Raw genomic sequence first — 224,588 nt, forward strand, 5'->3', positions numbered from 1 at the left:
CCGCCCACCCCGCGAGCCGCGCGAGCCGCGCCGCGAGCGCAGCGAAGCGGCCCCCCGCCCGCCGCGCGAGGACAAGCCCCGCCGCGAGCGCAACGACCGCCACCCCCAGCGCGACGTCTCCGACGCCCCGGACCACCGCGGCTTCACCGAACAGACCATGCCGGCCTTCCTCACGCGCAGCGTGAAGGCCTGAGGCGGGTTCACATCACCTGGGTTCATCATGGCCGGGCTCGTCCCGGCCATCTTCTTTGGTGGCACCGGCCACGGCCGCGTGCGCCTCGTCGCGCTGGGCCAGGCGCCTTTGTATCCCCAGTACCAGCACTGCCAGCCCCTTGCCGATGAAGAGCGGACCCAGCAGCAGCGCGATGCCGTAATTGGGGGCGACTGTCAGCGCGATGGAGAGTTGGGCCACCACATAGATTGCTGCGCCGCCCGCCAGCGCCCACCATGGGGCGTCCCTGACGGTCATCCAGAGGAAGGCGCCGTTGCCCGCCAACGCCGCCAGAAGGATCGGCATGAAGGTTGAAATGAGCTGCGTCACCTCCGCCGGTGCATTGGGCGCAGCGAGGCCGGACAGGATCCCGGCACAACCCCCCGTAAAGACCAGCGCCAGCAGGCAGTAGATGACGACGGTCCTCCGCATCCGCGCTCCCTTTCGTCACCCGCAACCTAGACCACGCAGAAGCCCTTGCCCACCCCGTGGGCTTGCGTGCCCATCTCCGCTCGAGCGCCGGGCGCGCGCGCCAAAGAAAAAGCCCGCCACGCTCCGCAGGGGTGCGTGACGGGCTCCTCGCTCAAGACAGGCGCGGGGACGCGGGTGATGCCACCCGGCCCCGCCGCCAGGGGTTACTGCTGCTGCGTCTGGTTGGTGCAGGCGGCGTTGGTGGCGTTCTCCGGCAGGGCGCAGTCGACCGTGCCGCTGCCGCCGGTGTTGCCGGTGGCGTTGCCATTGTTGTTGGCCGGGGCCGGCTGGGTGGTGGAGCCGGTGGACTCGGTCGCCGTGCCGTTCATCTGGTCGGCATAGCGGCGGTTGTTCCGATCATAGGTCGGCGCGTTTTCCAGCACCTCCTTGGTGGCCTCGACGACGAGGCGCTTGTTGTCGCCGTCCGTCACGATCTTGATCGCCTCGGTGTTCACCGCCACGTCCTTCTCGCCGATGCCGAGGAAGCCGCCGACGCCGAGGATCACCGCCTCGACATTGCCGTCGCCCGAGACGATGAGGTCGTTGACGTCGCCGATGTTGTTGCCGGCCTGGTCATAGACGGTCTTGCCGATGTAGTCGCTGGCCGACATCAGCTGCACGCCGTTGAGGCGGTCGGCCGGGACGATCAGCGCGCCGCCGCTCATCTGCGTCGTGGTGCCCTGCGTGGTGGCGGTGGTGTTCTGGGCGTTGTTCTGGTCGGTCGTCGTGGAGGTGGAAGAGCCCGACTGCGCGGCGTTCTGGTCCGTGGTGGTCGCGGCCCCGTTCTGGTCCTGCGTGGCGTTGGTGGTGTTGTTCTGCTGGCTCATGCAGGCCGGGTCATTCTTGTTGGCCTCCTGCGTGCAATCGACCGCCGCGTTCTGGGCGAAGACCGGCGTGAAGGCGAGAATCGACAGCGCTGTGCTCAGCGCGAGAACGTTCCTGTTCATCGTGTTGTTCCCTGTTCTGATGTAACCTGTGCGGCAGCTTGGCGCTTGCCTCGCGGGAAGAATGCCGCGTCGGCACATTGGTTCCGCGCAAGACTGCACAGTTCGCGGCCGCCTTGCGGCGCGGCTCGGACGGTTGCAGCAAAAAGAGAAAGATCAGGCGGCGGTGATGGCGAGCTTGCGGTCACGCGCGCGGAGAATGTACCACACGATCATCACGCCGAGCGCCTTGCTGAGGATCTCGGTGGCGAAGGCCGCAGGCGTGAGGTAGCCGGCGAGATACTGGAAGGCCAGCGTGTCGAGCGGCACGGCGATCAGCGAGGAAATGAGAATGCGCTGCGACAGCGGGCGGCGCAGGTAGGAATAGACGCCCCAGTCCGCCGTCTCCGACAGGATGAAGGCGGTGATCGAGGCCACGGCGATCGCCGGGTCCACCATGAACCAGGTGAGCACGCCCGCAGCGGCAGTGGCGAAGAGGATATAGTGGCCGACCTCGCGCTGGGCATAGTCGCGCAGCACGAAGATGAAGCCGACCACCACATTGGCGAGATAGAGGTCGCCCATCGGCGTCGACCACGGGGCGATCGCCGTGAACATCCAGTTCACGGCGACGATCGCGGCAACGTAGAGGGCGACCCACATTGGCTTCAGTCCTTAGCCGACGATCTCGTCAGGCTTGAACACCTGGGCGATCTCGATCTTGGCGTTCTCGGGCGAGTCCGAACCGTGCACCGAGTTGGCCTCGATCGACTCGGCGAATTCCTTGCGGATGGTGCCGGCCGCGGCGTTGGCCGGGTTGGTGGCGCCCATCACTTCGCGGTACCTGGCGACCGCGTTCTCGCCCTCGAGCACCTGCACGACGACCGGGCCCGAGATCATGAAGGCCACGAGGTCGTTGAAGAAGGGGCGCTCCTTGTGGACGGCGTAGAAGGCCTCGGCGTCGGCCTTGGCCCACTTGACGCGCTTCTGGCCGACGATGCGGAGCCCTGCGCCCTCGATCTTGGCGTTGATGGCGCCCGTCAGGTTGCGGCGGGTCGCGTCCGGCTTGATGATCGAGAAGGTGCGTTCGATGGCCATGAAGTCCTCGTATGTCCTGTCAGATGAATGGGATCGGGCCGCCGTATAGCGGCGGCCCGGTCATCTGGCAAGCTTTGGCTCGGGCTCAGTCCGCCTGCCCCACCAGGGGGGTGATGCGGGCCAGCGACACGCGGCGGTTCTCGGCCTCGGGCTGGCTGGTCGGAATCTTGAGGTAGCGCTCGCCCAGGCCCACCGTCTTCAGGTTGTCCGGCGGGATGACGTAATAGGTGGTCAGCGCCTCCTTCACCGCCGCCGCCCGCTGGCGGGAGAGGACGAGGTTGGACTGGTCCGAGCCCACGGCATCGGTGTGGCCCTCGATGAGGAACACCTCGTCCGGGTGCCTGGCGAGGATCTTCTCGAGGACGGAAGCGATGCGGTCCAGCTTGTCGATCTCCTCCTCGCGCAGGTAGCCCTCGCCGAAGCCGAAATGCACGGTGTCGATCTCGATCCGCGCCACCGCGTCGCGCAGCTGCGGCTGGCGCTCGAAGTCCTCCACCGAGTAGCGGCGCTCGACCTGGCGGCGCGGCGGGGCCACCAGCACGTCGGCCAGCTCGTCATCCTCCACCTCGGCGGCGAAGACATCGTCCGGCACGTCGTAGTCCGGTTCCCAGCGATCGCGCACGTCGTAGTCGAACTGGTAGTCGCCCTGGCGCAGGCGGGCCTCGCGCTGCTGGCGCTCTTCCATCATCTGGCGGCGCAGGTAGCGGCGGTCCTCCTCCATCTGGCGGCGCCACATCCGGCGCTGCGCCTCGTCGTAGCGGTCATCCGCCACCACCTCGCGGTAGACGTCGATGCGGCGGACGAGCTCACGGTCATCGAGCTCGCTCGGCGGGCGGCGGTCCTGCAACACGATGCGGATCTCGGTGTTGTTGATGGTCGTGTTGGCGGTATTGCCGCTGCCATTGCCCTTGCTGCCCTGCTGCTGTTGCTGCGGCGGCGTGGTGGCGGGCGGCGTGGTGGCGGGCGGGGGCAGGCCTTCGTCCACGGCCACCTCGTTGCGCAGCACGGCGCGTTCGCGCGCCAGCTTCTGGCGCAGTGCCTCGCGGGTCTGCGGGCTCAGCTGGTTCGAGGCCAGCAGGTCGCGCATGTCGGTGAGGCGCTTGCGCAGCTGCTTGCGCTTCATGCTGCGCACGTCGGTGGTGTCGGCGAGCAAGGCCTGGGCCTCGCGCTCCAGCGCCGGGTCGACACCGGGTTTGGCCTGCTGCGTATCGGCGGGCGGCGCCGGTGGCGGCTGTTGCTGCTGGGCGGCAGGCGCTTCGGGCGGCTGGGCGGTCTTGCCGCGCAGCTCGGCGCGCGCCTCGCGGATCACCTCGCGCAGGGCGCGGCGCTGGTCAGGGGAGAGGCTCTTGGCCTGCGACAGGCGCATGGCCTGCTGCAATTGCTGGCGCAGCTCCGCGTCGCCGAGGCTGGCGGCGGGGCGGATCGATTTCAGGAACGCCGCAGCCTCGGCGGAGCCGGTCACGGGCTCAGGCTGCGGGGTGTGCTGCGGGGCTGGCTGGGCCTGCTGGGGTGGCTTCTTGCGCTTCACCACCGGCGGGGCCTGCTCCTGGCCCTCCGCCTGCTGCGGGTCGTAGGGGGGCAGCGGCGGCTGCTCCAATTGGGGTTCCGGCTGGGGCTGTGCCTCGGCAGCCGGGGCCTCGGGGGCACTGGCTCCCTGCTGGCGCCGCTCGATCTCCTTGGCGACTCTTGCAACTTCCTGCTGCAGGGCCTGGTCGAGTTCGGGTGGCAGGCCCTGGACATCGCGGAAGGCCTCCGCCCGCTGCCGGCGCTGCTGCAGGCGCGGCATCTTCATCTGCGCAACATCCTTGCCAGCAGCGAGGAACTGCCGGATCGACTGGATCTCCTGGGCATTGGCCTCCACCTGGGCTGTCGGCATCAGGCCCTCGACCTGATTGTCGGCGAAGGCGACGCCCGCCGCCGAGAACAGCGCCAGCGCCACGAGGCTGGCCTTCAGGTGAGAACTTGTCATCCGGTCACTCCATTCGACTTGCGAAGGCACGAAACGCCCGCGCTCCTGGCATGGTTCCGGACCATGCCCTGCCCCCATGGCGGAAGTGAGGGGCGATTGCGATGCCCCCGTCACAAGCCTGAACCGCGGATGAACGGCCTAGAGGCGCCCGGCCTCGATGATGCGCTTGAGGAAGGCGCGGGTGCGCTCCTGCTTCGGGTCGCCGAAGATCTGGGCCGGCGGCCCCTCCTCGTGCACCACGCCCTCGTAGAGGAAGCAGACCTTGGAGGCGACCTCCTTGGCGAAGCCCATCTCGTGGGTTGCCAGCAGCATGGTCATGCCCTGGCCTGCAAGGTCGCGCACGATGTTGAGCACTTCCGACACGAGCTCGGGGTCGAGGGCGGAGGTGATCTCGTCGAGCAGCATCACCTTCGGTTCCATGGCGAGTGCCCGCACGATGGCGACGCGCTGCTGCTGGCCACCCGAAAGCCGGTCGGGATATTCCGTCGCCTTGGCCTCGAGGCCGATGCGCTTCAGGAGCGCCATGGCCTTGGCCTCGGCCTCGGCCCTGTCGGCCTTGAGCACCTTCAACGGCGCCAGCGTCACGTTCTCCAGCACGCTCATGTGCGGGAAGAGGTTGAAGCTCTGGAACACGATGCCGACATTGCGGCGCAGGCGGTTGACGTCGACGCCGGGGCCCGACACGCGGTCGTTCATCAGCCGGATCTCGCCGCCCTGGATCTTCTCCAGCCCGTTGATGCAGCGGAGCAGCGTGGACTTGCCGCAGCCCGAGGCCCCGATGAGGCAGACGACCTGGTGCTCGTCGACCGACAGGTTCACGCCGCGCAGCACCTTCACCGGGCCGAATTCCTTCTCGACATTGACGATTTCGAGGAAGGACATGGTTCAGCCCCCGGCCCGCATGCGGGCATTGTCGCGCTCGATCATCTTGTCGACGAAGCGGGCCTGCGGAATGGTGATGATGACGAAGAGGATGGCGACCACGGTGACGGCGGAGAGGTTGAAGGCATTGGCCGCAATGATGCGCGACTGGTTGAAGGCATCGATGACGCCCACCACCTGCACCAGGGCCGTATCCTTCTGCAACCCGATGAAGTCGTTGAGCAGGGGCGCGATGATGCGGCGCACTGCCTGCGGCACGACGACGTAGCGCATGGTCTGCATGTAGGAGAGGCCAAGCGAGCGCGCGGCGGAGACCTGGCTCCAGTGGATCGACTCGATGCCGGAGCGATAGACCTCGGCGACATAGGCGCCATAGGTCAGCGTCAGCGCCAGGATGCACCACCAGATGACGGGAATGCGGGTGAGCGAGCGCTGCTCCGCCACCGTCATGGAGGAGAGATCGACGAACCAGCCGACGATGTGCGGCATGATCATCTCAGGGAGCCCCGAGGTCGGGATGCCGAAGCCGATGAGATAGAGCGTCACCACGGCGGGAAGGCCGCGGAAGATGTCGCAATAGAGGATGGCGAGCGCGCGGATGGGCTGGCCGGCCTTGCCGGGCATCAGGCGGGCCAGTGCCACGACCAGGCCCCAGACCAGCACGAGCACCTCCGCCACCACGAAAATGAAGATGTTGGTGAGGAAGAACTGCTTCGTCACCAGCCACCACTTCTGCTGCATCAGCGGCAGGTAGAAGAAGGTCTTGCCCACCGCCACGTCGTTCATCATCACGAAGACGGCGAAACCGAGCGCGATCAGCGCGAAGGCGCCCCAGCCGAAGGTGACCCAGCCATTCTCGCGCGCCGCGGCGGTCTGGATGCGGGCCTCGACGATGTCACCGGCGGCAAGCGCCGCGGCGGCCTTGCGCGACTCGCCCATGGCACGCAGCGCGGGGATGAAGAGCAGCGCCGTGGCTGCTATGGCGATCCAGAAGATCACCTGCCAGACGCCATTCATGACGCCCAGGAATTCGAGCGAGGAGCGGATCAGATTTGTAGCGCCATAGGCTGCGAGCGTGCTCAGCGCAGCGAAGAGCAAGGCGGCAAGCGCCAGACCATTGGCGCGCTGCGGCAGCGGGGGGGATGCGTGTTTTTTCACTTGGGGACGGGAATGCCCCCGCCGCGATCAGGCAGCGGGGGCAGTGACCTCAGGGGTTGAAGTAGGGGACGGAGGCCGGGTCCTTGCCCCAGGCAGCCGCCAGATACTTTTCGCCGAGCTTCTTGATGGTGCCGTCGTCGATCATCGACTGGATGATCTTGTCGAGGGTGGCGTTGTTGGCATTGCCCTTGGGATAGATGGCGCCATAGGATTCACCGGTCTTGTACTGGCCCACGACCTCGACCTTGTCGGGGTTGGCCACCACCTCGGCGAGGACGATGGAGGTATCGGTCACCGCCACGTCGGTCTGGCCGGCGCGGAGAGCTGCGAACATGTCGCCCTGGTCGGGATAGACCTGAACGTCGGTGATGCCGAGCTTGTCCTGCACGAAGGCCGCACCCGTGGTGGCCTGCTGCACGCCGACCTTGGCGGACTTGATGGACTTCTCGTCGACGGGTGCATCCTTGCGCACCAGCACGCCGATGTCGGAGCTGAAATAGGGCACCGAGAAGTCGTGGATCTTCTTGCGCTCGTCGGTGATCGAGATTTCCGACATGGCGAGATCGAAGTCCGAGGTCTGGCCGGCGATCAGCGCATCCCAGCCGACATTGACGACCTCGAGCTTGTCATAGCCCGCGCGCCAGGCGATCTCGGCGGCCATGCAATATTCCATGCCGTCCTTGATGGCTTCCGGCGTGTCGCCGTTCCACCAGATCGGCGCGGGCAGCGACACTTCTACGGTCAGCTGGCCGGCCTTGGCCGGGTTGGCGATGGGGATCGAGCCCTTCTCGCCGGTCACTTCGCAATTGCCGATCATGTTGGCGGCGGAAGCGGGCATGCTGAAGGCCAGCAGTGCCGCGGCCGCGAGAAGCACGCGCTTGGAGATTGCCATGGTGTGTTTGCTCCCTGTTCTGGTTCTATAGCCCTGAATAGACTGGAAAACCCCTTTCAGGGCAAGGGGGAACACTGCTGAGAAAGATTAACAAGAGACAGGCCCGGCAAATTGCAGTAAAGGCCCGCCTCCTCACCCCATGGCAAAACCGGACATGCAGGCAATCGGCATCGATTTCGGCACGACCAACACCGTGCTCGCCTTCCCTGAGGGAAGCGATGCGCGGGTGCAGGCATTCGAGCGCGACGGGGAACGCCACGAGGCGCTGCGCACGACGCTGTCCTTCCGGCGCAACCCCCTGGCCGGCGGACAGCCGCTGGCCGAGGCGGGGCCCTGGGCGATCCAGGACTTCATCGACCTGCCGGAGGAGACCCGCTTCCTGCAGTCCTTCAAGTCCTTCGCTGCCAGCGTGTCGTTCAGCGACACCGCCGTCTTCACCACCCGCTACCGCTTCGAGGACCTGATGGCTGCCTACCTGGCCCGGGTGAAGGCGCATGCCGGGCTGGCGCAGTTCCCGAAGCGGCTGGCCATCGGCCGTCCCGTCACCTTCGCGGGCAGCAAGCCAGACGATGCACTGGCGCAGCGCCGCTATGCCGCCGCCCTTGCCGCCCTCGGCTTCGAGCAGGTGAACTATGTCCTCGAGCCGGTGGCGGCCGCCTATTTCTATGCCCAGCGGCTGGTGCGGGATGCGGTGATCCTCGTCGCCGATCTCGGCGGCGGCACCAGCGACTTTTCCGTGCTGCGCTTCCGCAAGGCTAACGGCCGCACCGCGGCCGAGGCGCTGGCCCATAGCGGCATCGGAATCGCGGGGGACAATTTCGATTTCCGCATCATCGATCACGTGGTCTCGCCCCGCCTCGGCAAGAGGGCGACCTATGTCAGCTGGGGCAAGGAGCTGCCGGTGCCGAAGCACTATTTCGCGTCCTTCTCGCGCTGGAACGAGCTTTGCCTCATGCGCCGCCCCGAGGTGCTGCGCGAATTGCGCGAGCTCGCACGCAGCAGTTCGTCGCAGGAGCAGCTGCTGAGCCTCGTCGACCTCATCGAGGGCGGCGTCAGCTACGAGCTCTACCGCACCGTCTCGCAGGCCAAGGCAGCGCTGACGGAGCATGAGGTGGTGCCCTTCCGCTTCAGGATGTCGGGTGTCGACATTTCCGGACGGTTGAACCGCAGCAGCTTCGAGCGCTGGATCGCGCCCGATCTCGAGAAGATCGGGGCGACAGCCGATGCGGCGCTGAGCAAGGCGGGATTGGCGGCGAAGGACATCGACCGTGTCTTCCTCACCGGCGGCACTTCCTTCGTACCCGCGGTCCGCCGCCTGTTCGAGCAGCGCTTCCCGGCGGAGAAGATAGACACGGGCGAGCAGCTTCTCTCCATCGCCAAGGGACTTGCCCTCATCGCGGGTTCGGCCGAGCCGGAGGCCTGGGCCGCATGATCGCCGTCAGCGCCTTCTACAAGTTCGTACACTTGCCGCAGTTCGCGGAGCTTCGCCCCATGCTGCTGGACGCGGCGAAGGCGCGCGGCATCCGCGGCACCATCCTGCTCGCCGCCGAAGGCATCAACGGGACGATTGCCGGAGCGCCAGACGATCTCGTGGCGATGATGGTCTTCATCCGCGCCATTCCGGCCTTTGCCGGCCTCGAAAGCAAGGAGTCCCATGCGGAGTCGATGCCCTTCCAGCGCATGAAGGTGCGGCTGAAGAAGGAGATCGTCACCATGGGCGTGCAAGGCCTGGACCCGGCCCATGTCGTCGGCACCTATGTGGCGCCGGAGGACTGGAATGCGCTGATCTCCGATCCGGACGTGCTGGTGATCGACACCCGCAACAGCTTCGAGTTCGCGGCCGGCACCTTCGCCCATGCCGTCGATCCGCAGACGAAGAGCTTCGGCGAGTTTCCAGCCTATGTGCAGCGAGAACTGGGGGCGCAGAAGGACCGCCCCATCGCCATGTTCTGCACCGGCGGCATCCGCTGCGAGAAGGCGACGAGCTATCTCCGCAGCCAAGGCTTCGGGAAGGTCTACCACCTCAAGGGTGGCATCCTGAAATATCTGGAAGTGATCCCGCCGGAGCAAAGCCTGTGGCAGGGCTCATGCTTCGTCTTCGACGAGCGCGAGGGGCTGGGACACGGGCTCGAGATCGTCAAGCCCGAGGACTGATCAGCCCGTCCAGCCGAGGCCGGCGGCCACGCAGTTCATGGTCATCAGCAGCGGCATCATCAGCTTTTCATCGCCCTTGCCGCGGCGCGTTTCCTTCAGCAGCTGGACCTGCCAGCGGTTGGCCTGGTCGACCATGGGGCGCACCCGCTCGAAGCGGCGCTGCAGGCCTTCGAAGCGTTCGCACAGGCGGCTCTCGCCGGTGAGTTCGAGGATGGTGCGCGCGGTGCGGCTGTGCTCATGGCGGATCAGCGCGAAGAGGCGTTCGGCCGAGGTGCGGTCGGTGACCAGCTCGGCATATTGCTCGGCGACATCCATGTCAGCGAGGTAGAGCGACTTCTCGACTTCATCGACCGCCAGGCGGAAGCCGCGCGAGCGGGCGAACATCTCGCGCAGCAGCTTCATGCCGTCGGCACCGCGCGGCACCAGGAAGTCGTCGAAGGCATAGCCCAGCCCATACCAGCCGGTGAGCAGGTGGCGGTTCTGGCTCCAGGCAAAGACCCAGGGAATGGCGCGCAGGTCGCCGATGCCCTTGGCGCCGAAGCGGCGCGCCGGGCGCGAGCCCAGCTTCAGGTTGGCGAGTTCCTCCACCGGCGAGGCCTGGTGGAAATAATCGAGCAGCCCCTTGTCCTCGGCGAGCTTGCGGTAATGCCGGAAGGAGGCCTGGGCGATCCACTCCACCGCCTTCTGGTGCTCCGGATTCACCTTCAGCTCGGGCTCGTCGATGGACTTCAGCGTGTGCACGAAGACCGAGGCGGCGAGGATTTCGAGATTGTGCTGCGCCGTGCCGCGGTTGGCGAATTTGGACGAGACGACCTCGCCCTGCTCGGTCACGCGCATGTGGCCGTTGATGGTGCCGGCGGGCTGCGCGGCAATCGCCCGCCCCGTGGGAGCACCCCCGCGGCTCACCGAACCGCCGCGGCCATGGAAGAAGCTGATGGAGACACCCGCATCGCGGCCGATGCGGATCAGCCGGCGCTGCGCCTCGAAGAGCTCGAAGCTGGCGCAGAAGAAGCCGCCATCCTTGTTGGAGTCGGAATAGCCCAGCATCACTTCCTGCCGCCCGCCATGGAAGGCGACGGAGGTCTTCACCACCGGGTGCGCCAGGAGCTCCGTCATGATGGCGGGTGCGGCGCGCAGGTCGTCGATGGTTTCGAACAGCGGCACCACGCGGATGCGGCAGGTCTCGCGCGCGTTCTCGTCGGCGAAGAGGCCGGTGAACTTGGCAAGAAGATAGAGGCCCAGCACGTCCGCCGCCGACTGCGTCATCGACAGGATGAAGGCGCCGATGGCCTGCGGGTCCGGTCCGTCGATGGTGTCGCGGATGAGTTCCAGAAGACCCAGAAGCTCGCGCGCCTCGTCGGAGACGCCACGGAACTGCGGCAGGAAGCCCAGTGGCTTCGCCAATTCCGCCTCGATCCAGGCCTGCCATGCGGTCGAACCGATCTCCGGCCCCTCGCCCGGCTCCAGCGGGTTCAGCTTGCGCCAGATTTCCTTCAGCACGCGGTTGATGACGGTGGTGTTCTGGCGGATGTCGAGGCTCACCGAACGGAAGCCGAAGGTCTCAACCTCCCAGCGCACGGGCCGAACCAATGTGGAGGCCAGCGAGACGGACTGCATCTGCGCAAGCGCCTCCTCGGCAGCGAGAAGCTCGCCGATCAGTTCCTCCGTGTCGATCGGCTGGAAGCCCGATCCCTTGGCACCTTCACCGAAGGTCTTGGCCAGCCGGACGCGCAGCGCCGTGAAGAAGCGGCGGAAGGGCTCATGCATGTTGCGGTTGCCGATGGCCTCCGCCTCGCCCGACAGGTCGACCTGGCGCTGCACGCGCTCGAGGAAGGCGAGCGGGAAGGAGATTTCCTGGGTGGACAGCGAGACGAGCTGCGCGAGGTCATTCAGCCGCTGCTCCAGCCGCGCCACGATGGCATTGCGGTTCTCCTTCAGCGCGAAGCGGGTGACGTCGACGGTGACGAAGGGATTGCCGTCACGGTCACCGCCGATCCAGGAGGAATAGCGCAGCGGCGGGCGCACCCGGTGCGGCGTCTCCGGATAATGGCGCTGCAGGGCGGCCTCCAGCAGGTCGCAGAGGCTCACCGTGCGGTCGAACAGCGTCTCGCGGAAGAAGTGCAGGCCCCAGTGGATCTCCTGCTCCACCGTCGGCTTCTCCAGCCGGATTTCGCCGGTGAGCCAAAGGAGGTCGATCTCGTTCCTGAGCAGCTTGAGGAGATGGACGCGCTCGCGCGGCGTCCAGCGCGGGCTCTCGAGCTCATAGAGCTTCAGATAGATGCGGCGGTGGATCTCGAGGACGGTGACGCGCTTGGCCTCCGTCGGGTGCGCCGTGATGGTGGGCTGCACGTCGATGGTGTCGAGTGCCGTCTGAACAGCTTCCGGCGCCACATTGGCGGCGGCCACGGTGGCGAAGGCATGCGAGAAGGAGCCCGGCACCTGGTCCGGCCCGCTGCGCGTTTCCATCTGGCGGCGGTTCCGCATCGCGGCGTTCTCCTCCGCGATGTTGAGGAGCTGCAGCCACATGCCGATCACCTGCAGGGCGGGCTCGATCAGCTCAGGCGCCAGGGCGGAGGCATTGGCCGGTTCGTCGATGATCGCCAGCACGCGCGGCTCGCGCACCCGGATGACCTGCCGCAGCAGGTCGCGCAGCATCATGGTGATCTCGTCGAGATAGGCGCTGTCGACCGGCCCGGTGCTGGCCGCCCTTGCGAAAGCTACGTTCGACACCTGATGTGCGCTCCTCAATTCCCCTCATGACTTGTGCGGTGCAGCACAAAAAGAGTCAACGGCATTTCGGGGTTCTGGCCTTAGGTGCATGACATTCGGGTAGTCTGCCGCTACAAGGCGCCCGCCATGCTGCACATCAATGGACTGACCTACAGGATCGGCGGCCGCCTGCTGCTCGAAGACGCCTCGGTTGCGGTGCCGGAAGGCCACAAGGTGGGCATTGTCGGGCGCAACGGCGTGGGCAAGTCCACCCTGTTCAAGCTCATCCTCGGCGAACTCCCGCTCGAGTCGGGCTCGATCACGCTTCCGCGCAACGCGCGGATTGGCACCGTGGCGCAGGAGGCCCCCGGCGGCCCCGAAAGCCTGCTCGCCACCGTGATGGCGGGCGATGCGGAATTGACCGCCCTCAATGTCGAGGCCGAGACCGCCACCGACCCCCACCGCATCGCCGAGATCCAGACCCGGCTTGCCGACATGGATGCGCACTCGGCGGAGGCGCGGGCCGCCACCATCCTCTCCGGCCTCGGCTTCTCGGACGAAACGCAGCAGGGCCCCTGCTCCGCCCTCTCCGGCGGCTGGCGCATGCGCGTTGCGCTCGCGGCGGCGCTGTTCGCGCGGCCGGACGTGCTGCTGCTCGACGAGCCCACGAACTACCTCGACCTCGAGGGCACCATCTGGCTCAAGAGCTTCATCCGCGACTATCCGCACACCATCGTGCTGATCAGCCATGACCGCGACCTGCTGAACGAGGCGGTGGGCTATATCCTGCATCTCGAGCGCGGCAAGCTCACCCTCTACCAGGGCAATTACGACTCGTTCGAACGCCAGCGCCGCGAGAAGCAGGCGCTGACCGTGAAGCTGAAGAAGAAGCAGGAAGACCAGCGCAAGCACATGATGGCCTTCGTGGAACGCTTCCGCTACAAGGCCTCGAAGGCGCGTCAGGCGCAGAGCCGCCTCAAGGCACTCTCGAAGCTGGAGCCCATCGCGGAGCTGGTCGAGGACCGCGTTGCGCCCTTCTTCTTCCCGAACCCCGAAAAGGCCATAGCACCCCCGCTGGTGAAGTGGGACAAGGTGAGCGTGGGCTACGCCGAGAACAGGCCGGTGCTGCGCAACATCACGCTGCGCCTCGACCCTGATGACCGCATCGCGCTCCTCGGCTCCAACGGCAATGGCAAGTCCACGTTCGCCAAGCTGCTCTGCGGCAAGCTCTCGGCCATGGCGGGCGACATGAAGGTGCCGGCGCGCCTCACGGTCGGCTATTTCGCCCAGCACCAGCTGGACGAGATCTCGCCCGAGAGGACACCCTATTCGTATTTCACCGAGCTGATGCCGGATGAGCCGGAGTCGAAGCGCCGCGCGAAGCTCGGCGCCTATGGCTTCGGGGCGAACCTCGCGGACTCGCCCTGCTCCACCCTGTCGGGCGGCGAGAAGGCGCGGCTCCTCTTCGCCCTCGCCGCCTTCCATGCGCCCCACATCCTGGTGCTGGACGAACCCACCAACCACCTCGACGTCGACAGCCGCGAAGCGCTCATCATGGCGATCAACGACTATGAGGGTGCCGTCATCCTCATCAGCCATGACCGCCACATCATCGAGACCTGCGCGGATGATCTCTGGCTCGTCCATGACGGCACGGTGAAGCGCTTCGACGGCGACATGGAGGATTATACCCAGCTGGTGCTCGATCGCGCCCGCGCCAGCAGGCGTGCCGAGCGCGCCGCGAAGGAGCCCGCGGCGGAGGCGCCGCGCCAGCCCGCGAGGCCCTCTGCCTCGACGCTCCAGAAACAGGTGGAGAAGCTCGACAAGCGCATGGAGGAGATCCGGGGCAAGATCGAAATCCTCGACAAGGCGCTTTCCGACCCCGCGATCTACAGCGAGGAGCCGAAGAAGGCCGGTGACTTCACGAAGCTGCGCGCCAAGCTGGCAACGGACCTCGAAGAGCTGGAGAACCAGTGGCTCGAAGCCCAGGTGGGCTGAGGGCTACTTTGCCGCCGCGCGGTTCTGCCAGCGGCCCTGCTCGTCCTGCTGCCAGTAGCTCACCTCGTGGCCCGCGGCCTTGAAGCGCTTCCAACCGGCGCGTGCGGCTTCGACCGCCTGCTCGTCATTGCCGTCGAACATGATGACGGCGCGGGTCAGCCCGCCGATCTCTCCGACGCTGGTTCCATCGACGTAGAAGCGTACATTGGCATTGTTGGGGTTCTCGTCCTCGGACGTCAGCCAGACCGGCTGGAGGTCCGGAAATCCATCGGCCTTGGTGCCGTGGGGAATGAAGCTTTCGTCATCGAAACCCCACAACTGGGCCGCGAGCGCCTCGGCCCTTTCGTCGCTGGCTGCTTGGACCACCACGCGCCAGCCGCGCTCCAGGCTGGTGACAAGAAGCCTGGGCAGCACCGCGTCGAGCGGCTGGCGCTCAAGATGATAGAAGAAAACCGGGGTCATGGCGTCCATTGAGCAACGCTCCTGGTCCGGGTCAACCCCCGCGCTTCAGGCGCGAGGAGGACCTCATGCTGGCAATTCTACCATATTGCAGCTTACAGCTTCTCCGGAGAATTCTGCAACCAGACGAACCACCGCCGATTCGGCTGCTGCGGAGATCAACGTGAGACGGATTGAACGAGACGAGCGGGCCCTTCCCCTTGCAGACGCCCCTACAACCGCAAGTCTCTATTGCCTCGCCGCCATGGTGGCTGACGAGGCCTCCCAGGCCGGTTTCCGTGATTTTGCAAAGGCCATCGAGGCGGCCCTGGGCGGCTTCCTCGCCACCCTGCCGGCGGAGCAGCAGGCCAATGCCCTGCGCCTGTCCTATGAGCTGGCCATGAACAGCGTCGATGACGACACCGCCGAGCCTGCCGCGCCGCGCCTGCGGCTGGTCTTTTCGCGCTAGAAGTCGGTCTTTTCTCCGCCCTCGCTGACGCGGCGGGCCACGAAGGCATCGATTTTCTCCAGCGCCTCCGGGTCCAGCCACGGCTCACGGTATTCGGCCAATGCCTGTTTCCACAGCGCATTGGCCTTTTTGTCTGCCGTCGGTGAACCCGCCTGCTGCCAGGCCTGGAAGTTCCGCCAGTCGGAGATCATTGGCTGGTAAAATGCCGTTGCGTAACGTGCCAGCGTGTGCTGCGCGCCGAAGAAGTGCCCACCCGGCCCCACCTCCTGCATCGCCTCGAGTGCCATTTCGGCCTCATCGACCACCACGGGCTTCAGGAATTCCTGCAGCATCTGGAGAAGGTCCACGTCGAGCGCGAACTTCTCGTAGGAGGCGACGAGGCCGCCCTCCATCCAGCCTGCCGCGTGCTGGATGACGTTGCCGCCACCCATGATGGCACCCCACAGCGAGAACACCGTCTCATAGGCCGCCTGGGCATCGACGCTGTTCGCGGCATTGGTGCTGGACGTGCGGTACGGGAGCCCGTAGCGCCGCGCCAGCTGCCCGCCGATGATGCAGGCCTTCATGTATTCCGGCGTGCCGAAGGCAGGTGCGCCCGACTTCATGTCGACGTTGGAGGTGAATCCGCCATAGACGAAGGGTGCACCGGGGCGCACGAGCTGCGACAGGGCGAGGCCCGCGAGCGCCTCGGCATTCTGCTCCACCATGCCACCCGCGAGCGACACCGGCGCCATGGCGCCGAGCAATGTGAAGGGTGTCACCACCACAATCTGGTTCAGCCGCGCCATCTCGATGATGCCCATGGCCATCGGCATGTCGAGCTTCAGCGGCGAATTGGTGTTGATGACGGTGTAGGCGGACGGTTCCTGCAGCAGCTGCTCTTGGCTGATCCCGCGGGCGAGCCGGATGATCTCCAGCCCGTCGAACAGCCGCGCGCGTCCCGTCGCATAGATGAAGGGCACCTTGTCGGAATAGACCATCTTGTTGCGTGTGATGTGCAGATGCCGGATCGAGGCATGCACGTCGAGGGCATCGACGGAGGCGCCACCGGCCGTGTGCACGGTGTTGAAGAACTGCGCGAGCTTCACGAAATTGCCCGCATCCTCCAGCGTGCCGGGCCTGCGCCCGCGGTCGAGGTCGGAGACATTGGGGGGACCTCCCACCGGCGCGAAGGCGATCCACTTGCCGCCGACGCGGATATTGTGCGCGGGGTTCCGCGCATGGAAGGTGAACTCGGAGGGTGGCGACTTCAGCGCCTCCTCGATGATGTCGCGCCCGATCCGCACCCGCTCGCCGTCGACCAGCGCCCCCGCCTTTTGCAGGATATCGCGCGCCTCGGGCAGCAGCACATCCATGCCGATCACCTCCAGCACCTTCAGCGACTGGCGGTGGATCGCCTCGACCTGGTCGTCGGAGAGGATGCGGGAAGGCGCCAGCGTGTGCTGCGGTTGCTGCCACGGCAGCTGCTGGATCGGCGTATGGGCCGCATCGGCACGCCTGCCGCGGCGCTGGATGTTCATCAGCCTTGCTCCGCAAAGGCGACGGCGATGGCCGCGGCAATCTTCGCATTGTGCTTGGCGAGTGCAATGTTGGCGGCAAGCGAACGGCCCGCCGTCACGCCGGCGATCTCGGCGAGCAGGAAGGGAGTGGTCTCCTTGCCCATGATACCCTGTGCTGTCGCCTTTTTCACCGCGGCATCGATCACCGGTGCTATCTCCTCGGCCGGGATTTCGGCCTCCGCCGGAATCGGATTGGCGACCACCAAGCCGCCCTTCAACCCCATTGCCCATTTGGCGCGCATCACGCCAGCGACCTCCGATGGCGTGTTGCAGGTCATCGGCACGACATGGCCGCTCTTTCTCGAATAGAAGGCCGGGAACTCCTTCGTGCCGAGCCCGATTACCGGCACGCCCAGCGTCTCCAGCGTTTCGAGCGTCAGTGCGAGGTCGAGGATTGCCTTGGCACCAGCCGTGACGACGGCCACGTCGCTGGCGGCAAATTCAGTCATGTCGGCGGAAATGTCGAAGGTCCTCTCCGCCCCGCGATGCACGCCACCGATGCCGCCCGTGGCGAAGACATGAATGCCCGCCATCGCCGCGATGCGCATGGTGGAGGCAACCGTCGTCGCGCCATCGAGCTTCTGCGCCACGATGAAGGGCAGATCACGCACCGAGACCTTGGCAATCGATCGCCCGTCCCGACCGAAACGATCGAGTTCCTCCGCCGTCAGCCCCACCTTCAGCACACCGCCGATGATGGCGATGGTCGCGGGCACAGCGCCACCCGCGCGCACGATGTCCTCGACGGCCCGGGCCGTCTGCACATTCTGCGGATAGGGCATGCCATGGGCGATGATGGTGGACTCGAGCGCCACCACGGGGCGCCCTGCCGCCAGCGCGCCTTGCACCTCGGCGGTGATGGAGAGTTCAATGGCCAAAAAACACCTCACGGCTGCCTTGTTGCCTTGCCTTCTCCCGTCCGCAGGATGGGAGAAGGTGCCCGAAGGAAGGGAAGCTAAAGCCCAGCGAGCCGGAAGAGACTATCACGGCTGAGGCCGGATGCCACGGACTGCGCGGACGACAGCTTGATCGCCGCCGCACATTGCCCGAGCCGCGCCGCCTCGGCGAGCGGTCTTCCATCGAGAAGCCCGCAGACGAGCCCTGCAACCGCCGCATCACCCGCGCCCGTGACGTCGGCAATGGCGGCGACGGCCACGGGACCGACCTTCACGGCCGCCACGCCATCCGATGCGATGGCTCCTTCGCCGCCACGATGCAGGACCACGTTGGCGAAGCCAAGATCATGAAGCCGCCCCAGGGCGCCCTCCCCGTCACCCGCCAGCGCCGACAGCTGCTGCGCATTGGGTGTGATGGCGAAGACGGGCACTGGCCGCCTGAAGGACAGGAGCTTCCGCGCCTTGGGCACCGAGACGGGTTCGATCAGCAATCTCACTCCGCTGCGGGCCGAGAATTCGCACAACCAGGTCAGGCAGGATTGCGAGAGGTTGCAGTCGGCAACCAGCATGTCGGCGCTCCCCAGCTGATCGGCGCAACCTTCGAGATGCTGCGTTGTCAGCGTCTCGATGGCCCGCATGTCATTGATGGCGCTGACCAGCTCTCCCGTATCGTCGAGAACGGCCAGGTATGAACCCGTCGGCGCATCCGACGTCAGCGCAAGCCCGAGATCGACACCAGCGGCGGCGCAGGCCTGCCGCAGCATCTGCCCGTTGGCATCATCGCCGATGGCGGTGACCAAGGACACCGAAAGCCCCACACGCGCCAGGTTCTCCGCGATGTTGCGCCCCACGCCACCGGCGGAGACCGTCACGTCACCGGGGTTGGACGTGCCCGCAACATAGGCTCCGCGGGCCCGGCCCTTGATGTCGACGTTCGCACCGCCGATGACGACGACGCGCTGCATCAGAAGTCGGTGGGCGCACCACCCTCGGCCTTGCGCTTCTCGACGAAGGCGTTGAGTTCATCGCGGATCGCGGGCTCGATGAAGGGTTGCTGGTAGTCCGCCAGCGCCTGCTTCCACACGGCATTGGCCTTCTGCCAGGCCTCCGGCTTGCCGGCGGCGAGCCACTGCTGGTTGTTGCGCCAGTCGGAGATGATCGGCGAATAGAAGGCATTGGTGTAACGGGCGAGCGTGTGCTGCGCGCCGAAGAAGTGCCCGCCGGGGCCGACCTCGCGGATCGCCTCGACGCCGAGCGCGTCTTCCGTCGTTTCGAGAGGCTGCATGAACTCGCTCACCATCTGGATCAGGTCGCAGTCGAGCACGAATTTCTCGAAGCTGGCGACGAGGCCGCCTTCCAGCCAGCCCGCGCCATGCATGATCAGGTTGCCACCGCCCATGGTGAGGCCCCAGAGCGAGAACACGCTCTCATAGGCCGCCTGCGCATCGACCGTGTTGGCGGCACAGGTGTTGGAGGTGCGGAACGGGATCTTGTAGCGCCGCGCCAGCTGGCCGCCGACGATGGTCGCCTTCATGTATTCCGGCGTGCCGAAGGCGGGTGCGCCCGACTTCATGTCGACGTTCGAGGTGAAGCCGCCATAGATGACAGGTGCACCCTTGCGGACGAGCTGGGTAAAGGCGATGCCGGCCAGCGCCTCGGCATTCTGCTCCACCAGCGCGCCCGCCACTGTCACCGGCGCCATGGCGCCCGCCAGCGTGAAGGGTGTCACACAAACGATCTGGTTGCGCGACGACATCTCGAGGATGCCCTGCAGCATCGGCGTGTCGAGCTTCAGCGGCGAATTGGTGTTGATGATGGTGAAGAGCGAGGGTTCCTGCTCCAGCTGGTCGTGGGAGATGCCGCGGCCGATGCGGGCGATCTCGATCCCGTCCCGGATACGCTCGCGGCCAAGCGAATAGGCATGGAACGGCTTGTCGGTCAGCAGCACCATGTCGCGCAGGGCTTCGAGATGGCGCACCGAGGCATGGATGTCGATCGGCTCCACCGGATAGCCCGAGAGGAAGTTGATGCAGTTGAAGTACTGCCCCAGCTTCACGAAGTTGCGGTAGTCCTGGTAGTTGCCGGTGCGGCGGCCGCCATCCATGTCGGAGGCGTTGGGCGGGCTTGCCACCGTGCCGAACGATATGTAGTTGCCGCCGATGCGCTGGCTGTTCTCGGGGTTCCGCGCATGGAAGGTGAATTCCGAAGGCACCGTGGCGATCAGCTCCTCGATCATGGCGGGATCGAAGCGCACGCGCTCGCCTTCGACCCTGGCACCGGCCTTCTTCAGCATGTCGCGGGCTTCCGGCAGGGTGAAGTCCATGCCGATCTCGGAGAGCACCTTCAGCGACGCCTGGTGGATCGCCTCGAGTTCATCCGCCGAGACGATCTCCATCGCCGGGAACTGGCGCTTCAGCTTGCGGCGCGGCAGCTGCTGCACCGGGTGGCGCCCGTCGCCACCGGTGTTGCGGCGGCCTCCACCTTCGCGGCGGCTGCGGCGGGTGGTGTCGGAATCGGTATTCGTCACGGCTTACTTTCCTTTTTCGCGATAGGCGTCGAGGGCGGGGTCGGCGGCGATCTGCTTCACCAGCCAGTCCTCGAACCGCTTGATCTTGGGTTTCATGCGGTGCTCGGCATTGCAGGCGAAGAGCCAGTTGTGCCGGTGCTGAACCTTGAGGTCGAAGGGCTGCACCAGGCGGCCCGCCCTGATTTCCTCCGTGGCGAAGGGCCCGATGGTCATGGCCACCCCGCGCCCCTCGATCGCCGCCTCCTGCGCAAGTATGTAGCTGTCGAAGGCGAGGCGGTCGGAAAGCCTGATGCCCTCGACACCCGCCTCCTCGAGCCACAGGTGCCAGTCTTCCTCCGCCGTATAGACATAGAGCAGCTTGTGCTTCTTCAGGTCCTCCGGCGTCTTCAGCGCATTGGGACCCCTCAGCAGCTCCGGCGCACAGATGGGCGTCAGCAGCGAGCGGAACAGCGTTCGGTAATAATGGTCGGGCGAGCGGTTGCGGGCGAGGATGAGGCCGACATCGACATTCTTCTCGTCGAAGTCCCAGTCGAAATAGGAGGTGGAGAGCCGCACCTTCATGTCGGGGAAGCGCTTCTCGAAATCGTGCAGCCGCGAGATCAGCCATTTGAGCGCGACGGTCGCGTAGACCTGCACGGTCAGCTCATTGTCGGCCGTCGAAGGCTTCAGGGCGCGGGTCTGGGCTTCGACCATGTCGAAGGCCTCGCGCACCGGCGGGAAATAGGTGTGGCCGGCCTGGGTGAGCTCGGCACGCCGCGCATCGCGCCGGAACAGCTGAACGCCGAGGCGCTGCTCCAGCGACTTCACCTGGTGGCTGACGGCCGAGCGGGTGATGCCCAGCTCGCTCGCCGCAAGCCTGAAACTGCCCAGCCGGGCGGCCGCCTCGAAGGCGGTCAGGGCGCGTAAGGGGGGCAGGTCGCGTCTGGCCAAGTTTCCTCACCACTGATTAGATGACCTCTTGTAACACTCCTGAAATCAGGACGTTAAGGGGCAGGTGATGGAAAACCGCCCTGCCGGGGGTGAAAAAAACTATCCACCACCGGAAAAAGATAGGCCATTGAATCGCCACGCCGAACCAGACGATATAGGGCCATATCCAGGAGGCTCAATCCATGAGTGCTGTCGAAGACCTGTCCCGCCGCCGTGGCGGCCGTGAAGCCCGCCGTGCGCTGCGTTCGCGCCCCATCCCCATGGCCGAGGCCGCCGTCCGCCCCGGCATGCTGGGCGGCCAGTACAAGCCGCTGACCGACGCCGACATGCAGCGCATCCACAAGACGGCGCTGAAGCTCTTGGAAACCGTGGGCCTCGCCCAGGCAATTCCCTCCTGTGTGGAAGCCATGACGGCGCGCGGCTGCTGGATGAATGCGCAAGGCCGCCTCTGCATCCCGGCGAGCCTCGTCGAGGACACGCTCGCCTCCTGCGCCCGCAACTTCGTGCTGCATGCGCGCGACCCGAAGCATGACATGGAGCCCTCGGGCAACCGCGTCTATTTCGGCACCGCCGGCGCCGCCGTGCACATCGTCGAGCCCGAGACCAAGACCTATCGCGAATCGCTGCTGGTCGACCTCTATGATGCCGGCCGCATCGTCGACAATTGCGAGCACATCCACTTCTACCAGCGCCCGGTGACGGCGCGCGACATGATCACCGGCCACGACCTCGACATCAACACGATGTATGCCTGCCTCGCGGGCACCGAGAAGCATGTCGGCACCTCGATGGTCGATCCGGCCCATGTGGACGAATGCCTGCAGATCCTCCATGTTCTCGCAGGCGGCGAGGACAAGTGGCGCGAGCGCCCCTTCGTGTCGCAGTCCAACTGCTTCGTGGTGCCGCCGATGAAGTTCGCCGAAGATGCCTGCCGCTGCCTCGAGGCTGCGGCGCGCGGCGGCATGCCGGTGCTGCTCCTCTCTGCCGCCCAGGCGGGTGCGACGTCCCCGGCAGCCCTTGCCGGCACCGTTGTCCAGGCCGTGGCGGAGTGCCTCGCGGGCCTCGTCTACATCAATTGCGTGGTGCCGGGCGCCATTGCGATCTGGGGCCCCTGGCCCTTCGTGTCGGACCTCCGCACGGGCGCCATGTCCGGCGGTTCGGGCGAGCAGGCGCTCATCACCTCGGGCTGCGCCCAGATGGGCCATTTCTACAATCTCACCGTCGGCTCGGCGGCGGGCATGTGCGACTCGAAGCTCCCCGACATGCAGGCGGGCTACGAGAAGGGTGTGACGGCCGGCATCTCGGCCATGACCGGCATCAACATGCTCTACGAGTCTGCCGGCATGCACGCCTCGCTCCTGGGCTTCTGCCTCGAGAGCCTGCTGATCGACAATGACATGCTGGGTTCCATCAACCGCAATGTCCGCGGCATCGAGGTGAACGAGGACACGCTCTCCCTCGAGGTCATCGCCAATGTCTGCATCGAGGGCCCCGGCCACTATCTCGGCAACGAGCAGACGCTGGCGCTGATGCAGAAGGACTATGTCTATCCGCAGATCTCCAACCGCATGAGCCCCAAGGAATGGAACGAGGCCGGCAAGCCCGACATCGTCGAGCGTGCGGCGGCGCGCAAGCGCGAGATCCTGTCGACCTATTACCCCGAATACATCCCGCGCCACATCGACGAGATGATCCGCGCCAAGCACGACATCAAGCTGCCGCGCAGCGTGATGGAACCTGGCGACCCGCGCTGGGCGTGACCGTCCTTCAACTCCGAACACTCACCGCGCCCGGGCTCGACCCGGGCGTCTTTTTTGGCGCCCACATACGCCACCCCAAGCGCCGTCATCCCGGCGAAGGCCGGGATCCCGCTTTCTTCACCTCACCTGCCGACACAAAGCGGGGCCCCGGCTTTCGCCGGGGTGACGTGTTTGATTTGGAAGCACGAGGTGAGCTTCTGAAAGCCCTATGCTAAACTCGACAGCATGGAACACCCCATCCTCACCGCCATCCGCCGCGCGGGCTTCACGCCACTGGGCTGGTTCGAGCCGCAGCCTGATGACAAGATCCCGCACGGCGCCCGCTTCGTCATCCTCATCGGCAATGCCGGCCCCGACATGTTCCGCCGCTTCGCCCACGAGCGCGACCCGCAGCGCGACGCAATGGATGACTGGACGCGCGACGTCGTCGGCAGCCTCGCACGTGATCTTGACGCCACCGCCCTCTACCCCTTCGACATGAACCCGCCCTGGCCCTTCCTCAGCTGGGCGCGGCGCGGGGGTGCGGGCCATGTCTCGCCGCTTGGCCTCAACATCCACCCGACTTACGGGTTGTGGCACGCCTATCGCGCCGCACTCCTGTTCCCCGTGGCCTTCGACCTGGCGCCCCAGCGGCCGGGGCCCCACCCTTGCGAAGCTTGCGCGGCGAAGCCCTGCCTCTCCGCCTGCCCCGTCGCCGCCTTCGACGGCACGCGCTACGACGTGCCCGCCTGCTTCGCCCACATCGCAACCAAAGCCGGAGCGGCGTGCATGACGCGCGGATGTCTTGCGCGCCATGCCTGCCCCGTGGGACAAGGCTTTGCCTATGCCCCGGCACAGGCGCAATTCCACATGCGGGCCTTCCTCAAGGCCCGCCAAGAGGCCTGAACCATGTATGACCTGATCCGCGCCAAGCTTGCCAAGGGCGACACCGTCATCCTCGACGGCGGCACCGGCACCGACATCCAGCGCCGCGGCGTGCCGATGAGCTCCAACACCTGGTGCGCGGAAGCCAACATGTCCCACCCGGAGGTGGTGCGCGAGGTCCATGCCGACTACATCAAGGCCGGGGCGGACATCATCATCGCCAACACCTTCGCCACCTCGGCGCTGCTGTTCAACGCGCTGGGCCGCGACGATGAGCTTCTCGCCATCGACCGCGCCGCCGTCGCCATCGCGAAGGATGCCGCGAAGGGCCATCCGGTCGCCGTCGCCGGCTCCATGTCCACCATGCGCCCCGTTGTGGCGGGCAGCGACCGCACCTCGAAGCAGCAGGACTGGCCTGAGGACAAGGCCCGCGCCCTGTTCAAGCGCAAGGCGGACAATCTCGCCGCCGCCGGCGTCGACCTCATCATGATGGAGATGATGCGCGACACGGATTACTCCGTCTGGGCGACCGAGGCCGCACAGGCCACGGGTTTGCCTGTCTGGATCGGCATCTCGGTCGAGCGCCATGACGGCAAGCTCACCGGCTTCGGCCGCGAGGACCAGGATTTCGACGAAGTGGCCCGCGTGCTCTCCGCCCTCAAGCCCGATGCCATCTCCATCATGCACTCGTCCCCCAATGACACGGACGAGGCGATCGACGTGCTGCGCAAATACTGGAAGGGCCCCATCGGCGCCTACCCCGAGAGCGGCTATTTCAAGATGCCGGACTGGACCTTCGTCGACATCATCCCGCCGGACGAACTGGTCGAGCGCTCCAAGGTCTGGAAGATGAAGGGTGTGAGCGCCTTCGGCGGCTGCTGTGGCTTAGGACCCGATCACATCATCGCACTTCACAAGGCCTTCTCATGAAATCCGGATCCTGCCTCTGCGGCGCCGTCAGCTTCGAAGTCCATGGGGCGCTGCGCCCCATTCTCGCCTGCCACTGCGTCCAGTGCAGGAAGCAGACGGGCAACTACATGTCCGCGACCGCCTGCGGCGACGACGAGCTGAAATTCACCAGGCAGGACGGCCTCAAATGGTTCCGCTCCAGCGATATCGCCCAGCGCGGCTTCTGCAAGGACTGCGGTTCGGTGCTGTTCTGGAAGCGCGACGGCAGCGACAACATGTCGATCTGCGCCGGCGCCATCGACGGGGAGACCGGCACCTATCTCGAGGGCCACATCTATTGCGAAAGTGCGGGCGACTACTACGCCATCACCGGCGGCGCCTATCGCAAGGACGAGTGGTAATCACGGGTTACCCCTCCCCCTGAAGCTCGCCGTCCGCGGGTTTGTTCCTCCTCCACATCATCATCCGCGGGCTTGTCCCGCGGATCCTTCTTGGCCTCAGGAATAGGTTGTCCGGGACAAGCCCGGGCATGATGAACCGGGAGAAGCAGGGCCACGCCGACAACTTACGTCAAGCTGTCACTCCGCCCCGGCCTCATGCCCGCGCCTTCAGGTCGCGCTCCAGCTCGCCATAGCCCGTGTAGCGATACTCGTAATCCAGCCCCAGCTTCTTCGCCGCCGCCATGGCCTTCTTGGCCAGTTCCTCGTTTCGCGTCTGCGCCAGGAACACGATCTTGGTGTAGTTGCCGAAATACATCGGCAGCAGTTCCGGGTGCCGGTCCATGCCGAGGCCCTCCCAGATCAGCTTGTCGAAATGCCGTGCCAGGTAGTCAGTAAGAAAGAAGGCGGTAACGTCCTCGTCCGCCGTCCTGGCGAACGTCTCCTGACCGGAGAAGAAGGCATAGCAATGCGGGCCTTCGAGGCGCTCGATCCCCTCCTCCGCCAGCAGCTTGTCGATGTCGCCGCCGGTGCCGCAGTCGCCATAGAGCACGAAGATCGACTGGTAGCGGGGCTTGGCGTCCCGGATCTTCTCGCGCAGCGCCGGCACGATCTTGTCGGGCGTATTGTGCCACTTGGCGGGCAGGCACTGCAGGTCGAAACCCGTCCAGCGGTTGCGCTCGATCAGGTCCACGATCTCGCGCCCCAAAGCACCGCAGGCCAGGAGAAGAACCTTCCCCTGGCCTGGCTTGAACTCGAATTCGTCAGACGGCTTGAGATTGACAAGGGTCATGCCGACCCTCCGAAACGGGAATCAGTTGGCAGCCATCTGGTTGTGCTTGCGGGACATGAAGCCCTTGGCGGTCTCCACCGCCACCGCCGCGTCGCGGCAATAGGCGTCGGCGCCGATGGCCTTGGCGAAGTCCTCGTTGAGGGGCGCGCCGCCGACGAGCACCACGTAGTCGTCGCGCATGCCCTTTTCCTTCATGGTGTCGATCACGACCTTCATGTAGGGCATCGTCGTGGTGAGCAGCGCCGACATGCCGAGGATGTCCGGCTTGTGGGTTTCCATGGCTTCCAGGTACTTCTCGACCGGGTTGTTGATGCCAAGGTCGATCACCTCGAAACCGGCACCTTCCATCATCATGCCGACGAGGTTCTTGCCGATGTCGTGGATGTCGCCCTTCACCGTGCCGATCACCATCTTGCCCTGGCGCGGAGCACCCGTGGCGATGAGCAGCGGACGGAGAATGGTCATGCCGGCCTTCATCGAGTTGGCCGCGAGCAGCACTTCCGGAACGAACAGGATGCCATCGCGGAAGTCGACGCCGACGATGCGCATGCCTTCAACGAGGGCCTCGGTCAGCACCTTGTAGGGGGCCCAGCCGCGGCCGAGCAGGATGTGAACCGCCGCCTCGACCTCTTCCTTCAGGCCGTCATAGAGGTCGTCATGGACCTGCTGTACCAGTTCCTCGTCATTGAGGGAGTTCAGGTCAAGTTCACCGTCATCGCTCATCGGGTCACTCCGGAGGGAAATTCTTGAAGGATCACAATAGCCCCGGGCGCGTTGGGGCTTTCGCCAGCGGGCGACCTCCCCATGCCGGAAAGCGACGGTTGAGGCAAGGGGAAAGCCCGGTTAAGACGTCCTTCCCCTTGTTCGAACCCGGATTTTTCCCATGAGTGCCGCCCTCGACATCGCCGCCATCCGCGCCCAGTTCCCTGCCCTCGGCCTCAAGGACCAAGGCCGTGACCGCATCTACTTCGACAACCCCGCCGGCACCCAGGTGCCGCAGCGGGTGATCGACCGGACGGTGGACTGCCTCGCCAACCGCAATGCCAATCTCGGCGGGTATTTCACGACGACGGTGGAGGCCGGCGAACTGGTCGATCTTGCTCACCAGGCCTGTGCGGATTTCTACAATGCGCGGAGCATGAACGAGATCGTGTTCGGCCAGAACATGACCAGCCTCACGCTGCACATGTCGCGCTGCCTCGGCAAGCAGTTGAAGCGCGGCGACGAGATCGTGCTCTCGCGCATGGACCATGATGCCAATGTCGCCCCCTGGCTGCTTCTGGCGGATGACCTGGGGCTGGTGGTGCGCTGGATCGACTTCGACACCGAGACCTACGAGTTCCCCAAGGATGCCCTCACCAGGGTGCTGAGCGACAAGACGAAGCTCCTCGCCATGGGCATGGCGTCGAACTGCACCGGCACGGTGAACGACACCAGGCGCTTCGCAGCGGAGGCAAGGAAGGCCGGTGCCATCGTCTATCTCGATGCCGTGCAGTTCGCGCCGCATTACGCCATCGACGTGCAGGACCTCGGCGCCGATTTCGTCGTCTCCTCCGCCTACAAGTGGTTCGGCCCGCACCAGGGGATTCTCTGGGGACGGGAAGATCTGCTGAAGCAGACCTTCGGCTACAAGGTGCGCCCCGCCGGCGAAGACCTGCCGCACAAGTTCGAGACCGGAACGCTGAGCCATGAAGGCATGGCCGGCACGCTGGGCGCCATCGAGTATCTCGAGCAGTTCGGCACGGGCGAGACGCGGGCCAAGCGCATCGCCTCCGCCTGGAACACTCTTGCCGACTACGAGCACAAGATCACACGAAAGCTCATTGAGGGACTGAAGACGTTCAAGGGCCTCACCATCCGTGGCATCACCTCCGCCAATGCCATGCATCGCCGCGTGCCCACCGTGTCCTTCACGCTCGACGGCCACCACCCGGAAGCCATGGCCAAGGCCTTCGCGAAGGACAATATCTTCGTCTGGTCCGGCCACAACTACGCGATCGAGCCCGTGGGCCGCATGGGCCTCATGGACAAGGGCGGCGTGCTGCGCGTCGGGCTTGCGCATTACAACACCGAAGCAGAGGTCGATGCCCTCCTCTCCTCCCTCACCCGCCAGATCAGGAGCGCTTGAACCATGGCCTTCAAACTCGCCATCATCGGACTGGGCAAGATCGCGCAGGACCAGCATCTGCCCGTCGTCGCCAAGAACAGGGATTTCGAACTCGCCGCCGTCGTCTCCTCGCGCGGCGGCCATGGCGATGTTCCCTCCTTCAAGACCGCAGGAGAGCTGTTCCGCAGCGGAATCAAGCTCGATGCCGTGGCGCTCTGCATGCCGCCCGAACCGCGCTTCGCCATCGCGCGCGATGCGCTGGATGCCGGCCTCCACGTGCTGATGGAAAAGCCGCCAACGCCCACCGTGGGCGAGCTCGACGCCATCACCGCGCATGCAGAGGCCAGGAAGCGCATCCTCTTCACCACCTGGCACTCGCAGTACAACAAGGCCGTGGACGAGGCGCAACGCCTGCTGAAGGACAAGCGCGTGACGCGGCTTCACGTCAGCTGGAAGGAAGACGTGCGCCACTGGCACCCCGGCCAGGACTGGATCTGGGAACCCGGCGGCTTCGGCGTCTTCGATCCCGGCATCAACGCCTTCTCCATCGTCACCAAGATCCTGCCGCAGCCGGTCTTCGTGAAGTCCGCGATGCTGGAGACGCCGCGCAACAAGGCAACGCCGATTGCCGCGCAGATCACCTTCAAGCCGTCATGGGATGGCGCGGCCGAACTCACTGCCGATCTCGACTGGCGCCAGACCGGCGAGCAGAGCTGGAACATCGACGTCGAGACGGCGGACGGGCTGCAGCTGGCGCTGCGCCGCGGCGGCACCGAGCTCTACATCGGCGGCAAGCTGACCGTGCAGGCCCCGCCGGAGGAATACGAGGACATCTACGTCCACTTCGCTGAGCTTCTGCGCGAGGGTCGCAGCCATGTCGACGGCGCGCCGCTGCAGCTCGTCTCCGACTGCTTCATGCTGGGCCGTCGAACCGATACGGAACCCTTCCTCTGAGGCGCTGGAGGGTCTCGGCAGGCGTTCCGCCGGCATCGACCTTCGGCCAGTCCAACTGGCCGAGGTCATAGCTGAGCTGGGCCTCGACCACGGACGGCGTGGCGTCAGACGCATCAGCGCTGCGGGCAGCAACACGCCTGGCGAGCGTCTCAGGCGGCGCATCAAGCCACACGCCCGCGAAATGCGCGCGGCTGCGGCGAGCCGCCTGCTCCGCGGCCGCGCGTTCCTCAGGCCGCGCGAAGACGGCATCGAGCACCACCGAGTGCCCTGCCGCCAGTGCCTTCTCCGCCCGCGCGAGGCAGGCGGCATAGGTCTCGAAGGAGGCCTGCCGCGAATAGCTCTCCGCCGGTAGCCGCTCGCTCTCGGCCACACCCGCAAGCACCTTGCGCTCGACGTCGCTCCGCACATGGATGGCCCCCGGCGCCGCACCGAGAAGCGGTGCGAGTGCCGCTCCGGCCGTCGACTTGCCCGTTCCCGACAATCCACCGATGCACAGCAGCTTCGGCGGCGAGACCTTGAGGTAGCCGACCGAGTCCCGGAACCAGTCCAACGCCTGGCTGCGCTCCTTCATCGAATTCTTGAGCGCCAGCTCATGTGCCAGATCCGCCGTCACCAGCGCCCGCACGCCAGCACGAGTCGAGAGGAACAGCGGCAGCAGCGAAAGCCCGGAGAGATCCTCCTCCTTCCGGCGCAGATGGAGATAGCGGTTGAGCACCATGTTCGCCGCCTCCCTCTCTCCGCTGCTCCACAGGTCCATCAGCAGGAAGGCGAGGTCATAGAGCACATCGATGGTGGCGATCCTCTCGCTGAACTCGATCGCATCGAACAGCCGCGGCTGGCCCTTCTCGAGGAAGATGTTGCCGCAATGAACATCGCCGTGGCACCGCCGCACCAGCCCGCGCTCGCTGCGGTCCGACAGCAGCTGCCTGTCGCAGCGCAGCGCCGCTTCGTAGAGAGCATGGAACTCCAGCGTATCGGCCGGCGGGAAGATGTCGGGCGAAGCGATGAAGGCCTGGGACAGCTGTGCGCCCAGCCCCGTCATGATGTCAGAACCCCTGATGTCGCGCCGCGGCGCCTGCGCATGGGAGGCCGCTACCATCGCCGCGAGCTTGCCTGCAAGGGCCCCATCCACTCCACCATGCGCCGCCGCCCAGGCCAGGAGCGCCGTCGGCGGGAAGCGCCGCATCACCAGTACCGGTTCGCCCAGAACCTCCTCAACGCCCAGGTAGAGATCGGGCGTGAAGAGCAGGTTGATCTCCAGCTCGGCGGCCAGCACCGACCGCCGCTTCTCCACGCTGGAGAAATCGAGATAAGGCAGCAGCACGTCCTTCTTGATCTTGAACGCGCGGTCACCGGCGAGAAACACATGCGCCGCATGGGTCTCCACATGCTCCACCGGCTGGCCGGGAAAGCCCCAGGTCTCGCCCTTGAGGAAGGCAGAAGCAAACATGGGCCGAAACTATTGGGCCGCGGCCACCCGCGCCTTGACCCGCGTCAATCCTCGGGCTCGAGAAGTTGCCGCATCACCTCTTCGTGGCGGTTCAGGAAGTTGCGGGTGATGGCGAAATGCTCGGTCTCCCCGTAGGCGACGCGCTCCAGCCCCCTGGCGCCCAGCTGATAGATCCAGGCATCCGGGTAGGCCATCAGGATCGGCGAATGGGTGGCGATGACGAACTGGCTCTCCGCCGCGATGAGCTCATGCATCCGCACCAGCATGGACATCTGCCGCGTGGGCGAGAGTGCGGCTTCTGGTTCGTCGAAGATGTAAAGGCCTTTGCCGCGCAGGCGATTCTCAAGCAGGGCGAGGAATGACTCGCCGTGCGATTGCTCGTGTAGCGATAGGCCGCCATAGGGACCAAGGCCGCCGTCAAGCTGCTCGACATAAGTTGCAACGTTGAAATAGCTCTCCGCCCGCAGGAAGAACCCATCCCGTGCGCGGCGCGTGCTTCTGATCAGCCTCAGGCTCTGATGCAGCCGCGAATGCGAGTCGAACGTGCCAAACCGAAAGTTCCTGGACCCACCTTCCGCATTGAACCCTCATCCCACGGCGAGCGCCTCGATCAGGGTCGACTTGCCGGAGCCATTCTCGCCGACGATGAAGGTCACCTTGGGGTGGAAATCGATCTTGCTCAGGTTTGCGATGGCGGGGAGCCCATAGGGATAGGCATCGCGGTCGGCAACGCGGTCCCACAGCAGCTCGGCAGACAGCAGATAATGCCGCGCCTCGAATGCCTTCATCGCGGAGAGAGTGCCGCGCACTCCCTCCGCATGCAAGGTGATTTTCAGTGGCCGCGGCGGCGCTCGCGGCGGGCGGCTCCGGCGGCGGCCGCGTCATGGCCCTTGGCGAGTTCGGAGACCGGGCCGAGCTTCGCCTCGATCAGTTCCAGCGACGGGCGATCACCCTTGCTGTAGCTTTCGAGCGACTTCCGCATCGAGGCGAGATGCTCGGGGCTCGTGCCGCAGCAGCCGCCGATGATCTTCGCCCCGGCATCGAGCGCGATGCGGGCATAATCCGCCATCAGTTCCGGTGTGCCGGTGTAGTGGATGTGGCCGTCGACATATTGCGGGATGCCGCAATTGCCCTTGGCGACCACCGCCGCATCGGGCCGCGCCTCGGAGATTCCGAGCACGGTGGCGACGAGTTCGGAAGCTCCCACGCCGCAATTGGCGCCGATGGCGACGGGCTGCGTCGGCAGCGCCGCGGTAATGGCGCCGAAGGCCTTTGGCGTGATGCCCATCATGGTGCGGCCGTTGGTGTCGAAGCTCATGGTGGTGACGATGGGCAGGCCCGCCTGCGAGGCGCCCTCGACGGCGGCCCGGAGTTCCTCCTCCGACGACATGGTCTCGATCCACAGCACGTCCACGCCGCCCTCCTTCAGGGCGAGGGCCTGCTCGGCGAAGGCCTTGACCGCCTCATCATGCGACATGGCACCGACCGGCTCCATGATCTCGCCCGTCGGGCCGATGGAACCTCCGACATAGACCGGCCGGCCGGCGGCATCAGCCTCGGCGCGGGCGTTCCTGGCGGCCGCAATGTTGATCTCCCGCACCTGGTCTTGCGCATTGTGAAGCTTCAGGCGGTGGCGGTTGCCGCCGAAGGAGTTGGTGAGCACGATGTCGGCGCCTGCCTCGATGAACTGGCGGTGCAGCGTCCGCACCCGCTCCGGATGCTCGAAATTCCACATTTCCGGGGCATCGCCCGAGACGAGGCCCATCTGGAAGTAATTGGTTCCGGTGGCTCCATCGGCCAGCAGCCAGGGACGCGTGGCGAGTGCTTCGGTGAAGGACGGGCGGATCATGATGGCCTCCGGGACAGACGATATAAAGACTTCTTTATATCGTTATCCGCCAGCTTGCCAAGACTTAAACGCGTCTTCCGACAGGAGAAGGCTCATCCGGTCATTCACCGGCCATTGGGCGGGGCGCCCGCCGGAAGCCTTCAGGCGGCGCAGGCTGTCGCCCAGGTCCGCCACGTCCTGCCGGGAGAGCCGTGGGGCCCGATGCAGGCGCCGGGCGTCCGGCTTGCCATGGGCCGAGAGGATGACCGTGTTGTCAGGGAGTTGCGGCAGCAGCGCCTCGGCCGTGTCGAGATAGGATTTCAGGTCCGAATTGGCGATCTGGGCATAGAGCTTGCCCGGGTAGACGAAGTCGGCCGCGAAGAGCAGCCCGTTGGCGCGGTCATGCAGCGACACGGAGTCGGGCGAGTGGCCCGGCGTGTGCAGGACTTCCAGCTTGCGGCCGCCGAGGTCGATCTCCGATCCGATGGCGAGCCATTGCGCCGGCTTCACCGGGGTCCAGGTCATGCCCTCCCAGTAACCGACATAGAGATCGTCCGTCGGCATCAGCCAGCCGTCCCGCATGCAGGCGCGCAGCACGGGAAGGTCAGGGAGCGCGATGTTGCCGAAGCCCGCGAGCCCGCCGGTATGATCGAAGTGCATGTGCGACGGCAGCGCCGTCACCGGCAGCGTGGTGAGCTTGCGCACCACCTTGGAGATGTCGCGCACGCCGGGGCCCGTATCGAACATCAGCGCGCGGCGCGCGCCGAGGATCAGGTAGTTCCAGTTGATCTGGTGAAAGCGCGGCTCGCCGATGGCGATGACGCCGGGCGCCACCTCCTCGATGGCGAACCAGTCATCGAGCCATGTGACGCCCTCGCACAGCATCAGGCGGCCTTGGCGCCGTAGAACAGAGTCACCACGTGCTGGGCCTCCGCGAAGAACAGCCAGCGCTGCACGACGGAGGCGAACAGCGCCAGCGCCATGGACAAGAGAGCCGCATGGGGCACCGCCAGCGCAGCCAGCATCAGCAGGATCGCAAGGACGAGCGCTGCGATCACCAGCCGGCGCAGCTTGGCGGCGTGCTTGCGGGCCACCGCATAGCCCATCTCCTTCTGCACGTAGTTGGGCGCCGAATGCGGCAGTTCCCATTGCCCCACCTGGCCCAGGCGGCCGAGGCCCGTGGCGTCGCCCATGGTGAGATCGCGCGGGGCCGCATCGATGCTCCGCCAGTAGCCGAGCTTCACGATCAGCGCGACCAGGAGCCAGGCGGAGGAGAACCAGACGAGGAAGGCCGGGAAATTGCCAAACACGGAGGTGACGGCGGCGAGGATCGTCGCACCGGTCGCCAGCGCGAAGGTGAGATAGACCCAGATGGTCCAGGGATTGTGCCAGGCGCGGATGGTCTTCAGCGTCGCATAGATCTTGCCCGTCGACATCACGGTGAGGAGCGCCAGCACGCCGGTGACCACGGCCAGTGGCTTGATGAGGTCAGGAGCCGGATAGAGACCGGACCACACCACGCCGAACAGCAGGGCGGGCACATAGGTCACCACGGCCAGCACGCCCTCGCGCGACAGCCAGGACGAGCGCCACTGCGACAGGGCGCGCCAGGCGCGCTCCGGATGGCCGAGATGGAAGGTCGAGGACAGCAGCCCGATGGTGATGAGGCCCAGCGCGATAACCATCGAGGTGAGGCCGAAGACCAGCGACGAGGCCTCGCCATGGCTGATGCCGACAAGGCAGAGCAGCGCCAGCAACCCATAACCGGCGCCGGAGGCCGTCGTGAACAGGATGACGGAATAGGCGGGATGCATAAGTTATTTCCTATCCATCACAAGAGTATCCGTCATCCCGGCATGAGGGTGCAGGGTGCTCATCATCAGCCCTCCAACCTTCCGGAATGATCGATCTCGTTAGCGCGCGCCACGGCCTTCTTCGGCGACAGCACCTTGTCGGCCCATTGGAACAAGCGATCGAATGCAGAGCCGTCGGGCTTGGGCAGGGCTTCGGCCCGCGAGGTTGTGGCATCGCGCCTTGCACGCGGGGGCAGATACTTGTTGACGGGCTTGTAGCCCATCTCCGGCAAGAGGTCATAGCCGCCGCGCTCGGCCACCAGCTGCGAGACCTTCGAGTCCGGATCACCCAGATCGCCGAAATGGCGCGCACTCGTCGGGCAGGCCTTCACGCAGGCGGGGAGGCGATCTTCCTCTTCGAGGTTGTCGTTGTAGATGCGGTCGACGCAGAGCGTGCACTTCTTCATGACACCATGCGACTGGTCATATTCGCGCGCACCATAGGGGCAGGCCCAGGAGCAGAGCTTGCAGCCGATGCAGGTCTCCGGGTTCACCAGCACGATGCCATCCTCGGCGCGCTTGTAGCTCGCACCCGTCGGGCAGACGGTGACGCAGGCCGGCTCCTCGCAGTGCAGGCACGAGCGCGGGAAGTGGACGATGCGCGACTGCTCCTGCCCCTGCTCCTTCACCTCGTAGCCATGCACGCGGTTGAGCCACACGCCCGAAGGATCGGACCCATAGGCATTGAAGTCGGTGAGCGGGGCTGAATAGCCTTGCGTGTTCCACTCCTTGCAGGAGGTGGCGCAGGCCTGGCAGCCGACACAGGTATCGAGGTCGATGACGAGGCCGAGCTTTTTGGCGGAGGGCGGCGGAAGGGAGGTCATTCGGCCCTCGCGAGCGGGTTGATGGTGGCGAACTGCGGCTCGCTCACCTGCTCCTGGTCGGCGGCCCGCGCGACGCGGACGCGCAGGTCATACCAGGCGGCCTGCCCCGTCACCGGATCACTGTTCGAATAGCGGTAGCCGCCCTCGCGCTCGGGCAGCAGCTCGGAAATCAGGTGATTCAGCAGGAAGCCCTTCTTCGATTCATCCGAGCCGGGATCGAGACCCCATGTGCCCGACCGCTTGCCGATGGCGTTCCATGTCCAGACGGTTTCGGGGTTCACCCCGTCCATCAGCTTGGCCTGCGCCTTGATCTCTCCGTGATGCGAGGTGACCGTGACCCAGTCGCCATCCGCCACCTTGAGCTTCGCCGCCATCTCGCGCGCCATGTAGAGCCAGTTGCGCGACAGGATCTGGCGGAGCCAGGCATTCTGCGAGCCCCAGGCGTGATACATCGCCATGGGCCGCTGCGTCACCGCATGCATCGGGAACTCCTCTTCCGACACCATCTCGCCCTCGAAGGGCGGATACCAGAAGGGGATCGGGTCGAAGTGGCTGGCGATGCGCTGGCGGTGCTGTTCGGGTGCGACCACCTTGCCGTGGCCCTGTGCGGAAAGGCGGAATTTCTGCAGGGGCTCACAATAGAGCTGATGGATGACGGGCTCCGGCTTGCCGATGAAGCCGAAGAAGGTCGCCCAGTCGAGATAGGCCCAGTTCACATGGCGATAATACTTCATGTGCTCGGGAAGTTCGTAGAACCAGTGGCAGCCATTGTCGATGTAGTGCTTCAGCTGCTCGGGGTTCGGCGTGCCACGCCCTTGCGCGCGGCCATTGGGCCCCCGGAATCCGGCGAGCGGCCCGATGCCCGGCGCGCGCTCGTGGTTCACGATGTAATCGGGATAGCCGCCGGGATAGCGCGGTGAACCATCGGTGCGCGTCATGCCCGGAAGGCCGAGCCTCGTGCCGAGGTCGAGCAGCACGGTCTGGAAAGGCCGCACGTCACGCTCGGGCTCGACCACCGGCTGGCGGATCGAGTCGGCAGGGCCATCGGCCTCCGAGATCGGGCGGTCCAGGAGCGAGATGCAGTCCCAGCGCTCGAGATAGGTGGTGTCCGGCAGGATCAGGTCGGCATAATGCACCATCTCGGAGGCATAGGCGTCGGAATAGATGATCTTGGGGATGGTATAGCTGCCATCCGGTTCCTTCTGGGTGAGGTAGCGGATGGTGTCCGGCACGTTCATCGCCGAATTCCAGCTCATGTTGGCCATGTACATGAACAACACGTCGATGCCGTAGGGATCCTTCTTCGCGGCATTGGTGATGACCATGTGCATCATGCCGTGGGCCGCGAGCGGCGCATCCCAGCTGAAGGCCTTGTCGAGGCGCTGCGGTGTGCCCTGCCCATCGACCAGCAGGTCTTCGGGCGCCGTGACGAAGCCGAGCGGCGGGCCGGGCAGCGGCGTGTTGGGCTTCACCTGGCCGGGCTTTCCCGCGGGCTTCACGCCGGGCGGTGCGGGCTTGGGGAACGGCGCCTTGTAGCGGAAGCCGCCGGGGACATCGATTGTGCCAAGCAGGATCTGCAACAGGTGGATGGTGCGGCAGGTCTGGAAGCCATTGGCATGGGCCGAGATGCCGCGCATCGCATGCATGGAGACCGGGCGGCCCACCATCTTCTCGTGATAGCGGCCGAGATGATCCGTCCACGGAACATCGAGCGCGATCTCCTCCTCGAAGGCGGTGCGCGCCAGTTCGGCGGCGATGCGCTTGATGGTCTCGACGGGAACGCCGCAGCGCCCGGAGACCTTCTCCGGCGCCCACTCGGCATCGAGGAAGCGCTCGGCGATCAGCGTGAAAGCGGTGACGACGCGGCGGCCATCCGGCAGCTTGAAGCGGCCCATCAGCTTCGGCGCGGCGTCGGGCGAAAGTGCGGGCATGGGCGAGTTGGAGTGGCTGTCCCACACCAGCGCCGAGCCCTGCGGTGTCCTGGCGAAGAGCCCGTCATCGGCATGGCCCGGGTTTTCGATGATCAGCCATGGCGAATTGGTGTAGCGCAGCACATAGTCGCCATCGATCTTCTGGGCGGTCAGCAGCTCATGGATCAGCGCGCCGACGAACAAGCCATCGGTGCCGGGGCGGATGCCGATCCATTCGTCTGCGATCGCCGAATAGCCGGTGCGGATCGGGTTGATCGACACGATCTTGGCGCCACGCGCCTTGAGCTGGCCCAGGCCCTTCTTGATCGGGTTGGAGCCATGGTCCTCGGCAACGCCGAAGAGCAGGAAATACTTGGTGTGCTTCCAGTCCGGCTCGCCGAACTCCCAGAAGGCGCCGCCGAAGGTGTAGAGACCGGCCGCCGCCATGTTGACGGAGCAGAAGCCGCCATGGGCGGCATAGTTGGGCGTGCCGAACTGGGTGGCCCACCAGCCGGTGAGGCCCTGGCTCTGGTCCCGGCCGGTGAAGAAGGCGAGCTTCTTGGGGTCCTCGGCGCGGACCTTTGCCAGCCACTCGGTGGCCAGCCCCAATGCCTCGTCCCACTCGATCTCCTTGAACTCGCCCGCCCCGCGCTCGCCCACGCGCAGCAGCGGCTTCGAGAGCCGCGCGGGGGAGTAATGCTGCATGATGCCTGCGGCACCCTTGCCGCAAATCACGCCCTTGTTGACGGGATGATCAGGGTTGCCGTCGATATAGGTGACGCGCCCGTCCTTCAGGTGCACGCGTATGCCGCAGCGGCAGGCGCACATGTAGCAGGTGGTGGTCTTCACCTCGTCCCAGGTCTTGGGCGACGTGTTCACGGCGGGCTGGGTCATGCGAGTCCGGTCTAGGGGTCCAATCTTTTCTACTCTACCGGTTGTCTTGGCCCTATGATAGGTCCAGACGGACTGTTCACAGGGACCAAACTTGCGCGACTGGCTCGTCCATATCCGGCGGAACGAACACGCCAGCCTCCAGACCCAGATCCGCGAGGCGCTGGTCTCGGCGATCCTCGACGGCCAGCTGGCCCGGGAAGAGCCGATCCCCTCCACCCGCAAGATGGCGAAGAGCCTCGGCGTTTCAAGGAATACCGTGGTGCTGGCCTATCAGGGCCTGCTGGACGACGGCTATCTGGTCGCCAAGGAACGCTCCGGCTACTACGTCTCGGAAAAGGCCCTCGAAGGCGGCTCCGCCCCAAAGCAGCCGCTGAAGCATGCAGCCCCCGGCACAGGCATCGACTGGTCCAGGCGCCTCACCATGCAGCCGGCCGACCAGATCAACGTCTCGAAGCCCTTGGACTGGCAGTCCTACCCCTACCCCTTCATCTATGGCCAGGTCGACCATACGCTTTTCCCGCTGGCGGAATGGCGCGACTGCGCCCGCCAGGCGCTGGGCAAGAAATGGCTCGGCTCCTGGACCAACGACACCTGGGCCAATGACGACCCCCTGCTGGTCGAGCAGATCCGCCGCCGCATCCTGCCGCGCCGCGGCATCATGGCGAACGACGACGAGATCCTCGTCACCCTCGGCGCCCAGAATGCGCTTTACCTGCTCACCACGCTGCTGGTGGGACGCGACACGCGTGTCGGCATGGAAGAACCGGGCTATCCGGACGTACGCAACATCTTCAACCTGCGCACGTCCAATGTGTCGCTGCTGCCGGTGGACGAGAAGGGCCTCGTCGCGTCGGACGCCTTCGATGCCTGCGACCTCGTCTTCACCACGCCCAGCCACCAGTTCCCCACCACCGTCACCATGCCGCTCGAACGCCGCATGGAGCTCCTCAAGCGTGCCGCGAAGCATGACGTCGTGATCATCGAGGACGACTACGAGTTCGAGACCAATTATGTGAACGAGCCCTGCCCGGCCTTGAAGTCGCTCGATGACGATGGCCGTGTGATCTATGTGGGCTCGCTGTCGAAGACACTGTTCCCCGGCCTGCGGCTGGGCTTCCTCGTGGCGCCGAAGAACATCGTGGCGGAGGCGCGCGCGCTGCGGCGCCTGATGGTGCGCCACGCGCCCAACAACAACCAGCGCACGGCGGCCCTGTTCCTGTCGCTCGGCCACCACGACACGCTGATCCGCCGCCTGCACCGCGCCTATCGCACGCGCTGGGAAATCATGGGCGATGCGCTGAAGCAGCACCTTCCTGATTCGAGCCGCGTTCCCAGCTTCGGCGGCACCAGCTTCTGGGTGAAGGGCCCCGCCGGGCTGGACAGTGACGAGCTCGCCAGAACGGCAGCGACAAAGGGCGTGCTGATCGAACCAGGCCGCATCACCTTCGGCGCGGCGGATGCCCCGCGCAATTTCTATCGCCTCGCCTTCTCCTCCATCGCCGAACAGAAGATCGAGCCGGGCATCCGCATCCTGTCGGACCTCGTGCGGCGCTAGGCCATGAAGCTTGCCACCGACAACCGGGCTTTGGCCATGGCCTGCGTGCTGGCGGGCGTGGGGCTGGCCTCGGCGCAGGATGCGGTGGTCAAATACATGTCGTCGGGCTACCCGGCCTACGAGACCCTGCTGTTCCGCTGCGTGGGCTCGCTCCCCGTCATCGCCTTCGTGCTGTGGAAGCAGGGGCGCGGCTGGTCCATTGCAACGCCGCTGTGGCCGCGCGTGTGCCTGCGTGGGCTGATCCTCGCGGCGGCCTATCTCTGCTTCGTGCTCGCCATCGCCGCGATCCCGATCGCCAATGCGGTGGCGATCTATTTCACCATGCCCTTCTTCGTGGCGGGACTTGCCGGGCCGCTGCTGCATGAGCGGGTGCGTCTGCACCGCTGGCTGGCCATCATCGCGGGCTTCATCGGCGTCCTCATCATGGTGCGGCCGGGCGCAGGCGTCTTCGAGCCAGCCTCGCTGCTGGCCCTCGGCTCGGCGCTTGGTTATGCCGTGGGGCAGATGCTGGGGCGGCCGCTGTCGCAGCGCGTGGCGCCGATCGTGATCGCCACGTGGCAGAACTTCATCTATGCCGGCATGGCGCTGGCGATCGGCATTCTGTTCAACGTCTTCGACTTCGGCCCCTTCACGCATCCGAGCCTCGTGTTCCTGTCACGCCCGCCGGTGTGGCCCTCGGCCTTCGATGCGGTGCTGCTGTTCGGCCATGGCATCTTCGCGGGCACCGCAATGATCCTGTTCATCAATGCCTACCGGCTGGCGGAAACAAACTTCGTGGCGCCCTTCGAGTATTCGGCGATGATCTGGGCGGTCTTCTACGGGATCGTGCTGTTCGGGGATTTCCCCGATTTCTATACGTGGGTCGGTGCCGGCATCGTCGTGACGGCGGGCATCCTGATGATCCTGCGTGACCGGGCCTTGGACCGGTCGCTGGCCTAGAGGCCGAAGCGCTTCCAGAGACGGCCTGCGAGACTGCCGGGCGGGAAGGGCATTTCGGCGTCGACGCCGCGCCTCGTCCAGATCGTCGCGTACATGTGCATGAAGGGCGAGGGCGGCGGGTCGCGCTCCTCCAGGAAATAGCCCGGCACGTTCCACCACGCCACGGGATCGACCGCCTCGGGCGGCAGGATGTCGATCTCGAGGTCGGAGTGGCGCAGCATGAGGCCCGAGAGCATGTGCGGGCCGACATTCTCCCAGTTGCGGTCTTCCGGGTTCAGCGCCGCGACGCGGTCGAGTGCCAGGTGCCAGAGGTCACCCTCGCGCGGTGCCGGACTGGCCATGAAGCAATTGGTGACCTGGGTCAGGCTCTCGCCCGTGGCCGTGGGCTCCGTGTGACGGAAGGGCCGACGCTTCTCGGAGGCGATCAGCGGGCGTGCCTCGATCCTGGGATCGTCGGTGAGCGCCACCACGTCGAGATCGGCCCAGATGCCGCCCTGCTCGGCCAGCACGCGATAGCGGAAGAGGCTGGTGAGATAGGCCATGTTGTGGCTGTCGGCCTCGGGCATCGGCAGCAGCGTCGAGGCATCCTGCACATCGGCGAATTCGGCACGCAGGTGATCGGGATCATAGCTCCACAGCCTCACGCGATAGCCCTGCGCCACGAAACTCGCGAGGCTCAAACGCGCCAGGCGGGAGAGTTCGCCGGAGACCCAGAGCATGTGGACGGGAAGCTGCTTCAGACTCATCATCGTTCCTCAGATCGGATACCCCGCCCAGCCCTTCACCGTGCGGAGCGCCAGCGAGGACTGGATGCGCTGCACGCCGGGAAGGCGGGAGATTCGCGAGCGGTGGATGCGCTCATAATCCGTCGCGTCGGTGGCGGCAACGCGCAGCAGATAGTCGAACTGGCCGCTCATCAGGTGACACTCGAGAATCTCCGGCACGCGCTGCACCGCCTTCTCGAACTTTTCGAAGGCCTCCTCCGTCTGGGCCGAGAGCGAGACTTCGACGAAGAACTCGTTGGCCAGCCCCAGCGCCGCGCGGTCGAGGTTGGCGGTATAGCCGACGATGACGCCCGCCTCTTCCAGCAGCTTCACCCGGCGGTGGCAGGACGAGGGAGAGAGGCCGGCCTTCTGCGCCAGGTCGGCGATCGGGCGCTGGGCGTTCTTCTGCAGTTCGGACAGGATGATCTTGTCCGTCTTGTCGAGTTCCTGGGATTTCATTCGAACTTCCTAGCATATCCTCGAACCAGATTTCAATGCTGCACTGCTCCGGCGGCCTCTTCGGAAAATCATTTCAAGCCGGATTTGCTACCTTCCGCCCACCATTGAGGGAGGAATTTTCAATGCTCATCGGCGTTCCGAAAGAGATCAAGAATCACGAATACCGCGTGGGCATGACGCCCACCTCGGTGAAGGAAGCCGTGCGCCACGGCCACGAGGTGTGGGTGCAGGCCAATGCCGGCTCGGGCATCGGCGCGTCGGATGCGGACTACACCGCCGCCGGCGCCAAGATCATCGCCACCGCGGCGGAGATCTTCGCCAAGGCCGACATGATCGTGAAGGTGAAGGAGCCGCAGGCCGTCGAGCGCAAGATGCTGCGCCCCGGCCAGATCCTCTACACCTACCTCCACCTCGCTCCCGATCCGGAGCAGACCAAGGACCTGGTCGCCTCGGGTGCCGTCTGCATCGCCTACGAGACCGTCACCTCGCCGCGCGGCGGGTTGCCGCTGCTGGCCCCGATGAGCCAGGTCGCCGGCCGCATGTCGGTGCAGTCGGGTGCCCACTGCCTCGAGAAGGCACAGGGCGGCCGCGGCGTACTGATCGGCGGCGTGCCGGGCGTGGCGCCCGGCAAGGTCGTGATCCTCGGCGGTGGCGTCGTCGGCACCAATGCCGCCGTCGTGGCGCTCGGCATGGGCGCTGACGTAACGATCCTCGAAAAGAACGTCGACCGCATGGAAGAGCTCGTCGCGCGCTTCGGCACGGCGGTGAAGACCATCTACTCGACGCAGGGTGCCGTCGAAGACGAATGCGCCGCGGCCGACATGGTGATCGGCGGCGTGCTGATCCCCGGCGCTGCCGCCCCGAAGCTCGTCACCAAGGCGATGCTGAAGGACTGGAAGCCGGGCTCGGTGCTGGTCGACGTCGCCATCGACCAGGGCGGCTGTGCCGAAACATCCAAGGCCACGACGCATGCCGAGCCGACCTATGTGGTCGACAACGTCATCCACTACTGCGTGGCCAACATGCCGGGCGGCGTCGCCCGCACCTCCACCTTCGCGCTCAACAACGTGACGCTGCCCTTCGCGCTGGCCATCGCCAACAAGGGCTGGAAGAAGGCGCTGCTCGACGACGCCCACCTGCGCAACGGCCTCAACGTCGCCGACGGCAAGGTGACCTACAAGGCGGTCGCCGACGACCTCGGCTACGCCTATGTCCCGGCGGAGAAGGTGCTGGCCTGATCTGACCTGCAGGCTTGAAGATTGAAACGCCCGGTGAAAGCCGGGCGTTTTGTTTTGGGCACTTCCCCTTCCCCGCTGCCGTCACCCCGGCGAAGGCCGGGGCCCAGCTTTGGGTCCGCGGATACGCTCCTCAGGGGCCAGAAATGGCCACTCAGGGCGATTTCTTCTGCTCAGGCTAGTGGGGTAGCTTTCAGAACTTCTGCCAAAACAATCGTTACAAACTTGATCTCAGCCAGAGCTGGGCCCCAGCTTTCGCTGGGGTGACGGCAGGGGGATGAGAGCGGAGCGCGGTGTCGAAAGGATGCGCGGGACAAGCCCGCGCATGATGAGCTTGGGAGTGGGGTGACGCAAAAAGGAGGAAGTGTTGGCAACGGCCCCCAAAACGCAAAAAAGCCAGCCCGGAGGCTGGCTTCATGCATCAGACGTGGCGGAGAGGCTTAGCCTTCCGACTTCACCGTCAGGACCTGGCGGCCCTTGTAGAGGCCGGTCTTGAGGTCGATGTGGTGGGGGCGGCGGAGCTCGCCCGACTTCTTGTCCTCGACCCAGGTCACGGTCTGCTCATGGTGGCCCGAACGGCGCATGCCGATGCGGCTCTTGGACATTTTCTTGCGTGGAACGGCCATTTGAAACTCCATAGGAAAAGGCGCGGGGAACGGCCCACGCCCTTCAGTTGGAGGGGCTCTTAACCCAGTCTAGCGCTCAAGGCAAGTCAGATAGGGGCCCATACCGGCCATGCGGACGAGAATCCGGTTGGCCACCCCCCTCACTCCCTTGGAGGGCTTGCCGGCATTGCGCTTGATCGGGTTGGGGAGCACCGCCGCCAGCAGGGCTGCCTCCTTTTTCGTGAGCTTTTTCGCAGACTTACGGAAGTGGTGCTGGGCCGCCGCCTCGGCCCCGTAGACGCCGGGCGCCCATTCCACAACATTGAGGTAGATCTCGATCATCCGGCGCTTGGACCAGACGAAATCCATCCACAGGGCGAGCGGCATCTCGATCAGCTTGCGGATGGCGAGGCGCCCATCCCACAGGAACAGGTTCTTGGCGGTCTGCATGGGAATCGTCGAGGCGCCGCGCACGGGGGCCTCGTCCTTGTCCATGGCATCCTCGATGACGCCCTGGAATTCGATCCAGTCCACACCATTGTGCTGGCAGAAGCGGGCATCCTCGGAAGAGATGACGGCGCGCGGCAGGGCGGGCGAAATGTCGTCGAGGCTCACCCACTGCTTGTCGATGCCATTCCCCGACAGGGCGCGCAGCAGCATGATGTTGGAGAAGGGCGGCGGCACCACGGCATAGACCAGCGTCATGACGATGGGCCAGGCGACGAGGAAGCCCACCACATAGGTGGCCCAGCGCAGCCAGCGGTTCTTCGGCAGACGGCTCCGGAAGCCGCGGCGCATGGGCAGGGCCGGCTCGGGTTCGTCCAACGTCGCGGCCTCCGCTTCCACGGTGTGGAGCGGTTCGCGCGGCAGGACGGCGGCTGGTTGAGTTTCTTCTGCCATGACCCTAATCAGGAGCGGCCTTAGCACAGGAATTTCGCCTTGTCCTTCCAGGATGCCCTTGCCCGCTGCGCTGCTGAAACCGACGCCATGCTCGACCGGCTGCTGCCCGTCGACGCCTTCCCTGCCCGCCGGGTCACGGAAGCCATGCGCTATGCCGCACTCGGCCAGGGCAAGCGGCTGCGGCCCTTCCTGGTGGTGGAATCGGCCGCCCTGTTCGGCGTGCCGCGGGCCCAGGCGCTGCGCACGGGGGCCGCACTCGAATGCGTGCACTGCTATTCGCTGGTGCATGACGACCTGCCGGCCATGGACGATGACGACCTGCGCCGCGGCAAGCCCACCGCCCACAAGGCCTTCGACGAGGCGACCGCCATCCTCGCGGGCGACGCGCTGCTGACCCATGCCTTCGAAATCCTGGCGGACGAGGCCACGCACCCCGACGCGGCGGTGCGCGTGGCGCTGATCTCGAAGCTCGCCAGGGCCGCCGGTGTGGCCGGCATGGTGGGCGGCCAGATGCTGGACATCGAGGCCGAGACGGCGAACGCCGCCGAACTCGCGCACATCGGGCTGATCCAGTCGCTGAAGACCGGCGCCCTGTTCCGCTATGCCTGCGAGGCGGGTGCGATTCTGGGTGGCGCCGACCCCGCGCCCCTCATCCGCTATGCCCAGAAGATCGGGCTGGCCTTCCAGATCGCCGACGACATTCTCGACGTCGAATCCACGCCCGAGGCGCTGGGCAAAGCGACGCAGAAGGACAAGGCCATGGGCAAGGCGACCTTCGTGGACCTGCTCGGCATGGACGAGGCGAAGCGGCGGGCCGCGGCGCTGGTGGACGAGGCGGTGGAGAGCCTGTCCGTGTACGGAGAAAAGGCGCGCGTGCTGGATGAGGCGGCGCGGTTCATCGTGGAGCGGCGGAAGTAGGATTTTGCGCCTGTCATACCTCTAAACGTCATCATCGCCGGGCGTGTCCCGGCGATCCTCTTGGTGGCCGCGGAAAAGGATGGCCGGGACGAGCCCGGCCATGATGGGTTGAGAGGAGATGGTGGACTGGATATCAGCCCCACCGCCCCTTCACGTAATCCTCGACGATGTCCTTGAACTGCTGCGAGAGGTTTTCGCCCCTGATCGTCATCGCCTTCTTGCCGTCGATGAAGATCGGGGCGGCGGGCAGTTCGCCCGTGCCGGGGAGCGAGATGCCGATGTCGGCGTGCTTCGACTCGCCGGGGCCATTGACGATGCAGCCCATGACCGCGAGCGACAGCGTTTCGAAACCGGGATAGTCGCGCTGCCAGTCGGGCATGCGGGTGCGGATGTAGGACTGGATGTCCTGCGCCAGTTCCTGGAAGGTGGTGGAGGTGGTGCGGCCGCAGCCCGGGCAGGCGATGACCATGGGTGCGAAGCTGCGGATGCCCATGGTCTGCAGGATTTCCTGCGCCACGATCACCTCGCGCGTGCGGTCGCCGCCGGGCTCCGGCGTGAGCGAGATGCGGATGGTGTCGCCGATCCCTTCCTGCAGCAGCACGGCGAGTGCAGCTGTCGAGGCGACGATGCCCTTGGAGCCCATGCCGGCCTCGGTGAGGCCCAGATGCAGCGCGTAATCACAGCGCGCGGCGAGCGAGCGGTAGACGGCGATCAGGTCCTGCACCTCGGAGCACTTGGCGGAGATGAGGATCTTGTCCTTGGCGAGGCCCAGCTCCACCGCGCGTTCGGCCGACATGAGCCCGGACTGGACGACCGCCTCATGCATCACCTCGCGCACGTCCATCGGCTCCGCCGACTTGGCGTTCTGGTCCATCAGCTCGGTCAGCAGCGCATTGTCGAGCGAGCCCCAGTTGACGCCGATGCGCACCGGGCGGTCGAACCTGATGGCCGTCTCGACCATCATCGCGAAGTTGCGGTCCTTCTTCTCGCGGAAGCCGACATTGCCCGGGTTGATGCGATACTTGGCCAGCGCCTCGGCGCAGGCAGGGTGGTCGTTCAGCAGCGTGTGGCCATTATAGTGGAAGTCGCCGACGAGGGGCACGTTGACGCCCATGCGGTCGAGCTTCTCGCGGATGTGGGGAACGGCCTTCGCGGACTCCTCGCGGTCGACGGTGATGCGGACGAGCTCCGAGCCCGCACGCGCCAGTGCGGCAGTCTGCTTGGCCGTGGCCTCGGCATCGGCCGTGTCCGTGTTGGTCATGGACTGGACGACGACGGGGGCGCCGCCGCCCACGGTAACGTGGCCCACCTTGACGGGGATCGACGTGCGGCGGTTCTTGATCGCGGAATAGCTCATGGGTGATTAACTGGCCTGAGGACGAAGCAAGGTCAAGACGAAGAGCAGGCCCGCCGAAAGCACGATGGCGGGACCTGTGATGGCATTGGCGAAAGCCGAGAGCGCGAGGCCCATCACCACGGACACACAGGCGAGGCCGGCGGCGACGAGCGCCATTGTCTCCGGGCTGTTGGACAGCCGGCGCGCCGCGGCGGCCGGGATGACGAGCAAGGCCGTGATCAGCAGGAGGCCTACGATCTTCATCGAGATCGCCGTCATCAGTGCGATGAGGAGCACGAAGCCGAGCTCCACGCGCTTCACCTTGATGCCCTCGGCCTGGGCCAGTTCCTCATGCACCGACATGGCGATGAGGTCGCGCCAGAGGAGGCCGAGGATCAGCAGCACCAGCGCGCCGCCGATCCAGACCACCGAGACGTCGCGCCAGCTGACCGTGAGGATGTCGCCGAAGAGCAGGTCCATGTGGTCGCCCGCCGAACCGGTGACGAGGCCGACGGTGACGATGCCGAGCGCCAGCGAGGCATGCGAGAGGATGCCGAGCAGTGTGTCGGTGGCCAGCACGCGCTGGTTCTTCATCACCATCAGCAGCAGCGCCACGGCAACGCCGGTCGCCACCGCGCCGAGGGTGAGGCTGAAGCCGAGCAGCAGGCCAAGGCCCACGCCGAACAGGCCCGAATGGGCCAGCGTCTCGCCGAAATAGGCCATGCGGCGCCACACGATGAAGCAGCCGACGGGGCCCGCGACCGAGGCGATGGCGAGGCCCGCAAGCAGCGCGCGCTGGAAGAAGGGCTGGGTGAGGATGTCAAGCACGGGGGTCAATGCCGGTGGTCGTGGTGATGGTCATGCCCGCAATCGTGGCTTTCGTGGTCATGGTCGTGGTGGTGGGTGTAGGCGGCGATCATGCGCGCGGCGGAAGGGCCGAAGAGCTTGGCGAATTCGGGGTCCTGCTGCACCTTGGTGGGCCCCCCCTCGCAGCACACGTGTCCGTTGAGGCAGATCACGTGGTCGCTTTCCGCCATGACCATGTGGAGGTCGTGGCTGACCATGAGGATGCCGCAGCCATGGCGCTTGCGCACCTCCGAGATCAGCTCGTACATGCGCGCCTCGCCCATGAAGTCGACGGCCTGCACGGGCTCGTCGAGCACCAGGAGCTCAGGCTTCCTGAGCAGCGCCCGGGCCAGCAGCGCCCGCTGCAACTCGCCGCCGGAGAGGCGCGCGATGTTGGCGTCCTTCAGGTGCAGGATGCCGGTCTCGGCCAGCGCCGCGTCGATCTCGGCCTCCGTGGGCTTGAGCGTGAGCGAGAGCAACCGCCGCACGTCGAGCGGCACATTGGCGGTGAGGGGGAAGCGCTGCGGCACGTAGCCGATGCGCAAGGCCTTGGGCCGGATGATCTCGCCCGAGGTGAGCGGCTGCAGGCCGAGCAGGCAGCGCACGAGGGTGGACTTGCCCGCGCCGTTGGGGCCGATGACGGTGACGATCTCGTTCGGCCGCACGTCGAGGTTCACATGGTCGAGGATGGTGCGGCCGCCGATGACGAGGGTGGCATCGCGCGCGCTGAGGATGGCATTGGTGACCTTGAGCATCAGCGGGCCTCCTGGCAGGTGGAACACAGGCCGGTCAGTTCGACCACGCTGCGGTGGATGGCGAAGCCCTGCCCCTGTGCGGCGGACTGGAGTTTCTCGAATACCTCTGGGGCGTCGAGTTCGGCCACGAGGCCGCAGTGCTCGCAGACCAGCATGGCGGCGGGCTGGCCTTCATGCGGGTGGGTGCAGGCGATGAAGGCGTTGCGGCTCTCGATCTTGTGGACGAGGCCATGTGCCTCGAGAAAGTCGAGCGCGCGATAGACGGTGATGGGGGCAGGCCGCGGGCCGTGGCCCGCCATGCGCTCGATGATGTCATAGGCGCCGACCGCCGAGTGGCTCTCGGCCACGCAGTTCAGCACCTCGCGGCGCTGGCCGGTGAGGCGCGAGCCGCGGCGCTCGCAGGTGCGCTCGGCCCGCGACAGCAGCTCGGCGGTGCATTTGGCGTGGTTGTGATGCGGCGCAGGGAAGGACATGAACGTTATAATATAACATGCTTGCGGGAAGTTCCAGTTCCATCCACCATGGCCTTGAAATTTCAGGAGTGCCGCCATGTCCGACCACAGCCACGGGTCCGCCAAGTCCACGGTTTTCGTGGAGAATGACCGCGTCATCGTCACCGAATGGCGCTTCGCGCCGGGCGCCAACACCGGCTGGCACAAGCATGGCCATGACTATGTGGTCGTGCCCCTGATGGACGGCAAGGTGCGGCTCGAGACGCCCACCGGCCCGGCCCATGCCGAGATGAAGGCGGGCGTTCCCTATTTCCGCCATGCCGGCGTCGAGCATGACGTGATCAACGCCAATGACACGGAATATGCCTTCATCGAGATCGAGATCAAATGAGGCGCGCGGCCCTGGTGATGGCAGCCCTCGTGCTCGCCACGCCGGCGAGTGCCGTGGAATTCAAGGAAAGCCCCTATGGCTTCATCGCATTCACTATGCCGTCCAACAATGTGGGCTGCATCTACCGCGACGAGGAAGGAACAGGGCTGGTGCTCGAATGCGACCGGGCTGAACCCAGCTACGTGCGGGTGCGGCTGTTCCAGGACGGCAAGCCGAAGCTCTACAAGGACGTGGCCGATCCGTCCTGCTGCGGGGCGGAGAATGATTTTCCCTATGGCACCAGCTGGCGGAAGGGTCCCTTCTCCTGCGCCTCCACCAAGGCGGGCCTGCGCTGCAACAACGGCGAGCACGGCTTCAGCATGAGCCGCAGCGGGGTGAAGACATATTGACCCTGCTTCCGCTAGTCTGCCGCGCATGAAGATTCTCGTTCTCAATGCCGGCTCGTCCTCGCTCAAGTTCGCAGTGTTCGACGGCGCGCTGAAGGTGCTGCTGAAGGGCCAGGTCTCCGGCATCGGATCGAAGCCGCGGCTGGAGGTGGATGGCCATGGCGGCCGCGACGTGCCGCATGTGACGACCCCCAGCGAAGGGCTGCTGGTGGCGGCGGAATGGCTGGCCGACAACGGCCATGAACCCTCGCAATTCACCGGCATCGGGCACCGCATCGTGCATGGCGGCACGCAGTATGTGTCACCCGTGGTGGTGGATGACCAGGTGCAGCAGGACCTCGACGCACTGCGCCAGCTGGCGCCCCTGCACCTGCCCTTCGGTTTGGGCGTGCTGCGCGAGATGCGCCGCGTGGCGCCGGAGGTGCCGAACATTGCCTGTTTCGACACGGCCTTCCACGCCACCCAGCCGGAACTGGCCACCCGCCTGCCTTTGCCACGCAGCTACTTCGACAAGGGCTACCGGCGCTATGGCTTCCACGGCCTCAATTACCAGCACGTGGTGGAGGCGTTGCCGCATGTTTCGGGAAAGCCCCTGCCCCGCCGGCTGCTGGCCGCACATTTGGGCTCCGGCGCCTCGATGTGCGCGATCCATGACGGCAAGAGCGTAGCCACGACCATGGGCTTCTCGACGGCGGACGGCCTCGTCATGGGCACGCGCACCGGTTCGATCGACCCCGGCGTGCTGGTGGCACTGATGCGCGACGAACACATGGACCTCGAGCAGCTGGAAGACATTCTCTACCGCAGGAGCGGCCTTCTTGGCCTCTCCGGCATTTCGCCCGACATGCGCGTGCTGCTGGCGAGCGACCGCACCGAGGCGAGCGAGGCGGTGGACTATTACTGCTATTCCGCCGCACGTCATGCGGCGTCACTCGTTCCTGCCCTCGGCGGCGTCGATGCCATGGTGTTCACCGGTGGCGTGGGCGAGAATGCCGGGGCCGTCCGTGCACGGATCATGTCGCACCTCAAGTGGCTGGGGATCGGTCCGGGGAATGTCTATGTCGTCCCCGCCAACGAAGAGCTCACCATCGCGCGCGGCGTGAAGGAGTTGGTCTAGCTCATCGCCAGCAGCAGCGCGCCCGTATCCACGATGTCATCCACCGTGGCGCCGCGCGACAGGTCCGACACTGGCCTGGCGAAGCCCTGCAGCACCGGGCCCATGGCCTGTGCACCCGCCAGATACTGCGTGAGCTTGTAGGCGATGTTGCCCGAATCGATATCGGGGAAAACCAGTACATTGGCGCGACCCGCAACCTCGCTCGGGTCCTTCACCTTTTTCGCGGCGACGGCGGGCGAGAGAGCGGCATCGCCCTGAAGCTCGCCATCGATCTTCAGCTGCGGCGCCCTGGCGCGAGCAATGCGCAGCGCCTCCACCACCTTTTCGGCATCCGGGTGGCTGCCGCTGCCCTTGGTCGAGAAGGAGAGCAACGCCACGCGCGGCTCCTCACCGAGGAAGCGCGATGCGCTGGCGGCGGAGGCAATGGCGATGTCGGCAAGCTCCGCGGCCGTGGGCTGGATCACGACGCCGCAATCGGCGAAGACCAGCCGCCGCTCAGGCCACTGCATGAGGAAAAAGCTCGACGGCGTGTCGATGCCGGGTGCGGGGCCGATGGTCATCAATGCGGCCTCGATGACACGGGCCGTGGGGTTCGCGGCTCCGGCCAGCATGGCATCGGCCTCGCCCGCCGCGACGGCCGCACCGGCGCGATAGAGCGGCTTCTTCAGCAGGCGCGCGGCCATGGCATCCGACATCTTCCCGCGCCGCGACCGGATGAGGGCAATATGGGCAGCCGATGCTTCGGGCACGTCCTCCGCGCCGAAGACGAGGGGCTCGGCCAGGCCTTCGCTGCGGAAGCGCCGGGCGGCGGCCTGGATCCGCGCATCCTCACCTTCTGGCATCACGAGTTTCAGGCCTCTGCCCTTGATTTTGGCCTTGGCTTCGTCAATCACGCTCATCGGGACTCTCTTTCGAATGGGACGGCCATGTCAGCAGAAGAAAAGATCGAAATCCACCGTGGCCTCAAGGGCGTCTACTTCGAGCGCTCCGGCACCACCTTCATCGACGGCAAGGCGGGCGAGTTGCGCTATCGCGGCTATTCGATCCATGATCTCGCCCAGCACTCGAGCTTCGAGGAAACGGCCTACCTGCTTCTCCATGGTGAACTGCCGAGCACCGCAGAGCTCGCCGCTTTCGATGCCAAGCTGAAGGCCGCACGCAGGCTGCCAGCACCAATCCTTGCCGTGATCGAGACCATGAAGCAGGCCCATCCGATGGACGTGCTGCGCACCGCCGTCTCGGCGCTCGCGGGCTTCGAGCCGGACACCTATGACAATTCCATCGACGCGACGCGCGACAAGGGCATCCGGCTTGCCTCGCAGGTGCCGATGATCGTGGCGGCACATGAGGCGATCCGCAACGGCCGCGCGGTACCCGAGCCCGACATGGCCCTCTCGCATGCCGCCAATTTCCTGTGGATGATCACCGGCCGCAAGCCTTCGCCACAGGGCGCGCAGCTGATGGACCGTGACCTGATCCTCCATGCCGAGCATGGCAGCAACGCCTCGTCCTTCACCGCGCGGGTGGTGATCGGCACCGAGGCGACGCTGCATGCGGCGATGACGGCGGCGATCGCCGCGCTTTCCGGCCCCGCCCATGGCGGTGCGGCTGAGGACGTGATGCGCATGGCGCAGGAGATCGGCGAACCGGAGCGGGCCGCCGCATACGTCAAGGCCAAGCGCGCCGCGGGCGAGGCCGTGACGGGCTTTGGCCACCGCGTCTACCGCACCGAGGACCCGCGCGCCCGCCACATGCGCGACGGGGTTGAAACCCTGTCGCGCGAGATGGGCGAGCCCAAGTGGTTCGCCATCCTGCAGGCGGTAGTGGATGCGATGAAGCCCTATGCACGCTTCGGCGTGAATGTGAACGTGGATTTCTATTCCGGCGTCATCTACTACCTGAACGGGATTTCGCCGGATCTCTTCGTGCCCATCTTCGCCGTGGGCCGCGTGCCGGGATGGACGGTGCAGTGCATCGAGCAGTTGCACAACAACATATTGATCCGTCCACTGACGCTCTATGACGGACCGGAACCCCGCGAATACCGGGACATTTCGCAACGCTGAGAAGCGAGAATCCATATTCTCGCCTGCTCATGGCCACATTCCCCCTGCACGGTCCGAACCGGTGGGCGGGTCACGGCGTTGTGAAAGCGCAGGACAGCCGCCCACCATCGGAGCAGGCAGGGGATCATTGCGGAGACGCTTCGGCGCGCACGGAAGAGGCGCGCGGCGCCGGCCACCTCCTCCTCCGGATTGTCGAACGCACGTGCGGTGACGTGCCCTGGGTGAAACCGGGCATGCGATCGCCGATCGGGAGCAAGATCATGACTGATGACAGCCATTCCTACGGAGCCCCCAACCGGCAAGAGGATGAAGCCTCGCCCGGCGACGCGGCAACGCAGGCCGAGACGGGGCTCGGCGACGTCCTCGGCCAGCCCGCAAGCGAGGCGCCACGCCTGCCGCCGCGCGAGCCGCTGCGCCGCCCGCCCCCTGCAGCCGCCGGACAGGCAAGGCTCCAGCCCTCATGGATCCTGAGCGCCACGGGCGAGCAACTCACCCGTGACGAGATCCTCGCCCGCTACCGCCGCCAGCGCGGCTTGCCCGAACACCCCTTCGAGAACGGCGTTCGACCCGTTCCGCCGCCCGGTTACCGTGACCGCATCATGACGCAGCCCCGCCCGGCCCGCTTCATGGCGCGCGCGGCGGAGCCGGAGCCGCCGCCCATGCGGACGCCCCGCACCTTCACGGTTGGGCAGACGATCGCCATCGCCGCCGCCGCCGCGGTGATGGCGGGCGGCGGCGCCGTGGCGCTCAGCATGCTTGTTCAAGGCGGGTTTGTTCCAGGTGGGCTCGCACCCGCGGGGTTACAGGCCCTCGCCGTTGCCCCGCCTGCCGAGGCGCAGGCAGCACCACTGGCACCCAAGCTGGAACTGTCGCAGGCCGCCAGCCAGCATGACACCGTAATCGACAAGAAGCCGATTGCCACCGCCACGCTGCAGGTCGCCGATGTGACGGGGGAAACCAACAGCTTCATTCCGCTGGCGCTCCATGCCGAGCCCGCGGGGCTCGGCAATGACATGCTGCTGAAGATTTCCGGCGTGCCGGAAGGCGCCTACCTGACCTCCGGCCGCCGCCAGGACGACCAGGTCTGGACGCTGTCACTCGCCGACATCAAGAATGTGAAGCTGGTCGTTCCGCAGACGGACGATCCGCAGATTGACCTTGCCGTGGCGGCATTCGAGCCGAAGACCGGTGAACTGGCCGCCCCGGTCAAGACGATGACGGTGGCGCTGAAGGACGTGGTTGTGGAACCGACCTCCGCGCCGCCCCCCGGCCAGATGACGCCAACCACCGCGGAGGCCCGGCCGAACGCGCCGGCCGCTGCGGACCCCGCACGGCCCGCCGCCATCCCGCCGCCGCAGAGCGTGGGCGTTGCGCTGTCCGTTCCGGAAACGGCACAGACGCAGGAATTGATCACCAGGGGCGACCAGTTGTTCAGAAGCGGCGATGTGAAGATGGCGTTGCGCAGCTATGAACGCGCGTGGGGCAATGATGGCTCCGCCGCGGCTGCCTTCGGCATTGCGCGCAGCCATGATCCGCTGGTGCTCGCGGCACTCGCCGCGAACAACGGCACGCCGAACCGCGACCAGGCCATCCTGTGGTATCAGCGCGCCGCGGCGGCCGGCAACCCGCAGGCCGCGGAAGCCATCGTCAAGCTGCAGATGGGGCCCTGAGCCCCGGACGGATCAGCTGGAAGGCTTGCCATTCAGCGCGGCATCGAGCTTGCGGTCACGGCCATAAATGTCCGGACGGAACTCGATGCTGCCGCCGTCACCCTCAAAGGCGGTGGCATAGATCAGGTGCACCGGAATGTGTTCAGGCAGCTTCACCCGCGTGGTCTTGCCGCTGGCGAAGGCGGCATCGATCTTCTGCTGCGGCCATCCGGCAATGTCGCCCACCAGGTGATCGGCGAGATCCATCGGGCGCGACAGACGGATGCAGCCGTGGCTGAAGGCGCGGGTGGTGGCGAGGAACTTGTCCTTGGCCGGCGTGTCATGGAGATAGATGTTGTAGGGGTTTGGCAGCATGAACTTCACCTTGCCCAGCGCATTCTTCGGCCCCGGCTTCTGGCGGAAGGTGAAGGGGAAGTTGCCCTTGCCATAGGCATTCCAGTTGATGCCGTTCCACGACGTGAGCTTGCCGTTCATGAAGACCTCGAAATCGCCGGCATAGGCGGAGGGATTGCGCCGCAGCTTCGGCAGCATCTCGCCCGTGGCGATGGAGTAGGGCACGGTCCATGTCGGGTTGATCTCGACATATTCAAGTTCGTCCGAGAACTCCGGCGTCTGGGTGGCCACGGCCCCGATCACCACATCCATGCGGTCGACGATGTCCTCGTCCTGCACCTCGTTCAGTTCGAAGGCGGCGAGGTTCACCATGTAGTGGTGCTGGCCCAGATCCTCGGGCATCCAGCGCCAGCGCTCCATGTTGAGCATGATCTGGCGAGCGCGGTCCTCGGGCAGGATGTTGAGGGCGAGGATGGTCTGCTTGCCGACCAGGCCCTTGGCCTCGAGCCCGTTGCGAAGCTGGAAGCTGCGCACCGCCAGCACGGTCGAGGAATCATAGACGTCGCCGAACTCCTCGCCGCCGCCGGGGTGATCACCGGTCAGCATCAGCCGCTCGCGGATCTGAGGCACCCGCGGGTCGCTGGCGCCGGGCTTGATGTCGGCACCCATGGCGATGGCATCCCAGTCGACGGACTCGGCGCGCGCGCGATAGAGCGAGAGCATCTTCTTCAGCGCCTGGTAGTGCGGATTGTGCGACTCGAAGGCATCGAGGAAATCATCCGGCTCCGGCTGCGCCGAAAACCCGGTCATGATGGCGAGAACGTCGACCGTCTTGCGGTTGCGGAAGTTCTTCGGGTCGACCTTCTGCGGGGTGAGGCGCCCGATCTTCAGATCGGTGGCGTAGTTCACGTAGAAGGCGGTGAAGAACAGTTCGGCAAGGGCTGCGCTGTCGCTGTCCGCCGGGTCGATCGTGTCACGCAGCTGGATCAGCGCATCGATGGGGTAGTCGGCAGGGTTCAGCCCGTCGTCACCGGCATCGGCAAGGCGCTGCAGGAACGGCGTCATGCGCCCCGTTCCCACCCAGTAGACCGGGCCCTGGTCGCGGACGTAATGGGCGATGAGCGCGGGGCGGATGCGCTCCAGCGGAAGCGGCAGGCGTTCGCCGGAGTTCAGCACATCGGCGATCGCCGCACTGATGGCCGGCGGGCTGGCCGCCTGCGCATTGGCAACGGCGGCAAGACCTGCCCACAACAGCATTGCAAGGAAAAGTCTCGTCGCCGTCCGCATCGTCGTTCCGGTCCTTACACGTTGAGCAGAAGGAATTCGCGCTCCCAGGAACTGATCACGCGACGGTAGTTCTGCATTTCCTCGTACTTGACGTCGTTATAGGCCTCGCAGAACTTCTCGCCCAGCACCTGCTTCAGGGCTTTCGTATAATTAAGCTTGTCGAGGCTCTCATCGAGGCTGATGGGCAGCGTGTGGGCATAGCGGTAGGCCGAGCCCTCCACCGGTTCCGACGGCTTGATGCGCTCCACCATGCCCAGATAGCCGCAAGCCAGCGAAGCCGCGAAGGCGAGATAGGGATTGGCATCCGCTCCCGGCACGCGGTTCTCGACGCGCGTGTTGGAGGGGTCCGACGACGGCACGCGCAGCGAGACGGTGCGGTTGTCGATGGCCCAGTGGACGTTGGTCGGAGCATCCGAATCAGGCACGAGGCGGCGGTAGGAGTTGACGTTGGGCGCGCACAATGACAGGGCCGCCGCGAGATAGCGCTGCAGCCCGCCAATGTGGTTCAGGAACAGCTTGGCGGGCGAGCCGTCCTTGCTGGCGAAGATGTTCTTGCCGGTCTTGATGTCCATCACCGACTGGTGAATGTGCATCGAGGAGCCCGGCTCGTTCTGGTGGGGCTTGGCCATGAAGGTCGCATACATGTCATGCTTCAGCGCGGCCTGGCGCACGGTGCGCTTGAACAGGAAGACCTGGTCGGCAAGCTCGAGAGGGTCGCCGTGGTTGAAGTTGATCTCGAGCTGTGCGGGGCCGCTTTCGTGGCTCAGCGTGTCGACGTCCAGTTCCTGCGCCTCGCAGAAATCATAGATGTCCTCGACAATTGGATCGAAGTCGTTGGCGGCGTCGATGCCATAGGCCTGGCCGCCCGGCTCCTTGCGACCCGAGCGCCCGACGGCGGCATCGAGCGGATAGTCCGGGTCGATGTTCTTCTTGACGAGGTAGAATTCGAGCTCCGGCGCAATCACCGGCTTCCAGCCCTTGTCCTTGTAGGCCTGCAGCACCCGCTTCAGCACGTGGCGGGGCGAGATCTCCACCGGCCGGTCATCGAGGTGGAAGGCATCGCAGATCACCTGGGCGGTGGGCTCCTGGTACCACGGCACGAAGCGGATCGTGTCGACGTCGGGCTTCATGTAGATGTCGATGGCGCTGTCGGACACGGCGCGCGTGTCCTGCGTGTAGCGGCCATTGATGGTGAGGGTGAAGACTTCCTCGGGGATGCGCAGCCCGCGGGAGCGGTTGCCGGAGAGAAATTTCTTGGGCGGAAGAATCTTGCCGCGCGCGGTGCCGTTCATGTCGGCCACGAGGCATTCCACCTCGCTGATCTTGTGCTCGCTCAGCCATTCCTCAAATCGCGATTGGGTCATGATATTCCAGGTCTTGTTGAAACAACCCAATGTAGCGCGGAAGCTTGACCAAACAAAAGGGGGGCCGCTAAACCCTTTCCACCATGACGAAATCCATTTTCGCCCCGAGCTATTACCAGGCCACCGCAACCCCCTCCCCCGCCTACCCGCCTCTCGCAGGCGAAATTTCCGCCGATGTGTGCATCGTCGGGGCGGGCTATACGGGGCTTTCGGCCGCCGTGGAGCTGGCAGAAGCCGGCCACAGGGTGGTGGTGCTCGAATCGGAGACCGTGGGCCACGGCGCCTCCGGCCGCAACGGCGGGCAGATCTGCACCGGATTTTCCTCCGGCCAGGACAAGATCGCAGCGCAGCTCGGCCGGGACGATGCCCGCAAGTGCTTTGCCATCGCGGAAGACTCCAAGCGCCTGCTGGTGGATCGAATCGACCGCTACAAGATCGACTGCGACCTGCGCTGGGGCTACCTGCACGTGCTTCCCAAGCCCGGCCGCATGGACGGGCTGCGGGAGTGGAAGGACGAGTGGGATGCGCTGGGCTACACCGACACGCAGATCCTCGACACGGCGGCGCTGGAGGAGAAACTCGGCACGCGGCATTACCATGGGGCGCTGCGCGAGGGCGGTGCGGGGCATTTCCACCCGCTGAACTACTGCCTCGGCCTGGCGCGGGCGGCCACGGAGGCGGGCGCGGCGATCCATGAACATTCTCCTGCGATCGAGGTCGACACCAGCTCGAAGCCCTTCGTGCGCACCGCCCATGGCAAGGTGAATGCGCGCTTCGTCATCATCGCCTGCAATGCCTATCTCGGCCGCCTCGTGCCGCAGCTCTATGGCAAGGTGCTGCCGGTGACGAGCTACATCATCGCGACCGAGCCCCTGGGCGAGAACCGCGCCCGCGCGCTGATCCGCGACGGCGAGGCGGTGGCCGACACCAACTTCATCGTCGACTATTTCCGCCTCACGCCGGACACGCGCATGCTGTTCGGCGGCAAGGCGAGCTATACCACGCGCGAACCCGCGCATCTCGCGCCCGAAATGAAGGCGTCCATGGTGAAGATCTTCCCGCAGCTGCGCGATGCGAAGGTGGATTTCGCCTGGGGCGGCTACATCGCCATCACCCACAACCGCATTCCGGACTGCGGCCGCCTCAGCCCCACTGCCTATTATGCGCATGGCTATTCAGGCCAGGGCGTGGCGCTCGCGGGCATGTATGGAAAGCTGATGGCGGACGCGGTGCGCGGCACGGCGGAGCGCTTCGACCTGCTGTCGCGCGTGCGGCACTTGCCCTTCCCCGGCGGCCCGGTGCGCGTGCCCCTGCTCGCCGCCGCCATGATGTATTACCGCCTGAAGGATGCATTGAGCTGATGAGCAAGCTGTTCTCCCCCGTCACCTATCGCTCCATGACGCTCAAGAACCGGGTGATCGTGGCGCCCATGTGCCAGTATTCCGCACGGCATGGCATGGCCAATGACTGGCATCTCGTGCATCTCGGCCGCTTTGCGCTGGGGGGCTTCAGCCTCGTCATCGTCGAGGCGACGGGGGTGACGCCGGAGGGCCGCATCTCCTACGCCTGCCTCGGGTTGTGGGAGGATGCGCAGATCGCGCCGCTGAAGCGCATCGTCGACTTCCTGCACGGGAATGGCGCGAAGGCCGGCATCCAGCTGGCCCATGCCGGCCGCAAGGCCAATGCGCCGATCCCGTGGCGCGGCGGTTTCAACGAAACCGAGGCCGAGAAGGCCGTGCTGGGCTTCGAAGCATGGACGTCTGTCGCACCCTCGGCGGAGCGGCACACAGCCTCCTATCCGGTTCCCGAGGCGCTCGATGCGGCGGGCCTTGCGCGGGTGCGCGATGGCTTTGTGGCGGCAACGAAGCGCGCCGATGCGGCGGGCTTCGACATGATCGAGCTGCATTCGGCCCACGGCTACCTGTTGAACCAGTTCCTCTCGCCCGTCGCCAACAAGCGGGCCGACGAATATGGCGGCAGCCTCGAGAACCGCATGCGCTTCCCGCTGGAGGTGGCGCGGGCCGTGCGCGCCGCCTGGCCCAAGGACAAGCCCGCCTTCGTGCGCATCTCGGTCACCGACTGGATCGAGGATGGCGTGACGGTGGAGGAGAGCGTCGCCTATGCGAAGGCGCTGAAGGCCATCGGCTATGACGTCGTGCACTGCACATCGAGCGGCTTCGATGGTGCGAAGATTCCGGTGGGTCCGCTCTACCAGGTGCCGCTCGCCGAGGCCGTGCGCAGGGGCGCAGATGTTCCAACCGCCGCCGTGGGCCTCATCACCAGGGCGGAAGAGGCAGAGCGGATCCTCGAGAATGGCCAGGCCGACCTGATCGCGCTGGCCCGCCAGGCGCTGGATGACCCGAACTGGCCGCTGCATGCGATGCGTGAATTGCTGACGGGCGACACTTACGGCAACTGGCCGCAGCAGGCGGGCTATGCGGTGCGCAACAAGGACCGGTCGCTGGGGCTGGTGAAGTAGGCGCGCCCTCCGGACGTTCGCTCGCTCCCCTTTTCATCTTCGCCGGGCTTGACCCGGCGATCCTTTTTGGTGGCAGCAAAAAGGATGCCCGGGACAAGCCCGGGCATGATGGAACTTTGGGAGGTGGAGAGCAGCTCACTCCGCAAACGGCACGGCCCGCGCGCCCTTCTGCCAGGCCTTGAGGCAGAGATATTCCATGATCAGCGATGAGGCCGCGAGCGAGGTGATGTCGGCGTGGTCATAGGGCGGTGACACTTCCACCACGTCCATTGCCACGAAGTTCACATCGGTGAGCTTGCGGATGATCGATGCCGCCTGGTGATAGCTCAAGCCCCCGGGGATGGGCGTGCCGGTGCCCGGTGCCACGGAGGGATCGAGGCAGTCGATATCGAAGGTGAGGTAGGCCTTGTTGGTACCCACCACCTTGCGGATGATCTCCGCCAATTGCGCGGGCGTCGACTCATGCACTTCGTCGGCATAGACGATCTTGAAGCCATAGGTGCGCTCGCCGGCGAAGACCGTGCGGATGCCGATCTGCACCGATTTCTTCGGGTCGATCAGGCCTTCCTTCACGGCATAGCCGAACATGGTGCCGTGGTCGATGCGGCCGCCGTCATCGGGCTCGACGTCGCGGTGCGCATCGAAATGGACGAGCGACAGGGGGCCGTGCTTCTTGGCGTGGGCCTTGAGCAGCGGATAGGTGACGTAGTGGTCGCCGCCCAGCGAGATCATTTCGGCGCCCGAGGAGATGATCTCCGTCGCGTGGTCTTCCAGCCGCTGCGGGAAATTCTCCTTGCGGCCCCAGTCGAAGAAGCAGTCGCCATAGTCGACGACGGCGAGTGTGTCGAAGGGATCGAAGTTCCACGGCCAGAAGGGGCCCCAGGCATTCTCGGCCGAGGCCTTGCGGATGCCTTCCGGTCCCATGCGCGTGCCGGAGCGGTGCGAGACGGCCTGGTCGAAGGGGATGCCCGTCACCGCAATGTCGACGCCCTTGAGGTCGCGCGAATACTTGCGGCGCATGAACGAGAGCGCGCCGGCATAGGTCGGCTCCCACTGCGTGCCCTTCAGCTGGTCGCGGCGGAAGGCGCTGTCGCCCGGGAACGGGCCATTGGGGTTCATCTCGAGCGACATGAAAAACTACTCCGTGAGGACGATGGAATCTTCGGGTGCCCAGTGCACCCACACATTCTGGCCGCGCTCCACGCCCGAACCGCCGAGGCGCGTGTCGTTCTGGACATTGACCGACAGGTTGAGGCCGTCGGCCGCCTCGATGACGACGTGGCTGGTGTCGCCGTAATAGGCGACGTCACGCACCTTGCCCTGGACCCGGATGGCGCTGGCCGGTTCCGCGGTGGCGATCTTGAGCTTCTCAGGCCGCACGGCAACAGCGACCTGGCCGCCGACCAGGTTGTCGCTGGCGAGTTCCATCCGGCCCACGCCCTTCAGCTCACAGTCGATCTTGCGTCCGATCTGGCGGTGCACGCGGGCATCGATGAGGTTCACCTTGCCGATGAAGTCGGCGACGAAGCGGCTCTTCGGATGTTCATAGAGTTCGGCAGGCGTTGCCACCTGCTGCACGGCACCACGGTCCATGACGGCGATGCGGCTTGCCATGGAGAGGGCCTCGTCCTGGTCATGGGTCACGATGATGAAGGTGATGCCGACGGTTTCCTGCAGCCTCGTCAGCTCCATGCGCATGTCGTCGCGCAGCTTGGCGTCCAGTGCCGAGAGCGGTTCGTCGAGGAGCAGCACCTTGGGGCGCTTCACGAGGGCACGGGCGAGCGCCACGCGCTGGCGCTGACCGCCCGACATCTGGTCCGGCTTGCGGGTCGCGAGCTTTGTGAGCTTCACCATCTCGAGTGCCTCGCCGACGCGGCGCTTGATCTCGTCCGACGCGACGCCCGTGACCTTCAGGCCGTAACCGACATTCTGTTCCACCGTCATGTGCGGGAAGACCGCATAGGACTGGAACACCATGTTGGTGGGACGCTTGTTGGGCGGCGTATAGGCCATGTCCTCGCCGCCGATGATGATCTGGCCGCCCGTGGGCGTCTCGAGCCCCGAGATCATGCGCAGGAGCGTGGTCTTGCCGCAGCCCGAGGGGCCGAGGAGTGCGAAGAACTCGTTCTGGGCAATGTCGAGCGAGACATTGTCGACGGCGGTGACGCCGCCGGGGAAGGCCTTGGTGACGTTGCGGATGGAGACGATCGCGTCTGACATGATGTTCAACCCTTGTCCGCCTTGGGCGGCGCCTGGAGCTTCATTGCGAGGACGGTGGCAACCACGGTGATGACGATCAGCACGGTTGAGGCCGCGTTGATCTCGGGCGAGACGCCGCGGCGCACGAGAGAATAGACCTTGACCGGGAAGGTGACGGTCTCCGGACCCGAGGTGAAGAAGGTGATGACGAAATCATCGAGCGACAGTGTGAAGGCAAGCAGCGCCCCTGCGATGAGGCCGGGCTTCATGTAGGGCACGATGATCGACCAGAAGGTCTGCCATTCGCTGGCGCCCAGATCCTTCGAAGCCTCCTCGAGCTGGCGGTTGAAGCCGACGAGGCGCGAGCGCACGACGACGGCCACGAAGGGGAAGCAGAAGGTGACATGGGCAAAGATGATGTTGCCGAGGTTCAGGGGCCACGGCATGTTGACCGAGAATTCCATCATCCCCGAGTTCACGAAGAACAGCAGAAGCGCCACACCCATGCAGATTTCAGGGATCACGATGGGCAGCGCCATGAATCCCTCATAGGCGCCCTTGAAGGGGAAGCGGAACCGCCACATGAGCAATGCGGTGAGCGCTCCCAGCACGGTGGCGAAGACCGTGGCGATGAGCGCGATCACCAGCGAATTGGTGAGCGCCTCGATCAGCGAGGCGTTGTTCCAGGCCTTGGCATAGTTGTCGAGCGTGAAGCCCCGCCAGACGACGCCGCGCTTGTCGGTGTTGAAGGAGAAGGCGACGAGCGTGATGATGGGCGCATAGAGCACGAAGAAGATGGTGGCGAAGAGCACCTTGAGCCAGGTGCGGCTGCCATAGTCGAGGGGGCCCTGCCCCGGTTTCAGCTGGGCGGCCATCAGACATCCACTCCCTTGCTGCGCAGTGTGAGGAGATAGCGGAGCGCCAGCGCACCGAAGGTCGCATACATCAGCAGGAAGGAGAGCGCGGAGCCGAAGGGCCAGTCATTCGCCGCCTTGAACTGGCGCTCGATGACGTTGCCGATCATCAGCGCATTGGCGCCGCCGAGCAGGTCGGGCGTGAGGAAGGAACCGAGGCAGGGAATGAAGACGAGGATGATGCCGGAGATGATGCCCGGCATGGTGAGCGGCACGGTGACACGCATGAAGGTCTGGAATTGCGAGCCGCCGAGATCGAGGCTGGCTTCGAGGTAGGATTTGTCCAGCCTTTCGATGGTGGCATAGAGCGGCAGCACCATGAAGGGCATGTAGACATAGACCAGGCCGAAGATGACGGCAAAGTTGTTGTAGAGCATCTCATAGGGCCCGAGGCCCACGACGCCGAGGATCTTGTTGACATAACCCTGGGTGCGGAACACCGCGATCAGTGCATAGGTGCGGATGAGCAGGTTGATCCAGAAGGGCAGCACCACGAGCAGCAGGAGCAGCGGCTTCCACTTGTCCTTGGCGAAGCAGATGCCGAAGGCGATGGGATAGGCGGTGAGCAGGCAGAGCGCGGTGGCAAGCGCCGAGATCCAGACCGACTTCCACATGATGCCGAGATAAAGCGGATCGAAGGCGCGGATGTAGTTGGTGATGCCGGTCAGGTAGGCATAGTCGGTGATCGACACCTGGCCATCGACGACAGCCTTGTCGCTGAACGACATGACGAAAAGGAAGCCGAGCGGGATGATGAAGAAGGCCAGAAGCCACAGCGAGGGCGGTATGCCAAGGGTCCAGAAGACCCGCGGATTCTGTTTCCAGTTCTCCAAGATGCGTTCACTCCCCCTTCAATCGTTTTTCTTTGAAGCTAGCCCAGCACGGCACGTGACGGCAACCCCGGCTATAGCCGGGCGAGCGCCCTGTCCACCGCCGCAACCGCAAAATCGGCATTGGCGCGGCTGAACACGATGGGTGGCCGGATCTTCAGCACATTGCCCAGTTTCCCCTCGCCACCGATCAATGCGCCCTCGTCGCGGATCAGGTTCAGGAGGCGCGCCATCACGTCACCCGCGGGTGCCTTTGACCTACGGTCATGCACCAGTTCGACGCCCGTGGCGAGGCCCACGCCGCGCACGTCGCCGATCAGCGCGTGCTTCTGCATGAGACCGGCAAGGCCCTGACGGAAATAGGCCCCCACGTCACGCGCATTCTCGAGCAACCTCTCGTCCCGGATCACGTCCAGCACCGCCATCCCTGCCGCACCGGCCACGTTGTTGCCGCCGAAGGTGGAGAAGAACGGCCCGAATTGAAGGAAATGTGACAGGATCTCGGGCCTGGTGATGACCACGCCCAGCGGATAGCCATTGCCCGCCGGCTTGCCAATGGTGATGAAGTCCGGCGTGACGCCATGGTGGCGGTGGCCCCAGAAGGACGGCCCCATGCGGCCGAAGCCCGACTGCACCTCGTCCGCGATGAACAGGCCGCCCGCCTTGTGGACACGGTCCACCACAGCCTGGAGGTAACCTGCCGGCGCATCGAGAATGCCGTTGGTCATGAAGGCCGAGTCGACCATCAGCGCGGCAACGCCGAGGCCCTTCTCCTGCAGGTCGGCGATCAGCGGCTCCGCCAGCGCGGCATAGCGCGCACCCACATCCCCTTCCCGCTCGCCATAGGGGCCGCGATAGACGTCGGGGGCGGGCAGCTGGCGGATATGCGCTGCATTCCAGTGGTCCGGCGCATTGGACGGCGAGAAGGCGTCGATGGATTCACTCACGCCGTGATAGGCGAAGTCCATGCACAGCCCGCCCGTGTGGCCGGTGAAGGCCTTGGCCATGCGCCAGGCGAGGTCATTCGCCTCGCTGCCCGAGTTGACGAAGGTCACAGAGGTGAGGCCCTCGCCCGCGAGTTCCGTCAGCCGCTCGGCATATTCCAGCGCCTGGTCGGTGATGTAGCGGGTGTTGGTGTTGAGCGTGCGGGCCTGCCGCGCGATGGCCTCGGCCACGTAAGGGTGCGCATGGCCGACATGCGGCACGTTGTTGTAGCAGTCGAGATAGCGCCGGCCGTCGGACGCCGTGAGCCAGACGCCCTCGCCCTTCACCATGTGCAGCGGCGGATCGTAGAAGACATAGAGCTTCTCGCCCATCACCTTGCGGCGGCGCGCGATCGCCTCCGCCGCCGTCTTCGGGTGCTGCGGCGGAACTGTGGGGAAGGCCGCGGCGCGCCGCACCAGGCCCCTGAGCCTGTCGCGGCCGAGAGCCCGCATGGCCCGGATCATCGGCATGCTGCGGCTGTTGAAGGCCTGGAAATAGCCCTGCGATGCGATGCCGTTCGAGGCCTTCAGCGCATCGATGAGCGGCGTCATCAACAGGCGAACCTCGATGAGATCGACCAGCGCGTCGGCCTCCGCTTCCTCCAGCGGCGTCACGCTGCAATAGCCGCGCACCAGCTGGAACAGCGTCTCTTCACTGTCCTGTCCGGGCGAAAGGAAATCACCTGCCGCATTGGCGAGGTCGAGGATCAGCGGTCCATGCACCATGTCGCCGAAGTCGATGATGCCGGAGACGCGGCCCCGGTCATCGACCAGCGCATTGTGCGGGTGCACGTCGCCATGGATGATCTGGCTGCGCATGCGCCGCATCGCCGGCATGGTCACGGTCTCATGGCGGGCGAGAATGTCCTGCGCAAGCGCGCGGTCTTCTGCCGGAAGATTGTCGACCTCGCCTGCGAGCCGCAGCACATGGCGCGTGTCCCACACGAGGTCGCGCCCGGCGGGTGCGCCATGAACGAAGCCGCGCAGCGCCAGACCGAGGCGAGCCAGCAACTGGCCGAGATCGAACAGGCTGTCGCGGGACAGCGTCTCGCCGCCCAGCACCTGGCCATCGAGCCACGACAGGACCATGACCGGGTAGTCGACGCCATCGTGAACGAGCCTGCCCAGCAGTTCGCCGTCGCGGGTGCGAACGAGGCGCGGCACTGGCAGCGACGGATCTGCCGCGGCAATATGCTCGAGCGCCAGTGCCTGGCACCGCAGCACGGCGTCACCCTCTGCCGGGTGGCAGACCTTGAAAACGGCGCTGCGGCCGTCTGCCGGGCTCAAGCGGTAATTCTGGTCACGCTCGCCTTCCAGCGCCGACCATGTGCCGGCCAGGCCATAGGCTTGCAGCGCGAAGGCCTGAAGCACGTCGAGCGGCAGGGCGGGCGGTCTCAGGGTTTCGAGCATGATGCTCCGGATGTTCAAATGAAAAGGGGCGGCCGTTGCGCGGCCGCCCCGGATCCAGCCCCTTACGAGGCGCGGATGCGCGTCCAGATCTGGTCGCGCTGCTTGATGGCTTCCTCACCGAGGTAGAGGTTCGGCTCGCACTTGACGAGAACCTCCGGCGAGGGGAAGATCACCGGATTGTTCTTGTAATCATCCGGCATCAGTTCCTTCGCCGCCTTGTTGGTGGTGGCATACTGGATCGTCTCGGCGATGCCCGCACCTTCCTTGGCGTCGAGGATGAAGTTGAGGAAGGCCATGGCATTCTCGGGGTGCGGCGCACCCTTCGGCACGGCCATCGTGTCCTGCCACACCAGCGAACCTTCCTTCGGCACCACGTAGTCGATGTCATCGTCCTCGGTCATCACCTGCTTGATGTCGCCGTTCCACTCCTCGCAGAGCTTCACTTCGCCGGCGGCGAGCAGGTCCTGGCCGTTGTCGGGCGCGAAGACCTTGATGTTCTTCTTCTGCGCGATCAGCAGGTCCTCGACCTTCTTGAGCTCGTCCGCATTGGTCGAGTTCCAGGAGAAGCCGAGATACTTGAGGCCGGCACCCAGCACCGTCTGCTGGTCGCCGAGCAGCGAGATGGCACCCGCATATTCGTCCGAATCAAGCAGCACCTTCCAGCTGTCGGGCGTGGCACTGACGGCCGACTTGCGGAAGCCGATGCCGACCGTGCCCCACATGTAGGGGATCGAGTACTTGCGGCCCGGATCGAACTGCGCGTCCTGGAACAGCGTGTCGATGTTGGTCATGTTGGGGATCTTGGCGTGATCGAGCGGGATCAGCATGTCCGCCTTGATCATGCGCTCGAGGTAGTCATTGGTCGGCACGATCACGTCATAGCCGGGGTTGCCGCCCTTGAGCTTGGCGAAGAGCTCGTCATTGTCGGCATAGAGGTCCATCTTCACCTCGATGCCGGTGGCATCGGTGAACTCGGCCAGCGTATTCTCGCCGATGTAGGTATCCCAGTTATAGAAGTTCAGCTTCTTTTCTTCCTCGGCCATGGAGAACCGGGGCAGGAAGGTCAGTCCGGCGAACAGCGCGCCCGTTCCCTGGAGAAGCGCGCGGCGGTTGGGACGGAAACGCGGACGAAAAGTCGACATTCTCTCAAATCCTTTCAGTTTCTGCACCGAAGAGTTTTCAGCCGCTGGCGCATGCGACGGCCTCATTCTGGAGAGGGAGTTTAGGCGTCCATCCCCCTCCCGCCAAACGAAATCTGCTTAAGCTTTTGTAATATCATGCGAGTTCTGACTTGACCTGATCATAGGTCGCATCCAGGGCCACACGCGCAAGTCGTACCAGCTCGTCGATCTCCTTGCGGGTGATGACGAGCGGCGGGGCCAGAACCATGGTGTCCCAGCAGGCGCGCATGATCAGGCCATTCTTGAAGCAGTTGTCGCGGCACATGGTGCCCACCCGGCCGGGGCTGGCGAAGCGGCCGCGCCTCGCCTTGTCATTGGAAAGCTCGATGGCGCCGATGAGGCCGACGGAGCGGGTTTCGCCGACGATCGGGTGGTCACGCAGCGAGGCCAGCGCCTCGGCGAAATAGGGCCCGATCTCGCGGGTGTGGCCCACGAGGTTCTCGCGCTCGATGATCTCGATGTTCTTCAGCGCCACGGCGGCGGCGACAGGGTGGCCGGCATAGGTCATGCCGTGGTAGAATTCGCCGCCCAGTTCGAAGAAGTCCTTGATCAGGTGATCGGCAAAGGCCACGGCACCGATCGGCAGGTAGCCGGACGACAGGCCCTTGGCCATCGGCACGATGTCGGGCTCGAAGCCCATGGTTTCGAAGCCCCACCAGTTGCCGGTGCGGCCGAAGCCGCAGATGACCTCGTCCGAGATGATCAGGATGCCGTACTTGCGGCAGATCTTCTGGACTTCCGGCCAGTAGGTGGATGGCGGGATGAGCACGCCGCCGGCACCCTGGATCGGCTCGCCGATGAAGGCGGCGACATTGTCGGGCCCGACTTCGAGGATCTTCTTTTCCAGCTCCGCCGCGGCTTCGAGGCCGAATTCCTCCGGCGTCTTGTCGCCGCCCAGATCGAACCAGTGCGGCTGCTTGATGTGGTGGAAGCCCGGGAATTCCGTGCCCACCTGCTCATGCATGCCCTGGAAGCCGCCGAGGTTCGCAGCCACCATGGTCGAGCCGTGATAGCCCCGCGTACGGGCGATGAAGTGCTGGCGGTAAGGCTTGCCCTTCAGCTTCCAGTAATGACGCACGAAGCGCACGATGGTGTCGTTCGATTCCGAACCCGAGTTGGTGAAGAAGATGTGCTTGAAGCGCTCCGGCATCACCGAGGAGATCTTGGCGGCAAGCTCGGTCGTCGGCACCGTCGTCGTCTTGAAGAAGGTGTTGTAATAGGGGAGGTCGAGCATCTGCTTGTAGGCAGCCTCGGCCAGTTCCTTGCGGCCATAGCCGACATTCACGCACCACAGGCCCGACATGCCGTCCAGGAGCTTGTGGCCGTTGCCGTCCCAGATCCAGATGCCGTCGGCCTGGGTCATGACCCGCGGGCCGCCCTCGGCGTGGAAGGACTTGTGGTCGGTGAAGGGGTGGAAATGATGCGCGATGTCGTTCTTCACGACTTCGGCGATGTCGATGTTCTTGTTGAGGACGTTCATGGCACTCTCCAAACTGAATACGGATAATCGCCCGCGCCGGCTCCGGCGGGGCCACGGGATCAGAAAGAAAGCGGATTGCTTACGGCTTGAATCCGATGCGCGCGCAGTGAAGCATCACTTCATCATACGCGGTCTTTGACCAGATGGGCAAAATCACCCCGGATATGGTCGCGTGAAAACACATGCGCCGCTTATGACATTTCCAGACCGCTTTCGCAAGGAACACGCAGTCCGCATTTGTCCGATGAATCGCCCACGGCTTGCCATTTGCCGACATCCGCTCGCCCAAGCAGCAGGCAAACGATGACATTTCAGGCAGCGCCTGTGTGCGGAGCATGTTTTTCTTGCGCCACTGCTTTTCCTGTCAGCATACTGCGCTGCAACACAGGCGGCGCATGGCAACGATCTTCAACGAAATGGACGGCAGCGGCAGCACCCCGCGTGCGCCCTATGCGCAGGTCGCGGAGTGGCTGAAGACCCTGTCGCGTGCCGACGTGGACCGGGCGCTGAAGGAAGCAGAGGCAATCTTCCGCCGCCAGGGCATCACCTTCGCCGTCTATGGCGACGACGAGGCCGCTGAGCGGCTGATCCCCTTCGACATCATCCCGCGCATCTTCGCCGCCGCCGAGTGGCGCAAGCTCTCCGCCGGCATCGAGCAGCGGGTCCGCGCGCTCAATGCCTTCATCCACGATCTCTACCACCGCCAGGAAATCCTCCGCGCCGGGCGCATCCCGCATGAATACATCATCCAGAACGAGGCCTTCGTGCCGGAGATGGTGGGGGTGATGCCGGCGCGCGGCGTCTATGCCCATATCATCGGCATCGACATCGTGCGCGTGGCGGCCAACGAGTTCTACGTTCTTGAAGACAATTGCCGCACGCCATCGGGGGTGAGCTACATGCTCGAGGACCGGGAGGCGATGATGTATCTCTTCCCCGAGCTCTTCGCGCAACACCGCGTGGCACCAGTCGAGAACTACCCCGCCATGCTGCGCCAGACGTTGGAGAGTGTCGCACCCGCCGGCTGCGACAACGACCCGACGGTGGTGCTGCTCACACCGGGCATCCACAACTCGGCTTTCTTCGAGCACGCCTTCCTTGCGGACGAGATGGGTGTCGAACTCTGTGAGGGCGGCGATCTCTTCGTCGACGGCGGCTATCTCTACATGCGCACCACGCAGGCGCCGAAGCGGGTCGACGTCGTCTACCGCCGCATCGACGATGCCTATCTCGACCCCCTCACCTTCCGGCCGGACTCAGCGCTCGGCGTTCCCGGCATCTTCGACGTCTATCGCGCCGGGCGCGTGACGCTGGTCAATGCGCCGGGCACCGGCATCGCCGACGACAAGTCGATCTACACCTATATCCCCGAAGTGATCGAGTTCTACACCGGCGAGAAGCCACTGCTGAAGAACGTGCCTACCTGGCGCTGCAGCGACCCGAAGCAGCTCGCCTACGTGCTCGACCACCTGCCGGAACTGGTGGTGAAGGAGGTGCACGGCTCCGGCGGCTACGGCATGCTGGTGGGGCCTACCTCGACGAAGAAGGAAATAGAGGCCTTCCGCGCGAGGCTGAAGGCGCGGCCGAAGAACTACATCGCCCAGCCGACGCTGGCACTCTCGGCTGTTCCGACCTTCACCAAGTCCGGCGTGGCGCCGCGGCATGTGGACCTGAGGCCCTTCGTGCTGTCGGGCGACAAGGTGCGCATCACGCCGGGCGGCCTCACCCGCGTGGCGCTGAAGAAAGGCTCGCTGGTGGTCAATTCCAGCCAGGGCGGCGGCACCAAAGATACGTGGGTGCTGGAGGACTGATGCTCGGACGCACCGCCGCCTCGCTCTACTGGATGTCGCGCTATATGGAGCGCGCCGAGAACATGGCGCGCCTGCTCGAGGTCGGCTACCGCATCTCGCTGATGCCGGGCGCCATCGAGGGCCACCGCGACGAGTGGCGCTCGACGCTGCAATCCTGCGCCTGCGACCATGGCTATAACCAGAAGCATGAGGAGATCGCCACCGCCAAGGTGATCGACTTCCTGATCTTCGACGAGGACAACCCCTCCTCCATCCGCTCCTGCATCAAGACGGCGCGCAACAATGGCCGCGCCGTGCGCACCGCACTCACCCGCGACGTGTGGGAGAGCATCAATGCGACGTGGAACGAGCTGGCACAGGTCAAGCCCTCCTCGATGACGGCGGACCGGTTGCCTGTCTTCCTCGAATGGGTGAAGCAGCGCGTGATGTCCTTCCGCGGTGCCTTGCTCGGCACCATGCTGCGCAACGACACCTATCATTTCAGCCAGCTCGGCAATTTCATCGAGCGGGCCGACAACACGGCGCGCATCCTCGACGTCAAGTATTTCATCCTGCTGCCCAAGGCGACCGACGTCGGCAGCGACATCGACATGCAGCAATGGGCGCAGATCCTGCGCTCGGTTTCGGGCCACCGCTCCTACCGCTGGTTCTACCGCGACTCGCATTACCGGCCCTGGCTGATCTCGGAGTTCCTCATCCTGCGCGAGGAGATGCCGCGCTCGCTGCTCTTCTCCTACGGCTGGATCAACCGTGCGCTGGCGGGCCTGGCCAACCATTATGGCCAGAGCTATGACTGCCACCAGCAGGCGCGCGACACCTATGACCGGCTCAAGGGCAGCAACATGGAGGATATCTTCCAGTCCGGCCTGCACGAATTCCTGCAGGACTTCATGGCGAACAATGCCCGGCTGTCCTACTCGGTCGGCAGGACCTATAACTTCCCGTGACCATGCAACTCGCCATCCGCCACGAGACCCATTACGACTATGACACGCCGCTCGCCTATTCGGCGCAGCGGCTTCATTTGTGGCCCGCCGACTTCGCCGCGCAGAAGACGGTCTCCTGGTCGATCACCGCGCCGGGCTTCGACAAGGCCCTGGCCTATACCGATGGCTTCGGCAATCACGTGCACATGATCACCTTCGGCGATGTCGCGGGCCCGGTCAGCATCGTGGCCGAGGGCATGGTGGAGGTGACGGATGTGGCGGGCGTGGTGCGGGGCCTCGCCTCCTCGGCACCAGACGCCGTATTCCTGCGCCAGACGAAGCCCACCACGGCCACCGCCTCGCTTCGCACGCTCGCCGAGAGGCAGTTCGCCGGGCGGAACGTGCTCGAAGGCCTGCACGCGCTGATGGCGGAAGTCCACGCCCGCGTCGCCTATGAAATCGGCGCGACCCATGCCCACACGACGGCGGCCGAGGCCTTCGCCGACGGGCGCGGCGTGTGCCAGGACCATGCCCATATCTTCATCGCAGCATGCCGCGCGGCGGGCATTCCCGCACGCTACGTGACGGGCTATCTCGTCACCGGCCAGGGGGCCTCCTCCACCGCCGCCCATGCCTGGGCCGAAGCGCTGGTGCCGGATCTGGGCTGGGTGGGCTTCGACCCCGCAAACGCCAAGTGCCCGACCGACAACTACGTCCGCGTGGCGGCAGGTCTCGATGCGGCGGGCGTTGCCCCCATCCGCGGTTCACGCCGGGGTGGAAATACCGAGCGAATGAGGGTTGAAGTCCGCGTCGAGATCGCCCAACAGTGAAGTTTCTGAGCGTCTGGAAGACTCGAAATGACCTATTGCGTGGGAATGCTGCTGGACGAGGGCCTGGTCATGGCCGCCGACACTCGCACCAATGCGGGCGTGGACAATGTCGGCAAGTTCAAGAAGCTCTTCACCTGGGAGAAGCCGGGGCACGGCGTCTTCGTGTTGCTGACGGCCGGCAATCTCGCGGTCACGCAGGCCGTCGTCAGCATGCTGACGGAAGGGACCCAGGGCCGTCGCGGCAGCAAGGCCGATGGCGACAACCTGTTCGCCGCGAAGACCATGTTCCAGGCGGCGCGCATCTTGGGCAAGGCCATCCGCGACGTGAAGGACGTGGACGGCGAGCACCTCGAGGCAAATGGCGACGCCTTCGCGGCGAGCTTCATCTTCGGTGGCCAGATCGGCAAGGAGCGGCCAAGGCTGTTCAACATCTATTCCGCCGGGAACTTCATCGAGGCGACGGCCGACACGCCGTTCTTCCAGATCGGCGAGCACAAATACGGCAAGCCGATCCTCGACCGCGTGGCGCGGAACGACATGAAGCTGGGCGATGCGGCGAAGATGGTGCTGCTGTCGTTTGACTCGACGCTGCGCTCGAATTTGAGCGTGGGGCTACCGATCGACCTGCTCACCTATGAGCGCGGCACGCTGAAGATCGAGCACACCAAGCGCATCGGGCTCGATGATCCCTATTTCAAGATGCTGTCCACCGAGTGGTCGAAGGCGCTCAGGACGGCATTTGCGAATATCCAGGCGCTGGATATTTGACGATCGCTCCCCTATCCATCATGCCCGGGCTCGTCCCGGGCATCCTTTTGGCGGCGTCCCAAAAGGATCGCCGGGACAAGCCCGGCGATGATGAAGAGTGGAATTTGTGCCGAGACGTGTCGACGGACTAATCCGCGAAAGCCGCCGCCATCAGGCGCTTCGTGTAATCCTCGCGCGGGTTGTCCAGCACCTCGTCGGGCGTGCCCTGCTCCACCATGCGGCCATCCTTCATCACCATGATGTGGTCGGCCATGGCGCGAACAACCGCGAGGTCGTGACTGATGAACAGGTAGGAGAGGTTGTTGGCCTGCTGCAACTCGCGCAGCAGGTCGACGATCTGCTTCTGCACCTGGCGGTCGAGCGCCGAGGTGGGTTCGTCCAGCACCACCACCTTGGGCTTGAGGATGATGGCGCGGGCGATGGCGATGCGCTGGCGCTGGCCGCCGGAGAACTCATGCGGGTAGCGGTTGCGGAGGGAAGGATCGAGCTGCACCTCCTCCAGCGCCTGGGCGGCACGCCGGTCACGCTCGGCGCGGGACATTGAAGGCTCGTGCACCAGCAGGCCTTCGGTGACGATCTGGCCCGCCGTCATGCGCGGGCTCAAGGAGCCGAAGGGGTCCTGCAGCACGATCTGCAATTCGCGGCGCAAGGGCCGCATCTGCTCGCGCGTCAAGTTCTGGATCGAGCGGTTCTCGAAACTGATCGCACCCTCGCTGGGCAGAAGCCGCAGCACGGCGCGCGCGAAGGTGGACTTGCCGGAGCCGGACTCGCCGACGATGCCGATGGTCTGGCCCTGGCGCAGCGTCATCGACACGCGGTCGACCGCGCGCAATTCCAGCGGCGGACCGGACATGAAGCCACCGCCGATCCTGAAGGTGACGCGCACATCGGTGGCATCGATCATCTTGCGGGAATTGGGCGCCACGGGCAGCTTGCGCCCCGTGGGCTCTGCCTCCAGCAGCGCCCTGGTGTAGGGATGCTTCGGATTGGCGAAAAGCTCAGCCGTCTCGCCCTCCTCCACCACCTCGCCGCGGCGCATGACATAGACGCGATGCGCGATGCGCTTCACGATGTTGAGGTCGTGGGTGATGAAGACCATGCCCATCCCAAGCCGCTGCTGCAGGCTCGCCATCAACTCGAGGATCTCGGCCTGGATGGTGACGTCGAGCGCGGTGGTCGGCTCGTCGGCGATCAGCAGGTCCGGGTTGTTGGCCAGCGCCATGGCGATCATCACACGCTGGCGCTGGCCGCCGGACATCTCGTGCGGGTAGGAACCCATGCGGCGCTCCGGCTCCGGAATGCGGACGAGACGCAGCATCTCCACCGCGCGGGCGCGGGCCTCCGCCACACCCAGCCGCTGGTGCTTGCGGATCGGCTCGATCAGCTGCTCGCCGATCGTATAGAGCGGGTCGAGCGAGGTCATCGGCTCCTGGAAGATCATGGTGATCCTGGCGCCGCGAATGTCGTTGAGCTGCGACTTGGAAATCGCCAGCAGATTGGTGCCGCGATAGTCGACGTGGCCCGTGGCCTTGCCGTTCGATGCGAGAAGGCCCATGGCGGCCATCATCAGCTGGCTCTTGCCGGAGCCGGATTCGCCGACGATCGCAACCGTCTCGCCTGAATTCACATGCAGGTTCACGCCCTTTACGGCCTCCACCGTGCCATCGAGCGTGGCGAAGCTGACCTTGACATGCTGGAGATGAAGAATGCGCTCGCTCATCTCAGCGGTCCTTTGGGTCGAGTGCATCACGCAAGCCATCGCCGATGAAGTTCAGCGCGAAGAGCGTGGTGGTGAGGAAGAAGGACGGGAAGATCAGCAGCCATGTGGCGCTGGGAATGTTCTTGGCGCCTTGCGAGATCAGCACGCCCCAGCTCGACATCGGCTCCTGCACGCCCAGCCCGAGGAAGGACAGGAAGCTTTCGAGGATGATGACCTGCGGCACCAGCAGCGTCATGTAGATGACCACCGGACCCAGCAGGTTTGGCACCACGTGGCGGAGCAGGATGCCGCCGGGCGAGACGCCCAGTGCCTCGGCTGCCTGGACATATTCCTGGCGCTTGAGCGACAGCGCCTGGCCACGCACGATGCGCGCCATGTCCAGCCACAAGACGGCACCCACGGCGAGGAACATCAGCACGAAGTTCCGCCCAAAGAACACAACCAGCATGATGACGAAGAAGATGAAGGGCAGCGAATAGAGGATATCGACGATGCGCATCATGATTTCATCGGTGCGCCCGCCGGTGAAGCCGGCAATGGCGCCATAGAGAACGCCGATGACAACGGCCACGAGCCCGGCCAGCAGGCCGATGGCGAGCGACACCCGCCCGGCGATGAGCGTGCGGGTGAGGAGATCACGGCCTGTATTGTCGGTGCCGAAGAAGAAGTATTTCTTCTGGACGTCGGCACTCATGGTCAGTTTCAGCCCATCGGCCGACTTCTCCGTCACCTGCGCGCCCTCGAACACGTCGGAGCGGTCGATGTAGCGCGTCACGCGGTCATCGATCGGCTTGGCGGAGGTGACGGTGATGAAGACCTTGCCGTCCCTCTCTTCCCAGCCCGCAAGATCGAGGCGGCTGCGCTTCACGGCATCCTTCACGGCGAGGTCGATGGCATCGGGCTTTGGATAGGCCTCGAGGCTGGGCGGCACGCGGGTGTAGTCCTGGTAGATTGTGGTGAAGTCATGCGGGGTGAACCACGGGCCGACGATGCACAGCACCGTCATGAGCGCGAGATACCAGATGCTCAGCATGGCAGCCTTGTTGGCCTTGAGGCGGTTCCAGGCGTCCGCCCACAGCGAACGGCCCGTTTCCGCGGCGGGGAGGCCGATGTCAGTCATAGCGCACCCGCGGGTCGACGACCGCATAGAGGATGTCGACGATGAGGTTGAAGACGATGGTGAAGATGGCGATCACCACGACAGTGCCCATGACCAGCGTATAGTCGCGGTTGAGCGCCGCCTCGACGAAATAGCGGCCGACACCGGGAATGGCGAAGATGGTCTCGACGATGATGGACCCCGTGAGCAGTGCCGCCGCGGCGGGGCCGGCATAGGAGATGATGGGCAGGAGTGCGCCGCGCAGCGCGTGCTTGATGACCACGGAATAATCCGAGAGGCCCAGAGCGCGGGCGGTGCGGATGTGGTGGGAGCGCAGCGACTCGATCATCGAGCCGCGCATCAGGCGGGCGACGATGGCGAGCTGCGGCAGCATGAGGGTGAGCACCGGGCCCACCTTGTTGATGAAGGCGCCATCACCCCAGCCCCCGACCGGAAACCACTTCAGGGTGAGCGCGAAGAACAGCTGGAACAGCGGTGCGATGACGAAGGTCGGGATGGTGGAACCCGCGGTGGCGGTGGCGATCACGGCATAATCGGCTGGCTTGTTCTGGTACAGCGCCGCGATGATGCCGAGGATGCCGCCAAGCAGGAGTGCGAGGACCAGCGCCGAGCCACCGAGCTGGATCGAGATCGGCAGGCCGTCGGCGAAGAGTTCGGCCACCGTGAAATCGGGAAGATTGTAGCTCGGCCCGAAATCCCCGTGAATCAGGTTGTTCAGGTAGAGCAGGTATTGCTTCCACAGCGGCTGGTCGAGGTGGAAGACCCGCTCGAGATTGGCCTTGATCACCGGATTGAGGCCCTTTTCCTGGTTGAAGGGGCCGCCGGGGGCCACGCGCATCAGGAAGAAGGAAATGGTCACGATCACGAACAGCGTCGGGATCGCGGTGAGGAAACGCCTCAGGACGTAACGCAGCATGTTCCGCAACTCGGGTCTGGGTGGGAGGCCGCCCTGCCCTTCATGGCGCAGGGCGGCCCGTCACAGTTGCGGACTATTCCTTGGAGAGGTAGCGGGTCGGGTGAACGTCCATGACGTTGTCCTCCCAGCCCTTCAGCTTGTTCGACACCAGGTCATGGTAGCTGTAGTAGAGCAGCGGCACCACGCAGAGGTCTCGCGCCACGCCAACGGCTTCGGCGTCCGACAGCAGCTTCATGCGGTCGGCCGGGGTGGTCGCGGCGGCGGCCTTGGCCATCAGGTCGTCATACTCCTTGTTGGAATAGACGGCATAGTTGTTGCCGGTGCCGGTCTTGCACAGGGCGAGGAAGTTTTCCGGGTCCTTGTAGTCGGCGATCCAGCCGGCGCGCGCGATGTCGAAGTCGCCGTGCTGCTCGAGCAGGCCATAATGCGTCTTGGTGTCGGTGTTGACGAGCGACACCTCGATGCCGAGCGGCTTCAGCTGCTCCTGGATGGCCACGGCCGTGTTCTTGTGGTTCTCCGAGGTGTTGAAGCGGATCTCCATCTTCAGCGGCTTGTCCGGGCCGTAACCCAGCTCGGTCAGGACCTTCTTGGCCTCGTCCTCGCGGTCGAGCTGCGACTTCTCGGCATAGTCCGTGGTGCGCGTCTCGTAGCCGGTGATGCCGGGCGGCACGAAGGAATAGGCCGGGATCATGGTGTTCTGCCAGACCTTCTCGGCGAGATAGTCGCGGTCGATGGCCATCGACACGGCGTGGCGGAGCTTGACGTTGTCCCACGGCGCCTTGTCGGTCTTGAAGGCATAGTAATAGGTGCCGAGATAGGGCCCGATCCGCACCTGGTCGCCGAACTTGGCCTTGATGTCGGCCAGCTGCTCGGTGGGCAGGTCATCGTTCGAGTCGAGTTCGCCCGCCTCGAAGCGCTTCATCGCGGTCGAGCGGTCCTCGGTCGGGACGAAGTTGACGACATCGATCTTGACGTTCGCCGCATCGTAGAACTTGTCGTTCTTGGTGAGCTTGATGTGATCGTTCGGCACGAACTCCTTCAGCACGAAGGCGCCGTTGGAGACCAGGTTGCCAGGCTTCACGAAGTCGGCGCCCAGCTTGTCGATGCTGGCCTTGTTCACCGGATAGGTGGACTGGTGGGTGAGCATCTCGAGGAAATAGGGGGTGGGCGCGTTGAGCGTCACCTCGAAGGTTTCGGCATCGATGGCCTTGACGCCCAGTTCGTCGGGCTTCTTCTTGCCGGCCGTGATGTCCTCGCCGTTCACCACCGGAGCCAGCATGTAAGCATATTCGGCGGCAGTCGCAGGATCGACCAGGCGGCGCCAGGAATAGACGAAGTCATCCGCCGTCACCGGCGAGCCGTCCGACCACAGGGCGCCCTTGCGCAGCTTGAAGGTGTAGGTCTTGCCGTCGGCGGAAACCGTGTAGCTTTCGGCAGCGCCGGGCTGCACCTCGGCCTTGGCGTCCTGCGTCATGAGACCCATGAACAGGTCGCGCAGGATATTGGCTTCATAGACGGTGGAGGTCTTGTGCGGGTCGAGCGATTCCGGGTCGGCGGAGTTGCCCCGGTTGTAGACGACCTCGGCGAAGGCGCCGGTGGCGGTCATCGCCAGCATGCTGCAGCCGACGAGCCAGGATTTGAGACTGAACTGAACTACCATTATTTGCTCCCTGATTTGCTTGCCTTGAGGTGTTCGCGCCGTGACACCTGAGGGGCAAGATACCACTGCACATTCCGCTTGTCGCCAGTTACGTCACTTTTGGCGGTGGACAGGCTGGGGAGCAGGTTCGGACAGGAGGTCCAACCAGCGGGCGAGCGCCGGCACCAGCAGCACGATGAGCAGCCCCACGATCAGGAACAGCATGGCCAGCGAGGCGCCGAGTTCGGCCACCGCGGGACGGGAGGAAATGACCAGCGGCGCCGCCGCTCCGGCCAGCGTGATGGGCGGCAGCAGCACGGCCCGCAAGGGCAGGATGTGTGCCTGCCCTGCCGGCCCGCCGCCGCGCAGCCGGACGGCGACCAGCATCGAGCAGGCGATGAGCACCGCTATGGCGGCGCTGACCCCTGCCAGCATGGCCGCGTTGAGGCTGATGTCCAGCATCACGGTGATCGCCGCCGTGAGGGTGATGAAGGCCCCCGCAGGCGCCAGTGACAGGATGACACCGCGCAGGCTGCGCAGCACGGCGAGAACCAGCACCGCGGCCGCCAGCAGCGCCGTGGCGAGGGCGAGAATCGCCTCGTGGTGGATCATCTCGTTGCGCACCAGCGACACCAGGGGCTCGCCGGTGGCCTGCGGAACGGCGCGGCGGAGGGCCGCCGCGAAGGACAATTCGCCCGTGCCAGAGCGCGGCATGACCTCGATGCGCCAGGTTCCGTCCTCGGCCACGAAACGGCGCAGGAGCTGGGGTTCCAGGTCCTGGACGCCAGGGGGCTGCATCACTGCAAGCCGCTGGGCGAGCGCGGATACCTGCGCAAGGCCACCGAACAGCGATTTCTCCAGGCTGCTGACGCGCTGGGCATCAGGCGGGTCCGGGGACACGAACAGGTCGATGGCGCGGCGCAGGCGAAGTGCGGCCTCACGCAGCTGGGGGGTGGAGGACGGGCTGTTGGCGACATAGGTCAGCTGCGACTGCAGGTCGGCGAAGTCCTGCTGCAGGCTCACGTCGTCGGCGGGCGGCGCAAAGGCGGGTGTGAAGGCGGTGAGCGGGGCCAGGCGGTGCAACTCGCCGACCTTGGCTGCGGCATCGGGCGGCAGGAACTGCTGCGCGGTGCGGATGGCACCGACCTCGGGAAGGGCCGAGAGGCGGCTGACGATTTCCTTCACGCCCGCCTCTTGCACCAGGATGTGCACGGCGCCGCGGGCATCGGGGGTTTCGAGCTGCGGCGGCGGAAAGGACGGCAGCTGCCGCTCGCCGAAGCGCATGGCCGGCAGGAACACGGTGGAGAACACCGCCGCGGCGAGCAGCACCATGGCGGCAATGTCCAGCGCGCCGCGGCCGGCCGTGGCGCGACCATCTCCCATCGCCTCGTCGAGCCAGTGGGGCGCTGCTTCGGCCTGGCGCGGGGCCGTGAGCATCAGTATGGCCGGCAGCACGGTGAGGGCCGAGACCCAGGCGGCCACACAGCCGACAAGTGCGATGATGGAGAACTGGTGCAGCGATGGCAGATGGCGCAGCAGCCACGAGGCCCAGACCACGGCAAACAGCGCTGCGACCACCGACACGAAGCCACCCTGGCGGTGGGCCGCCAGCATCACCGCCTGCATCGGCGCGAGGCCGCGGGCGCGTCCCTGGCCGAAAGCCACGGCGATCACCCCGCCGGTCACGATGGCGGGCGCCAGCACCGCCAGCGCGAAGGACCATGTGGCCCCATCCAGCGGCGGGCCCAGCGCGGCGGCGGCAGCGCCTGCGGCCGACAGGGTCACCGCCCCGGACAGCATCACGGCGAGGGCCTGCCGCAGCGAGCCAAGTGCTGCGAACAGCAGCACCAGCGTCAGCAGGGCGGAGAGGAGTGCGGGCACCACGAAATCGCGCAGCTCGCTCGGGCTGGAGGCGAGTGCCCGGCGCGGCCACAGCCAGCTCACGCCCTGCATGCCGGCGGCGGCCTGGCGGGCAGCGGCAGCGGCAGCGGGTTCGGAGCCGGGAACCGGTGTTGCCAGCACGTACCACCTGTTGGCCTGGACTTCGGCATCGAGCCCGGCCAGTGCCAGCCAGTCCAGTGCACGGGGCGATCCCTTGACCTCAGCCTCGATAGTGGCGGAGGCCGCGAGCAGCATCGATTCCAGGCCTGGCGGGGAGCGGCCCTGCTCAACCGCCTTGCCGATTTCCGTGACGAGTGCGGCAAAGCCCCCCATGTCGGGGGCGGCCGCCATGGCGTGATAGAGCGGTTCGAGCTGCAGCAGCGCGTCGACCCGCTGCCGCACCGCTTGCGGATCGCGATAGAGCAGCGAATTGGTGTCGTAGAAGGCGCCGGTGCCCGGCACGAAGGCGTCGAGAAAAAGATCCTTGCGCTGCTGCAGCATGGCCGCAAGCGCCAGGGCCTGCTGGCGCGCCGTCTCGGGATCCTGGCTGGACACGATTGCGAGGAAGGTCTGCTCGACCCCGGGGAACCGCGTGGCGAGATCCGCCTGGAGCTGCGCCGTCGCCGGGTCGAGCCCGATGCGGGGCCGCTGGTCGGGGTCCATCGACAGCCGCGTGGCGGCGAACACCGCAAGGGCCGCCGCCAGCAGCACCGCGGCAAGCACCACCGCGACGCGCCATGAGGCACAGACGCGGGCGAGGCGCGCGAAGCCATTGGGCCGCAGCTTTTGCCGCGGCCCGGCGCTCGGTTGCGGCTTGCCGCTCCAATGGGGCTGGTCCCACTTCATGCTTCGGTCGACGGTCTCCCCCGGGCGGCAGTTGCGGATTCGCTGTGCGGCCCGCATCATAGGCCAGATTCATGGGAAAGGAAAAACAGCATCATGGCGGGCAAATCGGGGGGCAACCGCGGCTGGCACAGCGAAACCACGGCGGTTCACGCCGGAGAGTACATCGATCCGGCAACCCGCGCCTCTTCGCCCAACCTGGTGATGTCGGTCACCTTCGCGCCGGAGGCCGTGACCGGATTTTCGGCGCGCGACGAGCAGGGTTACGAGGGCTTCGTCTATGGCCGCGTCGGCAGCCCCACCGTGGCGCAGCTGCAGGACAAGCTGGTGGCGCTGGAGGCAGCCGAAGCGGCCCTGTGCTTCGGCTCCGGCGTTGCCGCGGCGCATGCGCTGATCTGCGGGAGGCTGGGGCGCGGCGACCACCTGATCGTGCCCGATGCCAATTACGTCGGCATCGCCGAACTGGCGCGTGACACCCTGCCCCGCTTCGGCATCGACGTGTCCTACGTCGACCTGTCACGCCCGGAGGAGGTGGCGGCGGCGATCAGGCCCGAGACCCGCATGCTGTGGCTCGAAACCCCCGCAAACCCGACCATGAAGCTCTGTGACATCGCCGCCCTGGCGCGCCTGGCGCATGAGCGAGGCGTGCGCGACGTGGCGGTGGATTCGACCTATGCGACGCCCATGGCCACGCAGCCGCTGTCGCTTGGCGCCGATTTCGTGGTGCATTCGCTGACCAAGTACATCGGCGGCCATGGCGATGCGATGGGTGGCGTCGTGCTCGGGCGCAAGGCCGACCTCGACGCGCTGAACCTCGAGGCGACCGTGCATTTCGGCGGTGTCCTGTCGCCGTTCAATGCCTGGCTGATCCTGCGCGGGGCCGCCACGCTCCCCATCCGCATGCGCGCGCACCAGGAGGCGGCGATGCAGGTGGCGCGCTTCCTGGAGGAGCATCCGGCGGTGTCACGCGTGTTCTATCCCGGCCTTGCCTCACACCCGCAGCATGCGCTGGCGCAGCGTCAGATGCGCAATTTCTCCGGCATGCTGACGTTCCAGACCAGGGAGGCTGGCCCCACTGTCGCGGCCCGCATGGTCAAGCAGCTGGAGGTGATCCATTATGCCGTGTCGCTCGGCCATCATCGCAGTCTCATCTACTGGATCGGTACGGATGACATCGAAAACTCCACCTTCCGGCATGATCCCGAGCAACTGCGCCGCTACCGCGACTACACCGGGGACGGGGTTTTCCGCCTGTCGGTGGGCATCGAGAACGGCGAGGACCTGATCGCCGATCTGGGACGGGTGCTGTAGCGGAAGGCCACGGAATTCTGGTTTCCTAACAGAAGCTTAATGCAAAAACGGCGATTTTATCGCTTGCCACGTGCAGTAGGTTGCAGTACATAATCGGAGGCAAACAACAACCTTCCGGTGAATGTCTTGCGCCATCTTGTCTGGTTGTTTGCAGCCCTCTTCCTGTTCGGCAGCCTGACGGGAGCCAAGGCAAGTGAGCGCCGCCCCCTGGCAACGCAGAGCCTGGCCCAAAGCCTCCAGGCAAGCCCGTCTGCTGCGAACGGGTTCAAGCGGCTGCGCAAGGCGGCGGCGGAAACCGGCAAGTTGCGGGTGATCGTCGGCCTCAAGGTTCCCTTTGCCGTCGAGAGCAAGCTCGCCAACGCCGAGGCAACGCGGCAGCGCCGCGACATCGCCGCGGCCAGCAGCGGCGTTCTGAACAACATGCCGGAAATGGCACGTTCGGACGTCCGAACGTTTGACCACCTGCCCTTCGTGGCAATGGAGGTTACCCCCGAGGGCCTCGACAGCCTGGCCGCCGATCCGTCCGTCGCGACGGTGGTGGTAGACCGTATCAACGCCCCGCTCCTCGCCAAGTCGGTACCGCTGATCCAGGGTGATGCCGCGTGGAGCGTCGGCTATCGCGGTCTTGGGCAGACCGTGGCCATCATCGATACCGGCGTGGACAAGAACCATCCCTTCCTGTTCGGCAAGGTGGTGTCGGAAGCCTGCTTTTCGGCGAGCGGCTGGTGCCCCGGCGGCCTGACCAGTTCCACCGCGCCAGGCTCGGGACGGCCCTGCCCTTCCTCGGAATGCAACCATGGCACCCATGTGGCCGGCATCGCCGCCGGGCGGGGCCCGAAGTTTTCCGGCGTGGCAAGAGACGCGAACATCATCGCCATCCAGGTCTTCAGCTCCATCAACAAGAAGACCAGCGCCTATGACTCCGACATCATCGCCGGTCTCCTCCGGGTCTATGAACTGCGGAACAGCTTTCATATCGCGGCCGTCAACATGAGCCTCGGCAGCGGACTGTATGCCACGTACTGCGACAGCCCGACGGACCCTATGACCTTTGCCATCGACCTGCTCGCTTCAGTGGGCATTCCTACCGTCGTGGCGAGCGGCAATGACTATGCCACGGAGGCGATCTCCTCTCCCGCCTGCAACTCCCAAGCGATAAGCGTGGGAGCCGTTTCATCCTCTGCCTGGGGAACCTGCCTCGGAGACGTGGCCGCCGCCGACAGGGTGGCCTGCTACTCCAACTCGTCGCGCTACCTCTCTCTGCTGGCGCCCGGTTCGCTCATCACCTCCTCCGTTCTGAACCGCCGCTATGGCGCGATGCATGGCACGTCGATGGCTGCGCCGCATGTGGCGGGCGCCTGGGCGGTGCTCAAGGAGCGTGCCCCCGGGGCGCCGATCGCCGCAATCCTGTCAGCCCTGACCGCCACCGGAACGCCTGTGACGGACTACCGCAACGGCATCAGCAAGCGTCGCATCAATGTGCTGAATGCACTCGCCAGGTTCCCCGAAGACCGCAAGGCCGTGGCCTATGTGGCTTCGGGCACGGCGCAAGGCAGCGTTTCGTTCACGCCGGGGGGAACCGTGGCGGCCTGCGACAGGGACTGCTTCAACCGCTTCGCGCCGAACTCGGTGGTGACGCTGAGCGCCACGCCGCAGCCGGGGGCCTATTTCTACGGCTGGGGTGGCGCCTGCTCGGGCAAGGCGGACTGCGTGCTGAACATGTCGACCCAGAGGAATGTCTATGCCGCCTTCTACACCGGCGGCCTGCTGCCGCTCACCCTCGCGAAGGCTGGCGCGGGCGGCGGCAATGTGGAGTTCACGACCGGCGGCTTCACCGCCAGCTGCACCGGAAACTGCAGCCAGTCCTACTGGAAGAACGCCACGGTCGTGCTCACCGCAGAGGCTGCACCCGGCTCCAGCTTCAGTGGCTGGACCGGCGCCTGCAGGGGCAAGAAGAAATCATGCTCGGTCAGGCTGAGCAGTGCCAAGTCGGTCACCGCGAAATTCGATCCGCTGCCAGTCTACACCATCAGCTACGTCCGCCAGGGCACGGGCGGCGGCACGGTGACCTTCGGGCTGGACAATGTCGCCCCCTGCCCGGACTCATGTTCGGTGAACGTCTATGCCGGAACCGAGGTGGCTTTCACCGCGGCGGCCGACGCGGGCTCGGAATTCGCTGGCTGGCAGGGTGCCTGTACCGGGCCGAAGCAGACCTGCACGATGACGGTCAAGTCGCCTGTGTCGATTGCGGCGACCTTCCGCACGACTGCGGCCGCCGCGGCGATGCCCTAGCTTTCGGACGGTGCCGGGCCGGAGCCAGCACCGGAAAGCTTCCGGTAGGACCGGATGCTCACCGGGATCAGCACCAGGTATGCGATGCTGACGATCGACAGGAACTCCCAAGGGTAGGAGATCAGCATCACCACGGCGAGCACCGCAAGGCCAAGGACTGGCAGCACCATGTCGCCCCGGATGCGGCCCATGTGCTTGCCGGAGAAGGTGGGCACGCGGCTGACCATCAGCAGCGCCACGCCGACGACATAGGGCCCGATGATGAGCGCCCAGCCGTGGCCCTCGTCGATGATGCCGAGAAAGCCGAGATAGAAGGGCAGCAGGGCAAGGCCGGCGCCGGCCGGCGCAGGGGCACCGGTGAAGAAGCGGTTGGCCCAGGCCGGCTTGTTCGGGTCGTCCAGCGCCACATTGAAGCGGGCCAGCCGCAGCGCGCAGCAGATGGCGAGCACCAGAGCGATGACCCAGCCCAGGGTGCGCAGCGAATTGAGCGACCAGACATAGAGCAGGATGGCCGGGGCCACGCCGAAATTGACGAAATCCGCCAGGGAGTCGAGTTCCGCACCGAAGCGCGAGGTGCCCTTCAACAGGCGGGCCAGGCGCCCGTCCACCGCGTCCAGCACCACGGCCAGCATGACGCTGGCCACCGCCAGTTCATAGCGGCCCTCGAAGGCGAAGCGGATGGCGGTGACCCCGCTGCACAGCGCCAGCAGGGTGATCATGTTCGGGAGCAGGAAGCGCACCGGCACCATGCGGAAGCGCCTCTGGCCTCGCGGGGCCACTGCGCCGTCCATGTTGTCCGGTTCGTTTTCCATCAGCTGGTGCGTCCCTGGCGTTCGGCTTCGTGAGCCTCGAGATCGGCCAGGACCGTTTCACCGGCAATGGCGCGCTGGCCGAGGCAGGCGAGCGACTTCACACCCTTGGGCAGATAGACGTCCACCCGGCTGCCGAAGCGGATGAGGCCGATGCGCTGGCCGGCGGAAAGATGCTCGCCGTCATTGACGAACTTCACGATGCGGCGGGCAACGAGGCCGGCGATCTGCACGACGCCGATGCGCTGGCCATTGGCGCGCTCCAGGGTGAAGGCCTGGCGCTCGTTGTCGAGAGAGGCCTTGTCGAGATCGGCATTGAGGAAGAGGCCCGGAACATAGGCGATGCGGCGGATGGTGGCATCGAGCGGCGAACGGTTCACGTGCACGTCGAAGACATTCATGAACACCGAGATGCGGGTGACCGGCTCGCGCGGCAGATCGAGCTCGACGGGCGGAATGACTTCCTCGATGGCGCTGATGCGGCCATCGGCGGGGGAGATGACGAGGCCGTCCCGAAGCGGCGTCACGCGCTCGGGATCGCGGAAGAAATAGGCGCACCACAGGGTGAGGACCACGCCCGCCCAGGCCAGCGGACCAGCGTGGAGCCAGAACAGAACCAGGGTCACGCCCGCGAAGATGGCGATGAAGCGGTAACCTTCGCGGTGGATGGGGACCAGAACTTCGGAAACAGACTTGGCGATCGACATGGATGTGAGGTCTACCGAGTTGGATCAGGTTTGGAAAGGGTTCAGGGGGTGTAGCTGGTTGCCTGCCTGCGGGCGGCGTCTTCCTTCAGTTCGATGACGTGATGGCCTTCCTTCTCGGCCTCCTTTAGGATCTCGCGGGCCTGGTCCACCTGGCGCTGGCGGTTCCACATGGCGGCATAGATGCCGTTCTCGGCGAGGAGTTCGTCATGCGTGCCGCGCTCGGCCACCTGGCCGCGCTCGAGCACGATGATCTCGTCGGCATCCACCACGGTTGACAGGCGGTGCGCGATGACCAGCGTGGTGCGGTTCTCGGAAACCTTGCGCAGCGCCGCCTGGATCTGGTGTTCGGTGAAGCTGTCGAGCGCCGAGGTGGCCTCGTCGAGGATGAGGATCGGCGGACCCTTGAGGATCGTCCGGGCGATGGAGACGCGCTGCTTCTCACCGCCCGAAAGCTTGAGGCCGCGCTCGCCGACCAGCGCGTCGTAGCCCTTGGGCAGGCTCATCACGAAGTCATTGATCTGCGCCATGCGGGCGGCGGCCACCACTTCCTCGTCCGTCGCGTCTGGGCGGCCGTAGCGGATGTTGTAGCGGATGGTGTCGTTGAACAGCACCGTGTCCTGGGGCACCATGCCGATGGCGGCGCGCAGGGACGTCTGGGTGACTTGCGAGATGTCCTGCCCGTCAATGAGGATGCGGCCACCATTGACGTCATAGAAGCGGTAGAGGAGCCGCGAGATGGTGGACTTGCCGGCTCCCGAGGGACCGACGATCGCCACCGTCTTGCCCGGCGGCACGCGCAGCGACAGGTTCTTGAGGATCGGGCGCGCCGGATCATAGGCGAAGGAGACGTTCTCGAACACCACCTCGGCAGGACCGACGTGGAGCGGCTTCGCACCCGGCTTGTCCTTGATCTCGGCGTTCACCTTGAGGAGCGTGAACATCTGCTCCACGTCGATCAGGCCCTGCTTGATCTCGCGGTACGACGAGCCGATGAAATTCAGCGGCATGTAGAGCTGGATCATCAGCGCGTTGATCATCACGAAGTCACCGACCGAGGAGTGACCCGCCTTAACCGACAGTGCCGACATGATCATCACGACGGTGAGCCCGATCGAATAGACCACCGCCTGGCCCGAGTTGAGGACGGAGAGCGACACCCATGTCTTGATCGCCGCCTGCTCATAGGTCTCCATCGAGCGGGCGTAGCGCTTCACCTCATGTTCCTCGTTGCCGAAGTACTTTACGGTTTCGAAGTTGAGGAGGCTGTCCACCGCCTTGGTGTTGGCCTCCGTATCGGCCGCGTTCATGTCGCGCCGGATGTTGATGCGCCACTCGGTGGCGGCATAGGTGAACCACACATAGGCCACCACGGTTGCGAGGATGACCGCCGCATAGAGCCAGCCATAGGACCAGGCGAGGATGCCGGCAACCAGGGCAATTTCCAGAATGGTGGGGAATGTGTTGAACAGCGAGAAGCGCAGCACCGTGTCGATGCCCATGGTGCCGCGCGACACGATGCGGGAAAGACCACCGGTGCGACGCTCGAGATGGAACTTGAGAGACAGCGCGTGAAGATGGCGGAAGGTGCGGACTGCGAGTTCCTTCACCGCGCGCTGGCTGACCTTGGCGAAGACCGCATCGCGGATCTGCGCCAGAACGACCATCATGATGCGGCCGAGGCCATAGGCGAGCACCAGGAAGATGATGACGGTGACGGCGGTGGTGGCGATGTCCGCCTTGCCGGTCAAGGCGTCCGTTGCATATTTGAAGGCATAGGGCGTCGCCACGGTGACGACCTTGGACAGCACCAGCGCCACCATGGCGAGGACAACGCGGACCTTGAGTCCGGGGTGGCCGGCGGGCCAGAGATAGGGGAGCATGTCGCGGAGGATGGACCACTGGTCGCCATCCACCGCGATGGGCTTGTCGTTGCTGGGGGGCGTCCTGCGGCTCATGGGAGCAGCATATAGGTAGCCGGAGGCCCCTTGCGAAGCGGAAACTACTGGCCGGAGGCGGCGTTTTCCTCAGGCTTCAGCGGTTCGCGGCGCTTCGGATCGATCGATTCCGAGGTCGGCGCCACGTCGGGGGTCTTGAAGACCTGTCCCGGGTAGATGCGATCGGGGTCGCGAATCTGGTTCTTGTTCGCCTCGTAGAGCATGGTGAACTTGGCGCCATTGCCATAGAGCACGCGGGCAATCGTCCAGAGGTTGTTGCCGGGCTGGATCACGACGCGGCCATCCCTGGGCTTTGCCGGTGTGGTGGCGGCAGGCGGCGTGGCAGTTGGTGGCGTCGCATCGGCGGGGGCCGACGGGACCTCGGCATCGGACTTGGCGGCGCTCTCCGATTCGGCCGCGGGCGGTGCGGCAGGGGCGGGCGGCGTTTCGGTGGCCTCCGCAACCTTTTTCTGTTCCTCCCTGACGAAGGGGACTTCGACGCGGTTCAGCACCTTGCCGCCGGTGTCGAGACCATCGACGCGCAGGGTGTGGACACCGGGCGCAATGTCAGCCGTGGCAGAGAAGGTCCAGTGACCATCCGCGCCCACCGGAGCATCGCCGATGAAATTGTTGTCGATGTAGACGCGGGCCGTGTTGCCCTCGTTACCCTGGCCGGAGAACACGATGTTGCCGGCCTGGTCATAATCGACGGCATCGATGGAGACCAGCTTGGCAGGCGTTTCCGCCGCCGGGGCCGTGGCCGGAGCCGGGGTGGCCCCCGGCTTCGCGGCGGGCTTCTGCAGCACCCTGGTGGGCTGGTCCGGGCTGACGACGGCGACCAGCGCTTCCTGCGGCTGATCGGCGGCGGGCACGATGACGGCCACGCTCTGCTGCGACGGGGTCGCCTCTGCTGCACCGGGCGCCTTTGCCTCGAGGGTCAAGGCGCCGCTGCCGACCGGCAATGCCGTGGCCGGGACGAGCACGAAGGCGCCGTCACTGTTGGCGGTGGTCTGGCCGATCACCTTGCCGTCCAGTTTCACGACAACCTCGGCGCCGGGCGCCGCCGTTCCCGCGATCACCGCTTCGCCGGTCTTTTCCACGCGCACCGTGTCAAAGGCGGGAACCTTGGGGGCCTCGCCGCCGTTCACTGCCGCCGGAGCCTCGGGCTGGGTGGAAGGCGGCACGGCCGCGGTTTGCTGCTGCGCCGGTTCGGGCGCGGCGGGCTGCTCGGCCGTTGCAGCGGGCGGTTGGGCAGGCGGCGTGGCCTCCGGGGTCACGGCCGGCACTTCGGGTGTTTCGGGCGCCTTGGGGGCTTCGGGAGCGGGGGCCACGGCCACCACTTCGGTTTTCTGGCCCATCCACTGGTCGCGGGTCAGCCCGGCGACGGCCGCCGCCGCCACGATGCCGAGGCCCGTGAGCACCACAATCGGGGTCTTGTTCTGCATGCTTCTGCCGTTCCCAATATCGTTCCGCCTGCGGCGGATGTCCCCCTTCCCGGGGAGGTTTCCGTGCCCTTCATAAGCCGCTGTTTCCTTTTAGGCAAAGATTTGCGAAGGGAACAACCAGCACGCGGCAGTCAATCCCCACCGCGATTCGGACCATGTCAGGAGACCATCAATGAGCCCAGCCCGTAAACTTTGCGTCTATTGCGGTTCCGGAAACGGCCGGAACCCGGCCTACATGGCCGCCGCGCGGACGCTGGGCAAGGCCATGGCGGAGGCCGGCATCGGGCTGGTCTATGGCGGCGGCAGCCTAGGATTGATGGGCGAGGTCGCGCGCTCGGTGCTGGAAAACAGCGGCCACGTGACCGGCATCATCCCCGAATTCCTGGCGAACCGCGAGCGCATGCTGACGGACGTGAACGAACTCATCGTCACCGCCGACATGCATGAGCGCAAGATGACCATGTTCGCCCGCTCGTCGGGCTTCGTTGCCCTGCCAGGTGGGCTCGGCACGCTGGAAGAACTCGCCGAGATTTCCACCTGGGCGCAGCTCGGCCAGCATCACAAGCCGATCATCCTGTGCAACATCGAGAATTACTGGCAGCCGCTGGTGACGCTGTTCGACCATATGCGGGCCGAGCGCTTCATCCGCGAGGGGCTGGAATTCGGCATGGACGTGGTGAAGCGCGCCGAGGACGTGGTGCCGGCCTTCGAGCACCGCCTGAAGGTGACGCCCGAACTGGTGCCGGAGCAGCCGCTGCTCAACAAGATGTAAGGCTCAGGCGGCCCTGCGCCGTGCGAGATCGTCCCTGATCGCCGACGCCGAGAAGATGGCGAGTGCCACCCAGATGATGATGAAAGAGGCGAGTTTCACCGGGCTCATCGGCTCGTGGAAGATGAAGACCGCCGTAAGGAAGACCAGCGACGGCGAGATGTATTGCAGCAGGCCCGCCGTCGAATAACGGATCCTCCGGATCGAGGCGGTGAAGAGGATCAGCGCCGCCGCCGTCATGGCGCCGCAGCCCATCAGCATCAGCGTCGAGTAGGCGTCGGTACCGAAATAGGCCTGGCCCTTCGACACGAGATACCATTCGGCCAGCAGCAGTGGCGGCGTGACGATGGCCGTCTCGACGAGGAAGCCCTGGGTGGGTCCCACGGGAATCGTCTTCCGCAGGAAGCCGTAGAGGCAGAAGGTGGATGCGAGCATGAGGCCGAGCCACGGCACATGGCCCAGCGCCCAGGTCTGGATGAGCACCGCGACGGTGGCCAGCGCCAGCGCCACCTTCTGCGGCAGGGTGAAGCGTTCGCCCAAAAAGAGATAGCCCATCACCACGTTGAGGAGCGGGTTGATGAAGTAGCCGAGGCTCGATTCCAGCGTGCGGCCGACCTGGATGGACCAGACATAGAAGCCCCAGTTGAAGACGATGAGGCCCGCCGTGAGGGTGAGGATGGCGAGGTGCCTGGGGTTCTTCACTGCGCGCCAGACGTCGCCCCACTGCCCCATGTACCAGACGACGGCGGCCGCGATGGGAAGCGCCCACACGCCGCGGTTCACGGCGATCTCGACGGGAGAGATATAGCGGATCTGGCCGAAATAGACGGCCATGCCGCCCCAGACGAGATGCGCGCCGATGGCCAGCATCACGCCGATTTCGGCGTTGCTCAGCGCGCGGGAGGCCGGCTTCTGGTCGATGGCGGTCATCAGGGCCGTTTAGCCCCCTCCTCCGGTGCGGCGCAAACCCCGGCGGGGCTTGGGCGCATGTGCCCCGCGCATGACTTAGGTGGCGGAGACGCCCTCACGCACCAGCTTGTAGACCAGCGCGTCGGAAAGCGCCTGGAACGAGGCGTCCACGATGTTGGGGGAAACACCGACCGTGAACCAGCGGTTGCCCTTGCCGTCGCGGCTTTCGATCAACACGCGGGTGGTGGCCCCCGTGCCGCCATTGAGGATGCGCACCTTGAAGTCCGAGAGCTCCATGTCGTCGATGAAGCGCTGGTACTTGCCGAGGTCCTTGCGCAGGGCCACGTCCAGCGCGTTGACGGGGCCGTTGCCCTCGCCTGCGTTGAGATAGACTTGGTCGTCGACCTTCACCTTGACCACGGCCTCCGAGATCATCTCCTTGTCGCGCTCCTCGACGATGACGCGGAAGGAGAGCACGTCGAAGTATTTGGGCACGCTGCCCAGCGCGCGCCGCGCGAGGAGCTCGAAGGAGGCGTCCGCCCCGTCATAGGCATAGCCCTGCGCCTCACGCTCCTTCACGTCGCGCAGCAGGCCATCGAGGCGCGTGTCGTCCTTGGCCACTTCGATCCCCATGCGCTGGAGGGCGGCGATGAGATTGGACTTGCCGGCCTGGTCCGAGACCAGCACCTGGCGGCGGTTGCCGACGGACTCCGGCGGCACGTGTTCGTAGGTCTCGGGATCCTTCATCAGCGCCGAGGCATGGATGCCGGCCTTGGTGGCAAAGGCACTCTTGCCGACGTAGGGTGCCTGCTTGTTCGGCGAGCGGTTGAGGAGCTCGTCGAAGGCACGCGAGATGTGGGTGAGCCGCTGCAGGCGATCGGCATCGATCCCCGTCTCGAAGCGCTCCGCGAAATGCGGCTTCAGCACCAGCGAAGGGATGATGGAGACGAGGTTGGCATTGCCGCAGCGCTCGCCGATGCCATTGAGCGTGCCCTGGATGTGGCGCACGCCGGCATCGACGGCGGCGAGCGAATTGGCCACCGCATGCTCGGTGTCGTTATGCGCATGGATGCCGAGATGGCTGCCCGGCACGTGGTTCGTCACATGGCGCACGATGGCGCCCACTTCGGAGGGCAGCGTGCCGCCATTGGTGTCGCAGAGCACGACCCAGCGGGCGCCGGCCTTGTAGGCCTCCTCCGCGCAGGCCAGCGCATAGGCGGGATTGGCCTTGAAGCCATCGAAGAAATGTTCGCAGTCGATGAGCACCTCCTTGCCGGCGGCACGCGCTGCCTCGACCGTCTGGCGGATCGACTCCAGGTTCTCCTCGTTCGTACAACCCAGCGCCACGCGCACGTGATAGTCCCACGACTTGGCGACGAAGCAGGCGGCTTTCGACTTCGCCTGCAGCAGTTGCTGGAGGCCCGCATCGTTGGAGACGGAGCGCCCTGCCCGCTTGGTCATGCCGAAGGCGGTGAAGGTGGCGCGCGTGTTGCGCTCGGTGGCGAAGAGGGCGGTGTCGGTCGGGTTGCCGCCCGGATAGCCGCCCTCGATGTAGTCCACACCCATCTCGTCGAGGAGGTCCATGACGACGAGCTTGTCCTCGAGCGAGAAATCGACGCCCGGCGTCTGCTGGCCGTCGCGCAAGGTCGTGTCGAAGAGGTAGATGCGTTCGCGGGCCATCAGACCAGCCCCTTCCAATGCAGTGCGAGATAGACGACGAGCGCCAGAACAATGAGCTTCAGCGCGATGTAGAGGAGCCAGTGCTTGGGGAATGGCAGATTGTCGTGCCAGGGCTTCTTGTCAGTGGTCATGACGCTTCCCTCTTGCGCACGTCATCCCGGCGAAAGCCGGGACCCCGCTGTGGACGGTGACCCAGTGGAAAGCTGGGCCCCGGCTTTCGCCGGGGTGACGGGACTTTTGGGTGGGTTACGGCGCGGTCGAGAAACATCACCGCTTCACCTCCCAACTGGTTGTTCCATCCTTGTTGTCCTTGATGGCCACGCCCATTGAGGCCAGCTCATCGCGGATGCGGTCGCTCTCGGCCCAGTTCTTGGCCTTGCGGGCGTCGAGGCGGGCGGTGATGAGGGCGTCGACCGCGGCGGCGTCAACATTTGCCTCAGCCTTCGGCGAGGAGAGGTTGCCAGTGAAGCCCAGCGCCTTCAGCGTTTCGCCAAGCTCGTTCTGGCGGCCCGGCTTGTCGAGCGCATGGAGCTCGGCGATGGCCTTGGGCGTGTTGAGGTCGTCCATCAGTGCATCGAGCACCGAGGGGCCGATCTTCGCCTGCTCCGCATGCACGGCACCGGCACTGTTGAAGAAGCCCTCGAGCGTGCGCCAGCTTTCCTCGAGGCTCTTGATCGTCCAGTCGATGGGCTGGCGATAATGCGTGCGCAGCATGTTGAAGCGCAGCACGTCGCCCGGCCAGTCGGCGAGCAGCTCGTTGATGGTGAAGAAGTTGCCGAGGCTCTTCGACATCTTCTGGCCTTCGACCTGCAGGAAGCCGTTGTGCATCCAGACATTGGCCATCACCGGCGTGCCGAAGGCGCAACGCGTCTGGGCGATCTCGTTCTCATGGTGCGGGAAGATGAGGTCCAGCCCGCCGCCATGGATGTCGAAGACCTCGCCCAGGTAGCGGTTGCTCATGGCGGAGCATTCGATGTGCCAGCCGGGGCGTCCGCGGCCCCAGGGGCTGGCCCAGCCCGGCTCATCATCGGACGAGAGCTTCCACAGCACGAAATCGGCCGGGTTCTTTTTGTGGGCATCGACGGCGATGCGGGCACCCGCCTGCTGGTCCTCCAGGTTCCTCTGCGAGAGACGGCCATAGTCCGGCATGGAGTCGACGCTGAACAGCACCTCGCCCGCGGCCTGGTAGGCATGGCCGCGCGTCAGCAGCATCTCGATCAGCGTGATCATCTGCGGGATGTTGTCGGTGGCGCGCGGCTGAATCGTCGGCTGGAGGCAGCCGAGTTTCTCGACATCGGCGAAGAACTGGTTCGCGGTCTTCTCTGTGACGTTGCGGATCGCGTCGTTCAGGGCCAAATCGGGAAAATCACGCAGGGCCCGCGCGTTGATCTTGTCATCCACGTCGGTGATGTTGCGCACATAGGTGACATGGGCCTCGCCATAGAGCTGGCGCAACAGGCGGAACAACAGGTCGAAGACGATGACCGGGCGCGCATTGCCGATATGGGCGAAATCATAGACCGTGGGCCCGCAGACATACATGCGCACGTTCCTGGGATCGAGCGGGACGAGCTCTTCCTTGGTGCGGGTCAGCGTGTTGTAGAGGCGCAAAGACATGTCGATCCTCAGGCTTGCCGGCCCGGGTACGCTTTGTCTTGGATTTAGGTCAAAGGGCGCCCTGCCAGCGGATGTTCGGCTAGCAGCAAATAATCCGGCCGCAGAGGGCGGCAGTGGCGGGGCAGTTGGTCATTTCGGATCTCACCATGCGTCAGGAGGGCCCGCAGGTCAAGGGTTTGGGCAATTTGCGGGCGAGCCATGCCGTTTCCACCCTACCGGCGCAAGCGTCACATGGTTAATGCTGCCCTCCGGATTCGGGGCCGGGGCGTGGCGCAGCAGAAGGTCGGTCAGGCAGGGTTGTGGATGGCGGGCTGGCTGACGGCCACGCTGGGCATGACGGTGGCCGGGCGGCAGCTGGCGCAGGAGGTCTCGGTCTTTGAGGTGATGCTGCTCCGGAGCCTCATCGCCACCATCATCCTCACCCCCATCGTGATGCTCAATGGCGGGCTGAAGGGGCGGTTGTCACAGCTGAAGCTGCACGGCATCCGCAACGTCGTGCACTATGCCGGGCAATATGCCTGGTTCTCGGCCCTGCTGCTGATCCCGCTCGCCGAGGTGATCGCCATCGAGTTCACCATGCCGCTGTGGATCGCCATCCTCGCGGCGGCATTCCTCGGCGAGCGGCTCTACGGCTGGAAGGTCGCGGCGCTGGTCGTGGGCTTCGGCGGTGTGCTGATGATCGTGAAGCCGGGCCTCACGCTGAATGTGGGCCACCTCGTGGCGCTGGCCGCCGCCCTGCTCTTCGCTGTCTCGGTCACTCTCACCAAATACATCACGCGGCGCGACACGGCGCTCACCGTGATCTTCTTCATGTTTACCATGCAGACGGTGATCGGGGCCTTTCCCGCATGGGCCACCTGGACCTGGCCCTCGGTGCAGGCACTGCCCTTCGTCGCCGTGGTGGCGCTCGCGGGCACGGGCTCGCATTACTGCCTGTCCAGGGCGATCTCGCTGGCGGATGCCTCCGTGGTGATGCCGATGGACTTCCTCCGCCTGCCGCTTTCCGCACTGCTCGGCTACTGGATCTACAACGAGGGGCTCGATGCCTGGTCGCTCGCCGGCGGCGCGCTGATCCTCGCTGCCAACACCATCAACATCTTCAAGGCCAGCCGGCAATGATGAGTGCCGAGCAGCACCGGCAACATCGCATCGGCCTGCTGCTGGCGGCGGGTGCCGCGCTGTGCTGGTCAACATCCGGCCTCTTCGTGCGCGGCATCAGCGCCGACCTGATGACCATGCTGTTCTGGCGCGGCATCTTCTCCGGCAGCGCCGTCTTCGCGCTGTTCCTGCTGATGGAGCGTGGAAGGAGCCTTGCCATCCTGCGGTCGTTGCGCTGGCCCGCACTTGGCGTGGCATTGCTCTCCGCCGCGGGCATGATCACCGGCATCGGGTCGCTGCGCTACACCACGGTGGCCGACGCCATGGTGATCTATGCGACCGTGCCCTTCGTGACGGCGGCGCTCGCCTATCTGGTGATCGGCGAGAAGCCGTCGCGCTCCACCCTCATCGGCAGCACGGTGGCGCTGCTGGGCGTCGGCATCATGTTGTGGGGAGCAAAAATGGGGGGCAGCCTGTTCGGGCAGTTCCTCGCGGTGCTGATGACGCTGTCGATGGCGGGCTTCACCACCATCATGCGCAAGTACCGCGACGTGCCGATGCTGCCGGCCATGGCGGCCTCGGCCTGGATCTGCTCCCTCGCCTGCTTCTGGTTCGCGGCGCCGCTGTCGATCAGCTTCCACGACTTCTGGCTCTGTGCGGCCTTCGGCATCGTGCAGAACGCGGCGGGGTTGGCGCTCTATACCTTTGGGTCGAAACGCGTGCCGGCGGCGGAGGCGACACTGCTCGCGGCACTCGAAGTGCCGTTCACGCCACTCTGGGTCTTCGTGTTCCTCGGCGAGACACCGTCGCTCCAGACGCTGGTGGGCGGCGGCATCGTGCTCGCCGCCCTGACCATGCACATTCTCTCCGAGTTCCGCCGCCGGCCGGCGGCGATGGCGATGCCGGTCTAGGCAACCGACTTCGCAGTCTGGCCGAACAGAACCTTCTTTTCCGCGTCCGTCATCGGTTTCTGGTAGGACGGGTTCACCGCGGCATAGACCTTGGCAACGGCCGGACGCGCCTTGATGGCCTCGAACCAGCGCTTGAGGTGTGGGAAGTCGTTGAGATCCTGACTGTAGCGCTCATACGGCACGACCCAGGGGTAGGACGCCATGTCGGCGATCGAGTAGTCACCGGCGAGATAAGGCCGATCGGCGAGGCGCTTGTTCATGACGCCATAGAGGCGGTTCACCTCCTTGGTGTAGCGCTCGATGCCATAGGGGATCTTCTCCGGCGCATAGATGGCGAAGTGACCGGCCTGACCGGACATGGGGCCGAGGCCGCCCATCTGCCAGAACAGCCACTGCAGCACTTCCACACGTCCACGCAGGTCCTTCGGGATGAAGAGCCCCGTCTTTTCCGCGAGATAGAGCAGGATGGCGCCGGACTCGAACACCGAGACGGGTTTGCCGCCATCGGCAGGCGCGGTGTCGATGATCGCCGGCATGCGGTTGTTGGGCGAGATCGCGAGGAAGTCGGGCTTGAACTGGTCGCCCTTGCCGATGTCCACCGGGTGGATGTTGTAGGCGAGACCCGCTTCCTCGAGGAAAATCGTGATCTTGTGACCATTCGGGGTAGGCCAGTGATACAGCTCGATCATGTCAGCTCCGCTCATTCCGTAACTTGGAGAGTCACAGTTAGGTGGCACTCAAGGTCGTTTCAACCCCCGGAAAACACGATCACCAAAAAAGATGGCCGGGACATGCCCGGCCATGATGACTGTTGGAGACGTGGTGGAGGACTTACTCCGCCGCCTCGACGATGTCGTCGTCGTCCGTCTTGGGGCGCGAGGCCATTTCCTTCTTGATTTCCTCGGCGACGAGGAAGGCGAGTTCCAGCGCCTGGGCGGCGTTGAGGCGCGGGTCGCAGAAGGTGTGGTAGCGGTCGTTCAGGTCCTCGTCGCGCAGCGCACGCAGGCCGCCGGTGCATTCGGTGACGTCCTTGCCGGTCATCTCGACATGGATGCCGCCGGCATGTGTGCCCTCGGCCTGGTGCACCGCCATGAAACGGCGCACTTCGCCCAGCACCGACTCGAAGGGGCGGGTCTTGTAGCCTGACGTCGACTTCACCGTGTTGCCGTGCATCGGGTCGCAGGACCAGACGACAACCTTGCCCTCGCGCTTCACGGCGCGGATGAGGTCGGGCAAATGCTTCTCCACCTTGTCGGCGCCGAAGCGCGCGATGAGGGTGAGGCGGCCCGGCTCGTTCTCGGGGTTCAGCGCGTCGATGAGACGGATCAGCTCGTCCGGCTTCAGCGACGGGCCGCACTTGAGGCCGATCGGGTTCTTGACGCCGCGCATGAACTCGACATGCGCATGGTCCGGCTGGCGGGTGCGGTCGCCGATCCACAGCATGTGGCCCGACGTCGCGTACCAGTCGCCGCTCGTCGAGTCGACGCGGGTCAGCGCCTGTTCGTAACCCAGCAGAAGCGCCTCGTGGCTGGTGAAGAAATCGGTGGTGCGGAGCTGCGGTGCGGTATCGGCATTGATGCCGCAGGCGCGCATGAAGCCCACCGTTTCGGTGATGCGGTCCGAGATCTCCTGGTAGCGCTCGTAGGCCGGCGAATCCTTGAGGAAGTCGAGCGTCCACTTGTGGACATGCTCGAGGTTGGCATAGCCGCCCTGGGCGAAGGCGCGCAGCAGGTTGAGGGTGGCGGCCGACTGGCGGTAGGCCATGATCTGGCGCTCCGGGTCAGGCCTGCGGGCCTCGAGGGTGGCCTCGGCGCCGTTGACGATGTCGCCACGATAGATCGGCAGTTCGACGCCGCCGATCGTCTCGGTGGGCGAAGAGCGGGGCTTGGCGAACTGGCCGGCAATGCGGCCGACCTTCACCACCGGCTGGCCGCCGGCGAAGGTGAGCACGACCGACATCTGCAGGAAGACGCGGAAGAAGTCGCGGATGTTGTCGGCCGAATGCTCGGCGAAGCTTTCGGCACAGTCGCCGCCCTGCAGCAGGAAGCCCTTGCCCTCGGCCACGCGGGCGAGCTTGCGCTTCAGCTTGCGGGCCTCACCGGCGAAAACCAGCGGCGGATAGCCGGCAAGCTGCTCTTCCACGGACTTCAGCCTGGCCTGGTCCTGGTAATCCGGCACCTGCACGACCGGGAAGCTCCGCCAGCTGTCAGGTGTCCAGTTCGTCGTCATTTCGTTTACTCCAAAGGGGAGAACCCCTTACCTACGGTGAAATCGGCTTGGCCTATACACGGCTTGGCAGTAGGATTCCAGCCCGAGCGAACAGGCCGGGACGGCATGCTGGAATACCTCTACCTTGCCAGATGGGACCAGGCCTACGACGTCCTGGCCGCCGGCAATCCTCCCATGTTCCTGCGCCTGCTGCTGCTGAATGCCCTGTTTCTGGGCCTCTACGCCGTTCGCCGGGCATCCGGTGCCCGGGCCATGTCGAGCGGGGGGGCCCTCCTGGTGCAGCTGGCGGTGCTGGCCGCGAACCTGCTCCTGCTCTACCAGTCGCAGGTGCAGGACTACCTTCGCTCCCTCACGATCGGGTCATGATGTGCGCCGTGAAGGCCGCCTCGGCCGAGCCATAGGCGCGCTGCAGGCTGACATTCCAGTAACGCAGGTCAGGGAGCGGAATTGCTGCACCCGTGGCTGCGCACCGCACGAAATCACCTTCCCGGACGATCTGGAAATCGGCATCGAGATAGCGGATGACGGCCTCCCGGCCGGCTTGCCTGGGTTCGAGAAAATTCATGGCAGCCAAGACTAGCGGATTTTGCGCCGTTTTGAAGATGCCGAAACTTTGGACAATTCCGACCTGTTGCGTATAGATTCAGCGCCATGACCCAAGCATCGAACCACGAGAAGCTTCTCGACACCTATGCCAGGCTCGCCGTGCGCACCGGCCTCAACCTGCAGGCAGGCCAGCAGCTGCTGATCAGCGCGCCGCTGGACGCGGTGCCGCTGGTGCGGCGCATCACCGAGCATGCCTACAAGGCGGGTGCCAGCCTGGTGACCACCGTCTACGCCGATGACGTGACCACGCTGGCGCGTTTCCAGCATGCACCGGAGGCTGCCTTCGACGTTGCACCTGAATGGTTGTTCAATGGCATGGCGGAGGCTTTCCGGGGCGGGGCGGCGCGCCTGGCGATTGCCGGCGAGAACCCGGCGCTGCTGGCGGGCCAGGATCCGGAGAAGCTGTCGCGCGCCAACAAGGCACGCTCGAAGGCCTACCGCCCGGCACTCGAACTGATCACCGGATTTGCCATCAACTGGTGCGTGATCGCCGCGGCAACGCCGGCCTGGGCACGATCGGTTTTCCCCGGTGTTTCCGAGGCTGAGGCAGTCGACAGGCTGTGGCAGGCCATCTTTGCCTGTACCAAGGCCGACCTGCCGGACCCCATTGCGGCATGGGAAACCCACAACGCCGACCTTCGCCGCCGCACCGAGTTCCTGAACCGGCGGCGCTACCGCGCCCTCAAGTACACGGGGCCCGGGACCGATCTCATGCTGGGTCTCGCCGAGGAGCACGTCTGGAAGGGAGGCGGCGGCAAGGCCCTGAACGGGGTATTCTGCAATGCCAACATCCCGACCGAGGAAGTCTTCACTGCCCCCCACAAGGAACTGGTGGATGGCATCGTCTGCTCGTCGAAGCCGCTGTCCTACCAAGGCTCACTGATCGACGGCATCCGCGTGCGCTTCGAGCGCGGGCGGATCGTGGAGATGACGGCGGAAAACGGCCAGGACGCCTTCCGCAACCTCATCGACACCGATGAAGGGGCCGCACGACTGGGCGAAGTCGCCCTGGTGCCGCATTCCTCGCCCATCTCGAAGAGCGGCATCATCTTCAACAACACGCTGTTCGACGAGAATGCGGCGAGCCACATCGCGGTGGGCCAGTCCTACACCGAGAACATCCGCGACGGCTCCAGGCGTTCGAAGGAAGAACTCGCCGCATTGGGGGCGAATTCGAGCCTCGTGCATGTCGACTGGATGATCGGCTCCGGTGAACTGGATGTCGACGGCATCATGGCCGATGGCACGGCGGAACCGCTGATGCGCAAGGGCGAGTGGGCGATCTGATGCGCTAGAGGAGGCGGCCCTGCCTGGGGCTGTCCTCGCGCACCTGCACCTCGCCATCGGCGAATTCGAGGCGCAGAGCCGCCCATTGCTTGATGTCCCCTGCGTAGTGTACCGGCCTGCCCTTCTCGTCGCGCACCAGCGCGAAGCCGCGGCGCAGCACGGACTTGTAGGAGAGCGACTCCGCAAGCTTCGCCACGCCGTCGAAACGCTGGCGCTGGAAGGCGACGAGGCGTGACAGCGCCTGCGCCGCCCGGCGACCCGACAGATCGAGCGAGCGGCGCTCATTGGCGATCATGCTGCGCATGGGCGCCAGCGTGAGGCGGGGCGCGACGCGGTTGAGGCGCGCGCCATGCTCGCGCGTATTGGCCTTCAGCGCCTGGACAAGGCGGCCCGCAGCGGAGTCGAAGCGCTGGCGCACAAGCGCAAGAATTTCATCCGGACGCGGCAGGGCGCGGGCGGCGGAGCGCAGGCGGGTCCGGCGCTCGTCCATGCAACGGCTGAGGCCACCCTGCAGGCGGGCGTCGAGGCGGGCCACTTCCGCCACCAGATCGGCGCGCACCGGAACAGCCTTTTCCGCAGCAGCCGTGGGGGTGGGCGCGCGCAGGTCGGCGGCGTAGTCGATGAGCGTCGTATCCGTCTCGTGGCCGACGGCGGAGATGACGGGGATGGCGCTCGCGGCGGCGGCGCGCACCACGATCTCCTCGTTGAAGCCCCACAGGTCCTCGAGCGAGCCGCCGCCGCGCGCGACGATGATCACATCCGGCTTTTTCGCCATGTCGTTGAAGCCGGCAATGGCGGCCGCCACCTCCGCCGCACAGGTCTCGCCCTGTACGCGCACCGGCCAGACGATCACATGGCGCGGGAAGCGGTCGTTGAGCCGGTGCAGGATATCGCGGATCACGGCCCCCGTGGGCGAGGTGACGACGCCGATCACCTTCGGCAGGTAGGGGATGGGCCGCTTGCGCGCCGCATCGAACAGACCTTCGGCGGTGAGCTTGCGCTTCCGTTCCTCCAGCAGCGCCATCAGGGCGCCGACACCGGCGGGTTCGATCGATTCGATGACGATCTGGTAGGCGGACTTCAGCGGATAGGAGGTGATCTTGCCGGTGGCGATGACCTCCAGTCCCTCCTGCATCTTGGCGCGCAGCCTTCCGAAGCTGCCGCGCCAGATCACCGCGTCGAGCTTGGCACCCTCGTCCTTGATCGAGAAATAGCAGTGGCCCGAGGAGTGCGGCCCGCGATAGCCCGAAATCTCGCCTCGCACGCGCACATGGCCGAACCTATCCTCCAGCGTGCGTTTGAGCGCATTGGCGATCTCCGAGACCGAGTATTCCCCGGCATTGGAGCCCCCACCCTCGATGATCTCGCCGGTTTCCGGGTCATGGCCCCAGATGCTGGACATGGCAAATTCCGCACTTTGATTCACGCGCATCAAATGCAAAAAGGCAGGCGAAAGCAAGGACGGGTGTGGCCATGAACATTCTTCTCATCGGATCGGGCGGACGGGAACATGCGCTGGCCTGGGCCATTTCCGCGAGCCCCTTGTGCGACCGGCTGTTCGTTGCGCCCGGCAACCCCGGAATCGGCCAGATCGCTCGCAACGCTGACCTGAAGGTGACGGATCATGCCGCAGTGATCGCATTCTGCCGCGCCGAGACCATCGGCCTCGTGGTGGTGGGCCCCGAGGCGCCGCTGGTGGCGGGGCTGGCGGATGACCTCGCCGCCGCCGGCATCAAGTGCTTTGGCCCGAGGAAGTTTCCCGCCCAGCTCGAAGGCTCCAAGGGCTTCACCAAGGATATCTGCGCCAAGTACGACATTCCGACCGCTGCCTATGGCCGCTTCAAGGACAGGGCGGCAGCGCTGGCCTATCTCGAAGCGCATGGCGCGCCCATCGTCATCAAGGCGGACGGGCTCGCGGCCGGCAAGGGCGTGACCGTGGCAATGGACATGGCCGAGGCGCGCGCAGCCGTCGAGGACATCTTCTCCGGCAGGTTCGGCGGGGCCGAATGCGTGATCGAGGAATTCCTCGAAGGCGAGGAGGCGAGCTTCTTCGTGCTGACCGATGGAAGGAACGCCCTGCCGCTCGCCACGGCGCAGGACCACAAGCGCGTGGGTGACGGCGACACCGGCCCCAATACCGGCGGCATGGGCGCCTATTCCCCTGCCCCCTGCATGACGCCCGCCCTGTGCGAAGAGGCCCTGGAAAGGATCGTGAAGCCGACGATCCGCGCGCTGCACGACATGGGGCACCCTTACCTCGGCGTGCTCTATGCCGGGCTGATCCTGACCAGGGATGGTCCCAAGCTCATCGAATACAACTGCCGCTTCGGTGACCCGGAATGCCAGGTGCTCATGATGCGGCTAAAGGACGATCTCGTCACCCTGCTGCTCGCCTGCTGCGACGGCACGCTGGACAAGGTGTCGGCGCGCTGGTTCGACGACGTTGCGCTGACCGTGGTGATGTGCGCCAAGGGCTACCCCGGCGACGTGGTGAAGGGTAGCGAGATCCGCGGGCTCGAGGGGGCGTCCGCCATGGAGGGCGTTGAGGTCTTCCATGCCGGAACGGCAGCGCAGGACGGAAAGATCGTTGCCAATGGCGGGCGCGTGCTGAACGTCACGGCGCGCGGCGCCACGGTGCGCGAGGCGCGCGACCGCGCCTATGCGGCGGTCGAGCGCATCGACTGGCCGGAGGGCTTCTGCCGCCGCGACATTGCCTGGCGGGCGCTGGCGCGCGAGGAAAACCGCTGATCTTTGCGCGAGGCGCCCAAGCGGTGTAACCTGCCGCCATGAGCACGCTCTTTCCCGGCACGCGCGAATACCGGCACCGCCAGGCCGGGGTGGAGATCTTCGCCCGCATCGGCGGCTCCGGACCGCCGCTGCTGCTGGTCCATGGTTTTCCGCAGACCCATGCCATGTGGCACAAGGTGGCGCCGGAACTGATGAAGCGCTTCACCTGCGTGATGCCGGACCTGCGCGGCTATGGCTACTCCTCCTGCCCCCCGAACGACGCGAAGAACGAGGCCTATTCCAAGCGCGCCATGGCGAACGACCTGATCGCGCTGATGAAGAGCCTCGGGCATGAGCGCTTCGCCGTGGTGGGGCATGACCGCGGGGCGCGCGTGGGCTACCGCATGGCGCTGGACCACGCCGGCGCCGTCACCTGCCTCACCGTGCTCGACATCGTGCCGACCCATGCGATGTGGCACAACTTCACCGTCCGCCTCGCCATGAAGACCTATCACTGGCTGTTCCTCGCCCAGCCGCACCCGCTGCCGGAGATGCTGATCGAACCGAACCCGGTGGGATATCTCGACTACACCATCGCCAGCTGGACCAAGGCCAAGGACCTCTCCGCCTTCAGCGAGGAGGCGCTCTCGGAATACCGCCTGCATTACGCCACGCCCGAACACATCCACGCCACCTGCAACGACTACCGCGCCGGGGCGACCTATGATCTTGCCGCGGATGTGGTGGACCACGCGGCGGAGCGCAAGATCGCTTGCCCCACTCTCGCGCTGTGGGGGACGGCGGGTATTCCCAGCGAAACCGATGGGCCGCTGGAGACCTGGCACGCTTGGTGCGAAAGCGTCGAAGGCCAGGGCATCGATTCCGGCCATTTCGTCGCCGAGGAAAATCCGAAGGCCGTGCTCGACGCGCTGGTCCCCTTCCTGGACCGCCATGCGCATTGACCGGCAGCAGGCGTTCTCTGGCACCACTGCCTCCGATATCGATGCCGCTGCACTCGCAACCTATCTGGAACAGCATGTCGATGGCTTCGCAGGGCCGCTGATGCTGGCGCGCTTCAAGGGCGGGCAGTCGAACCCGACCTACAAGCTGATGACGCCCACGCGATCCTATGTGCTGCGGCGCAAGCCCTTCGGCAAGCTGCTGCCCTCGGCCCATGCCATCGAGCGCGAATACCGGGTGACGGAGGCGCTGGCGCGGGCCGGGTTCCCCGTCGCGAAGCCGCTGCACCTCTGTGCGGATGCTGGCGTCATCGGCGCGGCCTTCTATGTGATGGAACATGCCGAGGGCCGGGTGTTCTGGGAGCCGCATGCGCCGGGGCTTTCCGGGCATGAGCGCGCGGCGCTGTTCGACTCGCTCAACGCCACCATCGCGCAGCTGCACCGGCTCGATCCCGTGGCGCTCGGGCTTGGCGATTTCGGCAAGCCGCAGGGTTACGTGGCGCGGCAGATCAGGCGGTGGAGCGAGCAGTATCGGGCATCCGAGACCGAGGCGATCCCCGAGATGGACCGTCTCATCGCCTGGCTGCCAGGAGCCTGCCCGGCGGACTCAGGCGCCGCCATCGTGCATGGCGATTTCCGGCTGGACAATTGCATCGTCCACCCCACCGAGCCGCGCGTCATCGCGGTGCTGGACTGGGAGCTGTCGACGCTGGGCGACCCGCTGGCGGACTTCACCTATCACCTGATGCAGTGGTTCATGCCGGTGTCGGAGACCGGTGCGGGCGTGGGCTCGCTGCTGGGTCATGAAAGGGATCCGGGCGTTCCCGCCATCGAGGCCTATACTGCCGACTACTGCCGCCGCACCGGGCGCAGCGGCATTCCGGAGCTGCCGATCTACCTGGCGTACAACTTCTTCCGGCTTGCGGCGATCCTGCAGGGCATCCTGGGACGGGTGCGGGACGGCACGGCGGCCAATGCGGAGGCAGCGGTGATGGCGCGGCAGGTGCGGCCGCTTGCCGAGACGGCGTGGGCATTCGCACGAAAGGCAGGCGCATGAGCGAACCATCGATCGGCCTTGCCCTGGGTGGCGGCAGCGCGCGCGGGCTCGCCCATATCCCGGTGCTGGAAGTCTTCGACGAGCTGGGCATCAGGCCGAAGGTGATCGCCGGCTGCTCCATCGGCTCGCTGTTGGGCGCAGGCTATGCCGGGGGCCTCAGCGCGAGGGATATCCGCGAGCGCGCCGAACTGCTGCTCTCGGACCGCATCGGGGCGCTGAAGTTCGCTTTCGGTCAGAAGCGGGTGAACCCCTTCGACCTGCTGGCGCTGAGAGGCCTCGCCTCGCTGCATGTGCATGGCGAGAAGCTGGCGGGGCTGGTGCTGCCCGAAACGCTCCCTGAGAACATCGAGGACCTGACCATTCCCTTCAAGGTGATCGCCACCGATTTCGATGCGATGGAAGAGCGGGTGATCGAGCGCGGACCGCTGGTGAAGGCGGTGGGGGCGTCGATCGCCATTCCCGGCGTCATCCTTGGCACGCAGTATGACGGGCACAGCTATGTCGATGGCTGCGTCACCAACCCGGTGCCGTTCAACCATGTGCGCGAGGGTGTCGACATCGTGGTTGCGGTTGACGTCTCCGGCCGCCCGCGCGAGGCCAATGGCAAGAACCGCTCCAACATGGAGGTGGCGGTGGGATCCCTCCTCATCCTGTTCAACCAGGTGGCCAGCCTGCGGCGGCAGATCAGCCCGCCGGACATCTATGTGCGGCCCGCGATCGATTCCTTCTCGGGGGCCGACTTCTTCCGCATCAAGGAGGTGATCGAGCAGGCGCAGCCGGCGAAGGACCAGCTGAAGCGCGAGCTGGAAAAGCGGCTCATGATCGCCTCGACCTGAAGAACTCCTTGAGCATGGCCTTGGCGCGGTCCTCGCCCAGCCCGCTGTAGACGTCGGGGGCGTGGTGGCAGGTGGGCTGCGAATAGAAGCGGGGGCCGTGTTCCACCGCACCCATCTTCTCGTCCCCGGCGGAGAAATAGAGGCGTCGGATGCGGGCGAAGGAGATGGCGGCGGCGCACATGGCGCAGGGTTCGAGCGTCACGTGCAGGTCGCAGTCGACGAGGCGCTCCGAGCCCAGGATCTCGGCCGCGGCGCGGATCGCCAGCATCTCGGCATGGGCGGTGGGGTCCTTGAGTTCCAGCGTGCGGTTACCGGCCCGGGCGATGACGTTTCCCGCCTTGTCGGCCACCACGGCACCCACCGGCACCTCGCGCCGCAGGGCGGCGGATTCCGCCTCTTCGAAGGCGATTGCGAGGGGGGCTGGCAGATTCAGTCGCATTCTGCCAATTGAGGCATTCATGGGTGACGGGTCAAGATGAGCGAATTCGAGGGAGAACGCATCGCCAAGGTGATCGCGCGGGCGGGCGTCTGCTCCAGGCGCGATGCCGAGCGGCTGATCGGCGAGGGCCGGGTGAAGATGAACGGCAAGGTGCTGACCTCGGCCGCCACCAATGTGACGGCGAAGGACGTGATCCTGGTCGACGGCCAGCCGCTGCCCAGTAAGGAGGCGACCAAGCTGTGGCGCTATCACAAGCCGGGCGGGCTCGTCGTCTCCAACAACGATCCGCAGGGACGGCCAACAGTGTTCGAAAAGCTGCGCGAGCAGCTGCCGCGCGTGGTCTCCATCGGGCGGCTCGACATCAATACGGAAGGGTTGCTGCTGCTGACCAATGACGGTGAGCTCGCCCGCTTCCTCGAGCTGCCGGCCACGGGCTGGACCCGCAAGTACCGCGTGCGGGCCTTCGGGCATGTGAACGAGGCCTCACTCACGAAACTCGAGAAGGGTGTGGAGGTCGAGGGCGTGCGCTATGGCCCCATCGAGGCGAAGATCGAGCGGGTGCAGGGCGACAATACCTGGCTGACGATTGCCATCAAGGAAGGCAAGAACCGCGAGGTGAAGCGCATCTGCGAGCACCTGGGGCTGCAGGTAAACCGGCTGATCCGCACCGCATTCGGGCCCTTCCAGCTGGGCGAGTTGCCGCGCGGCGGCATCGAGGAGGTGCCCACTCGGGCGATGAAGTCCTCGATCGGGGAAAAATTCTTCAAGAAGGAAGATGATGCGCATCGTCGGTGGAAAGTTCAAAGGTCATAGCATCGCCCCGCCCCACGGCTCGGCGACGCGGCCGACGACCGACCGGGTGCGGGAATCGGTGTTCAACATCCTGGCGCATGGCATTGCCGACTTCGAACTCGAAGGCGCGCGCGTGCTGGACCTGTTTGCGGGCACGGGTGCGATGGGGCTCGAGGCCGTGTCGCGCGGGGCTCGCTTCTGCCAGTTCGTGGAGGACAGTGCGGAGGCGCGCGGGCTCATCCGCAGGAATGCCGATGCGCTGGGCGTGATCGGGCTCGTCAAGATCTGGCGGCGCGATGCGACACTGCTCGGCCCCTGTTCGCCGCAGCCACGCTTCGACCTCGTCTTCGCCGACCCGCCATATGGCAAGGGGCTGGGGGAAAAGGCACTGGCCTCACTGGTGGCTGGGGAATGGCTCAACCGGGGCGGCATCGTCGTCTTGGAAGAGTCACAAAAGGCCGGGATCAAGGACATGGCCGGCCTCGCGCTGATCGATGCACGCGACTACGGCGACACGACAATCCGTTTCTACCGGGGAGAATGACGTGAAGATCAGGAAGCTCGAAACCTTCTGCAACGAGTTCGTCGGCTTCGTGCGCGCGACCAGCGACACCGGCCATCAGGGATGGGGCCAGGTCTCGACCTACAACGCCGACATCACCTGCGAGATCTTCCACCGCCAGGTGGCGCGCCATGCGCTGGGCACCGATGCGCTGGATTTCGCCGACACGCTGGAACTGATCAACGAGCGCGAGCACAAGTATCCCGGCTCCTACCTGCGCCGCGCCATGACGGGGCTGGACACCGCCCTCCTCGACCTGCGCGGCAAGCTGGAGGGGAAGCCGGTGACGGTGCTGCTGGGCGGCACGCCGGGCAAGCTCCGCGCCTATGCCTCCTCGATGAAGCGCGACATCACGCCCCGGGACGAGGCCGCGCGGCTGTGCCGGCTGCGTGACGAGAAGGGCTTCGATGCCTTCAAGTGGCGCGTGGGCGCCGAATGCGGGCGCGACCGGGACGAGTGGCCGGGCCGCACCGAGGAGATCGTGCCCACGGTGTCGCGCGCGCTGGGCGATGGGGTGGCCAAACTCGTCGACGCCAACAGCTGCTATACGCCGAAGCGGGCGATCGCGGTGGGGCGGCTGCTCGAGGCCGAGGGCATCGGGCATTTCGAGGAGCCCTGCCCCTATTGGGAATTCGCCTGGACGAAAGAGGTGACGGATGCGCTGGCGATCGACGTGACCGGTGGCGAGCAGGATTGCGAGTTCACCGCCTGGGAGACGATGATCGGGATGCGCGCGGTGGACGTGGTGCAGCCCGACGTCATGTACATGGGCGGCATGCTGCGCACCTTGCATGTGTGCCGGATGGCGGAGAAGGCGGGGCTGCCGGTGACGCCCCATGCCGCGAACCTGTCGCTGGTGACGATGTGCACCATGCACCTGCTGCGCGCCATTCCCAATGCGGGCAAGTATCTCGAATTCTCGATCGAGGAGGCGGATTACTATCCCTGGCAGGTGGGCCTGTTCCTCGGCGATCCCTACCGCATCGAGGACGGCAAGGCGACGGTGACGGATGCGCCGGGCTGGGGCGTGGAGATCAACCCGGCCTGGCTGGAGACGGCGCAGTATCGGGCGAGCGAGATCTAGCCTCACGGCTTGCATGGACATGCGTCCTCCATTGCGAGGGTGGCTGTTTGTCCCTCGAGAGAAAATGGGAGGCGCGGGCGCTGCCCGGCGCGGAGTGCCAGCTTGCGAAGCTGGCGGAATGGCGCTGAGCAGCGCCCGCGAACCGACAGGTCTTAGGCCTTGGGGAGAGAGCTTGCGCAACGATCCCAGATCGCCCCGCCTTGCCCTGAGGGCGCGAAGGTCATAGTGCCGCCGGGTCTCTCCTTCTGCCCCCGGGAGTGTGGATTACGTTGAGCCACACCCGCAGGCCTGCCCCCGTCCCGCCCGAGCTCACCGTCATGAGCAGGACCCCGAATGGGAAGGGTGAGGGGATATATAGCATATTGTAGGAGTAAAGTCACGGGGAATTTATCCGCAGGCGTTGCGGCGCGTGGCCCCCCACCCCTGCCCCTCCCCACGAGGGGGAGGGGAAGAAGGAACGGGCGTGCCGGTGTGTATCCCCTCCCCCTTGTGGGGAGGGGCAGGGGTGGGGGTCGTGCCGCTGGCAAACTGATAGAAAGCTGGGCCCCAGCTTCCGCTGGGGTGACGAAGTGGGGGGAGTGGTGCGCGGGGCCGTAAGGATGCGCGGATCAAGCCTGGGGAAGGTGAAGCAATAGGCGCCGGTCACGCAGGCGGAAAGCTGGATCCAGCTCTCCGTGATGACAGACATTCGTGGGATCAGGGACGTCAATGGCAGAGGCCCGCGCAAGCGGTGAAGGACAGGCCTCACAAGCCAAGCCCCAACATCCGCCTGAGATAAAATAGGAAGTCTGGATAAATCGCCATCAATATCGCAAATTCGAGGGCAAGGAAGCCGATCAGGAACAGCGCTCCGAGAAGGCCCCCACGACGTCCGGGTCTTTGCCTCATTGCCAGCCAGACCAGCTTGGCCAGGCCGCCGCAGACCGCACCGAAGATGAGCAGGAATGACCAGAGCAGGGCATTCATCATCGCGAAAATGGAGGCCGGACTGGCCGTGACGGAAAGTGCGTCGGTGAACAAGAAAATCACCGGTGCCGCAATCAAGAATGCGCAGAAGGCGCTTCTCAGGAAAAACTGTGTCTTGTCCGCAAACCCCGTCACCAAGGCGAAAGCAATGAGAAGGCCCGCCCAGGGAATCAGAAGTGTAATCATCAAGTGCGTGGAAGGGTCCATGCCTTGAGTTACACAGCGGCATATTCACTTTCTACAAAAATCTTTATGCATCAATGGTAAGGTTTGCGCCCGCTCTCGATGTTCACCGCCGTCCGAACAGCTTCTCGATGTCGCTGAGCTTCAGCTCGATAAAGGTTGGCCTTCCGTGGTTGCACTGGCCGGAGTTCGGTGTCGCTTCCATCTCGCGCAGCAGCGCGTTCATTTCTTCGGGGCGGAGCCTGCGGCCCGAGCGCACCGAGTTGTGGCAGGCCATTGTCGCCAGCACGTGGTTGATGCGGTCCTCGAGGCTGGTGGTGACGCCGAGCTCGGCGAGTTCGTCCGCCACGTCGCGCACGATGCCCGAGACATCCGCCCGGCCGAGTGCTGCGGGAACCTCGCGGATGATGACGGCGCCGTCGCCGAAGGCCTCGAGCACGAGGCCGCCCTGGGCCAGCATCTCCGCGGCAGCAGCAAGGCGCTCGACCTCCACGGGGTCAAGGTCGACGACCTCGGGCACCAGCAGCGGCTGGGTTTCGATGCCGCGATCGGCGCGCTCGCGCTTCAGGCGCTCATAGACGAGGCGCTCGTGCGCGGCGTGCTGGTCGACGAGGACGAAGCCGTCCCTGGTCTGCGCCACGATGTAGTTGTCGTGGATCTGGGCGCGGGCGTTGCCCAGAGGGTAGTCGGGCTGGGCCACCGGAGTCTCCGGCACGGGGGCGGAAGCCGGCGGCATGTTCATGGCGAGGGCCGCCTGCTTCTCCTCCTCGTCGAAGCCGCGGTGATTGAAGGGGCGCGGCATGACGGGGCGGAAGGACGAGACGGTCTGGCGCGACAGCCCCGTGTCGGGCGCGCGCTTGCCCGCCAAGGCATCGCGGATGGCGCTGACGATGAGGCCGCGCACGAGGCCGCCGTCGCGGAAGCGCACCTCCGCCTTGGCCGGGTGTACGTTCACGTCCACCCGTTCCGGCGGGCAATCGAGGAACAGCACGAGGGCCGGGAAGCGGCCCGCGGGCAGCACGTCGGCATAGGCGCCGCGGATCGCCCCCGAGATGAGCTTGTCGCGCACGCTGCGGCCATTGACGAACATGTATTGCTGAGCGGAATTGGCGCGCGCCGCAGTGGGAAGGCCGGCATGGCCTCGCACCCGCACGCCCTCACGCTCCAGCTCGAAGGCCACGGCATTGTCCATGAACTCCGCCCCGAGGACGCGGCGGATTCGGGCCTCCTCGCCCTCCTCCTTCGGCACGTCGACGAGGCGGCGTTCCTCGGTGACGAAGGTGAAGCCCACTCCGGGATGGGCGAGCGCCATGCGGCGCACGACCTCGGCCGCCTCCACCGTTTCGGTGCGATCGGCCTTCAGGAACTTAAGGCGGGCGGGCGTGGCGAAGAACAGGTCCTTGACGTCGATCTCGGTGCCGATGTTGAGGGCGGCAGGGCGCGGCGGGCTCAAGTGCCCGCCTTCCACCATGATGACATGGGCATCACCACCGCTTCTGGGCTTCGAGGAAATGGCGAGCCGGCTGACAGCGCCGATCGAGGGCAGCGCCTCGCCACGGAAGCCGAGGAAGCGGATGTCGATCAGGTCATCATCGGCGAGCTTCGAGGTGGCGTGGCGCTCGATGGCCAGCGCCAGGTCCTCCGGCCCCATGCCGATGCCGTCGTCCGAGACGCGGATCAGGCTCTTGCCGCCGCCGCGGAAGGCAACGTCGACCTGGCTGGCGCCGGCGTCGATGGCATTCTCGACGAGCTCCTTCACGACGCTCGCGGGGCGCTCGATCACCTCGCCCGCCGCGATGCGGTTCACCGTTCCTTCTGAAAGCCGCCGGATTCGCATCGGGGTAGATTAGCAAGGGATGGCGGGACCTTGCCAGCAGTCCTTCTCCCGCGGGAAGCGCGGGAGAAGGGAAACGCGGTTTACTTCACGCCTTGCGGCTTGCCGACCACGGTGACGATCAGCCGGTCCGGGTGGAGCAGGCGCTTGGCCTGGGCCTTGACTTGGTCCAGCGTCACCGCCTCGACCAGGGCATTGCGCTTCTGGACATAGTCGATGCCCAGATTCTGCTGCTGGAGGGCGAGAAGCTGGTTGGCAATGGCGGCGTTGGAGGAAAAGCGCAGCGCATAGGAGCCGGTGAGGAAGGTCTTGGCCTCGTCCAGCTCCTGCTGGGTGGGGCCCTGCTCGGCGTATTTCGCGATCACGTCGCGGGCAGCGTCCAGCGCCTCGCCGGCGGATTCGTTCTTGGTCTGCAGCGAGCCGGCATAGAGGCCGCCGCGGCCCATCGGGTTGAGGCCGTAGCTCACGCCATAGGTCAGGCCACGCTTTTCGCGGATCTCTTCCGACAGCAGCGAGGTGAGGCCGCCCGAGCCGAGGATTTCCGCCATGACGAAGGCCGGGATGAAGTCCGGGTCGTCACGCTTGATGCCCTCGGTGCCGAAGGCGATGACGGACTGCGGCATGTCGCGCTCGATGACCTTGAGCTTCGGCCCCATGGCAGGCTTCGCCGGAGGCAGGGCCGGCTGGTCCGGCGCCTTTTCCGGCAGGCCGCCGAACACCTTGTCGAGCAGCGGGCCCAGTTCCGCGGCGGTGATGTCACCCACCACCGCGACCTGCAGGCCGTCGCGGTTGAAGATGCGGCGGTGCGCGGCGCGGAGGTCATCGGCGGAAATGCCGGAGATGCTGGCCTCGGTTCCGTCATCAGGGCGGGAATAGGGATCGCCGGGAAGGATCTCGTTCATCCAGGCCTGCCAGCCGATGGACTGCGGGTCCTGCTCCTGTTCCTTGACATTGAGCAGGAACTGCTGGCGCACGCGCTCCAGCGGCTCGGCATCGAAGCGCGGCGCGGTGATGGCCAGCCTGAGGAGATCGGTCGAGGCGTCGCGGTTGCGGGTCAGCGTCTGGAAGCCGCCCTCGAAGAAGTCGCTGCCCGCGTCGAAGGACATGCGGAAGGCCAGTTCGTCACGCTTCTTCTGGAATTCGGCGGAGAGCATGTCGCCCGCACCCTCGTCGAGCATGCCGGTCAGGAAACTCGACACGCCCTCCTTGCCAGCGGGCTCGAGCTCGGTGCCACCCTTGAAGGAATAGTTCATGGCCATGAGCGGAATGGCGTGTTCCTCGACGAGCCAGGCCTTGATGCCGCCGGGGCTCGTCACCTCCTGGATGGTGAAGGCATGGGCACTGGAGGCGGAGGCCACGAGCAGGCAGAGAAGCGCCAGCAGGCCGCGCACGGGGTTCAGCATGGTGATCACCTTCTCTCTCGCGTTCACTGGCTCTGGGCTTCCGGCAGCAGCACGCCGGTGACCGAGGCCCGGCGGTTCAGCACCCTGCGCGCCGCGTTGTTGACGTCCTCGACGGTGACGGTGGCGAGGTCCTTGTCCCAGTTTAGCACGTCGTCGATGGTCTGGCCGGTGGCCAGCGACACGCCGAACATGCGCGCCAGCTTGTCCTGCGAGTCGAGCAGGTAGACGGCGCTGGCGATCATGTTGTTGCGGCTGCGGTCGAGCTCTTCCTGGGTCACGCCCCGGGTGGCGACCTCGTCGAGAATGGCGTCGATCTCCTTCTCCACCGCCTCGACGGTGACGCCGGGATTGGGCGAGGCATAGACGCCGAACTCGCCATAATCGAGCTGGTCGGCGTCGAACCATGCGCCGGAATAGGCCGCGAGCTTCTTGCCCAGATTGAGGGTCTGGTAGAAGCGGCTCTGGTTGCTGCCGCCGATGATCTCGGCGAGGAGCGACATGGCCAGTTCCTCGCGCTGCGGCAGGTTGCGCGCGGCGGGGGTGAGGTACTGGCGCTGCAGGCTGGGCGCGCTCACGCGCGGATCGCTCATGGTGATGCGGCGCTCGGCATTGGGCGGCGGCTCCTCGGCGCGCACGCGCTCCGTCACCGGGCGCTTGTTCCTGAGCGGGCCGTAATAGCGCTCGGCAAGGGTCTTCACCTCCTCCGGCGTCACGTCGCCGGCGACGATCAGGATGGCATTCTCGGGCTCGTAATGCGCGGCGTAGAAATCCATCGCGTCCTGGCGGGTGAGCTGCGAAACCTGCGGCATCCAGCCGATGATCGGCTTGCCATAGGGATGCGCGGTGTACATGGCCGCCCCCATCTGCTCATGCAGCAGGCCGGCGGGCTCGTTGTCGGTGCGCTGGCGGCGCTCCTCGAGAACCACCGAGCGCTCGGGCAGCACCGTCTCGTCGGTCAGCTGCAGGTTCTGCATGCGGTCCGCCTCGAGTTCCATGACGAGGGGAAGACGGTCCTTCATGACCTTCTGGAAATAGGCGGTGTAGTCCTGGGTGGTGAAGGCATTCTCGCTGCCGCCATTGGCGCGCACGATGCGGCTGAAGGCGCCATCGGGATATTTCGGCGTGCCCTTGAACATCAGGTGCTCGAGCAGGTGGGCGATGCCGGCCTTGCCCTGGGCCTCGTCCGCGGCACCCGTCTTGTACCAGACCATGTGGGTGACGACGGGTGCGCGGTGATCGGGGATCACCACCACCTGCATGCCGTTGTCGAGCTTGAACGAGGTGACGTCGATGTCGAGGGCGCGCGCGGGGCCCACGACGGCGAGCACGGCAAACACGGCAGGCACCAGTCGCTTGAACAGTGTCATGGATTTCCTCGGGTCATTTGGGGCCGCCGGGCAATGGGCCGGCGGGGGGACGGCTATTCGTCCTTGAAGATGTTTCCGATGTTCATGAAGGTCCCGTAATTCGGGTTCTTCGCCTTCTTCTGATTGATGTAGTAGGCCTGAAGTTCCTCGCGCAGCTGCAGGTCGGTCTTGCGCGTGCCGTCGGGGTTGTAAACCGAGATGCCGACATTGGTGTAGATGGCATCCGGCCCGCTGGCGGGCTCCGTCATGGTCGACGCGGTCTTGACGGCGGGCGCGGCGGCCTTGGGGGCGCTTGCCACCGGGGTGGCGGGCGGCGAGGTCAAGGTTGCCTGGGTTGCCGCTGGCGCGCTCGCCACGCCAGGGTCCGGCGGGGCTGTGGTCGTACCGGGCGGCGGCAGTCGAAGGTCCGGCGGCATGGTGAGGTCCTGCCGGGCGTTCAGCGTCTGGGTGGGGGTTTCCTTCTCGAGGTAGTTGCGCATGGTGTTGCCGCAGCCGGCAAGGCTGAGGCCGACCATGCAAAGCAGCACCGTTACACCGGCACGATTCATCCAGATACCCTTGTCAAGACAGCCCACCTAGTGCCGCCGAAATCAGGCTTTTCCGCGGCGGTTGTCACGCTCGCCCATTACGATTGATTCATACATGAGGAGCGCCACGCCGGCAACGATGGCGATGTCCGCGACGTTAAAGACGTACCAGCTAAAACTTTGATAATGAAAGTGAAAAAAGTCTGCTACGGCCCCCCGCGCGACGCGGTCCCAGGCGTTGCCGAGGGCCCCTCCGATGACCATGCCGAGTGCCGCTGCGGCAATGGCGCGCCTTGCCCCGCAGGCCCAGACCCAGAGCAGCACCACGATCGCCAGCGTGAGCGCCACCAGCCATTCCTGGAGATGGGTGGAGAACAGGCCGTAGGAGACGCCGGTGTTCCACACCATCACGAGGTCGAAGAAGGAGGTGATGCGGACGGGGGTTTTCTCGATGATGCGGTAGACGTCCAGCATCCAGTATTTGTGCAGCTGGTCGATGCCGAAGACGATGAGGGCGAGGCCCAGCGTCAGCGGCGCGAGCGGACCCCAGACCCTCAGCTTCATCACACCGTCTTTTCGAAGCGGACCTGCCACTCGCGCACCGCCTCCGCATCACGCGGCGTGATGTCGGGGAACTCCGGGTCGCTGCCGACCTCGGGCGTGATCTTCCACGACCGGGCGCACTTGCGGCCCTCGGCCGGCCTGAAGACCACGGCAACGCCCTTCACCGCATCGAGCCGGAAGGCGTCCGCCGGGCCCTCGCCTGCGATGAGTTTCGCACCCGAGGTGATGGAGATCTCGGCGAGGTCGACGCCATCGAGTGCCGCGAGGAGGTCCGGGTTCGAGACATGGATCTCGGGGGCGGCTTCGAGCGCCGAGCCGATGGTCTTCTTCACTTGGCGCTCGATCTCAAGGGCCCCGGTGACGACGGAACGGACCTCGCGGATCTTGTCCCACTTGGCGGCCAGTTCCGGGTCCGCCCATTCATCCGGGCAGCGGGCGAACTGCATGAGGTGCACGGACGACCCCTCGCCCGGGAAGCGGGAGAGCCAGACCTCGTCCATGGTGAAGGCGAGTACCGGCGCCCACCAGGTGGTGAGGCAGTGGAACAGCTGGTCCAGCACGGTGCGGCAGGAGCGCCGGCGGAGGCTCGACCAGGCGTCGCAATAGAGCGAGTCCTTGCGGATGTCGAAATAGAAGGCCGAGAGGTCGACCGTCATGAAATTGGTGAGCAGCGCGAAGAGGCGCTTGTAGTCGAACACCTCATAGGCCTGGCGCACCTGCCCCTCGAGCTCGTGCAGGCGGTGGAGGATGTAGCGGTCGAGCTCCGGCATGTCCCTGGCCTGGGTGAATTCCCAGTCCTGGAAATCATCCACGGCGCCGAGGATGTAGCGCATGGTGTTGCGCAGCTTGCGGTAACCCTCGATGTTGGTCTTGAGAACCTCCGGCCCGAGGCGCAGGTCCTCGGCATAATCCGCCGAAGCGACCCACAGGCGCAGGATGTCCGCACCCGACTGCTTGATGACGTCCTGCGGGGTGACGATGTTGCCCAGTGACTTCGACATCTTGCGGCCGTCCTCGGCCACGACGAAGCCGTGCGTCAGCACCGCGTCATAGGGTGCACGTCCGCGCGTGCCGCAGGATTCCAGGAGCGAGGAATGGAACCAGCCGCGATGCTGGTCTGAGCCTTCGAGATAGAGATCGGCCGGCCACTTGAGGTCAGGCCGCTGCTCCAGCACGAAGGCGTGGGTGGAGCCGGAATCGAACCAGACGTCGAGGATGTCCCTCACCTGCTCCCATTCGAGGACCGAGCGGTCATTGCCGAGGAAGCGCTGGGCGGCCCCTTCGGCGAACCAGGCATCCGCCCCCTCTTCCGTGAAGGCCTCGACGATGCGGTGGTTGACCTTCGGGTCGTTCAGGATCTCGCCCGTCTCGCGGTTGACGAAGACCGCGATGGGAACGCCCCAGGCGCGCTGGCGCGAGATCACCCAGTCGGGCCGCTGCTCGATCATGGCGCGCAGCCGGTTCTGGCCGGCCGCGGGATAAAACGTCGTCTCGTCGATGGCCTTCAGCGCCACGTCGCGCAGGCCGTGGCTCGACATCGAGATGAACCACTGCGGCGTGTTGCGGAAGATGATCGGCTTCTTGGAGCGCCAGCTGTGCGGATACTGGTGCTTGAGGCGGCCGCGCGAGATGAGCGCACCTGCTTCCGTCAGTGCACGGATGACCGCATCGTTCGCATCGCCCTTCTCGCCCTTGTCGGTGATGACGCGCTTTCCCGTGAAGCCCGGTGCATCCTTTGTGTAGAAGCCGTCGGCATCCACCGTGAAGGGAATGGCATGCGGGATGCCCTTGTCCCTCAGGTAGGCCTCGCTGGCGACCCAGATGTTGTAGTCATCCGCACCATGGCCCGGTGCGGTGTGGACGAAGCCCGTGCCGGTGTCATCCGTCACATGGTCGCCATCGAGCATCGGCACGTCGAAGCCGTAGCCCAGATGGGCCAGCGGATGGCCGAGGATGAGGCCCGCCGGATCGGCATCGCCGAGGCGCGTGAAGCTCTCGACCTTGGCGGCCTTCATCACCTCCTCGGCGAGGCGGTCGGCGAGGATGAGCCTGTCGCCCGGCTTGGCCCAGTTGCCTTCGGGTGCGGCGGTGACGTCATAGACGCCATAGCTGATCTTCGAGGAAAAGCTCACCGCGCGGTTGCCGGGGATGGTCCAGGGCGTGGTGGTCCAGATGACGACGGAGGCACCGAGCAGGTTCGGCGCCCCGTCGCGCACCGGGAACTTCACCCAGATCGTATCCGACTGATAGTCCTGGTATTCGACTTCGGCTTCGGCGAGTGCTGTCTTCTCGACCACCGACCACATGACGGGCTTGGAGCCGCGATAGAGCTGGCCCGACTCGGCGAATTTCAGGAGCTCGTTGGCGATCAGCGCCTCGGCGCGGAAGTTCATGGTGAGATAGGGATTGTCCCAGTCGCCCGTCACGCCGAGGCGCTTGAACTCCTCGCGCTGGACGTTGATCCAGTGTTCGGCGAAGGCGCGGCATTCCTTGCGGAAGTCGTTGATCGGCACCTCGTCCTTGTTCTTGCCCTTCTCGCGATACTGCTCCTCGATCTTCCATTCGATGGGAAGGCCGTGGCAGTCCCAGCCCGGCACGTAGTTGGAATCGAAGCCCTGCATCTGGCGCGAGCGGGTGACGATGTCCTTCAGGATCTTGTTGAGGGCGTGGCCGATGTGCAGGTGGCCGTTGGCGTAAGGGGGCCCGTCATGCAGCACGTATTTGGGGCGGCCGGCCGACTGCTGGCGCAGCGTGCGGTAGAGGTCCATCGCCTCCCAGCGCTTCAGCAGCTCCGGCTCCTTCTGCGGCAGCCCCGCCTTCATGCCGAAGGAGGTCTTGGGCAGGAACACGGTGTCGCGGTAGCGGTCGGTCTTCTGGGGCTTGTCGTCGGACATGTGGCGGGCTCGGCTGCAAATCAAGGGTTTGGGCGGCTTCTAGCAGGTTTTGGCCGGGGATAAAGGCCGACGCACGGGCTCACGGAGCCCCTTCCGGGCAGGTGGAATGGATGGACGGCGGGGGCCCTGTCGCGAACTGGATACTTCTGCCACAATTCGAATGCTACAAGGGGTTGTGTATTCGACCAGAAAGCAGTTTCGGGGATTTTGGCTGGCGGTGCTCCTGGCGCTGCTGGGACCGGCTTCGGCCGCGCTTGCCCAGGCGCCCGCCCCCGCCACCCCGGTTCAGCTCAGCCCGGACCAGTTGAACCAGATCGTCACCGCCGTCACCGGCGCGGTGCTCACCCAGATGAAGGCGGCCCCGCCCGCGCCCGCAGCACCGCCCCCTGCCCCCGCTTCGGCGACCGACAGCATGGAAGGCTTCAGCGCCTACCTGCAGCAGAAGGAGGAGGAGTTCTTCGACCAGCTGAACGCCACGTTCGGGGCCTATCCGGACCTGGGGGCGCATGTCGGCAGCATCATCGAGCGGGTGGATGGCGGGCCGCGGGGGCTCAGCACCCTGGCCTTCCTGGCGGAGATGGCGGGCATCATCGCGGCTGCCGTGGCGCTGGCCTATGGCGCGGCTCTTGCGGCGCGGCGGCTGCTGCCGGGGAACGAGGCCACAGGCGGGCCGGCCAGCATCGGCCAGACCCTGCGCCGCGGCGTGGCGAACCTCATCGGGCTAGGCCTGTTCTGGGCGGTGGTGGCCTTTGCCGCGGCGCGCTTTTCCCACGGGCTGGGCATGCAGGGCACGGTGGCGCAATGGATCCTCATGGGGGCCGCGCAGTTCGCGCTGTACTACACGCTGATGCTGATCTGGTTCCGCCCCGCGGAGCCCGGCTACCGCATCGTGCCGCTGGAAAGTGCCGACGCAAGGCTGGCGATGCGGCTCTTCGTGATCGTGACGGCGGTCGTGGTGCTGCGCTCCTGGATCACCATTCCCATTGCCAATCACCAGCCGGCCCGGGTGATCGCGGCGGGGCTGCTGATCAACAACCTGATGTTCGTGGCGAGCTTCTTTGCCGGGGCGCTGCCGGCGCGCCTTGCCGTGCGGCGCTGGATCGAATCGACCGCCGTCGGCGCGGGGCCTTCACCGCTGCGGCGCTGGCTCGCCGCCAACTGGCTGGTGCTGGCGGGCAGTGCCGTGCTGCTGATCGCCGCGCTTCACGCCTATGGCGCGGTGACCGGCCACCCCGGCGTGGTGGCGGGCCTCACCAGCACGGTGCAGGCCGCGGTGGCGATGGTGCTGGTCTGTGCGGCGGTGGAATTCGCGGGCCGGCGCAGCGAGCGCGCCGACCAGGGGGCGCGGCGCGCCACACCCAAGCTTCCCGGCCTGGTGAGCCGCATGCTGCGGGTGCTGATCCTGCTGGGGGCGGGCGTCTATTTCCTGCGGCTCTGGGCGGTGGATGCGCTGCAGGCGATGACGCCGGAGCAATGGGGCCGCTTCGCCGATTTCGCGCTGGCGCCGTTGGCGGCCGTCTTCGCGGGCTACATTGCCGTGTCCTACGTCAATTATTACGCCGCGCGCTATCTCGCCACGCATCCGGTGGCGGTGACATCGATGACGGAGACGGGCGAGCTGGTGCTGAAGACCGACGGCTCGTCGCGGCTCCGGACGCTGATCCCCATCATCCGCATCACCGCCAATGTGCTCATCATCATCATGATCGCGCTGCTGGTGCTCTCGCAGCTCGGCTTCAACATCACGCCGCTGCTGGCCGGCGCCTCGGTGATCGGCCTTGCCATTTCCTTCGGCAGCCAGGCGCTGGTGAAGGACATCGTCACCGGCGTGCTGTTCCTGGCGGAAGATGCCTTCCGCATCGGCGAATACATCGTCTGCGGCAATGCCAGCGGCACGGTGGAAGGCTTCACGCTGCGCTCGGTCAGGCTGCGGCACCAGGATGGCCAGATCTTCACCGTGCCCTTCGGGCAGATCGGCGAGATCGTGAATTTCAGCCGCGACTGGTCGATCGTGAAATTCAACATGAGCCTCGACCGCGACGTGGACCTCGACGAGGTGCGCGAGGCGACCGCGAAGGTGGCGGCGGAGCTGACGGCGGATTACCGCGACCGTCTGCTCGACTCGCTCAAGGTGCAGGGCGTGAAGGACGTGACCGACACCGCCATCGTGGTGCAGTCCCAGTTCACCGCCCTGCCGCGTGACCCGGGCGAGATCGAGCGCGCGGCGCGAAGCCGGCTGCTGAAGGCTTTCCGCGACCGGAGTGTGGCGTTGTCGCGCCACCCCTGGCTTGCCCCCACGCTGGGCGCCGCGCAGCCGGCCTGAGGCCCGTCAGCTGCCGCGTTTTGCCTTCGACTCCGCCAGCACGCAGAGCATCTCCCACATCAGGTTCGCCGCGGTGACGGCGGTGATGCCGGTGGGGTCGAAGCAGGGAGCGACCTCGCAGATGTCGCCACCCACCAGGTGCCTGCCTTGCAGGCTTCGCACCATCACCTGCACCTCGCGCGGGGTCAGGCCGCCGATCTCAGGCACACCCGTGCCCGGCGCCCAGGCCGGGTCGATGCCGTCGATGTCGATGGTCATGTAGGTGGGGCCGGTGCCGATCACCTCGTGGATTTTCGCGATCACCCTGTCGCGTCCCAGGCGCTCGTAATCCTCGAAGGTGATGCAGGTGAAGCCCGCATCCTCGCCCCACTTGATGTCGTCGGGCGAGAAGCGCGAGCCGCGCAAGCCGATCTGGATCGTGCGCTTCGGGTCGATCAGCCCCTCCTCCACGCCGCGGCGGAAGGTGGTGGCGTGGTTGATCTTCGTATCCGCCAGCGTGTCCAGCGTGTCGGCATGGCTGTCGATGTGGAAGATGCCGACGGGCCGGTCCTTCGCCAGCGCGCGCAGGATGGGCAGCGGCACGGTATGGTCGCCGCCGATGGACAGCGGCAGGGCGCCGGCGGCGTGGATCTTGGCGAAGAATTCCTCGATCATGGCGATGGAGCGGTGGAGGTCGATGGGGTTCACCGGCGCATCGCCGACGTCCGCCACGTTGCAGATGTCATAGGGTGCGATGCCGGAGACATTGTGCACGCGGCGGATGAGGCGGGAGGCCTCGCGCACCGCGGCCGGGCCCTGGCGCGCACCGGCGCGGTAATTGACGCCGATGTCGAAGGGCACGCCGACGAGCGCGATGTCGAGCTCCGGCGAAACATCGTGGCGCTGGGTGCGCATGAAGGTTGCGATGCCGGCGAAGCGCGGCGTTACGGCAGCATCGACGGGCTGGAAGCGCGGGTCTTTCTTCATTATCAATACCTCGACATGACTTGGGAGGACGACCACGTGACCACCACACTACAGACCATTCCGGCCCGCCGCGGCAAGGCCGTTCGCCTCAGCAAGGGCCAGTCCGTGAAGGTGATCAACACCCACGGCAACCAGGTGGTCGATTTCTGGGCCTTCAACGCCGGCGACCTGCGCGAGTATCTCGGCATGGAGCATTGCCGGGCCTTCTGGACGAGGCTGTTCCCGGTGGAGGGTGACAAGATGATCACCAACCGCCGCCGCCCGATCCTGACCATGACGAAGGACGCGAGCCCCGGCCGCCACGATACGCTGATCGCGCCCTGCGACAACGAGCGTTACGGGCTGCTGGGCTGCACGCACTACCACGACAATTGCCGCGACAACATGCATGCGGGCCTCGCCGAGCTCGGCCTCTATATCCCCTACACGCCGGACTCGCTCAACCTGTTCATGAACATTCCGTGGAAGGAAAACGGCGATCTCGAATGGGGCAACTGCCTGTGCAAGCCCGGCGACTACGTCGTCTTCCGCGCCGAGATGGATGCGATCGTGGTGTTCTCCGCCTGCCCGCAGGACATGCTGCCGATCAACAACGGCGTGACGGTGGAAGCGCATTTCGAGGTGCTGGACCAGTAACCAAAGTTCCGTCACCCCGGCGAAAGCCGGGGCCCCGCTTTTGCGTCAGCACAAGAGGAACCAAAGCGGGGTCCCGGCTTTCGCCGGGATGACGAATAGAGCGGTTACCCCTCGATCTTCTCGTACACCGCCTTGGCCAGCACCATCATCGGGTCTCTCGCCATTTCGCCCGCCACGGCCACGGCGAGCTTGCCGTCCTGCCAGGTGCAGGCGATGAGCTTGCCCTGTTCCTCGACCTTGAGCGCGGTTTCGACGTCGGTCCCCGGCGTGGCGAGCAGCACGGAGAGGCGCTGGCCCTGCTTGTCCTCATACATCAGCATGGCGGCGGGGCCGTTGCTCGCCGCCAGCAGGCGGCCGCCGAGCAGGGAATAGCCTTCCTCCGTCAGGTCCGGCACGGCGAAGGCGGTGCCCACGCGCTTCGACAGCCAGGCTTGCAGGTGCTCCCGGTCATCGCCCTTCACCTCGACCGGGTGGCGGACCTCGACCGCGAAGACGCTGTGCGCCTCGAGCGCCTGCTGGCCGAGATCGGCCACGGTGACCGGCGCCTCGCCCTTCAGGAACCAGCCGGCCAGGCCGCCGCACAGCAGCAGCAGGATGGCAGCCGCCATGGCAAGCCACGGCGAGGTGCGAGGGCGTGCCGCGCGCGGGCGCAGGGCGGTGGAAAGCTGAGGTGGCACGGGCTCGTCCAGCACGCCGTCGAAGGCGGACTTGAGGACCTCGCGCTGGCGCTTCCAGTCAGCCACCTTGCGGGCGGCCTCCGGGTCCCGCGCCAGCAGGGCCTCGACCTCGGCGCGCTGCTCGCGCGAGAGTTCGCCGTCGACATAGGCGTGGAGCGCCCATTCATCCATGTGTTCGTTACGGTCGTTGGTCATTTCACACGCCTCAGGCCGGTGTGGCCGCGTTCTTCCAGCATCTGCCGCATCTGCTCCCGCGCCCGTGACAGGCGCGACATGACGGTGCCCACCGGGACGCCGAGGATTTCGGAGACGTCGCGGTAGCTCATTTCCTCCAGCCCGACGAGCACGATCACCTCGCGGTGCTGTTGCGACAGTCGCTCCAGCGCCTCCTGTACGGAGCCTGCCGCCAGCCGGTGCTCCTGCTCCGGCGCAACGGCGTCCTCGCCATCCATCAGGTCGTCGACCGTCTTGACGACGTTCGAGCGGCCGTTGCGGCGGATGCCGCTGATGTGGAGGTTCCGCAGCATGGTGAACAGCCAGGCGCGGAGCGGCCGCGACGGGTCATAGAGGTGGCTCTTGAGCATCGCCCGCTCGAGGCAGTCCTGCACCAGGTCATCGGCCAGCGCCGGATCGCCCGTCAGCGCCCGGGAGAAGCGCCGGAGCACGGGCAGTTCAGTCGACAGCTGGCGGCGGAAGTCCATGGAAGAGGTCCTTTTGGAGAGATTACGCGGGGAAAGGGGGGATATTCCATGGAATTGGCCACCCCCCACCCCATCATCGCCGGGCTCGTCCCGGCGATCCCCTTGGCAGCGCCCAGGAAGATGCCCGGGACGAGCCCGGGCATGATGAAACGTGGGGCCGTGGCAGGAACCTCTCAGCCCGTCCACTTCTCGCGCATGGTCACCAGTTCCTCCGCTGCCGTCGGGTGCACCGCCATGGTGGCGTCGAAGTCGGACTTTTTCGCCCCCAGCCGCAGGGAAATGCCGAGGAGCTGCGCCATTTCGCCGGCGTCCGGCCCGCAGATGTGGCAGCCGAGCACCCGGTCGGTCTCGCCATCGACAACGAGCTTCATCAGTATGCGCTCGTCGCGGCCCGACAGCGTGTGCTTCATCGGGCGGAAGGAGGTCTTGTAGATGTCGACGGCGCGGACCTGCTCGCGCGCCTGCGCTTCCGTGAGGCCCACCGTGCCGAGTTCGGGCTGGGAGAAGACGGCGGTGGGAATCAGGCTGTGGTCGACCTTCACCGGCTTGCCGCCGAATACCGTGTCGGCGAAGGCATGGCCCTCGCGGATCGCCACGGGCGTGAGGTTGGCGCGGTTGGTGACATCGCCCACGGCATAGATCGAGGGCACCGTGGTCTGCGAATAGTCGTCCACCTTCACGGCATAATGCGGGGTGAGCTCGACGCCCGCCTTGTCCAGACCAAGGTCCATGACGTTGGGAATGCGGCCGGTGGCGAACATGATCTGGCCCGCGCCAAAGGCGGCGCCGTCATTGAACGTCACGCGCACGCCGTCACCGGAGCGCTCGATCGACGCGACGTCGGCCCTGGTGCGCAGCTCGATCCCTTTCTTCTTCATCTCGGCGGCGAGATGGTTGCGCAGGTCGTCGTCGAAGCCGCGCAGGATCTGCTCGCCGCGATAGACCAGCACCGTCTCGACGCCGAGGCCGGAGAAGATGCCGGCAAATTCCACCGCGATGTAGCCGCCGCCGACGATGACGATGCGCGACGGCAGCCGCTCCAGGTTGAAGGCCTCGTTCGAGGTGATCGCAAGCTCATGGCCGGGCAAGTGCCGCGGCACGAAGGGTGTCGCCCCCGTGGCGACGAGAATGTAGCGCGCGGTGACCTTGCGGCCGCCGGCGAGGCGAACGGTGTTGGCGTCCTCCACCGTGGCGCGCTCGAGGATCAGCTCGGCGCCCGCCGCCTCGAGGTTGCGGATATAGGCCTTGTTGAGGCGGTCGATTTCCCTGTTCTTGTTCTCGACCAGCGTCCACCAGTCGAAGGAGACCTTGCTCGAGGTCCAGCCGAAGCCCACCGCGTCCTCGAACTCCTCGGCGAATTTCGAGGCATAGACGAAGAGCTTCTTCGGCACGCAGCCGCGGATCACGCAGGTGCCGCCGACCCGATACTCCTCCGCCACCGCCACGCGCGCGCCATAGCGCGCCGCGATGCGGCCGGCGCGGACCCCGCCGGAGCCCGCGCCGATCACGAAGAGATCGTAGTCGAATCCGCTCATGCCTTGCGGAAGGTCTGCACCCCGTCATCGGTGCCCATCAGCACGATGCCGCAGATGTCGATGAACAGGCCGTGGTCAACGACGCCGGGGATCGACTTCAGCAGGTTGTCCAGCCGGCGCGGATCGGGGATGTGGCCGATGGTGACGTCGATGATGGCATTGCCGCTGTCGGTGACGAAGGGCTTGCCGTCCTTCAGGCGCAGCACCTGCTTGCCCTTGAGGTCGAGGATGCGCAGCGCACGGTCGATCTTCCACGAGGTGGCGTTGACGCCGAAGGGCACGACCTCGACCGGCAGCGGGAAGCGGCCCAGCGCATTGACCTTCTTCGACTGGTCGGCGATCACCACCATGTAGCGCGACGAGGTGGCAACGATCTTCTCGACCAGCAGCGCACCGCCGCCGCCCTTGATGAGCTGCCAGTTGGCGTCGAACTCGTCGGCGCCATCCACCGTCACGTCGAGATGCGGCTGCTTCTCAAGCGTGGTCATCTTGAGGCCCAGGCTCTGCGCCAGCTGGAAGCTGGCACGCGAGGTGGCCACGCATTCGACGTCGAAGCCGCCACGGGCCTTCTCGGCCAGCGCCTCGATGAAGTGGTTGGCGGTGGAGCCGGTTCCGAGCCCCACCTTGTTGCCGGCCTTGACGTATTCGAGCGCGGCGATGGCCGCCGCCTTCTTCTGCTGGTCTGCGGTCACTTGTTGAGCCCACCCATGAGCATGTATTTCATTTCCAGATATTCCTCGACGCCGTGGTGCGATCCCTCGCGGCCGAGCCCTGATTCCTTGACACCGCCGAACGGCGCTTCCGCCGTCGAGATGATGCCCTCGTTGATGCCGACCATGCCGTATTCGAGGCCTTCCGCCACGCGCCAGACGCGGCCGATGTCACGCGAATAGAAATAGCAGGCAAGGCCGAACTCGGTGGCGTTCGCCATGGCGATCGCCTCGTCCTCGGTCTTGAAGCGGAACAGCGGGGCCACGGGGCCGAAGGTCTCCTCGCGGGCCACCGCCATGTCGGTGGTGACGTCGCGCAGCAGTGTGGGCTCGAAGAAGTTGCCGCCCAGCGACTTGCCGCCGCTGACGATCTTGGCACCCTTCTTCACCGCATCGTCGATGTGCTCCTGCACCTTGGCGATGGCGGCCTTGTTGATGAGCGGGCCCGTGGTGATGCCGGCTTCCGTGCCGTCGCCCACCTTCAGGTTCTTGACGGCGGCGGCAAGCTTCTCGGCGAAGGCATCATAGACGCCTTCCTGCACGAGGATGCGGTTGGCGCAGACGCAGGTCTGCCCGGCATTGCGGTACTTCGACAGCATGGCGCCCTGCACGGCCGCATCGAGGTCGGCATCGTCGAAGACGATGAAGGGCGCGTTGCCGCCGAGCTCGAGGCCCACCTTCTTGATGGTCGGCGCGCACTGCGCCATGAGGAGCCGGCCCACTTCCGTCGAGCCGGTGAAGGTCAGCGCACGGACGATCGGGTTCGAGGTCATCTCCGCGCCGATCTCGCGCGACTGGCCGGTCAAGACCGAGAACACGCCTGCCGGAATGCCGGCGCGCTCGGCCAGTTCGCACAGGGCGAGTGCGGAGAACGGCGTCTCGTTGGCGGGCTTGCAGACGAAGGCGCAGCCGGCGGCCAGTGCCGGGCCGGCCTTGCGGGTGATCATGGCGTTGGGGAAGTTCCACGGCGTGATGGCCGCGACGACGCCGACGGGCTGCTTGATGACGACGAGGCGGGCGGCCGGCCAGGGCGACGGGATCGTCTCGCCATAGATGCGCTTGGCCTCTTCGGCGAAGAACTCGATGAAGGAGGCGCCATAGGCCACCTCGCCGCGCGATTCGGCGAGCGGCTTGCCCTGCTCGGCCGTCATGATCTGGGCGAGGTCCTCCTGGTTCTCCATCATCAGGTTGAACCACTTGCGCAGGATCGCGGCACGTTCCTTGGCGGTCTTCTTCGCCCAGTCCTTCTGGGCTCTCTGGGCAGCCTCGATGGCGGTGCGGGCCTCGGCGGCGCCGAGCTTCGGCACGGTGCCGATCACGCTCTCGTCAACCGGGTTGGTGACGTCGATGGTGGCAGAGCCTGCGACCCACTTGCCGTCGATGTAGCATTTCTCCTTGAGGAGGGACTTGTCCTTCAGTATGTCGCGCAACGCCTGGGTCTTGCGGATATCCATTGCGATCTCCTGTCAATCGGGTGGCGGCCTCTTAGCACGGGGTCCGGCCCGGAACCAAATGCCAGTTTAGGGAGGCAGACTTGCCTGATCGTGCGGTGATTTTCGACCTCGACGGCACCCTCGTGGACACCGCCCCGGACCTGATGCGGGCGACCAATTTCGTGCTCACCGGCATGGGCCGGCGGCCGCTGGAAATGCCGGAAGTGCGGGCCTTCGTGGGCCATGGCGCCCGCGCGCTCCTCACCCGCGGGCTGGCAGCCACCGGGGGCCTGCCCGATGCCTATGACGTCGAGGCGGATTACCGGCGCTTCGTCGACTATTATGCCGCCAACATCGCGCAGGGCAGCGCCCCCTTCCCCGGCCTCGTTTCGCTGCTCGACCGGCTGAAGGACGAGGGCTACGGGCTGGGTGTCTGCACCAACAAACTCGAGGGCCTTTCGGTGCTGCTGCTCGAGGCGCTCGACCTCGCGAAATATTTCGGCTCGGTCGTCGGGCCGGACACGCTGGGAATCGCCAAGCCGGATCCCAAGCCCTTCTTCGAGGCGGTGAACCGCCTCGACCTCGACAGCCCGCGGGCGATCATGGTGGGCGACAGCGAAACCGACATCCTCACCGCCCGCAATGCGGGCGTGCCGGTCATCGCCGTGCCCTTCGGCTACACCCCCCGCCCAGTGGCGGAATTCGCCCCGGACCGGCTGATCGGCCACTTCGACGAGGCCTACGGCGCCATCGAGGAGCTTTTCGCCGAGGCCTGACCGGCAGCCCCTCCGGTGGCTGACTTCGATGGTCGACTTGGGTGGTTGACTTGGGTGGAGCCTTCCGCCTATACGCAGCCCACCCCACAGGCACGGGCGATTAGCTCAGTTGGTAGAGCACTGTGTTCACATCGCAGGGGTCACTGGTTCGAGTCCAGTATCGCCCACCATTGCTCCGATCAGACATTCCATCTGCAAGGCGGCCGGTCCCAGGCCGTGACGTCATCTGCGGCCACCTCAAACCCCGCGACAGGCGCCGCGAAAGCAACTATCAATCGGGGAAGCCCCTTCAGCAGACCTGTTTCCCCATGGCCCCCGTCATCTGCAAGACCACCCGGACGGTCTATTACCCCGCCCCGAAGAGCGCCAGCACCACGCTGCGGGAGGTGTTCTTCGAGATCGAGAATGGGTATCGGTTCCGGCCCTTCACCATCAGCGGGCGGGAGGTGGACCTGTTCTGGCTCTATGGCCACAGCGAGCTGTTCAAGGAGGTGCCGGTGCCGGAAGGCCATGAGGTGTTCACCGTGGTGAGGGACCCCATCGAGCGCTTCCTGTCCTTCTACAAATGGGGCGTGGTCGACAATCACTGCCGGTTCGACAGGCCGGTGGAGATCAACGCCTTCGTGGCGGACTTCGCCACGCAGCTGAACCGCACGCCGAAGGTGCGCTTCCACCTGTCGCCGCAGTTCCTGTTCATCGGCACGGATCTGGGCTGGTATCACCGCATCTTCCGCATGGAAGAGATGGCGGAGCTGGGGCGCTATCTCAGCCAGCGGGCGCAGCGGGACATCACCGTGGGCAACGCCAACAGCAGTTCGCGGCGGTCGTCCGCCGACGCGCTCACGCCCCAGTCCCGCGCCCGCCTTGCCGAGATCTACCGCGAGGATTATGTGCTGCTGAAGGACTTCTACGCACCGCCCTCCGCTTGACCGTTTTCCGCCGCAGCCCATTCACCCGATAGGGCCATGGCCGGCCTGTTGCTTTTTGTCCCGCTCTCCGCCGCCGGCGAAGACAACCAAACAGAAAGAGCGGCCCTTGTGGGGCCGCTCCGGTGTGGTGCGCAATGCCGCAGGATCAGCCCTTGGCGTGGCCCTTGAGGCGGAAGGCCAGCACGAGCATGAGAACGCCGGCGGCGATGGCATAGGCCCCGATCACCCAGATGAGGGCCAGCGCGCTGGTCACCGGCCAGGCGAAGAGCATGATGCCGAACAGCACGGAGATGACGCCGTGCAGGATCAGCATCCACTCATTGTCGATCTCCTTGCGCAGGCGGATGGCGCCGATGATTTCCATGACACCGCTGACGATGGCCCAGGCGCCGATGAACCACAGCAGGTAGAGCCCCACCAGGACCGGGTTCGCAAAGGCGATGAGGCCAGCCAGGACGCCGAGGATGCCGACCACCGCCAGCCACCAGCGCGGGGCGGGCGTGCCGCCGCCGATGGCGGCGAAGATCGAGAACACGCCATCGACCAGCGCATAGGCGCCATAGAGGATGACGAGGCTTACGATGGTGATGCCCGGCCAGGCGAAGGCCAGGATGCCGAACACGATGGCGGCGACGCCGCGCAGCGCCAGCGCCCACCAGTTCTTGGCCAGGTTATGCAGCAGGATGGCGCCCGGTCCGAGGCCATGGCCTTGCGTCGTGGTATTGCTCATTGTCGTCCCTTCTCCGTTTAAACCCGCGATAATATTAGTCCAATCGCGCAACTTCCCGAACACAAAAATGCCCGCCGTCACGCCGGGCGGGCGCGGGGCGGGCAAGTTTCTGCGAAGAAGCTGCCAGACATCGGCCTGGCATCGGACGAATCATAGGCTGATTTGGCCGGGCGAGGCCAGTGCCGGACGGAACGAGGGTTAAGCCCCCCGGAGCCGCTTCCCCCGCGTTTTCAGGGGTTTTTGCGGAACCCGGCGGGGCGGCCATGCATTTTGCGAAGGCCTCGCCTCACATCAGGGGCCTGCGGCGCCAGCGTGCCCCGGCCCGCAGTAAACGCGGTGGTTGTACATATCTACAATGCACAACCACCGATTCTATTCCTCGATGATTTCGAAGGCGTGCTCGATCTTCGCCGTTTTGCCGAACATGATGGAGGCCGAGCAGTATTTCTCGGCCGAGAGGTTGATGGCGCGCTCCACATTGGCAGGCTTCAGGCCTTTCCCCGTGAGCTTGTAGATGATCTTCACATGGGTGAAGACCTTGGGGTCCTCCGCCGCGCGTTCGGCCTCCAGCGCCACGTCGAGCGCCGCGACCTTCTCGCGCATGCGCTCGAGGATCATCACGACGTCGAAGGCGGTGCAGCCACCCAGCCCGAGAAGCAGCATCTCCATCGGCCGCACACCGATGTTGCGGCCCCCCGCCTCTGGTGCGCCGTCCATCACCACCGCATGGCCGGAGCCCGATTCCCCGACGAAGGCCCGGCCGTCGAGCCACTGAACGCGTGCTTTCATGAGACTGTCTCTCCTCTACGAGGGGGCCTTCTAGCGGGAATGCGGGCGCGCGCCAATCACGAGGGCGAGAGCCGTGCGGCGTAGAGAAATCCCTCGGTATCCGCCGTGATGGCGTCGGACGCGATGGCCGCGTCGCCCTCGGCCAGCGCATGGCCGTTCACGTCGGCCGCACCCTGGAGCGCGAAGAGCAGGATGGGACCGGGATGCGCGAGGTCCGCACCGCTCGACAGCACATCCGCCACGGCCCGCCACGCGCCACGCCGGACGAACAGGTTCAGCGCCCGGCAGGGACCGTCGCGCAGGCGGCAGGAGGTCGGCACGTCGCAAGGGTATGGATGCGGCACGAAGCGGCGGTGGACGGCAAGGCTCCTGTGCCCCTCGAAGGCAAGGTCGAGGCCGTTGCCCTCGATTAGGGTGAAGATGCGGTCGACCAGCGGGTAATTCGAGAACGGCACGTCCGCCTCGATGCGGGCGATGGCGAAGCGCCAGCCGAAGTCATCCGTTCCCGGCGGGTCGGAGGCAATGTCCCAGGACACGCCCATGCCGTTGCGCCAGCGGCCCTCCGTGAAATCCGAGCTGCGAATGATCCGCATGCTTGCCCTGCCCTCGACACGTCCTGAGTGATGACGCAGTATGCCACTTCCGACGCGGCCCCAGAAGCCGCGCGCTTGACAGGAGGACAACATGGCGCATGACGCCGGGGCCGCGCCGGGCGGCCCGCAGAAGCTCGTGATCCGCAACATCGGCCTGCTGCTGTCAGGCGACATCGCCAACCCCATCCTCGATGCCGACACGGTGGTGGCGGAGAATGGCCGGATCACCGCCATCGGCCGCGCCAGGGACGTGGACCAGGAACACGCCACCCACATCATCGATGCCAATGGCACCGCACTCACCCCGGGCCTGATCGACAGCCATGTCCATCCCGTGGCCGGCGACTGGACGCCGCGCCAGAACCAGATCGGCTGGATCGACTCGAACCTCAATGGCGGCGTGACCACCATGATCTCGGCGGGCGAAGTGCACACACCGGGCCGCCCGCGCGACGTCATCGGCCTCAAGGCGCTGGCGATTTCCGCCCAGCGGCAATTCGCCAATTTCAGGCCCTCGGGCGTGAAAGTGCATGCGGGCGCGCCCTGCATCGAGCCCGAGATGGTGGAGCAGGATTTCAAGGACCTCGCCGATGCGGGTGTGACACTGCTCGGCGAAGTGGGTTTGGGTGGCGTGAAGGATGGCCCCACCGCCAGGCGCATGGTGGCCTGGGCGCGGAAATATGGGATCCAGAGCACCATCCACACTGGTGGCCCCTCCATCCCCGGCTCCGGCCTCATCGATGCCGACGTGGTGCTCGATGCCGACACCGATGTGGTGGGCCACATCAATGGCGGGCACACGGCGCTCCCTGACAAACAGATCCGCTGCATCTGCGAGGGCTGCAAGCGCGGCCTCGAGATCGTGCACAATGGCAATGAGCGCGCCGCGATCTATACGCTCCGGCTGGCGAAGGAGATGAAGGAACTCCACCGCGTCATCCTCGGCACCGATGCCCCTGCGGGCTCGGGCGTGCAGCCATTGGGCATCGCGCGCATGGTGTCGATGCTGTCCTCGCTGGGCGAGCTTCCGGCCGAGCAGGCGATCTGCCTCGCCACCGGCAACACCGCGCGCATGCGGAAGCTCGACTGCGGGCTGATCGAGGTGGGCCGTGCGGCCGACTTCGTGTTCATGGACAAGGCACAGCATTCGGCGGGCGAGACCCTGCTGCACTCGATCGAACTGGGCGACCTGCCCGGCATCGGCATGGTGGTGATCGACGGCCAGGTGAAATGCCAGAGGAGCCGCAACACGCCGCCCGCCACGCGCATTCCGACCATCATCAAGGGCTGACATCATGAGCCATCACCCCTGCCTCGCACCCGACTCGCAACGCTTCCTCGACCTCTTCCCCGCCGGTGCGGCGCTGACCAAGCTCGCCACCGGCTTCATCTGGGCGGAAGGCCCGGTGTGGTTCTCGGAACTCAACGAGCTGCGCTTTTCCGACATCCCCAACAACCGCATGATGCGCTGGTCTCCCGTCAGCGGCCTCTCGGTGTTCCGCCAGCCCTCGCAGCGCACCAACGGCCACACGCGCGACCGTGACGGCAACATGGTCTCCTGCGAGCATGGCGGGCGCTGCGTGAGCCGCACTTACATGGACGGCCGCTACGAGGTGCTGGTCACGCACTGGAACGGCAAGCGGCTGAACTCGCCCAATGACGTGGTGGTGAAGTCCGACGGCACCATCTGGTTCACCGATCCGCCCTACGGCATCATCTCCGACCATGAGGGCATCATGGCCGAGAGCGCCATCGGCAAGAACCAGGTCTATCGCTTTGATCCAGCCTCGGGCGAGCTGAGCGTGGTGGCCGACGACTTCGACCGGCCCAACGGCCTTGCCTTCTCACCCGATGAATCCGAACTCTACATCGCCGACTCAGGCTACGCCCGCGGCCACGGCTTCGGCTTCGAAGAGGGCCGGCCGCGCCATGTGCGCGGCTTCACCGTGGTGGGCGGTAGGACGCTGAAGAACAGCCGCGTCGTCGCCACCATCATGGAGAAGGTGCCGGATGGCCTGAGGGTCGACACCGGAGGCCTGCTGTGGATTTCCGCCGGCGACGGCATCCACTGTTATACGAAAGACGGAGAACGCCTCGGCCGCATCCTGGTGCCGGAGACGGTGGCGAACCTCACCTTCGGCGGCTTCGGCAAGTCACGCATGTTCATCACCGCCACGTCATCCCTTTACGCGATCGAAACATCGCGTGTCGGCGCGCAGACACCATAAAAAGAAAGGGTCCTGTTCATCACAGGACCCAGGCAAAGGGAGGAGGCGGGGGGACCCCAGGAAAGGGGGGAACGAAGCGACAGCTGACTTTCTCAGGAGACCCGCCCCGCCGACGATGGCGCTAACCACCGTGACCATGATCAATAAGCCAGCCGCCGCCCTGCTGCTTTGACATGCGTCAAATTTGGCTGCAGGAACGCAGAGAACCCCCGCGACAATGAGCCCCGATGAAAACCTCGCTTGAACACCTTGAAAAGCTGATCGCCTTCCCGAGCGTGAGCCGGGACCCGAACCTCGACCTCATCGCCTATGTGCGCGATTTCCTTGGCTCCTTCGGCGTCGACTCGCTGATCGTGCACAACGAGGACGGGCGCAAGGCCAATCTCTGGGCGACGATCGGGCCAAAGCATGTGCCGGGCATCGTGCTCTCGGGCCACACCGACGTCGTCCCGGTCGAGGGCCAGGCCTGGTCGTCCGATCCCTTCAGGCTCGAGAAGCGCAACGGCAACTACTTCGGCCGCGGCACGGCCGACATGAAGGGCTTCATCGCCTGCTGCCTGCGCGCCGCGGAACTCGCCTCGTCCCGGACGCTCCACACGCCGATCAACCTCGCCTTCTCCTATGACGAGGAGATCGGCTGCGTGGGTGTCCGCCGCCTGCTCGACATCCTGAAGGATGCGCCGGTGAAGCCGCGCCTCTGCATCGTCGGCGAACCGACGCTGATGCAGGCCGTCACCGCGCACAAGGGCAAGCTCGGCTTCCGCGTCACCGCCCATGGCCTCGAGGCGCATTCGAGCCTGGCGCCCATCGGCGTCAACGCCATCTACATGGCGTGTGATCTCATCGGTGCGATCCGCGCCATCCAGAAGGACATCGCGGACAATGGGCTGCGCGACGGCGACTACGAGGTGGCCTACACCACGCTCCATGTCGGCAAAATGCAGGGCGGCGAGGTGATGAACATCGTCCCCAACCGCTGCAACTTCGATTTCGAGATCCGTTACCTGCCGGAGGACGACGAGCGCGCCATCGTCACCCGCATCAAGGCCGCGGCGGAGAAGATCGCCGAGGGCTATCGCGGCGTGTTCGACAAGGCGCGCTTCGAATTCATGGACCTGCAGAGCTACCCCGCAATGAACACGCCGGTGGACAGCGAGGCGGTGAAGTTCGTGCATTCGCTGACCGGCGGCAATTCCACTGGCAAGATCACCTTTGGCACCGAAGGCGGATTGTTCCAGCAGGCGCTCGGCACGCCGGCCGTGGTCTGCGGCCCCGGCAACATCGCGGTGGCCCACAAGCCCGACGAGCACGTGAGCGAAGCCCAGATGGCGCAGTGCGACCGGATGCTGGAACGGCTGGTGGAGAAGCTGGCGTCCTAGCTCGCCCTCATCCCACCCTCATCATGGCCGGGCTTGACCCGGCCATCTTTTTGGTGGCCGCCAAAGAGGATGCGCGGGACAAGCCCGTGCATGATGGAGGTTTGGTACCCTTATCGTGGCATCCACTTCGGCCTTTTCCCCACATACGAATGATAGGCCGGCGCCAGTTCCTTCCTGTTGGCGCTATCGAAACTCCCCAGCACCAGCGCCACCACCGGCTTGTCATCGATGGCGCCGACCGTCGAGCCGCATTTGGGGCAGAAGCTGCGGCTCAAATAATCGGACGAGCGCCAGGTGGAGGGCCTCGTGCTCCAGGTCACCTTGTCCGCCGGGAATTCCACCCAATGCAGCGTCAACGCGCCCGAATGATGCTGGCACATGGTGCAGGAACAGGTGTGGGGCCTGAGCGGCGGCCCCTCCGCCGCAAAACGGATGTGGCCGCAGAGACAGCCGCCCGTGTAGGTCCGTGCCATTCATTCCTCCCTGTCGGTGCGGGGACGATGAGAGAGCGACCAGGGGTTGTGAAGGGGCTCACGCGAATGTCATCGGGGACTTCGGCCAAGCCTCCGCCTCCTCCCCTCATTCATCATGACCGGGCCAGACCCGGCCATCCTTTCTGTCGGCCGCGGAAAAGGATGCGCGGGTCAAGCCCGCGCATGATGAGGGAGGGGCTGATGAAAGGGACCTACGGATCCCCCGGCACGCCGTAGCTCGGCGCCTGCGTCGGGTCCACGGCGCGCTGGAGATAGGCGCCCATCTGCGGCTTGTAGTCTTCCCAAAGCCGGCGCAGCACCCTGATCGGGTTCTCGTCGTCCCAGTCGACGCGCAGCGAGACGAGCGGGAAGGCCTGTTCGTGATAGACGATCAAGGCCGCGGAATGCACCGGGCCCTCCTCGCCGCCGGAGTCGAGACCCGCCTCCAGGGAGCGCAGCAGGCGTTCCGCCAAGTGCTGGTCGGCATTGGCGGCGAAGGCATCGGTCATCGTCTTGGGCAGGCTCGCATGCTTCAGCAGATTGCCCGCCGCCACGCAGTCGCGCTGCTCGGAGACGCCATGCGTGCCGAGGATGTTCTTGCCGGACCAGGTGGCGGAGCGGCCCTGACTGTCCACTGCCGTGAGCTGGCGGTAATCGATGAAGGGGCGGTCCTTCTTCACCGCGGCGATGGCGTCGGCGGCACTGAGGCCCTTCTCCATCAGGTCGAGCAGCAACGGCCCGAGGTTGGGATCGGTGACATTCTGCGTCGCCACGGCGCCCACCCTGGCGCGGGCATGCGGGCAGCGCGCGCCCACCGCGATCGAGGATGTAGTGATGGCCACACCGAAGGCGCCCGACTTGGCGCAGCGGCCGGCGATGGAAAAGGTCATGCGTAATACTCCGTCAAAGGTCCTGCGCCTGCTCTTCGAGCAGGCGGCGCTGAAGCTGGATGAAGGCTTCTCCCGGCTGCTGCTGGATGGCGATTTCGAGATTGGGGTCGGTGACCTCGGTGCGCTGGCCCGACAGTGCCTCCATCAGCGCCTGGCCGCAGAAGGGCACATAGGCCTCGGAATAGCCGCCCTCATGCATCACCACCACGCGGCCGCCGCACAGCGCATCGGCCACCTCGAGCGTCGTCTGCATCAGCCAGCGATAGGTGTCGCTGTGGGCCATCATGCGCGACAGCGGGTCGACAATGCTGGCGTCATAACCGCAGGCGACGACGATGAGCTCGGGCCGATAGCGCTCCAGCGCCGGCACCACGATCAGCTCCATGGCATCGACGTAAGCCTGGTGGCCGCCGCCGGGCAGCAGCGGCACGTTGATGTTGTAGCCCTCGCCCCTGCCCCGGCCACGGTCCTTCGCGAAGCCGGAATCGGTGGGGAAGCAGCGGTCCTGGTGGAGCGAGATGGTCAGCACGTCCGGACGCTCGTAGAAGATCGCCTCCGTGCCATTGCCGTGGTGCACGTCCCAGTCGATGACGGCGACCCGAGAAAGCTTGTGCTTCGCAATGGCCCGCTCGATGGCGAGCGCGCCATTGGCGAGGAGGCAGAAGCCGAGGCCCTTGTCCGGCAGGCAGTGGTGGCCGGGCGGGCGCGACAAGGAATAGGCATTGCGCAGTTCACCCTTGAGCACCGCATCGACGGCTTCCGCCGCGAGACCGGCGGAGACGCGCGCGATGTCATAGCCGCCGGGGCCGAAGGTCGACTCGAAACCCATGTCGCCGCCCTCAGCCTTGCTCAGTTCGGCGAAGCGATCGAGATAGGGCGCGGGATGAACGCGCAGCAGGTCCTCGCGCGTCAGCATGGGTGCGCTGCGGACATCGAGCTTGTCGGTGAGGCCCGAGACATCCATCAGGCTCTTCAGGCGGCGCTTGCTGTCGGGCGACTCGCAGAAACCGGACGCATTGGGCGGCTGCACCCAGCCGCCGACGGGAAAGAACAGCGCGAAGGGCTTGCCGAAATGCCAGAGGCACTTCTCGTCGAAGAAAAATCCGGTGCGGCGCTGCGGCATCAGCACAGCCTCTTGGCGAGGTAGCGCGCGAAGTCGTGGATCTCGCGTTCGAGCCAGCTCAGGGGCCCGCGCGAGGCGAAGGGCGCCCGCGAGCCCTGGTAAATGCCTTCCACCACGAACTTGTCCTCCGCATTCACCCGGTCGAAGAAATCGGCGAGCTCCTTCACCCAGGCATCACGGCCCTCGCCCAGCGCCTCATGCACTTCCGGAGCGAGCGCGATGCCGAAGCGCAGGTGCACCTGCCCCGTGCCCTCCGGCCTCAGCGACAGATACCACAGGTGATCGGGGGCCAGCACATACATGTGGGTGGGGAAGATGGTGGGGAGAATGGACGTGTGCCGCCACTTGGCCGTGAGGCGCGTGTTGGAGGGATGCGCGCGGCCATAGCGGGCCGTCTCGTCCTTGGTGAAGGTCTGGTAGGTGAAGGCGTCGTAGGTCTCTTCCGGGAACTCGGTGTCCTCCACCGGGAACCATGCGCCCACCGTGGCCTTGTGGGCGACGGGGAGGTGATAGCCTTCCATGAAGTTCTCGTTGAGGAGCTTCCAGTTGGTCGCCCATGTGTGGTCCTGGTGGATGACGGGGATGTAGCCCGCCATGGCATAGGGCTCCACAACGGGGAGCAGCGGCGCCAGCAGGCTCGCGACGCTGGGCGCGTCCTTGTTGAGCGTCACGTAGATCCAGCCTTCCCAGATCTCGGTGCGGATTTCGGGGAGGCGATACTGCTTCTTGTCGAAGGCCGGGTCGCGGCCGCCCATGTGGCCGGCACCGATCACCTTGCCCTCAGTGTCATAGGTCCATGCATGATAGGGGCAGACGAGCTTCCGGCCGCAGGAGCCGCGGCCCTCGGCGAGCGGCATCATGCGGTGCAGGCAGACGTTGGAGAAGCTCCTGACCGCGCCATCCTCGCCGCGGATCGTCAGCACCGGCTGGTCGTTGATCGAGAAGGTGATGTAGTCGCCGGGCTTCGGAATATCCGCCGCTAGGCCGGGGCACAGCCATTCCCTGGCGAAGATGCGCTCGCGCTCCAGCTGGTAGACATCCTCCGAGGAATAGAGGAGCGGCGGAATGGTGTCCGCCTGCGAGAAGGGCGTGGCCGCCACCGCGGCGAGCGTCTTCAGGGCACGCTTCACGTCGGGTGGCGGGGCCATGGCTCTCTCCTGCTAGGGAATGACGGCGGTGACTTCGATCTCGACGATCCATTCCGGCCGGGCCAGCGCGGTGATGACAAGGCCCGTCGAGCACGGGAAGACGCCCTTCAGCCACTTGCCCATCTCGCGGTAGACGTCCTGGCGGTAGCGGATGTCGGTGAGGTACACGACGATCCGGCAGATGTGGTCCATGTGGCCGCCCGCCTCCTCCATCAGCATCTTGATGTTGGCCATGGTCTTCGCTGTCTGCGCGGCGGCGTCGCCGACGTGCAGCGACTCGCGCGTGTCGAGGTCCTGCGAGACCTGGCCGCGCAGGAACACCATGGTGCCCTTGGCGACGACACCCTGGCAGAGGTCGTTGTCGAGCTTCTGCTCGGGGTAGGTGTCCTTGGTGTTGAAGGGGCGGATGCGCTTGTGGGCCGTCATGGTCTGTTCCTCGTGATTCTGCTGCTGGACATTACTCTGCGGCCTGCTTGGTGACACCCCAGATATTATTGGAGAGGCCGCCTGCCTTCTGCGCAAACCTCAGGGGCTGGTTCCAGTCGAAAGTGCGGTAGACCGCGGCGGACTGGGCGAAGGGCGGCGACTGGGCGAAGAGCTGGAAGGTGAGGCGGTGGCCGGCATAGTCCGAGTTCAGCGCGTCCCGCGCCAGTGCGAGGAGCTTGCGGCGGTCCTCCGCCTGCCACTCGTCGTTGACCGTGTAGTACTTGTCCATCCACTGCTTGGTCTCGGGATGGTCGAAGACGGCGCTATCCGGCGTCACGCAGATCTGGCCGCCGCAGAGTTCGCGGGCGATGTGCATCATGCGTGGCAGGTTGTTGAGCGCGTGGCAGCGGCCGGTGAAGAGCAGCGACTGGTTCGGCATGAGGAGGCCGTTGGGGCTGCGCTCGCCCGTCGCGATGGCGGCGGTCAGGTGCGCATTGATGCCCTCGCGCCAGATGGCGAGCTCGGCCAGCTTCTCCTGCACCGCCTGCTGCTTGTCGAGACCTGTCTGCTTCGCATTCCACAGCGCGGCACCGATGATGAGGTCGGCGTAGCTGAGCGTTCTCTGCACGAAGGGGAAGGCCGAATAGCGGTGCAGCGTCTGGCGGATGAAGGCAGCGGCGCGGGTGTGCTGGTAGAACAGGATGTCTTCCCAGGGGATCAGCACATTGTCGAGGATCATCAGCGTGTCGACCTCGTCGAACTTGTTCGAGAGGGGATAGTCGCGCTCCGGTGCCCTTCCGGTGAAGCCGGTGCGGCAGATGTGCTTCACGCCCGGCGCGTCCATCTTGACGATGCAGCCCAGCGCGTATTCCGAGAGCTTGGCGTCGCCCCAGTTGGCGATGGTGGGCTTCAGGAAGGCCTGGTTGGAATAGGCCGCGGCGGTCTCGTACTTCGCGCCGCGGATGATGATGCCGGCATCGGTCTCCTTCACCACATGGACCAGCATGTCCGGGTCCTGGTCCTGCGGGCGCTTGGAGCGGTCGCCCTTGGGGTCGGTGTTGGCCGAGACGTGGAAGGGGTCGTTCTTGATCACGAGGTGGATGTGGCGCTCGATGTTCTCGGCGAAGCGCGGGTCGATCTCGTTCAGGATCTCCTTGCCGTCCCACAGCGACCACATCTCGCCGATGGTCTCGTCGCCCACCCGGGTGACCACACCGCCGATGTCGTTCATCACCGTGTCGACGGCCTTGCGCTTGTCGTCCCAGTCCTTCTTCTCGAAGGGAAGACGGAGCCCGATGGGGAAGCGCTCGCCATCCTCCTCATAGGTCATGATCTCCTGCGTCTTCGCCTCGTGCTGCATGTCGTAGATGCGGGCGCGGATGTCGACGAGGGGCTTGAACTGCGGGTGGCGGGTCACGTCCTTCACGCGCTCGCCATTGATCCACACCTCGCGGCCGTCGCGGAGCGAGTCACGGAATTGTTCGCCAGTCCTGATCATGGTTCAGTTTCCCTCGTGATGGACGATGCGCGCGAAGGCGCGGTTGCAATAGACCAGCGGGTCGGCGGCACCGGAGTGCGCGGCGACGACGCGGCCGATGAAGATGCGGTGCGTGCCGGCATCGAGCTGGTCATGCACTTCGCATTCGAAGATGGCGGTGGCGTCCGAGACGAGAGGCAGGCCCAGCTCGCCGTCGCGCCAGTCGTGGTTGGAAAAGTCAAAGGGCCTCCCCTCGCGCGGCCGGCCGGCGAAGGTCTCGGCATAGGCGCGGTGCGCCGCGGAGAGCAGGTTGACTGCGAAGACGCCGTTTCCTTCCACCGCCGCGACGGCCGGGCTCTTGCGGTTGATGCAGCAGAGCACCAGCGGCGGCTCGGCCGAAACGGAAGAGACCGCACTCACCGTGAGGCCGAAGCGGCCCAGGGGACCGTCCGTCGTCACCACCGAGACGCCGGTGGCGGCAAGCCCCATGGCGGCCGTGAATTGTGCCGCGCCAACGGGCGGCTTAGCCATCGCGTTCATCTGCCCGTTCCCTCCGTTCAGATGCCCCGAGCTTGACACCGGATGCATGCTTCGGAAAAATAGATTATATCGGGCCGCTGGATAGGATTTTACGATGCTGCGCTATACGCTGCGCCAGGTGGAATATGCCGTGGCGATCTGGGACCACGGCTCGGTGGCCGCGGCCTCGGCGCATCTGGGGGTGGCGCAGCCCACGCTGTCCGCCTCGCTCGCCAAGCTCGAGGAGCAGATCGGGCTGCAGCTGTTCATCCGCCACCATGCGCAGGGGGTGAGCCCCTCGCCCGCGGGCCTGCGCTTCCTCGCCGAGGCGCGCAACCTCTTGACCCATGCGCAGGACCTGCAGCGTGACATGCTGGCGGCGGGCACCGCCATCGAGGGGCAACTGTCGCTCGCGAGCTTCGCCACCATCGCGCCCTCCTTCGTGCCACCGCTGATCAAGACCTTCACCAGCCTCCACCCCAAGGTGACGATCCGCATGGCGGAGGGGACACAGGACGAATTGTTCAAGGGCCTGCGCGGCGGCGACTTCGACCTGGCGCTCCTCTATGATGTCGACATGCCGGAGGATTTCACGGTCACACCGCTCACCTCCTTCGCACCCCATGTGCTGCTGCCCGGAAAGCACAGGCTGACGCGCCTCAAGAACGTGCCGCTCGTTGCACTGAAGGACGAGCCCTTCGTGCTGCTCGACATCGCGCCGAGCCGGACCTACTTCACGCGCATCCTCGAGACCGCGGGGATCGTGCCGAAGGTCGCCTTCTCGTCGCCTTCACTCGAGGTTGTGCGCGGCCTCGTCGGCCAGGGGCTCGGCTATTCGATCCTGGTGACGAGACCATACGGGGATCATTCCTATGCGGGCGAGGAATTGGCGGTGCGGCCCATCGCGGACGAGGTGGAGCGCGGCGTCATCGCGCTTGCAGCACTCAGGCAAATGCGCAAGACACGGCTGGTCTCGGCCTTCGAGGCGCATTGCGTGGATTTCTTCAGGACGGTGAAAGCGTGACCCAACCTTCAGCCACCATCATCGGCGCCGGCATCGTCGGCGTCTCGGCCGCCACCTTCCTGCAGCGCGAAGGATACAAGGTCACCATCATCGACCGCGTGCCGCCGGGCGAAGGGGCGAGCTTCGGCAATGCCGGCGGCCTCGCCTTCGCCGAGATCGTGCCGACGGTTCACCCGCACATGCTGATGAAGATCCCCGGCTGGCTGCTGGACCCCCTGGGCCCGCTCACCATCCGCTGGTCCTATTTCCCCAGGGCGCTGCCGTGGTTCCTGTCGATGGCGCGCAATTCGCTGCCCGACCGGGTGAAGGCCATCACCGCGGCACGCGCCGACCTGGCGCTCCGCGTGGTCTCCGATTTCGAGACGCTACTGAAGGCCGCGGGCACGGCCGACATGATCCGGCTGCAGGATACGCTCAGGCTCTATGACAGCGAGAAGCAGTTCCTGTCCGAGGCCAGCGAGCGCGAGATCAAGAAGGCCCATGGTTATGAGATGACGCGCATCTCGGGCGACGAGGCGCGCGAGATGGAACCGGCGCTGGGCAAGACCGTCCATTGCGGCGTGTTCCATGGCGGCTGGTATTTCCTCACCAATCCCGGCCGCGCGGTGAAGTCCATCGCTGCGGAGGTGGTGCGGAATGGCGGCACCGTCCTGCAGGACGAGGTGGTCACGCTGGAGCGCGAGGGCAATCGCGTGACGGGCCTGCGCCTCAAGGACTACGGGCTGCATGAGGTGGACCGGCTGGTGATCTGTGCGGGGGCCTATTCGCATTTGCTGGCGCGGCAGCTGGGCGAGAAGGTGCTGCTCGAGGCCGAACGCGGCTATCACATGGTGCTGCCGAATTCGGGCGTGAACCTGTCGCGCTCGCTCACCATGGCGGGCAAGCCCGGCGCGGCGACGCCCATGGAAATGGGACTGCGGCTTGCAGGCTCCGACGAGTTCGCGGGGCTCGATGCCGCGCCCAATTATGCCCGCGCCGATGCGCTGTGGACGAATTTCAAGACCGTGCTGCCGGGGCTGAAGGAGCCCGATGCGGAGACCACGCGCTGGATGGGGCGCCGGCCCGGCACGCCGGATTCGCTCCCCGTGATCGGGCCGTCGAAGACCACGGCCAATGTCTGGTACGGCTTCGGGCATGGCCACATGGGGCTGACCTGGGGGCCTTCCACCGGGCGGCTGATCGCGGAGGCCATGACGGGTGTGAAGAGCAACATCGACATGGCGCCGTTCCGGGTGGACCGGTTCTGAGACCGGAAACTCCCCTCCCCACAAGGGGGAGGGAAGACAGCCGCATGCCCACCACCCGGATCTCGGCTGCGGAGTTTTTTCCTTGACTTTCTTTCAGACCTATGCTAGGTATGTATTCTCTGGCGTACCTGCTGCTGATTGACATGGTGAATCCGTTTTCCGCAAGGCCACGCCCCGGCCCTGCCCCTCCCGTTGCCCGGCGCCGTCACGCCGGGGAGCGCGGGGCGGAGCTTTGGGTGGCACCCCCCGGATTCATCATGCGCGGGCTCGACCCGCGCATCCTTTCGCTGCGAGCAAAAGGATGGCCGGGACAAGCCCGGCCATGATGAGGGAGGGACGAGAGAGAGCGGAACCGCAATCAGCCCAGCCCCTCGAGCCCGGTGATCTCCACCTCGCCGCCGGGCACCTCGGCGGCATCGCCAACCTTCTTCCCCATCAGCGCGCGGGCCATGGGGGAGGTGTAGGCGATGAGGCCCTTGGCCGGGTCGGCTTCGTCCTCGCCGACGATGGAGAAGACCTGCCTCCGGCCATCCTCGCGTTCAATCGACACCCGCGTGGCGAAGGCCACGGCCTCCGGTTTCCCGGCACTGCCCACCAGCTGCGCTGACGAGCGCCGCTGGGTCCAGTAGCGGAGGTCGCGCGAGGCGCGCGCGATCATCGCCTTGTCCTGGTCGTGCTGGCCTTGCGCGAGGAGCTTTCGGCAGGCCTCGATCTCGCCGTCGATGAGGGCCAGGCCGCGCGCCGTCACGAAATTGGGGTTGGCGCTGACGGGACGCTCGGGAAGGTCCTCCGGGCGGTCATCTTGTTCTTTGACAAAGGCGCGGCTCATGGCTTCTATGCTTTCAACTCAGTGACAGGTTTACCCGCATGAAGACCGAGACGCCACAGCCGATCCACCTCGCCGACTACACGCCGGTGCCCTACCTGATCGACAGCGTGGCGCTCGATTTCCGGCTCGACCCGCAGGAGACGCGCGTGACGGCGCGCCTGTCGCTCCGGCCCAATCCGGCGAGCAGGGAACAAGGCGCGGCCCTCGTGTTCGACGGCGAGCGCATCACGCTTCAGTCGCTGGTGCTGGATGGCGTGGCCCTGCAACCCGGCCAGTATCATGCGGATGAACAATCGCTGACCATCGCGAATGTTCCGCAGGCACCCTTCACGCTGGAGGTGGTGACCACATGCAACCCTGCAGCCAATACCGAGCTTTCGGGGCTCTATCTCTCGGGCGGCGTGTTCTGCACCCAGTGCGAGGCGGAGGGCTTCCGCCGCATCACCTATTTCTACGACCGGCCGGACGTGATGGCGCGCTACACGGTGCGCATCGAGGCGGAGCGCGAGCAGGCGCCCATCCTGCTCTCCAACGGCAACCCGCGCGAACGCGACGTGATCGGCGGCACGACGCGGCATTTCGCGGTGTGGGACGACCCCTTCCCCAAGCCGTCCTACCTTTTCGCGCTGGTGGCGGGTGACCTGGGCGCAGTGCATGACGGTTTCACCACGATGAGCGGCCGCACGGTGGAACTCGGCATCTATGTGCTGAAGGGCAATGAGGGCCGCTGCGCCTGGGCGATGGAGTCGCTGAAGCAGTCGATGCGCTGGGACGAGCGGCGCTTCGGCCGCGAATATGACCTCGACGTGTTCAACATCGTGGCGGTGCCCGACTTCAACATGGGCGCGATGGAGAACAAGGGGCTCAACGTCTTCAACGACAAGTACATCCTCGCCAACCCCGAGACGGCGACCGACCTCGACTATGTGAACATCGAAGCCATCATCGCGCATGAGTATTTCCACAACTGGACGGGCAACCGCATTACCTGCCGCGACTGGTTCCAGCTCTGCCTGAAGGAAGGGCTGACGGTGTTCCGCGACCAGGAGTTCACCTCCGACCTGCGCTCTCGCGCGGTGAAGCGCATCACCGACGTGAAGACGCTGCGGGCCCGGCAATTCCCCGAGGACAATGGCCCGCTCGCCCACCCGCCCAGGCCCGATGCCTATATCGAGATCAATAATTTCTACACGCCCACCGTCTACGAGAAGGGCGCCGAAATCTGCCGCATGATGCTCACCCTCATCGGCGAGCAGGCCTTCCGCAAGGCGATGGACCTCTATTTCGACCGCCATGACGGCGAGGCGGCGACCGTCGAGCAGTTCGTGGCCTGCATGGCGGAGGCTTCGGGCCGGGACCTCACGCAGTTTTTCACCTGGTACAGCCAGGCGGGCACGCCCGCGGTGAAGGCCGAGGGCCATTACGACGCGGCGAAGAAGCAATACACGCTGACGCTGGAACAACAGGTGAAGCCGACGCCGGGCCAGCTGGAGAAGCAGGCCCTGCACATTCCGCTGGGGATCGGACTCATCGGTCCTGACGGTACCGACATGCCGCTGGACCTCGAAGGCGTGGGCACGCTCAACACGCCGCTGATCGAGCTGACGGAGCCCCGCCAGAGCTTCCGCTTCAACGTCGCGCAGCGGCCGGTGCTGTCGCTGAACCGCGGCTTCTCCGCACCGGTCAAGCTGGAGGCCGATCTCTCGACGGCGGACGAGCTGTTCCTGATGGGGCATGACGGCGACAGCTTCAACCGCTGGGAGGCGGGCCAGCGGCTGGGGCGCAGGCTGGTGCTCGATGCCTATCATGGCACGGCGACCGAGGCCGGCGTGGCGGCCTATGCGGCGGCGCTGAAGAAGATCATCGACGACCCGGCGGTGGATGACGCCTTCAAGGCGCTGATGTTGATGCTGCCGACCGAGAGCGAGATCGCGGCGGCACTCGGCGCGGAGGTTGACACCGACAGGGTGCATGCGGCGCGCGATGGCCTTCGCACGGCGATTGCCCGGCAGCTGGCGCGCGAACTCGACGCGATCTGGCAGCGCACGGACGAGCCCGGCCCCTATCGGCCCGACCCCGCCTCGACCGCGCGCCGCGCGCTGCGCCAGACGGCGCTGGCGCTGATGGTGATGGGCGACCGGACGGACGGCATCGCCCGGGCCCTGGCCGAGTTCGAGGCGGCGCACAACATGAGCGCGGAGATGGGCGCACTGGCGGCGCTGGTACAGGTCGACTGCCCGGAGCGCGAGACGGCCCTCGAGCGCTTCCACGCGCGCCATGCCCATGAGCACCTGCTCGTCGACAAGTGGCTGATGCTGAACGCCCAGGCGCAGGGGCCCGGCGCGGCGGCGCGCATCGCGCGGCTGACCACGCACCCGGACTTCAGGTGGACGACACCCAACAAGGTCTATGCCCTGCTCTCGGGCTTCGTCGGCGGCAATCCGGCGGGGTTCAATGCCGAGGACGGCTCCGGCTACAAGGTGATCGCCGACGCGATCCTGAGGCTCGACCCCATCAACCCGCAGGTGGCGTCACGGCTCGCCACCTCGTTCCGCAGCTGCAAGCTGTTGAATTCGAGTCGAAAAACGGCCGCCCAGGCGGAGCTCGAGCGGATCCTCGCCGAGCCCTCCCTGTCACGCGACGTGTTCGAAATCGTGTCGAAGATCGCAACCTCCTGAATCCCATTCTAAACACTGGACAAATCACCCCCATTTCGAATCAATAGCCGGTGATTCGATCAGTGGTGGCGTCCGTGTTTGCAAAGCCTCCCCGCCGCGGTCCGGCAGGGTTTCAGGGGAAGAGATTGGGCAAGACGCACATCGGCGAGCTGTTCTTCAAGGAGAGGGTCCTCAGGGTTCCCTCGCCCTGGCCGGGCCGCTTCCGCATCGCCATTGGCGAGCGTCACCTGCGGCTTCTCATTACCTCGCTGATCGTTCTCTTTCTGTTAATGCTCGGCAGCTCGCTGCTGGTTCAGCTGACCGACAGCCGCACCACCCACGTGGCCGAGCAGAACCGGCTTTCGGCGCTGCATGGCCAGCTCGCGGCGCAGCGCATCAAGGCGGAGATCGCGGGCGCCCTGGCGGCGGGCCGCACGCCGCCCGTCGTGAGCAGCGACTACCTCAAGGCCCTGCTGCCGCCCGAGGCGCTGGCCGAGGAACGCGTCTTCGCGGTGGCCAACAGCACCGGCGAGATCGCGGCGAGCATCCCGGCCTCGGCGCAGCTCGACGGCAAGTTCATCACCAGCGTGCTGTCGCCGCGCTTCGTGACCGAGGCGCCGATCAACACCGGCGAGATGGCGCCGCTGACGCTGGCCTCCGGCGAAGAGGGCTTCGTCGCCATGTATGACCTGGGCGACTATCCCGGCACGCTGATCGTGCTGCAGCGCCAGCAGGACGTGCTCTCCGCCTGGCGCTCGGGCGTCACGCAGGTGACGGCGCTGTTCATCGTCACCTTCTTCGTGCTGATGCTGCTGGGGGCGGCCTTCCACTGGCAGGCGGCCAAGGCGGCGGAGGCTGACTCGATCCTCGGCGTTGCAACGGCGCGGCTCGACAAGGCGCTGGACCGCGGCCAGTGCGGCATGTGGGACTGGGACGTGAACCGCGGCATCATCTTCTGGTCGCGCTCGATGTTCGACATGCTGGGCATGCCGGTGAAGGGCGACTATCTCTCCTTCGCCGAGATGGCGAGCCGCATCCACGAGAACGACACGCAGCTCGAGGAGGCGGTGGAACAGCTGCTCGACGGGCAGATCACCTCCTTCGACCAGGAATTCCGCATGCGCCACCAGGACGGCCATTACGTGTGGCTGCGCGCGCGCGTGGCGCTGGCGCCTGGCGAGCAGCAAGGCCAGCCGCACCTGATGGGCATCGTCTTCGACATCACCCAGCAGAAGCTCGCCGACAAGCTGAACAAGGAAGCCGAGCTCCGCCTCAAAGACGCAATCGAGAACATCTCGGAAGCCTTCGTGCTGTGGGATGCCGACAACCGGCTGGTGCTGTGCAATTCCAAGTACCAGCAGTTCCATTCGCTGCCCGCCTCCGTGTGCATTCCCGGCACGCCCTACGAGGACGTGGTGCGCTCGGCCAAGGAGCCCGCCATCACCAAGCGCACCGGCATCCGTGGCGAGGGCGGCGGCGAGGGCCGCAGCTTCGAGGTGCAGCTCGCCGACCGGCGCTGGCTGCAGATCAACGAGCGGCGCACCAAGGATGGCGGCTTCGTGTCGGTGGGCACCGACATCACCGCGCTGAAGCTGCAGGAAGAGCGGCTGCGCATGTCCGAGCGCGAGCTGATGATGACGGTGCGCGACCTGCAGAAGGAGCGCCTGCTCGCCGACCAGCAGGCCCAGCGCCTGGCCGACCTCGCCGACAAGTATGCCCGGGAGAAGACCAGGGCCGAGGCCGCGAACCGGTCCAAGTCCGAGTTCCTCGCCAACATGAGCCACGAATTGCGCACGCCGCTCAACGCCATCATCGGCTTCTCGGAGGTGATGCTGGCGCAGATGTTCGGCCCGATGGGATCGGACAAATATGCCGAGTACTCGCGCGACATCCACCGGAGCGGCCAGTTCCTGCTCGACGTCATCAACGACATCCTCGACATGTCGAAGATCGAGGCGGGCCGCATGTCGCTCGAATGCGAGACGCTGCAGGTCGATGCGGCCCTCGACGAGGTGATGCGCCTGATCACGCCGCGCGCCTTCGAGGGCGGCGTGACGGTGGAGCGCCAGGTGCCGCAGGGCTTCACGCTGTGGGCCGACCGGCGCGCCTTCAAGCAGGTGCTGATCAACCTGCTCTCCAACGCCGTGAAGTTCACCCCCGAGGGCGGCAGGATCACCGTCTCGGCCCTGGCCTCGAACGGCGTGATGGCGATCGCCATCCGCGACACCGGCATCGGCATCCCCGCGCGCGACATCGAGAAGCTGGGCCGACCCTTTGAGCAGGTGGAGAACCAGTTCACCAAGTCGCGCGGCGGATCGGGCCTCGGGCTCGCCATCTCCAAGTCCTTCGTGGAGCTGCATGGCGGCACGCTGAGCATCCGCTCCACGGTGGGCCAGGGCACGGAAGTGACCATCACCTTCCCGTTGCGGCCTGCCGCCGCCAAGGTCGCCTGAGTGCGGCTCATTCCCTTTTCGAGCCTTGTCGCCACGCCATGGAAGAACGGCGGCGGGGTGACGCGGCAGATCGCCTGCCACCCGCCAGGCAGCAGCCTCGATGACTTCGACTGGCGCATCTCGACAGCGGAGGTGGCGCAGGACGGCCCCTTCTCGCGCTTCACGGGCGTCGACCGGCGGCTTCTCATTCTCGACGGCGCGGGACTGGCGATGCGCCTTGCCGAGGGCCCGCGGCGCGTGCTGACGGGCGAGCACATCGACTTTGCCGGGGAAGCGGAGGTCTTCGGCGCGCTGATCGACGGGCCGGTGACCGACTTCAACATCATGGTACGGCGTGAGCGCGTGCGGATGGAAGCCGAAGCCATGACCGTGATGGGCGATGCAGTGATCACCGCGCGCTGGCCAACCGGCCTGCTGTTCGTGCTGCGCGGTCAGATCTCCGTCGAGGGAACGGAACTCTCCCGCTGGGACAGCCTGATGCTCGACAGGCCCATGACGCTGCGGGCCAGCGGCGCGGCGGAGCTTCTGCTCATCGGCTTCGAGGCGCTTTCCTAGGAGGTCAGTCCGGCTTGCCGTCAGGCTTGCCGCGGCCACGGTCCTCGCGGTTGCGGAGGTGCTGGGCCATGATGCGGCGCTCCTCCGGCGTGAGCCTGTCGAGCAGCGCCATGGCGGCCGTGCTGCCTGCCACGAACAGTGCCTCGCTCTGCGCGGTGAAACCCTCGACCGCGGCCCGGACGCGCGCGGCGTCATAGGGCTCGGCCTCCAGCGCGTCGGCCAGCGCGATGACCTGCGCCTTCACCGCGCGGCGGCCCTCGCGGATCTCCTTGTCCTGCGCCTTGAAGGCGGCGAGAAGCTCGGCGCGGCGTGCCCGGTCGAGATCGCGGAAGAAAAAGCGCGGGATCAGCTGGGTCTGGGTCAGCCGGGCATAGCGCTCCGGCCCCATGCCGACATACCAGCGCGCCGCCACCGCACCGGCCACCAGCAGGTTGAGCGCGAGCGAGACGACGAGCGCCACGATGATCCAGTTGATGCGGCGCGGAGTTGACGGGGTGTCGCTCATGTCGTGCCTTCCTCGGCATAGGCATCGCCGACGCCGCCCAGATCATCGACCGGTGCATCATCGTTCAGCGCCACGCCGCCGGTGACGGCGCTGGGCATCAGGAAGTCGATCCGGCCATTGGCGCCCAGCCAGACGCCCAGCGCCAGCGAGGCGGCGAGCGGCACCGCCGCGGCATAGCGCCAGACCGTGGCGCGCCGGCGCGCGCGCGGCACGAAGGCGATGACCCTGGCCTGTTGCGGCTCCTCGGCGATGCGCGCCATCAGCCGGTCCATGGCGCCGGCGGGAATGGGCGGCCGGGAGGCATGCCGCAGCACGGCATCGACCTCCCGGTCACCGGAATGATTGTTGTCCTGTTCCATCTCTTTCACTGCCCCGTTTCAGCCAGTCCGCCGAGCAGCTCGCGCCACTCTGCCGACAGGCTGTCCTTCAGTCCCCGCCGCGCCCGCGACAGGAGGGATTCGAGCGCATCGACGCTCACCTCCAGCACGGCCGCGGCCTCGATATTGGTCAGCCCCTCGAAATACACAAGCGACAGCGCAAGGCGCTGGCGCTCCGGAAGCGCCGCGATGCGGGAATCGACCAGCCGGGCCGCCTGCGCCCGGTCCAGCGGCGCATCGGGCCTGGCCTGCGGATCGGCAACCTCGGGCGCCTCCTCGAGTGGCGTGCCGCGCGGCCTGCGGCTGCGGTCGATCACCGCATTGGCAGCCACGCGCATCAGCCAGCCCTTCAGCGCCGCCGCCTCGCGCACCTGGCCGGGGTTGCGCCACAGCTTGAGGAAGGCCTCCTGCGCCACGTCCTCGGCATCCGCCCCGCCATTGGTCATCCGCCACACCAGCCGGTAGACCGGCTGGTAGTGGCGGCTGGCGATCTCGGCGAAGGCCGCATGCGAGCCACCGGCGGCGGCCTCGAGAAGGCCGGCATCCGTCATCTGGCGGAGGGCCGATGGCTCTGGCGTCAAGATATGGGTCCGGTCGCGCCGTCAGTTGGGTTGTGCTCCGCTAGGGGTAACGGGTTTCCTGAGCTTGGCAACCCGATAGTTCTGCGCCTCGCCGAGGCTCACGCCGCCATCATGGTCGGCATCCGCCGCGGCGATCAGCCGGTCGACCGAGGCATCGAGCTCGGCCCTCGTGATGGCGCCGTCCTTATTGGTGTCGAGATCGGCCAGGATGCGGGCGCGGCGGCGTTCCAGCGCCTGCTCCAGCGCGTCGTTGAGTTCGGCGGTGGAGACGGCGCCATTGCGGTCGGCATCCAGCCGCTCGAAGCGCTTCTCCGCGCGGGGCGCGAGTTCCGCCGCCGTCACCTTGCCGTTGGCGTCGACATCCACCCGGGTGAAGGTCTTGGGGCTCTTGGGCAAATAGGGCTGCATGGCGAAGGCGGTGGCGGGCACCACGGCGCAGGCGCTGAACAGGGCGATCGCAAGGCTCAGTCGGTTCATCGGACGGTTCCTCCTCTTGGCTGTCCTGAAGGCAAGACGCCGTGGAACGGCAAATCCGTCGCGGAATGTTCAGGAGGCGGGGCCGACCAGCCGGTCGAAGACCTCCGCAACCTCGGACTGGGACTCGGCCAGCAGGGCCTCTGCCGTGGCGATGTCGGGCGTCACCGCGGCATTGGCCACCAGCAGGTTGAGGGCGGGCAGCGCCTTTGCAGGATCATAGGGCCCGTCGAGGCAGAGGCGCAGCATCTGGGTGAGGCGGTGGTAGAGAAGCCCCGCTCGCTTCAGCGCCGCATGGTCGGCATCTGCCAGCAGCCCGGCCCGGTGCAGCTTCTCCAGTGCGGCGAGCGTGTTGGTGTCCAGCACGTGCGGATGCGCGTGGGCATGGATCAGCTGAAGCGTCTGGGCGATGAATTCGAGCTCGACCAGGCCGCCCCTTGCCCGCTTCACGTCCCACACCCCGCCCGAACCCTGCTCCTTCAGCATCAGCTTGCGCATGTCGACCACGTCCGCCCGCACCTTTGCATCATCCCTCGGCTCGCAGAGCGCGGCGCGGATATGGGCGGCGAGTTCGGTCATCAGGCCGGGATCACCGCAGACCGGGCGCGCGCGGGTGAGCGCCAGCTTCTCCCAGGTCCAGGCGGAATCGCGATGATAGCTCTCGAAGCTCGAGAGGCTCGCCGCCACCGGCCCCTTGCTGCCAGAGGGGCGGAGCCGCATGTCCACCTCGTAGAGCACGCCCTCCGCCGTGGGGGCGGAGATGGCCGCGATCAGGCGCTGGCTGAGCCGCGCGTAATACTGGTTGACGCTCAGGGGCTTGGCGCCCTCGCTCATCTCGGCGCCTTGGGCGGCGTCATAGATGATGATGAGGTCGAGGTCGGAACCTGCCGTCATCTCGTTGCCGCCGAGCTTGCCCATGGCGATGACGGCGCTGCGCCCGCCCGGCACATGGCCGTTGCGGCGGAGTTGGTCCTCCGTCACCGCCCGGTGCAGGCGGCCCAGCAGCAGGCCTGCGAGCTGCGAGAAGGCGAGGCCCGTCTCCGCCGCTCCGGCGGTTTCCGACAGCACGCGCACGCCGATGCGGAAGGCCTGTTCCTTGCCGACGATGCGGGCGCGGTCGGCCACCTCGTCCGTTTCCACCCCCTCCGGCATGGCGGCGGCGATGAGCTGCGCCATCTCCGCCTCGGAGGGCAGCGAGGTGAAGAAGCCGGGATCGAGCACCGCGTCCAGCACCTTGGGGCGGCGGCTCAGTTGCTCCGCCAGGCGCGGCGCGCTGCCGAGGATGGTGGCGAGGAGATCGAGAAGCCTCGGGTTGGCCTTCAGGAGCGAAAACAGCTGCACGCCGGCCGGAAGCCCGCTCAGGAACTTGTCGAAGGCAAGGAAGGCGAGGTCGGCATCACCCATGGCGGCGAGCGCGGTCAGGAGCTTCGGCATCAGCTCGGTCAAAAGCTCGCGCGCCTTGGCGCTGCGGGTCGCCGCATAGCGCCCGAAATGCCAGCCGCGGATGGTGGCGGAAACCTCCGACGGGCTCCTGTAGCCCATGCGCGACAGGGTCTCGATCGTTTCCGGGTCGTCCTCGCCGCCGGTGAAGACGAGGCTTCCGCCCGCGGTGCCCAGCTCCTCGGCGGATTCGAACAGGCGTGAGTAATGGCCCTGCACGCATTCGAGCACGCGGCGCACCTCCGCCTCGAAGCTTCCGCCATCAGCGAAGCCGCAGAAGCGGGCCATGCTTTCGAAGGCAGGATCATCCGCCGGCAGCGTGTGGGTCTGCTCGTCATTCACCATCTGCACGCGGTGCTCGATGGCGCGCAGGAAGCGATAGGCCGAGGTGAGCTCGGACGCCGCCTCGTGGGTGATCCACTGCGCGTCCGCCAGCGCTTCAAGCATGGCGATGGTGCTCCGCCCACGGAGCTTCGGATTGCGGCCGCCGGCGATGAGCTGCTGGGTCTGGACGAAGAACTCGATCTCGCGGATGCCGCCGCGGCCGAGCTTCAGGTTATGGCCCCTGACCTTCACCTCGCCATGGCCCTTCACGGCATGGATCTGGCGCTTCATCGACTGCACGTCGGCAATCGCCGCGAAGTCGAGATACTTGCGCCAGATATAGGGCCTGAGGCGGGAGAGGAACTCATCGCCCAGCGCCGTGTCACCGGCGCAGGGCCGCGCCTTGATCATCGCGGCACGCTCCCAGTTCTGGCCCTGGTTGAGGTAATAGATTTCCGCCGCGTCGATGGAGATCGCCACCTGCGTGGCGCGCGGGTCGGGCCTCAGGCGCAGGTCGGTGCGGAAGACATAGCCATCCTCCGTCACGTCCTGCATCAGCTGAACGAGACGCCTCGTGAAGCGCACGAAGAAGGTGGCGGCCTCCTGGCTGTCGCCGAGCAGCGGCGTCAGCGCGTCGTAAAGGATGATGAGGTCGATGTCGGAGGAGTAGTTGAGCTCATGCGCCCCCTGCTTGCCCATGGCGAGCGCCACGTAGCCGCATTGGGCCTGCGGTTGGGCGGGGTCGGCGAGCGTCACCTTGCCCTGCCGCGCATAATCCGCCAGCAGCCAGGAAATGGCGGCGGAAAGTGCGGCATCGGCAAGATCGGTGAGCGCCACCGTCACCTGCTCCACGTCCCAGGTGCCCGAGAGATCGGCCACCGCGCAGAGCAGCGCCACCCGCTTCTTCACCTGCCGCAGCCTCGCCATGACCTCCGCCTGGCTGAGGGCCGGGTCGACATGGCGGAGGCCTGCGAGCTGCAGCCCCAGCAGCTGGTCCGGATCCTCGCGGAACACGCAGGCCGCGAAGGCCGGGTCGCGCAGCATCAGCTGCCGGAGATAGGGCGAGGCGCCGGCAATGTTCTCCGCCAGCGCCGCCTTCTCCGCCGGAATGGCCCCGGGCGGCATTTCGGCACGGAAGAGAGCGATGGCAGCGTTGTCGAGGGCGGGCTGGGGCGGGGGAAGAAGCATGCCCGGCGTTTTAGGACATGTTTGGGAAAAGAGGAAACGGGCCGCAGAGGCCACAGACCGTGGCCCCTCTTCCGGCGTCACGGCCCCGGGGCGCTGGCCCGTTCCGCACGTCCGGCAGCATGCCTCATGGTCATGCGACCTTATCCGGGGCCCCGCAAGCGGCTAGGGGCAAACACAGGTGCCATCTGCCCAGCGGCCACCACGATCATGACACAGGTCGATGGCCCCCTGCAAAATCACCCAGTACAAGACACCACAGAGAAGCAGGGAAATTGCGACCAGGAAAGCACCGGTCAACTGCCGACGGAATTTCATGCCGTGTCACGCCCCTTGGACGGGGCAGCAGCGGGGCGTGTCGATCCACGCCCCAAGGGTTCTGCCGCCTTGCACCGGCTCGACCTTCGGTCAGAGAGTGACATTCTCCAAGAGGGATTGCTTTGGTGCAAACGTTTCTAGCAGATTTTTTGTCTTCTGCCAGTTGGCGAGAGTCATTCTCCGGACAGATGGCGTGGCGCCCGTGGCGGCATCGGCCTCTGCCAGCAGCGAACCATCGAGGCCATGGATATAATGCACCGTGGCCCTGGGGCCGCCGGGCGCGGTGGTGCGGCGCTGCACCAGCTGTTCCAGCGCGTTATAGGCATATTGCGAGGTCTGGAGCCCGTCTCCGGTGCGGGTGACGCTGACCGGGCGGTTGCGGAGGTTGTAGGCGATGTCCATGCGCTCTGCCCCCATTACCGCGCTCACCATGTTGCCCGCCGCATCATAGGCGAAGCTGCGGGTGGTGAAGTCGTTGACGCTGGTGGCGGCGAGGCGGTTGGACGTTGCCGGATAGCGCAGCAGCGTGGTGAGCGGCGCGCCGCCGCCGGGCGGCGTCAGCTCCTCCCGCGCGCGGTCGCCAGTGGGCGTGTAGCCATAGGTGAGGCTGCCCCAGGGCCCGCGCGCATAGGCCAGGCGCTGGGCGGCATCATAGGCCAGGCGGATCGACCGCGCGGCGGCGACATTGTCGTTCACCTCCGTGAGGTTCATGCCGTCGCCATAGGCATAGGACAGATCCGACAGGCGCGCCGTGCCATCGGCGAGCCTGAGCGCGGTGAGGCGGCCGTCGCGGTCATAGGCCCGGGTGGCGGCAAGGCCGTTGCCGTGGGTGAGGCGGGTGAGGCGGCTCGACATCGGCGCCCAGGCGAGGCCGCTCGCCACCGTGTCCACCGCCGCGGTGGCTGTGGCGCGGGTGGTGACGGCGCTGACGCGGCCCACCGCATCGCGGCTGTAGCCCACCACGCGGCCCGAGGGATAGCCAATGGCAGTGAGGCGCCCGGCGGCATTGTAGCCATAGCGCGTCACATAGGACTTGCCGGCGATGACGCGGCGCTCCGCCACGATGCGGCCCAGCGCATCATAGCTGCGCGACAGGCTGCCGGACTGATCGGTGATGCCGGTGAGGCGGCCCAGCCCCTTGTTGCCATTGCGGGCGTCGTCATAGCCGTAGGTGACGTCTTGCGCAGGATCGGCGGGGTGGGCCTCCTTCAGCAGGCGGCCGCCCCCGTCATAGGTCAGCACGGTGACGATGCCACGCGGATCGGTGACGCGGACGGGAAGGCCGCGCTCATCGCGCATGATGACGGTGGTGCCGACATCCGGCCCGCTTTCCGCAATGACCTCGCCGAAGCCGTTGCGGACATAGGTGGTGGTGAGGCCGCGCGGATCCCGATAGGCGGTGATCTGGTCCTGCGCGTCACGCATGAGTTCGACGCGGGCGCCCGTCTCGTCGATGAGCTTGGCGAGACGCTGCAACCCATCATAGGAATAGCCGAAGAGGCCGCCACGCGGGTCCTTCACCTCGGTGAGGTTGTCGGTGCGGTCATAGGCGAAGGCCGTCTGCTGGCCGGCAGCGCCGATCGAGCGCATGAGCCGGCCGAGCTCGTCGAACAGGGCCGACTGCTGGCGGACGATGGCGCCCGAGGCGGACTTCACCATGCGCGAGGTCTGATCGCCATTGGCATTGTAGCCATAGTCGATGCGCTCACCCAGATTGTTGGTGACGGTGGCGAGCCAGCGCGCATCGTTCCAGCCATAGCGCAGGAAGGACCCGTCCGGCGCCGTCACCTGCGTGACTTGGCCCACGGCATCATAGGCGATGACGGTGCGCGCCTGGCCGGCACCCGGATTGACGGTGACCGTGGTGAGCCGCCCGCGCGCATCATAGGCCATGGCGGTGACGACGCCGTTGGGATCGGTGACGCTCAGCGGCCGGCCCCCGGCATCGAGCGCGGTGACGCGGGTGACGTGGCCCAGCTCATCGGTGACGGAGGTGAGGTTGCCCGCGGCGTCATAGCCATAGCGGACGGTGTCCGACGGCCCGGGAAGCGGGCCATCGACGGCGGCGAGGAGCTGGATGGCACCCGCCGGCGGGCGCACGGCATCGACAAGGCGCGCGGTCACGTCGGTCCAGCGGGCGCTGCGGCTGCCAGCCGGCTGGAGTGGAAAGCTGGTGGCGATGCGCAGTGCGACTTGCCGCGTCCCGGGTGGAATGACGGGGACGACAAACCTGTTGTCACGAAAGGCGACCGTGTCCACGGCGGATGCGAATGAGTTGGTCTTGAGACCGAGGGGGCGACCCGAGGCATCGAGAAAATCCACCTCGAGATTGACCTCGCCTCCCACTTTATTGGCCCAGGACGAGATTGAAAGATCGAGTCCACGCTGCCCTGCATCAACCTCACGATAGCGGTCGCGCGGGACAACAAGGCGTTGGCCGACGTGCGAACTTCCCGTCACGGTGTCTGCATTGGTGAAGAAGGTACAGACCTGGCAAGGCGAGGAAGCTGCCACAGTGACAGGCCCCGCCGGACCTCCGCCCGTCCCCTCCACCACCGTTTCCCAGCCCGCACCGGATGGATCAGAGGCGGAGCCGTTCACGACTGCAAGGAAGGGATGGGGCGTGGCCGACCCGTCGGACGTCAGCGAAAGGGTGATGTCGTCGATATAGCCATCGTTGTTGCTTCCATCATTCCGCCAGATGAGGAGGACAATGCGGATGGTCCGCGTTGCTGCGGGAACCGGAGCCGTCCGGCTGAGCGGTGTCCAAGCGACGGGAATGGCCAGGGGGGAGAGGGTGCTTGCGAGCCGCTGCCCCTCCGCATTCAAAAAGAGAAGACCCACCGCCGCGTAATCACTCGCCGCGCTCCACCGGCCCTGCAGCCACCCCACTGAGGCGGCCCGCAATCCGGCATCGACTTCGGCAATGTTCCCGGCGGGGATCGCGACATCCTGATAGGCAACAACCCAGGGAGACCTGCTGCCGTAGAAGCAGGGGTTGGACGTGTCACAGGGGCTGCTCACCCGCACGCCGAGTATGCCAGTGGTGCTGGTCCAGCCTGTGACCCCCTCGCTTGCCGAGGGGTTGGTGACAGGCAGGCCAACATCCTCCAGCGCAGGTCCCGTGGGACCGTTCGGCGGCAGGGGAGGCAGGGCAAATGGCAGGTAGCTGTAGCGCGTGCTGCGCACCTCGCCGCCGGACTTGTAGGGCGCCGCGAGGGAGAGTGTGCTGGTCTCTTTCACTTCGGCGATCTGCCCCGCGCCGTTATAGGTGAACGAGGTGGTGACGCCGGGCCTTGCGATCATCGTCGGGAGCGGCCTGTTTGCATCCCACGCCGTGGAGCTGGTTTGGGCTTGCGGCGTTCCAACGGCTTCCCGGGTGGCCAGAGGCCGCCCGCGCCTGTCACGGGTCCACTCGGTGACACGCCCTTCGGCGTCCACGGCGCGGGTGCGGAAGCCATTGGCATCGTAGATGTAGCTGGTATTGCTGGCCACGCAGTTCGACGTGGCGATGCCATCGACCGCGACGAGCTGGCGCAAGCCGCCGATCACCTTGTGGTAGGTGTACCTTGTCGCACGCCCGAGGGGATTGGTGACCGTTACCGTGCCGCCGGCATCGTCATAAGCGAACTCCCAGCGCTCCGCGCCGCCCGCGTGCTCGCTGCTGAGCACCCTGTCCTTGCTGTCATAGGTCCAGGACGCGAAGCGCACGCCGCGCTCGTCGGTGATGCCCGTCAGCAGAAGGCTCGGCCGCCCGGCGCGGCCGTTGTATTCGTAGCTCACCCTCGGATTGTCGGCGTCGCTGGGCGTCGCATCGGGATAGATCACGCTGGACAGCGCCCAGAAATCTGTTGCGGCCGTCAACTCCAGGCTGGGAAAGCGGTTCTGGTAGGCATAGCGGATCATCTGGCCGTCGCTCGCCCGCGCCCTGGAGATGAACCGCGAGGGTGACGGCAGCTGCTCATAATCGAATTCGATCCACCGCCCCAGGGTGTCGGTGACGCGTGTGGCGAAGTCGCCCGTATAGCTCAGTTTCTGGGTGTAGCCGTCCTGAAAACGGATCTCCGTGAGGACGCTGGTGCGAAGGCCGTCGGACCGGTATTGCGCGTCCGGCGCATGCGCGGCGGAGTCGAAGACATAGTCGACGTTGCCGGGGGTCCGCAGCACGATCGAATCCCCGGCAATGCTCAGGCTCGCATCGAGGTCGCTACGGCTTTGCCAGATCACGCTGCTGGCCCGGTATGACCCACCCCACCGCGGGATCATCGTCCTCCATACGCCGGCTTGCTTGTTGAAGTGATATTCGAACTGGTCCGGCAGGACCACGTGCACCCAGTCTGCCTGGGCAAGCGTGCTGCCGCTCCACCTCGCACGCGCATCGAAATTCGTGCGCCACCCGCGTCCGATGCTGGAATAGGGGCTGGCCACCAGCGTGAATGGGCTGCTCGAATAGGTGCGCCTCAGCTCCAGTGGGTGGCTTCCGCCAGAGGACCAGTCCAGCACCTCCTGGTGCTTCCGGCCGGTCAGCACGTCCACCGGATTGCCCTCGGAGGGCTGGCAGGGCTGCGGTGGCGGCTTGTCAGGGTCAACGCAGCCCAGGAACTGGTGGACCTCCTGAGAGTCGCAAGGAAAATATGACCCGGCGCTCGCAGGGACCGCCAACAACAGGAACATGAAACAGAGCGCAAACCCACCCTGCCAAATGCCGAGTGGCATTCTGGCCATGACCGTCCCCCCGATGAAAACACGCTCTTGAGAAGCTCAGCGGCTGCGGCGGAGCTTCCGTCACCGGCGCAATGGCCGTGGAGTGCACCTTGGGGGAAGTTCTTAACTTATGTCAAATTGGGTAAAGGTTTTCACGTAAAATAATTATTCACGTCCCGTCGGCAGCACCAGCCGCGCCCTTAGTCCCGGCGCGTTGTCTTCCAGCATCAGCGTGCCCTTGTGGAGCTTCATGACGCCGGAGACGAGGCTGAGGCCCAGGCCGTTGCCGGGCTTGCTGCGGCTTTCGTCGAGGCGGACGAAGCGTTCCGTCACCCTGCTGCGGTCGGCTTCGGGGATGCCGGCGCCGTGGTCGGCCACGGTGATCACCACCTTGTCGTCGTCCCGCGTGCCGGTGAGCGTGATGCGCGGCGTCTCGCCGTCGCGCGCGCCGTATTTGAGCGCGTTGTCGAGCAGGTTGGTGAGCGCCTGCGCGAGGAGCTGGCGGTCGCCCTGCACCTGGAGGCCAGGCGCGGCGCTGGCGGTGAGCGTGCCGCCCTCCTCCTCCGCCATCGGCTCATAGAGTTCGGCGACATCGGCGATGAGTTCGCTCACGTCGACGGCGACGAGACCGCTGCGCGCCTGGCCGGCCTCGGCGCGGGCAATCGAGAGGAGCGCGTTGAAGGTGTCGAGCAGGCGGTCGGATTCATCCACCGTGTTCTCGAGGGCGGCGCGGTATTCGGCCTCGCTGCCGGAGCGCAGTGCCGCCTCGACGCGGGCCTTGATGCGGGTAAGCGGCGTCTTCAGGTCATGCGCGACATTGGAGGAGACCTCCTTCATCGCGCCCATCAGGCTTTCGATCTGCTCCAGCATCTCGTTCAGCGCCAGCGCCAGCCGGTCCAGCTCGTCGTTGGAACCCGAGACCGGCATGCGGCCCGACATGTTGCCGGCCATGATCGATCGGCTGGCATCGGTGATGGCATCGACGCGGCGCAGGAAGTTGCGGCTCATCAGCAGGCCGCCGCCGAGGCCCAGCACGAGGGCGATGGCAAGGGCATAAAGGATCGATTGCCGGATGATGGTGGCGAACTGCCGGAGCGATTCCACGTCGCGTCCGACGATGAGTTTGAAGCCGCCGGGCAGCACGGTGTAGAAGGCGCGCGCCACGTGGTTCTCGCGCACCGCGCCTTTTTGCACCTGGAGGGGAAACTCGATCCAGCTCGAATCCTCCTTGGGCACGGTCGGCAGGTCGTCGAGATTGCCGGCGATGCGCTGGCCGGCGGGTGCGGCGAGGAGATAGACCGAGCCCGTGTCGTCCGCACTGCGGCGCTGCACCGTGTCGAGGATGCCGCTCAGGCCGCGCAGCTGGTACTGGTCGGAGAGCGCCTGCACCTCGGCCTGGATCGTGTAGTCCGTCTGCTCCTGCAGCAGCACGGCGGTATTGAGGTAGACGTAACCCAGAAGGGCCGCGACCGAGACCGCGAACAGAATGAGGTACAGCGCCGCCAGGCGGAAGGTGGAGGTGCGGAGGAGCTTGGCGCGCGCCGTCACTTAAGCGTCACTTGTCGCGGATCATGTAGCCCGCACCGCGCACCGTCTGCAGGATGGGCTCGTCATGGCCCTTGTCGATCTTGGCGCGCAGCCGCGAGATGTGGACGTCGATGACGTTGGTCTGCGGGTCGAAGTGATAGTCCCAGACATTCTCCAGCAGCATGGTGCGGGTCACGATGTGGCCGGCATTGCGCACCAGGTATTCGAGCAGCTTGAACTCGCGCGGCTGCAGCAGGATGGGCTTGCCGGCACGCGTCACCGTGCGGGTCAGGAGGTCGATCTCGAGGTCGGCCGCCTTCAGCCTTGTCGCCTGCGGGGCTTCCTTGGCGCGGTGGCCGAGGTTCTCGACGCGGGCAATCAGCTCGGCGAAGGCATAGGGCTTGCCGAGATAGTCGTCGCCGCCGGCGCGCAGGCCCTTCACCCGCTCGTCGACATCGGCGAGCGCGGAGAGGATCAGCACCGGGGTCTGGATGTTGTGCTCGCGGAGCTTCCGGATGATGGTGAGGCCATCGATCCTGGGCAGCATGCGGTCGACGATCAGCACATCGTGCACGGCCTCGAGCGCCAGGCCAAGGCCTTCCTCGCCATCGGCGGCGTGGTCGGCGACATGGCCGGCCTCGGCCAGGCCCTTCACCAGCCAGCTGGCGGCTTCGCGGTCGTCTTCGATGACTAGGATGCGCATGGCGGTACGGGCGGGGCTTGCTGTCCAGACGTGGGAATCGTGCTCACTAACTTGCATGTTCCATCTCCGGTGAAAAGGGGGGCGCGGAGGAGGAGGTCCGGGGGTGGACCACCCTCCTCCGCGCGGGAAAGGCACGCGAGACGCGGAGCGGGGGGTTGGGGCGTTGTCCGCGTGCCTTCTACCGTCACCGCCGGGGATCAGCCCTTGGCGGTGGGCAGCGCGATGAAGCGCTGGCCGTCGTCGGTCTTCACCAGGATGAGGACCTTCTTCTTGTCGTTGGCCTTCAGCGCGGCGCGCACGTCGGACGGCGCGTGCACTTCCTGGCCAGCCACCTCGAGGATGGTGTCACCGGCCTTGAGGCCCATGTCGGCCGCAGCCGAGCCCTCGGCGACATCGGTCACGGTGACGCCGGGGCCATCCTCGGCGGGCGCGACCTTGAGGCCGAGTGCGGAGAGCGACACGGACTTGTCGGCCTCTTCCTTGGGCGCGTCCTTCGATGCCATCTTCTTGTCGTCCGGCATGGTGCCGATCTTGACGTCGAGGTCGATGGTCTTGCCGTCGCGGACGACGGTGAGCGGCACCGAGTCACCCGGCTTGATGCCGGCGACCTTGCGCGAGAGATCGCGCGAGTCGCTCACATCCTTGCCGTCGATCTTCAGGATGGTGTCACCCTGCTTCACGCCGGCGGCGAGTGCGGGTGAGTCTTCCGTGACGTCGGCGACGATGGCGCCCTTGGCATCCTTCAGGCCCAGGCTCTCGGCGATGTCTTCCGTCACCGGCTGGATCTGCACACCCAGCCAGCCGCGGGTGACCTTGCCGTTCTCCTTCAGGCTGTCGATGATGTTCTCGGCGGTCGAGGCCGGGATGGCGAAGCCGATGCCGACGGAGCCGCCCGAGGGCGAGAAGATGGCGGTGTTGATGCCGACGACTTCACCCTCGAGGTTGAAGGCGGGGCCGCCCGAGTTGCCGCGGTTGATAGCGGCGTCGATCTGCATGAAGTTGTCGTAGGGGCCCGAGCCGATGTCGCGGCCCAGCGCCGAGACGATGCCGGTGGTCACCGTGCCGCCGAGGCCGAAGGGGTTGCCCACCGCCATCACCCAGTCGCCGACGCGCGGCTCGTCCTTGGTGAAGGACACGTAGTCGAACTTCTTGTCCTTGGCGTCGATCTTGATGAGCGCGAGATCCGTCTTGGGATCGGTGCCGATCACCTCGGCCTTGTACTCGGTGCCGTCCTTCATGGTCACCGACACCTGGTCGGCGTCCTTGACGACGTGGTTGTTGGTCACCGCATAGCCATCGGCCGAGATGATGAAGCCGGAGCCCATCGCCATGCCGCCATTGGGGTGGGAGTCCTCGCCATCACCGCCCTGGTCGCCCTGGCCCATGCCCGGCATGTTCCTGAACTGCGGGAACTGCTTGAAGAAGTCTTCCATGCCGTTCGGCATGCCGCGCTTGCCCTGGGCCTGGTCCTCGCCGGTGGCGGCGGCATTGGCATACTTCACCTGCACGCTGACGACGGCCGGCATGACGCGGTCGACGAGGTCGGCGAAGCCCTTGGACGGATCGACCGCGGCAGCCTGCAGCTGGTTCTGCGCGGTGGCGGGGGTGGAGGGGAGAACCGACGCGGCGGTCACGAAAGCCGTGGCAGCCATGAGGCCGGCAGCGAAAGCTCCGAGCGTCTTGTTCTTTGCAGAGGACATTTCCTTGGTCTCCATCGAGGTTGTTGTTCGATGGGTCCAAGCTAGGTATCCGCCCCTTACGGTGACCTGTCCGGAAGATGAAACTTCGGTAAGTCTTGCGGCAGGCCCGAGGCTATTGCAGGGCGCGTTCGAGGGCGCGCTTCTCGTCCTCGGTCAAAGGTGTCTCCGGCGCCACCTGGGAGCGTTTGCGGCGCAGCAGCATGGCCCCGCCGGCGATCAGCAGCACGGCAAAGGGGGTGCCCCAGAGAATCAGCGTCTCGCGCTCGAAGCGGGGCTTCAGCAGCACGAACTGGCCATAGCGCTCGACGATGTAGTCCAGCACCTGCTCGTTCGTCTTGCCCGCCGTGATCTGCTCGCGCACCAAGGTCCGCAGGTCCTTGGCGAGGGGAGCCTCGGAATCATCGATCGACTGGTTCTGGCAGACGAGGCAGCGCAGCTGGGCCGAAACGGCGCGCGCACGCTGCTCGAGGGCGGGATCCTTCAGTTGCTCATCGGGGGTCAGCGCCAGGGCGGGCTGCACCGCGACGAGCAGGGCCAGAATGGCAAGGAGCTTCCTCATTCCGCCGGCACCGCCTGCGCAGTGGCCGCGCGCTTCGGCGCACCGACGCGGTAGCGCCGGTCGGAGAGCGACAGGAGGCCGCCTGCAAACATGATCGTGGCGCCGAACCAGATGAAGTTGACGAAGGGATTGTAATACATGCGCATGGCGCGCGCCCCGCCCGTCGTCTCGTCGCCCATCACCACATACACGTCGCCGTGCCACGTTTGGTACAGGCCCACCTCGGTGGTGGGCATGCCGGACGGCTTGAAGTTGCGCTTTTCCGAGCGCAGCGTGGCCAGCTCGCGGTCAGCCTCCTTCAGGGTGAAGCTGCCGACCTTGCCGGTATAGTTGGGCCCCACCAGCGGCGCCTCGCCGGTGAAGGTGACGGTGTATTTTCCGACCGCGGCGGATTCGCCGGGCTTGAGCGCCACGATCACCTCGATGCGCCACAGCGAGATGGCGATGACGCCGGCCACCAGCACGCCAAGCCCGGCATGGGCCACGGCGGTGCCGATCGCCGAGCGCGGCAGGCCGGTGAGGCGGTGCCAGCTGGTGGCGAGCGGCACCTTGAACAGCGCCACCTTGGCCGCGAGATCGGCGATGGCGCCGAACACCAGCCAGGCGGCGATGGCCATGCCCACGGGCGCGAGCCACGGGCCCCGGACATTCAGCGCGAAGACGATGGCGCCGACGATCAGCGCCAGCACCAGCGCCCAGGCCAGGCGCTTCATGGCGAGCCCGATGTCGCCGCGCTTCCAGGCCAGGAAGGCGCCGACCGGCACCAGCAGCAGCAAGGGCAGGATGATGGGGCCGAAGGTCAGGTCGAAATAGGGGGCACCCACCGAGATCTTCTCGCCCGTCAGGGTTTCGAGCGCCAGCGGGTAGAGCGTGCCGACGAAGACCGCGAGGCAGGAGACGCAAAGCAGCAGGTTGTTGACGACGAGGCTTCCTTCGCGGCTCACCGGCGCGAAGAGGCCGCCGGCCTTGAGCTGCGGCGCGCGCCAGGCGAAGAGCGACAGCGATCCGCCGATGAACAGGCAGAGGATCATCAGGATGAAGCTGCCGCGCTCGGGGTCCACCGCGAAGGCGTGGACCGAGGTCAGCACGCCGGAGCGCACCAGGAATGTGCCCATGAGCGAGAGCGAGAAGGCGAGGATCGACAGCAGCACCGTCCAGATCTTCAGCGCGTTGCGCTTCTCGACCACGATGGCCGAATGGATGAGGGCCGTGGCGACCAGCCAGGGCATGAAGCTCGCATTCTCCACCGGGTCCCAGAACCACCAGCCGCCCCAGCCGAGCTCGTAATAGGCCCACCACGAGCCCATGGCGATGCCGATGGTGAGGAACATCCAGGCGACCAGCGTCCAGGGCCTCACCCAGCGCGCCCAGGCGGCATCGACACGGCCTTCGATCAGGGCCGCCACCGCGAAGGCGAAGGCGATGGAGAGGCCGACATAGCCCGCATAGAGGAAGGGCGGGTGGAAGGCCAGGGCGGGGTCCTGCAGGATGGGGTTCAGGCCGTTGCCCTCGATCGGCGGCGGGTCGACGCGGATGAAGGGGTTCGACGTCATCACGATGAAGAGCAGGAACGCGAGCCCGATCGACCCCTGGATCGCCAGCACGCGGGCGCGCAGCTCCAGCGGCAGGTTCTGGCCGAACAGCGCCACCGCCGCGCCATAGAGCGCGAGGATCAGCACCCACAGCACCATGGAGCCCTCATGGTTCCCCCACACGCCGCTGATCTTATACAGCAAGGGCTTGGCGGAGTGCGAATTCTCGACGACGTTCAGCACCGAGAAGTCGGACGTCACATAGGCATGGGTGAGTGCGGCGAAGGCGATGGCGATCAGCACCAACTGCAAGATCGCCGCGGAGATTCCTGCCCGCATCGCGGCCACGTCGCCGCGCTGGGCGCCGACCAGCGGCACGATGAACTGGTAGAGCGCCACGCCGACCGCGAGGATCAGCGCGAAATGTCCAACCTCGGCAACGGAGATCATTGCATCGCCCCCTCTTCCGCGCCCTTGCCCAGCTTCACGCCCTTTTCCTTCAGGCTGTTGGCGAGCTCGCGCGGCATGTAGTTCTCGTCATGCTTGGCCAGCACCGTGTCGGCGACGAAGGACCCATCCTGCTGCAGCTTGCCTTCCGTCACCACGCCCTGCCCCTCGCGGAACAGGTCCGGCAGGATGCCGTCATAGCTCACCGTCACGGTCTTGAGCGTGTCGGTGACGCCGAAGCTCGTCACCGTGCCGGGACCCTTCCTGACGCTCCCCTGCTCCACCATGCCGCCGAGCCTGATGCGCTGGCCGACCTTTACGCCCGTCTCGGTGAGGTCGCTCGGCGTGTGGAAGAAGGTGATGGTGTCGGAGAGCGCATAGAGCACCAGCCCCGCGGCGAGGCCGATGACGGCGAGGCCGCCGAGGATCAGGGAAAGTCGCTTCTGCTTCCTGGTCATTCGAGCTTCATGTCCCTTCCAAGGGCCGCGATCTGGGCCAGCGCATCTTCGTTCCCGCTATAGGTTTCGAGTGCCTTCTTGTACGCGGCCTGGGCCTTGTCCGTATCACCCAGCACCACGCGGGCGCGGATCAGCCGCAGCCAGCCGTCAAGATTGTCCGGGTTTGCGGCGAGTTTCTGTTCAAGCCCGTCGACCATGGAGCGGATCATGGCCTGCTGGTCGGCACCGCTCATCTGCGCGGCATCCGCCATGGTCTGCTGGTCGAGCGCGGGGGGCTTGGCGTTCATGTCCTGCATCTCGGCGAGCAGCATGGGGCGCCACGGGGCATCCTCCGGCGTGTCCTTCAGGAAGGCCTCGAAGGCGGCCTTGGCCTCGTCCGTCTTGCCCTCCTGCTTCAGCCCAAGCGCATCATAGAAGCGCGCCTTGGGGAATTTCGGGTCGAGCTTCAGCGCCTCGTCGAACAGCGCATGCGCCGGGGCCGGTACCATGCCCTGGTTGGCCATCACCAGCGCCTCGCCGTAATCCGAGATATTGGCGGCATCGGGCGGCGACAGGCGGACGATGTTGCGATAGGCGTCCGCCGCATCCTGCCAGCGCTGGTCGCGGCGGTAGAGGGGGGCGAGGATCTGCCAGCCCTGCAGGTCGTCCGGGTTCGCTTCGAGGTGCTGTTCCACCTTGGCCACGAGTGCGGCCATGTCGCCGTTCTTCTCGGCATTGGCCATGCGCTCGGCATGCGGCACGTCGGCCAGCTGCGGGTTGCCCGCCTTCATGTAGAGCGGCAGCGCCACGGCAGGCACGATCAGCGTGGCGGCAATGGCGGCCCAGGCGATCCCCGAGACCTTCTTCTTCGGCGCCTCCTGCGAGGCCGCAATCAGGCGGCGGGATATCTCATTGCGCGCCGCATCGGCCTCGGCCTGGCCGATGGTGCCGCGCTCGACGTCACGGTCGAGTTCGGCCAATTGGTCGCGGAACACCGCGCGGTCATAGGCGGCGCGCTCTGCAATGCTCTCGGCAGGCTTGGACTTGACCACGGGCCACAGCAGTGCTGCCAGCACGGCCGCGGTCATGGCGGCAAAAACGATCCAGATCATGGTGATCCATGAGATATTCCCTTGAGGCCTATTAAAGCAATTCATCCCGCAGGGGCAAATCCGGTCGCATTGTCGCACGGCGGCCCCTTGGCGTCGGAAAAGCCTTTGTTCGGCCCTTGCGGTTGCGTTAGAAACCGCCCCAGTTGCAAGGAATTCACCCATGAAACCGCGCTATTCCATCTTTTCGCTCGCGCGAAACGCGATGAATTACCACAAGGACTGGGAGAGGGCCTGGCGCTCGCCCAACCCGAAAAAGGAATATGACGCCGTCATCGTCGGCGCCGGCGGCCACGGCCTGGCCACCGCCTATTACCTCGCCAAGAACCACAAGATGACCAATATCGCGGTCGTCGAGAAGGGCTGGCTGGGCGGCGGCAACACCGGGCGCAACACCACCATCATCCGCTCCAACTACCTTCAGGACCCCTCGATCGCCATCTACGAGCTCGCCCGCTCGCTCTACGAGGACCTGTCGCAGGACCTGAACTACAACGTGATGTTCAGCCCCCGCGGCGTGCTCATGCTGTGCCAGACGCAGCACGAGTTCCGCGCCTTCCAGCGCACGGCCCATGCCAACCGCCTCGCCGGCCTCGACTGCCGCATGGTGACGCCGCAGGAAGTGAAGGAGATCGTCCCGATCATCAACGACGATCCCAACTGCCGCTACCCCATCCTCGGCGCATACTATCAGCCGCGCGGCGGCACGGGCCGGCACGACGCGGTGGCCTGGGGCTATGCCCGCGGCGCGGACTCGATGGGCGTCGACATCATCCAGAACTGCGAAGTGATCGGCATCCAGCGCGAGGGCGACAGGGTGGTCGGCCTCGAGACCACCAGGGGCGCGATCAAGACCAGGAAGATCGGCGTCGTCACCGCCGGCCATGTCTCCACCATCATGGACATGGCGGGCGTGAGGATGCCGATCGAGAGCCAGTGTCTGCAGGCGCTGGTCTCCGAGCCGATCAAGCCGGTCATCGACTGCGTGGTCATGGCCAACACGGTGCACGGCTACATGAGCCAGTCCGACAAGGGCGAGCTCGTCATCGGCGGCGGCACCGACCCCTACAACAACTATTCGCAGCGCGGCTCCTTCCCGGCGCTGGAACACACCGTGGCCGCACTGGTCGAGACCTTCCCGATCATCTCGCGCCTGCGCATGCTGCGCATGTGGGGCGGCATCGTCGACATGACGGGCGACCGTTCGCCCATCATCTCCAAGACGCCGGTCGAGGGCCTCTATGTCAATTGCGGCTGGGGCACTGGCGGCTTCAAGGCCATCCCCGGTTCGGGCTGGGTCTTCGCCGATACCATCGCCAATGACCGCCCCCACCCCATCGCCGAGCCCTTCGGCCTCAACCGCTTCCAGGAAGGCCGCCTGATCGACGAATCCGTCGCCGCCGCGGTCGCCCACTAGGAGTAAGCCCGATGCTAGTCGTCAAATGCCCCGTCTGCGGCGCCGAAGGTGACGAGACGGATTTCCACGCCGGCGGCCAGGCGCATATCCGCCGCCCCGCCACCCATGATCCCGCACACGTCACGGACGAGCAGCAGCGCAACTACCTGTTCATCCGCATCAACCCCAAGGGCCTGCATTTCGAGCGCTGGCGCTGCGACCGCGGCTGCGGCAAGTGGTTCCACGCCGCGCGCGACACGGTGACCATGGAGTTCAAGGCCTTCTACGGCATCACCGAGCTGCCGCCGCGCGATGTCATCGCCCAGGCCAAGGGCCAGTGGGCCGAGTATTTCGAACACCGCCTCAAGTCGGAGCACAAGGCATGAGCAAGCCATATCGTCTGGGCTCCGGCGGCCGCCTCGTCGACCGCACCAGGAAAGTGAGCTTCTCCTTCGACGGCAAGACCGTCCAGGGTTTCGCAGGCGACACCGTCGCTTCCGCCGTGCTGGCCTCGGGCCAGCGCGTCTTCGGCCGCAGCTTCAAGTATCACCGCCCGCGTGGCGTCATCGGCCTCGGCTCCGAGGAAATGAACGCGCTCGTCGGCGTGGGCGATGGCGCGCGGCATGAGCCGAACCTGCGCGCCACCCAGGTCGAGATCTTCAACGGCCTTACCGCCGTGTCGCAGAACCGCTGGCCGTCCCTCAACTGGGACGTGGGTGCGATCAACAACACCTTCTCGCGCCTCATCCCCGGCGGCTTCTATTACAAGACGCTGATGTGGCCGCAGTCCTTCTGGAAGCATGTCTACGAGCCCTTCATCCGCCGCGCGGCTGGCCTCGGCAAGGCGCCGGAAGGCCGTGACCCGGATACCTACGAGCAGATCCACGTCCATTGCGACGTGCTCGTCATCGGCGGCGGCATCGCCGGCCTCGCGGCAGCCGAAGCCGCCGCGGCCAATGGCGCCAAGGTCATCATCGCCGACGAGAACCCGCAGCTGGGCGGCCTCGCCGACATCTCGGGCGGCGCCATCGAAGGCCAGTCGCTCACCGAGTGGACGGCCGCCAAGGGTGCGAAGCTCTATGCGGCAGAGAACGTGCATGTGCTGAACCGCACCACGGTGGTGGGCCACTGGCACCACAATTTCGTGATGCTGTTCGAGCGCGTCGCCGACCATGACCCGGCGCTCCTCTCTCAGGGCGTGCCGCGCCATCGCCTGTGGAAGGTGCGTGCGCATCAGGTGATCCTTGCCACGGGCTCGATCGAGCGTCCCATCGCCTTCGCCAACAACGACCGTCCGGGCGTGATGCTGGCGTCCGCCGCCCGCGGCATGGTGGAGCGTTATGGCGTTGCGCCGGGGTCCAATGGCGTCGTCTTCACCAACAACGACGATGCCTACCAGACGGCCATCGTGCTGAAGGATGCGGGTGTGGGCGTCCGCGTCGTCGACAGCCGTGCGCGCGCCGAAGGGGCTCTCCCCAACAAGGCGCGCGAGATGGGGATCCCGGTCGATACGGGCTCCGTCATCTCGGCCGTCAACACCACCTGGGGCGGCCTCAACATCACCGACGTCAAGATCGCCTCCTACCGCAAGGGCCAGGGCCGGGTGATCAAGGAGACGAAGGCGGATTGTGATTTCGTCGCCATGTCCGGCGGCTGGAACCCGGCGCTGCACCTCTGGTGCCACAATGGCGGCAAGATCCGTTTCGACGATGCGCTGCAGGCCTTCCGGCCCGACAAGCATCACGACCACATCACCGCCATCGGAGCCGCCAACGGCCATTTCGGCCTGCACCAGATCCTCGAGGAGGCCTACCACGCCGGTTCGAAGCTCTCCGGCAACGGCAATCTCCATTCCGTTCCGGCCGCCCAGCAGGCCGAGGAGCGCCCGCTGGAACCGATCTGGTTCGCGCCCGCCACGGGCAAGTACAATGAAGGCAACAAGCACTTCATCGATTACCAGAACGACGTGACGGCGGCCGACCTCGAGCTCGCCCAGCGCGAAGGCTACGAGTCGGTGGAGCATACCAAGCGCTACACCACCTTCGGCATGGCCACCGACCAGGGCAAGACGTCGAACATCAACGGCCTCGGTGTCATTTCCGAAGCCAGCGGCAAGACCATCCCGGAAGTGGGCATCACCACCTTCCGCCCGCCCTACACGCCCTTCTCCTTCGGCTCGGTGGCGGGTGTCCTCACCAAGGACCTGTTCCTGCCCATCCGCCGCACCGCCATCTACCAGTGGCATGTGGACCATGGCGCGGTGTTCGAGCCCGTTGGCCAGTGGCGCCGCGCCTATACCTATCCGCGCAATGGCGAGACTAACCACCAGTCGATCGACCGCGAGATTCTTAGCGTGCGCAACAAGGTGGGCCTGCTCGATGCCTCCACCCTCGGCAAGATCGAGATCAAGGGGCCGGATGCAGCCGAGTTCCTCGACCGCATGTACACCAACATGTTCTCGACGCTGAAGATCGGCAAGTGCCGCTACGGCCTGATGATGAACGAGCTGGGCTTCCTCACCGACGACGGTGTGACCGTGCGGCTCGGTGACGACCACTTCCTGATGCACACCACGTCCGGCGGTGCGGACCGCATCTCGGCCTGGCTCGAAGAGTGGCTGCAGACCGAGTGGACGCATTACAGGGTCTTCGTCACCAACGTGACGGAGAACTGGTCGCAGTTCGCCATCGCGGGGCCCAAGGCGCGCGAGGTGCTGAAGAAGCTCGACCCGAACTTCGACCTGTCGAACGAAGCCCTGCCGCACATGTCCTTCGTCGAAGGCAAGCTCGGCGCCTACCCCGTTCGCGTCTACCGCATCTCCTTCTCGGGCGAGCTCTCCTACGAAGTGGCGACGCCTGCCAATTACGGCCTCGGCCTGTGGACGGCGATCGTCGCGGCGGGTGAGGAATTCGGCCTTGAGCCCTATGGCACCGAAGCGCTCCACGTGCTGCGCGCCGAGAAGGGTTACATCGTGGTGGGCGACGAAACCGACGGCACCACGACGCCGATCGACGTCGGCCTCGACGGCCTCGTCTCCAAGAAGAAGGCGGACTTCCTCGGCAAGCGCTCGCTGGAACAGTCCTATCTCAAGGGCCCGAACCGCAAGCAGCTCGTCGGCCTCCTCACCGAGGATCCGAACGACGTTCTCCCCGACGGCGCCTATGCCGTGCGCCAGGTGAAGGACAAGCCGCCGATGGAGATGATCGGCCAGGTCACCTCCTCCTACCGCTCGCCCACCCTCGGCCGCTCCATCGCCATGGCGCTGATCGAGAATGGCCGCAACCGCATGGGCGAAACCATCTCCTTCCCGCTCCCGGGCGGCAAGGTGGTGCGCGCCAAGATCACCGACACCGTCTTCTATGACAAGGAAGGGGCCAAGCTGAATGTCTGAGCTCTCTTATCAATCGCCGCTCGCCGGCGTGACCGCTCCTGCCGGCCTCTCGATCTCCATCCGCGAGATCACCGAGCGCGGCATGATCGATCTCCGCGGCCTCACCTCGGATGCTGCCTTCATGGCTGCCGTCAAGGGCGTGCTGGGCGTGGAGCTTCCGACGAAACCCCGCACCTCCGTGACCTGGGGCGACGTCAGGGTCCTCTGGCTCTCGATCGACCAGTGGCTGATCCTCAGCTCGCGCCACAAGGCGCATGAGCTGCTGGCCAGCCTGCGCGAAGCACTGCAGGGCATCCACTCGCTCGTCGTCGACGTCTCCGACATGCGCGCGGTGATCCGCCTCGAGGGCGACGGCTGCCGCGAGGTGATCATGAAGGGCACGTCGCTGGACCTGCTCGACCCCGAATACGTGCAAGGCTGCTGCCGCCGCATGCGCTACGCCGAAATCGCCGCACTGCTCGACGTGTTGGAAGACAATGTCTTCGACATCTACGTCTTCCGCAGCTACGCGCACTACACCTGGAACTTCCTCTGCGCCACCGCCAGGGCGCCGGCGAAGCTGAAGCTGTTCGGCAAGCAGGACGTTCCGGCGTAAGCCGGGGACCAGATCATTAAAGACCGTCATCCCGGCGAAAGCCGGGACCCCGCTTTGTATCCGTGCACGCTGAACGATTTAGCGGGGCCCCGGCTTTCGCCGGGGTGACGGACGATGGGGAATGCATGTTTCCTGGAACGTAATCGATTTTCCTGTTCCGCTCGACCTTTCTTGGACGCCAAGGTCGCCTTACCATGTGGCATGGAGAAATATCCCGCGGTCTACATCATGGCGAGCCGTTATCGCGGTACTCTCTATGTGGGCGTGACGAGCAACCTCTATTCCCGCGTTTGTGATCACAAGAACGGCACGACACCCGGTTTCACGTCCGATTACGCGGTGCACACACTCGTCTGGTACGAGCATCACATGACGGTGGACGCCGCCATTCTCCGCGAAAAGCGGATCAAGGAATGGAAACGAAATTGGAAGATTGAACTGATCGAGAAGATGAATCGGGATTGGCGCGATCTTCACGATGACATCGACGTGCTTGCGACACTCGTCGAAGACGACCCCCTATAGCACCGTCATCCCGGCGAAAGCCGGGACCCCGCTTTGCATCGGCACGGGTTGAACCAAAGCTGGGTCCCGGCTTTCGCCGGGATGACGGCTTTAGAAATATCACTTCACCGTGGCCAGCCAGTCGAACAGCTTGTCGAAACCGCCGAACGGATAGAGGTGCGGGCCGGCGATGCCGAGGTCGGGCTGGCCGTAATGCACCTGCGCGAGGCCGGCCACGAAATCGTCCGGCGTGTTGACGGTGAGCAGCTTGGTGATGTTCAGCGCCTGCTTGCGGATGAAGCGGGCGGAATTGCCCACGCCGCACATGGCGGCATATTTCACCAGCGTCTTGATGGTCGCCGGGCCGGGAATGCCCACATAGATCGGAAGCTCGATCCCCTCGGCGCGCAGGCCCCTAGCCCACTCGGTCACGGGGCCGGCCTCGAACAGGAACTGCGTGGCGATGAAGCCGTCGAGGCCATTGGCCTTGAGATAGGCCTGCTTCTCCTTCAGCGCCTTCACCAGCACCGCCTCGCCATGGACCTTGGTGATGTCCGGGTTGCCCTCGGGGTGGCCGGCGATGCCGATGGTCTTGACGCCATTGGCCTGGAACACGCCGGTGTTCAGTAGCTGGATCGCCGCGTCATACTGGCCGATGGGCTCCGGCGCACCGCCGCCCAGCACCAGCATGGTGTCGGAGCCGGCTTCCGCCAACGCCTTGATGCGGGCGCGGAGGTCGGCCTCGTCCTTGACGAAGCGCGCGGGCACATGCGGCACCGGCTGGAAGCCCGCCGCCTTCAGCTGCTTCACCGCCTCGATCTGGGCGCCAAGATCGCCCGCATCGATGAGGGCCACGAAGACGCGGCAGCCGGGCACCAGCTTCTCCTTGAGCAGGGCAAGCTTCTCGACCTGCTTCGGCGTGATCTCGATCGAGGACAGGCGCAGGAAGGAGGCAGTGGAGGATCCGGCAGCGGTGATCGGGGCATTCATGGGGAAAACGGGCTCCGTTGAGGTGGCCGGAGATTGCGCCAGCCAGAAAGGCCCCGCCCGGATGTTTGCGACCCCGCCATGATGAATGCGACCGGACCCATCGCGCCGTGTCGTTTTCCACCTGCGACATGACGCTGGTGGACAATGCCCGAACTTTGCGCAAAAAGGGTCGAAACAGGAGTTTCCGCCCCCGATGTTCGGCGATCCCCCCAAGCAACTGCCCCAGCACATGGCCGTGGTCGTGGTGCCGGAATTCACCATGATGCCGGTGACATCGGCCATCGAACCGCTGCGGATTGCCAACCGCATGTCGGAAAAGACCCTCTACAAGTGGACCATGCATTCCCTCGACGGCCAGCCCGTGGCGGCCTCGAACGGCATCCTCGCCATGGTCGACGGCGATCTCTCGGCGATCTCCGAGGATGCGACGATCCTCGTCTGCGCCGGCCTCAACGTGCAGCGCCACACCGACAAGCGCCTCGTCGCCTGGCTGCGCAAGGTGGCCCGCAAGGGGGTGAACATCGGTGCTGTCTGCACCGGCGCGCACATCCTCGCCGAGGCGGGCCTGCTCGACGGCTACAAGTGCACCATCCACTGGGAGAACATGCCGGGCTTCACCGAGGCCTTCCCGGAGCTCGATGCCACCGGCGGGCTGTTCGAAATCGATCGTGACCGCTTCACCTCCGCCGGCGGCACCACGGCCCTCGACATGATGCTAACCCTCATCGCCAGCCAGCACGGGCCGGAGCTCGCCTCGGCGGTCGCGGAAGGCATCCTGCATTCGCCGATCCGCCACCACAGCGAACACCAGCGCATGTCGCTGCCCGCCCGCATCGGCGCCAGGCACCCCAAGCTCGTCGGCATCATCGAGGAGATGGAGGAGAACCTCGAGGAGCCGCTCTCGCCCTCGATTCTCGCCAAGCAGGCCGGCCTCTCCACCCGCCAGCTGGAGCGGCTGTTCCGCCGCTATCTCGACCGCAGCCCCAAGCGCTACTACCTCGAACTGCGCCTCAAGAAGGCGCGCTCGCTGCTGTTGCAGACCGACATGTCGGTGATCAACGTGGCGCTGGCCTGCGGCTTCTCCTCGCCCTCGCATTTCTCCAAGTGCTACCGGGCCTTCTATGGCCGCACGCCCTATCGCGAGCGCGGCATCCCCGTCATCGAGGGGGCGGAGGCGGTCTGAAACAAACGAAGGGCGGGCCCCTTGGGACCCGCCCCTCGGCAGTGCCTTCGCGACCGGGGGGATCTGACGAACGGCACGTTTCGAGTTTCTCAATTAAAACGTTTACATTGCCGCAGCCCAAGGTGGAAGGGCCATCAGGTTATAGCGCCATGCGTGTGGTGCATGAAGGGCCACTGGCCGGGGAACACATCGTCCAGCCTGAGCTAAGATTTTGTTATAAAATAACTTTCTACAAGACTGCCGGCAGCGTCAAAAGCACCCGCAACCCGCCCAGCGCAGCATCGTCCAGTTGCACGCTCCCCGCGTACATGGCCGCCGTCTCCCGCACGATGGAGAGGCCGAGCCCGGAGCCCGGCTTGGTTTCGTCCATGCGCTGGCCGCGCTTCAGGGCCTCAGCCCGCTTCTCCGCCGGCAGGCCCGGACCGTCATCCTCGACCGCGATCGCAAGCAGGCTGCGGCCCGCGGTGGCGGCCTGAAGCCGGGCCGCGACGCTCACCCGCCCGGCTGCCCATTTGCAGGCATTGTCGAGCAGGTTGCCCACCATCTCCTCGAGGTCCTGCCGCTCGCCGCGGAAACGCAGGCCGTCGGGGCAATCGACGGTGACGGTGACCCCCTTGTCGCGGTTGATGCGTTCCAGCGTGCGGGCCAGCGCGTCCAGCACCGGCTTCACCTCGGTGACGGCGCCGAGCCCCTGGGCGCGGGCCGCGCGGCGCGCCCGGTCGAGATAGAGGTTCACCTGGTCGCGCATCAGCCCGGCCTGTTCGGCCACCTTGGCGGCGAGCGGGGTTTCCTGCCCCGCCGCCTCGTTGGTCAGCACGCTGAGCGGTGTCTTTAGCGCATGGGCCAGGTTGCCCACCTGGGTGCGCGCCCGCTCCACGATTTCGGCATTGGACTGGATCAGAAGGTTCAGCTCCTCCGCCACGGGCCGGATCTCGGCGGGATATTCGCCCTTGAGCTCGCTCGCCCCGCCCTGGCGGATGGCCAGCAGGTTGGCCTGCATGGCGCGCAGGGGCCTGAGCCCGAAGCGCACCTGCGCGAGGACGGCGAGCGCCAGGCCCAGCGCCAGCACCACGAGGCTCACCACCAGCGCGCGGTTGAAGCTCCTCACCTCGGCGGAAAGCTCATCGTAATTGCCGGCCACCAGCACCGAATACTTCCGCGTGCTGCCCGGCAGCGTGAACACCTGCTCGATCGCCCGCAGCGTCACGCCCAGCGTGTCGGTGAGGTAGAAGCCCTGCACGCCCTCCTTGCCGGCAAGCTCCGGCGGCAGCGTGAGGCGCTGTTCGAGCAGCGAATTCGATGCAAGGTCGGCAGCACCCCCAGCCTTGTCCACCGGCACCACCTGCCAGTACCAGCCCGACAGCGGCAGGCCGAAGCGCGGGTCGACGATGGCGGCGGAGAGCCGCGGGCTTCCCTCCGCCGTCACTTCGATATTGGCCAGGAGACCGTCGAGCACCGAGCGCAGGCGCTGGTCGAAGTTGCGTTCGAGCGCGGCCGTGAAAAGGTTCGCCAGCAGCAAGCCCGTGGCGGCGAGCAGCACCACACTCACGACAAGCGACGAGAGGATGAGCCGGCTCGACAGCGAGCTAGGGCGCATCGTCTGGCTCGGTGACGGTGTAGCCCATGCCGCGGATCGTATGCAGCACGTCGACGCCCAGCTTCTTCCTCAGGCGGCCGACGAACACTTCGACGGTGTTCGAATCGCGGTCGAAGTCCTGGTCATAGAGATGCTCGACGAGCTCGGTGCGCGACACCACCTTGCCCTTGTGATGCATCAGATAGGAGAGCAGCCGGAACTCCAGCGAGGTGAGCTTCACCGGCAGGCCGTCGACGCTGACGCGCGCCGCCTTGGTATCGAGCACCACCGGCCCCACCGCGATCTCGCTCGAGGCATGCCCGGCCGCGCGGCGCAACAGCGCGCGGATGCGGGCCAGCACCTCCGCCATGTGGAAGGGCTTGGCGACATAGTCATCCGCCCCCGCATCGAAGCCCGCCACCTTGTCCGACCAGCGGTCGCGCGCGGTGAGGATCAGCACCGGCATCTTGCGCCCGGCGCGGCGCCACTTCTCGAGCACGCTCACGCCGTCGAGAATGGGGAGCCCCAGGTCGAGGACCACCGCGTCATAGGGCTCGGTATCGCCGAGGAAGTGCCCCTCCTCGCCGTCCTTCGCGGCATCCACCGCATAGCCCGCATCCTCCAGCGCCGCGGTGAGCTGGCGGCGGAGGTCCGGATCATCCTCGACGACGAGCAGCCGCATCGCTTGTCCCCGCTATTGCGAAACCTGGCCGGTCACGGCGTCGACCAGCACCTGGATCACCGCGCCATCCTGCTTCAGCCGCACCACATAGGCGCCGCCCTTCAGCTTGACGCCCAGGGGCTCCGCCCCCGGCACCGCCTGCAGCGCCAGCTTCACCGCCTCGGACGGCGCCACCTGCGCCTCCTGCGCGCCAGCCGGCAAGGCCCACAGGGCGGCCGCCAGCAGGGTTCCCGCAATGGTCAATGGCTTGCGCATGGCTGGGGCTTGTCTCATGTCCGGCGTCCTAACCCTTCCTATCTGAACCGCGCATGAATGGAAATCCCGTGCGCTTGCGGGCGGTCACGGCATCCGCCACCTTCTCGATCGAGCGGCCGCCGATGTAACCGCCCGCCCCCACCGTCAGTGTTCTGACCAGCGTGTTCATGGCCCTGATGTCGCGTTCGCTCGTGGCGGCATTGGCCTCCGCCGAGAGCGTGCCGATCTGGGCCTCGAATTCGGTGAGCCGCTGCTGCAGCAGCGCCTTGAAGCGGGCGAGTGTGGCCCGCGTGCCCTGGGGCCTTCCACGCGCGGCACCGCGCAGTTTCCAGCCCTCCAGACGAGCACGGCAGGCCAGGGCCTGCCGTGTTATTCCAGCGTCTGCGGCAATCGTGGCCACCGCCTCGATGCCATGCTCGTATCTCTCCCGCACCCGCGCCCAAACGGCAGCGGGCGCCGGTTCATCACCGTCGCCGCTCATGTCCTCACCCATTTGTGGAGTATGCGCCTTTATACCCCAACGAGCGCGCGCTGTCAAGGACTAAATTCGCTTCAGAGGAATTTTCTTTGTCCTTGAAGTCTCCCCCGCCCCGGCTATTCCAGTGCCATGGATATCCGCCAGCTCCAGTATCTCGCAGCGCTCGCGCGCGAAAAGCACTTCACCCGTGCCGCCCAGGCCTGCCACGTCACGCAGCCCACGCTGTCGGGCCGCATCCGCCAGCTGGAGCAGGAGCTGGGCGTTCCCATCGTCGAGCGCGGCCAGCGCTATATCGGGCTCACGCCCGAGGGCGAGCGCGTGCTGAAATGGGCGCATCTCATTCTCGACAACTGGCAGAGCCTCACCCAGGAGCTCGGCACCATCCGCTCCAGGAAGGGCGAACTCGTCGGCCGTCTCGTCCTCGGCGTCATTCCTTCTGCCCTGCCGAAGGTCTCGATGCTCACCCGCGCCATGGAGCGCGAGCACCGCTCGGTCGAGTTCACCGTGCTCTCGCAGTCCTCCGAGGAGATCCTGCGGAACCTGCACGAGCACGCCATCGATGTCGGCATCACCTACCTCGACAACGAGCCGGTGGAGGGCCTGATGCAGCATCCGCTCTACGAGGAGCACTACAGCCTCTTCGTCGGCGAAACCTCTCCGTATGCGGATAAATCTTCCGTCACCTGGACAGAGGCGGCGCAGGAACCCCTCTGCCTGCTCACCCCCAACATGCAGAACCGCCGCATCATCGACCGTGCCTTCGCGGTGGCCAATGTCCACCCCTCGCCCCGGCTCGAGACCAATTCGATCATGAACCTGCTCGCCTCGGTGAAGTCGATGGGGCTGTCCTCCATCATGCCGGACTACTTCATCCATGTTCTGGGCAAGCTCGAGGGGGTCAAGGCCATTCCCCTCACCAACCCGAAGGTGGAGCACAAGGTCGGCCTCGTCGGCCTGCCGCGCGAGCCGCTTTCCCCCCTGGTCGCCGCCCTCTTCGCCACCGCCCGCACGCTGAAGGCTTGATTTCGGTCAAGGACGGGATTCGCCCCCTCCGCCAAGGTGCACGCTATAGGAGCACCGACCATGAAATATTCGACCGACGGCACCCACGCCCACTGCGCAACCCATAATTGCTACGTCTCCCTGAACCAGACCGAGGGCCAGTGCCGCGACGATCACCGCTGCAACGACGAAGTTTGCCCGCTCGAAAAGGAACTGGGCCGCCCTCGCTTCGGCAAGGCGCTGGACATGATGGCGGCAGGGATCGGCCAGGTGATGGGGAAGATCGGGGGTTAAGCGGTCGTTAACGAGGCGACAATCCTGATCTTCCAAAGCTCATCATGCCCGGGCTCGTCCCGGGCATCCTTTTCGACCGCTCGAAGAAGATCGCCGGGACACGCCCGGCGACGACGGACTGGAAGGGGGCCGGCCCCCTCATAACCCCTGCCTATGACCCCATAGCGTCCGTCAATTGGAATTTACACTCGTCCTGCGCCATTAAGTTGGCATGGCTCAGAAAACCACCCTGCTCGATCTTTCCCCGCGCGAGGCGACGGCCGCCCGGGAGATCGCCCTCCGCTACGGCAACCGCCCCGATGCGCTGCTGGAAATCCTCCATGACCTGCAGCATCAGCTGGGCTTCATCCCCGAGGCCGCCCTTCCGGCGCTCGCCAAGTCGCTCAACCTGTCGCGCGCCGAGGTGCACGGTGTCGTCACCTTCTATCACGACTACCGCCGCGAGCCCGCCGGCCGCCACGTGATCAAGGTCTGCCGGGCCGAGGCCTGCCAGTCCATGGGCGCCAATGAACTCGTGGGCATGATCGAGCGTTACCTCAAGGTGAAGCTGGGCCAGACCACCGCCGATGGCGCGATCACGGTCGAGGCCGCCTACTGCCTCGGCAATTGTGCCCTCTCCCCCGCCGTCATGGTGGACGAGAAGCTGGTCGGCCGGGTCGACGCCAGGAAGTTCGAGAAGATCGTCGCGGAGTGCCGCTCATGAGCAAGGTCTATGTCCCGCGCGACTCAGCCGCCCGCTCGGTCGGCGCCGATGAGGTGGCCGCCGCGCTGGCCGCCGCCGGCCACGAAGTGATCCGCAACGGCTCGCGCGGCCTCCTGTTCCTCGAGCCCCTCGTCGAGGTCGAGACCAAGGACGGCCGCATCGCCTACGGCCCCGTCACCGTCGAGGACGTGGCCTCCCTTCCGATCGCCACCGCAGGCGCCCACAAGCTGCGCCTCGGAAACATCGAGGATCACCCCTACCTGAAGAACCAGGAGCGCCTCACCTTCGCGCGCTGCGGCATCACAGATCCGGTCTCGGTTTCGGACTACGTGGCGCACGGCGGCTTCGAGGGCCTGAAGAAGGCGCTGGGCCTTGGCCGTGCCGCCATCGTGGCCGAGGTCACCGAATCGGGCCTCCGCGGCCGCGGCGGTGCGGGCTTCCCCACCGGCATCAAGTGGAAGACCGTCCACGATGCCGCCGCCGACCAGAAATACATCTGCTGCAACGCCGACGAGGGCGACAGCGGCACCTTCGCCGACCGCATGGTGATGGAGGGCGACCCCCTCATGCTCATCGAGGGCATGACGATTGCCGGCATCGCCGTGGGCGCCACTAGGGGCTACGTCTATATCCGCTCGGAGTACCCTGACGCCATCGCCACCATGAAGGAGGCGATCGCCGCCGCGGTCGCCGCCAAGTGGCTGGGTGCCAATATTCAGGGTACGGACAAAACCTTCCACCTCGAAGTCCGCCGCGGTGCGGGTGCCTATATCTGCGGTGAAGAGACCGCGATGCTCGAATCGATCGAGGGCAAGCGCGGCACGGTGCGCCCCAAGCCGCCGATCCCCGCACTCGAGGGCCTGTTCGGCAAGCCCACCGTGATCAACAACGTGCTGAGCTTCGCGGCTGTCCCCTTCATCCTCGCCAAGGGGGGTGCTGCCTACAAGAACTACGGCATGGGCCGCTCGCGCGGCACGCTGCCCTTCCAGCTCGCCGGCAACATCAGGCAGGGCGGACTGGTCGAGAAGGCCTTCGGCGTCACGCTGCGTGAGCTGGTCGAAGGCTTTGGCGGCGGCACCTTCACTGGCAAGCTCATCCGCGCCATCCAGGTCGGCGGCCCGCTCGGCGCCTATGTGCCTGCCGCGCAGCTCGACATGCCGATGGATTACGAAACCTTCGCCGCCGCGCAGGCCATGGTCGGCCACGGCGGCATCGTGGTGTTCGACGAGTCGGTCGACATGGCCCAGCAGGCCCGCTTCGCCATGGAGTTCTGCGCCATCGAGTCCTGCGGCAAGTGCACGCCCTGCCGCATCGGCTCCACCCGCGGCGTCGAGGTGATCGACAAGATCATCGCCGGCGATGACCGTGACGCCAACCTGGATCTGCTGGCGGACCTCTGCCAGACCATGACCGATGGTTCGCTCTGCGCCATGGGCGGGCTTACCCCCATGCCGGTACTGAGCGCCATCAAGCATTTCCCCGAAGATTTCGACAAGCCCGCCAAGATCGCGGCGGAATGAGGAGCCACCTGAGATGACTCTGATCAAGGAAACCGACTACGGCACGCCCAAGTCCGCCGCCGAGAAGATGGTGACGCTCGAGATCGACGGCCAGGAAGTGACGGTGCCGGAAGGCACCTCCATCATGCGCGCCGCGATGGAGATGGGAACCAAGATCCCCAAGCTCTGCGCCACCGACATGCTGGACGCCTTCGGCTCCTGCCGGCTCTGCCTCGTCGAGATCGAGGGCCGCAAGGGCACGCCGGCGTCGTGCACCACGCCCGTCGCCCCCGGCATCAAGGTGAAGACCCAGACGCCGCGCCTCGCCCAGCTGCGCAAGGGCGTGATGGAGCTCTACATCTCCGACCACCCGCTGGACTGCCTCACCTGCGCGGCCAACGGCGACTGCGAACTGCAGGACATGGCCGGCGCCGTCGGCCTGCGCGAGGTGCGCTATGGCTATGAGGGCGACAACCACGTCTTCAAGAAGCGCGCCGATGGTTCGCAGAACATCCGCTACCAGCCGAAGGACGACTCGAACCCCTATTTCACCTTCGACCCGGCGAAGTGCATCGTCTGCTCGCGCTGCGTTCGCGCCTGCGAGGAAGTCCAGGGCACCTTCGCGCTGACCATCGACGGCCGCGGCTTCGACAGCCACGTCTCCGCCGGCATGGACGAGGCCTTCCTCGATTCCGAATGCGTCTCCTGCGGCGCCTGCGTACAGGCCTGCCCGACCGCGACGCTCTCCGAGAAGTCGGTGATCGAGATGGGCCAGCCGGAACATTCCGTCGTCACCACCTGCGCCTATTGCGGCGTGGGCTGCTCCTTCAAGGCCGAGATGAAGGGCGACGAAGTCGTCCGCATGGTGCCTTACAAGGACGGTGGCGCCAACGAGGGCCATTCCTGCGTGAAGGGCCGCTTCGCCTGGGGCTACACCACCCACAAGGACCGCATCACCACCCCGATGATCCGCGAGAAGATCACCGATCCGTGGCGCGTCGTGTCGTGGGAGGAGGCCATCGGCTACACCGCCAAGCGCTTCAAGGCGATCCAGGAGAAGTATGGCCGTACCTCGATCGGCGGCATCACCTCGTCCCGCTGCACCAACGAGGAAGTCTTCGTGGTGCAGAAGATGATCCGCGCCGCCTTCAAGAACAACAATGTCGATACCTGCGCCCGCGTCTGCCATTCGCCGACGGGTTACGGCCTGTCGCGCACCTTCGGCACCTCCGCCGGCACGCAGGACTTCAAGTCGGTCGACGAGGCCAATGTCCTCCTGCTGATCGGCGCCAACCCGACGGACGCGCACCCCGTGTTCGGCTCGCGCATGAAGAAGGCGATCCGCAATGGCGCCAAGCTCATCGTCGCCGACCCGCGCCGCATCGACCTCGTCGAGTCGGCCCATGTGAAGGCCGCTCACCACCTGCAGCTCAGGCCCGGCACCAACGTGGCGATCGTCAATGCACTCGCCCACGTGATCATGACCGAGGGGCTGGAGAAGCGCGACTACATCAACGAGCGCTGCGACCCCGTCGAATTTGCTCGCTGGGAAGCCTTCATCAAGGAAGAGCGGAACTCTCCGGAAGCGCTGGAAGAGATCACCGGCGTTCCCGCCGCTGAAGTCCGCGCCGCGGCCCGCCTCTATGCCACGGGCGGCAATGGCGCCATCTATTACGGCCTCGGCGTCACCGAGCACAGCCAGGGTTCCACCATGGTCATGGGCATGGCGAACCTCGCCATGGCCACTGGCAACGTGGGCCGCAATGGCGTGGGTGTGAATCCGCTCCGTGGACAGAACAATGTGCAGGGCTCCTGCGACATGGGCTCCTTCCCGCACGAGTTCTCGGGCTACCGCCATGTCGGCGACGACACGGTGCGCCAGATGTTCGAGACCGTGTGGCAGACCGCGCTCGACAACGAGCCGGGCCTGCGCATCCCCAACATGTTCGATGCCGCGGTCGAAGGCACCTACAAGGGCATCTTCGTCCAGGGCGAGGACATCGCCCAGTCGGACCCCAACACGAAGCACGTGAACCACGCGCTGGAGTCGATGGAATGCGTCGTCGTGCAGGACCTGTTCCTGAACGAGACCGCCGCCTTCGCCCACGTCTTCCTGCCCGGCACGTCCTTCCTCGAGAAGGACGGCACCTTCACCAATGCCGAGCGCCGCATCAACCGCGTGCGCATGGTCAAGGCACCGATGCAGGGCAAGCACGAGTGGCAGGCGGTCGCCGAACTCGCCACCGCCATGGGCTACCCGATGCATTACAATGATGCCTCGGAGATCATGGACGAGATCGCGCGCCTCACGCCGACCTTCGCCGGTGTCTCCTTCGAGAAGCTGGACCTGCTGGGCTCCGTCCAGTGGCCCTGCAACGACAAGGCGCCGGAAGGAACGCCGCTCATGCACATCGGCGGCTTCGTGCGTGGCAAGGGCCGCTTCGTCGTCACCGAATTCGTGCCGACGACGGAGCGCACCAACCGGTCGTTCCCGCTGATCCTGACGACGGGTCGCATCCTGTCGCAGTACAATGTCGGCGCCCAGACCAGGCGGACCGACAATGTCGCCTGGCACAAGGAGGACGTCCTTGAGATCCACCCGCACGACGCCGAGCTGCGCGGCATCAGGGACGGCACCATGGTGTCGATCTCGAGCCGCATCGGCGCCACCACGCTGAAGGCGAAGATCTCGGAGCGCATGCCGCAGGGTGTGGTCTACACCACCTTCCACCACCCGGTGTCGGGCGCCAACGTGATCACCACCGAGAATTCCGACTGGGCCACCAACTGCCCCGAATACAAGGTGACGGCCGTGCAGGTGAACCTCTCCAACCAGCCTTCCGACTGGCAGAAGGAGTGGGAGGAGCGCGAGGAAGAGAACAAGCGCGTCGCCCCCATGGTCGCCGCCGAATGAGCGACCGCCGTGCCATGAAGCGCCAGCGCCCCCCGGTCCATCCGGGGGACGTGGAGGCCTTGCGCACGTCGATTGCCGCCCACGGCATCCTCCACACGCTGGCGGGTGACGAGGAGACCATTTGGCAGGTGCCGGAGGAAGTGCCCCTCGCGGTGCAGTTCAATTCGCAGAGCTACGCCGTGATGATGGGCACGCCCGCCGACTTCGAGGACTTCGCCATCGGCTTTGCCATCGCCGAAGGCCTGATCGCCAAGGCCTCCGACGTCACCGCGGTCCTCGTCCTTCCGACCGAGCAGGGCTACGCGATCGACCTCTCGGTGCCGGAGGAGAAGATCAACCGTGACCGCATGGCGAAGCGCAGCCTCGAGGGCCGCACCGGCTGCGGCCTCTGCGGCATCGAGGACATGAAGGATGCGATCCGCATGCCTTCGCGCAGGCTGCCCGCGGTGGCGCTTTCGCCCCAGGCCGTGGCCCGCGCCTATGAGCAGCTTCCCGCCCACCAGCCGATGAGCCGGGTGAACCGTACGGTGCACGCCGCCGCGTGGTGCTCCGTGGACGGAGAAATCCTGCTCTCGCGCGAGGACGTCGGCCGCCACAATGCGCTCGACAAGCTGATCGGCGCGCTGGCCCGCGAGGGCCGAGACCTCGGACAAGGCTTCGTGCTGATGTCCAGCCGCTGCAGCTTCGAACTGGTGCAGAAATGCGCCATTGCGGGGATCGGGGCGCTCGCCACCGTTTCCGCCCCCACCGCCCTCGCGCTCTCACTGGCGCGGCAGGCCCACCTCAAGCTCGCGGCGCTTGCCGGCCGCGGCGTCATGATCTTCGACAGGGACTAGAGATGCAGCACCAGGACATGCTCCGGATGGCGAACCAGATCGCCTCCTTCTTCAATGGCTCCGGCCCCGAAGTGGCGGTGAAGGACGCCGCCGAGCACATCAACAAGTTCTGGGACCCCCGCATGCGCGCCGTGCTGGTGGCGCACCTCGACAAGGGCGGCGAGGGTCTGGACGCGACGATCGTGAAGGCCGCGAGCCTCATCAAGCGGCCGAAGCCGGCGAACGCGTGAGGCTGCGCCTGACCTTCGCTCTTTTTTGCCGTCACGTACCACCCAAAAACTTCGTCATCCCGGCGAAAGCCGGGACCCCGCTTTCTTGCAGAGCCAGTTGACGCAAAGCTGGGCCCCGGCTTTCGCCGGGGTGACGGTTAGAGTTTTTTCCGCTTCGCCTTCGGCAGCCGCCACAGGTGGTCGACCAGTTCCTCCACCGTGATCCCCTCCTCCGAATAGGCCTCGCCCGCGACCGTGATGCCGGCCTCGGTCACGGTCTCCTGCGTGCCTGACACCAGCGGGTGCCACCACGGCAGCTTCCTGCCCTCGTCCAGCAGGCGATAGGCGCAGGTGGCGGGGAGCCAGCCCAAAGAGCCGACATTGTCCGGCGTCAGCTGCACGCAGTCGGGCACTTTTGCCTGGCGGTTCGGATAGTCCGTGCAGCGGCAGGTGCCGAGATCGAGCAGCTTGCACGCGGCCCGCGTGTAGAGGAACCGGCCGGTATCCTCATCCTCCAGTTTGTTCAGGCAGCAGCGGCCGCAGCCGTCACAGAGCGATTCCCACTCGGCACGGCTCATTTCGGCGAGGGACTTGGTCTTCCAGAAGGGGGCAGGCTCGGTCATGGCCCCCAATGGCATGGAACCGACACCGAAAGTCAACCTTGTGCTGGCATGATGGCTGCCCGCTTGGTAGCTTTTCACCCGGTCCGGTTGGGCGGCGCGTTTTCGTCACAATCGGTCCCTAATCGGCGGCAAGGCTCGAGGTCGGTCAGAAGCGTGTCGAAACTTCCATCGCGTGAATCCCTGTGGGGGCGGCTCTGGCGGGCCGATGGCGCCGTCAGCACAGCCGTGTTCGAGACCTGGGATTTCCTCAAGCGCTCGCATTCGGCCTATCGCAGCTTCCTGGAGCGCTTCCGGCTGCGCGGGCTGAAGCGCGTCGTCATCGACCTCCTCGATGATGGCCTCACCTTCGGGGTGATGTTCTGCTTCCTGCTGCTGGCCTATGCGCTGCCGCCCTTCTCCGGAACGGGCGACGTGTGGAACCGCGGCCGCGAATATGCCGTCACCTTCACCACGGCCGATGGCGAGATCATCGGGCGGCGCGGCATCCGGCAGGATGACGCCATCCCGCTCGCCGACATTCCGCCCCACATGATCAAGGCGGTGCTGGCCACCGAGGACGCCCGCTTCTTCGACCATTTCGGCGTCGACGTGATCGGCACCTTCCGTGCCATCATCCAGAATGCGCGCGCCAATGATGTGGTGCAGGGCGGCTCGTCGCTCACCCAGCAGGTGGCGAAGAACCTGTTCCTGAGCCCTGAGCGCACCATCCGCCGCAAGGTGCACGAGGCCTTCCTGTCGCTGTGGATCGAGGCGCGCCTCTCCAAGGAAGAGATCCTCAAGCTCTATCTCGACCGCTCCTATCTCGGCGGCGGCGCCTATGGCATCGAGGCGGCCTCGCAGTTCTATTTCGGCAAGTCGGTGCGTGACATCACGCTGCCGGAATCCGCCATGCTGGCGGGCCTGTTCAAGGCGCCCACCAAATATGCCCCGCACCAGAACCTGGAGCTGGCGCGGGCACGCGCCAACACCGTGCTCTACCGCATGCTGGACGCGGGCTTCATCACCCAGGGCGAATTGCTGCAGGCGCGGCGCGAGCCCGCTACCCCCATCGAGCAGCGCATCTCCGACAGCCCCAACTGGTTCCTCGATTTCGCCTACCGCGACACGCTGGCGCTGATCGACCAGAAGGGCCTCACCGGCGATTATGTGCTGGAGGTGAAGACCACCATCAACCTGCCGCTGCAGACGGCCGCGCAGGCCATCATCAACGAGGAGGTGGCGGCGGCGCGCGAGCCCTACCACCTCACCCAGGGTGCGGCCGTGGTGATGGCCACCGACGGCGCGGTGCGCGCCATCGTCGGCGGCACGGACTACGAGGCCAGCCAGTTCAACCGCGCCACCGATGCGCTGCGCCAGTCGGGCTCGTCGTTCAAGCCATTCGTCTACATGGCCGCCCTGCTCAAGGGCTACAAGCCGAGCGACACGGTGGTCGACGGTCCGGTCGCGGTGGGCAACTGGGCGCCGCGCAACTACACCGGAAAATATGCCGGCCGCACGACGCTGACCAATGCGCTGGCGCACTCCTACAACTCGATCCCGGTGAAGCTGATGGTCGACATCGGCCGCACCGCCATCATCGAGACGGCCCACCTCGCCGGCATCAAGGGCACGCTGGAGACCTGGGCGCCCATGGTGCTGGGCACCAGCGCGCTGTCGCTGATGGACCTCACCACGGGCTACATCAGCTTCGCCTCGGGCGGGCTCGCGACCAAGCCCTACACCGTTCTCGAGATCCGCCGCTCCAACGGCGACGTGCTGTATGAGCGCGCGCGCGATTCGACCGATGCGCCGGTCCGCGTCTTCCCCGAGGAGACGGTGGCGGAACTCAACACCATGCTCAACGCCGTGGTCCGCCAGGGCACCGGGCGGCGCGCCGACCTCGCCTTCGAGCCGGCCGCCGGCAAGACCGGCACCAACCAGGGCTACCGCGATGCCTGGTACATCGGCTTCACCGGCAACAACGTGGCGGGCGTCTGGGTCGGCAATGACGACTTCACCCCGATGAAGGAAGTGACGGGCGGCCTCATTCCTGCGCCGATCTGGAAGCGGGTGATGATGGAGGCCGAGCGGGGCCTGCAGCCCGTGGGCTTCGCGGGCGTGCCCTATGACGAGTCATATGCGCTGGCCGCAGCACAGGCGCCCCAGCCCATCGCGCCCGAAACCGTCACCGACGAAACCGACCAGGCCCAGGGCGCAGACACCGACACCCAACAGGCCAGCGCCGGCACGGGCGACGTCAACGGCGTGCTGAACGGCATGTTCGACCTGTTCGAAACCACGCCGCCGGTGCGGCCCGCCGCCACGGCCGCGAAGGCCGCGCCGAAGACGCAGGAGGCGCTGGTGCTGCCCAAGGCCAATGTCGACGAGCCCACCTCGAAGAAGAAGAAGCGCAACTTCGTGGAGCAGATCTTCGGCGGCGACGAAAATCCGATCCAGGCCGACGAGGAGAAAAAGAAGAAAAAGAAGAAGAAGAAAAAGACTCTCTTCGACAGTATCTTCTGAACCATGCGGCGATTCATCTGGGCCACTGCTTATGTTGCATTCGGCGTTGCCGCCGGGTGCTTCAGCGCCTTCGCGCTGATCCAGTCGGCCGGCGTGGAGCCGGTGACGGGCGATGAGCCGTGGCAGAGCCGCACGGCCGCCATGGCCGGCCCCAATGCCTTCTACGTGCGCTCGCATTACCTGCTCGAGGGCCGGCTGCCGCCCGCCCCCAGCCAGCTGGGCGAGGCAACCACCGAAACCGACAGCAAGGGCCGGCCGCTCACCGGCGGCTGCAGCTATCTCATCACCTCCACCGGCCCGCTGCCGCGCTGGTGGAGCCTCGGCATCGTCGGGTCGGGCAGCGCCGGCGCGCCGCTGCAGACCACGGCCGACAGTGACACGGCAGTGCGCGAGGCCGATGGCAGCGTGCGGATTTCCGCAGCGCGCGACCCGCAGCCCGGCAACTGGCTCAAGTCGCCGGACCGCCGCAGCTTCACGCTGATCTATTCGGCGCTTGCCACGGGCACCAGGACGATCGACCCGCCCTTCGCCATCACGCGCGGCATCTGCTCATGAAGAAGCACCTGTTCTGGTTCCTGGTGGCGGTGGTGGCGGGTGTCATGGCGCACAGCGCCTTCGCGCTCTTCGTGCCGGGCTGGTGGTTCTCGCGCGAGGTGCGGCAGCTGGCGCGCGAGCACGGCAAGAACAGCTTCTTCATCCTCTCGCCGGAGGAGCAGGCCAAGCTGTTTCCGGGCCTGCCGCGCTTCGGCGTCACCGGCGTCTGCGTCTTCGACGTGGCCAAGGGCAATGTGACGTTCGCCGCCGACCTTCCGGACGGATTCTGGATCACCACCATCTATACCGACAAGGCGGAGGCGATCTATTCGGTGAACAACCGCCAGTCGGGCGCCAACAGCTTCACCGTCAGCCTGTCGCGCGCGCCGGGCCTGATCGAGCAGGTCATCAAGGCGACCGAGAAGGAAGCCATCGCCGAAATCGACTCCGGCTGGACCGTCAACTCGCCCGAACCGCGCGGGCTGGCCGTGGTGTGGTATCCAACGCCTGAAATCGGTCTGCGCACCCTCGCCGCCCAGCAGGTGGCAAGGTCGCGCTGCACGGCAGGGCCGGCGGGCGAAGGCTGATTTGTCCGTGAACGGATGATCCAGGGCCGCCGCTTCGGCTGGCCTCGATCCGGAATCACCAGAAGTCGATGTCCATCCGGGCGTTGGACACGTAACCGCTGCGCGCCGGCGGCAGGCGCTCGGCGAGGTCATACATGCGTTCGACCCGTACCCCCGTGAAGATCAGCACTTCGCCCGCTGCGCGCTGCGGTTCGCCAGTGGGTCGGCGGACGCGGTCCTGCGGGAAGTCGATGACGGTGCTTGTCCAACGGGCTTGCATGGCGCTGCCTTCGGGTTGCGGATTACTCCATGTGCCCAAACTTGCGCATCATGGTTAACAAGCCCTTAAGCGGTGATGGTGAGTCCTGCCAAGCCCTTTCGGTCCTCCACCTCGACGATCCACAGGTCGGGGTCGAAGCGCAGGCGGCGATCGAGCAGTGCCATGGCATCGGCAGGCGTCTGGGGCGGCGCGACTTCGGCAATCCAGCGCCTGTCACCCTGTTCGTCATAGGCTTCGCCCGGAGCGGGACCGAGCAGATGGCACGTGCCATCGAGGTGGTTGACGATGACGTGCACGGCACCCGCCTCTTCCGCGCCCTTCCTCACCACCGCGCCGAACACGCCCTCCACCATGCAGCGGCGGAGGAAGGCAGAGACCCAGATTGCCGATTTGAGGCGCAAGGCCTTACTGCACGGCTGCTTCGGACTGGCCGCTGACCCGCGCCAGTTCGGCGATCAGCTCTTCGCTCACCTCGCCGGTTTCCGGCATCTGGTGATCACGCTGGAAGGCGATGATGGCGTCGCGGGTTTCGCGCGTGAGTTCGCCATTGATCTCGCCCGGGCTGTAGGCGAGGTCGGCAAGCCCCGTCTGCACGCGGCGAATGGCGGCGCGCTGCTCCGCATCGGGCGCGGCCGCCACGGTGCCGGTGAACAGCGAGGCTTCGGACACCTCCCGGGTGAAGCGGATGTGCTCGGCGAGGTCGCTCGACGGCTGGCCGTCGGCCTCGAGGCCCATGGCCTTCTGATAGGCGGCAACGGCCTGGCGCGTCTTGCGGCCGTTCACGCCGTCGACCGGGCCCTTGTAATAGCCCGCCGACAGAAGTTCGCGCTGCACCGCCTCGACCACGGGGTCGAACTTGAGCTGGATGGTGCGGGCACCCGAAGGCGCGAGGTCGGCGGTTGTCTCGGCGGGGTCGGTGGCGGCCTGCGCCAGGCGGTGCGAGGCGTTCTGCCCGAACAATGCATTGCCCACGATGGCGGCCGACATCACGGCCGTCAGGGTCCATGCGGCGAGCGGCACGATCCTGACCCTGCGGCCGCCCTTCTCCACCTTCTCACGCATGACGCCGACCCGAATTCACTTTCACCGCTGTTGCCGCGAGCCCCGAACTTGCACCCATCGAGGTTAACGCGGCCTTTCCGGGCCACGCAGGGCGGAACAGGCCTTAACGCAAAATAAGCCCAGTCTTTTCACCGCCCGGTCAACTCTCGGGTGGTAAGGCGTCGAAAACACTGGAGAACACGGCAGGCGATGCGCCTCTTCCGAACCATCATTTTGCTCGGTGCCGCGGGGCTGCTGCTGCCTTCGCCGCCGGAGGAACTGGCGAAGGGACCCGATCCCGATTCGCCCAGCACGCTGGACATGCTGTCCTCCGCCGGCTCGGCGGCCTCCGACGCCTGGGGCTTCTGCAGCCGCCAGCCCGATGTCTGCGGCGTGGCGGGCTATCTCGGCGGCAAGCTGGAGGGCAAGCTGCTCTATTCCGCCTCCCTGCTGTGGGGCTGGGCGTGGGACGGCAAGCCGGCGGCGCCGGAGGACGGGGGCCCCCGGGCGATGATCACCGTCGAGGGCGAGGTGCCGCCGCCTGCAACGGACGAGCCGCAGGGAAAGTCGACGCTCAGCCTCGACGATCTGGTACCGCCCTGGCGGGGGCCGGCGAAACAGGGTTGAGCTTCACGGCCCCGCGGCCTATCTCAGGCGCGCAACTGGGAAAGCTCCGCGCCTTGACCGCCATTGATGACCTCCTCGCCGACTTCGACGTGATGGACGACTGGGAAGACCGCTATCGCCACGTCATCGAACTCGGCCGCGACCTGCCGCCCCTGCCCGATGCGGAGCACACGGCCGAGAACAAGGTGCGTGGCTGCGCCAGCCAGGTGTGGATCACCTCCTCGGTGTCCGGCACCCCGGATGATCCGGTCATCACCTTTCTCGGCGACAGCGATGCGCTGATCGTCAAGGGCCTCATCGCCATCGCCTTCATGATCTATTCCGGCAAGCCGGCACGCCAGATCCTGGCGACCGATGCAGGCGAGATCCTCGGCAAGCTGGGGCTCGCAGGGCACCTCACCCAGCAGCGCTCGAACGGCTTCGCCTCGATGATCCAGCGCATCAAGTCTGACGCCCAGGCCGCCCTTCACGGCGCGGCGCCGCCGCGGTTGAGCGACGGGCGGTAACCGTCAAGCCCCCAGCCGGTGAGGCCATCGCGCCTCGTCGCTTCCGCCATGCCATAGTGGCGGGCGAGGGCGTTGAGGGCGAGGCCCAGCACGGCACGGCCGCTGCGCGCCGGAAGCTCCAGCACGCGCTCGGCCTGCTCGATCCCGGCGGAAAGGCAGCACACCTGCGCCAGCATGGAGGCAAGCTCCGGCCCAACGCTGTCGAGCGCCGCGTGGTAGCGCTTGCGGGCGGCAATCGCCCCGTCGCTCAGTTCGGCGGCAGCCCCGGGTGAGCGGCAACCCGTGCCCGCAAGCTCCCAGTTGAGCGTGGTGCGGCGGGCCAGCATGGCGCGTTCGAAATCCATCCGCAGGCGTTCGCCCGCCAGGTATTGCGCTTTGGAAATCAGCGGCTTGCCATCCCTGCCGCGGCGGGCGCGCAGCCAGGTGAGCGGGCTTTCGGCATCATTGATGCGCGGGGTGGCGGAAGAGGCAAGTCCGGATGGCAACTCACACATTGACTGTTCTCCTATTGTTCCGTATACCTAGGACGGAATTCAAAAGGAATCAATACCTCCGAGAAGGATTTTTTGCGCGGCCGCGGTCGCTGCCCTACCTGCAGCCTTCGACGAAGGGGCCGGAGACCCAGAGCGAACCATTCTCATAGATGGTGGTACCGCTGTCGTCGGTGTAGCCGTGGGAGGCCTTGTCGGCGCTCAGCCGCGCGGTGGGCACCGCCAGATTGTTCACCTTCACGCTGCGGATGAACAGGTTGCGGTCTCCCGGATTGTCGGGGGTGCCCCAGAGATCGTTGACGAAGCGGATCTCGATGGCCTGCGGGCTGGTGCCGGCAGGAAGATCGATGGCAAAGGGCCTGGTGCTCGCGGCTGCCGCCTTCATCTCGGCCACGGACTCCGCGCCCGTCGCGGCGCGGCTCGCCAGTCCCGGAACGTCCACCGACGTGACCCTCTGTCCATCGACATAGACCTCGAAACGGGGTGGGGCCAGATATTGCGTGCCGCCGGCCTCGACCACCAGCGAGTCAATGGCGCAACCGGCCGGGGCCTTGGCGCCATCGTCGATCAGGCGCGCGATGCGGCGCTTCTGCGACTGCACCCAGCCGGCGATGGGCTGCAGCAGGGCCGTGGCGTCGCTGCTGCCCTCGACGTAGAGGTTCTTCGCTTCGCCCGGGTCCGCCGCGAGGTCATAGACCTCGATGGCCCCGGTGTTGGCATTGAACATGACCTTGCGGTCGCCCTCGCGGTAGCCGAACTGCACGCCGCGCCAGGGGGCGAAGAAGAAGGTCTTGTCGGGCCTGTCGCGGCTGAACAGGCTGCGCCCCTGCCACTGCCCGGGCATCTTCAGCCCGAGAATGTCGAAGATGGTGGGCGCAATGTCGATGACGCCGCCCACCTTGCCATCGGTCTCGCCGTGGAACAGGTGGCGGTTGATCATGATCAGCGGGATATGGACGTTCTCGTCATAGATGGCGCTGGCGTGGCTGTAGGTGCCGTGCTCGCCGAAGGCCTCGCCATGGTCGCCCATGATGACGACCAGCGTCGAGTCGAGCCTGCCGGTGCGCTTCAGGTCGTCCAGCACCTTGCCCAGGGCCAGGTCGCCGATGCGGAGCGCGTTGAGGTAGGAGTTGAACTTCTCGTCATCCGAATAGTGGACGAGTTCCATGGCCTTGGCATCGCCGGTCTTGGCGGGGTCCTGCTCGGTGAAGGTCACCTGGTAGGGGTAGTGCGTCATGGCCGTGAACATCATCGCGAAGAAGGGCTTCTGCGAATCCTGGTTGATCCAGTCGACCGTCTGCCCGGCGGTGCACAGGTCGTTGTTGTAGTCGGCGTTCTGCCAGTCCTTGGTGCTCAGCCGGTAGGTGGGCAGGTCGCAGACCTGGCCGCGGAAATCCTGGATCGCATCGAAGCCCTTGTTGAGCAGGAACTCGTCGACCCGCTGGAAGCGCGAATCCGCGCTCCAGAAGAAGCCGGTGCGGAAGCCGTTGCGCGCCAGCATGTTGGACAGCGAGTCGAGCCGCAAATAGGGATTGCTGCCGGTCATGCCGTGATAGGAGATGTCGTTGTACATCGACGCCAGCAGCGAGAACATGGTGTAGTTGGTCGATGGCGCGTGGGCGTAGATCTTGCTGAAGCGGATGGACTCCGCCGCATAGCTTGCGATGGTGGGCGTCACCGGATACTTGCCGCCGTAGGTCTCGACGTATTTCGCCGGCACCGACTCCATGATGTAGAGCAGCACGTTCTTCACCGGGTTGGGCGTCGGGGCCACGAAGGTCGAGCTTTCCGGCGGCCGCTCTTCGACGCTGGCAACGTCCGGATCGTTTGGATCGGCGGGCATGGTCAGCACCACCGGGGTGGGACTGAGCAGGGCCGACTCGACGAAATGCACCACCGGATTCTGCAGCTTGTTGACCGGCAGCGCGCTGGCCTCCACGTGATAGCCAGAACCGACGGCGGCAATCCCGACACCGAGAACGACTGCGCCCAGTGCAATGCGATGGCCCGTCGCGCCCAGGCCGTGCCACAGCCGGGCCGCGCCGAAGCCCAGCGCCAGCACCGCGACGATGGCCCCGGTGAGGATCGAGAAATCACGCAGGTTGAAGGCGTCCGACATGGCGTTGCGGGCATCGGCGTTCTGCAGGAAGTCGCCATAGACCAGCCACTGGAAGGTGAAGGGCTCGCCCAGCACCCGGACGAGGTTGATGTTGGCGAAGCCCCAGGCCAGCGCCACCGCCAGGGTGACGTAGAACAGCACCGCGACCAGGCCGCGGGCCAGCCGGTTCCGCCGCAGGAGCGCCAGGAGCGCCAGCGCCACCGCCGTCACCGAGGCGATGAACACGAGATCATAGAAACTGGCGGCAATCCCCGCCGGCACCGACTGGATCAGGCCCGCCGCATCGTCCGGCGGTGCGATGATGACACCGCGGTAGGCCGACAGCACGAGCCATGCCAGGACGCCGGTGCAGATGAACTGCAGCGACATGTGGCGGGCACGGCGGTCGGGAGATGGGGATTGGCCAGTCATTCATCAGCCTTCGCTTGCTGCCCGGAATGTAAGGAGCCGCTGCTTGGGTGCAAAGCATTGCGGTCAATCTCCGTTAATTGCTTGCCGGGGTGTACCCTCACCGGTCCGCGTTCTGCGACCCAGTGTTGCAAACCATTTCACGAGCCCCTATGCTCTCCCCGCCGAAGAATGCTGAGGTTGCAGGGAGTTAGGGGCACACCATGACAGGACCGAACCCGCAGGCGGAATACCTTGAGCTGAGGCGACTCCCGGAGAGCGTGCTGATCGCCCTCCTCTCCGTGGCGGCCGTGCTGGTCGTGGTGCACAGCGTGGTGAACTACTGCTGGGTCACCCAGGCCTGCGGCCCGCTGACGGCGCTCGACAACGCGTATGGCTACCTGTTCAACCTCAGCAACGAGACCAATGTGCCGACGTGGTTCTCGATCATCATCCTGTTCCTCGTGTCGCTCTGCACCCTGCCGATGATCCTCGATTGCCGGCGCAAGGGCATTCCGGCGCTGGGCTGGTGGGGACTGTTCTTCATCTTCCTGCTGCTCTCGCTCGACGAGGAATCGGACCTGCATGGCATGCTGAAGGGGCTGGTGAAGGACCCCGGCTCGTTCGGCCTGCACAATGCGCTGTTCGCCTGGGTCATTCCCGGCGCGGTGATCGTGCTGGTGGTGGGCCTTGTCTATCTGCGCTGGGTGTGGCGCCTTCCGGCGCGCACGCGCTGGCTGATCATCGCGGCCGGCGTGCTCTATGTGGGCGGCGCCCTGGTGATGGAACTGCTGGGCGGCATGATCGCCGACGACACCTACATGAAACCCGGTTACCTGGTGGTCTCGACGCTGGAGGAGTCCCTCGAAATGACCGGCGTGGTGGTGATGATCTATGCCCTGCTCGATTACGCGCGGCAGCTCGGCATCGCGTTCCGCTTCTAGCTAGCCGGCGCTGGCCTGGCGCTGCTCGTCCTCGAGGCCGGAGAGGAAATAGTCGAGCCCCAGGATCATGCGGATGCCGGAACCGCTGGCGGCGGCGAGCGGCAGGCGGATCCAGTATTGCACCAGGTGTTCCTTGTTCACCCTGGGGCCGCGCACGATGCCCTGGGTCGGCTTGCCGTCGACCGCGGTGTGGCGGTAGGCTGTCATCCAGTAGTCACGCTTGGGGCCGAGGTCGAGATCGTCGATCATCAGGCCGGTGATCTCGCGGTCGAAGACGTCGCGCAGCCTGGTGCCGGCCAGCCGGATGCGGGAGGCCTCCAGCCGGTCGCTCACGTCGATCAGGCTGATATAGGGAAGCAGCCTCGGAATGTCGGCGGGGTTGATGTCGGACCGGCCGGGCAATGCGCCCTTTGCAGCCCGCGACAGCCAGTAGTCATAAAGCTGCCTTTGCTCGGGCACCACCAGCTGTGCCCTGAACGCTATGTTGACCGAACCTGTAGCCAACGCCGCCCCTTGCGAATCGATGCCCTGCCCAAACGAGTCGTTTATGAATCGTGAACGGCTGATCCGCAAGAGTCAGGCACGGCAAAATCCTTGATACGATCGCTCAGCGTGCCTTGCGCTGCCCGAGCCCCATGTTCTTGGCCAGCTTGGAGCGCGAATTGGCATAGTTCGGCGCCACCATGGGATAGTCCGCCGGCAGGTTCCACTTCTCGCGATACTGTTCGGGCGTGAGGTTGAAGTGGGTGCGCAGGTGGCGCTTCAGCGACTTGAACTTCTTGCCGTCCTCGAGGCAGATCAGGTAGTCCGGCGTGATCGACTTCCTGACGTTCACCGCCGGCTTCGGCTCATGGGCGTCGTCCTTGCGGGCCGGCGTGCCGGCAACCTGTTCCAGCGCCTTGTGCACTTCGGTGATGAGCCTTGGCAGGTCCGCCTGTTCCACCCCGTTGCGCCCGACATAGGCGGCCACGATCTGGGCTGCCAGTTCGATGAGCGAGGTCTTGTTGTCCATGTGCGGCCGGCCTTCCCGATTCAGGCCATAGTGTTTAGGCGAGCGCCGCGGCTTCAACAAGGCCCGGGCGGCGTCAGGCGGGCTGGACATAGGGCCCTGCCCTGCGGGCGAACCAGTCCCAGTAGATCAGCAGGACCCGCGCCTTGCTGAAGGACAGCGCATCGAACACCGCCTTCAGCTCCGCCTGCGGGCGGTCCTCACGCAGCAGGCCGGTGCCGGTGCGGATGCGGTCCAGCGCCTCGTCGAAGCGGGCGCGGCTGAGCCCCAGGGCCTTCAGCAGCACCACCAGCGCCTCGCCCTCGGCATCGGCGAAGATGCGTTCCACCGTCTCCACCTCGGCGCCCGCAAGCCCGGCGAGGCGGCGCACCGTCAGGTCGCGCTTGCCGGTGAACAGGGGCCCGAGTGCCGCATCGAAATCGGCGGCGGAAACCGGCCCCTCCGGCAGCGCCGGCGCCTGGGTGGCGGCGGTCCCGATCGACAGGATGCGGCCGAGCGTGACGGAATCCGACAGGAAGCGCGCGGTAATCACCCGGCGCAGCTCCGGCGGCAGCCGCCAGAACAGGTCGAGCGCCACGGCGAGAGGCAGGTCGGTGCGCATGGCCAGCGGCGCCTGCAGGCCGGGATGCTCCCCCGCCAGCCGCGAGATGCCGAGAAAGGCCTGGAACGACAATTCGGCGCCCGGGTTGCGCAGCAGCGCCAGCAGGCTCAGTAGGTCACCGGAGGCCACGATGTGGTCGGCCAGCGCCGATGACACGCTGCGGCGCTTGGCGAGCAGGCGCAGCCGCTCCGGCCCGGCGCCCCCGTGGCAGGAGGCGAGCAGGTCGCCCTCGGCGACATGGGCGCTGCGCTCCAGCACCACGCCGCCCACGTCCGGCCGCGGGTCCCGCACCAGCCGCGACACCAGGAGGGCGGGCGGCGAATCCATGGCGGCGATGCGTTCGGCCAGGGTAACGAGGCTCCGATGGGAGAGGCGGGGCAGCAGCAGGAGCAGCGTATCACCCGCGAGGCTGCGCTCCTGTGGCGGCAGGTCCACCGCGCCCCACATGATGTCGAGCAGCGCCACCGCGGCATCGCCGGCATCGGCCGGAGGGGGCGGCGTGGCGGGCGGGGGCGGCGCAGGAGCCGGGCCCGCCAGCGGCGATTCCGGCTCCCCGGGCCCTTCGGGCATGGTGCCGGGAGAGGCCCGGCGCAGCCGGGCCGTGAGCAGCCGGAAAGACTGCACCGTCCCGCGGCGCGGGGATGGTTCTCCTTCCAGGATGGGCGCTTCGGGCTGCATGTGATCCTCGCCCGCCCACTCAGCACCCGAGACTTGAGGATTTTGTTAAAACTTGAGGTTTTGTCTTTCGCCACATCCGGCGACGTGGCGGCATGCTTAACCGGAGCTTTCCGCCGGCGGCCGCTACGGGCAGGAGCTTCACTTTTGGCCGGCGATCGCCCACATTGCCGGGCGAAACGAGCCACGAAAGCTGATCATGACGAATATCCCGAAGCCGCCGCGGGCGGAAAAGCGCCCGCGCGTGGAAACCTGGCACGGCTACGAAAAGCGCGACGACTATCACTGGCTCAAGGCGCCGAACTGGCAGGAGGTGATGCATGATCCCTCCGTGCTGCCGGCCGAGATCCGCGCCTTCCTCGAGGGCGAGAACGCCTACCACGAAGCCGTCATGGCCGACACCGTGGCGCTGCAGGATAAGCTCTTCGCCGAGATGAAGGGGCGCATCAGGGAGGACGATTCCTCGGTGCCCGCCCCCGATGGCGCGTGGGATTACTATTCGAGCTACGTCACCGGCGGCCAGCATCCGCGCTATTGCCGCAAGCCGCGCGGCAAGGACGGGCCGGAACAGGTGCTGCTCGATGGCAATGAACTCGCCAAGAGCCGCGACTACTTCCGCTTCGGCGGCATCGACCTCTCGCCGGACCAGGGCCTCATCGCCTGGTCCTTCGACGGCAATGGCTCGGAGTTCTACGAGCTCCATGTGCGCGATGCCGCCACGGGCGCCGAGCACAAGGACGTGCTGGAGAACACCGCCGGCGAGGCGACATGGACCGCCGACGGCAAGAGCTTCTTCTACACGCTGCAGGACGAGAACCACCGGCCGCTCAAGACCTTCCGCCATGTTCTGGGGACGGAGCAATCCGCCGATGAGCTGGTCTACGAGGAGAAGGACACCGGCAAGTTCACCGGCCTGGGCAAGACCAATTCGGAGAAGTGGATCACCATCGACATCCACGACCATGACACCTCCGAGATCTGGCTGATCGACGCGGAGAAGCCGGACGCGAAGCCACACCTCGTGGCGCCCCGCGTCGAGGGCCTCGAGTATGACATCGAGCACAGGGGCGGGCAGTTCATCATCCGCACCAACGAGGGCGGGGCCGAGGACTACAAGCTGGTCACGGCACCCGTCTCGAACCCTGCCAGGGAGAACTGGGCCGACCTGATCCCGCACCGGCCCGGCATCTTCATCGTCTCTTACATCGTGCTGAAGGACTGGCTGATCCGCATGGAGCGCGAGAATGCGCTGCCGCGCATCGTGGTGCGCAACATGACGAGCGGCGAGGAACACGCCATCGCCTTCGCCGAGGAGGCCTATTCGCTGGGCTTCGGCGAGATGCGCGAGTTCGACACCGACACGCTGCGCTTCACCTATTCCTCGCCCACCACGCCGGCACAGGTCTTCGACTACGACATGAAGACCCGCACGCGCGTGCTGCGCAAGACGCAGGAGGTGCCGAGCGGGCACGACCCGTCGCACTACGTGACGCGCCGCCTGATGGCGCCCGCGCATGACGGCGAGACGATCCCCGTCACGCTGCTCTACCGCAAGGGCACGAAGCTCGATGGCTCCGCCCCCCTGTGGCTCTATGGCTATGGCTCCTACGGCATATCCATTCCGGCGGGCTTCAACACCAACATCCTGTCGCTCGTCGACCGCGGCTTCATCTATGCCACCGCGCATATCCGCGGCGGGCAGGAAAAGGGCCGCCGCTGGTACAAGACCGGCAAGATGGAGATGAAGCAGAACAGCTTCCGCGACTTCATCTCGGTTGCCGAATTCCTGATCAGGGAGAACTTCACCCGCAAGGGCAACATCGTGGCGCAGGGCGGCAGTGCCGGGGGCATGTTGATGGGGGCTGTCGCCAACATGGCGCCGGACCTGTTCCGCGGCGTGATCGCGGAGGTGCCTTTCGTCGACGTGCTGACCACCATGCTCGACGACACGCTGCCGCTGACGCCTCCGGAATGGCCCGAATGGGGAAATCCGATCGAGTCGAAGCAGGCCTACGAGAACATCATGGCCTATTCCCCTTATGACCGGGTGGAGGCCAAGGCCTATCCCAACATCCTCGCGGTCGGCGGCCTCACCGACCCGCGCGTCACCTACTGGGAGCCGGCCAAGTGGGTGGCACGCTTGCGTGAACTGAAGACCGACGACAACCTGCTGCTGTTCAAGACCAACATGGGTGCCGGCCACGGCGGCGCCTCGGGCCGCTTCGACCGGCTGAAGGAAGTGGCCTTCGTCTATGCCTTCGGGCTGAAGGTGGCGGGGCTGGCTTAGTCGCATTGAGTTTCCCTCCCCCTTGTGGGGAGGGATCAAGGGTGGGGTTGGCGCCGGGTGACGGATGTATGAGTTCGGCCACTGGCATCACCCCCACCCCTACCCCTCCCCACAAGGGGGAGGGGAAACATGATCGATATGTGAGAACACGCCGATGCTCGTCGAAACCCAGAAATCCACCCTGCTCCTCGTGGACATGCAGGAGCGCCTGCTGCCCGCCATGACGGGCGGCGCGGAGGCGGAGGCGCGCTGCGCGATCCTGCTCAAGGCGGCGAAGGCGCTCTCGGTGCCCGTCACCGTCTCCGAGCAGTACCCCAAGGGCCTCGGCCGCACCGTGCCGGGCCTTGCCGCCGAAATCGGCAATGCGCCGGTCTTCGAGAAGACCGCATTCTCCTGCTGGCGCGACCAGGGGCTGAAGGACCACCTGATCGTGCACCACGAGGCGGGCCGGCCGCTGGTCATCCTCGCGGGGATCGAGGCCCATGTCTGCGTCATGCAGACGGCGGCTGATCTCTCGGCTGCCGGATTTGGGGTGATCGCGGTGGCGGATGCCATGGCCTCGCGCGCGGCCTCATCCCACAACCTGGCGCTGGAGCGCATGCGCCAGCACGGGGTTCAGGTGGTGAACACCGAAATGGTGGTGTTCGAACTGCTGGGCCGGGCCGGGACGGCAGAATTCAAGGCCCTGTCGGCACTTGTGCGCTGAGCGCAAAGTGATCCGTCATTTCGCCGAATTGACAATTCCATCGGGCGTTGCTCTCTAGGCCGCCAGAAAAGGGGAGTTTCACGATGGCTGCTGCCGAATTCAACTGGGAAGACCCGCTCGACCTCGAATCCCAGCTCACCGACGAGGAACGCATGATCCGCGACGCCGCCCGCGCCTTCGCGCAGGACAAGCTGCTGCCGCGCGTCAAGTCCGCCTTCCGCGACGAGCGCTTCGACCGCGAGATCATGAACGAGATGGGCGAGATGGGCTTCCTCGGCGTCATGACCTCCACCGATTTCGGCGGCTCGGGGCTGGGCTATGTCGCCTATGGCCTGGTGGCGCGCGAAGTGGAGCGCGTCGACTCGGGCTACCGCTCGGCCATGAGCGTCCAGAACTCGCTCGTCATGCACCCGATCGAGGCCTATGGCTCCGACGCCCAGAAGAAGAAGTATCTGCCCAAGCTCGCCACCGGCGAATGGGTGGGCTGCTTCGGCCTCACCGAGCCCGATGCCGGCTCCGACCCCGGCGGCATGAAGACCCGCGCCAGGAAGGTCGATGGCGGCTACGTGCTGAACGGCGCCAAGATGTGGATCTCCAATTCGCCGATCGCCGATGTCGCGGTGGTGTGGGGCAAGACCGAGGACGGCACCATCCGCGGCTTCATCGTGGAGCGCGGCATGAAGGGCTTCTCGACGCCCGTCATCGAGGGCAAGATTTCGCTCCGCGCCTCGATCACCGGCGAGATCGTGCTCGACAATGTGGAAGTGCCGGATGCCAACATGCTGCCCAACGCCAAGGGCCTGGGCGGCCCCTTCGGCTGCCTCAACAAGGCGCGCTATGGCATCGCCTGGGGCGTCATGGGTGCGGCGGAAGACTGCTGGCACCGCGCGCGGCAATACACGCTCGACAGGAAGCAGTTCGGCAAGCCGCTGGCGGCGAACCAGCTCGTCCAGAAGAAGCTCGCCGACATGCAGACCGAGATCGCGCTGGGGCTTCAGGGCTGCCTGGCGCTGGGCCGCGGCCTCGAGCGCGGCACGGTGGCGCCGCCGGCCATCTCGCTGATGAAGCGCAACAACTGCGGCAAGTCGCTGGAGATCGCCCGCATGGCGCGCGACATGCACGGCGGCAACGGCATCTCGGAAGAATATCACGTCATCCGCCACATGGTGAACCTCGAGACGGTGAACACCTATGAGGGCACCCATGACGTCCATGCGCTGATCCTGGGCCGCGCCCAGACGGGCATCCAGGCCTTCCAGTGACCACCGTCATCATCACCATCGCCGACCCGGCACATCCGCCGGTTCGGGCGATGGTGGAGGAACTCGACGCCTATCTCGTGCCGCTCTACCCGGCCGAGTCGAACCACCTGCTCGACATCGAAACCCTGCGCCAGCCCGAGATGCGCTTCTTCGCCGCCCGCCGTGGCGAAGAGGTGCTGGCCATCGGCGGCTGCTGGCTGCATGGCGATTATGCCGAGGTGAAGCGCATCTACGTGACGCCTGCGGCCCGGGGGCTCGGGCTGGCGAAGCGCATCATGCAGCGGATCGAGGACGAAGCGCGCGGCTGCGGACGGATGATCGCAAGGCTCGAGACGGGCATTCACCAGCCGGAGTCGCTGGGGCTTTATCGTCGCCTTGGTTACGTGGACCGCGGCGCATTCGGAGATTACCCGGCGGATGATCCGAACAGCGTGTTCATGGAGAAGGTGCTCTCTGCCTAGAGCCGTCATCCCGGCGAAAGCCGGGACCCCGCTTTCTCACCGCATATGTTGAACCAAAGCTGGGCCCCGGCTTTCGCCGGGGCGACGGTTCAGGGGGATGGCTGGAAGATCACGAAGATCTTCCTCAGATACCCTTCCGACTTCCAGCTGTTCGGCGTGCCCAACGGCACGAAGAAGGTGTCGCCCGCCTTGAAGCGCTGGGTCACGCCCTTGTCGTCCTCGAACTCCACGCTCCCTTCCAGCAGGCACATCAGCTCATGGCGCGGGAAGTCGATGAGCTTGCGGTGATAGCCCGTCGTGTCCCACACGCCGATGTTCAGCTGCCCGGTGGCATCGCTGAAATAGTCATGCGCGTGCTGCGTGGGCACGGGTGACAGCAGCATGGCAGCGGCAGGTGGTGTCGACGGGGCAAGCTTCACCGCGGGGTCGATCTTGATGGTGTGCAGCGGCCCCTGGTTCTTCAGCCCGGAGGCATCTTCGAAGATGACGAAGAACTTCTTCACATGCCCCGGCTGCGTCCAGCGGCAGCGCAGGCCCTTGGGGATGATGAAACTCTCGCCCGCCCTGATCGAGACCGTGCGGTCTTCCTCGACGATCACCACCTCGCCCTCGAGCACGGTCATGAACTCGTTCACCGGATAGTCCAGCCAGCGGCTCTCGTTCGCCCCCTGTTCCCAGACGCCGGCAGAAAGCCCCAGCGCCTTGTCCTCGAACAGGGTGAGGCCGTTGTGCTTGCGGGTGCCCGCAACGATCTCCTCGGCGGGGAAATCCTCCCACGGCACGAGGGGCGCATTGGGGTCGAAGGGGATGATCTGCGGTTTTGCCATGAATTCACCTCACGCAACTGATCCTAGCGGGGTTCCTTGCACGTTCAAGCGGCACGGACTAGATAGTGCCGACAGCTTTTGAGGAGGAACGACAATGGCTCTCGAACTGCCCGCCCTGCCCTATGCCTATGACGCGCTCGGCCCCTACATGTCCAAGGAGACGCTTGAGTACCACCACGACAAGCACCACATGGCTTACGTGACCAACGGCAATGCCGCGTTGAAGGACAGCCCGCTGGCCGACAAGTCGATCGAGGAGATCTGCAAGATCGCCTATGCCGACAAGATCGCGCCGCTCGTCAACAACGTGGGCCAGCACTACAACCACCTCCACTTCTGGAACTGGATGAAGCCCAACGGCGGCGGCAAGAAGATCCCCGCCCGCCTGCAGGCTGCGATCGACGCCGACCTTGGCGGCTATGACAAGATGCGCACAGACTTCATCCAGGCCGGCGTCACCCAGTTCGGTTCCGGCTGGGCCTGGATCGCCAAGAAGGATGGCAAGCTCGCCATCATGAAGACCGCCAATGGCGAAAACCCGCTGATGCACGGCGCCTCGCCCATCCTCGGTTGCGACGTGTGGGAGCACAGCTACTACATCGACTACCGCAACCTGCGGCCCAAGTATCTGGAGGCCTTCGTCGACAACCTGGTCAACTGGGATTACGTCGACGAGATGTTCTCCAAGGCGTGATCGCCTGCTAGAGTCCAGGACAACGAACGGCCGGGTTTCGCCCGGCCGTTTTCTTAGCGAGGGATGATATCTTGGTTCCAGTCTTCGACGGCCACAATGACGTGCTGCTCCGCCTGTGGAGCAAGAAGGGTGGCGACCCGGTCGCCGACTTCCTGAACGGCGACACGGGCGGCCATCTCGACCTGCCGCGCATGATCAAGGGCGGCTTCCAGGGCGGCTTCTTCGCCATCTTCGCGCCGAGCCCCGAAGACGCCGACCTCGACGACGACGAGGACATGAACCCGCCTCCCGCCAACACCGTTGGCCAGATCGGCGCGCTCAACGCCACGGTCGGCATGGCCTCGCTGCTCTACCGCATCGAGGAACGCTCCGAGGGGCGCTTCAAGGTCTGCCGCACGGTGGCGGACATCCGCGAGGCGGTGGCCGCGGGCAAGGTCGCCGCGATCTTCCACATCGAGGGAGCGGAGGCGATCGACCCCGAGCTCAAGTCCCTCGACATCCTGCACCAGGCGGGGCTGCGCTCACTGGGCCTGGTGTGGAGCCGCGACAATGCCTTCGGCCATGGCGTGCCCTTCCGCTTCCCGTCCTCGCCCGATACGGGCCCGGGCCTCACCGAGGCCGGAAAGGCGCTGGTGCGGCGCTGCAACGAGCTGAAGATCATGGTCGACGTCTCGCACTTGAACGAGAAGGGCTTCTGGGACGTGGCGCGCCAGTCCACCGCGCCCATCGTCGCCACCCATTCCAACGCCCATGCGCTGTCCAATTCCTCGCGCAACCTCAGCGATGACCAGCTGAAGCTCATCGGCAAGACCGGCGGCATGGTGGGGCTCAACTTCGCCAATGGCTTCCTGCGCGCCGACGGCCGCTGGCAGAGCGAGAACGGGCTCGACACCATGCTCCGCCACCTCGACCACCTGATGAAGATGGCGGGCGAGGACCATGTGGGCCTCGGCTCCGACTTCGACGGGGCGCGAATCCCCTCGCAGATCGGCGACGTCACCGGCCTGCCCCGGCTGGTCGAGGCCATGGCGGCGCATGGTTATGGCGAAGAGCTCGCCCGCAAGCTGTGCTCCGGCAACTGGATGCGGGTGCTGGAACGCACCTGGGGCGCATAACCGCAACAGGGCTTTGCAGAAGGCTATTAGCGGTGCTAATAGCCTCTCCATGAAACTTTCCGAGTGGCTCGCTAATAGCGGCACGTCGCAATCCGAACTGGCACGCCGGCTGGGGGTCACCCAGGGCCGGGTGTCGCAGCTCGTGGCGGGGGCACTCCCCTCCCTCGATCTCGCCAACAAGATTGCCGCCGCCACGGGCAACAAGGTGCGCGCAACCGATTTTGGAGACCAGACCATGCCGAACCAGCAGAAGCTCGACCTCGTCGAGGATGCGATCAAGGCCATTGCCGCCGGCGAAATGGTGGTCGTCGTCGACGATGACGACCGCGAGAACGAGGGCGACCTGATCGGGGCGGCCGCCAAGATCACGCCGGAGCAGATGGCCTTCATGGTGCGCCACACCTCCGGCATCGTCTGCACGCCGATCACCGCGGAAGACGCCAAGCGCCTGAAGCTCGACCCCATGGTGGCGCTCAACGATGCGCCGATGGGCACCGCCTTCACCGTCACCATCGACTACAAGGAAGGCCTGACCACCGGCATTTCCGCCAAGGAGCGCGCCGCCACCTGCCATGCACTCGCCAACCGCAACGTGGTGGCCGATGACTTCGTGCGCCCCGGCCACATCTTCCCGCTGGTTGCCAAGTCCGGCGGCGTGCTGATGCGCTCGGGCCACACGGAAGCGGCCGTCGACCTCGTGAAGCTTGCGGGCCTGCACCCCGCCGGCGTGATCTGCGAACTGGTGAACGACGACGGCTCGGTGAAGCGGGGCCCGCAGGTCATGGCCTTCGCGCGCGAGCACGGATTCAAGATCATCTCGGTCGCCGACCTCATCGCCTATCGCCAGCGCCGCGAGCGCCTGGTCGAGCAGACCGCGCAGTTCGACGTCGAGACCGCCATCGGCAAGGCCCGGGGCTATTCCTTCGTCACCCCCTTCGACCAGGTGGAACAGCTGGCGCTGGTGTTTGGCGACGTGTCGTCCGGCAAGGCTGTCCCGGTGCGGCTGCACCGCGAGAACGTGCTGGAGGACGTGTTCGGCACCCGCACCACGCTGAGCAAGGTGTTCGAGGTGTTCAAGCGTGAGGGTGCGGGCATCCTCGTCTACCTGCAGGAGGGTGCTGCCGGTGTTCCGGCAGGCCAGCTCGCCCAGGAGAAGACGGGAAGTGCCGCCCAGCGCCAGCAGTCCTGGCGGGACGTGGGGCTCGGCGCCCAGATCCTGCGCGACCTCAATGTCAGCTCGATCCGGCTCGTCTCGTCCTCGAACCGCCATTACGTCGGCCTCTCCGGCTTCGGCATCGAGATCGCCGAGACGATCAAGCTCGACTAAGCCCGCGCGCCCAGCCTAAGTTGGGGCCATGCAGACGGCGCGGCCAAAGCACGACAGGGACGACCAGCCGATGATCATCGGCTGGCGCGAGAAGGTGAGCCTGCCCCGGCTGGGGGTGGGCACCTTTTCGGCCAAGATCGACACGGGCGCCTATTCCGCGGCACTCCACGCCACCGACATCGAGCGCGACGATTTCCACGTGAAGTTCGTGCTGCCACTGCCCAGGCGCAAGCACCACTGCCGCCTGCCGCTCAAGGGCATGCGTCGCGTCAAGAGTTCCAACGGCCAGATCGAGACCCGCGCCGTGGTCGAGACCGACGTGAAGATCGGCAAGATCACGCTCAGGATCGACGTGACGCTGACCGACCGCACCGACATGGGCGTCGCCATGCTGCTGGGCCGCAGCAGTCTCGGCCACGACTTTCTCGTCCATCCGACCAAGACCAACATCCTCTCGCCCAAGAAACGCAAGACGCCATGAAGATTGCGCTGCTGACCCGCAACCCGAAGCTCTATTCGCACCAGCGCCTGATCGAGACGGCAGCGAAGCGCGGGCACCAGATGGTGCCGATCGACTATCTCAAATGCTACATGAACATCACGTCGAAAAAGCCGGAGCTGCGCTACCTCGGCGAAAAGCTGGAAGGCTTCGACGCGGTGATCCCGCGCATCGGCGCCTCCCACACCTTCTACGGCATGGCGGTGCTGCGCCAGTTCGAGATGATGGGCGTCTATCCGGTCAACGAATCGGTGGCGATCGGCCGCTCGCGCGACAAGCTGCGCTCGCTGCAGTTGCTGGCGCGCGACGGCGTGGGGCTTCCCGTCACCGCCTTCGCGCATGACTCGAAGCGCACCGATGACCTGCTCGACATCGTCGGCGGCGCGCCCGTCGTCATCAAGCTGCTGGAAGGCACGCAGGGAATCGGCGTGGTGCTGAGCGAAACGCACAAGTCGGCGAAATCCGTCGTCGAGGCCTTCCACGGCGCCAATGTCGCCATCCTCGTGCAGGAATTCATCAAGGAGGCGGAAGGGAGCGACATCCGCGCCTTCGTGGTCGGTCGGTCGCTCGTTGCCGCGATGGAGCGCAAGGGGGCCAAGGGTGACTTCCGCTCCAACCTGCACCGCGGCGGCACGGCCAGCATGATCGAACTGACGCCGCTGGAGAAGGCCACCGCGCTGAAGGCCGCGCGCTCCATGGGCCTCAACGTGGCGGGCGTCGACATGCTGCGCTCATCGCACGGGCCCACGGTGATCGAAGTCAACTCCTCGCCCGGCCTCGAGGGCATCGAGAAGGCGACGGGCGTCGACGTGGCCCAGAACATCATCCGCTTCGTCGAGCGCCACGCCAAGCCCGGCCGCACGCGCACGCGGGGCAAGGGATGAAGCTGTTCTCGATCGGCGAGGTGGGCGTGCAGCCGGGCCGCCGCATCACCGTGGACCTGCCCGTCAGCACGCTTTCCAACCACACCCATGTGACGCTTCCCGTGCATGTGGTGCATGGCGAGGAAAAGGGCCCGGTGATGTTCCTCTCGGGCGCCATCCATGGCGACGAGATCCAGGGCGTCGAAATCATCCGCCGCATCCTCACGCACCCTGCCCTTCAGACGCTGCGCGGCACGCTGCTGGCGGTGCCCATCGTCAACAGCTTCGGCTTCCTCAACCACACGCGCTACATGCCGGACCGGCGCGACCTGAACCGCTCCTTCCCCGGCTCCGACCGCGGCTCGCTCGCAAGCCTCGTGGCCGACATCTTCTTCCGCGAGGTGGTGCTGAGAAGCCAGTATGGCGTCGACTTCCACACCGCAGCGCTGCACCGAACGAACCTGCCGCAGGTGCGGCTTGCACCGGATGAGCCGGAACTTCTCAAGATGGCGCAGGCCTTCGCGCCGCCGGTGATCCTCGTCTCCAAGCTGCGCGAGCGTTCCTTGCGGCTCTCGGCCGGTGAGGCGGGCGTCAAGGTTCTGCTCTACGAGGGCGGCGAGGCGCTGCGCTTCGACGAGGTGGCGATCGACGCCGCCGTGCGCGGCACGCTGCGCGTGATGGCGCATCTCGGCATGGTGGAGCCGACATCGCGTCCGGTGGGACAGACGGTGTTCTCGGATGCCAGCTCATGGGTGCGGGCACCCGAAAGCGGCATCCTGCACACCACGCGCCGCATCGGCGACCGCGTGGGCAAGGGGGAGGTGGTGGGGGTGGTGGCCGACCCGCTGGGCCAGGCGTCCCTGCCGCTGTTTGCCGAGTTCGACGGCATCATCGTGGGCCGCACCAACCTGCCGCTCGTCAACCGCGGCGACGCGGTGTTCCACATCGCGCGGGCAACGCCGCTCGCCACCATTCGTCAGCACCCGGATGACGCCGTGGCGCTGGCGGATGAAGACGAGATCATTTGAAGGGACGTGCTTCCTTTCCACTCATCATGCGCGGGCCTGTCCCGCGCATCCTTTGTTGCGGCGACCAAAAAGATGGCCGGGACAAGCCCGGCCATGATGAGTGCTTGTGATGGAGAGAACCCTCCTCACCACTTCTTCAACCCGCCCAGGATCCCGCGGATCAGCATGTTGCCGATCTGCCTTCCGGCGGTGCTCGCCATGTTCTTGACGAAGCGGTCGGTCGCCGTTTCGCGGGTCGGTGTGCGGGCCTGGGCCCTGGCCTGCTGGTCCGCTTCCTTCTGGGCCTTGGCCTGCTCGGCCGCCGCACCACGCTCCTCGGCGCGCTTCATCAGGATCTCGTAGGCCGACTCGCGGTCCTCGGCTTCCTCGTAATTGCCATAGACCGGCGAGTTCCTGATGATCTTCTGGCGCTCCTCCGGCGTGATGGGCCCCATGCGCGAGGATGGCGGGCGGACCATGGTGCGTTCCACCATGGTGGGCACGCCCTTGAGGTCAAGCACCGAGACAAGCGCCTCGCCCTTGCCCAACTGGGTGATCGCCTCCTCCGTCTTGAAGGCGGGATTGGGGCGGAAGGTGGAGGCTGCGGTGGCCACCGCCTTCTGTTCGCGCGGGGTATAGGCACGCAACGCGTGCTGCACGCGGTTGCCCATCTGGGCGAGCACGCTTTCCGGCACGTCGAGCGGGTTCTGCGTCACGAAATAGATGCCGATGCCCTTGGAGCGGATGAGCTTCACCGTCTGCTCGATCTTCTGCACGAGGCCGGGAGGCGCCTCGGAGAACAGCAGATGCGCCTCGTCGAAGAAGAAGACGAGCTTCGGCTTCTCGGGATCGCCCACCTCGGGCATGCGCTCGAAGAGTTCCGACATCATCCACAGGAGGAAGGTGGCATAGAGCTGCGGCGAGTTGATGAGCTTGTCGGCGGCGAGCACGTTCATGTAGCCCTTGCCGGCGGGCGTGGTGCGCATGAAGTCATGGATGTCGAGGGCAGGCTCGCCGAAGAAATTGTTGCCGCCCTGCTCCTCCAGCACCACGAGGCGGCGCTGGATGGCGCCGATGGTGGGCGCTGCGAGGTTGCCGTATTCGGTGGTGAGTTCCTTGCCACGGTCGCCCAGCTCTTTCAGCAGTGCCCGCAGGTCCTTCAAATCGAGCAGCGCCAGGCCCTCCTTGTCGGCGAGCTTGAAGGCGATGTTGAGCGCTCCCTCCTGCGCATCCGTCAGCCCCATCAGGCGCGACAGCATCAGCGGGCCCATGTCGGAGATCGTGGTGCGGATCGGGTGGCCCTGCTGGCCGAAGAGATCCCAGAAGATGGTCGGGATCGACTCGAAGCCATAATCGTCGAAACCCATGGACTTGGCACGTTCGACGAGGGCCTCCTTGGGTTCGCCCTCCATCGAGATGCCGGAGAGATCGCCCTTCACGTCGGCCGCGAAGACGGGAACGCCCGCGTCGCAGAAGCCTTCCGCCAGGATCTGCAGCGTCACCGTCTTGCCGGTGCCGGTGGCGCCGGTGACGAGGCCGTGGCGGTTGGCCATGGCGAGGAACAAATCCTCGCGCTTGGTGCTTTGGCCGATGAACACGGTCTGGTCGGACATGCGCTGTGAATCCCTGATCATTCGCTTTCGACAACCCTTTCTTGCTATAAGCAGCCACAATTCGCAATGAGGCAGGATTCGAGAATGCAGGAACTGATCGACCGCATCGTGACGGCCAGCGGCCTCTCGCCCGAGAAGGCGGAAAAGGGGCTCGGCATCATGCTGAACCTGATCCAGACGCAGGGGAACCAGAACAAGGTGCAGGAGCTCTTCGACAAGCTGCCCGGTGCCGCAGAACTGGCGCGCGCGCAGGGCGGCGACGGGGCGGGCAAGGGCGGCGGCGGCCTGCTCGGCATGCTGGCCGGGGGCATGATGGGCGGCCCCCTGGCGGCCATCTCGAAACTCAGCGCGGCGGGCCTGTCCATGGACCAGATCAAGGCGCTGGGCACCACGACGCTGGATTATGCCAAGGAGAAGGCTGGTGCCCCTCTCGTCAAGGAGGTGGCGGGCTCCATTCCGGGACTTTCCGGCTACGTCTGATGGCAGCCGATTAGACCAAGGGCGGTTTGCGGCGGCACCCTGTCTTCGCTAGTGTTTTCGCAGTTGCAAAAGACTGGGTTTGCCATGGGTGATCTAAAGCTGGCCGCCGACTTCCCGGCGGTGAACCGGGCCGAGTGGATGAAGCGCGTCGAGGCGGTGCTGAAGGGCGCCGGCTTCGAGGAGAAGCTGGTCCGCACATCTCCCGACGGGATCCGGCTGGAGCCGATCTATGGCCAGCTCGCCGCCCCCCGCGCCGCACGCGCGGCCCAGGTGCCGTGGACGCTGTTCCAGCGCGCCGACCACCCTGATGCGGTGCGCGCCAATGAGCAGGCGCTCGACGACCTCGCCAATGGCGCCACCGGCCTCGTGCTGGTGACGCAGGATGCAGCCACCGCGCGCGGCCACGGCCTCGACCCGGCACGGCTTGCCCGCGTGCTGCAGGGCGTGCACCTTCATGCGGTGGCGCTGCGCGTCGAAGGCTCTGGCTCGATGGCGCTGGCCGAACTCATCGCCAAGGAACCCATCGATCCGGAGCGGCTCAACGTCTCCTTCGCGCTCACCTCGCCCGCCGATGCGGCGGAGCTCGCGCGGCGCGGCTACACCGGCCCCTACATGGAGGCCGATGGCCGCAGCTGGCACGAGCAGGGTGCGACGGACGCGCAGGAGCTGGGTGCGACGCTCGCCACCGCCGTGGCCACGCTGCGCGCGCTGGAGAACCTCAACGACGCACATCTTGTCCGCTCCACCGGCATCACGCTGGCGGCGAACCAGGACATGTTCGCGACGCTGGCCAAGTTCCGGGCGATCCGCCTCCTCTGGCGGCGCGTGCTGCAGGCGGCGGGGCTGCCGGATGCGCCGCTCCGGCTCCACGCCGAAACCTCCTGGCGCATGATGGCGGTGAAGGATCCGCACACCAACATCCTGCGCGCCACGGCAGCGGTGTTCGGCGCTGGCCTTGGTGGCGCCGATTCGATCACGGTGCTTCCCTTCTCGCTGGCGCAGGGGTTGCCGAATGCCTTCGCCCGCCGCGTCGCGCGCAATGTGCAGAACGTGCTGGCGGAGGAGTCGAACCTCTGGCGCGTCGCCGACCCCGCACTCGGTGCGGGCTATATCGAGACCTATACGCAAGGCCTAGCGCAAGCCGCGTGGAAGGTGTTCCAGGCGGCGGAGGCCGGTGACTGGCCGGTGCCCGATCCGGACTCGAAGGCGAGCCTGCCGATCATCGGCACGACCGCCTATCCCTTGAAGCAAGAATATGCCCCCGAAACGGAGGCCCTGTGATGAGCCGCATTCCGAACTTCTCGACCATCGCGCTCGAGACCTCCTCCGTCGACGGCTGCGCCGCGCAGGACTGGCTGACGCCCGAAGGCCTTCATGTGAAGTGTGCCTACGGCCCCGAGGACATGGCGGGCATCGACTTCCTGAACACGTGGCCGGGCGCCCTGCCCTATCTGCGCGGCCCCTATCCGACCATGTACACGACCCAGCCCTGGACGATCCGGCAATATGCCGGCTTCTCCACGGCGGAAGATTCCAACGCCTTCTACCGCCGCAACCTGGCGGCGGGGCAGATGGGCCTCTCCATCGCCTTCGACCTCGCCACGCATCGCGGTTACGATTCGGACCATCCGCGCGTCGCGGGTGACGTGGGCATGGCCGGTGTGGCGATCGACTCGATCTACGACATGCGCACCCTGTTCGACGGCATCCCGCTCGACCAGATGACGGTCTCGATGACCATGAACGGTGCCGTGCTGCCGGTGATGGCGCTGTACATCGTGGCGGGCGAGGAACAGGGCGTTCCGCCGGAAAAGCTCGCGGGCACCATCCAGAACGACATCCTCAAGGAGTTCATGGTCCGCAACACCTTCATCTATCCGCCCGCGGCATCGATGAAGATCGTCTCCGACATCTTCCGCTACACCTCCGAGCGGATGCCGAAGTTCAACTCGATCTCGATCTCCGGCTATCACATGCAGGAAGCGGGCGCGACGGCGGACCTCGAACTCGCCTATACGCTGGCCGATGGCCTCGAATATGCCAAGGCCGGTGTCGAGGCCGGCATGCCCATCGACAAGTTCGCGCCGCGGCTTTCGTTCTTCTGGGCCATCGGCATGAACTTCTTCATGGAAGTGGCCAAGATGCGTGCCGCGCGCATGATCTGGGCCAAGCTCATCAAGCGCTTCGACCCCAAGGACGAGCGCTCGCTCAGCTTGCGCACGCACTGCCAGACGTCCGGCTGGTCGCTCGCCGCGCAGGACGTGTTCAACAACGTGACGCGCACCTGCATCGAGGCGATGGCGGCCACGCAAGGAGGAACACAGTCGCTCCACACCAACTCACTCGACGAGGCACTCGCACTTCCCACCGACTTTTCGGCCCGCATCGCCCGCAATACGCAGCTGTTCCTCCAGCAGGAAGCGGGCACGTGCAAGGTGATCGACCCGTGGGGCGGCTCCTACTTCGTCGAGAAGCTGACCAAGGACCTCGCCGAGAAGGCCTGGAAGCACATCGAGGAAATCGAGGCGATGGGCGGCATGGCCAAGGCCATCGAGGCCGGCATCCCGAAATCACGCATCGAGGAAGCTGCCGCGCGGACGCAGGCCCGCATCGACTCGGGCGAGCAGGCGGTGATCGGCGTCAACAAGTACCAGGTCGCGGGCGACGCCAAGATCGACATCCTGAAGGTCGACAATTCGGCCGTGCGCGCGCGCCAGATCGAGAAGCTGCAGAAGCTCCGCGCCGAGCGCAACGAGGCGGAGACGCAAGGCGCGCTGGCGAAGCTCACCGAGGTGGCGAAGACCGGCCAGGGCAACCTGCTCGCCGCCGCTGTCGACGCGGCACGCGCCAAGGCGACGGTGGGTGAAATCTCGCTGGCGCTGGAGAAGGTGTTCAACCGACACACCCCGGCGATCCGCGCGGTGAAGGGTGTTTATGCCGCAACCCCGCGCGACAAGCACAAGATCGAACAGGCCAGGCATGCCGTTGCGGCGTTCAGGGAATCGGATGGCCGCGCGCCGAAGATCCTCGTCGCCAAGGTCGGCCAGGATGGCCATGACCGCGGCCAGAAGGTGATCGCCTCGGCCTTCACCGACATGGGCTTCGACGTGGTGATCGGCCCGCTCTTCGCAACGCCGGAAGAAGTGGCGAAACAGGCGGTGGCGGAGAAGGCCCATGCCGTGGGCGTTTCGACGCTCACCGCGGGGCACCTGACGCTGGTGCCTCTGCTGAAGGCCGCACTCGACAAGGCGGGGCGCTCCGACATCATGATCGTGGTGGGCGGCGTCATCCCGCCGGAGGACGTGCAGACGCTCATCGACATGGGGGCAGCCGCCGTCTTCCCGCCGGGCACGGTGATCCCCGACGCCGCACTCGCACTGCTCGAAAGGCTGAACCAGAAGCTGGGCTACGCGCAGCGCGCGGCGGAGTAGCTTCTGAAACTTGTCTCGACTCTTCATCATGCCCGGGCTTGTCCCGGGCATCTGCTTTGCGGCCGTCAAAAAAGGTCGCCGGAACAGGCCCGATGTTGAATCTGCAAGATATGGTCAGCCGTGAATCGCATTGCGGATCGACTTGCTCACCAACCAGGCGACCGGCAGCGCAATCACGAATCCGGCCAGCGTGCCGCCGATCAGCATGCGGTTGTCGACGCCCATGGTCAGCAGCGCCACCATGATCGAACCGGCAATCGTTGGGGCCGCCAGAACATAGGTCAGCAGCGGAAGCCATTTCATGTCCCACACTCCTTCGGGTTGTTTTTCGAAGAATCGGACAGGCGGCAGTCGCAGGCCTTGACCTATCTCAAGCTGCGGCAACGTGTGGTCAGAACTTCACCTTCGCCATCGTCGCGCGGTGGTCGCTGGGCCAGGGGGTGACCACGATGTCGGCTTCGGGCGCCTTCTCGCCGACGATGCCGGCGGAGAGCACCTCGAGGTCCTTCGCGCGGGCCAGCGCGAAGTCGATGCGGTCGTGGTGGTCGTCCTTGGCAGTGGGCTCGCTGGTGGGCGTCCAGGTCATGCCGGGCTTGGCACCCGCATCCGGGTAGACGGCGCGGAAGGTGTCGACGAAGCCCTTGTCCTCGATCGCCTTCACCGTCGGGAAGGGCACCACCATCGGCTGGTTGCCGGCCTTGACGGCGGCCTCCGTCCAGTCGCGGTGAGAAGGCTCGTTGAAGTCGCCGAAGACGAAGGCCGCATCCGCCTCGCCCGCCGCCGCCATGTCGTCGAACAGCAGCTTGAGGGCGGGGCCGCGCGTCGCTTCGGCAGCCTTCACCGCCTCCTCCGCCGTCTTGAGGAAGGGGAAGTCGCCGTATTCGATGCCGAGCAGCTGGTAGGGCTGGTAGGGCGAGTCATCGAGGTGGATGTTGAACACCTGCACCTTGCGGCCATCGACCATGATCTCGACGCCCGTGTCGTTGGGTGTCGCCTTGCCGATCGGATAGCGGCTGAGGATGGCGTTGGCCCACAGCGCGTCGTTCTGCTTCGCCTGGTCATAGTAGTGATAGCCCAGCGCCGCGGCGAGCTTGGGCGCCACACTGTCGCCCACCGGCGGGCAGACGTCGGCGGTGCAGGGATCGCTTTCGAGCCGGGTTTCCTGGATGCCGATGATGTCGGGGTTCACCGCCTTGATGACGGCTACCGTCTCGTCCACCGGCTTCTTCTCGTTGGCGCCACCGCCCCAGACGTTGAAGCTCATGATGGTGAGGTCGGTCGCCTGGGCGGCACCGGTCCCGGCGGCGAGCAGAAGGGCGGCAAGCAGCGGCAGTTTCATGATGGTCCCCCACGGTTTCACGCAACCTTGGGAGGACTATGTGACGGGCCGGTTACAGCCGCAAGCCCCGCACCTCGCCCACCTCGATCCTGCGCCAGTTGGCGAGGTCGTGGTGGCGGAAGCGTTCGAGCGCCGCCTTTTCCTCCGGCGTCCACACGTCGAGGCCTGCCAGCACCGCGGCGATGCCGACCTCGGCGGCGCGTGCGGCACCGTCATCGACCTTGAGGGCGATGCCGAGCCCGGCATGCGGGATCGCCGCGCAATAGACGCCCTCGGCCCCCGTCTTGATGAAGAGGCGCGGCACGGCTTCCATGATCAGCGTGTCGAAGTCGCCGGTGCCCGCCACCATGAAGGGATGCGCCCGCACCGCCTCGATGATGCGGCGCGCGGCCTTGTTCTGGGGGTCCGAGAAGCGCGCGAAGGCCAAAGCCAGGTTCTTCAGCGGAATGGCCCAGGTTGGTACCGAGCAGCCATCGACGCCGACCGGCTGCTGCGAAAGGTCGATGTCGCAGAGTTCGCCAATGCGCTTCGCGATCGCCTGCTGCACCGGGTGGTCGAGACCCACATAGCCATGGGGATCGGCGCCCAGCTGGCGGGCCAGGGCCAGCATGCCGGCATGCTTGCCGGAGCAGTTGTTGTGGACAGCGGCGCAGGGCTCGCCATGGCGGACGAGAGCGAAGCGCGCCTCCTCGAAATAGGGCCAGTGCGCGCCGCATTCATAGAGGCTCTCGGCATTGCCGCCCTTGGCCAGCATGGAGCGTGCCACGCGCACATGCTCCGGCTCGCCATTGTGGGACGAGCAGCACAGCGCGATCTCCTCATCCGTGAAGCCGAAGTGATCGGCCGCACCGCTCTCGATCACGGGCAGGCACTGGAAGGCCTTGATCGCCGAGCGCGGGTAGACCGCGGCGGCGATGCCGCCTTCGGCCGCCACCACGTGGCCCGCGCGGTCGACCACGGCATAGGCGCCGCGGTGGCGGCTTTCCACGATGTCACCCCGGGTGACTTCGGCGATCACGGGATTGATCATGCACTTCTCTCCTTGTGCGGCGAGGCCGCGAGGTACCAGCCATAGGCCACGAATTGCGCCAGCAGGAAAACGCCGATGGCCCAGCTGTAGCCTTGCGCGCTGTAGCCCGTCGCCGAGGCCGGGAAAAGCCCGATGATGAAGCCTACCAGATATTGCGATACGAAGGCGCAGACGAAGAGCGTGAAATTGATGGCGGCATTGGCACGGCCTGCAACGTCGCGCCCGAGATGCGCCTCGAACCAGGGATAGGCCAGCACCGCCACCTGCCCCAGCGCGCCGACGACCAGCCAGGCCGGAAGGGCGAGAGAGGTGATGCGCAGCACGATGATGATCTGCGCGGCAAAATAGAACAGGTTCGCCCCCAGCATCACCTGCATGGGCGAGATGCCGCGCCGCCCCAGCCTGTCGGCGACGACGCCCACCGACAGGATGCCGACCATGAAGGCGACGGCAAGATAGAGCAGGTGGCGTGCCACCTCCTCCCGCGAATGTCCCATCACGTCGCGAAACCAAGGGCCGGTCCACAAGGTGGAGATGCCGATCTGCACGCCGGAGGTGAGCCCCAGCAGCGGTGCGAGCCGCCAGAACACCGGCGTCTTGAGGATGGCCAGCATCTGGCCGAACTGGCGGCGGAGCGGCGATGGCTCGACGAAGGTATCCGCCCGCGGGGCCGCGGCAAAGACGAGGACGGCCGAAACGAGGATGACGCCGGCGAAGACGGCGAAGGCGCCGCGCCAGCCGATCAGCCCCACGAGATATTCCGTCGGTTCACTCGCCACCACCATGCCCAGCGCACCGACCGACATGACGGCCGTATTGGCCAGCGAGCGCCGTTCCACCGGCACCCACATGGCGGTGGATTTGTAGCTGGCCATCAACCCGGCCGAGAAGCCGAGGCCCACGACCGCACGGGCAATGAAGAGCACGAGGAAATTGGGCGCGAAGGCAAAGCCCAGGCAGCCAGCCGCCGCCACGGTGAGAAGCGCGGCCTGCACCTTGCGCGGCCCGTAGCGGTCGAGCAGCACGCCCAGTGGCAGCTGGAACAGCGCGAAGGCCCCGAGATAGGCGGCAGTGAGAAGGCCCAGCTGGGCGGGGGTGAGCCCCAGGTCCTTCACCAGGTCGGGCGCCACCACGGCGTTCACCGCGCGCAGCAGGTAGGACATGAAGTAGCCGATGGCGAAGGGCAGCAGTGCGGAGAGGATCAGGCGAAGGCGTGTCATGGGCGCAACACCATCGTCGCAATTCCCCGTTAAGGCAACCGTGGGAAAGAAAGCCCTTGTGAATCGCGCAGGATTGCTTATGTGCGCGCCTTCACACCCTCACCGCCCTTCCGAAGGATTTTGCCCGTGATCCGTCGCGCCCTTGCCTTCCAGCACATGGATGACGAACCGCCCGGCCTGTTCGGCCGCTTCCTCGCCGAACAGGGCGTGGAGCTCGACGTGGTGATGCTGCACAGGGGTGAGGCGATTCCGTCGCTCGCCCCTTATGACTTTCTGCTGGTCATGGGCGGCGCCATGGATGTGTGGGAGACGGATGCCCACCCCTGGCTGACGCCCGAGATTGCCGCCATCCGCGAATGGACGCTGAACCGTAACCGCCCCTACATGGGCGTGTGCCTGGGCCTGCAGCTGCTCGCCGTCGCGCTGGGCGGCGAGGTGGGGCTGGCGCGCGCGGCCGAAGTCGGCTTCGGCAAGGTGGAGCTCAATGCGCTGGGCCATGCCCATCCGCTCACCCGCGGGCTGCCATCCGCCTTCCGCATCATGCAGTGGCACCATGCCGAGGTGACCAAGCTTCCAGAGGGTGCGGAGGTGCTCGCCTCCTCCGCCGTGAGCCCGGTCCAGATCATGTCGGTCGGGCGCGAGATCATGGCGACCCAGTTCCATGGCGAGCTGACCCCGGCGCTGATCGACCGCTGGGCGCAGATCCCGCAATATCTCGAGTGGCTGGACCAGGCCATGGGCCCCGGCGCCTATGGCCGTGTCAGGGCACAGGCGCGGCTGCAGCTGCCGAAATGCGAGCGCGTGAGCCGCACCATGTTCGGGAACCTGGTGGCCAGCCGACGCCTCGTTCGCGCCGCCGCGTGAGGCTTCACAAGACGTAAGATCTAACTGGCCCGGGCCCGGGCCAGGACGCCCTGCACTCAAGGCGTTCGCCTTCGCAGCTTTGCGCAAGGCCAACTTCCCGCACCCTTCGCCAAGCTGAGAAATTTACACCTAAAGTTGACCTCCTTACGGTTGCACTTACCGGAGGTCAACGGGATGGGAGCCCCGCACTGCCTCTGAGAAAACTGGGGAAGAAACATAAAATGAGTAACGTGAGTTCAAAAACAAAAACAGAAAAGGACGTTGTGGACGCTGCGGCGACACGCACGCGCCTGGAGTTGATGATGAACAGGGCTTTCGACCCTGAATCGCTGGGTTCGCACCGTCTGCATCCGGCAGAGACGGCGCGCTTCATCGCCGAGCAAACACGCAAGCTGCGGCTGGCGGCGCTGCGTTCAGGCCATTCCGCCCTCGTCTGGATGATCGAGAGTGTTTATTACGAAGCCTATACCGTGGGTTGCGGCAAATATGGGCTGGAGCCGGAAGGACCCCGGCGCCGCGCCTAGACCGAGAGGCGCCGCACGCGCAGCGCCTCGGGAAGATCGGAACCTCCGGACAATGGCTCCGCCCGGAGGTTCCTTTCATTGAAGGAACTCATCCAGTTGGGGCCCGCGGCCGCCGCCGCGCCCATCATGCGGACCACCACGGGATCAGCTGCCGGATCATCGAGGCGCATGACGCCCATTCCCGCAAGCGCCGCACGCCCCGTGCAACCGTCGCCGAGGAACTGCATGACGCCCGACAGGGCGACCGGGCCATCCGGACGGCGCGTGAGCACGATGGCAGAGAGATAATCCGGGCCGGCCGCAGGGCGCAGATCGACGCGGATGATGCCGTGAAGGGGCTGCGCCAGCAGGGCGGTCCCGATCAGGAAGGCCTCGTCGGGCGCATAGCGCACAGGCCCGCGATAGCGGATGTGATTGGCTGCAAAGCCCAAGGCGGACGCATCCTCAAAGTGGTTGCGGCAGGTATGGAACTGGCCGCCTCCGGTGCCGGGGGTGACGTGCACCAGCCAGCAGGCAACCACGCCCGGCGCCCGGTGAACCGGGAAGACGGCGCGGTAAAAACCATTGCGCAGCACTTGATGCGGCGGGTCGGCCGGCGGAGTGGCCGGCGGAGAATCGAAATCGATTTCTGATGGGGCGGAAAGCTGTTTTTCTGCAAGGGTTTTGCCGGAAAGAAGCTGCTCCTCGGTCACACCGAGATAGGCGCAGATCTTGCGCATGGTGCGGGCGCCGGGAAGGATCTGGCCGGCGAGATACTTGTTGAACTGCTGACGGTTGATGCCTGTGGCCTTGCAAAGCTGCGCGATGGTGCCTTTCCGAGCACAGTGGTGCCGCAATGCGCTTGCAAAATCATTCATCACGGACCTGCTACCCAGATAGGCCGAAATCGTTTTACAAAAATACGTTAATCGATTCCCGTAGAGGTTACAATATGTATCCTCTAGAGTTACAATCGGTACGTTAACGATTTCAGGCTGGTTCAGCCGCAGATTGAAGTAATTTGCAGCCCTCAGCGAAGTCCGTCTTCTCCTTTTATTTCAGAGACTTGCAGGCCACCAACGCGGGGCAGCGGGCGGCCGCCGGTGGTGACGGCGACCGCAACCACGATCTCGTTTGCACGCGGAGCGTCAGTGACGCGGACCTCCATTCCGTCGAAATGGCTCCTGACGAAGGCGGCGTCCTTGTGGCCGAGCGGAATGTCCAGCACCACCCCCATGCCGCCGCGCTTCTTGGAGGACGGGATCAGGGCGGCGCCCCTGCCCAGCACCTTGCGGAACGGCGCGCCGAGCTTGGGGTGGAGGATGGCGGCTGCATGTTCGAGCTCGCCGTTCTCGCCCACCGCAGCGGCCTTGCCGTAGCTTTCGACATGGATTTCGTTGCCATTCGGTGTGCCGCCGATGCTGCCCAGTGCGGCAACCGCACGCTCCGCCAGGAGTTGCCCAAGCTCCTCGCCGATGTCGATCAGCTCGGTGAGGTCCTCCTGGTAGCGGCCGGCGAAGGGGTTGGCGATGACGGCAATGGCAGCCGCCCGGCGGATGGGGGGTGTGACCTGCCGGTCCTGCTCGGTGAGCACTTCGTCCACCACGGTCATGATCTTGCGGATCTTCGCCTTCATCGCAGTCCATCCTCTCCCCTGATCTCGGCCGCCGCCAGCCCGCCCGCCCGGGCATGGACGCGCGGGCCTGTTGTCATGACCAGGCCCAGCACCAGCTCGTTGGCGCGCGGGGCATCGGTGATGCCAGCCTCGACCGAGTCGAAATGGCTCCTCACATAGGAGGCGTTGATGTGGGTGACCGGAATGTCGAGCCTCGTGCCGGGGCCGCCGACCTTCTTGGCGGAGGGTACGATGGCCTTGGCGCCACCCAGCACCTCGCGCATGGAATAGCCGCCGGGGGCGTGCCACAGGGCGGCATGTTCCAACTCGCCCGCCTCGCCGGTGATGGAGCCCTTGCCATATCCCTCGATCGATTTCGGGTCGCCGCCCAGCGCGGCGAGCAGGCGGCGGGCCATCTCGAGGCCCAGCGGCTTCAGGTCTTCCATGAAGGGCAGTATGTCGGTGTGGTACTGCCCGGCATAGGGGTTCTCGACCACGGCGAGGATCAGCCCGCGCTTCGGGGGCACCGCGGCGGGCGGACCGCCCTCATGGAAGATCTCCTCGACCGAGACGAGGAACTTCCTCACTTTCACTTGACCCATCGATCCTCCCAAGCGTGCGGGTCTCCCCCGCGAGATGCAGCGCCGCGGCGATGATGCGCCCCTCGGCCAGCAATGTTCCGGCGAAGGCTACACCAGCCGCGAGGGCGGCGGCAATTTCATCGCGCGTGAGGGGCCCCACGGCACGGGTGACGAGGCGCGAGCCAAGGTCGCTGTCGGGCTGGAGCGCGACGGCGGGCACGCGGGTGACGGCGGGGTGGGCGGTGAGGTCCACCGCATTGGCGACGAGGGTTGCCGCGGCATCGGCCTCGGAGGGCCGGGCCGCCAGCACGGTGACGGCATCGGCGATGCCGAGCGAGAAGGAGCGCCCGCGCCAGCCGCTGGTGGCGATGCCGCGCACCGGGCCGGCGGCGGCAATGCGGGCGGTGGAAAACAGCGATGGCCGGTCGGGCCGGTCCACCAGCCCCACCTCGAAGGACTGGCCCGCGGCAAGATGGAGCGCGATGTCGCCGCCGTTGTTGACGAAGGCGCGGGTGATCGGGGCCGCCCCGCACATGGCGGCCAGCACTTCCTCCGCCACGCTGCCGGCCACGGCGGCCATGGGGGTGATGAAGGCGTGAGGCGCCAGCGCCAGTGTGGCACGCCACATGCGCCGGGCAACCGGGCCTGAGGGCTCCGGCCCCGCCGGCTGGCGCAGCAAGGGCAACTCGGCACAAAGCTCGTCCAGCACGGTGGCAAAGCGGGCATGGGCGGCGGCATAGGCCAGCCCGACGCTCTCCGCCTCGCCGTCGGCACCGATGATGAGGTCGATGGGGCCGTCACTGAGGTGCAGCCTGCGGCCATCCGGCAGCATGCGCGCCTGCAGGCGGGTCATGCGATGCGCGCCTTCAGCGCCGCGAGCACGCGGTCTGGCGTGGCCGGAACCTGCATGAGGCGCGCACCCGTGGCATGGTGGATGGCGTTGAGGATGGCCGGGGCGGTGGGGATCAGCGCCTGCTCGCCGATGCCCTTGGCGCCGAAGGGGCCAGCGGACGAGGCGCGCTCGACGAGGATCGATTCGATGGGCGGCACGTCGCCGATCGTCGGGATCAGGTAGTCATGCAGGTTCTCACCACGGCCCGGGGTGAATTCCTCCATCAGCGCCATGCCGATGCCCTGCGCCACGCCGCCTTCGATCTGGCCCTCGACCAGGATCGGGTTGATGGCGCGGCCCACGTCATGCGCGGCGACAATGCGCAGCACGCGGACGCGGCCCAGCCGCGTGTCGACCTCGACCTCGGCCAGATGGGCGCCATAGCCATAGACGGCATAGGGTTTGCCCTGGCCATGGCCATCGAGCGGCGACGTCGGCG

General features: G+C 66.0%; 208 protein-coding genes, 1 tRNA gene and 2 pseudogenes (1 of these 211 running past the window's edge). 87 read left to right on the top strand and 124 right to left on the bottom strand.

Features of this window, described 5'->3' with window-relative positions; all coding sequences use genetic code 11:
• A pseudogene (locus DK847_RS20535) lies at positions 1-193 on the top strand (hypothetical protein); the annotation flags it as partial.
• A gap of 12 nt (positions 194-205) precedes the next feature.
• On the opposite strand, the gene DK847_RS03990 reads toward DK847_RS20535, so the two are convergent.
• The 8 genes from DK847_RS03990 to DK847_RS04025 form a co-directional block, all read right to left on the bottom strand.
• The gene (locus DK847_RS03990) at positions 206-643 is read right to left on the bottom strand and encodes a hypothetical protein (protein ID WP_111196361.1); all 438 of its coding nucleotides are present in this window, start codon (positions 641-643) and stop codon (positions 206-208) included.
• A 203-nt stretch (positions 644-846) separates the two neighbouring features.
• Positions 847-1,629 carry a PRC-barrel domain-containing protein gene (locus tag DK847_RS03995; protein ID WP_245414515.1) on the bottom strand — a complete coding sequence of 261 codons (783 nt, stop codon included), beginning with the start codon at positions 1,627-1,629 and terminating at the stop codon, positions 847-849.
• Positions 1,630-1,782: 153 nt separating this feature from the next.
• Positions 1,783-2,268 (bottom strand): VUT family protein, encoded by a 486-nt coding sequence (locus tag DK847_RS04000; RefSeq protein ID WP_111196362.1) that lies wholly within the window; start codon positions 2,266-2,268, stop codon positions 1,783-1,785.
• Positions 2,269-2,280: 12 nt separating this feature from the next.
• On the bottom strand, positions 2,281-2,703 hold the full coding sequence (gene ndk / locus DK847_RS04005) for a nucleoside-diphosphate kinase (RefSeq protein ID WP_111196363.1): 423 nt from the start codon (positions 2,701-2,703) through the stop codon (positions 2,281-2,283).
• Positions 2,704-2,788: 85 nt separating this feature from the next.
• Positions 2,789-4,672 (bottom strand): OmpA family protein, encoded by a 1,884-nt coding sequence (locus DK847_RS20995; RefSeq protein ID WP_111196364.1) that lies wholly within the window; start codon positions 4,670-4,672, stop codon positions 2,789-2,791.
• 138 nt (positions 4,673-4,810) lie between these two features.
• Positions 4,811-5,554 (bottom strand): amino acid ABC transporter ATP-binding protein, encoded by a 744-nt coding sequence (locus tag DK847_RS04015; RefSeq protein WP_111196365.1) that lies wholly within the window; start codon positions 5,552-5,554, stop codon positions 4,811-4,813.
• Between the two features lie 3 nt (positions 5,555-5,557).
• Entirely contained in the window at positions 5,558-6,712 is a 1,155-nt protein-coding gene (locus DK847_RS04020) for an amino acid ABC transporter permease (protein WP_245414516.1), read from the bottom strand.
• 49 nt (positions 6,713-6,761) lie between these two features.
• Positions 6,762-7,604 carry an ABC transporter substrate-binding protein gene (locus tag DK847_RS04025; protein WP_193548176.1) on the bottom strand — a complete coding sequence of 281 codons (843 nt, stop codon included), beginning with the start codon at positions 7,602-7,604 and terminating at the stop codon, positions 6,762-6,764.
• 154 nt (positions 7,605-7,758) lie between these two features.
• Here DK847_RS04025 and DK847_RS04030 point away from each other — a divergent pair, with 154 nt between their 5' ends.
• Positions 7,759-9,036, top strand: a complete 1,278-nt coding sequence (locus tag DK847_RS04030) for an Hsp70 family protein (protein ID WP_245414517.1) — start codon at positions 7,759-7,761, stop codon at positions 9,034-9,036.
• Positions 9,033-9,737 (top strand): annotated as a pseudogene (gene trhO / locus DK847_RS04035) (oxygen-dependent tRNA uridine(34) hydroxylase TrhO); the annotation flags it as partial. The gene DK847_RS04030 and the pseudogene trhO, both read left to right, overlap by 4 nt.
• A 21-nt stretch (positions 9,738-9,758) precedes the next feature.
• Here the strand turns inward: trhO and DK847_RS04040 are convergent.
• Positions 9,759-12,488, bottom strand: a complete 2,730-nt coding sequence (locus tag DK847_RS04040; RefSeq protein WP_245414518.1) for a phosphoenolpyruvate carboxylase — start codon at positions 12,486-12,488, stop codon at positions 9,759-9,761.
• 126 nt (positions 12,489-12,614) lie between these two features.
• Here DK847_RS04040 and DK847_RS04045 point away from each other — a divergent pair, with 126 nt between their 5' ends.
• Positions 12,615-14,465: an ABC-F family ATP-binding cassette domain-containing protein gene (locus DK847_RS04045; RefSeq protein ID WP_111196368.1), complete on the top strand. Its 1,851-nt coding sequence runs from the start codon at positions 12,615-12,617 to the stop codon at positions 14,463-14,465.
• 3 nt (positions 14,466-14,468) lie between these two features.
• Here the strand turns inward: DK847_RS04045 and DK847_RS04050 are convergent, their stop codons facing one another.
• A complete protein-coding gene (locus DK847_RS04050; protein ID WP_111197227.1) occupies positions 14,469-14,927 on the bottom strand; it encodes a DNA polymerase III subunit chi in 459 nt (152 codons plus the stop codon).
• Positions 14,928-15,087: 160 nt separating this feature from the next.
• Between DK847_RS04050 and DK847_RS04055 the strand changes: the two genes are divergently transcribed.
• A complete protein-coding gene (locus DK847_RS04055) occupies positions 15,088-15,372 on the top strand; it encodes a hypothetical protein (RefSeq protein WP_146256037.1) in 285 nt (94 codons plus the stop codon).
• Here the strand turns inward: DK847_RS04055 and DK847_RS04060 are convergent.
• The 5 genes from DK847_RS04060 to gcvA all read right to left on the bottom strand — a co-directional run bounded on the left by DK847_RS04060 (position 15,369) and on the right by gcvA (position 21,284).
• The gene (locus tag DK847_RS04060) at positions 15,369-16,892 is read right to left on the bottom strand and encodes a trimethylamine methyltransferase family protein (RefSeq protein ID WP_111196370.1); all 1,524 of its coding nucleotides are present in this window, start codon (positions 16,890-16,892) and stop codon (positions 15,369-15,371) included. The genes DK847_RS04055 and DK847_RS04060 overlap by 4 nt on opposite strands.
• Positions 16,892-17,809: a pseudouridine-5'-phosphate glycosidase gene (locus DK847_RS04065; protein WP_111196371.1), complete on the bottom strand. Its 918-nt coding sequence runs from the start codon at positions 17,807-17,809 to the stop codon at positions 16,892-16,894. Before DK847_RS04065 ends, DK847_RS04060 begins: the two co-directional genes overlap by 1 nt.
• A 77-nt stretch (positions 17,810-17,886) precedes the next feature.
• Positions 17,887-18,792 (bottom strand): carbohydrate kinase family protein, encoded by a 906-nt coding sequence (locus DK847_RS04070; RefSeq protein WP_111196372.1) that lies wholly within the window; start codon positions 18,790-18,792, stop codon positions 17,887-17,889.
• Entirely contained in the window at positions 18,792-20,354 is a 1,563-nt protein-coding gene (locus DK847_RS04075) for a trimethylamine methyltransferase family protein (protein ID WP_111196373.1), read from the bottom strand. The genes DK847_RS04070 and DK847_RS04075 overlap by 1 nt, the downstream gene beginning before the upstream one ends.
• A gap of 3 nt (positions 20,355-20,357) precedes the next feature.
• Complete coding sequence (gene gcvA / locus DK847_RS04080; RefSeq protein WP_111196374.1) at positions 20,358-21,284, bottom strand: transcriptional regulator GcvA; 927 nt, start codon at positions 21,282-21,284, stop codon at positions 20,358-20,360.
• A gap of 182 nt (positions 21,285-21,466) precedes the next feature.
• On the opposite strand from gcvA, the gene DK847_RS04085 reads away from it, so the two are divergent.
• The 4 genes from DK847_RS04085 (at position 21,467) to DK847_RS04100 (ending at position 25,218) form a co-directional block, all read left to right on the top strand.
• Entirely contained in the window at positions 21,467-23,044 is a 1,578-nt protein-coding gene (locus DK847_RS04085) for a trimethylamine methyltransferase family protein (RefSeq protein WP_111196375.1), read from the top strand.
• A 225-nt stretch (positions 23,045-23,269) separates the two neighbouring features.
• On the top strand, positions 23,270-23,929 hold the full coding sequence (locus tag DK847_RS04090) for a hypothetical protein (protein WP_111196376.1): 660 nt from the start codon (positions 23,270-23,272) through the stop codon (positions 23,927-23,929).
• Between the two features lie 3 nt (positions 23,930-23,932).
• Positions 23,933-24,838, top strand: a complete 906-nt coding sequence (locus DK847_RS04095) for a homocysteine S-methyltransferase family protein (RefSeq protein ID WP_111196377.1) — start codon at positions 23,933-23,935, stop codon at positions 24,836-24,838.
• On the top strand, positions 24,835-25,218 hold the full coding sequence (locus tag DK847_RS04100; protein ID WP_111196378.1) for a GFA family protein: 384 nt from the start codon (positions 24,835-24,837) through the stop codon (positions 25,216-25,218). Before DK847_RS04095 ends, DK847_RS04100 begins: the two co-directional genes overlap by 4 nt.
• Before the next feature lie 193 nt (positions 25,219-25,411).
• Here the strand turns inward: DK847_RS04100 and DK847_RS04105 are convergent, their stop codons facing one another.
• Both DK847_RS04105 and DK847_RS04110 read right to left on the bottom strand, forming a co-directional pair.
• Entirely contained in the window at positions 25,412-26,047 is a 636-nt protein-coding gene (locus DK847_RS04105; protein ID WP_111196379.1) for a DUF1638 domain-containing protein, read from the bottom strand.
• Between the two features lie 21 nt (positions 26,048-26,068).
• Positions 26,069-26,770 (bottom strand): corrinoid protein, encoded by a 702-nt coding sequence (locus DK847_RS04110; RefSeq protein ID WP_111196380.1) that lies wholly within the window; start codon positions 26,768-26,770, stop codon positions 26,069-26,071.
• 160 nt (positions 26,771-26,930) lie between these two features.
• Between DK847_RS04110 and DK847_RS04115 the strand changes: the two genes are divergently transcribed.
• Both DK847_RS04115 and DK847_RS04120 read left to right on the top strand, forming a co-directional pair.
• Positions 26,931-28,175: a cysteine desulfurase-like protein gene (locus DK847_RS04115; RefSeq protein WP_111196381.1), complete on the top strand. Its 1,245-nt coding sequence runs from the start codon at positions 26,931-26,933 to the stop codon at positions 28,173-28,175.
• Positions 28,176-28,178: 3 nt separating this feature from the next.
• Entirely contained in the window at positions 28,179-29,108 is a 930-nt protein-coding gene (locus tag DK847_RS04120) for a Gfo/Idh/MocA family protein (protein WP_111196382.1), read from the top strand.
• Here the strand turns inward: DK847_RS04120 and DK847_RS04125 are convergent.
• The 8 genes from DK847_RS04125 to DK847_RS04155 form a co-directional block, all read right to left on the bottom strand.
• Positions 29,068-30,558 (bottom strand): bifunctional aminoglycoside phosphotransferase/ATP-binding protein, encoded by a 1,491-nt coding sequence (locus DK847_RS04125; protein WP_111196383.1) that lies wholly within the window; start codon positions 30,556-30,558, stop codon positions 29,068-29,070. The two genes, DK847_RS04120 and DK847_RS04125, sit on opposite strands and share 41 nt — an antisense overlap.
• A gap of 44 nt (positions 30,559-30,602) precedes the next feature.
• Positions 30,603-31,082 carry an AAA family ATPase gene (locus DK847_RS21080; protein ID WP_204508259.1) on the bottom strand — a complete coding sequence of 160 codons (480 nt, stop codon included), beginning with the start codon at positions 31,080-31,082 and terminating at the stop codon, positions 30,603-30,605.
• 63 nt (positions 31,083-31,145) lie between these two features.
• A complete protein-coding gene (locus tag DK847_RS20830) occupies positions 31,146-31,346 on the bottom strand; it encodes an AAA family ATPase (protein WP_204508236.1) in 201 nt (66 codons plus the stop codon).
• A 44-nt stretch (positions 31,347-31,390) separates the two neighbouring features.
• The gene (bmt, locus tag DK847_RS04135; RefSeq protein ID WP_111196384.1) at positions 31,391-32,407 is read right to left on the bottom strand and encodes a betaine--homocysteine S-methyltransferase; all 1,017 of its coding nucleotides are present in this window, start codon (positions 32,405-32,407) and stop codon (positions 31,391-31,393) included.
• Positions 32,408-32,449: 42 nt separating this feature from the next.
• A complete protein-coding gene (locus tag DK847_RS04140; protein WP_111196385.1) occupies positions 32,450-33,271 on the bottom strand; it encodes an MBL fold metallo-hydrolase in 822 nt (273 codons plus the stop codon).
• A complete protein-coding gene (locus tag DK847_RS04145; RefSeq protein ID WP_111196386.1) occupies positions 33,271-34,200 on the bottom strand; it encodes a dimethyl sulfoxide reductase anchor subunit family protein in 930 nt (309 codons plus the stop codon). Before DK847_RS04145 ends, DK847_RS04140 begins: the two co-directional genes overlap by 1 nt.
• Positions 34,201-34,265: 65 nt before the next feature.
• Complete coding sequence (locus DK847_RS04150) at positions 34,266-35,063, bottom strand: 4Fe-4S dicluster domain-containing protein (RefSeq protein ID WP_111196387.1); 798 nt, start codon at positions 35,061-35,063, stop codon at positions 34,266-34,268.
• A complete protein-coding gene (locus DK847_RS04155) occupies positions 35,060-37,867 on the bottom strand; it encodes a molybdopterin oxidoreductase family protein (protein WP_111196388.1) in 2,808 nt (935 codons plus the stop codon). The genes DK847_RS04150 and DK847_RS04155 overlap by 4 nt, the downstream gene beginning before the upstream one ends.
• Before the next feature lie 91 nt (positions 37,868-37,958).
• Between DK847_RS04155 and pdxR the strand changes: the two genes are divergently transcribed.
• On the top strand, positions 37,959-39,422 hold the full coding sequence (gene pdxR, locus DK847_RS04160) for a MocR-like pyridoxine biosynthesis transcription factor PdxR (RefSeq protein ID WP_111196389.1): 1,464 nt from the start codon (positions 37,959-37,961) through the stop codon (positions 39,420-39,422).
• Between the two features lie 3 nt (positions 39,423-39,425).
• The gene (locus DK847_RS04165; RefSeq protein ID WP_111196390.1) at positions 39,426-40,361 is read left to right on the top strand and encodes a DMT family transporter; all 936 of its coding nucleotides are present in this window, start codon (positions 39,426-39,428) and stop codon (positions 40,359-40,361) included.
• On the opposite strand, the gene DK847_RS04170 is transcribed toward DK847_RS04165, so the two are convergent.
• Both DK847_RS04170 and DK847_RS04175 read right to left on the bottom strand, forming a co-directional pair.
• Positions 40,358-41,110 carry a glycosyltransferase family 32 protein gene (locus DK847_RS04170; RefSeq protein WP_111196391.1) on the bottom strand — a complete coding sequence of 251 codons (753 nt, stop codon included), beginning with the start codon at positions 41,108-41,110 and terminating at the stop codon, positions 40,358-40,360. The two genes, DK847_RS04165 and DK847_RS04170, sit on opposite strands and share 4 nt — an antisense overlap.
• Positions 41,111-41,116: 6 nt before the next feature.
• A complete protein-coding gene (locus DK847_RS04175; RefSeq protein ID WP_111196392.1) occupies positions 41,117-41,584 on the bottom strand; it encodes an Lrp/AsnC family transcriptional regulator in 468 nt (155 codons plus the stop codon).
• Between the two features lie 122 nt (positions 41,585-41,706).
• On the opposite strand from DK847_RS04175, the gene ald reads away from it, so the two are divergent.
• Positions 41,707-42,822: an alanine dehydrogenase gene (gene ald, locus DK847_RS04180; RefSeq protein WP_111196393.1), complete on the top strand. Its 1,116-nt coding sequence runs from the start codon at positions 41,707-41,709 to the stop codon at positions 42,820-42,822.
• A gap of 437 nt (positions 42,823-43,259) precedes the next feature.
• Here the strand turns inward: ald and rpmF are convergent, their stop codons facing one another.
• On the bottom strand, positions 43,260-43,445 hold the full coding sequence (rpmF, locus tag DK847_RS04185) for a 50S ribosomal protein L32 (RefSeq protein ID WP_111196394.1): 186 nt from the start codon (positions 43,443-43,445) through the stop codon (positions 43,260-43,262).
• Between the two features lie 69 nt (positions 43,446-43,514).
• Complete coding sequence (gene mtgA / locus DK847_RS04190) at positions 43,515-44,324, bottom strand: monofunctional biosynthetic peptidoglycan transglycosylase (protein ID WP_245414519.1); 810 nt, start codon at positions 44,322-44,324, stop codon at positions 43,515-43,517.
• A 39-nt stretch (positions 44,325-44,363) separates the two neighbouring features.
• Between mtgA and DK847_RS04195 the strand changes: the two genes are divergently transcribed.
• Entirely contained in the window at positions 44,364-45,242 is an 879-nt protein-coding gene (locus tag DK847_RS04195) for a polyprenyl synthetase family protein (protein WP_425358680.1), read from the top strand.
• 133 nt (positions 45,243-45,375) lie between these two features.
• Here DK847_RS04195 and ispG read toward each other — a convergent pair whose 3' ends face one another.
• Genes ispG through DK847_RS04215 form a run of 4 tightly spaced genes read right to left on the bottom strand, consistent with a single transcriptional unit; the run spans position 45,376 to position 48,652 of the window.
• Positions 45,376-46,599 carry a flavodoxin-dependent (E)-4-hydroxy-3-methylbut-2-enyl-diphosphate synthase gene (gene ispG / locus DK847_RS04200; RefSeq protein ID WP_111196395.1) on the bottom strand — a complete coding sequence of 408 codons (1,224 nt, stop codon included), beginning with the start codon at positions 46,597-46,599 and terminating at the stop codon, positions 45,376-45,378.
• 6 nt (positions 46,600-46,605) lie between these two features.
• A complete protein-coding gene (locus tag DK847_RS04205; RefSeq protein ID WP_245414520.1) occupies positions 46,606-47,406 on the bottom strand; it encodes a metal ABC transporter permease in 801 nt (266 codons plus the stop codon).
• 5 nt (positions 47,407-47,411) lie between these two features.
• Entirely contained in the window at positions 47,412-48,179 is a 768-nt protein-coding gene (locus DK847_RS04210; RefSeq protein WP_111196396.1) for a metal ABC transporter ATP-binding protein, read from the bottom strand.
• On the bottom strand, positions 48,179-48,652 hold the full coding sequence (locus DK847_RS04215; protein WP_111196397.1) for a transcriptional repressor: 474 nt from the start codon (positions 48,650-48,652) through the stop codon (positions 48,179-48,181). Before DK847_RS04215 ends, DK847_RS04210 begins: the two co-directional genes overlap by 1 nt.
• Positions 48,653-48,728: 76 nt before the next feature.
• Between DK847_RS04215 and DK847_RS04220 the strand changes: the two genes are divergently transcribed.
• Genes DK847_RS04220 through DK847_RS04230 form a run of 3 tightly spaced genes read left to right on the top strand, consistent with a single transcriptional unit; the run spans position 48,729 to position 50,525 of the window.
• Positions 48,729-49,022, top strand: a complete 294-nt coding sequence (locus DK847_RS04220) for a cupin domain-containing protein (protein WP_111196398.1) — start codon at positions 48,729-48,731, stop codon at positions 49,020-49,022.
• Positions 49,019-49,411, top strand: coding sequence for a hypothetical protein (locus DK847_RS04225; protein WP_111196399.1), 393 nt, complete (start codon positions 49,019-49,021; stop codon positions 49,409-49,411). The genes DK847_RS04220 and DK847_RS04225 overlap by 4 nt, the downstream gene beginning before the upstream one ends.
• A 25-nt stretch (positions 49,412-49,436) precedes the next feature.
• A complete protein-coding gene (locus DK847_RS04230; RefSeq protein WP_111196400.1) occupies positions 49,437-50,525 on the top strand; it encodes an acetate/propionate family kinase in 1,089 nt (362 codons plus the stop codon).
• On the opposite strand, the gene DK847_RS04235 is transcribed toward DK847_RS04230, so the two are convergent.
• Positions 50,522-51,424, bottom strand: coding sequence for a phosphate acyltransferase (locus tag DK847_RS04235; RefSeq protein WP_111196401.1), 903 nt, complete (start codon positions 51,422-51,424; stop codon positions 50,522-50,524). The two genes, DK847_RS04230 and DK847_RS04235, sit on opposite strands and share 4 nt — an antisense overlap.
• A 27-nt stretch (positions 51,425-51,451) precedes the next feature.
• On the opposite strand from DK847_RS04235, the gene DK847_RS04240 reads away from it, so the two are divergent.
• Together DK847_RS04240 and DK847_RS04245 are read left to right on the top strand one after the other, a co-directional pair.
• On the top strand, positions 51,452-52,591 hold the full coding sequence (locus DK847_RS04240) for a citrate/2-methylcitrate synthase (protein ID WP_111196402.1): 1,140 nt from the start codon (positions 51,452-51,454) through the stop codon (positions 52,589-52,591).
• Between the two features lie 260 nt (positions 52,592-52,851).
• On the top strand, positions 52,852-54,261 hold the full coding sequence (locus tag DK847_RS04245) for a hypothetical protein (RefSeq protein WP_146256038.1): 1,410 nt from the start codon (positions 52,852-52,854) through the stop codon (positions 54,259-54,261).
• Positions 54,262-54,273: 12 nt separating this feature from the next.
• Here DK847_RS04245 and DK847_RS04250 read toward each other — a convergent pair whose 3' ends face one another.
• Complete coding sequence (locus DK847_RS04250; protein ID WP_111196404.1) at positions 54,274-55,881, bottom strand: L,D-transpeptidase family protein; 1,608 nt, start codon at positions 55,879-55,881, stop codon at positions 54,274-54,276.
• Positions 55,882-55,895: 14 nt separating this feature from the next.
• Complete coding sequence (locus tag DK847_RS04255) at positions 55,896-57,245, bottom strand: glutamine synthetase family protein (protein ID WP_111196405.1); 1,350 nt, start codon at positions 57,243-57,245, stop codon at positions 55,896-55,898.
• Positions 57,246-57,328: 83 nt separating this feature from the next.
• Here DK847_RS04255 and DK847_RS04260 point away from each other — a divergent pair, with 83 nt between their 5' ends.
• A complete protein-coding gene (locus DK847_RS04260; RefSeq protein ID WP_111196406.1) occupies positions 57,329-58,606 on the top strand; it encodes an NAD(P)/FAD-dependent oxidoreductase in 1,278 nt (425 codons plus the stop codon).
• Positions 58,606-59,724 carry an NADH:flavin oxidoreductase/NADH oxidase gene (locus DK847_RS04265; RefSeq protein ID WP_111196407.1) on the top strand — a complete coding sequence of 373 codons (1,119 nt, stop codon included), beginning with the start codon at positions 58,606-58,608 and terminating at the stop codon, positions 59,722-59,724. The genes DK847_RS04260 and DK847_RS04265 overlap by 1 nt, the downstream gene beginning before the upstream one ends.
• Positions 59,725-59,859: 135 nt before the next feature.
• Here DK847_RS04265 and speB (DK847_RS04270) read toward each other — a convergent pair whose 3' ends face one another.
• From speB (DK847_RS04270) to DK847_RS20375, 8 genes are all read right to left on the bottom strand, one after another.
• Positions 59,860-60,855: an agmatinase gene (gene speB, locus DK847_RS04270; protein ID WP_245414521.1), complete on the bottom strand. Its 996-nt coding sequence runs from the start codon at positions 60,853-60,855 to the stop codon at positions 59,860-59,862.
• Between the two features lie 6 nt (positions 60,856-60,861).
• Positions 60,862-61,944, bottom strand: coding sequence for an ABC transporter ATP-binding protein (locus DK847_RS04275; protein ID WP_111197236.1), 1,083 nt, complete (start codon positions 61,942-61,944; stop codon positions 60,862-60,864).
• Between the two features lie 5 nt (positions 61,945-61,949).
• Positions 61,950-62,798 (bottom strand): ABC transporter permease, encoded by an 849-nt coding sequence (locus tag DK847_RS04280; RefSeq protein ID WP_111196408.1) that lies wholly within the window; start codon positions 62,796-62,798, stop codon positions 61,950-61,952.
• A complete protein-coding gene (locus tag DK847_RS04285) occupies positions 62,798-63,670 on the bottom strand; it encodes an ABC transporter permease (protein WP_161957144.1) in 873 nt (290 codons plus the stop codon). Before DK847_RS04285 ends, DK847_RS04280 begins: the two co-directional genes overlap by 1 nt.
• 71 nt (positions 63,671-63,741) lie before the next feature.
• The gene (locus tag DK847_RS04290) at positions 63,742-66,060 is read right to left on the bottom strand and encodes an aminotransferase class III-fold pyridoxal phosphate-dependent enzyme (RefSeq protein WP_146256039.1); all 2,319 of its coding nucleotides are present in this window, start codon (positions 66,058-66,060) and stop codon (positions 63,742-63,744) included.
• A gap of 62 nt (positions 66,061-66,122) precedes the next feature.
• Positions 66,123-67,202, bottom strand: coding sequence for an ABC transporter substrate-binding protein (locus DK847_RS04295; protein WP_111196410.1), 1,080 nt, complete (start codon positions 67,200-67,202; stop codon positions 66,123-66,125).
• A 133-nt stretch (positions 67,203-67,335) separates the two neighbouring features.
• Entirely contained in the window at positions 67,336-68,721 is a 1,386-nt protein-coding gene (locus DK847_RS04300) for an aspartate aminotransferase family protein (RefSeq protein ID WP_111196411.1), read from the bottom strand.
• 79 nt (positions 68,722-68,800) lie between these two features.
• The gene (locus DK847_RS20375) at positions 68,801-69,058 is read right to left on the bottom strand and encodes a hypothetical protein (protein WP_146256040.1); all 258 of its coding nucleotides are present in this window, start codon (positions 69,056-69,058) and stop codon (positions 68,801-68,803) included.
• 58 nt (positions 69,059-69,116) lie between these two features.
• On the opposite strand from DK847_RS20375, the gene DK847_RS04305 reads away from it, so the two are divergent.
• The 4 genes from DK847_RS04305 to DK847_RS04320 are packed head-to-tail and all read left to right on the top strand — an operon-like array spanning position 69,117 to position 73,056.
• Positions 69,117-70,532, top strand: a complete 1,416-nt coding sequence (locus tag DK847_RS04305; protein ID WP_111196412.1) for a circularly permuted type 2 ATP-grasp protein — start codon at positions 69,117-69,119, stop codon at positions 70,530-70,532.
• Entirely contained in the window at positions 70,532-71,479 is a 948-nt protein-coding gene (locus DK847_RS04310; protein WP_111197240.1) for an alpha-E domain-containing protein, read from the top strand. The genes DK847_RS04305 and DK847_RS04310 overlap by 1 nt, the downstream gene beginning before the upstream one ends.
• A 2-nt stretch (positions 71,480-71,481) precedes the next feature.
• On the top strand, positions 71,482-72,288 hold the full coding sequence (locus tag DK847_RS04315; RefSeq protein WP_111196413.1) for a transglutaminase family protein: 807 nt from the start codon (positions 71,482-71,484) through the stop codon (positions 72,286-72,288).
• 27 nt (positions 72,289-72,315) lie between these two features.
• Positions 72,316-73,056 carry a proteasome-type protease gene (locus DK847_RS04320; protein WP_111196414.1) on the top strand — a complete coding sequence of 247 codons (741 nt, stop codon included), beginning with the start codon at positions 72,316-72,318 and terminating at the stop codon, positions 73,054-73,056.
• A 127-nt stretch (positions 73,057-73,183) separates the two neighbouring features.
• Here DK847_RS04320 and DK847_RS04325 read toward each other — a convergent pair whose 3' ends face one another.
• The 5 genes from DK847_RS04325 to DK847_RS04345 all read right to left on the bottom strand — a co-directional run bounded on the left by DK847_RS04325 (position 73,184) and on the right by DK847_RS04345 (position 81,178).
• Positions 73,184-74,776 (bottom strand): ABC transporter ATP-binding protein, encoded by a 1,593-nt coding sequence (locus DK847_RS04325; RefSeq protein ID WP_111196415.1) that lies wholly within the window; start codon positions 74,774-74,776, stop codon positions 73,184-73,186.
• Position 74,777: 1 nt separating this feature from the next.
• Complete coding sequence (locus DK847_RS04330) at positions 74,778-75,896, bottom strand: ABC transporter permease (protein ID WP_111196416.1); 1,119 nt, start codon at positions 75,894-75,896, stop codon at positions 74,778-74,780.
• A complete protein-coding gene (locus DK847_RS04335) occupies positions 75,889-76,812 on the bottom strand; it encodes an ABC transporter permease subunit (RefSeq protein WP_111196417.1) in 924 nt (307 codons plus the stop codon). Before DK847_RS04335 ends, DK847_RS04330 begins: the two co-directional genes overlap by 8 nt.
• A 73-nt stretch (positions 76,813-76,885) precedes the next feature.
• A complete protein-coding gene (locus DK847_RS04340) occupies positions 76,886-78,427 on the bottom strand; it encodes a peptide ABC transporter substrate-binding protein (RefSeq protein ID WP_425358684.1) in 1,542 nt (513 codons plus the stop codon).
• A 138-nt stretch (positions 78,428-78,565) separates the two neighbouring features.
• On the bottom strand, positions 78,566-81,178 hold the full coding sequence (locus DK847_RS04345) for a hypothetical protein (RefSeq protein ID WP_111196419.1): 2,613 nt from the start codon (positions 81,176-81,178) through the stop codon (positions 78,566-78,568).
• Positions 81,179-81,271: 93 nt separating this feature from the next.
• Between DK847_RS04345 and DK847_RS04350 the strand changes: the two genes are divergently transcribed.
• Both DK847_RS04350 and DK847_RS04355 read left to right on the top strand, forming a co-directional pair.
• Positions 81,272-82,486 (top strand): trans-sulfuration enzyme family protein, encoded by a 1,215-nt coding sequence (locus DK847_RS04350; RefSeq protein ID WP_111196420.1) that lies wholly within the window; start codon positions 81,272-81,274, stop codon positions 82,484-82,486.
• 126 nt (positions 82,487-82,612) lie between these two features.
• Positions 82,613-84,778 carry a S8 family serine peptidase gene (locus DK847_RS04355; RefSeq protein ID WP_146256041.1) on the top strand — a complete coding sequence of 722 codons (2,166 nt, stop codon included), beginning with the start codon at positions 82,613-82,615 and terminating at the stop codon, positions 84,776-84,778.
• Here the strand turns inward: DK847_RS04355 and DK847_RS04360 are convergent.
• From DK847_RS04360 to DK847_RS04375, 4 genes are read right to left on the bottom strand one after another with little or no spacing between them, the layout of a single operon-like run.
• Positions 84,775-85,590 (bottom strand): CDP-alcohol phosphatidyltransferase family protein, encoded by an 816-nt coding sequence (locus DK847_RS04360; protein ID WP_111196422.1) that lies wholly within the window; start codon positions 85,588-85,590, stop codon positions 84,775-84,777. The genes DK847_RS04355 and DK847_RS04360 overlap by 4 nt on opposite strands.
• Positions 85,590-86,294, bottom strand: coding sequence for a phosphatidylserine decarboxylase (locus DK847_RS04365; RefSeq protein WP_111196423.1), 705 nt, complete (start codon positions 86,292-86,294; stop codon positions 85,590-85,592). The genes DK847_RS04360 and DK847_RS04365 overlap by 1 nt, the downstream gene beginning before the upstream one ends.
• A gap of 41 nt (positions 86,295-86,335) precedes the next feature.
• Positions 86,336-88,249, bottom strand: coding sequence for an ABCB family ABC transporter ATP-binding protein/permease (locus tag DK847_RS04370; protein ID WP_111196424.1), 1,914 nt, complete (start codon positions 88,247-88,249; stop codon positions 86,336-86,338).
• A gap of 44 nt (positions 88,250-88,293) precedes the next feature.
• Positions 88,294-89,673: a LysM peptidoglycan-binding domain-containing protein gene (locus DK847_RS04375; protein WP_111196425.1), complete on the bottom strand. Its 1,380-nt coding sequence runs from the start codon at positions 89,671-89,673 to the stop codon at positions 88,294-88,296.
• A gap of 172 nt (positions 89,674-89,845) precedes the next feature.
• Between DK847_RS04375 and DK847_RS04380 the strand changes: the two genes are divergently transcribed.
• On the top strand, positions 89,846-90,445 hold the full coding sequence (locus tag DK847_RS04380; protein ID WP_111196426.1) for an LOG family protein: 600 nt from the start codon (positions 89,846-89,848) through the stop codon (positions 90,443-90,445).
• 3 nt (positions 90,446-90,448) lie between these two features.
• On the opposite strand, the gene rarD is transcribed toward DK847_RS04380, so the two are convergent.
• The 4 genes from rarD to cysS form a co-directional block, all read right to left on the bottom strand.
• Positions 90,449-91,372, bottom strand: coding sequence for an EamA family transporter RarD (gene rarD / locus DK847_RS04385; protein WP_111196427.1), 924 nt, complete (start codon positions 91,370-91,372; stop codon positions 90,449-90,451).
• A gap of 75 nt (positions 91,373-91,447) precedes the next feature.
• Positions 91,448-93,031, bottom strand: coding sequence for a citramalate synthase (gene cimA, locus DK847_RS04390; RefSeq protein WP_111196428.1), 1,584 nt, complete (start codon positions 93,029-93,031; stop codon positions 91,448-91,450).
• Entirely contained in the window at positions 93,031-93,162 is a 132-nt protein-coding gene (locus tag DK847_RS21000; RefSeq protein ID WP_280956381.1) for a hypothetical protein, read from the bottom strand. Before DK847_RS21000 ends, cimA begins: the two co-directional genes overlap by 1 nt.
• Before the next feature lie 136 nt (positions 93,163-93,298).
• Entirely contained in the window at positions 93,299-94,648 is a 1,350-nt protein-coding gene (gene cysS, locus DK847_RS04395) for a cysteine--tRNA ligase (RefSeq protein ID WP_111196429.1), read from the bottom strand.
• A 267-nt stretch (positions 94,649-94,915) separates the two neighbouring features.
• On the opposite strand from cysS, the gene DK847_RS04400 reads away from it, so the two are divergent.
• On the top strand, positions 94,916-95,767 hold the full coding sequence (locus DK847_RS04400; protein ID WP_245414522.1) for a DMT family transporter: 852 nt from the start codon (positions 94,916-94,918) through the stop codon (positions 95,765-95,767).
• Positions 95,764-96,657 carry a DMT family transporter gene (locus DK847_RS04405; RefSeq protein ID WP_245414523.1) on the top strand — a complete coding sequence of 298 codons (894 nt, stop codon included), beginning with the start codon at positions 95,764-95,766 and terminating at the stop codon, positions 96,655-96,657. The genes DK847_RS04400 and DK847_RS04405 overlap by 4 nt, the downstream gene beginning before the upstream one ends.
• Here the strand turns inward: DK847_RS04405 and DK847_RS04410 are convergent.
• Together DK847_RS04410 and DK847_RS04415 are read right to left on the bottom strand one after the other, a co-directional pair.
• Positions 96,654-97,346: a glutathione S-transferase N-terminal domain-containing protein gene (locus DK847_RS04410; RefSeq protein ID WP_111196431.1), complete on the bottom strand. Its 693-nt coding sequence runs from the start codon at positions 97,344-97,346 to the stop codon at positions 96,654-96,656. The genes DK847_RS04405 and DK847_RS04410 overlap by 4 nt on opposite strands.
• A 142-nt stretch (positions 97,347-97,488) precedes the next feature.
• Positions 97,489-98,886: a class II 3-deoxy-7-phosphoheptulonate synthase gene (locus DK847_RS04415; protein ID WP_111196432.1), complete on the bottom strand. Its 1,398-nt coding sequence runs from the start codon at positions 98,884-98,886 to the stop codon at positions 97,489-97,491.
• A gap of 105 nt (positions 98,887-98,991) precedes the next feature.
• Here DK847_RS04415 and DK847_RS04420 point away from each other — a divergent pair, with 105 nt between their 5' ends.
• Positions 98,992-99,252: a hypothetical protein gene (locus DK847_RS04420; protein WP_111196433.1), complete on the top strand. Its 261-nt coding sequence runs from the start codon at positions 98,992-98,994 to the stop codon at positions 99,250-99,252.
• On the opposite strand, the gene DK847_RS04425 is transcribed toward DK847_RS04420, so the two are convergent.
• Positions 99,236-99,451 (bottom strand): DUF2093 domain-containing protein, encoded by a 216-nt coding sequence (locus DK847_RS04425; RefSeq protein WP_111196434.1) that lies wholly within the window; start codon positions 99,449-99,451, stop codon positions 99,236-99,238. The two genes, DK847_RS04420 and DK847_RS04425, sit on opposite strands and share 17 nt — an antisense overlap.
• 86 nt (positions 99,452-99,537) lie before the next feature.
• On the opposite strand from DK847_RS04425, the gene DK847_RS04430 reads away from it, so the two are divergent.
• A complete protein-coding gene (locus DK847_RS04430; RefSeq protein ID WP_111196435.1) occupies positions 99,538-100,779 on the top strand; it encodes an aminopeptidase in 1,242 nt (413 codons plus the stop codon).
• A 4-nt stretch (positions 100,780-100,783) separates the two neighbouring features.
• On the opposite strand, the gene xseA is transcribed toward DK847_RS04430, so the two are convergent.
• Entirely contained in the window at positions 100,784-102,181 is a 1,398-nt protein-coding gene (xseA, locus tag DK847_RS04435; RefSeq protein WP_111197244.1) for an exodeoxyribonuclease VII large subunit, read from the bottom strand.
• Positions 102,182-102,252: 71 nt separating this feature from the next.
• On the opposite strand from xseA, the gene purD reads away from it, so the two are divergent.
• From purD to DK847_RS04455, 4 genes are read left to right on the top strand one after another with little or no spacing between them, the layout of a single operon-like run.
• Positions 102,253-103,527: a phosphoribosylamine--glycine ligase gene (gene purD, locus DK847_RS04440; RefSeq protein ID WP_111196436.1), complete on the top strand. Its 1,275-nt coding sequence runs from the start codon at positions 102,253-102,255 to the stop codon at positions 103,525-103,527.
• Positions 103,528-103,565: 38 nt separating this feature from the next.
• Positions 103,566-104,468, top strand: a complete 903-nt coding sequence (locus tag DK847_RS04445; protein WP_111196437.1) for an alpha/beta fold hydrolase — start codon at positions 103,566-103,568, stop codon at positions 104,466-104,468.
• Positions 104,458-105,522, top strand: coding sequence for a phosphotransferase family protein (locus DK847_RS04450; RefSeq protein ID WP_111196438.1), 1,065 nt, complete (start codon positions 104,458-104,460; stop codon positions 105,520-105,522). Before DK847_RS04445 ends, DK847_RS04450 begins: the two co-directional genes overlap by 11 nt.
• Positions 105,519-106,358 (top strand): patatin-like phospholipase family protein, encoded by an 840-nt coding sequence (locus DK847_RS04455; RefSeq protein ID WP_111196439.1) that lies wholly within the window; start codon positions 105,519-105,521, stop codon positions 106,356-106,358. Before DK847_RS04450 ends, DK847_RS04455 begins: the two co-directional genes overlap by 4 nt.
• On the opposite strand, the gene DK847_RS04460 is transcribed toward DK847_RS04455, so the two are convergent.
• Complete coding sequence (locus DK847_RS04460) at positions 106,339-106,797, bottom strand: nucleoside deaminase (RefSeq protein ID WP_111196440.1); 459 nt, start codon at positions 106,795-106,797, stop codon at positions 106,339-106,341. The two genes, DK847_RS04455 and DK847_RS04460, sit on opposite strands and share 20 nt — an antisense overlap.
• A gap of 36 nt (positions 106,798-106,833) precedes the next feature.
• Between DK847_RS04460 and DK847_RS04465 the strand changes: the two genes are divergently transcribed.
• From DK847_RS04465 to DK847_RS04475, 3 genes are read left to right on the top strand one after another with little or no spacing between them, the layout of a single operon-like run.
• Positions 106,834-107,610 carry a pseudouridine synthase gene (locus DK847_RS04465; RefSeq protein ID WP_111196441.1) on the top strand — a complete coding sequence of 259 codons (777 nt, stop codon included), beginning with the start codon at positions 106,834-106,836 and terminating at the stop codon, positions 107,608-107,610.
• Positions 107,576-108,133 (top strand): 16S rRNA (guanine(966)-N(2))-methyltransferase RsmD, encoded by a 558-nt coding sequence (gene rsmD, locus DK847_RS04470; protein ID WP_245414544.1) that lies wholly within the window; start codon positions 107,576-107,578, stop codon positions 108,131-108,133. The genes DK847_RS04465 and rsmD overlap by 35 nt, the downstream gene beginning before the upstream one ends.
• A gap of 1 nt (position 108,134) precedes the next feature.
• Positions 108,135-109,235 carry a mandelate racemase/muconate lactonizing enzyme family protein gene (locus DK847_RS04475; protein WP_111196443.1) on the top strand — a complete coding sequence of 367 codons (1,101 nt, stop codon included), beginning with the start codon at positions 108,135-108,137 and terminating at the stop codon, positions 109,233-109,235.
• 744 nt (positions 109,236-109,979) lie between these two features.
• On the opposite strand, the gene DK847_RS04480 is transcribed toward DK847_RS04475, so the two are convergent.
• The 7 genes from DK847_RS04480 to ileS form a co-directional block, all read right to left on the bottom strand.
• Positions 109,980-110,387: a hypothetical protein gene (locus DK847_RS04480; protein ID WP_161957145.1), complete on the bottom strand. Its 408-nt coding sequence runs from the start codon at positions 110,385-110,387 to the stop codon at positions 109,980-109,982.
• Between the two features lie 103 nt (positions 110,388-110,490).
• On the bottom strand, positions 110,491-112,221 hold the full coding sequence (gene mutL, locus DK847_RS04485) for a DNA mismatch repair endonuclease MutL (RefSeq protein WP_111196445.1): 1,731 nt from the start codon (positions 112,219-112,221) through the stop codon (positions 110,491-110,493).
• Positions 112,222-112,301: 80 nt separating this feature from the next.
• Positions 112,302-113,648 carry a M16 family metallopeptidase gene (locus tag DK847_RS04490; protein WP_146256043.1) on the bottom strand — a complete coding sequence of 449 codons (1,347 nt, stop codon included), beginning with the start codon at positions 113,646-113,648 and terminating at the stop codon, positions 112,302-112,304.
• Entirely contained in the window at positions 113,645-114,988 is a 1,344-nt protein-coding gene (locus tag DK847_RS04495) for a M16 family metallopeptidase (RefSeq protein WP_111196447.1), read from the bottom strand. The genes DK847_RS04490 and DK847_RS04495 overlap by 4 nt, the downstream gene beginning before the upstream one ends.
• Positions 114,989-115,041: 53 nt before the next feature.
• Positions 115,042-115,536: a hypothetical protein gene (locus tag DK847_RS04500; RefSeq protein WP_146256044.1), complete on the bottom strand. Its 495-nt coding sequence runs from the start codon at positions 115,534-115,536 to the stop codon at positions 115,042-115,044.
• Between the two features lie 42 nt (positions 115,537-115,578).
• Positions 115,579-116,079 carry a signal peptidase II gene (gene lspA, locus DK847_RS04505; RefSeq protein ID WP_111196449.1) on the bottom strand — a complete coding sequence of 167 codons (501 nt, stop codon included), beginning with the start codon at positions 116,077-116,079 and terminating at the stop codon, positions 115,579-115,581.
• Positions 116,079-118,973, bottom strand: a complete 2,895-nt coding sequence (ileS, locus tag DK847_RS04510; RefSeq protein WP_111196450.1) for an isoleucine--tRNA ligase — start codon at positions 118,971-118,973, stop codon at positions 116,079-116,081. The genes lspA and ileS overlap by 1 nt, the downstream gene beginning before the upstream one ends.
• Positions 118,974-119,190: 217 nt before the next feature.
• Here ileS and DK847_RS04515 point away from each other — a divergent pair, with 217 nt between their 5' ends.
• Positions 119,191-121,296 (top strand): mechanosensitive ion channel family protein, encoded by a 2,106-nt coding sequence (locus tag DK847_RS04515; RefSeq protein ID WP_161957146.1) that lies wholly within the window; start codon positions 119,191-119,193, stop codon positions 121,294-121,296.
• Positions 121,297-121,302: 6 nt separating this feature from the next.
• Here the strand turns inward: DK847_RS04515 and speB (DK847_RS04520) are convergent, their stop codons facing one another.
• On the bottom strand, positions 121,303-122,262 hold the full coding sequence (gene speB / locus DK847_RS04520; RefSeq protein ID WP_111196452.1) for an agmatinase: 960 nt from the start codon (positions 122,260-122,262) through the stop codon (positions 121,303-121,305).
• 36 nt (positions 122,263-122,298) lie between these two features.
• On the opposite strand from speB (DK847_RS04520), the gene DK847_RS04525 reads away from it, so the two are divergent.
• Positions 122,299-122,898, top strand: a complete 600-nt coding sequence (locus DK847_RS04525; protein ID WP_245414524.1) for a DUF1989 domain-containing protein — start codon at positions 122,299-122,301, stop codon at positions 122,896-122,898.
• Positions 122,899-123,002: 104 nt separating this feature from the next.
• On the opposite strand, the gene DK847_RS04530 is transcribed toward DK847_RS04525, so the two are convergent.
• The 5 genes from DK847_RS04530 to DK847_RS04550 all read right to left on the bottom strand — a co-directional run bounded on the left by DK847_RS04530 (position 123,003) and on the right by DK847_RS04550 (position 127,975).
• A complete protein-coding gene (locus tag DK847_RS04530) occupies positions 123,003-123,770 on the bottom strand; it encodes an anti-sigma factor family protein (RefSeq protein WP_146256045.1) in 768 nt (255 codons plus the stop codon).
• Positions 123,767-124,276, bottom strand: coding sequence for an RNA polymerase sigma factor (locus tag DK847_RS04535; protein ID WP_111196455.1), 510 nt, complete (start codon positions 124,274-124,276; stop codon positions 123,767-123,769). Before DK847_RS04535 ends, DK847_RS04530 begins: the two co-directional genes overlap by 4 nt.
• A 173-nt stretch (positions 124,277-124,449) precedes the next feature.
• Positions 124,450-125,811 carry a glutathione-disulfide reductase gene (gor, locus tag DK847_RS04540; protein WP_111196456.1) on the bottom strand — a complete coding sequence of 454 codons (1,362 nt, stop codon included), beginning with the start codon at positions 125,809-125,811 and terminating at the stop codon, positions 124,450-124,452.
• The gene (rpiA, locus tag DK847_RS04545) at positions 125,808-126,503 is read right to left on the bottom strand and encodes a ribose-5-phosphate isomerase RpiA (protein WP_111196457.1); all 696 of its coding nucleotides are present in this window, start codon (positions 126,501-126,503) and stop codon (positions 125,808-125,810) included. Before rpiA ends, gor begins: the two co-directional genes overlap by 4 nt.
• On the bottom strand, positions 126,500-127,975 hold the full coding sequence (locus DK847_RS04550) for an NAD-dependent succinate-semialdehyde dehydrogenase (protein ID WP_111196458.1): 1,476 nt from the start codon (positions 127,973-127,975) through the stop codon (positions 126,500-126,502). Before DK847_RS04550 ends, rpiA begins: the two co-directional genes overlap by 4 nt.
• Before the next feature lie 80 nt (positions 127,976-128,055).
• On the opposite strand from DK847_RS04550, the gene gph reads away from it, so the two are divergent.
• The 3 genes from gph to DK847_RS04565 all read left to right on the top strand — a co-directional run bounded on the left by gph (position 128,056) and on the right by DK847_RS04565 (position 129,659).
• On the top strand, positions 128,056-128,730 hold the full coding sequence (gene gph, locus DK847_RS04555) for a phosphoglycolate phosphatase (RefSeq protein WP_111196459.1): 675 nt from the start codon (positions 128,056-128,058) through the stop codon (positions 128,728-128,730).
• 94 nt (positions 128,731-128,824) lie between these two features.
• Positions 128,825-128,900 (top strand) — tRNA-Val (locus tag DK847_RS04560).
• Positions 128,901-129,038: 138 nt separating this feature from the next.
• The gene (locus DK847_RS04565; protein ID WP_111196460.1) at positions 129,039-129,659 is read left to right on the top strand and encodes a sulfotransferase family 2 domain-containing protein; all 621 of its coding nucleotides are present in this window, start codon (positions 129,039-129,041) and stop codon (positions 129,657-129,659) included.
• A gap of 145 nt (positions 129,660-129,804) precedes the next feature.
• Here DK847_RS04565 and DK847_RS04570 read toward each other — a convergent pair whose 3' ends face one another.
• From DK847_RS04570 to DK847_RS04580, 3 genes are all read right to left on the bottom strand, one after another.
• A complete protein-coding gene (locus DK847_RS04570) occupies positions 129,805-130,389 on the bottom strand; it encodes an HdeD family acid-resistance protein (RefSeq protein WP_111196461.1) in 585 nt (194 codons plus the stop codon).
• 372 nt (positions 130,390-130,761) lie between these two features.
• Positions 130,762-131,178 carry an OsmC family protein gene (locus DK847_RS04575; protein ID WP_111196462.1) on the bottom strand — a complete coding sequence of 139 codons (417 nt, stop codon included), beginning with the start codon at positions 131,176-131,178 and terminating at the stop codon, positions 130,762-130,764.
• Between the two features lie 56 nt (positions 131,179-131,234).
• Positions 131,235-131,771: a HutD/Ves family protein gene (locus DK847_RS04580; protein WP_161957147.1), complete on the bottom strand. Its 537-nt coding sequence runs from the start codon at positions 131,769-131,771 to the stop codon at positions 131,235-131,237.
• A 91-nt stretch (positions 131,772-131,862) separates the two neighbouring features.
• Between DK847_RS04580 and DK847_RS04585 the strand changes: the two genes are divergently transcribed.
• The 3 genes from DK847_RS04585 (at position 131,863) to argE (ending at position 135,378) form a co-directional block, all read left to right on the top strand.
• Positions 131,863-133,062, top strand: coding sequence for an amidohydrolase family protein (locus DK847_RS04585; protein ID WP_111196463.1), 1,200 nt, complete (start codon positions 131,863-131,865; stop codon positions 133,060-133,062).
• 4 nt (positions 133,063-133,066) lie between these two features.
• Positions 133,067-133,999, top strand: a complete 933-nt coding sequence (locus DK847_RS04590) for an SMP-30/gluconolactonase/LRE family protein (RefSeq protein WP_111196464.1) — start codon at positions 133,067-133,069, stop codon at positions 133,997-133,999.
• Between the two features lie 227 nt (positions 134,000-134,226).
• The gene (gene argE, locus DK847_RS04595; RefSeq protein ID WP_111196465.1) at positions 134,227-135,378 is read left to right on the top strand and encodes an acetylornithine deacetylase; all 1,152 of its coding nucleotides are present in this window, start codon (positions 134,227-134,229) and stop codon (positions 135,376-135,378) included.
• Positions 135,379-135,488: 110 nt separating this feature from the next.
• Here the strand turns inward: argE and DK847_RS04600 are convergent, their stop codons facing one another.
• From DK847_RS04600 to DK847_RS04630, 7 genes are all read right to left on the bottom strand, one after another.
• Positions 135,489-135,851, bottom strand: a complete 363-nt coding sequence (locus tag DK847_RS04600; RefSeq protein WP_111196466.1) for a GFA family protein — start codon at positions 135,849-135,851, stop codon at positions 135,489-135,491.
• Positions 135,852-136,063: 212 nt separating this feature from the next.
• Positions 136,064-136,741: a DUF1028 domain-containing protein gene (locus DK847_RS04605; protein ID WP_111196467.1), complete on the bottom strand. Its 678-nt coding sequence runs from the start codon at positions 136,739-136,741 to the stop codon at positions 136,064-136,066.
• A 13-nt stretch (positions 136,742-136,754) separates the two neighbouring features.
• On the bottom strand, positions 136,755-137,864 hold the full coding sequence (locus tag DK847_RS04610) for a class II histone deacetylase (protein ID WP_111197247.1): 1,110 nt from the start codon (positions 137,862-137,864) through the stop codon (positions 136,755-136,757).
• Positions 137,864-139,012 (bottom strand): aromatic ring-hydroxylating oxygenase subunit alpha, encoded by a 1,149-nt coding sequence (locus DK847_RS04615; protein ID WP_111196468.1) that lies wholly within the window; start codon positions 139,010-139,012, stop codon positions 137,864-137,866. Before DK847_RS04615 ends, DK847_RS04610 begins: the two co-directional genes overlap by 1 nt.
• A gap of 12 nt (positions 139,013-139,024) precedes the next feature.
• Positions 139,025-139,438 (bottom strand): RidA family protein, encoded by a 414-nt coding sequence (locus tag DK847_RS04620; RefSeq protein WP_111196469.1) that lies wholly within the window; start codon positions 139,436-139,438, stop codon positions 139,025-139,027.
• Positions 139,439-139,469: 31 nt separating this feature from the next.
• Positions 139,470-140,936, bottom strand: a complete 1,467-nt coding sequence (locus tag DK847_RS04625) for a 4-hydroxyphenylacetate 3-hydroxylase family protein (protein WP_111196470.1) — start codon at positions 140,934-140,936, stop codon at positions 139,470-139,472.
• A 3-nt stretch (positions 140,937-140,939) separates the two neighbouring features.
• Positions 140,940-141,455: a flavin reductase family protein gene (locus DK847_RS04630; RefSeq protein ID WP_161957148.1), complete on the bottom strand. Its 516-nt coding sequence runs from the start codon at positions 141,453-141,455 to the stop codon at positions 140,940-140,942.
• A gap of 94 nt (positions 141,456-141,549) precedes the next feature.
• On the opposite strand from DK847_RS04630, the gene DK847_RS04640 reads away from it, so the two are divergent.
• Positions 141,550-142,458 carry a LysR substrate-binding domain-containing protein gene (locus DK847_RS04640; RefSeq protein WP_146256046.1) on the top strand — a complete coding sequence of 303 codons (909 nt, stop codon included), beginning with the start codon at positions 141,550-141,552 and terminating at the stop codon, positions 142,456-142,458.
• Positions 142,455-143,705, top strand: a complete 1,251-nt coding sequence (locus tag DK847_RS04645; RefSeq protein ID WP_161957149.1) for an NAD(P)/FAD-dependent oxidoreductase — start codon at positions 142,455-142,457, stop codon at positions 143,703-143,705. The genes DK847_RS04640 and DK847_RS04645 overlap by 4 nt, the downstream gene beginning before the upstream one ends.
• Before the next feature lie 358 nt (positions 143,706-144,063).
• Here the strand turns inward: DK847_RS04645 and greA are convergent, their stop codons facing one another.
• Positions 144,064-144,534: a transcription elongation factor GreA gene (gene greA / locus DK847_RS04650; protein WP_111196473.1), complete on the bottom strand. Its 471-nt coding sequence runs from the start codon at positions 144,532-144,534 to the stop codon at positions 144,064-144,066.
• Between the two features lie 38 nt (positions 144,535-144,572).
• Between greA and pepN the strand changes: the two genes are divergently transcribed.
• The 3 genes from pepN (at position 144,573) to DK847_RS04665 (ending at position 150,199) form a co-directional block, all read left to right on the top strand.
• Positions 144,573-147,212: an aminopeptidase N gene (gene pepN / locus DK847_RS04655; protein ID WP_111196474.1), complete on the top strand. Its 2,640-nt coding sequence runs from the start codon at positions 144,573-144,575 to the stop codon at positions 147,210-147,212.
• Positions 147,213-147,337: 125 nt separating this feature from the next.
• Positions 147,338-149,644 (top strand): PAS domain-containing sensor histidine kinase, encoded by a 2,307-nt coding sequence (locus DK847_RS04660; protein WP_111196475.1) that lies wholly within the window; start codon positions 147,338-147,340, stop codon positions 149,642-149,644.
• Positions 149,645-150,199 (top strand): HutD/Ves family protein, encoded by a 555-nt coding sequence (locus tag DK847_RS04665; protein ID WP_111196476.1) that lies wholly within the window; start codon positions 149,645-149,647, stop codon positions 150,197-150,199.
• A gap of 4 nt (positions 150,200-150,203) precedes the next feature.
• Here the strand turns inward: DK847_RS04665 and DK847_RS04670 are convergent, their stop codons facing one another.
• The 13 genes from DK847_RS04670 to ccmI all read right to left on the bottom strand — a co-directional run bounded on the left by DK847_RS04670 (position 150,204) and on the right by ccmI (position 168,124).
• Positions 150,204-150,704, bottom strand: coding sequence for a periplasmic heavy metal sensor (locus DK847_RS04670; RefSeq protein WP_111196477.1), 501 nt, complete (start codon positions 150,702-150,704; stop codon positions 150,204-150,206).
• The gene (locus DK847_RS04675; protein ID WP_111196478.1) at positions 150,701-151,063 is read right to left on the bottom strand and encodes a hypothetical protein; all 363 of its coding nucleotides are present in this window, start codon (positions 151,061-151,063) and stop codon (positions 150,701-150,703) included. Before DK847_RS04675 ends, DK847_RS04670 begins: the two co-directional genes overlap by 4 nt.
• A gap of 5 nt (positions 151,064-151,068) precedes the next feature.
• Complete coding sequence (locus DK847_RS04680) at positions 151,069-151,662, bottom strand: sigma-70 family RNA polymerase sigma factor (protein WP_146256048.1); 594 nt, start codon at positions 151,660-151,662, stop codon at positions 151,069-151,071.
• A 21-nt stretch (positions 151,663-151,683) separates the two neighbouring features.
• Positions 151,684-152,139 (bottom strand): EF-hand domain-containing protein, encoded by a 456-nt coding sequence (locus DK847_RS04685; RefSeq protein WP_111196480.1) that lies wholly within the window; start codon positions 152,137-152,139, stop codon positions 151,684-151,686.
• A 69-nt stretch (positions 152,140-152,208) separates the two neighbouring features.
• Positions 152,209-155,088 (bottom strand): bifunctional [glutamine synthetase] adenylyltransferase/[glutamine synthetase]-adenylyl-L-tyrosine phosphorylase, encoded by a 2,880-nt coding sequence (locus DK847_RS04690; RefSeq protein WP_245414525.1) that lies wholly within the window; start codon positions 155,086-155,088, stop codon positions 152,209-152,211.
• Positions 155,089-155,493: 405 nt separating this feature from the next.
• A complete protein-coding gene (locus DK847_RS04695) occupies positions 155,494-159,939 on the bottom strand; it encodes a DUF6531 domain-containing protein (RefSeq protein ID WP_161957150.1) in 4,446 nt (1,481 codons plus the stop codon).
• Positions 159,940-160,272: 333 nt separating this feature from the next.
• Entirely contained in the window at positions 160,273-161,655 is a 1,383-nt protein-coding gene (locus DK847_RS04700) for a sensor histidine kinase (RefSeq protein ID WP_111196483.1), read from the bottom strand.
• A 7-nt stretch (positions 161,656-161,662) separates the two neighbouring features.
• The gene (locus DK847_RS04705) at positions 161,663-162,337 is read right to left on the bottom strand and encodes a response regulator transcription factor (RefSeq protein WP_111196484.1); all 675 of its coding nucleotides are present in this window, start codon (positions 162,335-162,337) and stop codon (positions 161,663-161,665) included.
• 197 nt (positions 162,338-162,534) lie between these two features.
• The gene (locus DK847_RS04710) at positions 162,535-164,037 is read right to left on the bottom strand and encodes a Do family serine endopeptidase (RefSeq protein WP_245414526.1); all 1,503 of its coding nucleotides are present in this window, start codon (positions 164,035-164,037) and stop codon (positions 162,535-162,537) included.
• A gap of 112 nt (positions 164,038-164,149) precedes the next feature.
• Positions 164,150-164,596, bottom strand: a complete 447-nt coding sequence (locus DK847_RS04715) for a cytochrome c-type biogenesis protein (RefSeq protein ID WP_111196486.1) — start codon at positions 164,594-164,596, stop codon at positions 164,150-164,152.
• Positions 164,593-166,578, bottom strand: coding sequence for a heme lyase CcmF/NrfE family subunit (locus tag DK847_RS04720; protein WP_111196487.1), 1,986 nt, complete (start codon positions 166,576-166,578; stop codon positions 164,593-164,595). The genes DK847_RS04715 and DK847_RS04720 overlap by 4 nt, the downstream gene beginning before the upstream one ends.
• The gene (ccmE, locus tag DK847_RS04725; RefSeq protein ID WP_111196488.1) at positions 166,575-167,033 is read right to left on the bottom strand and encodes a cytochrome c maturation protein CcmE; all 459 of its coding nucleotides are present in this window, start codon (positions 167,031-167,033) and stop codon (positions 166,575-166,577) included. Before ccmE ends, DK847_RS04720 begins: the two co-directional genes overlap by 4 nt.
• Entirely contained in the window at positions 167,030-168,124 is a 1,095-nt protein-coding gene (ccmI, locus tag DK847_RS04730; RefSeq protein WP_161957151.1) for a c-type cytochrome biogenesis protein CcmI, read from the bottom strand. The genes ccmE and ccmI overlap by 4 nt, the downstream gene beginning before the upstream one ends.
• Positions 168,125-168,284: 160 nt before the next feature.
• Here ccmI and DK847_RS04735 point away from each other — a divergent pair, with 160 nt between their 5' ends.
• The 5 genes from DK847_RS04735 (at position 168,285) to DK847_RS04755 (ending at position 174,028) form a co-directional block, all read left to right on the top strand.
• Positions 168,285-169,538 (top strand): sarcosine oxidase subunit beta family protein, encoded by a 1,254-nt coding sequence (locus tag DK847_RS04735; RefSeq protein ID WP_111196490.1) that lies wholly within the window; start codon positions 168,285-168,287, stop codon positions 169,536-169,538.
• Positions 169,539-169,549: 11 nt separating this feature from the next.
• Entirely contained in the window at positions 169,550-169,903 is a 354-nt protein-coding gene (locus DK847_RS04740) for a sarcosine oxidase subunit delta (RefSeq protein WP_111196491.1), read from the top strand.
• Entirely contained in the window at positions 169,900-172,908 is a 3,009-nt protein-coding gene (locus DK847_RS04745; protein WP_111196492.1) for a sarcosine oxidase subunit alpha family protein, read from the top strand. The genes DK847_RS04740 and DK847_RS04745 overlap by 4 nt, the downstream gene beginning before the upstream one ends.
• Positions 172,901-173,503, top strand: a complete 603-nt coding sequence (locus DK847_RS04750) for a sarcosine oxidase subunit gamma (RefSeq protein WP_111196493.1) — start codon at positions 172,901-172,903, stop codon at positions 173,501-173,503. Before DK847_RS04745 ends, DK847_RS04750 begins: the two co-directional genes overlap by 8 nt.
• 201 nt (positions 173,504-173,704) lie before the next feature.
• Positions 173,705-174,028, top strand: coding sequence for a GIY-YIG nuclease family protein (locus tag DK847_RS04755; RefSeq protein ID WP_111196494.1), 324 nt, complete (start codon positions 173,705-173,707; stop codon positions 174,026-174,028).
• A gap of 99 nt (positions 174,029-174,127) precedes the next feature.
• Here DK847_RS04755 and DK847_RS04760 read toward each other — a convergent pair whose 3' ends face one another.
• On the bottom strand, positions 174,128-174,997 hold the full coding sequence (locus tag DK847_RS04760; protein ID WP_161957152.1) for a methylenetetrahydrofolate reductase: 870 nt from the start codon (positions 174,995-174,997) through the stop codon (positions 174,128-174,130).
• Between the two features lie 193 nt (positions 174,998-175,190).
• On the opposite strand from DK847_RS04760, the gene DK847_RS04765 reads away from it, so the two are divergent.
• The gene (locus DK847_RS04765) at positions 175,191-176,180 is read left to right on the top strand and encodes a GlxA family transcriptional regulator (protein ID WP_111196495.1); all 990 of its coding nucleotides are present in this window, start codon (positions 175,191-175,193) and stop codon (positions 176,178-176,180) included.
• 229 nt (positions 176,181-176,409) lie between these two features.
• Here DK847_RS04765 and DK847_RS04770 read toward each other — a convergent pair whose 3' ends face one another.
• From DK847_RS04770 to DK847_RS04785, 4 genes are read right to left on the bottom strand one after another with little or no spacing between them, the layout of a single operon-like run.
• Positions 176,410-177,777 (bottom strand): sensor histidine kinase, encoded by a 1,368-nt coding sequence (locus DK847_RS04770; protein ID WP_111196496.1) that lies wholly within the window; start codon positions 177,775-177,777, stop codon positions 176,410-176,412.
• Positions 177,767-178,438, bottom strand: a complete 672-nt coding sequence (locus DK847_RS04775) for a response regulator transcription factor (RefSeq protein ID WP_111196497.1) — start codon at positions 178,436-178,438, stop codon at positions 177,767-177,769. Before DK847_RS04775 ends, DK847_RS04770 begins: the two co-directional genes overlap by 11 nt.
• Before the next feature lie 12 nt (positions 178,439-178,450).
• On the bottom strand, positions 178,451-178,711 hold the full coding sequence (locus DK847_RS20540; protein WP_161957153.1) for a PepSY domain-containing protein: 261 nt from the start codon (positions 178,709-178,711) through the stop codon (positions 178,451-178,453).
• A gap of 10 nt (positions 178,712-178,721) precedes the next feature.
• Positions 178,722-179,174: a hypothetical protein gene (locus DK847_RS04785; RefSeq protein ID WP_146256049.1), complete on the bottom strand. Its 453-nt coding sequence runs from the start codon at positions 179,172-179,174 to the stop codon at positions 178,722-178,724.
• 126 nt (positions 179,175-179,300) lie between these two features.
• Here DK847_RS04785 and DK847_RS04790 point away from each other — a divergent pair, with 126 nt between their 5' ends.
• The 7 genes from DK847_RS04790 to DK847_RS04820 all read left to right on the top strand — a co-directional run bounded on the left by DK847_RS04790 (position 179,301) and on the right by DK847_RS04820 (position 186,649).
• Complete coding sequence (locus tag DK847_RS04790) at positions 179,301-180,194, top strand: LysR family transcriptional regulator (protein ID WP_111196499.1); 894 nt, start codon at positions 179,301-179,303, stop codon at positions 180,192-180,194.
• 60 nt (positions 180,195-180,254) lie between these two features.
• The gene (locus tag DK847_RS04795; RefSeq protein ID WP_111196500.1) at positions 180,255-180,467 is read left to right on the top strand and encodes a hypothetical protein; all 213 of its coding nucleotides are present in this window, start codon (positions 180,255-180,257) and stop codon (positions 180,465-180,467) included.
• A gap of 211 nt (positions 180,468-180,678) precedes the next feature.
• Entirely contained in the window at positions 180,679-181,170 is a 492-nt protein-coding gene (locus tag DK847_RS04800; RefSeq protein ID WP_111196501.1) for a formate dehydrogenase subunit gamma, read from the top strand.
• A complete protein-coding gene (locus DK847_RS04805; protein ID WP_111196502.1) occupies positions 181,167-182,690 on the top strand; it encodes a formate dehydrogenase beta subunit in 1,524 nt (507 codons plus the stop codon). Before DK847_RS04800 ends, DK847_RS04805 begins: the two co-directional genes overlap by 4 nt.
• Positions 182,691-182,703: 13 nt before the next feature.
• Complete coding sequence (gene fdhF / locus DK847_RS04810; protein ID WP_111196503.1) at positions 182,704-185,583, top strand: formate dehydrogenase subunit alpha; 2,880 nt, start codon at positions 182,704-182,706, stop codon at positions 185,581-185,583.
• Positions 185,580-186,419 (top strand): formate dehydrogenase accessory sulfurtransferase FdhD, encoded by an 840-nt coding sequence (gene fdhD, locus DK847_RS04815; protein ID WP_245414527.1) that lies wholly within the window; start codon positions 185,580-185,582, stop codon positions 186,417-186,419. Before fdhF ends, fdhD begins: the two co-directional genes overlap by 4 nt.
• 26 nt (positions 186,420-186,445) lie before the next feature.
• Positions 186,446-186,649 carry a formate dehydrogenase subunit delta gene (locus DK847_RS04820; protein ID WP_245414528.1) on the top strand — a complete coding sequence of 68 codons (204 nt, stop codon included), beginning with the start codon at positions 186,446-186,448 and terminating at the stop codon, positions 186,647-186,649.
• A 137-nt stretch (positions 186,650-186,786) separates the two neighbouring features.
• Here the strand turns inward: DK847_RS04820 and DK847_RS04825 are convergent, their stop codons facing one another.
• Positions 186,787-187,251 carry a YcgN family cysteine cluster protein gene (locus DK847_RS04825; protein WP_111196505.1) on the bottom strand — a complete coding sequence of 155 codons (465 nt, stop codon included), beginning with the start codon at positions 187,249-187,251 and terminating at the stop codon, positions 186,787-186,789.
• A gap of 153 nt (positions 187,252-187,404) precedes the next feature.
• Between DK847_RS04825 and DK847_RS04830 the strand changes: the two genes are divergently transcribed.
• Genes DK847_RS04830 through DK847_RS04840 form a run of 3 tightly spaced genes read left to right on the top strand, consistent with a single transcriptional unit; the run spans position 187,405 to position 190,874 of the window.
• The gene (locus DK847_RS04830; protein ID WP_161957154.1) at positions 187,405-189,753 is read left to right on the top strand and encodes a transglycosylase domain-containing protein; all 2,349 of its coding nucleotides are present in this window, start codon (positions 187,405-187,407) and stop codon (positions 189,751-189,753) included.
• A gap of 3 nt (positions 189,754-189,756) precedes the next feature.
• Positions 189,757-190,308 (top strand): DUF1214 domain-containing protein, encoded by a 552-nt coding sequence (locus DK847_RS04835; RefSeq protein ID WP_111196507.1) that lies wholly within the window; start codon positions 189,757-189,759, stop codon positions 190,306-190,308.
• Positions 190,305-190,874 (top strand): hypothetical protein, encoded by a 570-nt coding sequence (locus tag DK847_RS04840; RefSeq protein WP_111196508.1) that lies wholly within the window; start codon positions 190,305-190,307, stop codon positions 190,872-190,874. Before DK847_RS04835 ends, DK847_RS04840 begins: the two co-directional genes overlap by 4 nt.
• Positions 190,875-190,929: 55 nt before the next feature.
• Here DK847_RS04840 and DK847_RS04845 read toward each other — a convergent pair whose 3' ends face one another.
• From DK847_RS04845 to DK847_RS04855, 3 genes are all read right to left on the bottom strand, one after another.
• Positions 190,930-191,133: a hypothetical protein gene (locus tag DK847_RS04845; protein ID WP_111196509.1), complete on the bottom strand. Its 204-nt coding sequence runs from the start codon at positions 191,131-191,133 to the stop codon at positions 190,930-190,932.
• Positions 191,134-191,198: 65 nt separating this feature from the next.
• Complete coding sequence (locus DK847_RS04850) at positions 191,199-191,534, bottom strand: DUF1491 family protein (protein ID WP_111196510.1); 336 nt, start codon at positions 191,532-191,534, stop codon at positions 191,199-191,201.
• Between the two features lie 4 nt (positions 191,535-191,538).
• Entirely contained in the window at positions 191,539-192,195 is a 657-nt protein-coding gene (locus tag DK847_RS04855; protein WP_111196511.1) for a peptidoglycan-binding domain-containing protein, read from the bottom strand.
• 189 nt (positions 192,196-192,384) lie between these two features.
• Between DK847_RS04855 and DK847_RS04860 the strand changes: the two genes are divergently transcribed.
• Together DK847_RS04860 and DK847_RS04865 are read left to right on the top strand one after the other, a co-directional pair.
• A complete protein-coding gene (locus DK847_RS04860; RefSeq protein ID WP_111196512.1) occupies positions 192,385-192,801 on the top strand; it encodes a hypothetical protein in 417 nt (138 codons plus the stop codon).
• Positions 192,802-192,854: 53 nt separating this feature from the next.
• On the top strand, positions 192,855-193,307 hold the full coding sequence (locus DK847_RS04865; RefSeq protein WP_111196513.1) for a SufE family protein: 453 nt from the start codon (positions 192,855-192,857) through the stop codon (positions 193,305-193,307).
• Here DK847_RS04865 and DK847_RS04870 read toward each other — a convergent pair.
• Together DK847_RS04870 and DK847_RS04875 are read right to left on the bottom strand one after the other, a co-directional pair.
• Positions 193,268-193,801: a DUF6456 domain-containing protein gene (locus tag DK847_RS04870; protein WP_111196514.1), complete on the bottom strand. Its 534-nt coding sequence runs from the start codon at positions 193,799-193,801 to the stop codon at positions 193,268-193,270. The genes DK847_RS04865 and DK847_RS04870 overlap by 40 nt on opposite strands.
• Before the next feature lie 94 nt (positions 193,802-193,895).
• The gene (locus tag DK847_RS04875; protein WP_111196515.1) at positions 193,896-196,328 is read right to left on the bottom strand and encodes a sulfatase-like hydrolase/transferase; all 2,433 of its coding nucleotides are present in this window, start codon (positions 196,326-196,328) and stop codon (positions 193,896-193,898) included.
• A 200-nt stretch (positions 196,329-196,528) separates the two neighbouring features.
• On the opposite strand from DK847_RS04875, the gene DK847_RS04880 reads away from it, so the two are divergent.
• Positions 196,529-197,248 (top strand): hypothetical protein, encoded by a 720-nt coding sequence (locus DK847_RS04880; protein ID WP_111196516.1) that lies wholly within the window; start codon positions 196,529-196,531, stop codon positions 197,246-197,248.
• On the opposite strand, the gene DK847_RS04885 is transcribed toward DK847_RS04880, so the two are convergent.
• The 3 genes from DK847_RS04885 to DK847_RS04895 all read right to left on the bottom strand — a co-directional run bounded on the left by DK847_RS04885 (position 197,249) and on the right by DK847_RS04895 (position 199,536).
• A complete protein-coding gene (locus tag DK847_RS04885) occupies positions 197,249-197,752 on the bottom strand; it encodes a PAS domain-containing protein (protein ID WP_161957155.1) in 504 nt (167 codons plus the stop codon).
• A 103-nt stretch (positions 197,753-197,855) separates the two neighbouring features.
• Positions 197,856-198,260, bottom strand: coding sequence for a Ros/MucR family transcriptional regulator (locus DK847_RS04890; protein ID WP_111196518.1), 405 nt, complete (start codon positions 198,258-198,260; stop codon positions 197,856-197,858).
• 73 nt (positions 198,261-198,333) lie between these two features.
• Positions 198,334-199,536, bottom strand: coding sequence for a DUF2336 domain-containing protein (locus tag DK847_RS04895; protein WP_111196519.1), 1,203 nt, complete (start codon positions 199,534-199,536; stop codon positions 198,334-198,336).
• Between the two features lie 196 nt (positions 199,537-199,732).
• On the opposite strand from DK847_RS04895, the gene DK847_RS04900 reads away from it, so the two are divergent.
• The 4 genes from DK847_RS04900 (at position 199,733) to DK847_RS04915 (ending at position 204,249) form a co-directional block, all read left to right on the top strand.
• Complete coding sequence (locus DK847_RS04900; protein WP_111196520.1) at positions 199,733-201,820, top strand: S9 family peptidase; 2,088 nt, start codon at positions 199,733-199,735, stop codon at positions 201,818-201,820.
• Between the two features lie 154 nt (positions 201,821-201,974).
• Positions 201,975-202,526, top strand: a complete 552-nt coding sequence (locus tag DK847_RS04905) for a hydrolase (protein WP_111196521.1) — start codon at positions 201,975-201,977, stop codon at positions 202,524-202,526.
• 83 nt (positions 202,527-202,609) lie between these two features.
• The gene (locus DK847_RS04910; RefSeq protein ID WP_111196522.1) at positions 202,610-203,788 is read left to right on the top strand and encodes an acyl-CoA dehydrogenase; all 1,179 of its coding nucleotides are present in this window, start codon (positions 202,610-202,612) and stop codon (positions 203,786-203,788) included.
• Positions 203,785-204,249 carry a GNAT family N-acetyltransferase gene (locus DK847_RS04915; RefSeq protein WP_425358681.1) on the top strand — a complete coding sequence of 155 codons (465 nt, stop codon included), beginning with the start codon at positions 203,785-203,787 and terminating at the stop codon, positions 204,247-204,249. Before DK847_RS04910 ends, DK847_RS04915 begins: the two co-directional genes overlap by 4 nt.
• 89 nt (positions 204,250-204,338) lie before the next feature.
• Here the strand turns inward: DK847_RS04915 and DK847_RS04920 are convergent, their stop codons facing one another.
• Complete coding sequence (locus DK847_RS04920; RefSeq protein ID WP_111196523.1) at positions 204,339-205,076, bottom strand: cupin domain-containing protein; 738 nt, start codon at positions 205,074-205,076, stop codon at positions 204,339-204,341.
• Between the two features lie 94 nt (positions 205,077-205,170).
• On the opposite strand from DK847_RS04920, the gene DK847_RS04925 reads away from it, so the two are divergent.
• The 6 genes from DK847_RS04925 to DK847_RS04950 all read left to right on the top strand — a co-directional run bounded on the left by DK847_RS04925 (position 205,171) and on the right by DK847_RS04950 (position 210,602).
• Positions 205,171-205,770, top strand: coding sequence for a superoxide dismutase (locus DK847_RS04925; RefSeq protein WP_111196524.1), 600 nt, complete (start codon positions 205,171-205,173; stop codon positions 205,768-205,770).
• A 71-nt stretch (positions 205,771-205,841) separates the two neighbouring features.
• Positions 205,842-206,885: a dipeptidase gene (locus DK847_RS04930; RefSeq protein ID WP_193548177.1), complete on the top strand. Its 1,044-nt coding sequence runs from the start codon at positions 205,842-205,844 to the stop codon at positions 206,883-206,885.
• Positions 206,886-206,934: 49 nt separating this feature from the next.
• The gene (ribB, locus tag DK847_RS04935; protein ID WP_111196526.1) at positions 206,935-208,212 is read left to right on the top strand and encodes a 3,4-dihydroxy-2-butanone-4-phosphate synthase; all 1,278 of its coding nucleotides are present in this window, start codon (positions 206,935-206,937) and stop codon (positions 208,210-208,212) included.
• Between the two features lie 28 nt (positions 208,213-208,240).
• Positions 208,241-208,693: an ATP-dependent zinc protease family protein gene (locus tag DK847_RS04940; RefSeq protein WP_111196527.1), complete on the top strand. Its 453-nt coding sequence runs from the start codon at positions 208,241-208,243 to the stop codon at positions 208,691-208,693.
• Positions 208,690-209,595, top strand: a complete 906-nt coding sequence (rimK, locus tag DK847_RS04945; RefSeq protein ID WP_111196528.1) for a 30S ribosomal protein S6--L-glutamate ligase — start codon at positions 208,690-208,692, stop codon at positions 209,593-209,595. The genes DK847_RS04940 and rimK overlap by 4 nt, the downstream gene beginning before the upstream one ends.
• Entirely contained in the window at positions 209,592-210,602 is a 1,011-nt protein-coding gene (locus DK847_RS04950) for a succinylglutamate desuccinylase/aspartoacylase family protein (RefSeq protein WP_111196529.1), read from the top strand. Before rimK ends, DK847_RS04950 begins: the two co-directional genes overlap by 4 nt.
• Before the next feature lie 125 nt (positions 210,603-210,727).
• Here the strand turns inward: DK847_RS04950 and DK847_RS04955 are convergent, their stop codons facing one another.
• Entirely contained in the window at positions 210,728-212,194 is a 1,467-nt protein-coding gene (locus DK847_RS04955; protein ID WP_111197256.1) for a helicase HerA-like domain-containing protein, read from the bottom strand.
• A gap of 66 nt (positions 212,195-212,260) precedes the next feature.
• Here DK847_RS04955 and DK847_RS04960 point away from each other — a divergent pair, with 66 nt between their 5' ends.
• The 3 genes from DK847_RS04960 (at position 212,261) to scpA (ending at position 216,105) form a co-directional block, all read left to right on the top strand.
• Positions 212,261-212,674, top strand: coding sequence for a DUF2780 domain-containing protein (locus DK847_RS04960; protein ID WP_111196530.1), 414 nt, complete (start codon positions 212,261-212,263; stop codon positions 212,672-212,674).
• Positions 212,675-212,758: 84 nt separating this feature from the next.
• Complete coding sequence (locus tag DK847_RS04965; RefSeq protein WP_111196531.1) at positions 212,759-213,955, top strand: methylmalonyl-CoA mutase family protein; 1,197 nt, start codon at positions 212,759-212,761, stop codon at positions 213,953-213,955.
• Positions 213,955-216,105, top strand: a complete 2,151-nt coding sequence (scpA, locus tag DK847_RS04970; protein WP_111196532.1) for a methylmalonyl-CoA mutase — start codon at positions 213,955-213,957, stop codon at positions 216,103-216,105. Before DK847_RS04965 ends, scpA begins: the two co-directional genes overlap by 1 nt.
• Positions 216,106-216,219: 114 nt before the next feature.
• Here the strand turns inward: scpA and DK847_RS04975 are convergent, their stop codons facing one another.
• The 4 genes from DK847_RS04975 to DK847_RS04990 all read right to left on the bottom strand — a co-directional run bounded on the left by DK847_RS04975 (position 216,220) and on the right by DK847_RS04990 (position 219,694).
• A complete protein-coding gene (locus DK847_RS04975) occupies positions 216,220-216,408 on the bottom strand; it encodes a CTP synthetase (protein WP_111196533.1) in 189 nt (62 codons plus the stop codon).
• 88 nt (positions 216,409-216,496) lie between these two features.
• Positions 216,497-217,444 carry an endonuclease/exonuclease/phosphatase family protein gene (locus DK847_RS04980; RefSeq protein ID WP_111196534.1) on the bottom strand — a complete coding sequence of 316 codons (948 nt, stop codon included), beginning with the start codon at positions 217,442-217,444 and terminating at the stop codon, positions 216,497-216,499.
• 52 nt (positions 217,445-217,496) lie between these two features.
• A complete protein-coding gene (locus DK847_RS04985) occupies positions 217,497-218,474 on the bottom strand; it encodes an asparaginase (RefSeq protein ID WP_111196535.1) in 978 nt (325 codons plus the stop codon).
• Complete coding sequence (locus tag DK847_RS04990) at positions 218,471-219,694, bottom strand: MFS transporter (RefSeq protein WP_111196536.1); 1,224 nt, start codon at positions 219,692-219,694, stop codon at positions 218,471-218,473. The genes DK847_RS04985 and DK847_RS04990 overlap by 4 nt, the downstream gene beginning before the upstream one ends.
• Positions 219,695-219,820: 126 nt before the next feature.
• Here DK847_RS04990 and DK847_RS04995 point away from each other — a divergent pair, with 126 nt between their 5' ends.
• Together DK847_RS04995 and DK847_RS05000 are read left to right on the top strand one after the other, a co-directional pair.
• Entirely contained in the window at positions 219,821-220,558 is a 738-nt protein-coding gene (locus tag DK847_RS04995; RefSeq protein WP_146256050.1) for a type 1 glutamine amidotransferase, read from the top strand.
• 221 nt (positions 220,559-220,779) lie between these two features.
• On the top strand, positions 220,780-221,082 hold the full coding sequence (locus DK847_RS05000) for a hypothetical protein (RefSeq protein ID WP_146256051.1): 303 nt from the start codon (positions 220,780-220,782) through the stop codon (positions 221,080-221,082).
• On the opposite strand, the gene DK847_RS05005 is transcribed toward DK847_RS05000, so the two are convergent.
• The 5 genes from DK847_RS05005 to DK847_RS05025 form a co-directional block, all read right to left on the bottom strand.
• Positions 221,079-221,939, bottom strand: coding sequence for a helix-turn-helix domain-containing protein (locus DK847_RS05005; RefSeq protein WP_111196539.1), 861 nt, complete (start codon positions 221,937-221,939; stop codon positions 221,079-221,081). The genes DK847_RS05000 and DK847_RS05005 overlap by 4 nt on opposite strands.
• Before the next feature lie 152 nt (positions 221,940-222,091).
• A complete protein-coding gene (locus tag DK847_RS05010) occupies positions 222,092-222,697 on the bottom strand; it encodes an amino acid synthesis family protein (protein WP_111196540.1) in 606 nt (201 codons plus the stop codon).
• Positions 222,694-223,278, bottom strand: coding sequence for an amino acid synthesis family protein (locus DK847_RS05015; RefSeq protein WP_111196541.1), 585 nt, complete (start codon positions 223,276-223,278; stop codon positions 222,694-222,696). Before DK847_RS05015 ends, DK847_RS05010 begins: the two co-directional genes overlap by 4 nt.
• Positions 223,223-224,110 (bottom strand): UPF0280 family protein, encoded by an 888-nt coding sequence (locus tag DK847_RS05020; RefSeq protein ID WP_111196542.1) that lies wholly within the window; start codon positions 224,108-224,110, stop codon positions 223,223-223,225. The genes DK847_RS05015 and DK847_RS05020 overlap by 56 nt, the downstream gene beginning before the upstream one ends.
• Positions 224,107-224,588, bottom strand: partial view of a molybdopterin-dependent oxidoreductase gene (locus tag DK847_RS05025; protein ID WP_111196543.1) — the 3' end only. It continues 2,248 nt past the right edge of the window; the window shows 482 of its 2,730 coding nt (coding positions 2,249-2,730); the start codon falls outside the window, past its right edge; it ends in the stop codon at positions 224,107-224,109. Before DK847_RS05025 ends, DK847_RS05020 begins: the two co-directional genes overlap by 4 nt.

This window comes from Aestuariivirga litoralis (assembly GCF_003234965.1).
Classification (GTDB): domain Bacteria; phylum Pseudomonadota; class Alphaproteobacteria; order Rhizobiales; family Aestuariivirgaceae; genus Aestuariivirga; species Aestuariivirga litoralis.

What these genes read in the sequence shown, in the direction of transcription:
- DK847_RS03990 (WP_111196361.1), bottom strand. Translation starts at nt 643, where the DNA reads ATGCGGAGGACCGTCGTCATCTACTGCCTGCTGGCGCTGGTCTTTACG.
- DK847_RS03995 (WP_245414515.1), bottom strand. Translation starts at nt 1,629, where the DNA reads ATGAACAGGAACGTTCTCGCGCTGAGCACAGCGCTGTCGATTCTCGCC.
- DK847_RS04000 (WP_111196362.1), bottom strand. Translation starts at nt 2,268, where the DNA reads ATGTGGGTCGCCCTCTACGTTGCCGCGATCGTCGCCGTGAACTGGATG.
- ndk (WP_111196363.1), bottom strand. Translation starts at nt 2,703, where the DNA reads ATGGCCATCGAACGCACCTTCTCGATCATCAAGCCGGACGCGACCCGC.
- DK847_RS20995 (WP_111196364.1), bottom strand. Translation starts at nt 4,672, where the DNA reads ATGACAAGTTCTCACCTGAAGGCCAGCCTCGTGGCGCTGGCGCTGTTC.
- DK847_RS04015 (WP_111196365.1), bottom strand. Translation starts at nt 5,554, where the DNA reads ATGTCCTTCCTCGAAATCGTCAATGTCGAGAAGGAATTCGGCCCGGTG.
- DK847_RS04025 (WP_193548176.1), bottom strand. Translation starts at nt 7,604, where the DNA reads ATGGCAATCTCCAAGCGCGTGCTTCTCGCGGCCGCGGCACTGCTGGCC.
- DK847_RS04030 (WP_245414517.1), top strand. Translation starts at nt 7,759, where the DNA reads ATGCAGGCAATCGGCATCGATTTCGGCACGACCAACACCGTGCTCGCC.
- DK847_RS04045 (WP_111196368.1), top strand. Translation starts at nt 12,615, where the DNA reads ATGCTGCACATCAATGGACTGACCTACAGGATCGGCGGCCGCCTGCTG.
- DK847_RS04050 (WP_111197227.1), bottom strand. Translation starts at nt 14,927, where the DNA reads ATGACCCCGGTTTTCTTCTATCATCTTGAGCGCCAGCCGCTCGACGCG.
- DK847_RS04060 (WP_111196370.1), bottom strand. Translation starts at nt 16,892, where the DNA reads ATGAACATCCAGCGCCGCGGCAGGCGTGCCGATGCGGCCCATACGCCG.
- DK847_RS04070 (WP_111196372.1), bottom strand. Translation starts at nt 18,792, where the DNA reads ATGCAGCGCGTCGTCGTCATCGGCGGTGCGAACGTCGACATCAAGGGC.
- DK847_RS04085 (WP_111196375.1), top strand. Translation starts at nt 21,467, where the DNA reads ATGAGTGCTGTCGAAGACCTGTCCCGCCGCCGTGGCGGCCGTGAAGCC.
- DK847_RS04090 (WP_111196376.1), top strand. Translation starts at nt 23,270, where the DNA reads ATGGAACACCCCATCCTCACCGCCATCCGCCGCGCGGGCTTCACGCCA.
- DK847_RS04095 (WP_111196377.1), top strand. Translation starts at nt 23,933, where the DNA reads ATGTATGACCTGATCCGCGCCAAGCTTGCCAAGGGCGACACCGTCATC.
- DK847_RS04100 (WP_111196378.1), top strand. Translation starts at nt 24,835, where the DNA reads ATGAAATCCGGATCCTGCCTCTGCGGCGCCGTCAGCTTCGAAGTCCAT.
- DK847_RS04105 (WP_111196379.1), bottom strand. Translation starts at nt 26,047, where the DNA reads ATGACCCTTGTCAATCTCAAGCCGTCTGACGAATTCGAGTTCAAGCCA.
- DK847_RS04110 (WP_111196380.1), bottom strand. Translation starts at nt 26,770, where the DNA reads ATGAGCGATGACGGTGAACTTGACCTGAACTCCCTCAATGACGAGGAA.
- DK847_RS04115 (WP_111196381.1), top strand. Translation starts at nt 26,931, where the DNA reads ATGAGTGCCGCCCTCGACATCGCCGCCATCCGCGCCCAGTTCCCTGCC.
- DK847_RS04120 (WP_111196382.1), top strand. Translation starts at nt 28,179, where the DNA reads ATGGCCTTCAAACTCGCCATCATCGGACTGGGCAAGATCGCGCAGGAC.
- DK847_RS04125 (WP_111196383.1), bottom strand. Translation starts at nt 30,558, where the DNA reads ATGTTTGCTTCTGCCTTCCTCAAGGGCGAGACCTGGGGCTTTCCCGGC.
- DK847_RS20830 (WP_204508236.1), bottom strand. Translation starts at nt 31,346, where the DNA reads ATGAAGGCATTCGAGGCGCGGCATTATCTGCTGTCTGCCGAGCTGCTG.
- bmt (WP_111196384.1), bottom strand. Translation starts at nt 32,407, where the DNA reads ATGATCCGCCCGTCCTTCACCGAAGCACTCGCCACGCGTCCCTGGCTG.
- DK847_RS04140 (WP_111196385.1), bottom strand. Translation starts at nt 33,271, where the DNA reads ATGCTGTGCGAGGGCGTCACATGGCTCGATGACTGGTTCGCCATCGAG.
- DK847_RS04145 (WP_111196386.1), bottom strand. Translation starts at nt 34,200, where the DNA reads ATGCATCCCGCCTATTCCGTCATCCTGTTCACGACGGCCTCCGGCGCC.
- DK847_RS04150 (WP_111196387.1), bottom strand. Translation starts at nt 35,063, where the DNA reads ATGACCTCCCTTCCGCCGCCCTCCGCCAAAAAGCTCGGCCTCGTCATC.
- DK847_RS04155 (WP_111196388.1), bottom strand. Translation starts at nt 37,867, where the DNA reads ATGACCCAGCCCGCCGTGAACACGTCGCCCAAGACCTGGGACGAGGTG.
- DK847_RS04165 (WP_111196390.1), top strand. Translation starts at nt 39,426, where the DNA reads ATGAAGCTTGCCACCGACAACCGGGCTTTGGCCATGGCCTGCGTGCTG.
- DK847_RS04170 (WP_111196391.1), bottom strand. Translation starts at nt 41,110, where the DNA reads ATGATGAGTCTGAAGCAGCTTCCCGTCCACATGCTCTGGGTCTCCGGC.
- DK847_RS04175 (WP_111196392.1), bottom strand. Translation starts at nt 41,584, where the DNA reads ATGAAATCCCAGGAACTCGACAAGACGGACAAGATCATCCTGTCCGAA.
- ald (WP_111196393.1), top strand. Translation starts at nt 41,707, where the DNA reads ATGCTCATCGGCGTTCCGAAAGAGATCAAGAATCACGAATACCGCGTG.
- rpmF (WP_111196394.1), bottom strand. Translation starts at nt 43,445, where the DNA reads ATGGCCGTTCCACGCAAGAAAATGTCCAAGAGCCGCATCGGCATGCGC.
- mtgA (WP_245414519.1), bottom strand. Translation starts at nt 44,324, where the DNA reads ATGGCAGAAGAAACTCAACCAGCCGCCGTCCTGCCGCGCGAACCGCTC.
- ispG (WP_111196395.1), bottom strand. Translation starts at nt 46,599, where the DNA reads ATGAGCTATTCCGCGATCAAGAACCGCCGCACGTCGATCCCCGTCAAG.
- DK847_RS04210 (WP_111196396.1), bottom strand. Translation starts at nt 48,179, where the DNA reads ATGCTCAAGGTCACCAATGCCATCCTCAGCGCGCGCGATGCCACCCTC.
- DK847_RS04215 (WP_111196397.1), bottom strand. Translation starts at nt 48,652, where the DNA reads ATGTCCTTCCCTGCGCCGCATCACAACCACGCCAAATGCACCGCCGAG.
- DK847_RS04220 (WP_111196398.1), top strand. Translation starts at nt 48,729, where the DNA reads ATGTCCGACCACAGCCACGGGTCCGCCAAGTCCACGGTTTTCGTGGAG.
- DK847_RS04225 (WP_111196399.1), top strand. Translation starts at nt 49,019, where the DNA reads ATGAGGCGCGCGGCCCTGGTGATGGCAGCCCTCGTGCTCGCCACGCCG.
- DK847_RS04230 (WP_111196400.1), top strand. Translation starts at nt 49,437, where the DNA reads ATGAAGATTCTCGTTCTCAATGCCGGCTCGTCCTCGCTCAAGTTCGCA.
- DK847_RS04235 (WP_111196401.1), bottom strand. Translation starts at nt 51,424, where the DNA reads ATGAGCGTGATTGACGAAGCCAAGGCCAAAATCAAGGGCAGAGGCCTG.
- DK847_RS04240 (WP_111196402.1), top strand. Translation starts at nt 51,452, where the DNA reads ATGTCAGCAGAAGAAAAGATCGAAATCCACCGTGGCCTCAAGGGCGTC.
- DK847_RS04245 (WP_146256038.1), top strand. Translation starts at nt 52,852, where the DNA reads ATGACTGATGACAGCCATTCCTACGGAGCCCCCAACCGGCAAGAGGAT.
- DK847_RS04250 (WP_111196404.1), bottom strand. Translation starts at nt 55,881, where the DNA reads ATGCGGACGGCGACGAGACTTTTCCTTGCAATGCTGTTGTGGGCAGGT.
- DK847_RS04255 (WP_111196405.1), bottom strand. Translation starts at nt 57,245, where the DNA reads ATGACCCAATCGCGATTTGAGGAATGGCTGAGCGAGCACAAGATCAGC.
- DK847_RS04260 (WP_111196406.1), top strand. Translation starts at nt 57,329, where the DNA reads ATGACGAAATCCATTTTCGCCCCGAGCTATTACCAGGCCACCGCAACC.
- DK847_RS04265 (WP_111196407.1), top strand. Translation starts at nt 58,606, where the DNA reads ATGAGCAAGCTGTTCTCCCCCGTCACCTATCGCTCCATGACGCTCAAG.
- speB (WP_245414521.1), bottom strand. Translation starts at nt 60,855, where the DNA reads ATGTCGCTCGAGATGAACCCCAATGGCCCGTTCCCGGGCGACAGCGCC.
- DK847_RS04275 (WP_111197236.1), bottom strand. Translation starts at nt 61,944, where the DNA reads ATGTCAGACGCGATCGTCTCCATCCGCAACGTCACCAAGGCCTTCCCC.
- DK847_RS04280 (WP_111196408.1), bottom strand. Translation starts at nt 62,798, where the DNA reads ATGGCCGCCCAGCTGAAACCGGGGCAGGGCCCCCTCGACTATGGCAGC.
- DK847_RS04290 (WP_146256039.1), bottom strand. Translation starts at nt 66,060, where the DNA reads ATGCTCGAAACCCTGAGACCGCCCGCCCTGCCGCTCGACGTGCTTCAG.
- DK847_RS04295 (WP_111196410.1), bottom strand. Translation starts at nt 67,202, where the DNA reads ATGTCGACTTTTCGTCCGCGTTTCCGTCCCAACCGCCGCGCGCTTCTC.
- DK847_RS04300 (WP_111196411.1), bottom strand. Translation starts at nt 68,721, where the DNA reads ATGAACGTCCTCAACAAGAACATCGACATCGCCGAAGTCGTGAAGAAC.
- DK847_RS20375 (WP_146256040.1), bottom strand. Translation starts at nt 69,058, where the DNA reads ATGCTCCGCACACAGGCGCTGCCTGAAATGTCATCGTTTGCCTGCTGC.
- DK847_RS04305 (WP_111196412.1), top strand. Translation starts at nt 69,117, where the DNA reads ATGGCAACGATCTTCAACGAAATGGACGGCAGCGGCAGCACCCCGCGT.
- DK847_RS04310 (WP_111197240.1), top strand. Translation starts at nt 70,532, where the DNA reads ATGCTCGGACGCACCGCCGCCTCGCTCTACTGGATGTCGCGCTATATG.
- DK847_RS04315 (WP_111196413.1), top strand. Translation starts at nt 71,482, where the DNA reads ATGCAACTCGCCATCCGCCACGAGACCCATTACGACTATGACACGCCG.
- DK847_RS04320 (WP_111196414.1), top strand. Translation starts at nt 72,316, where the DNA reads ATGACCTATTGCGTGGGAATGCTGCTGGACGAGGGCCTGGTCATGGCC.
- DK847_RS04325 (WP_111196415.1), bottom strand. Translation starts at nt 74,776, where the DNA reads ATGAGCGAGCGCATTCTTCATCTCCAGCATGTCAAGGTCAGCTTCGCC.
- DK847_RS04330 (WP_111196416.1), bottom strand. Translation starts at nt 75,896, where the DNA reads ATGACTGACATCGGCCTCCCCGCCGCGGAAACGGGCCGTTCGCTGTGG.
- DK847_RS04335 (WP_111196417.1), bottom strand. Translation starts at nt 76,812, where the DNA reads ATGCTGCGTTACGTCCTGAGGCGTTTCCTCACCGCGATCCCGACGCTG.
- DK847_RS04340 (WP_425358684.1), bottom strand. Translation starts at nt 78,427, where the DNA reads ATGCTGGCGATGACCGCCACCGGCGCCTTCGCCGAGGTCGTCTACAAC.
- DK847_RS04345 (WP_111196419.1), bottom strand. Translation starts at nt 81,178, where the DNA reads ATGAAGTGGGACCAGCCCCATTGGAGCGGCAAGCCGCAACCGAGCGCC.
- DK847_RS04350 (WP_111196420.1), top strand. Translation starts at nt 81,272, where the DNA reads ATGGCGGGCAAATCGGGGGGCAACCGCGGCTGGCACAGCGAAACCACG.
- DK847_RS04360 (WP_111196422.1), bottom strand. Translation starts at nt 85,590, where the DNA reads ATGGAAAACGAACCGGACAACATGGACGGCGCAGTGGCCCCGCGAGGC.
- DK847_RS04365 (WP_111196423.1), bottom strand. Translation starts at nt 86,294, where the DNA reads ATGTCGATCGCCAAGTCTGTTTCCGAAGTTCTGGTCCCCATCCACCGC.
- DK847_RS04370 (WP_111196424.1), bottom strand. Translation starts at nt 88,249, where the DNA reads ATGAGCCGCAGGACGCCCCCCAGCAACGACAAGCCCATCGCGGTGGAT.
- DK847_RS04375 (WP_111196425.1), bottom strand. Translation starts at nt 89,673, where the DNA reads ATGCAGAACAAGACCCCGATTGTGGTGCTCACGGGCCTCGGCATCGTG.
- DK847_RS04380 (WP_111196426.1), top strand. Translation starts at nt 89,846, where the DNA reads ATGAGCCCAGCCCGTAAACTTTGCGTCTATTGCGGTTCCGGAAACGGC.
- rarD (WP_111196427.1), bottom strand. Translation starts at nt 91,372, where the DNA reads ATGACCGCCATCGACCAGAAGCCGGCCTCCCGCGCGCTGAGCAACGCC.
- cimA (WP_111196428.1), bottom strand. Translation starts at nt 93,031, where the DNA reads ATGGCCCGCGAACGCATCTACCTCTTCGACACGACCTTGCGCGACGGC.
- DK847_RS21000 (WP_280956381.1), bottom strand. Translation starts at nt 93,162, where the DNA reads ATGACCACTGACAAGAAGCCCTGGCACGACAATCTGCCATTCCCCAAG.
- cysS (WP_111196429.1), bottom strand. Translation starts at nt 94,648, where the DNA reads ATGTCTTTGCGCCTCTACAACACGCTGACCCGCACCAAGGAAGAGCTC.
- DK847_RS04405 (WP_245414523.1), top strand. Translation starts at nt 95,764, where the DNA reads ATGATGAGTGCCGAGCAGCACCGGCAACATCGCATCGGCCTGCTGCTG.
- DK847_RS04410 (WP_111196431.1), bottom strand. Translation starts at nt 97,346, where the DNA reads ATGATCGAGCTGTATCACTGGCCTACCCCGAATGGTCACAAGATCACG.
- DK847_RS04415 (WP_111196432.1), bottom strand. Translation starts at nt 98,886, where the DNA reads ATGACGACGAACTGGACACCTGACAGCTGGCGGAGCTTCCCGGTCGTG.
- DK847_RS04420 (WP_111196433.1), top strand. Translation starts at nt 98,992, where the DNA reads ATGCTGGAATACCTCTACCTTGCCAGATGGGACCAGGCCTACGACGTC.
- DK847_RS04425 (WP_111196434.1), bottom strand. Translation starts at nt 99,451, where the DNA reads ATGAATTTTCTCGAACCCAGGCAAGCCGGCCGGGAGGCCGTCATCCGC.
- DK847_RS04430 (WP_111196435.1), top strand. Translation starts at nt 99,538, where the DNA reads ATGACCCAAGCATCGAACCACGAGAAGCTTCTCGACACCTATGCCAGG.
- xseA (WP_111197244.1), bottom strand. Translation starts at nt 102,181, where the DNA reads ATGTCCAGCATCTGGGGCCATGACCCGGAAACCGGCGAGATCATCGAG.
- purD (WP_111196436.1), top strand. Translation starts at nt 102,253, where the DNA reads ATGAACATTCTTCTCATCGGATCGGGCGGACGGGAACATGCGCTGGCC.
- DK847_RS04445 (WP_111196437.1), top strand. Translation starts at nt 103,566, where the DNA reads ATGAGCACGCTCTTTCCCGGCACGCGCGAATACCGGCACCGCCAGGCC.
- DK847_RS04450 (WP_111196438.1), top strand. Translation starts at nt 104,458, where the DNA reads ATGCGCATTGACCGGCAGCAGGCGTTCTCTGGCACCACTGCCTCCGAT.
- DK847_RS04455 (WP_111196439.1), top strand. Translation starts at nt 105,519, where the DNA reads ATGAGCGAACCATCGATCGGCCTTGCCCTGGGTGGCGGCAGCGCGCGC.
- DK847_RS04460 (WP_111196440.1), bottom strand. Translation starts at nt 106,797, where the DNA reads ATGCGACTGAATCTGCCAGCCCCCCTCGCAATCGCCTTCGAAGAGGCG.
- DK847_RS04465 (WP_111196441.1), top strand. Translation starts at nt 106,834, where the DNA reads ATGAGCGAATTCGAGGGAGAACGCATCGCCAAGGTGATCGCGCGGGCG.
- rsmD (WP_245414544.1), top strand. Translation starts at nt 107,576, where the DNA reads ATGCGCATCGTCGGTGGAAAGTTCAAAGGTCATAGCATCGCCCCGCCC.
- DK847_RS04480 (WP_161957145.1), bottom strand. Translation starts at nt 110,387, where the DNA reads ATGATTACACTTCTGATTCCCTGGGCGGGCCTTCTCATTGCTTTCGCC.
- mutL (WP_111196445.1), bottom strand. Translation starts at nt 112,221, where the DNA reads ATGCGAATCCGGCGGCTTTCAGAAGGAACGGTGAACCGCATCGCGGCG.
- DK847_RS04495 (WP_111196447.1), bottom strand. Translation starts at nt 114,988, where the DNA reads ATGACACTGTTCAAGCGACTGGTGCCTGCCGTGTTTGCCGTGCTCGCC.
- DK847_RS04500 (WP_146256044.1), bottom strand. Translation starts at nt 115,536, where the DNA reads ATGAATCGTGCCGGTGTAACGGTGCTGCTTTGCATGGTCGGCCTCAGC.
- lspA (WP_111196449.1), bottom strand. Translation starts at nt 116,079, where the DNA reads ATGAAGCTGAGGGTCTGGGGTCCGCTCGCGCCGCTGACGCTGGGCCTC.
- ileS (WP_111196450.1), bottom strand. Translation starts at nt 118,973, where the DNA reads ATGTCCGACGACAAGCCCCAGAAGACCGACCGCTACCGCGACACCGTG.
- speB (WP_111196452.1), bottom strand. Translation starts at nt 122,262, where the DNA reads ATGAAGAAAGACCCGCGCTTCCAGCCCGTCGATGCTGCCGTAACGCCG.
- DK847_RS04530 (WP_146256045.1), bottom strand. Translation starts at nt 123,770, where the DNA reads ATGACCAACGACCGTAACGAACACATGGATGAATGGGCGCTCCACGCC.
- DK847_RS04535 (WP_111196455.1), bottom strand. Translation starts at nt 124,276, where the DNA reads ATGGACTTCCGCCGCCAGCTGTCGACTGAACTGCCCGTGCTCCGGCGC.
- gor (WP_111196456.1), bottom strand. Translation starts at nt 125,811, where the DNA reads ATGAGCGGATTCGACTACGATCTCTTCGTGATCGGCGCGGGCTCCGGC.
- DK847_RS04550 (WP_111196458.1), bottom strand. Translation starts at nt 127,975, where the DNA reads ATGGATATCCGCAAGACCCAGGCGTTGCGCGACATACTGAAGGACAAG.
- DK847_RS04565 (WP_111196460.1), top strand. Translation starts at nt 129,039, where the DNA reads ATGGCCCCCGTCATCTGCAAGACCACCCGGACGGTCTATTACCCCGCC.
- DK847_RS04570 (WP_111196461.1), bottom strand. Translation starts at nt 130,389, where the DNA reads ATGAGCAATACCACGACGCAAGGCCATGGCCTCGGACCGGGCGCCATC.
- DK847_RS04575 (WP_111196462.1), bottom strand. Translation starts at nt 131,178, where the DNA reads ATGAAAGCACGCGTTCAGTGGCTCGACGGCCGGGCCTTCGTCGGGGAA.
- DK847_RS04580 (WP_161957147.1), bottom strand. Translation starts at nt 131,771, where the DNA reads ATGCGGATCATTCGCAGCTCGGATTTCACGGAGGGCCGCTGGCGCAAC.
- DK847_RS04585 (WP_111196463.1), top strand. Translation starts at nt 131,863, where the DNA reads ATGGCGCATGACGCCGGGGCCGCGCCGGGCGGCCCGCAGAAGCTCGTG.
- DK847_RS04590 (WP_111196464.1), top strand. Translation starts at nt 133,067, where the DNA reads ATGAGCCATCACCCCTGCCTCGCACCCGACTCGCAACGCTTCCTCGAC.
- argE (WP_111196465.1), top strand. Translation starts at nt 134,227, where the DNA reads ATGAAAACCTCGCTTGAACACCTTGAAAAGCTGATCGCCTTCCCGAGC.
- DK847_RS04600 (WP_111196466.1), bottom strand. Translation starts at nt 135,851, where the DNA reads ATGGCACGGACCTACACGGGCGGCTGTCTCTGCGGCCACATCCGTTTT.
- DK847_RS04605 (WP_111196467.1), bottom strand. Translation starts at nt 136,741, where the DNA reads ATGACCTTTTCCATCGCCGGCCGCTGCGCCAAGTCGGGCGCCTTCGGT.
- DK847_RS04610 (WP_111197247.1), bottom strand. Translation starts at nt 137,864, where the DNA reads ATGCCGCAGCGCCGCACCGGATTTTTCTTCGACGAGAAGTGCCTCTGG.
- DK847_RS04615 (WP_111196468.1), bottom strand. Translation starts at nt 139,012, where the DNA reads ATGGCCCCGCCACCCGACGTGAAGCGTGCCCTGAAGACGCTCGCCGCG.
- DK847_RS04620 (WP_111196469.1), bottom strand. Translation starts at nt 139,438, where the DNA reads ATGACGGCCCACAAGCGCATCCGCCCCTTCAACACCAAGGACACCTAC.
- DK847_RS04625 (WP_111196470.1), bottom strand. Translation starts at nt 140,936, where the DNA reads ATGATCAGGACTGGCGAACAATTCCGTGACTCGCTCCGCGACGGCCGC.
- DK847_RS04630 (WP_161957148.1), bottom strand. Translation starts at nt 141,455, where the DNA reads ATGAACGCGATGGCTAAGCCGCCCGTTGGCGCGGCACAATTCACGGCC.
- DK847_RS04640 (WP_146256046.1), top strand. Translation starts at nt 141,550, where the DNA reads ATGCTGCGCTATACGCTGCGCCAGGTGGAATATGCCGTGGCGATCTGG.
- greA (WP_111196473.1), bottom strand. Translation starts at nt 144,534, where the DNA reads ATGAGCCGCGCCTTTGTCAAAGAACAAGATGACCGCCCGGAGGACCTT.
- pepN (WP_111196474.1), top strand. Translation starts at nt 144,573, where the DNA reads ATGAAGACCGAGACGCCACAGCCGATCCACCTCGCCGACTACACGCCG.
- DK847_RS04670 (WP_111196477.1), bottom strand. Translation starts at nt 150,704, where the DNA reads ATGAGCGACACCCCGTCAACTCCGCGCCGCATCAACTGGATCATCGTG.
- DK847_RS04675 (WP_111196478.1), bottom strand. Translation starts at nt 151,063, where the DNA reads ATGGAACAGGACAACAATCATTCCGGTGACCGGGAGGTCGATGCCGTG.
- DK847_RS04685 (WP_111196480.1), bottom strand. Translation starts at nt 152,139, where the DNA reads ATGAACCGACTGAGCCTTGCGATCGCCCTGTTCAGCGCCTGCGCCGTG.
- DK847_RS04690 (WP_245414525.1), bottom strand. Translation starts at nt 155,088, where the DNA reads ATGCTTCTTCCCCCGCCCCAGCCCGCCCTCGACAACGCTGCCATCGCT.
- DK847_RS04705 (WP_111196484.1), bottom strand. Translation starts at nt 162,337, where the DNA reads ATGCGCATCCTAGTCATCGAAGACGACCGCGAAGCCGCCAGCTGGCTG.
- DK847_RS04710 (WP_245414526.1), bottom strand. Translation starts at nt 164,037, where the DNA reads ATGTCCTCTGCAAAGAACAAGACGCTCGGAGCTTTCGCTGCCGGCCTC.
- DK847_RS04715 (WP_111196486.1), bottom strand. Translation starts at nt 164,596, where the DNA reads ATGAGGAAGCTCCTTGCCATTCTGGCCCTGCTCGTCGCGGTGCAGCCC.
- DK847_RS04720 (WP_111196487.1), bottom strand. Translation starts at nt 166,578, where the DNA reads ATGATCTCCGTTGCCGAGGTTGGACATTTCGCGCTGATCCTCGCGGTC.
- ccmE (WP_111196488.1), bottom strand. Translation starts at nt 167,033, where the DNA reads ATGACCAGGAAGCAGAAGCGACTTTCCCTGATCCTCGGCGGCCTCGCC.
- ccmI (WP_161957151.1), bottom strand. Translation starts at nt 168,124, where the DNA reads ATGATCTGGATCGTTTTTGCCGCCATGACCGCGGCCGTGCTGGCAGCA.
- DK847_RS04735 (WP_111196490.1), top strand. Translation starts at nt 168,285, where the DNA reads ATGAAACCGCGCTATTCCATCTTTTCGCTCGCGCGAAACGCGATGAAT.
- DK847_RS04740 (WP_111196491.1), top strand. Translation starts at nt 169,550, where the DNA reads ATGCTAGTCGTCAAATGCCCCGTCTGCGGCGCCGAAGGTGACGAGACG.
- DK847_RS04745 (WP_111196492.1), top strand. Translation starts at nt 169,900, where the DNA reads ATGAGCAAGCCATATCGTCTGGGCTCCGGCGGCCGCCTCGTCGACCGC.
- DK847_RS04750 (WP_111196493.1), top strand. Translation starts at nt 172,901, where the DNA reads ATGTCTGAGCTCTCTTATCAATCGCCGCTCGCCGGCGTGACCGCTCCT.
- DK847_RS04755 (WP_111196494.1), top strand. Translation starts at nt 173,705, where the DNA reads ATGGAGAAATATCCCGCGGTCTACATCATGGCGAGCCGTTATCGCGGT.
- DK847_RS04760 (WP_161957152.1), bottom strand. Translation starts at nt 174,997, where the DNA reads ATGAATGCCCCGATCACCGCTGCCGGATCCTCCACTGCCTCCTTCCTG.
- DK847_RS04765 (WP_111196495.1), top strand. Translation starts at nt 175,191, where the DNA reads ATGTTCGGCGATCCCCCCAAGCAACTGCCCCAGCACATGGCCGTGGTC.
- DK847_RS04770 (WP_111196496.1), bottom strand. Translation starts at nt 177,777, where the DNA reads ATGCGCCCTAGCTCGCTGTCGAGCCGGCTCATCCTCTCGTCGCTTGTC.
- DK847_RS04775 (WP_111196497.1), bottom strand. Translation starts at nt 178,438, where the DNA reads ATGCGGCTGCTCGTCGTCGAGGATGATCCGGACCTCCGCCGCCAGCTC.
- DK847_RS20540 (WP_161957153.1), bottom strand. Translation starts at nt 178,711, where the DNA reads ATGAGACAAGCCCCAGCCATGCGCAAGCCATTGACCATTGCGGGAACC.
- DK847_RS04785 (WP_146256049.1), bottom strand. Translation starts at nt 179,174, where the DNA reads ATGAGCGGCGACGGTGATGAACCGGCGCCCGCTGCCGTTTGGGCGCGG.
- DK847_RS04790 (WP_111196499.1), top strand. Translation starts at nt 179,301, where the DNA reads ATGGATATCCGCCAGCTCCAGTATCTCGCAGCGCTCGCGCGCGAAAAG.
- DK847_RS04795 (WP_111196500.1), top strand. Translation starts at nt 180,255, where the DNA reads ATGAAATATTCGACCGACGGCACCCACGCCCACTGCGCAACCCATAAT.
- DK847_RS04800 (WP_111196501.1), top strand. Translation starts at nt 180,679, where the DNA reads ATGGCTCAGAAAACCACCCTGCTCGATCTTTCCCCGCGCGAGGCGACG.
- DK847_RS04805 (WP_111196502.1), top strand. Translation starts at nt 181,167, where the DNA reads ATGAGCAAGGTCTATGTCCCGCGCGACTCAGCCGCCCGCTCGGTCGGC.
- fdhF (WP_111196503.1), top strand. Translation starts at nt 182,704, where the DNA reads ATGACTCTGATCAAGGAAACCGACTACGGCACGCCCAAGTCCGCCGCC.
- fdhD (WP_245414527.1), top strand. Translation starts at nt 185,580, where the DNA reads ATGAGCGACCGCCGTGCCATGAAGCGCCAGCGCCCCCCGGTCCATCCG.
- DK847_RS04820 (WP_245414528.1), top strand. Translation starts at nt 186,446, where the DNA reads ATGGCGAACCAGATCGCCTCCTTCTTCAATGGCTCCGGCCCCGAAGTG.
- DK847_RS04825 (WP_111196505.1), bottom strand. Translation starts at nt 187,251, where the DNA reads ATGACCGAGCCTGCCCCCTTCTGGAAGACCAAGTCCCTCGCCGAAATG.
- DK847_RS04835 (WP_111196507.1), top strand. Translation starts at nt 189,757, where the DNA reads ATGCGGCGATTCATCTGGGCCACTGCTTATGTTGCATTCGGCGTTGCC.
- DK847_RS04840 (WP_111196508.1), top strand. Translation starts at nt 190,305, where the DNA reads ATGAAGAAGCACCTGTTCTGGTTCCTGGTGGCGGTGGTGGCGGGTGTC.
- DK847_RS04845 (WP_111196509.1), bottom strand. Translation starts at nt 191,133, where the DNA reads ATGCAAGCCCGTTGGACAAGCACCGTCATCGACTTCCCGCAGGACCGC.
- DK847_RS04855 (WP_111196511.1), bottom strand. Translation starts at nt 192,195, where the DNA reads ATGCGTGAGAAGGTGGAGAAGGGCGGCCGCAGGGTCAGGATCGTGCCG.
- DK847_RS04860 (WP_111196512.1), top strand. Translation starts at nt 192,385, where the DNA reads ATGCGCCTCTTCCGAACCATCATTTTGCTCGGTGCCGCGGGGCTGCTG.
- DK847_RS04870 (WP_111196514.1), bottom strand. Translation starts at nt 193,801, where the DNA reads ATGTGTGAGTTGCCATCCGGACTTGCCTCTTCCGCCACCCCGCGCATC.
- DK847_RS04875 (WP_111196515.1), bottom strand. Translation starts at nt 196,328, where the DNA reads ATGACTGGCCAATCCCCATCTCCCGACCGCCGTGCCCGCCACATGTCG.
- DK847_RS04880 (WP_111196516.1), top strand. Translation starts at nt 196,529, where the DNA reads ATGACAGGACCGAACCCGCAGGCGGAATACCTTGAGCTGAGGCGACTC.
- DK847_RS04890 (WP_111196518.1), bottom strand. Translation starts at nt 198,260, where the DNA reads ATGGACAACAAGACCTCGCTCATCGAACTGGCAGCCCAGATCGTGGCC.
- DK847_RS04895 (WP_111196519.1), bottom strand. Translation starts at nt 199,536, where the DNA reads ATGCAGCCCGAAGCGCCCATCCTGGAAGGAGAACCATCCCCGCGCCGC.
- DK847_RS04900 (WP_111196520.1), top strand. Translation starts at nt 199,733, where the DNA reads ATGACGAATATCCCGAAGCCGCCGCGGGCGGAAAAGCGCCCGCGCGTG.
- DK847_RS04905 (WP_111196521.1), top strand. Translation starts at nt 201,975, where the DNA reads ATGCTCGTCGAAACCCAGAAATCCACCCTGCTCCTCGTGGACATGCAG.
- DK847_RS04910 (WP_111196522.1), top strand. Translation starts at nt 202,610, where the DNA reads ATGGCTGCTGCCGAATTCAACTGGGAAGACCCGCTCGACCTCGAATCC.
- DK847_RS04920 (WP_111196523.1), bottom strand. Translation starts at nt 205,076, where the DNA reads ATGGCAAAACCGCAGATCATCCCCTTCGACCCCAATGCGCCCCTCGTG.
- DK847_RS04925 (WP_111196524.1), top strand. Translation starts at nt 205,171, where the DNA reads ATGGCTCTCGAACTGCCCGCCCTGCCCTATGCCTATGACGCGCTCGGC.
- ribB (WP_111196526.1), top strand. Translation starts at nt 206,935, where the DNA reads ATGAAACTTTCCGAGTGGCTCGCTAATAGCGGCACGTCGCAATCCGAA.
- DK847_RS04940 (WP_111196527.1), top strand. Translation starts at nt 208,241, where the DNA reads ATGCAGACGGCGCGGCCAAAGCACGACAGGGACGACCAGCCGATGATC.
- rimK (WP_111196528.1), top strand. Translation starts at nt 208,690, where the DNA reads ATGAAGATTGCGCTGCTGACCCGCAACCCGAAGCTCTATTCGCACCAG.
- DK847_RS04950 (WP_111196529.1), top strand. Translation starts at nt 209,592, where the DNA reads ATGAAGCTGTTCTCGATCGGCGAGGTGGGCGTGCAGCCGGGCCGCCGC.
- DK847_RS04955 (WP_111197256.1), bottom strand. Translation starts at nt 212,194, where the DNA reads ATGTCCGACCAGACCGTGTTCATCGGCCAAAGCACCAAGCGCGAGGAT.
- DK847_RS04960 (WP_111196530.1), top strand. Translation starts at nt 212,261, where the DNA reads ATGAGGCAGGATTCGAGAATGCAGGAACTGATCGACCGCATCGTGACG.
- DK847_RS04965 (WP_111196531.1), top strand. Translation starts at nt 212,759, where the DNA reads ATGGGTGATCTAAAGCTGGCCGCCGACTTCCCGGCGGTGAACCGGGCC.
- scpA (WP_111196532.1), top strand. Translation starts at nt 213,955, where the DNA reads ATGAGCCGCATTCCGAACTTCTCGACCATCGCGCTCGAGACCTCCTCC.
- DK847_RS04975 (WP_111196533.1), bottom strand. Translation starts at nt 216,408, where the DNA reads ATGAAATGGCTTCCGCTGCTGACCTATGTTCTGGCGGCCCCAACGATT.
- DK847_RS04980 (WP_111196534.1), bottom strand. Translation starts at nt 217,444, where the DNA reads ATGAAACTGCCGCTGCTTGCCGCCCTTCTGCTCGCCGCCGGGACCGGT.
- DK847_RS04985 (WP_111196535.1), bottom strand. Translation starts at nt 218,474, where the DNA reads ATGATCAATCCCGTGATCGCCGAAGTCACCCGGGGTGACATCGTGGAA.
- DK847_RS04990 (WP_111196536.1), bottom strand. Translation starts at nt 219,694, where the DNA reads ATGACACGCCTTCGCCTGATCCTCTCCGCACTGCTGCCCTTCGCCATC.
- DK847_RS05000 (WP_146256051.1), top strand. Translation starts at nt 220,780, where the DNA reads ATGAGTAACGTGAGTTCAAAAACAAAAACAGAAAAGGACGTTGTGGAC.
- DK847_RS05005 (WP_111196539.1), bottom strand. Translation starts at nt 221,939, where the DNA reads ATGAATGATTTTGCAAGCGCATTGCGGCACCACTGTGCTCGGAAAGGC.
- DK847_RS05010 (WP_111196540.1), bottom strand. Translation starts at nt 222,697, where the DNA reads ATGAAGGCGAAGATCCGCAAGATCATGACCGTGGTGGACGAAGTGCTC.
- DK847_RS05015 (WP_111196541.1), bottom strand. Translation starts at nt 223,278, where the DNA reads ATGGGTCAAGTGAAAGTGAGGAAGTTCCTCGTCTCGGTCGAGGAGATC.
- DK847_RS05020 (WP_111196542.1), bottom strand. Translation starts at nt 224,110, where the DNA reads ATGACCCGCCTGCAGGCGCGCATGCTGCCGGATGGCCGCAGGCTGCAC.